This window comes from Pseudomonas sp. RIT411 (assembly GCF_003057735.2).
Taxonomy (GTDB): Bacteria; Pseudomonadota; Gammaproteobacteria; order Pseudomonadales; family Pseudomonadaceae; genus Chryseomonas; species Chryseomonas oryzihabitans.
Genome location: NZ_QBIZ02000011.1, coordinates 1 through 161622 on the forward strand (window position 1 = coordinate 1; position 161622 = coordinate 161622).

The following is a 161622-nucleotide window of genomic DNA, read 5'->3' on the forward strand; positions in this document are numbered from 1 at the left end:
TGGCGCCAGCTCAGGCCATACCATTCGGCGTCGCCTTCGCGCCCGGTGATCTCCCCGGCGCGGTCGGCGAAGCGCCGCCAGAGGGCGGCGATGTCTTCGCCCTGGCCAGGCTCGAACAGCAGACCGGTCACTTCCAGGGCGGGATGGTCGACGATTTCCAGCGACATGGGACAGACTCTCTCGAAGATGCGATGAAGGCCGTCACCTTACTCCAGCGGCGCGCGGCGGTCAGCCGGGGCGGCCATCGGACGAAAGGTCGCAGCCGCCGCCAGGCCCTGCCGCAGACCCTGCCAGGTCCTCTTGCCGCTTCGCTAAAACACTGATTTTGAATGATTTTTCGACGAAGAAAGACGACGCTTCGCTCGAACTGCCAGGCCCGGGTCAGGACGAAGTCCTACCGTGATGTGCCTGGAGTTACCCAAGAAATGTCGATCAAGGTATCGCGCCGCAACTTCCTCAAACTCAGTACGGCGGGGGTTGCCACCTCGAGCATGGCCATGCTCGGCTTCGCCCCGGAACCGGCACTGGCGTCCATCCGCTACTACAAGCTCGCTGCCGCCAAGGTGACGCGCAACACCTGCACCTACTGCTCGGTGGGTTGCGGCATGCTGCTCTACAGCCGCGGCGATGGCGGCATCAATACCGTCAGCGACATCTACCACGTCGAAGGCGATCCGGATCATCCGGTCAGTCGCGGTTCCCTCTGTCCCAAGGGCGCCGGGGTGCTGGACTTCATCAAGAGCGAATCGCGCCTCTCCCACCCCGAGGTGCGCGAGCCGGGCAGCAACGAGTGGAAGCGCATCAGCTGGAACGAGGCGCTGGACCGCATCGCCCGCTACATGAAGGAGGACAGAGACAAGAACTTCGTCACCCATGACGCCGATGGCCACCTGGTCAATCACTGGATCACCACCGGCTTCCTGGCGGCCTCGGCCTGTTCCAACGAGACCGCGTACCTCACCCAGAAGGTGATCCGCAGCCTCGGCATGCTGGCGATCGACAACCAGGCGCGCGTGTGACACGGACCGACGGTGGCAGGTCTTGCCCCTTCGTTCGGCCGCGGTGCCATGACCAATCACTGGGTCGACATCCGCAACGCCAATCTCATCCTGTCCATGGGTGGCAACTCGGCCGAGGCGCACCCGGTGGGCTTTCGCTGGATGGTGGAGGCCAAGGAAAAGAACAACGCCAAGCTGATCACCATCGATCCGCGCTTCACCCGGACCTCGGCGGTGGCGGACTACCACGCCTATATCCGCACCGGGACCGACATCGTCTACCTGGGCGGGCTGATCAACTTCCTGCTCACCACGGACCAGATCCAGCATGAGTACGTAAGGGCCTATACCGACGTCGCCCTCATCGTGAAGGAGGACTTCGGCTTCCACGACGGCCTCTTCTCCGGCTTCGGCGAAGACAAGCGCCGCGCCTACGAGAAATCCAGCTGGAGCTACGAATTCGACGAGCGCGGCATGGTGAAGGAAGACCCGACCCTGCAGCACCCGCGCTGCGTCTACCAGTTGATGAAGGCGCACTACAGCCGCTACACCATCGAGCTGGTGGAGCGCGTCTGCGGCATGCCGCGCGAGCAGATCCAGACCACCTGGGACATGATCGCCGAGACGGCGCGCCCCGAGCGCACCATGAGCATCCTCTATGCCCTGGGCTGGACCCAGCATTCCATCGGCGCCCAGATCATCCGCACCGCCTCCATGGTGCAGCTGCTGCTGGGCAACATCGGCATGCTCGGCGGTGGGGTCAACGCCCTGCGCGGCCACTCCAACATCCAGGGGCTGACCGACCTGGGCCTGCTGTCCAACCAGTTGCCGGGCTATCTCTACCTGGCCTCCCACGAGGAACAGGAATACCGCGACTACATCAAGCGCCGCGCCAAGCAGCCGCTGCGCGAAGGCGAGGTCTCCTACTGGAAGTACTACGAGCGCTTCCACGTCAGCCTGATGAAGGCCTGGTTCTCCGAGGCGGCGACCAAGGACAACGACTGGTGCTACGACTGGCTGCCCAAGCTCAGCGAGCCGCTCTACGACGTCCTGCACACCTTCGAGCGCATGCACCACGGCGAGATCACCGGCTACTTCTGCCAGGGCTTCAATCCGCTGGCCTCCTTCCCGGACAAGAACAAGGTCAGCCAGGCGCTGAGCAAGCTCAAGTACCTGGTGGTGATGGATCCGCTGGCCATCGAGACCGCCGAGTTCTGGCAGAACCACGGCGAACTCAACGACGTGGACCCGAGCCAGATCCAGACCGAGGTGTTCCGCCTGCCCACCACCTGCTTCGCCGAGGAGAACGGCGCCATCGTCAACAGCTCGCGCTGGCTGCAGTGGCACTGGCGCGCCGCGCCGCCGCCGGGCGAGTCGCGGCCGGACGTGGCCATCCTCGCCGGGCTGTTCCATCGCCTGCAGCAGATGTATCGCGACGAGGGCGGCGCCTTCCCCGATCCCATCCTCAACCTGACCTGGCCCTACAGCAATCCGGAGGAGCCCAATCCCGAGGACATCGCCCAGGAATACAACGGCCGCGCCCTGGCCGACCTGCCCGGGCCGAACGGGACCATTTCCCACAAGCGCGGCGAACTGCTCGACGACTTCGGCTTCCTCGCCGACGACGGCAGCACCACCTGCGGCTGCTGGATCTACTCGGGCTCCTACAACCGCCAGGGCAACAACATGGATCGGCGCGACAACGCCGATCCCTACAACATCGGCATGACCCTGGGCTGGGCCTGGTCCTGGCCGCTCAATCGCCGCATCCTCTACAACCGCGCCGGCGCCCGGCCGGACGGGACCTCCTGGGCGCCGGAGAAGCGGCTGATCTGGTGGAACGGCGAACGCTGGGCCGGCGCCGACATCCCCGACTTCCCCTGGACCTCGCCGCCCTCGGCCAAGGCCGGGCCCTTCATCCTCAACCAGGAGGGCGTCGCGCATTTCTTCGGCGGCAGCCTGCTGGCCGAGGGGCCCTTCCCGGAGCACTACGAGCCCTTCGAGTCGCCGCTGGACCACAACCCGCTGCACCCGGACAACCCGCGCGCCAAGAACAACCCGGCGGCGCGGATCTTCCCGGGCGATCGGGCGCGGCTGGGTACCCGCGAGGAATTCCCCTATGCGGCCACCACCTACCGGCTGACCGAGCACTTCCACTTCTGGACCACCCATGCGCGGCTCAACGCCATCGCCCAGCCGGAGAAGTTCGTCGAGATCGGCGAGGACCTGGCGACCGAGCTCGGCATCAAGGCCGGCGACTGGGTCAAGGTCAGCTCCAAGCGCGGCTACATCAAGGCGGTGGCGGTGGTGACCAAGCGCATGCACGGGCTGCAGGTGGAGGGGCGCACCGTGCACCACATCGGCATCCCCATCCACTGGGGCTTCAAGGGCGTCACCCGCCCCGGATTCCTCACCAACACCCTGACCCCCTACGTGGGCGACGCCAATACCCAGACACCGGAATTCAAGTCGTTCCTGGTGAACGTGGAAAAGGTCTGAGGGAGGTTCTATGAGAGGCGATCAAGTCAACTTCCAGAACATCGTCGCACGCTCGGCCACCTCCGAGGAGTCGCCCCACACCCGCATCGGCGGGGTGGAGGCGGTGGCCAAGCTGATCGACGTGTCGCGCTGCATCGGCTGCAAGGCCTGCCAGGTGGCCTGTTCGGAATGGAACGACCTGCGCGACGAGGTCGGGCATTGCAACGGCACCTACAACAACCCGCCGGACCTCACCCCGGAGACCTTCCAGGTGATGAGATTCGACGAATACGTCAACGAGAAGGGCAACCTGGAGTGGCTGATCCGCAAGGACAACTGCATGCACTGCGCCGAGCCGGGCTGCCTCAAGGCCTGCCCGGCGCCGGGGGCCATCGTGCAGTACGCCAACGGCATCGTCGACTTCAATTCCGAGCACTGTATCGGCTGCGGCTATTGCGTCTCGGGCTGCCCCTTCGACGTGCCGCGCATCTCCAAGAAGGACCAGAAGGCCTACAAGTGCACCCTCTGCTCCGACCGCGTCTACCACGGCCTGGAGCCGGCCTGCGTCAAGTCCTGCCCGACCGGGGCGATCATGTTCGGTACCAAGGAGGACATGACCGAACACGCCCAGATGCGCGTCGGCCAGCTGCATGACCGCGGCTTTCCCGGCGCCGGCCTCTACGATCCGGCCGGGGTGGGCGGCACCCATGTGATGTACGTGCTGCAGCACGCCGACAAGCCGGAGCTCTACACCCACCTGCCGGCCGATCCGCAGATCAGCCCCATGGTCAGCCTGTGGAAGGGCGTGACCAAGCCGATCATGTCGGCGCTGCTGGGCGTCACCGCCATCGCCGGCATCGCCCACTACCTGACCAAGGGACCCAAGGAAGAACCCGAGGAATCCCCGGACGAGGCAGAGCGCCACGCCGCGCGCGAGGAGGATCGGCCATGACCACGCCGTCGGACAACAAGCGCGGCATCCTGCGCTACACCACCTTCAGCCGGCTGAACCACTGGTTCATCGCCTTCACCTTCGTCTGCCTGACCCTGAGCGGCCTGGCCTTCTTCCACCCGTTCTTCTTCGACCTCACGGCGCTGTTCGGCGGGCCGACCATGACGCGCATCCTGCACCCCTTCATCGGGGTGGCCATGAGCCTGGGCTTCGTGGTCATGGCGGTGCGCTTCTTCAAGGTCAACCTGTTCAAGCGCCACGACGTCGCCTGGGTGCGGCGCATCGGCGACGTCCTCGCCAACCGCGACGAGCTGGCGCCGCCCATCGGCGCCAACAACCCGGGGCAGAAGCTGGTGTACTGGGTGATGCTGCTGTCGGTGCCGGCGCTGTTGCTCAGCGGCTTCTTCATCTGGCGCCCGTATTTCGCCGACATCCTGCCGCGTGGCTGGCTGCGCTTTTCCAGCCTGGTGCACGCCTATGTCGCCTTCGTCGCCATCGTCACCCTGATCATCCACGTCTATTCGGCGATCTGGGTGAAGGGCTCCTTCCGCGCCATGACCCAGGGCCGCGTCAGCCGTGCCTGGGCCAAGCACCATCACAGGCTGTGGTACGACGAGATCGTCGAGCAGGAACGCCGCGAAGGCGGCGAGCGGGGCGAACGCCCCCTGGATGAACACCGCATGCCCGACAAGGGGACCCCCTGATGCATCAGTACGGCACCTCGCCCACCGGCATCCTCAATCCGCCACCGGTGGTCCTGCCCGATCGCCAGCTGTTCGCCCGTCGCGCCCGCCGCCTGCGCGAACTGGCCGAGCGCAGCCCCGAGCTGGGCGACTTCCTCGGCTTCATGGCCCTGCTGGTCCAGGCCCAGGAGGCCGTCCTGCAGGAGCGCCAGCCCAGCTGGCAACCGGCGCCGGATGCCTTCAGCCTGGCCTTGGAGCACGGCATGCCGCCGCTGCAGGGGCAGGCTCTGCTGCGGGATCTGGACTGGCAGGGCGATCTGCAGGCGCTGCTGGCCAACCTGGAACTGCGCATCGCCGCGCGTCAGCGGCCGGTGCTCGAACAACTGGCGGCCTTGCCGGCGACCGAGCGTCAACGGCTCGCCGAGCAGTTGCTCGCTCAGGAGCCCGGCGCCCCAGAGGTCCGGGGGCTGCTGCCGCTGGTGGGCGCTGCCCTGCAGGTGGCCTGGGTGCGCCTGGCCCTGGGCCTGCCGCAACCGCCCCAGCGCCATGGCGACGCCAGCCGGGTGCTGTGCCCGACCTGCGCGGCGCCGCCGCTGGCCAGCATCGTCCACGCCGACCGCGATCGCGACAACGTGCGCTACCTGCATTGCAGCCTCTGCGCCACCGAGTGGCACCTGGAGCGCAGCAAGTGCAGCTGCTGCAATACCAGCGCCCAGGTGCGCTATCTGGCCCTGGAAGACGACGCCGGCAAGACGCCCCTGGCCGCCCAGGCCGAGACCTGCGACAGCTGCGACAGCTACCTCAAACTGGTCAGCAAGAGCTTCAACCTGGGCGCCGAGCCCCTGGCCGACGACCTCGCCAGCCTGCCGCTGGACTTCGCCCTGGCGGAAGAGGGGCGCTATGCCCGCAGCGGCTTCAATCCGCTGTTCATCGCCGGGGAATAAAGCGCCAGCGCCGCGTCACGCCTCCGCGGCCAGGGCCTGGGTCAACGCCAGGCCCGCCAGGCGCGCGCTGGCCAGCAACCGCTCCAGGCTCTGCCCATGCCGCGCGCTGGCGGAGAGCCCGGCCATGGTGGTGATGACGAAGTCGGCCAGCTCCTGCGCACGCTGCGGCTGGCGACCGGCGATATGGGTGCGGATAAGCGTCTGGGCCGTCTGGTGGTGCCGGTCGGCTGCCGCACGGGCCTGGGGATCGTCGGAATGGGTGCCCTCCAGCACCAGGCAGCCGGTCGAGCTGGGGTCGGCTACATAGCTGCGCGCCGCCTCTTCCAGCACTCGGGTGAGCGCTACCGCCAGGGACTGTTCGCCGTCCAGGATCTCGTGCAGCAGCACGGCGCCCGTCGAGATGTAGCGTTCGAGCACCCGCTGGTACAGCTCCAGCTTGCTGCCGAAGGCCGCATAGAAGCTCGGCGGCCTGATGCCGAGCGCCTGGGTCAGGTCGGCGACGCTCACCCCGTCATAGCCCTTTTCATGGAACAGGCGCTGGGCCTGGACGATGGCCTCGTCCGGATCGAAGCGGCGGGGCCGCCCACGGGTTGCGGTTTTATTTGTAGTGCTCATTACAAAAATACTTTGACAGCGGACGGGAGAAGATTATTGTAGCACTCACTACATTAATCAGGAGGCTGACTCATGAGCAATTTCGCAGGCAAAAAAGTCTTGGTGCTGGGCGGCAGTCGCGGCATAGGCGCGGCCATCGTGCGGCGCTTCGCCACCGATGGCGCCCAGGTGACCTTCACCTATGCCAGTTCCAGGGACGCCGCCCAGGCCCTGGCGGCGGAAACCGGTAGCACCGCCGAGCTGACCGACAGCGCCGACCGCGACGCGGTGATCGCCCGGGTGCGCGCCTGTGGTCCGCTGGACGTGCTGGTGGTGAATTCCGGCGTGGCGCTGTTCGGCGATGCCCTGGAACAGGACCCGGACGCCGTCGATCGCCTGTTCAGCATCAATGTGCAGGCGCCCTATCACGCGGCCGTGGAAGCCGCGCGGCAGATGCCGGCGGGCGGGCGGATCCTCGTCATCGGCTCGGTGAATGGCGATCGCATGCCGTTGCCCGGCCTGGCCGCCTATGCCATGAGCAAGTCGGCCCTGCAGGGGCTCGCCCGCGGTCTGGCGCGGGACCTTGGTCCGCGCGGCATCACCGTCAACGTGGTGCAGCCGGGCCCCATCGATACCGAGATGAATCCGGCCGATGGCCCCATGAAGGAGCTGATGCACAGCTTCCTGGCGATCAAGCGCCACGGCAGCGCCGACGAGGTGGCCGGCATGGTCGCCTGGCTGGCCGGCCCCGAGGCCGGCTTCGTCACCGGCGCCATGCACACCATCGACGGCGCCTTCGGCGCCTGATCGAGCGCGTCCCCCTATCGCCCAGGGCCCAGGCGATAGGGGCGACGGCCGGCTATCCGGCAGGCCAGCCTAGTGCGCCGGTCCCAATACCTCCTCGGCGATATCCAGCAACGCCCGCAGCCTGTCCATGTGGCGCAGGTCCTGGTGATAGCCCACCCAGATATCCCGTGATGGAGGACTGCCGAAGCGCTCGATGAGCTGCAGTCCGGCGGTCGCATCGCCGAGCGGGCGGGGCAGGACGGCCACCCCCAGGCCACGCCGGCACATCTGCGCCTGAACGGTTCGACTGGTACTGGTGAAGGCCCGTGGCGAGTCCGGCAGCCGCTCGAGCAACCAGGCGACATCGGGAAAATGCGATTGGGCGCTGTTCATGAGGATCAGCCCGACCGCAGCCGTATCCTCCTGCACCGCTAGCGCCGTCTCTGCGGAGCCGTAGAGGCCGTAGGGCATCCTCAGGAAACGGCGCTGCACGATATCCGGTTCGCTGAAGGGCACCAGGCGAAAGGCCACGTCCGCATCGCGTCGGGAGAGATCCAGCAGTCGATAACTGGCAATGACCTCGGGTACCACGGCAGGGTGCCGCCGGGTCAGGTCGGCCAGGACCGGCGCCAGCACATAGCCGGCGAACCAGTCCGCCGAAGAGATGCGCAGGATTCCCTCCAGGCGCTGGTGATTACCTGCCAGGCGCCGCTCCATCGCCAGGGCCGAGGCTTCCATGGACTCGGCCAGGGCGAATACGGCATCTCCCGAATTCGTGAGGATCAGGCCCTCGCGGGTGCGCCGTAGCAGCGCCTGTCCGGCTTCATCCTCGAGCGTTTTGATCCGTCGACCTACCGTTGGGTGGCTGATTCCCAAGGCTCGCGCGGCCGAGCCATAGGAACCGCCCCGGGCGACTGCCAGAAAGATCCGTACATCGCTCCATTCCATGGCGTACCTGCGTACAAAAATGAACATTCAATATGCAGGAAAGGCAGTCCCCAAACAATATCGTAGGGGTGACCATGACACCTCACATCGACGTAGATCCGTTGGCTTCAGCCAGGCATGTTCGAACTGGCACTGTGCAGGTGAGCAGATATGAGCAGATTGCTAGATAGGGTTGCGATTGTAACGGGTGCCTCCAAAGGCATCGGCGCGGGCATTGCCCGGCAACTGGCGGCGGACGGCGCCAAGGTCGTCATCAGCTATGCGTCCGGCAGGAGAGGGGCGGATGCCGTCCTCGCCGACATCGATGCGGCGGGGGGTACCGCTATCGCGCTACGCGCCGACGTCCGCCAGCGGGCCGATATGGAGGCCTTGGTAGAGGCGGCCCGCGAACACTTCGGGCGCCTGGATATCCTGGTGAACAATGCCGGCGTCTATCGATTCGCCAGGATCGAGGACACCACGGCAGACCTGTATCGGCTGCAATTCGACATCAATGTGCTCGGGCCCTTGCAGCTGATAAGCGCCGCCAGCCCCTACCTGGGCGCCGGCAGCAGCATCATCAACATCAGCTCGAATGTCACCAGCGTCCTGCCGGCGGAAAGCGCCGTCTACAGCGGCACCAAGGGTGCGCTCGATGCGATCACGGGTGTGCTCGCCCGCGAGCTGGGCCCTCGTGGTATCCGCGTGAATGCCGTCAATCCTGGCCTCATCGACACCGAGGGCACCCAGACCGCCGGCGCCCTCGGCGCGGAATTCCAGGCCTGGAACGAGGCCCGCACCCCACTCGGCCGTATCGGCCAGGTAGGGGATATCGCCCCCATCGTCGCCTTCCTGGCGTCCGACGATGCCCGCTGGGTGACCGGCGAAACTCTCTTCGGCTCCGGCGGCATGCGCTAGACCAGGCGGTGGCCCCTGCCGCGCCGACAGCGGTCGGCTGCTTGCCAACCGCTCGCGGGCACGCTCCTGCCAGCTGTGGCCGCGCTTTTCAAGAAACCGCTGCATCAACCGCCGCGCGCCGGCAACGCGCGCGCGGATCAGGATGCGGCCCGATTAAAGGTAAAAGTCATGAGCTCATCCCTTCCCATGGCCCAGCCCGATAGCCGTCGCTGGTTCGCGCTGGGCGTGCTGCTGGTGGGTACGCTACTGCCACCGCTCGACTTCTTCATCGTCAATGTGGCGCTGCCGGTGATCCGTCACGACTTCGCTACCTCGTCGGATCTGGCCCAGCTGGTGGTATCCGTCTATGCGACGGCCTATGCGGTCACCCTGATCCTGGGCGGTCGCCTGGGTGACATGTTCGGCCGCAAGCGTGTCTATCTGGGCGGCATGCTCGGCTTCGGTATCGCCTCCGCGCTATGCGGGTTCGCGCCAACGCCAGCTGTGCTGATCGCCGGGCGGCTGCTGCAGGGGGTGGCGGCGGCCATCATGGCGCCGCAGTCCATGGCCCTGATCCATGCGACCTTTCCGGCAGAAGAGAAGAATCGGGCGCTCGGCCTGTACGGCGCGACCTTCGGACTCGCCGCTGTGCTGGGCCAGGTCCTGAGCGGGGTGCTGATCGAGGCCAACCCCTTCGGACTGGGCTGGCGCAGCATCTTCCTTATCAATCTTCCCGTCATTCTCTGCGCCCTGCCGGCCGCGCTGGTCGCACTGCGCGAGAGCCGGGCCCCGCAACCGGGCCGGCTGGATGTCATGGGTGCCGGCCTGCTCGCGGCGGGGCTGTTGGCGCTGGTGGTGCCCCTGGTCGAGGGGCCACGCCTGCACTGGCCCTGGTGGTCGCTCCCCCTGCTCGTCGTCAGTGGCGGATTGCTGATCACCTTCTGGCGCTACGAACAACGCAAGGAGGCGGCCGGCGAGACGCCCCTGGTGCTGCCTTCCCTGCTTGCCGCCCCCCGGCTGAGACGCAGCCTCCTGGCGACCTTCCTGTTCTATGCCCTGGCGCCTTTCTTTCTCGTTTTCGCCGTCTACCAGCAGGCCGGTCTGGGGCATGGAGCCCTGGCCGCGGGGTGGGCGATCCTGCCGCTGGGGATCGGCTTCCTCTTCGGGCCCCTCTGCAGTCCGCATCTTGCCCAGCGGCTGGGGGCACGCACCGCCGCCTTCGGCATGGCCCTGGAGGTCATGGGCCTGCTGTTGGCGGCCGCGCTGGCGGGCCTGCCCTCCTGGCTGCCGGTGCCGCTGCTGTTGATCGGCCTGGGGCAGGGCATAGCGCTTCCGGCCTTGGTGAGGGTGAACGCGGACCAGGTGGCACCGAGCCTGGCCGGACTCGCCGCCGGCTTGACGAATGCCACCCTGCAGATCAGCGCCGCCCTGGCGGTGGCGCTCATTGGCGGCCTGTTTTTCGCCCTCGCCCCCGATGGTGCTGGCGGAAGAGAGGTGCAGATGGCCTTTTCCGCTGCCGCCCTGACGATGGGCGGGGCCTTGGCGCTAGCGGCCGTTTTGAGCTGGCCGAGCGCTCCGGCGACCGCCACGCGAGGGGCATGCGATGCAGACTGAACAGCGCCTTTCACCGCGCGAGGAGAACAGCATGAGAAAGACCTGGCTTATTACCGGTTGCTCGAGCGGTCTTGGCGGCCATATTGCGGCCATGGCCGCCGCGCGTGGCGACAAAGTCGTCGCAACGGCTCGCGATCCCGCCCTGTTGCAACCCCTGGTTCGGCAATTCCCGGAGAACCTGAGGGCCGTGCAGCTGGACGTCACCAAGCCCGCCTCGGTGGCTGCCGCGATTGCCTATGCCGAGCGGGAATTCGGCGGTCTCGATGTCTTGGTCAACAACGCCGGGATAGGCTTCATCGGTGCCGTGGAGGAGGCCGAGCCCAGCGAATACCGGCCGGTATTCGAGGTGAATGTATTCGGTCTGATCGAAACGACCCGCCTGGCATTGCCTGCCCTGCGGCGACGCGGCGGCGGCCGCATCGTCAACCTCTCATCCGGGGCAGGGCTCTCGGGAGGACCGGGTTCCGGCTACTACAGCGCGAGCAAGTTTGCTGTCGAGGGATTTTCCGAGTCGCTGGCCAAGGAAGTGGAACCCTTCGGAATCCGCGTGACCATCGTCGAGCCCGGGCCGTTTCGCACCGATTTTCTCGGGCGCTCCATCGCCATGGCGAACCGGGTGATCCCGGCCTATGCCGACACGGCGGGGCGACGACGTGCCTACCGGGACAGCAACGATGGCAAACAGGCCGGCGATCCGCGCAAGGCTGCCACGGTGATAGTGCAGGCCGTCATGGCGACCGAGCCACCCTTGCATCTGCCGCTCGGACCGGTCGCCTACGACATCGCGGAGCGCAAGTCGCAGGCGCTGCGCGCTGATATGGCGACCTGGCGCGACATCGCCCTGCCTACCGACTTCGACTGATAGATCCAGGCGGGGCTGCGTGGCCCCCGACCCTTCCACGCACCGCGCGGATCATCTCGATCCCCCCGTTGCCCGACCCGCGTGGGCGGCATGCTCATCGCCGGGGGCCGGGGCCGTTTCGCCCGGTGAGTGGCTGCTTTTCTCGGCAAGCCTTTTTGCCGTTCCTTGGATGAACACCGCTGGAGTACTCCATGAGTCATGCCTTAGGCGCTTCGACCGGCAGCCCCTGGCTGCAACGCTACTATTTGCTCAGGGCGGCGGTTGCGCTGCTGTGGATCGCGCTGGCCCTCGCCCTTGGCCACGCGACGGCTTGGGCGGGGCCGCTCCTGCTCGTCCTCTACCCTGCGTGGGATGCCCTGGCGAACGTCCTCGATGCCCGCCAGAGCGGCGGACTGCGGCACAACGCTGGGCAGCGGCTCAACGCCGTCGTCAGTCTGGGCGTCGCGGTGGCGATAGGGCTGGCACTGACGTCTGGCGTGGGCGCCGCGATCGGGGTGTTCGGGGTCTGGGCCATGGCCGCTGGGCTTTTCCAGCTGGCGGTGGCGGTACGGCGCTGGCGGACGTCCGCTGGTCAGTGGGCGATGATCCTGAGTGGCGCTCAATCCGCCCTGGCGGGTGGATTCTTCGTGAAGCAGGCGACTCAAGGCGTCCCGCTGGATGTTTCCAGCGTGACGCCTTATGTGGCTTTCGGTGCCTGCTACTTCGGGGTCTCGGCGGCTTGGCTCGCGGTAGCGAGATCGCGGCGGAGCGCGGCCGGCAAGCGAGCCTGATGCGGAGTCGACGCCGGCCCCAACAGTATCGAAGGACTCAGCCGTAGCGCTTGAAGGCCTCGATGGCCAGGCCGTTGCCGATGTTGCCGAAGCGGTCGCCGTCCACCAGACGGGCGCCGGGGAAGCGCCTGGCGAGGGCCTGGCGCAGCGCCGGGATGCCGCTGGATCCGCCGGTGAAGAACAGGCTGTCGACCCGCGCCGGATCCAGATCGGCGCGGGCCAGCAGGTCGTCCACGCCACGGCTCAGGCGTTCCAGTTGCAGGGCGATGGCGGCGTCGAACAGCGGGCGTTCCAGATCCGCGGCCAGGCCGGTCTCGATGCGATCCAGGCGCAGGGTGCGGCGCCAGTCGTCGGTCAGGGCGATCTTGGCGTCTTCCACCTGGATCGCCAGCCAGTGGCCGGCGCGCTGTTCGATCAGCTTGAACAGCCGATCCATGCAGCGGGTGTCCTGGGCGTCGTATCTCATGTCGCGCAGGGTCAGCACGCTCTTCTTGGCATAGACGGCGTTGATGGTGTGCCAGGTCGCCAGGTTGATGTAGTGGCTGGTGGGCATGGTGGCGCCGCTCTTCATGGCGCTGCCGTAGCCCAGCAGCGGCATGACCCCTTCCAGACTCAGCTGGCGGTCGAAGTCGGTACCGCCGACGTGCACGCCGCCGGTGGCGAGGATGTCGCCGGCGCGATCGGCCAGGGCACGGCGCTCCGGTGCCAGGCGCACCAGGGAGAAGTCCGAGGTACCACCGCCGATGTCGACGATCAGCACCAGTTCCTCGCGTTCGATGCTGCGCTCGTAGTCGAAGGCGGCGGCGAGGGGTTCGAACTGGAAGGAGATGTCGCTGAAGCCCACCTGGCGCGCCACGGCGGCCAGGGTGTCCTCGGCTTCCTGGTCGGCGACCGGATCGTCATCGACGAAGTGCACCGGACGGCCCAGCACCACGGCGTCGAAGGGGCGATCGGCCTGCTGTTCGGCGCGCTGCTTGAGGGTGCCGAGAAACAGGCCGAGCACCTCGGTGAAGGGCAGGGCACTGCCGAGGATGCTGGTCTCGCCCTTGAGCAGGTTGGAGCCGAGCAGACTCTTGAGCGAGCGCAGCAGACGCCCCTCGTAGCCTTCCAGGTATTCGTGCAGCGCCTGGCGGCCATAGGCCGGACGGCGCTCCTCGGCGTTGAAGAAGATCACCGAGGGCAGGGTGGCCTTGCCCTCTTCGAGGGGCAGCAGAACCTCGCCCGAGGGCCTGAACCAGCCGGCGGTGGAGTTGGAGGTACCGAAGTCGAGGCCCAGGGCGCGGGCGGGTAGAGCAGCAGACATGTCAGGATCCGTAACGCGAGCAGCCGCGCAGTTTAGCCGAGACGCGCCTGCAGGCGAACCCTGGCCGGATGCCAGCAGGGTGGGCCCGCGCGTCTGCGGGACCGAAGCGGATGCGAGCGAGTGGCGGCGTCAGCCCCGGCGCGAGCGGTCGCGCGGCTCGTCCAGGGTGCAGACGTCATCCTGGCACCGCCGGCTGCCCTCGGGATGGGGCAGCCAGGTCAGACCCGGGCGCAGCTTGAGGAACAGGCGATAGCCCAGTTCCAGCAGGGGCCGCAACGGCCGCCAGGCCAGCGGCCGCGCCCAGTGGCCGAGGCCGGCGGTGCGCCAGCTCCAGTAGGTGGCGTCCAGACCCTTGAACCAGCGGCCGTCGGCATCCCGGGCGTGCAGCAGATCGAGCATGGCCTGGCGCGGTGGCGCATCGACCGGCGCCTGGTTCGGGTAGTCCGGCGCGGCCAGGTCCACCAGCTGCAGTTGGCTGGGGTCGGCGTGGCGCCGCAGCCAGCCGATTTCGCGGGCGCACAGCGGGCAGGCGCCGTCGTGAAAGAGGGTCAGGGGCAGGCGGGGTGCGTGCATCGTGAACTTCCCAGGGGTCTTGCCTATCTGGACCGGCAGACGGGGCTGCCGTTGCGCTTTCCGCCGAACGGTAAGCGCAACGGCGCCTCGTGGCGAGTCGGAATCAGAGACGCCGGATCACGGCATTGAAAAAATCTGCGAGCGAGGTCGGTATGGATCTGGGAATCAAGGGGCGCGTCGCCCTCATCACGGGTGCCAGCGGTGGCATGGGTCTGGCCACGGCGAAGCTGCTGGCCGAGGAAGGCGTCAAGCTGGTGCTCTCCGACCTGGAGCAGGGCAAGCTGGAAGAGGCGGCCAAGGGCCTGCCGGGCGATACGCTGCTGATCGCGGCCGACATGACCGACCAGGCCGCGGTGGACCGGCTGGTGGAGCAGGGCGAATCCCGCTTCGGCCAGATCGACATCGTGGTGCACACCGCCGGCGTCACCGGCGCCAAGGGCGATCCCCTGGAACTGGCCGATGCCGACTACGAGGAAGCCTGGGCCACCGACTTCTTTTCCGCCGTGCGCGTCGGTCGCGCCGCCATTCCGCGCATGCGCAAGCGCGGCTGGGGTCGCTTCGTCTGCATCACCTCGGAAAACGCCGTCCAGCCCTATTGGGAAGAGGCCGTCTACAACGTGGCCAAGGCGGCCCTGGCCGCCTTCATCAAGAACCTGTCGTACAAGGAAGCGGCCCACGGCGTGCTGTGCAATACCGTGTCCCCCGCCTTCATCGAGACCGGCATGACCGACGGCATGATGGAAAAGCGCGCCGAGGAAAAGGGCGTCTCCTTCGAAGAAGCCATCGAAAGCTTCCTCGACGAAGAACGGCCCGGCATCGTGCAGAAGCGCCGCGGCAAGGTGGAAGAAGTGGCCGCGGCCATCGCCCTGCTGGTGTCCGAGCGCGCTTCCTTCATCAACGGCAGCAACCTGCGCGTGGATGGCGGCTCGGTCCAGGCGGTGCAGAACTAAGGTTAAAAAGTGCCTGCGCTCGGTGATGCTGCGTTAAAAACCAGCTCGGAATGCTCATTTACTATTTGTAAACTCCGCTTCCTCGCTGGTTTTTGCCTTGCCTGACCTTCGCTCGGCGACCTTTTAGCAAATCCTTATCGAGGCTGGCGGGGCGGCTCCTCGGCCGTCCCGTTTTCCTGCTGGCGGCGCACGGCTTCTTCCAGGGGAATGAATTCCACCTGGCGATCCTTGACCACTGGCGGCAGGGTGATGCCCATGGAGACATAGATGCTGGTGAACATGTCGATGCCCATGTCCGCCGGCTTCACCCAGTCCACCGGGACATAGAGCAGGCCGCCCCCCACGGGGACCGGCGCCGAAGGCACCAGCACGGCGTGATAGTGGCGACCCTCGATGTCGATCACCGCCGGATTGGGCAGCAGCGCCAGCACCGCCACGCCCTGACCCCCGAAGAAGCACCACACCGGACTCATGGCGCGGATGTCCGCCCCGCCTTCCTTGCGATCGAGCAACTCGACGAAGCGCTCGGCCAGGCCATAGAGCTTGCCCACCACCGGAATGCGGCGAAAGGTCATGTCGGCGAACCAGCCAAGCGGCCGACGCAGGCCCAGCTTGACCGCCAGCCCCAGCGGATAGAGCAGCACCAGCAGCAGCAGGGTGCCGAGGCCATAGGCCGCCATGGAATTGCCGACGAAGGGATGACCGACCGCCACGAACAACCGGCCCAGGGTGGTGTTGGGGCCGATCAGGCCATTGAGGAAACTGACGATCCAGCCGATCAGCGCCAGGGTCAGCACCAGTGGCAGGAGCAGCAGCAGGCCGGCCAGCCAGGTGGAGACGATGCTTTCGATACCGCGGCGAACGAAGGGCATGCAAGAACTCGACGGCTAAAGCGCCATTCTATACGGGCCAGGCGCGCTCAGCGTCGGCCTGGACCGACTTTCTGAGCGCGCCGCCGTTATAGCCAGCGGCGATAGAAGGCGGCTTCCTGCTCCAGGGCATCGGCCTGGTTGGCCGCTCGGCGAAAGCCATGGCCTTCGTCGGGATAGCGCCTGACCACCACCGGTATGCCACGCGCCTCCAGGGCCGCGGCCATGGCGTCGGTCTGGGCGGGGACCACCACGGCGTCCTTGAGGCCCTGCAGAAAGATCACCGGCGCCTGGATGCCCTCGGCATGCAGCAGCGGCGTCCGTGCCTCGTAGCGCGCGCGATCGGCCTCGGGATCGCCGATCAGCCAGTCCAGGTAGTCGGCCTCGAACTTGTGGGTGACCTTGGCCAGCGCCAGGGGATCGCTGACGCCATAGAGGCTGGCGCCGGCGCGAAAGACGTCGCGGAAGGCCAGGGCGCAGAGCACCGTGTAGCCACCGGCGCTGCCGCCACGGATAAAGGCTCGCGTCGGGTCCACCAGGCCCTGGGCGCCCAGGTGGTCGACCACCGCGCAGGCGTCCTCGACGTCCACCTCGCCCCAGCGCAGGTGCAGCGCCTGGCGGTAGGCCCGGCCGTGGCCGCTGCTGCCGCGATAGTTGAGATCGGCCACGGCGAAGCCCTGGCGCACCCAGAACTGGATGCGCGCATCGAACACCGGATAGGTGCAGGAGGTGGGACCGCCGTGGATGCTGACCAGCAGCGGCGGCGGACCCTCGCCGTGCCGCTCCGGCAGATAGAGAAAGCCCTGGGCCTGGCCGTCGCCACTGGGATAGCTCAGCGGCTGGGGGGCGACGATGGCGCTGTCGCCCAGGGGCGCGACGCCGCCGGTGACGATCTCAACCGCGCCGCTCTGGCGATCGATGGCCAGCACCGCCGAGGGGCGCGTGGGCGCCGCAGCGATGCAGTAGCAATGGCTGTCGTCCAGGGCCAGCCCGCGGAAACGGCTGAAGTCCGTGGCCAGGCGGCGGGTCTCTCCCGCGGCCCAGCGCTCGCCGAGCACGCCGAAGCCGTCTTCCTGCCAGGTCGCCAGCCAGCCTTCCGCCGTCGGCAACCAGCTGGCACCGCCCAGTTGCCAAGGCGCCGCCGCGTGATCCGCCGCAGGCGCCTCCTGGGGCGCGAAGCCTTCCACGGTTTCGCACCAGGGCTGCCACCAGCCCTGGCGATCGCTCAGCGCCCAGAGCCGCTGCTCGCTATCGAACAGCGGCTGTTGCAGCGATTCCTCGGGATCGGCCGATACCACGCTGGGCGCACCGGGACGTCCCTCGGCGTCCAGCGTCGCCGTCAGCAGCCGGGTGCAGGTCCAGGGCTGGTGGGGCCTGTCCCACTCGATCCAGGCCAGGCGGCTCCCGTCGGCGCTGGTGCGCGGTGCGGCATAGAAATCCGCGCCCTCGGCCAGCACCTGGCGTGCGCCACCGGCACTCAAGGCGACCAGGCGATGGCGCGGCGGCTGCTCGCGGCGATCCTCCTCGACCGCCAGCAACTGCTGCCGGACACCATCCCAGTGCAGATCGCCGTAGCGCCAGGCCTCGCCTCCGGCCAGCCATTCGGGCGCGCCGCCGTCACGCGGCTGGCGATAGACCGCCTGGTCGGCTTCATTGACGAACAGCGGTCCCTGATCGCCCAGGCAGAGGGCGCCGCCGCCGTATTCGTAGACCTTGCTGCGCAGGCTGAACCCCGCCGGCGTGAGGCAGCGCGGCGCGGCGCCGGCCTCGCGGACCCAGAGGCGGGTGGCGCCATCGGTGGGATCGTACTGACTCCAGTAGAGGCCGCTGGCATCGACCTTGAGTTCGGCGAAGTCGATACCGGCGGCAACGGCCTGGGCCGGCGTGAGCGGGGTAGGGGCGGTCATGGCGACTCCAGAGATAGGCACAGCCGTTTAGCCTAGCAGCTGGATGGCGAGGGCTGGGTGAGGGAGGCCACGCCGTTGGGCTTGGCTGCGCTCAACCCGACCTAAGAGGCGTGCGCCGCTGCTTTTCCCCCTCTCCCCTTGGGAGAGGGCTGGGGTGAGGGGCTGCGGCGCTTTTCCCCCTCTCCCTTTGGGAGAGGGTTGGGGTGAGGGAGCACCCCGTTCTGCGCCCGTGCTAAAACAACCCCAGCTGCTCCCCCGGCGGGGCGAACTGGCTGCAGTCCAGGCCTTCGCCCTCGCGGCGCTCCAGGCCGAAGCGGCGGCGGGCCAGGCGAAAGCGCTGGGCCAGCAGCTCGGCGAACTGGCCTTCGCCCTTCATGCGGATGCCGAAGCGACTGTCGTAATTCTTCCCGCCGCGCGACTGCCGGATCAGGCTCATCACATGGGCGGCACGCTCGGGGAAGTGCGTCTGCAGCCATTCCTCGAACAGCTCGACGATCTCCAGCGGCAGTCGCAACAGCGTATAGCCGGCCGAGCGGGCGCCGTGGTCGCGGGCCGCCTCCAGCAGGGCTTCGAGTTCATGGTCGTTGATCATGGGAATCATCGGCGCCAGCAGGGCGCTCACCGGCACCCCGTGCTCGTGCAGGGTGCGCATGGCGCGCAGCCGGGCCTGGGGCGCGGCGGTGCGGGGTTCGAGGATGCGCTTGAGGTCATCATCCAGCGTGGTGAGGCTGAAGGCCACCCGCACCAGGTTGCGCTCGGCCAGCTGCACCAGCAGATCCAGGTCGCGCAGGATCAGCGCGCTCTTGGTGATGAGGGTCACCGGATGGCGATAGCGCAGCAGGATCTCCAGCGCCTGGCGCGTCAGCTGGTACTGCCGCTCGATGGGCTGGTAGCCGTCGGTGTTGATGCCCAAGGCGATGGGCTGCGGGTGGTAGCCCGGCTTGCTCAGCTCCGCCTCCAGCCGCTCGGCCAGATTGGTCTTGGCGATCAGCTGGGTTTCGAAATCGATGCCGGGCGAGAGGTCCCAGTAGGCGTGGGAGGGGCGGGCGAAACAGTAGATGCAGCCATGCTCGCAGCCGCGATAGGGATTCACCGAGCGATCGAAGCCGACGTCCGGCGACTGGTTGCGGCTGATCACCGTCTTGGCCGTTTCCTGGCGGACGGCGGTGGTGAAGGTCAGTGGGGTGGCTTCCTCGTACCAGCCATCGTGCTCGGCCTCGCTGCGGGTCGCGGCAAAGCGATTGTGCGGATTGCTGGCGGTGCCACGACCCCGTGGCGGGCGCTGGGGCTGGGTCATGTCGAGGCCTCTTGGCTGTATCTTTGTACAGTATAAGGCCTGGGCGATCCGGGCAAGCGACAGCGGTCGGCTGGGCGGGCGGAACGGCCACCCGCCCAGCCGCGAACCGGCGCCCTACAGCACCGAGATCGGGTAGTTGAGGATGATGCGGTTCTCGTCGAAGGAGCCGCTGGCGCTGTAGTCGCGTCTCATGCTGGAGTTGCGCCAGCGGATCAGCAGCTTCTTCAGCGGGCCGCTCTGCACCTCGTATTGCACCTCGGATTCGCGACCCCATTCCTTGCCGTCGGTGATGCTGCCGGTGTGCACGTTGTCGCCGCTGAGGTAGCGATTCATCAGGGTCAGACCCGGCACGCCGAAGGCGGCGAAGTTGTGGTCGTAGCGCACCTGCCAGGAGCGTTCCCGCGCGTTGTCGTAGCTGGAGTTGTAGCTGTCGTTGGCCAGGGTGCCGCCGCTGGTGCCGTTGACCCTCATCCAGGCGCTGTCGCCACTGACGCGCTGCAGGCCGACATAGAAGGTGCCGCCGCCCTGCTTGGCCGAGAGCAGCGCATAGGCGGTGCGGTTGTCCAGGGCACCGGCGCGGGCCGAACCGTCGTCGTCGCCGATGAAGTAGCCGAGGTTGGCGCCCAGGGTCCAGCTGCCCAGCGGCTGGTAGTGGATCAGGTTGATGAATTTCTGGTGGTAGATGTCTTCGAGCTGGGCGTACCAGAGGCCGATCTGGGTACGCTTCTCGTTGAACCTGTATTCGCCACCGACGAAGTTGAAGCGGTCGGAGGTGGCATTGGCGCGGCCCTGCATGAACATGTCTTCCATGCTGGCGTCGTTGCGCGGACTGTTCTGCCGCATCTGGCCGCCCCAGAGTTCCAGGTTTTGGATCTCGGTGGAGTGGATCTGCGCGCCCTGGAAGGTCTGCGGCAGCGAGCGGCCGTCGTCGGACCTGAGGATCGGCAGCACGGCGAACCACTCGCCGACCTTGATATCGGTCTTGGAGACCTTGGCCTTGGCGGCCACCGCCAGGCGCCCGAAATCCTTGGCCGGCTCGTTGCCGGCATGGGTCGGCAGCAGCTGGGTGCCATAGGTGCCGGCGCCACCGTCGAGCTTGACCGAATAGAGCCCCAGGGCATCGATGCCGAAGCCCACCGGCCCCTGGGTGTAGCCGGAGGTCAGGCCGAAGATGAAGCTCTGGGTCCATTCCTCGGCCTTGTTCTGCGCGGTGTAGGCCGGATCGACGAAGTTGCGATTGAAGTAGAAGTTGCGCAGGTTGAGATTGGCCTTGGTGCCTTCGATGAAGCCGTCCGCGGCCCACAGCGGCGTGGTGCTGGCGAGGGCGGCGAAGGCGGCGCAGGCACGGGCGAGCCGGCCGGAAGCGAGTCGAGTGCTCATGGTGTTCCTTGTTCTTGTAGGTAAGGGGCGCCCTGCCGGCGGAGGCGGCATCTGACGAGGGCGGGTCGGGCGGTGAGGCGAGGGACGGCTAGGAGGGTGCAGGCGACATGGGGGATTCCTTTCTTATTTGAATTATCGGAAAGCAGCGACCGAGGCGTTCGGCTGGATAGTTATATGACAACGTATGTCTTGCGGCAAGGCTACCAAGGTAGCAGGGCGGAGCCCTCGCCAGGCGAGGGCTCGCGAGGGGTCAGACGCTGGCCTTGAGGCTGTCCTGGCGGGCCGTGTCGTAGGAGTGCTTGTCCATCTGCAGGGCGCCTGGCTTGCCCAGGTCGCTCATGGGCACCCGGTAGGTCTCCGGCGACAGGTAGGCCGCCAGGGCCGACAGGCAGGTCACGCCGAAGGCCAGGCCGCCGACCACCAGCCAGATGTTCTCGGTGCCAGGCGGGGCGACCAGGGTGAACAGCGCCGGCAGCATGGCGGTGAACATGGTGCCGATGTTCTGGGCGATGGCCATGGCCGAGACGCGATAGCGGGTCTGGAACTGCTCCGGGTAGAAGCTCGGGAACACGGCGTTGTAGCCCTGGTAGACCACGCCCCACATCAGCAGCGACATGACGAAGGCCAGCGGCAGGTTGTGGATGCTGATGGCGTAGAGGTAACCGAAGGCCAGCAGACCCGAACCCAGGGCGCCGCCGATCATGGTCGGCCGGCGGCCGATGCGATCGGAGAGGTTGCCGACGAAGGGGATCACCAGCACGGCGACGATGTTGCCCACCACCGGTATCCACAGGTAGACGCTCTTGTCGAAGCCGATGCCGTAGGCCGGCTGCACCGCATAGGCGGCGCCAAAGATGGTGGCCACCACCGGGATGACGTTCATCAGCGCCATCAGCGCGACCAGGATCATGGCCTTCCAGCTGGTGCTCAGGGCTTCGCCGATGGGCGAGCGCCGGGCCACGCTGGCGGTCTCGGTCTTGGCTTCTTCCTTGACGAAGGCGGGCGTCTCATGGACCTCGCGACGGATGATGAAGCCGGCCAGCAGGACGAAGGCGCTGAGCAGGAAGGGGATGCGCCAGCCCCAGCTGTTGAAGGCGTCGGCGGGCATGAAGTAGGCCAGCGGCAGGAAGATCGCCGCGGCCATCACCTGGCCGGCCTGGACGCCCTGCAGGGTAAAGCTCGCATAGTAGCCACGCCGGCCGAAGGGGGCGTGTTCGAGCACCATGGAGCTGGCCCCGGAGATCTCGCCGGCCACGGCGAACCCCTGGATCAGGCGCAGCACCACCAGCAGGATGGGCGCGAGGATACCGATCTGGTGGTAGGTGGGCAGCAGGCCCACGGCCATGGTGGCGATGCCCATGAGGAACATGCACAGCAGCAGGACGTTCTTGCGACCGCGGGTATCGCCCCAGTGACCGAGCACGAAGGCACCGACCGGACGGGCCAGATAGCCCACGCCATAGGTGGCGAGGGAGGCGACGATGGCCATCTTGGGATCGCTGGAGGGGAAGAAGATCTGCGGGAAGATCAGCGCCGCCGCCTGGGCGTAGATGAAGAAGTCGTAGTATTCCAGCGCCGAGCCGATCCAGCCGCTGGCAGTGGCTTTCTTGGCTTGGGAGCCGGGGGTGGGGGAGGCGGTAGTGGCCATGGTTGTCTCCGGAATTTTATTGTCAGGCCAGGAGGGTTTCAGCGCCGCGCACGAACTCGCTCGGGTCGCGGGAGCCGAAGATGGAAAGGACGGGAGGACCTAGCCTGGCCGTCGCCGACTGCGCGCGGTGGGGCTGCAGACGAGACGGGGGACGCAGGATAACGTGGATAGCTGGGGCATGGACGCACACTCTTGTTTGTCTTGTTATGGTCGACGCGGCGGAAGCGACGAGCGCTGGGCTCTACGATCATAGTGCGAGGCGCTAACGGGACTGGTCAATTCGCCGGAAGCCCAACTGTTCGATCAGCGAACAGAAACTAACCGGTTCGTACATAATCCATTGTTGGGTCGCCGGGCGCCACGAATAATCGGCACCAGACCCGACAGATCCGTGTCACCCCGCCCTGGCCCAGCCCGCGGAGTGGCCGTTCAACACAGGAGCACCGGCATGCAGCGTTCCATCGCGACCGTATCCATCAGCGGCACCCTGACCGAAAAGCTCGAGGCCATCGCCGCGGCGGGCTTCGACGGTGTGGAAATCTTCGAGAACGACCTGCTGTATTCCGGTGCCAGTCCGCGGGAGATCCGCCAGCGCGCCCAGGACCTGGGGCTGGCGATCACTCTGTTCCAGCCGTTCCGCGACTTCGAGGGCAATCGCCGCGAGCGGCTGCAGCGCAATCTCGACCGCGCCGAGCGCAAGTTCGACCTCATGCAGGAGCTGGGCACCGACCTCATCCTGGTGTGCAGCAACACCGCCGCCGACAGCCTCGGCGACGAGCGCCTGATCGCCGACGACCTGCAGCTGCTGGCCGAGCGCGCCGCCCCGCGTGGCCTGCGCATCGGCTACGAAGCCCTCGCCTGGGGGCGTCACGTCAACACCTGGCAGCAGGTCTGGCGGCTGGTGAAGGCGGTCGATCATCCCAATCTCGGCGTGCTGCTCGACAGCTTCCACACCCTGTCCATTGGTGGTGATCCGGCGGGCATCGCGCAGATCCCGGGGGACAAGATCTTTTTCGTGCAGATGGCCGATGCGCCCGTGCTGCAGATGGACGTGCTGGAGTGGAGTCGGCATTTCCGCTGCTTCCCGGGGCAGGGCGAATTCGACCTGGCCGGTTTCCTCGCGCCCATCCTGCAGACCGGCTACCAGGGGCCGCTGTCGCTGGAGATCTTCAACGACGGCTTCCGCGCCGCCCAGACCCGCGCCACCGCCGCCGATGGCCTGAGATCCCTGCTCTACCTGGAGGAGCAGACCGCCGCGCGGTTGCAGCGAGAAGAGAGCCCTGGGGCAGCGCCGCTGTTCGCCCCGCCCGAGGCGCCGCGCCTGGAGGGCACCGAATTCCTCGAATTCGCCGTGGACGACGGCCATGGCGCCGACCTGGCGGGCTGGCTAGGCAAACTGGGCTTTGCCCGGGCCGGCCGGCACCGCTCCAAGAACGTCACCCTGCTGCGCCAGGGCGAGATCAACCTGGTGCTCAATGCCGAACCCTATTCCTTCGGCCACAACTTCTTCGAGGCCCACGGCCCCTCGCTGTGCGCCATGGCCCTGCGCGTGCCGGACAGCCAGGCCGCCCTGGAGCGCGCCCAGCAGTACCGGGCGCAGCCCTATCGCGGCCTGGTCGGTCCCAACGAGCGGGAGATCCCGGCGGTGCGGGCGCCCGATGGCAGCCTGATCTATCTCGCCGATCGTGGCGCCGACGGCCGCAGTCTCTATGACACCGACTTCGACGTCAGCGCCGGCGCCAGCGGCGGCCTCGGCCTGACCCACGTCGACCACGTGGCCATCGCCCTGCCGGCCGATGCCCTGGACAGCTGGGTGCTGTTCTACAAGAGCCTGTTCGATTTCAGCGCCGACGACGAGGTGGTGGTCCCGGACCCCTATGGCCTGGTCAAGAGTCGCGCCCTGAAGAATCGCGAGAGCAGCGTGCGCCTGGCGCTCAACATCTCGGAGAATCGCAACACCGCCATCGCCCGGGCGCTGTCGAGTTATCGCGGCTCGGGGGTGCACCACATCGCCTTCGCCTGCCAGGACATCTTCCAGGCGGTGGAGCAGGCCAAGGCCGCCGGGGTGCCCCTGCTGGAGATCCCGATGAACTACTACGACGACCTGGGGGCGCGCTTCGATTTCGACGACGACTTCCTCAGTCGGCTGGCCTACTACAACGTCCTCTACGACCGCGATGCCCAGGGCGGCGAGCTGTTCCACGTCTACACCGAGTCCTTCGCCGACCGCTTCTTCTTCGAAATCCTCCAGCGCAAGGATTACAGTGGCTACGGCGCCGCCAACAGCCCGGTCCGCCTGGCGGCCATGCTGCAGGCGCGCCAGGGTCGCCCGGCGCCCCTGGAATTCTGAGCCAGGCGGGCACCCCGGGGTGCCCGCGCCTCTCCTCCGACAAGAGTCAGCCCGATGCAGGACACCCCGGCGCTCGCGCCCACGCTGCGTACCCCGCGCAAGAACAATCCCGAGAAGACCCGCCAGGCCATCCTCGCCGCCGCCGTGGCCGAGTTCGCCGACCTGGGCCTGAGCGGCGCGCGGGTGGACGCCATCGCCGAGCGCACCCATACCTCCAAGCGGATGATCTACTACTACTTCGGCAGCAAGGAGCAGCTCTACCTGACGGTGCTGGAAAAGCTCTACAGCGACGTGCGCGGCAACGAGGCCGAATTGCCGCTGGACCGCCTGCCGCCACTGGAGGCGATCCGCACCCTGGCGGAATTCCTTTTCGAGCATCACCGCAGTCACGACGACTTCATCCGCGTGGTGAGCATCGAGAACATCCACCGCGGTCGCCACCTGGCGCAGTCCGAGACCATCTCCAGCCTCAACTCCTCGGCGCTGGAAGCCCTGCGCCGCATCCTCGCCCGTGGCGAAGCCAGCGGCGAGATCCGCAGCGGGCTGGACGCGGTGGATGTGCACCTGCTGATGTGCTCGTTCTGCTTCTACCGCGTCTCCAACCGCCACACCTTCGGCCGCATCCACGACATCGACATGGAAGAACCGGCGGTGCTGCGTCGGCACAAGACCATGATCGGCGATGCCATGGTGCGCTATCTGCAGCCGTAAGGGAGGCGGGCGACCCTCACCCCGGCCCTCTCCCAGGGGGAGAGGGGGCGTCTGACCGAGGCTTTTGGTTGTCGGCATGGATTCGTAGGGTGGAAAACCGCGCAGCGTTTTCCACGCGGACGCCCGAGCGATCTTCTCTCGGAGAGAGGGCAAGACTAGTAGGTTGGGTTGAGACGGCTTCATCGTCGAAGCCCAGCGCTGCCGGATACCCCACGTTGGGCCTCGCTGCGCTCAACCCAACCTTCGGAAACATCTACCTCCTCGCCCTCGGAGAAAGAGCGAACCCAGATATGTAGGGTGGAAAACCGCGTAGCGTTTTCCACGCGGACGGCCGAGCGATCTTCTCTCTGAGAGAGAGGCAAGCCTCTTAGGTTGGGTTGAGACAGCTTCATCGTCGAAGCCCAACGCTACCGGATACCCCGCGCTGGGCTTCGCTGCGCTCAACCAACCTACGGAATTATCTACCCCCTCTCCCTCGGGGAGAGGGCCGGGGTGAGGGTAAACCCCGGCACCCCAGCCAGAACCCTCAGAGCACCGGCATCCCGCCCGTCACCGGCAGCATGGCGCCGGAGATGTAGCTGCCTTCGTCCGAGGCCAGCAGCACATAGGCCGGGGCCAGCTCCACCGGCTGGCCGGCGCGACCAAGAGGGGTACTGGCGCCGAATTGCTCAGGTTCGTCGGGCTTCATGGTGCTGACGATCAGTGGCGTCCAGATCGGGCCGGGGGCCACGCTGTTGGCGCGGATGCCCTTGTCGCCGAGCAGTTGCGCCAGGCCCGCGGTGAAGTTGGCGATGGCGCCCTTGGTCGCCGAATAGGCCAGCAGGGTCGGCGGGGCGATGTCGGCGTTGATCGAGGCGGTGTTGATGATGGAGCCGCCGCGCGGCATGTGCTTCACCGCCGCCTGGGTGATGCGGAACATCGCATGGATGTTCACGTTGAAGGTATGCACCCATTCCTCGTCAGGAATCTCGTCGAGACTGTCGCGCACCTGCTGGAAGGCGGCGTTGTTGACCAGCACGTCGATCCGGCCAAAGGCCTCGACGGTTTTCTGCACCACGTCCAGGCAGGTCTGGCGGTCGACCAGATCGCCGGGCAGCAGGACGGCCTGGCGCCCGGCCTCGGTGACCAGGCGGGCGGTCTCCCGGGCATCCTCGTGCTCGTCCAGGTAGGCGATGGCGACATCGGCGCCTTCACGGGCGAAGGCGATGGCCACGGCGCGGCCGATACCGCTGTCGGCACCGGTAATCAGCGCCGCCTTGCCCTTGAGGCGACCCGAGCCGCGATAGGTTGCGGCGCCGCTGTCGGGCAGCGGATCCATGCGCGCTTCGGAGCCGGGAAAGGTCTGGGGTTGGGGTTTCAGTGGGGGCTTGGGATAGTCGCTCATGGGGACTCCTTGAAGGTCAGTGAGCTTGCAGTTCAGGAAGAGCATTCGATACCCAGGTCGGCCATGACCGCGGGGCCGTAGCCGGCGGCGGCCAGGGGCGCCTGGATGTCCTGATGCAGATCCGGCACGTAGCCGACCAGCAGGTCGGCCGGGCCGCTCAGACGGATTTCGCCGAGCGCGGCCGGCAGCAGCAGGGATTCGGCGGCGCCGAGCATGCCGCTCCAGCCAGCCGACTCCAGCCGTACCGGACGCCCGACGTTGCTCAGCAGGCGGGCGCTGGAGAAGCGATAGTCCAGCGGCGGCGCCCCGGCGCCGGCCAGCCGCCAGCGTTCCAGGGCGAAGTGCCGGCAGGCCGTGCACAGCAGGCGGTCGTGCCCATCGCCCAGGGGCAGGCGCAGCCCGGGGGTGACCCGCGGATCGGCATCCAGATCCAGTTCGTCCAGCAGCGCCTCGATACCGGCGCGCCAGTCGGCGTGGGGCAGCGGCTCGCCATCGGTCATGCGCCAGGGCATGGCCTGCTGCTGGATGTCCGAGGTCTGTTCGATCTCGTAGATCAGGGTGCCGGGACCGAAGCTGTGCAGGGTGCCGCCGGGGATGAAGAAGGTCTCGCCAGCGCGCACCGGAAGGCGCCGCATGACAGCGTCGTAGTCCTGCCGCAGCAGGGCGTCGCGCACGCGCTCGCGACTCTGGCCGGGCTTGAGGCCCACCAGGGCGGTGGCGCCCGGTTCGGCCCAGAGGATGTGCCAGGCTTCGGTCTTGCCGTTGGGCTGGCATTCCAGGCGGCGGGCGGTGGCATCATCGGCGTGCAGGTGCACCGGCAGGCGGCCGCTGCCGTCGATGAACTTGGTCAGCAGGGGAAACCAGGGGCCCTGCCAGCCCGGCGCGACCAGTTGTTCGGGATAGGCCTGCACCACGTCATGCAGGCTCTGGCCGGCGAGGGGACCGTCGAGCACCGTGGCACTGCTGCCCGGTACGTCGCTGATTTCCCAGGTCTCGGCGATGCGGCCCGGGGGCAGGCCACGCTTGCCGAGGCGCTCGGCGATCTCGTGACCGCCGAACACATGGGTGCGCAAGGGGGTGGAAAGGCGCAGGGGTTGGCCGAGCATCGGGGGACTCCAGCGGCAAGAAAGGCGCCCCGGCCCGGGCCGGGGCAGAGAAAACTCAGAGAATCGGCTTGCCGCCGGTGACGGCGATGCGCGCGCCCGAGGTGTAGCTGGATTCGTCGGAGGCTAGCATCACGTAGACCGGCGCCAGTTCCACCGGCTGGCCGGGGCGGCCGAGCGGGGTGTTGCCGCCGAATTCCTTGACCTGCTCGGGCGGCATGGTGGCCGGGATCAGCGGGGTCCAGACAGGGCCGGGGGCCACGCTGTTGGCGCGGATGCCCTTTTCGCCAAGCAGTTGCGCCAGGCCCGCGGTGAAGTTGGCGATGGCGCCCTTGGTGGTGGCATAGGCCAGCAGCGTCGGCCGCGGCATGTCCGAATTCACCGAGGTGGTGTTGATGATGGAGCCACCCTGGCCCATGTGCTTCACCGCAGCCTGGGTGATGCGAAACATGGCGGTGATGTTCACATCGAAGGTGTAGACCCACTCGTCGTCGGGAATCTCGTCGAGGGTCTCGTGGGTCATCTGGAAGGCGGCGTTGTTGACCAGCACGTCGATGCGCCCGAAGGCGGCCACGGTCTTGTCCACCACTGCCAGGCACTGCTCGCGCTTGGACAGGCAGCCCGGCAGCAGCAGGGCCTCGCGCCCGGCTTCGCGCACCAGGCGGGCGGTATCCTCGGCGTCTTCGTGCTCGTTCAGGTAGCTGATGGCGACATCGGCGCCCTCGCGGGCGAAGGCGATGGCCACGGCACGGCCGATGCCGCTGTCGCCACCGGTGATCAGCGCCTTCTTGCCGGCCAGACGGCCAGAGCCCTTGTAGCTTTGCTCACCGCAATCCGGGACCGGATTCATGCGCGATTGCAGGCCGGGAACCTCTTGCTGCTGTTCCGGCATCGGGGCTTTGGGAAAATCGGTCATGGAGGAATCCTCGTCGCTCGTGTGACTTTTGCGGGCCTGTCAGTACCGACAGGCCACAAGCGGCGAGGGTTCGAGACCCGGGACGGGCGGTGTACCGGCGCTAGCGCGGTGCCGCTTCGGCCCAGCGCGGCGGCACCGTGGGCTGCCAGGTGGCGAGGGCGTCTAGCAGGGCGGTTGGCGAAGCCTCCACCTGCAGCATGGCGCGGTGCGGCGCGGCAACGAAGCCCTGGGCGACCAGGTGATCGAGGAAGCCTTCCAATTGCGCATAGAAGCCATCGACCTCCAAGAGACCCATCGGCTTGGCGTGATAGCCGAGCTGCCCCCAGGTCCAGACCTCGAAGAGTTCTTCCAGAGTGCCCAGGCCGCCGGGGAGGGCGATGAAGGCATCGGCCAGCTCCGCCATCCGCGCCTTGCGCGCATGCATGCCGTCGACCACTTCCAGCCGAGTGCAGCCCGTATGGCCCAGTTCGGCGGTCTTGAGGCTCTGGGGGATGATGCCGATGACTTCGCCACCGGCGGCCAGGGCGGCATCGGCGACCACACCCATCAGGCCGACCTTGCCACCGCCGTAAACCAGGGTGAGGCCGCGCTCGGCGAGGGTACGCCCGAGGTGCGCGGCCGCTTCGGCGAAGACCGGCGAGGCGCCGGGCTTGGCACCACAGAAGACACAGACGGTTTTCAGCGACATGGGGACTCCTAGGCAGGCAAAACGCCTAGCCTAGCTGTCCGTCACCCGTGATCAAAGCACCGTCATCGCGCGAGGAAAGCCTCTTCCGGCGCATTGCCACTGGCGGCCTGGGCATAGCTGGCGAACAACTCGTGCAACAGGGCGGTAAGGGTCATGGCGGGCGTCCTTGGCTGGCGGGTGATGGAGGGATAGTACCCAGAGGTAAGGCCCGGCGACCTGGCAAAGGTTTCGATGGAGGCGATAGAGCGAAGCCGCTCCCTTGCCATGGCCGCTGGAACCCGCCACCCTCGCATCGGTCTGACTGGCGACTTTCACGCATCCGGAGGGTTCATGAAATCCACGCTTTTCGCCGCCGCGCTGTTCGCCCTGGGAAGTACCGGCGCCTGGGCCGCCGACAGCTGTACCACCCAGATCGAAGCCGGCGACCAGATGACCTACAGCCGCGCTTCCATCCAGGTCCCGGCCTCGTGCAAGACCTTTACCGTGGAGTTGATCCACAGTGGCAGCCTGCCCAAGAACGTCATGGGCCATAACTGGGTGCTGACCCGCTCCACCGACGCCTCGGCCGTCGACGCCGCCGGCATGAACGCGGGCGAAGCCAAGGGCTACCTGCCCGAGGGCGACGAACGCATCATCGCCCATACCAAGATGTTGGGTGGTGGCGAAAAGGACTCCGTGACCTTCGATACCGGGGCCCTGGAAGCCGGCAAGGAATACACCTTCTTCTGCTCCTTCCCGGGGCATTTCGGCTCCATGCGCGGGGTGTTGCAGCGCGGGTAAGGAGAAGGTTGGGTTGTGGCGGTCGACCGTCGCAATCCGACCTCTTGAGCAGGAGACGCCTGGAGATTGGGTTGAGCGTTAGCGAGGCCCAACATTGCAAGGCTCACGCTTGTTTAGTAGGTGCCATGGCTGCTTATTGAGTGCTTGGAGAGTTTTTGTTTCGCCCACCCGGGCGAGTTACTTTTTGCAGTCGCGGCTGCGCGCCCCGCAAAAAAGTAACCAAAAACGCTTGCCCCACCATCCGGCCTTTCGCTTCGCTCCAGGTCCGCTCACGCCAGCGCCGTTCCAGGTTCGGTCCAGATGGGCCGTCCATGGCTCACTGGACCTCTCGCCGCATCCATGCGGCTCGACCCACTCCACGGCACTGGCGTTCGCCCTGCTGAACGGGGCGATTCGCCAGCCTGAAAGTATTGGTTGAATAACCCGTAACCCGTAGCGTGGACAACGGCGAAGCCTTGTCCACTGTCGGCGATCAAGCTCAGACGTCGTCCTTGAGCTATTGGAATCGCGGTCATGGACCGCTCCTACAGCAATCGGAAGATCCCGTAGGAGCGGCCCATGGCTGCGATAAAGACGTTGCCCCTATTCGGTAGTCAAGCTACTGCCAGCGGAAAACGCTGCGCGGTTTTCCACGCTACAGCTCTGGTGAACACTCAAGCCCTCAGCCCTTCGCCAACTCCACCTCAATCGCCTCCACCAACCGCGGATCATCCGCCGTCACATCCGGCGCGAAGCGCCCCACCACCTCGCCATTGCGCCCGATCAGGAATTTCTCGAAATTCCACAGCACCTCGGGCTTGGGATTGGGGCTGCCGCCACGGCTCACCATGCGTTCACGGAAGGGACCGTCACCGGTCGCCTCGGGCTGGGCACGGGTGAGTTCTTCATAGAGCGGATGCTTGTCTTCACCCACCACACTGAGCTTGGCGAACATAGGGAATTGCACGCCATAGGTCAGGGTGCAGAATTCCTTGATCTCGGCGTCGCTGCCGGGCTCCTGCTGCTTGAAGTTGTTGGCGGGAAAGCCGAGCACTTCCAGGCCGCGTTCGCGCTGGGCCTCGTAGAGGCGTTCCAGCCCCTCGTACTGGCTGGTCAAGCCGCACTTGGAGGCGACGTTCACCACCAGCAGCACCTTGCCCAGGTAGCGTTCCAGGGTCAGGGTTTCGCCATCGATGGATTGCAGCGGGAGTTTCATCAGGGTCGCGGTCATGGTCGGCTCCTCGGAAAGAAGCGACCAGCCTAGCGCAAAAACGCCGCCTCCATGGGCGGCGCCTGTCGGTCGGGCGGGGCTCAGCGCTTGAGCTTGACCACGTCGCCGGAAACGGTGGTGGTGTAGCCGTTCAGGACATAGGCCCAGAACCAGTTTTCCTGCACCTGGGCATTGATTAGGGCATCGCCGCCGCGGGACTTGATGGCGGCCTGCTGGGCGCGCACGAAGCGGTCGTTCTGCTGGACCGGGATGAAGCCCAGGATCATGAGACCGGTGGCCTTGCCCTCGCCATGACCGACGACGGTGTACTGCGACGGATCCAGATTCTGCGTCTTCATCGCGGTGCCGGTGCAGCCGGCGACGGCGGCGGCGAGGGCGAAGGAAGCGGCGAGCTTGGCGAAACGTTGCATGGAGTCACTCCTTTTTGGGTTGGCAGCGTCGGGCATCGTTTCCCGACGGAGCGCACTCTAGCAGCGCCAGGCCCGGCGGAAATACCGTTCGCCCCGGCGATAGAACCGCTCCTCCCAAGGTCCCAGGGTTATCAGGTGATAGCGCCTCGATCTAAGCCGAGTCGGCCCGAGCTGCTACCATCGCCGCCTTTTCGTCCGGCGGCCGCGTCGGGCGCCGTATCGGAGACCTCGTGTGAATCTGCCTCTCGTCCTCAATCTCGTCGCCTTCGCCGTGCTGCTCGGCCTGCTGGCGCGTACCCGCAACACCGGCTGGAGCCTGGCCGTGCGCGTCTTCATCGGTCTCGCCCTGGGCGTGGCCTTCGGCCTGGTGCTGCAACTCGTCTACGGCCATGACGCCCCGGTGCTCAAGACCTCCATCGGCTGGTTCAACCTGGTCGGCAACGGCTATGTGCAGCTGCTGCAGATGAGCATCATGCCGCTGGTGTTTGCCTCCATCCTGGCCGCCGTGGCGCGGCTGCGCGAAGCCTCCTCCATGGGGCGCATCAGCCTGCTGACCCTGGGCACCCTGCTGTTCACCACCGCCATCGCCGCCCTGGTCGGGGTGCTGGTCACCTGGCTATTCGGCCTGAGCGCCGAAGGCCTGGTGCAGGGCGCCCAGGAGACCGCGCGCCTGACCGCCCTGCAGAACAGCTATGTCGGCAAGGTGGCGGATCTGTCGGTGCCGCAGTTGCTGCTGTCCTTCATTCCGAAGAACCCCTTCGCCGATCTGTCCGGCGCCAATCCCACCTCCATCATCAGCGTGGTGATCTTCGCCGCCTTCCTCGGCGTCGCCGCCCTGCGCCTGCAGCGTGACGATCCGGTCCGCGGCGAGAAGGTGCTGGCCGGCATCGACGTGCTCCAGGCCTGGGTGATGAAGCTGGTGCGCCTGCTGCTGCAACTCACCCCCTATGGCGTGCTGGCGCTGATGACCAAGATGGTCGCCACCGCCAGTCCCCAGGACGTGCTCAAGCTGGGCACCTTCCTGATCGCCTCCTACCTGGGCCTGGGTATCCTCTTTGGCGTCCATGCGCTGCTGCTGACCCTGAGCGGCCTGTCGCCGGCGCGCTTCTTTCCCAAGGTCTGGCCGGTGCTGAGCTTCGCCTTCACCAGCCGCTCCAGCGCGGCGACCATCCCGCTGAACATCGAGGCCCAGACCGAGCGCCTCGGCGTGCCGCCGGCCATCGCCAGCTTCGCCGCCTCCTTCGGTGCCACCATCGGCCAGAACGGCTGCGCCGGTCTCTATCCGGCGATGCTGGCGGTGATGGTCGCGCCGACCCTGGGCATCAACCCCTTCGATCCGCTGTGGATCGCCACCCTGGTGGGCATCGTCACCCTGAGTTCGGCGGGCGTGGCCGGCGTGGGCGGTGGTGCCACCTTCGCCGCCCTGATCGTACTGCCGGCCCTCGGCCTGCCGGTCACCCTGGTGGCGCTGCTGGTGTCCATCGAACCCCTGATCGACATGGGCCGCACCGCCCTCAACGTCAACGGCTCCATGACCGCCGGCACCCTGACCGCGCGCTGGATGGGCCAGCTGGACAAGGCCGCCTACGACCGCGACGACCGGGCCGAAGCGCCAGCGGCGCCGATCAGTCGCGGCTGAACCGCAGAGGGCTTCGGGTAGGTTGGGTTTAGCGCAGCGAAGCCCAACCTACCCTGTGCCTGGTTAGAACAGGCCCCTTTAGAACAGGAAATACCGCTGCGCCATCGGCAGCACCTCGGCCGGTTCGCACCAGAGCAGCTGGCCGTCGGCCTTGACCTGGTAGTTCTGCGGATCGACCTCGATGGTCGGCAGATAACCGTTGTGGATGAGGTCGCTCTTCTGCGCGGTGCGGCAGCCCTTGACCACGCCGATGCGCTTCTTCAGCCCCAGTTGCTCCGGCACCCCGGCCTCGAAGGCGGCCTGGCTGATGAAGGTCAGACTGGTGTCATGGAGCATGCCGGCGTAGCTGCCGAACATGGGGCGGTAGTGCACCGGTTGCGGGGTGGGGATGGAGGCGTTGGCGTCGCCCATCAGACTCGCCGCGATGGCGCCGCCCTTGAGGATCAGCGTCGGCTTGACGCCAAAGAACGCCGGGCGCCAGAGCACCAGGTCGGCGAACTTGCCCACTTCGATGGAGCCCACCTCGTGGCTGATGCCATGGGTGATCGCCGGGTTGATGGTGTACTTGGCGATGTAGCGCTTGACCCGGAAGTTGTCGTTGCCGGCGGCGTCTTCGGGCAGCGGGCCGCGCTGCTTCTTCATCTTGTCGGCAGTCTGCCAGGTGCGGGTGATGACCTCGCCGACGCGGCCCATGGCCTGGCTGTCGGAGCTGATCATGGCGAAGGCGCCGAGGTCGTGGAGGATGTCCTCGGCGGCGATGGTCTCGCGGCGGATGCGACTCTCGGCGAAGGCCACGTCCTCGGCGATGCTCGGGTCCAGGTGGTGGCAGACCATGAGCATGTCCAGGTGCTCGTCGATGGTGTTCTTGGTGAAGGGCCGCGTCGGGTTGGTGGAACTGGGCAGCACGTTGGGGAAACCGCAGGCCTTGATGATGTCCGGCGCGTGGCCGCCCCCGGCACCTTCGGTGTGATAGGTGTGGATGGTGCGACCCTTGAAGGCGCCCAGGGTGGTCTCGACGAAGCCGGATTCGTTGAGGGTGTCGGTGTGGATGGCCACCTGGATGTCGAAGCGATCGGCCACCGCCAGGCAGTTGTCGATGGCGGCGGGGGTGGTGCCCCAGTCCTCGTGCAGTTTCAAGCCGATGGCGCCAGCGCGGACCTGCTCCTCCAGCGGACCCGGCAGGCTGGCGTTGCCCTTGCCGGTGAAGCCGATGTTCATCGGGAAGGCGTCGGCGGCCTTGAGCATCTGCGCCATGTGCCAGGGACCGGGGGTCACGGTGGTGGCATAGGTGCCGGTGGCCGGCCCGGTGCCGCCGCCGATCATGGTGGTGGTGCCGCTCATGAGCGCCTCTTCGATCTGCTGCGGGCAGATGAAGTGGATGTGGGAGTCGATACCGCCGGCGGTGAGGATCATGCCTTCACCGGCGATGACCTCGGTGGCGGCGCCGATGGGCACGCTGACACCCGGCTGGATGTCCGGGTTGCCGGCCTTGCCGATGGCATGGATGCGGCCGTGCTTGAGGCCGACGTCGGCCTTGACGATGCCCCAGTGGTCGACGATCAGCGCATTGGTGATGACGGTATCGACCACCTCGGCGGCGGGCAGCTGGCTCTGGCCCATGCCGTCGCGGATGACCTTGCCACCGCCGAATTTCACCTCTTCGCCGTAGACGGTGTGGTCTTCTTCGACCTCGATCCAGAGCTCGGTGTCGGCCAGGCGCACCCGGTCACCGGTGGTGGGGCCGAACATGTCGGCATAGGCTTGGCGGGAGATTTTCATAGGCGTGAATCCCGAATAAAGGTGGTCCGGTTGGCCCTCACCCCGACCCTCTCCCGGAGGGAGAGGGGGAGGAGCGGGTAGCATCCTGTTGCCTCGCAGGGAGTCGTCCCTGGGAAGCTGGGTATTCTGGTTGGCCCTCACCCCGGCCCTCTCCCGGAGGGAGAGGGGGAAGGGCGGGTGTCGTCCTGTTGCCTCGCAGGGAGCCGTTCCTGGGAGGCTGGGTGTTCTGGTTGGCCTTCACCCTTCCCCTCCCCCGGAGGGAGGGGGAAGGGCGGGAGCTCGATGTCTGCTTTTAGCCCCCTCTCCCCTTGGGAGAGGGTTGGGGTGAGGGCGCTTGCCGCTACAACTTCCCCATTACCCGCCCGGCGAAGCCGTAGACGGTGCGCAGCCCCGCCAGCTCGACCAGTTCCACCTCGCGACTCTGGCCCGGTTCGAAGCGCACGGCGGTGCCGGCGGCGATATTCAGGCGCATGCCGCGCGCCAGGGCGCGGTCGAACACCAGGGCGTCGTTGGTTTCGTGGAAGTGGTAGTGGGAGCCCACCTGGATCGGCCGGTCGCCGCTGTTGGCGACGGTCAGGCTGAGGGTGCGGCGGCCGGCGTTGAGTTCGATGTCGCCGTCCTGGATCTGGTATTCGCCGGGGATCATGGGCGCTGCTCCAGCATCAGTTGCATGAAGGTGAGGTCCAGCCAGCGACCAAACTTGGTGCCGACCTGGGGCATCTGCCCGGTGGTGAGGAAGCCGAGGCGTTCGTGCAGGCGGATGGAGGCCTGGTTGCCGCTCTCGATGGCGGCCACCATCACGTGCTTGTCGCAGGCGCGGGCGCGTTCGATGAGCACCGTCATCAGCCGCGGACCGATGCCCTGGCCGCGCTGGTCGGGATGGATATAGACCGAGTGCTCGACGGTATGGCGAAAGCCTTCGAAGGGGCGCCAGTCACCAAAGGAGGCATAGCCCACCACCGTGCCTTCGGCGTTCTCGGCGACCAGGATGGGGTAGCCCTGGGTGGCGCGCAGGTCGAACCAGGCCTGGCGGTTGGCCAGGTCCACCGGGGTCTCGTTCCAGATCGCCGTGGTGTTGCTGACGGCGTCGTTGTAGATGTGCAGCACGGCCGGCAGGTCGGCAGGGGTGGCGTCGCGGACGATCAGACTCATGGCGGACTCCCTAGGCGATCGGCTGGTGGACGGTGACCAGCTTGGTGCCATCGGGGAAGGTGGCTTCCACCTGGATCTCCGGGATCATTTCCGGGACGCCTTCCATCACCTGGTCGCGGGTCAGCAGGGTGGTGCCGTAGTGCATCAGCTCGGCCACGGTGCGACCGTCACGGGCACCTTCGAGCAGGGCGGCGGAGATCAGCGCCATGGCTTCCGGGTAGTTGAGCTTCACCCCACGTGCCAGGCGGCGTTCGGCCACCAGGCCGGCGGTGAAGATGAGCAGTTTGTCTTTCTCGCGGGGCGTCAGGTCCATGGGTGTTCTCTTTGGCGAAGGGCATCGCGGCCATGGGCCGCTCCTACAATTCTGCGCTTCCATGTAGGAGCGGCCCATGGCCGCGATCACGAAGATATCAGGTACTCCAGATTCGCGGCGGGACGGCGATACGGCCGAGCAGGGCGGGGCGCAGCAGGCGCCAGACTTCGATCAGCCAGGCGCGGGCCTGCAGCGATTCGGCGGCCAGGCAGCGAGCGACCACCAGGCCTGGCAGTTGGGTCAGGTCACCCCGCACTGGCAGGGCCAGCCCGCGGCAGCGCTCCAGGGTGTCGGCGTCCAGGGTGCCAGTGAGCAGCAGGGTGGCGAACACTGGCTGACCGGCGAGGCCGATGGGCGAGTCCAGCAGGCGATCCGCGCCGACCAGGCGCTGGCGCTCGTGCCACAGCGGGGTGCCGTCGCGACGGATGTCCAGATGGGCCTGAAACAGGCCGTCGGTGAAGCGCTCGGCGCTGGCCGGGCGACCCAGGGCGACGACGTCCCAGTAGCAGAGGCGGGCATCGCCCTCCAGCTCGATGCGGGTAGCGAGATGGGCCCGGGCACCGGCGAAGACGATGGTCTCCTGGGGCAGCCATTCCAGGGTGGCACCGGCGGCGACGCGCAGCTCGATCTGCTGGTGGGCGGCGCTGTCGGCGCGATACCACTTGGCTGCGCCGGGGCTGGTGAGCTGGGCCCAGGCGTTTTGGCCGACGCTGACGTCGATGTCCAGCCGATCACCCCCGGCGATGCCACCCGGGGGATGCACGATGATGTGCTGGCAGACCTCGGGACCCTCGGCGTGCAGGTGTTTCTGCACCCGCAAGGGGCCGAGGTGGTGGCGGGTGGTCGGCCGGGTCCAGTCGCCCTGGCGGGCATAGGCCAGCTCCAGGCGCGCCAGCCAGGCGGGGGTGAAGAGGGCAGGGGGCAGGGCAGAGGTCATCGGGTGGTCGTTGTTCTGGTTGGGGCTGTTTGGGGAGCGCCTTGCAAGAATCTGACCGAGTGGGCAGAGGTTGGCTTTCGGCTAGGTATGGTGGGGGTGTTTGGCTGATTACCGAGTGCTTTGATGGTTTTTGTTTCGCCCGCTCGGGCGCATCACCTTCACCGCTTCGGTAGGTTGGCGCTGAGTGGAGCGAAGCCCAACGTTGCGGAGGTTGGCCGTGATGCCTCGGTTTACCAGTGCTCTAGCTGCTTATCGAGGTCTGTTGATGGTTTTGTTTCGCCCACCCGGGCGAGTTACTTTTTGCAGTCGCCAAAAAAGTAACCAAAAACGCTTGCCCCACGTTTCGGCCCTCCGCTTCGCTCCAGGTCCCCTCACTCCGGTGCCGCTCCGGGGGGCACGGCACGAAGGGGCCTCCTGCCCCTCGCGCCTTGCTCGGCGTCCTGCCTCGCATCCCCCTCCGCGACACCTGCACTCGGCCTCACTGACGGGGCGGGGCGCCAGCCTGATGCCTGGGTGTTCACAGGATCTGTAGCGTGGAAAACCGCATAGCGTTTTCCACTGGTGGGCACCTAAGCCATCAGTGGACAAGGCTTCGCCGTTGTCCACGCTACGGGCTACGGGCTACGGGCTACGGGCTACGGGCTACGGGCTACGGGCTTTTGTGGCTGTTCAACCAATATTTTCAGGCTGGCGAATCGCCCCGTTCAGGAGGGCGAACGCCAGTGTCGTGGAGTGGGTCGAGCCGCAGGGATGCGGCGAGAGGCCTAACGGGCCATGGACGGCCCGTGTAGGCCGACCCCGGAGCGGCGCTGGCGTGAGCGGACCTGGAGCGAAGCGAAAGGCCGGATGGTGGGGCAAGCGTTTTTGGTTACTTTTGTCCGGGGCGCGCAGCCGCGATTGGCAAAAGTGACTCGCCCGAGGGGGCGAAACAAGAAGTACCAGCAAAGCTAGATAAACAGCTATGGCACCCATAACACAGAGCCGCAACCCCACCTTGTTGGGCTTCGCTACGCTCAGCGCCAACCTACGTCAGCCGGCGTTCGTGGCTCTTTTCCCCACCCCATTTTAAGAAATCCCCCGCCACTGCCGCGGACTCACCTGAAACCACCGCCGAAACGCCCGCGAAAAGGCGCTGGTCTCCGAATAGCCCAGCAGCGGCGCCAGGTCGGTGACCGGCAGCCGCTGTCGCAGGTAATGCTGCGCCAGGTCGCGGCGGACGCCTTCGACCAGCGCCGAGAAACTCGCGCCCTGGTCGCGCAGGCGGCGTTGCAGCTGGCTGGTGGAAAGGTCCAGACGCTGGGCGATGGACTCCAGGCTGGGCTCGCCCAGGGGCAACGCCAGGCGCACCGAGGCGCGGACCTCTTCGAGCAGTTCCATCTGTGGCAGCCGCTGGCCGAGTTGGCGGATGGCGTCCTGCACCACCAAGAGGAGCAGCGGATCGTGGTCGGGCATGGCGCGGCCGCGCAGGTCGGCCTTGGGCACCAGCATGGCATTGCAGGGCTGGCCGAAGCTGACTGGCGCGTCGAACAGCCGGCGGTGCTCGTGCCAGCCTTCGGGGCGCGGATGTTCGAATTGCACCGCGCGCGGCGCCCAGGTGGGCCCGAGCACATGGCGCAAGAGGTTGAGCAGCATGCCCAGGGTCAGCTCGGCGTCCTGGCGGCGGGCGACGATGGCGCCGTGGCGCACCTGGTAGTCGAAGCGCCAGCAGTCACCGGCGTCCACCAGCTGGATCAGGGTGCTGTGCTGGTGAAAGGGAAAGGCGGCGGCGAAATTCTGCAGGGCCGCTTCGGCGGTGGGCGAGCAGAGCCCCACGTAGCCCAGCAGGCCGAGCATCTGCGGTTTGAATTGGCCGCCGTAGTGCAGGCCGAAATTGTCGCAGCCGGACTGGGCGGCGGCTTCCTCCAGGACCCGGCAGTAGTTGCCCAACCCCAGGCTCAGGGTGGGGTGCTGCAGCTGTTCGGGGTCGATGCCGGCAGTGCCGAAGATGCGATCGACATCGCCACCATGGCTGGTGATGACGGCGTCCAGTCCGCTGGCGGCGGCGGAGAGCACGCCAAGGTTGCGCGACGGTGAGGTCAGGGCGGCGAAGCCGGAGGCGGCCAGGGGCATGGTGCGGGTCCAGGGAGGGGATCGGCATGAATGAAGCAAAGGCTGTGCCCCGGGGCGGAAAGCGGTCCTCCATCGGGGCGGGAACGCCGAGGGCTTCACGCTATTAGGCGTCTTGGCGTGCCTCATCGCGGGGCGGGTGGTCAGGCATCGCACCAGGCTGGTGCGGTCTCGGGTAGCACCCTGGGAAGAGGGGTAACGCCGACTTGACCCGGGGTCACAGCGACCGTGCCGAGCGGTCAAGTCGCCACGGCCCCGAGCTGTTTAAGCTCGAAAAAGCCGGGCATCGCGGGATCGCGGTGACCCATTCGGATCACGTCGCTACAAGGGGAGTGGCCTGTCATGACCAACGAGAAACTCAAGCCGACCCTCGGCACCCTGCACCTCTGGGGCATCGCCGTGGGGCTGGTGATCTCCGGGGAATACTTCGGCTGGAGCTACGGCTGGGGCGTCGCCGGGACCCTGGGCTTTCTGATCACCGCGCTGGTGGTTGCGGTGATGTATACCTGCTTCATCTTCAGCTTCACCGAGCTCACCACCGCCATTCCCCACGCCGGCGGGCCCTTCGCCTACAGCCGGCGCGCCTTCGGCCCCATGGGCGGCACCATCGCCGGCATCGCCACCCTGATCGAATTCGTCTTCGCCCCACCGGCCATCGCCATGGCCATCGGCGCCTACCTCAACGTTCAGTTTCCCACCCTCGATCCCAAGCTCTGCGCGGTGGCGGCCTACTTCATCTTCATGACCCTGAACATCCTCGGGGTGAGCATCGCCGCCACCTTCGAACTGGTGGTCACGGTGCTGGCGGTGATCGAGCTGCTGATCTTCATGGGGGTGGTGGCGCCGGGCTTCAGCCTGACCAACTTCACCAGCGGCGGCTGGGCCGGGCAGGACCAGTTCTCCCTGGCCGCGGTGGGCGGCATGTTTGCCGCCATTCCCTTCGCCATCTGGTTCTTTCTCGCCATCGAGGGCGCGGCCATGGCCGCCGAGGAAGCCAAGGACCCCAAGCGGACCATTCCCAAGGCCTACATCGCCGGTATCCTCACCCTGGTGACCCTGGCCATCGGCGTGATGATCTTTGCCGGCGGCGTGGGTGACTGGCGCGCCCTGTCCAACATCAACGATCCGCTGCCCCAGGCGATGAAGGGCGTGGTGGGCGAGGGCTCGATGTGGCTGCACCTGCTGGTGGGCATCGGCCTGTTCGGCCTGGTGGCCAGCTTCCACGGCATCATCCTCGGCTATTCCCGGCAGTTCTTCGCCCTGGCCCGCGCCGGCTTCCTGCCCCATGGCCTGGCCAAGCTGTCGCGCTTCCAGACCCCGCACCGCGCGGTGCTGGCCGGTGGCGTGGTGGGCATCGCCGCCATCTTCAGCGACGGTGTGATCAGCCTGCAGGGCCTGACCCTGACCGCCGCCATGATCACCATGAGCGTGTTCGGCGCCATCGTCATGTACATCATGAGCATGCTCAGCCTGTTCAAGCTGCGGCGCAGCGAGCCGAACCTGGAGCGCACCTTCCGCGCCCCCGGCTATCCGGTGGTGCCGGCCATCGCCCTGGTGCTGGCGGTGGTCTGCCTGATCGCCATGGTCTGGTACAACCCGGTGATCGCCAGCGTCTTCGTGGTGCTGATGGTGATAGGCGCGCTGGTCTGCGGTCTCAGCCGTAGGCAGAGCGACATCGCTCCCGATGCCGCCTTTGGCGAGGCCTGAGCAGCGCAACCCGAGGAGGTAGCATGAGCGGTTTCCAGCACAGCGTGGGTGGCCAGACCTGGCGCTTCGCCGATCTCAAGGAACTGCTGGCCAAGGCCACCCCGGCGCGATCCGGGGATGTCCTGGCCGGGGTCGCCGCCAGCAGCGACGTGGAGCGGGTGGCGGCGCAGATGGCGCTGGCCGAGGTGCCGCTCAAGCACTTTCTCAGCGAGGCGGTGATCCCCTACGAGGCCGACGAGGTCACCCGGCTGATCCTCGACAGCCACGATGCCCAGGCCTTCGCGCCGGTCGCCCACCTCACCGTGGGGGGCTTCCGCGACTGGCTGCTGGGGCCGGTGGCCGACGAGACGAGTCTTGCCGCCCTGGCCCCGGGGCTGACCCCGGAGATGGTCGCCGCGGTGTCCAAGATCATGCGTATCCAAGACCTGATCCTGGTGGCGCAAAAGGTCCGGGTGGTGACCCGCTTTCGCAACACCATCGGCCTGCGTGGACGGCTGTCGACCCGGCTGCAGCCCAATCACCCCACCGACGATCCGGCCGGCATCGCCGCCAGCGTCCTCGACGGCCTGCTCTATGGCAACGGCGATGCGGTGATCGGCATTAATCCGGCCACCGACAGCACCAGTGGTATCTGCGAACTGCTGAAGATGCTCGACGCCGTGATCCAGCGCTACGAGATTCCCACCCAGTCCTGCGTGCTGACCCACGTCACCACCAGCATCGCCGCCATTGAGCGGGGTGCGCCGGTGGACCTGGTGTTCCAGTCCATCGCCGGCACCCAGGGCGCCAACGAAAGCTTCGGCATCAGCCTGGCACTGTTGCAGGAAGGCTACGAGGCCGGACTGTCGCAACGCCGCGGCACCCTGGGCAACAACCTCATGTATTTCGAGACGGGGCAGGGCAGCGCCCTGTCGGCCGGGGCCCACCACGGCGTCGACCAGCAGACCTGCGAGGTGCGAGCCTACGCCGTGGCGCGGCAATTCAAGCCGCTGCTGGTCAACACCGTGGTCGGCTTCATCGGCCCGGAGTACCTCTACAACGGCAAGCAGATCATCCGCGCCGGGCTGGAGGATCACTTCTGCGGCAAGCTGCTCGGCGTGCCAATGGGCTGCGACATCTGCTACACCAACCATGCCGAGGCCGACCAGGACGACATGGACATGCTGCTGACCCTGCTGGGCGCGGCGGGCATCAACTTCATCATGGGCATCCCCGGGTCGGACGACGTGATGCTCAACTACCAGACCACCTCCTTCCACGACGCCCTCTATGCCCGCCAGGTGCTGGGCCTGCAGCCCGCCCCGGAATTCGCCGCCTGGCTCGACCGCCTGGGCATCCTGCGGCTGGAGGACGGCCGCTTCCGCCTCGGCGAAGGCTTGCCAGCGCCATTCCAGCGGGCGCTGGCGCAGTTGTAGGGAGGATCGCGGCCATGGGCCGCTCCTACAAACTCCCTCTGTACCCGTAGGAGCGGCCCATGGCCGCGATAGCTTAGATACCGAATCGTTCAGGAGTCGCTCATGAACCCCAACGACACCGCCCGCCCCGACCCCTGGGCCGAATTGCGTCGCCTGACCCCGGCACGCATCGCCCTCGGCCGTGCCGGGACCAGCCTGCCGACGTCGGCCCAGCTGGACTTCCAGGCCGCCCATGCCCAGGCCCGCGATGCGGTGCATCTGGCTTTCGATCATCAGGGCTTGCGCGAAGGCCTGGCCGCCCAGGGGCGCGAGACCCTGGTGCTCAAGAGCGCCGCGCCGGATCGCCATACCTATCTGCAACGTCCCGACCTGGGCCGCAAGCTGTCCGCGGAGTCCGCCCACGAACTCCAGGCCTATGCCGCCGAGCATCCCGAGGGCTTCGACGTCGCCGTGGTCATTGCCGATGGCCTCTCGGCCCTGGCGGTGCATCGCCATGCGCTGCCGTTCCTGGAGCGCCTGGCCGATCAGGCCGGGGCCGAGGGCTGGCGCTGGGCGCCGGTGACCCTGGTGGAACAGGGGCGGGTGGCGGTCGGCGACGAGATCGGCGGGCTGCTCAAGGCGCGTCTGCTGGTGATGCTGATCGGCGAGCGCCCCGGTCTGAGTTCGCCCGACAGCCTCGGCCTCTACTTCACCTACGGCCCGCGCCCGGGCCTCAACGACGCCTATCGCAACTGCATCTCCAACGTGCGCCTGGAAGGCCTGGCCTATGGCCTGGCGGCGCACAAGCTGCTCTACCTGATGCGCGAAGCGGATCGCCGCAAGCTCTCCGGCGTGCAACTCAAGGACGAAGCCGAGGTGCCGCTGCTGGAAGGTGGGCAGGACAACGCCCGGATCGGCAACTTCCTCACCGCGGGCTGATTGCCCGCCGTTCATCGGCGGTATCCCGCGCGGGGGTATCGCTTCGCTCAATTGACCGCCGTCCCGGCCGTAATACTGGCCATTCCCCCTGGCAACCTTCTGGAGCCGCCGTATGACTCTGATACCCACCCGCATCGCCGGGCGCATGACCCTGGGCGTGCTTTGCCTGCTGGGGCTCACCGCCATCGGCGTCTACGCCGTGATGGCCTTTGGTGGTAAACCGCAACTGGTGGCCGCCGGTACGGCCGCGGCCGAACAGTCGGCCACCGCCATCGCACGGCAACTCGCCCTGCAGCTGGCGCGTATCGAAGGGACCAGCGTGGCCCTGGCGGATCTGGGCGAGACGCTGCCCCATGACGAAGCCCTGGTGAAGGCCGTCCTGCCAAGGCTCATCGACAGCCACGGCGACCAGGCTATCGCCGGCGGCGGCCTCTGGCCGGAACCCGCCGCCTTCACCCCGGGGGTCGACCGCCGCAGCTTCTTCTGGGCTCGCAACGGCGCCGGCGGTCTGGAGTACTCGGACGACTACAATGCGCCCCAGACCTCGGCCTATCGCGACGAATCCTGGTATCGCGATGCCAAGGCGGCCACGGCGGGACGGTGCGTCTGGTCCGACGCCTACCAGGACCCGGTCAGCCAGGTCGCCATGACCACCTGCAGCGTGCCCTATCGCCAACAGAACGCCTTCGCCGGCGTGGCGACGCTGGACCTCAAGCTCGATGGCCTCGCCGCCTTCCTCGAACGCCAGGGTGGCGTGACCGGTGGCTATGCCTTCGCCGTCGATCGCAGTGGCAATCTGCTCTATTTCCCTGGGATCAAGGGTGCCAAGGGCCTGCCGACGCTGAACGACGTGATCGCGGGTGAGGCCTCGTTCAAGGCGGTGGCGGATGCCCTCGGCCAAACGGGCAACCGCACCCTGTACCTCCCTCACGACCGCCAGCTCGATGGCGCCGCTTACGTCACCCTGGTGCCGATGGATGCGACCGGCTGGCAGGTCGGTCTGGTCACGCCCGAAGCTCAGGTCACCGGCCTGGCCACACGCCTGACCAGCCAGATGCTGCTCTTGCTGTTGCCGCTCCTGGCACTGCTGCTGGGCATAGCCTGGCTCGCCGGTCGGCGCCTGCTGGCCCAGCTGGAAGAGACCACCCTGCAGATCGAGCGCCTGGGCCAGGACGGTGCCAACGCGAGCGAACTGGACATCCGGCGTGCCGACGAAATCGGCCGCTTGCGCGGCGCGGTCAATCGCTACGCCGGCTCGCTGCGCGAGATGCTCCGCCGGATCGCCGCTGACGCCTCGCTGCTGCAGGGCCAGGCGACCGAGCTGGCGCAACTCTCCCATGGCCTGGCCGATCGGGCGGAAAAGCAGCGCGAAGACAACACCCTGCTGGCGACGGCCATCACCGAGATGTCGGCCAGCGCCGGCGAGGTGGCGCGCAACACCACCGACTGCTCGGACGTGGCCCGCGCTTCGCTCGGCACGGTGCACACCGGCCAGAGCCAGATGGCGCGCAACACCGACTCCATGCAGGGGCTGGCCCAGGAGATCGGTGGCGCTGCCACCGCCATCACCCGTCTGGGCGAGGACATCGAGCGGGTCGGCGGCGTGCTGGACGTGATCAAGTCGATCTCCGAACAGACCAACCTGCTGGCCCTCAACGCCGCCATCGAGGCGGCCCGGGCAGGTGAACAGGGACGCGGCTTCGCCGTGGTCGCCGACGAGGTGCGCACGCTGGCCGGGCGGACCCAGGCGTCCGCCAACGAAATCCAGGGGATGATCGCCAGCCTGCGCCAGGCGTCGAGCGCCGCCGTGGCCACCATGCAGGCCGGGGTGCAGCGTACCGAAGTCGCCGTCCGAGAGGCGACCGTCGTGGCCGGCACCCTGAGCGGGACCGTCGACAGCTTCGATGGCATCGTCGAGCGCGCGCAGCAGATCGCCGTGGCCGCCCAGGAGCAGAGCCACGTGACCCAGGAAATCAATGAACTGGCGGTGCGTATCCATGCGGCGAGCGAAGAGGGCGCCCGCGACGCCGGTGCCCTGCGTCAGCTTGGCCAGGAGATGCAGGGACTCTCGACCCGCCTCAGCGCCCTCAGTCAGGGCCAGCGCTAGTGCCGACGGCGGGCGTCGGGCCCAGCGCCTTGCGCAGGAAATACCGCGCAAAGCCCGGCGGATAGTCCGCCAGCTCGCCGAATACTTCGTAGCCCAGGCGTTCGTAGAAGCCGCGAGCCTGGAATTCGTGGGTGTCGAGCCAGGCGCCGTGGCAACCGCGGGCCAGGGCTTCGGCCTCGGCGCGCCGCAGCAATTCGCGGCCGGCGCCCTGGCCGCGGGCGGCTTCCTCCACCGCCAGCAACTGCACATAGAGCCAGCCATAGCTGGTGTAGCCCCAGAGGCCGCCGAGGGCTTCGCCGCCACGGGTCAGGCTGATGACCAGGGCCCGGTAACCGCTCGGGCCCGCCTGGCTGTCGTTGTAGCGCCTCAGCGGCGCGGCGATGGCCTGGCGCAGGTCTTCGCGTGCTTCGTCGGTCAGGTGGTAAACCAGGGGCGCTGCGGACATGGCGAAGGTCTCTGGAAGAGGTCTGTCCGAGCATAGCGCAGCAGCGCCGCGTGACCGCCCGGTTCTGCCGCTTTCGCGGGTACGACCTTGGGGTAGCATGGCCCTTTAGCCATTTCGCGAGGGAGCCATGGACATACGTGAAGGTCGCGCCCGGGTCGGCGCCCTCGAGCTGGCCTATGAGGACTGGGGCGATCCCGCCGATCCGGCGCTGCTGCTGATCATGGGCTTTGGCGCCCAGTTGCTGCTCTGGCCGGAAGGCTTCTGCGAGGCCCTGGTGCGCCGGGGCCTGCGGGTGATTCGTTTCGACAATCGCGACGTCGGCCAGTCCTCGCGGCTGAGCTGGCCGGGTGGACGGCCGCCTTCACTGTGGCCGGTGCTGGGGCGGGCGCAACTGGGCAAGCCCAGCGCGGTGCCCTATCGCCTGGAAGCCATGGCCGCCGATGCGGTCGGGCTGCTCGATCACCTGGGGCTGGAACGCGCCTTCGTACTGGGCGGCTCCATGGGCGGCATGATCGCCCAGATCCTCGCCGCTCAATGGCCTCAGCGGGTCGCGCGGCTGGGCATCCTGTTCTCGTCGACCAATCAGCCGCTGTTGCCGCCACCCTCGTTCAAGCTGCTGGGCAGCCTGCTGCTGCGGCCGCCGGCCGATCTGCCGGCGGAGGCGGCGCTCGCCCGGCAGAAGGCCCTGCTGCGCGGTATCGAGAGTCCGAGGTATCGCCAGAGCGAGGCCGATCTGGAACGACTGGTGCAGCGTATCCTGGCGCGCGGGGTGGATGTGGAGGGGGTGCAGCGGCAGTTGTTCGCCCTGCTCGGCAGCGGCGATCTGCGGCCCTTCGCCCGCCGCATCCAGGCGCCGACCCTGGTGGTGCACGGCGCGCGGGATCCCTTGCTGCGTCCGGCCTGTGGTCGCGCCGTGGCGCGGGCCATTCCCGGCGCCCGCTTCGAGCTGATACCGGACATGGCCCATGACCTGCCGGCACCGCTCTGGCCGAGGCTGAGCGAGTTGTTCGCCGAGTTCTTCCTGGCGGCCTAGGCCGGGCCGCCGGCGCGGGGCCTGAGCCCGTCGATGATCAGCGTCTCCAGGCCCTGCAGGACCTCGTCGAAGAACAGCGGATCCTTCAGCGAGCGGCCGCACAGGGTCTGCACCTGCACCCGGAAGTCCGCATAGTGCTGGGTGATGGCCCAGATGCTGAAGATCAGGTGGTGCGGATCCACCGGGGCCAGCTTGCCGGCGGCGATCCAGGTGCGGATCACCCGGGTCTTCTCGTCCATCAAGTCGTGCAGGCTGCCCTGCAATTCGGGCAGCAGCAGTGGTGCGCCCTGGACCATCTCCAGGCAGAACAGCCGGGACTCGGCGGGATAGTCGCGGGACATCTCCAGCTTCTGGCGCAGATAGCCGCGCAGGGCGTCGAGGGGTTCTTGCTCTTCGCTGAAGGTGCGCAGGGGATTCAGCCAGGTCGCCAGCAGCTGACGCAGCACGGCGACATAGAGCTCTTCCTTGTTGCTGAAATAGTAGAGCAGGTTGGTCTTGGAGACGTCCGCCTGCAGCGCCACCTGATCCAGACTGGCGCCGTGCAGACCGAAGCGGGAAAAGATATCGAGCGCCGCGCTGAGGATCTGGGCGCGCTTGGCTTCTATCTGGCGCTGCCGGCGTTGCTGGGCGGCAGGGCTGGGTTGGCGGGACTTGCGTGGCGGAAGATCACTGGCCTGACTCACGAACTGCTCCTTGGGCCTTCTTGGACATCTGACGCGGGCCGGCTGCAGGCGCGGTCGTTGAGCTTCGCACCGTCCTGGTGACGAATCATCGGCGGACCCCGAAGGGTAGCGCGCCGGTCTCCGAACTCTAGCATGACGCGCCAGCCTGCATGCCCCGGATTCGGGCGCCTTGCACAAACTAGGTGCTCTAATATGGACCAAATGGTCCAGATTTATTCTCGAATAGATCCCAAGTGTTTGATTGGCTTGAACTTTCAAGACTTGGCAAGCTTTCTGCTCCGATCCTGCAGCAAGGGCGCATCTGGATGCGCTTCGATTCCTGACTGCGGGAGAGTGCGAGCGATGAACATCGGTGTCTTCATTCCCATCGGCAACAACGGCTGGCTGCTGTCGGAAAACGCGCCCCAGTACCGGCCCACCTTCGAGCTGAATCGCGAGATCGTGCAGCGCGCCGAGCACTACGGCTTCGACTTCGCCCTGTCGATGATCAAGCTGCGCGGCTTCGGCGGTAAGACCGAATTCTGGGACCACAACCTGGAGTCCTTCACCCTCATGGCCGGGCTGGCGGCGGTGACCTCGCGCATCAAGCTGTTCGCCACCGCCGCGACCCTGACCCTGCCGCCGGCCATCGTCGCGCGCATGGCCGCCACCATCGACTGCATTTCCGGTGGCCGCTTCGGCGTCAACCTGGTCACCGGCTGGCAAAAGCCCGAATACAGCCAGATGGGGCTCTGGCCAGGCGATGAGTTCTTTGCCAGTCGCTATCAATACCTCGGTGAATACGCCCAGGTGCTGCGCGATCTCTGGGGCGCCGGCCAGTCGGACTTCCAGGGCGCGCACTTCCGCATGGAAGACTGCCGGGTCAGTCCGCAGCCCCAGGCACCCATGGAGATCGTCTGCGCCGGGGCGAGCGATGCCGGCCTGGCCTTCGCCGCCGAACACGCCGACTACAGCTTCGTCTTCGGCAAGGGCGTCAACACGCCCAAGGCCTTCGCCCCGGCGGTGGAGCGGCTGCAGGCCGCCACCGCCAAGACCGGGCGCGAGGTCTCCTCCATCGCCCTGTTCATGATCATCGCCGCCGAGACCGACGAGGCCGCTCGCGCCAAGTGGGAGCACTACAAGGCCGGGGCCGACGAGGAGGCCATCGCCTGGCTGGGCGCCCAGGCGGCCGCCGACACCAAGTCCGGCAGCGACACCAACGTGCGGCAGATGGCTGATCCGACCTCGGCGGTGAACATCAACATGGGCACCCTGGTGGGCTCCTTCGCCAGCGTGGCACGGATGCTCGACGAGATCGCCGAGGTACCCGGGGCCAGCGGGGTGCTGCTGACCTTCGATGACTTCGTCCAGGGCGTGACCGACTTCGGCGAGCGCATCCAGCCGCTGATGCAGAGCCGCCGTCACGTCGATCTGCTCAAGGAGAGTGCCTGATGAACGCTGTGGAAACCCTGGCGGGCTATGCCCTGCCTGCCGACGACGCCGAAGCCGTGACGCTGCCGGCGCGTCCCGAACCTGTGCGGCTCAAGGCCAGCGAGACCGCCCTGATCGTGGTGGACATGCAGAACGCCTACGCCAGCCAGGGCGGCTATCTGGATCTGGCCGGCTTCGACGTCTCCGCCACCGGCCCGGTGATCGAGAACGTCGCCGCCGTGGTGGAGACCGCCCGCGGCGCGGGCATTCAGGTGGTCTGGTTCCAGAATGGCTGGGATCCGGAGTATCGCGAGGCGGGCGGGCCGGGTTCGCCCAACTGGCACAAGTCCAATGCCCTCAAGACCATGCGCAAGCGACCCGAATTGCAGGGGCAGCTGCTGGCCAAGGGTGGCTGGGACTATGCCCTGGTGGATCGGCTGCAGCCGGCCGCCGCCGACCTGGTGGTGCCCAAGACCCGCTACAGCGGCTTCTACAACACCCACCTGGACAGCCTGCTGCGCGCCCGTGGCATCCGCAACCTGGTGTTCGTCGGCGTCGCCACCAACGTCTGCGTGGAGTCGACCCTGAGGGACGGCTTCTTCCTCGAATACTTCGGCGTCTGTCTGCACGACGCCTGCCACCAGGCCGGGCCCCGTTCGGCCCACGAGGCCGCGCTGTTCAACATCGAGACCTTCTTCGGCTGGGTCGCCAGCTGCGCCGATTTCCACACCACCTTCGCCAAGGACTGAGCCACCATGCCCAAGCAAGCCGTGATCCCCGCCGGTACCGGTACCCCCATCGCCCCCTTCGTGCCTGGCAGCCTGGCCGATGGGGTGCTCTATGTCTCCGGCACTCTGCCGTTCGATGCCCAGAACAACGTGGTCCACGTCGGCGACGCCGCGGCCCAGGCACGCCATGTGCTCACCACCATCCAGGGCGTGGTGGAGGCGGCCGGCGGCACCATGGCCGACGTCACCTTCAACATGATCATGCTCACCGACTGGGCGAACTACGCCGCCATCAATGCGGTGTACGCCGAATTCTTTCCCGGTGAGAAGCCGGCGCGTTACTGCATCCAGTGCGGCCTGGTAAAGCCGGATGCGCTGATCGAGATCGCCAGCATCGCCCATGTCGGCTAGGCCGCGCTCCGTCTAGCCCTCTCCCCCTGGGAGAGGGGGAAGCCTCAACCACCCAACCTTCAAGGACCGCCCATGCACTTCGAACTCCATGGCCGCCAGGATCCGGCGGCCGAGACCCTGCTGCTCAGCTCCGGGCTGGGCGGCGCCGGGGCCTTCTGGGCGCCGCAGCTGGCGACCCTTGGCGAAAGATTCCGGGTGGTGGTCTATGACCAGACCGGCACCGGCAGGAGCCCGGCCGAGTTGCCGGCGGACTACCGCATCCAGCATATGGCCGAGGACCTGCTGGCGCTGTCCGATCGCCTGGAACTCGACCGCTGTCTGTTCATGGGCCATGCGCTGGGTGGCCTGGTAGGACTGCAGGCCAACCTGCTGCGGCCGGGCCTGATCCGCCGCCAGGTGCTGGTCAATGCCTGGAGCCGGCCCAATCCGCACACCGGGCGCTGCTTCGCCCTGCGTCAACGGCTGCTGCGCGACAGCGGCGCCGCGGCCTATGTCCAGGCCCAGGCGATCTTTCTCTATCCGGCTACCTGGATCGCCGAACACGGCGAGCGCCTGGCCGCCGACGAAGCCCATGCCCTGGCGCACTTCCCCGGCGAGGCCAATGTCCTGCGGCGCATCGGTGCCCTGCTGGCTTTCGACGTGGACGCCGAACTGGCGCGGATCGAGGTGCCGACCCTGGTGCTGGCCAACCGCGACGATGTGCTGGTGCCCTGGACCTCGTCCCAGCGCCTGGCCACGGGCCTGCCCCGGGCCAGCTTTGAATTGCTGGAGTGGGGCGGCCATGCCTCCAGCGTCACCGACCCCGCCACTTTCGACCGGGTGGTGCTCGACTATCTCAGCCAATCTTCCGAGGAATAGCACCATGTCCGTTGCCCATGCCTTGCCGCCTGCCACGACGCCCGCCGCCCCGGTCGAACGCGACCTCTTCCGTGGGGCCATGGCGCGCCTGGGCGCCGCGGTCAATCTGGTCACCACCGATGGTCCGGCCGGCCCGGCCGGCTTTACCGCCACCGCCGTATGCAGCGTCAGCGACAGCCCGGCGACCCTGCTGGTCTGCCTCAACCGCGGCGCCTCGGTGCATCCGGCCTTCAGCGCCAACGGCGTGCTCTGCGTCAACGTCCTGGCCGCCGGCCAGCAGGCGCTGGCCAACCTCTTCGGCGGCAAGACCGCCATGGCCGAACGTTTCGCCGCGGCGCGCTGGACCCGCCTCGCCACCGGTGCGCCGGTGCTGGACGGCGCCCTGGTGGCCTGCGATTGCCGCATTGCCGGGGTGCAGTCGGTGGGCAGCCACGACCTGTTGCTCTGCGAGGTGCTGGGGGTGGCCGAGCCGGGTGGCGAAGGCGGATTGCTGTACTTCGACCGGCGTTATCACGAGCTGGCCTAGCGGGGGCTGTCGGGCTTCGACGAGGGAGCCGTCTCAACCCAACCCATGACCGCCGTAGGTTGGGTTGAGCGCAGCGAAGCCCAACACCGCCACGCCGATCCGACACCCCAAAGCCTTCCCTGTCAGCCCTGACCGCACCCCCAGGCGCCACCCCGGTGCACGCTGACCGTTCGAGGTGCAGCGCACCAGCAGCGGATCCTGACTTTCTCCCTCAACCCGCTGTTTTGATTAGCTTTTATAGTTTTTACCAAATGGTCCAAAGATGGCACAACGGTTGCAATTTCACTGCTGCCGTCCTGCCCGGTGAACGTGCGTCGCGCTGTCTCCTTCCGTCCCACTCGTGAGGTCCGTCATGCCGCTGTCCAGTGTTCCCATCATCGATCTGGCCCCCTATTTCGCAGGCTCGACCGCCGGCAAGCAGGCGGTGGCCAAGGCCGTCGACCAGGCCTGCCGCGACATCGGCTTTCTGGTCATCACCCACCACCAGGTGCCCGACGAATTGGTCGAGCGCGTCTCGCGCCTGTCGCGGGCCTTCTTCGACCTGCCGCTGGCCGAGAAACGCAAGGCCGATCGACCGCGCCCGGATCAGGTACGCGGCTACAGCGCAGTGGCCGAGGAAAGTCTGTCCTACAGCCTGGAGGAGGCGGCGCCGGGGGATCTCAAGGAATCCTTTTCCATCGGGCCGCTGGATGTCCCGGAGACGGCCTACTACCGCGGTCCCGAAGCCGGGCCGCACTTCGCGCCCAATGTCTGGCCCGCGGCCATTCCCGGCTTTCGCCAGGCCTATGCCGAGTATTTCGCCGCCATGAGCGATCTGGCGCGCACCCTGATGCGGCTCTTCGCCCTGGGGCTGGACTTGCCGGAGACCTACTTCGACAGCCGCATCGATCGCCACATCAGCATGTTCCGCACCCTCTGCTATCCCCACCAGAAGGAGGCGGCGCTGCCTGGCCAGCTGCGCGCCGGGGCCCATACCGACTACGGCAGCCTGACCATCGTCCGTCCCGACGACGCCCCCGGCGGCCTGCAGGTGCGCAATGCCGACGGCGAGTGGGTGGACGTGCCCAAGGTGCCGGGCAGCTTCGTGGTCAACATCGGCGACCTGATGATGCAGTGGACCAACGACCGCTGGGTCTCGACCCTGCACCGGGTGGTAAATCCACCGGCGGATGCCGGTTGCGACACCCGCCGCCAGTCCCTGGTGTTCTTCCATCAGCCCAACTACGACACCCTCATCGAATGCCTGCCCGGTTGCGCCACGCCCGGCACGCCGCCGCGCCATGCGCCCATCACCTCGGGCGACCACCTGAGATCCAAGTTCGTCAAGCAGACCACCTTTGGCGGTACCCAGACCGGCGTGCGGGTGGCCTGATGCCGAGTCTTTCCTACGTCAACGTCTTCGCCCAGGACGTGGTGGCCCTGAGCGGCTTCTACCAGCGGGTGTTCGGCTTCCCGGAGATTGAGGCGATCCGCTCGCCGATCTTTCGCGGCCTGGACACCGGCAAGACCGCCATCGGCTTCAATGCGCCGGAAGCCTATGAACTGCTGGGGCTGGGCGAATTCGCCGGCAGTGAAGGCTGCCGCTTCCTGCTCAACCTGGAGGTGGACAGCCGCGCCGAGGTGGACCGGCTGGTGCCGGTGGCCGAGGCCGCTGGCGCCCGGCTGCTGAAGGCGCCCTACGAAACCTACTACCACTGGTACCAGGCGGTGCTGCTGGACCCGGAAGGCAACGTGTTCCGTATCAACCACATGTTGTAGACAAGACTAAGGACGAGACGATGCTGAGCAGATGGCTGGGAAGAGTGGCGTGCGTGCTGGCGCTGGTAGGGCTGGGCAGCGTGGCACGGGCGGACGACGAGGGCTTCACCCTCAAGGGCGAGCCGAAGATCGCCATGCTGTATTTCACCGCCAAGAACGACGGCGGCTGGACCCAGGCCATGGACGAGGCGCGGGTCAAGATCGAGAAGGAACTGGGCCTGAAGATCCAGTTCGTGGAAAACGTGCCGGAGACCGCCTCGGCCATCCGCCCGGCGGCCGAGCGCTTCATCAAGCGCGGCGCCAACATCGTCATCGGTACCGCCTTCGGCTATTCCGACACCTTCAAGCAACTGGCCGACCAGTATCCCGAGGTGGCCTTCCTCAACGCCTCGGGCACCACCAACGGGCGCAACCTGGAATCCTTCTACGGTCGTACCTACGAGAGCCAGTACCTCTGCGGCATGGCCGCGGGCGCGGCCTCCAAGACCGGCAAGCTGGGCTTCGTCGCTGCCAATCCTTTCGGCGTGGTGAACTGGACCATCAACGCCTACGAGCTAGGCGCCCGGCAGATGAATCCCAACGCCACCCTCACGGTGATCTATACCGGCAGCTGGAACGATCCGGTCAAGGAGCGCGCCGCGGCGGCCGCCCTGATCGACCAGGGCGCCGACGTCATCGGCCAGCACGTGGACACCCCCACGCCGCAGATCGTCGCCCAGGAGCGCGGCGTGTATGGTACCGGCCACCACCGCGACATGCGCCAGTTCGCGCCCAAGGCCACCCTCTGTTCCTCGGTGTGGGTCTGGGATCGCTTCCTGGTGCCCGAGCTCAAGCGCGTGATCGCCGGCCACTGGAAACCCGCGCCCAACGGTGCCCTGGTGTCCATGGCCGACGGCGGCACCGACATCGCCGGCTTCGGCGATGCCGTGCCCAAGGCGGCCCAGGAGAAGATCCTGGCCGAGCGCGAGGCCCTGCTCAAGGGCAAGCAGATCTACGCCGGTCCCCTGAATGATCGCGACGGCAAGGAGCGCGTCCCCGCCGGCCAGGTGCTGTCCGACCCGGCGCTGTGGCAGATGGACTGGTTCGTCCAGGGCGTGACGACGCAGAAGTAGCGGTTCACCTCTGGGTGCCGGGTCTCTCGAGGCCCGGCACCGGAGCTGATGCCTGAGTAGGGTGGAAAACCGCGCAGCGTTTTCCACGGAGGCGATCCCTGGATAAAGGCCGACCAGCATGAAAAGACACAACGCCCTGCAACTGCGCGGCGTCGGCAAGACCTTCGATGGCTTCCAGGCGCTGCAGCAGGCGGATTTCCTGGTGCGCTGGGGCGAGGTGCATGCGCTGCTCGGCGAGAACGGCGCGGGCAAGTCGACGCTGATGAACATCGCCGCCGGCCTCTATGCGCCGGAGACCGGTGAGCTCCTGGTGGACGACAACCTGGTGCGGCTACGCGGTCCGGCGGACGCCGCCCGCTTGCACATCGGCATGGTCCACCAGCACTTCAAGCTGGTGCGACCCTTCAGTGTGGCGGAGAACGTCCTGCTCGGCCTGCCGGCGGGGGAGGGTAGCCATCGCCGGCGCCTGGCCGAGATCAGCGAGCGTATTCGCCAGCAGGCCGCCGCCCTGGGCTTCGCCATCCGCCCGGAGCAGCGGGTGGCGGAGCTGTCCATCGCCGAGCAGCAGCGGGTGGAAATCCTCAAGGTGCTACTGGCCGGGGCGCGCATCCTCATCCTCGACGAACCCACCGCGGTGCTTACCGATGGCGAAGGCGAGCGGCTGTTGCAGACCCTGCGCGCCCTGGCGGCGGAGGGCGCGGCGGTGGTGCTGGTGACCCATCGCATGCAGGACGCCCTGACCTACGCCGACCGCCTCACGGTGATGCGCGGCGGTCGCACCCTGCGCAGCCTGGACCCCGCCGAGGTGTCGGTGGACGAACTGGTACGTCTTACCGTGGGGGACGCCCAGCCGCTGGCCGACACCCCGCGCCGTGCTGCCGGGGCACCGCTGCTCAGGGTGCGCGGCCTGCGCACCCCGGAACGCGGCGGGCGGCGCGCCCTGGATGGCATCGATCTGGAACTGCGCGCTGGCGAGATCTATGGCATCGCCGGCGTCGGCGGCAACGGCCAGGGTGAACTGGCCGATGTGCTGATGGGACTGCCGCAGCCCTACGAAGGCGAGGTGCGGCTGGAGGGCTTCGGCGACCTGGCCGCGGCTGCCAGCGCCCGCCGCCGCGACCTGCGCATCGCCGCCATTCCCGCCGACCGCTATGGCAGTGCCCTGGCCGGCTCCCTGTCGGTGGCCGACAACTTCGCCATCGGTGCGGTGCACAGCGGTCGCTTCGGTGGTTTCGCCCGCCTGGATAGACGCGCCCAGGAAGCGGCGACCCAGGCGGCGGTCACGCAATTCGATGTTCAGGGCGTGCGCTCGGTGCGGCAGAAGGCGGCGCTGCTCTCCGGCGGCAACGCCCAGAAGCTGGTGATCGCCCGGGAGTTCGGCCGCGAACCGCGGCTGGTGCTGGCCCACAGCCCCAGCCGTGGCCTCGACGTGCGTGCCGGTGCCGAGGTGCAGGCACGGCTGCTGGCTGCCCGCGAGGCCGGCGCCGCGGTGTTGTTGATCAGCGAAGACCTGGACGAGGTGCTGGCCCTCGCCGATCGCATCGGGGTGATGAGCGCCGGACGCCTCGTCGCCGAATTCCAGCGACCCGCCGATCGCCAGGCGATCGGCCATGCCATGGTGAATCATGCTTGAACCCCTGAGTGCTCCGCTTTCCCCGGTCGATGGCCCGCGACCACGGCAACCGCTGTTCAGCCGGCGCTACACCCTGGAGATCCGCCAGCAGCTGGCCTGGCCCTGGCAGGCGCTGATCCTCGGCCTGGCGCTGCTCTTGGGCCTGGGCCTGTCGGCTGCGATCCTGGTCCTGGCCGGGGTGCCGGCCGGCGAGTTGCTCAACGAATTCGTGGTCGCCACCCTGTTCGATGCCCAGAGTCTGCAGGCCACCCTGTTCCAGGCCGCGCCGGTGATCCTGGTCGGCCTGGCCGGCTGCCTGGCCTTTCGCGCGCGCTTCTGGAACCTGGGCCTGGAAGGCCAGATGATCTGGGGGGCCATCGGCGCCACGGCGGTGTCGCTGTTCGAGATCGGTCCGGAGGCCCTGCGCCTGCCGCTGATGCTGGTGGCGGCGCTGCTCGGCGGTCTGCTCTGGGCACTGGCGCCCTTGCTGCTCAAGCTGCGCCTGGGGGTGAACGAGATCATCGCCTCGCTGATGCTCAACTACATCGCCGCCAACTTCCTGCTGCACCTGGTGTTCGGTCCCTGGAAGGACCCGCGCGACGCCTTTCCCTATTCGCCGCTGTTCCGCCCCTTCGAGCGGCTGCCGGAGTTGCTGCCCGGGCTGAGCCTGGCGGTGCCCCTGGCGCTCTTGGTGGCGGTGCTGGCCTGGTGGTTCGTGGCCCTGAGCCGGGCCGGGCTCTACCTGAGATTCGTCGACGCCAATCCGCGGGTGGCCGGCGCCGTGGGGGTGCCGGTGCGCACCACCATCCTCGCCACGGTGCTGGCCTCCGGCGCCCTGGCCGGGCTGGCCGGCTTCGTGGTGGCGGCCGGGCAGGAGGGGCGGCTGACCCAGTCCTTCTACCAGGGCTATGGCTTCTCCGGGATCCTCATCGCCTTCCTAGCGCGCAACAACCCCCTGGCCGCCGCCGTGGTGGCCTTCCTGGTGGCGACCCTGTTCGTCGCAGGGCGCAATCTGCAGGTGTTCTACCAGATCCCCTTCGCCATGGTGCAGCTGATCCAGGCGCTGATCGTCATCTGCGTGGCGTCCTCGGATTTCTTCATCCGCCATCGGCTCAGACGCAGCCAGGGAGGTGCCGCTTGAACCTGCTCGCCAGCTGGCTGGGTAACGTCCCCGACTTCGCCATACCCTACGCCCTGGCGGCGCTGGGGCTGATCCTCACGGAAAGATCCGGGGTGCTGGCCCTGCATGCCGAGGGCCTGATGCTGGTCGGCGCGCTGTTCGGCATCGGCGCGCAACTGGCCCTGGACAATGCCGGCCTGGCGCTGCTGGCGGCCATGGGCGCGGCGGCGCTGGTCTCGCTGCTGTTCGCGGTCATGGTGATCTGGCTGCGCATCAACCAGGTGATCGCCGGCCTGACCCTGGTGTTCTTCTGCCAGGGCCTCACCGGCCTGCTCGGTACCCTCTGGGGCTGGACCAACCAGCCGGTGGCCGGCCTGCCGGCGCTGGCGCTCTGGCCGCTGTCGGAGCTGCCGCTGGTGGGGCGTCTATTCCAGCAGAACCTGCTGGTCTACCTGACTCCGTTGATCTTTCTCGCCGTCATCGCCTGGCTCGAACGCACCACCCCCGGCCTGCGCCTGCGGGCGGTGGGCGAGAATCCCCAGGCGGCCGATGCCGCCGGTCTCTCGGTGGCCGGCTATCGACTGCTGGCGATCCTCGCCGGCGCGGCGCTGGTGGGTCTCGCCGGCGGCTACATCGCCGTGCTCAGCACCAAGCTGTGGATCGCCGAGATGACCGGCGGCCGTGGCTGGATCGCCGTGGCCCTGGTGATCTTCGCCCGCTGGTCGCCCTGGCGCGCCCTGGCCGGGGCATTGCTGTTCGGCTGCATCGAGGCGCTGATTCCGCAACTGGCCGCCGCCGGGGTGCGGCTGTCGCAATACTTCATCCTGATGGCGCCCTATGCCGTCACCCTGGGCGTGATGATCTGGGTCGCCCTGGCCGGGCGTGACCGCCTGAGCCAACCCGGCGCCCTGGGCGAAGCCTATGTCCGTGAGGAGCGTCGATGAACCTGCGTGTTTTCGTCTATGAGGAACCCCGGCTGCTGGCGCGGACGGACTTCGCCGATTACCTGAACCGAGCACCACGGCGGTGCTGTCCATCGACCTGCACCGCGGCCACCTGGACGCCTCGCCGGACTGCCCCTGCCCGGCGCCACGCGCCCGCGATCTGGTGGCGCCGGTGGATGCCTTCCACCGCCAGGCCCGCGCCCTGGGCGTGCGCATCGTCCATGTGAAGTCGGTACTGCGCGCCAATGGCGCCGATGACCTGGGCGGCATTCCCGCGGCCTGGCGACGGACCTTTCCGCTGCACGTCGGGCCGATTCCCAATGCCGACGCCCATGCCCTGGAAGGCTCGCCTTGGACCGAGTTGCTCACCGAGGTGCTGCCCGAGGATCTGCGGGTGGAAAACAAGCGGCGGCTGTCGGCCTTCTATCCCACCGACCTGGACTTCCTGCTGCGCAACCAGCGCATCACCACCGTGGTGCTGGTTGGCGGCTTCACCGACTGCTGCGTGCTCAACACCGCCTTCGATGCCAGCAACCGCACCTATCGCGTCATCGTCCTGCGCGACCTGGTGCGAGGGACCGATGAAAGCCTGGAGCGCGCGGCGCTGAGCATGGTCTCCCTGCATCTGGGACTGGTGATGGAATCCCAGGATCTGCTCGCGGCCTGGGGCGATGGCAGCGACTCCTGATCGCGGTCCGTTGGGCTTCGACGATGGAGCCGTCTCGACCCAACCTGCGTGGGGAGCCGCCGTAGGTTGGCTTGTGCATCCAACACCTCAGGGCACCCTCGGCGACACCGTGAAGGCGCGGAAGCGCTCCTTGAGATTGCCGGGGCGGGCGCCCTGCCAGAGCAGCTGCCAGCCCGGCGGTACCGCCACGGCTTCGTGCCATTCGTCCTGCACCACCAGCACCTGGCAGGGCGCCTGATGCAGAGCGGTCAGCTCCAATGGGGGGTAGCCGCCGTAGACGTGCAGCATGGAACGCTCCGACTCGCCCAGGCCGTAGCTGGCCACGCAATCCGTCCGTGGCAGCACCCGCTGCAACTCGGTGAAGGGCCGGGCGTAGCTGTTGCCCAGGTCGACCCAGGGCAGCCAGAGGCTGTTGGCCAGACTCCAGCTCACGGTGAGGCCGACGAACCAGAGACTGCCGGGTGCCAGGCGTCTGTGCAGCCCTAGCGCCAGGCCCCAGCCGAGCAGCGCCAGCGCGGCGAGGGTCCAGGCCAGCAGGCCGACCGGTAGTCGTTCAGCGAGCGGCAGGTGGTCCCGGACCAGCGCTGGCCAGGGCAGCGGCCACCCTAGCGCCAGGCCGAAACCGCCTAGCGTCAGCAAGGCGATGATCGGCGTCCAGAAGGCCAGGCCGAGGGTGCGCCCGAGGGCGGCGAGCGCGGGCGGTGGCTGCAGTCGCGCCGCCAGCAGCGCCAGGGCCGGAAACAGCGGCAGCAGATAGAGGCTGCGGAACACCGCCGACTTGAGCAGGACCGCCAGGCAGACGATGGCATAGAGCACTACCGTGGCCAGTCCCGGATGCCGACCCAGACGCTTCAGCGGGCTACCGCCGCGGCGATACAGCTGCCAGAGCGTGGCGCCCAGCAGGATCAGCCCGGTGGGAAAGGACAGCGCCAGCAGATCCGCCAGGCTGGAGGCCAGGCCGTCGGTATCGCTGTTGCGCGCTTCCAGGCCGAAGAAGCGGCCGATGTTGTTGGTCCACAGCCAGGTATGGAACAGCTCCGGCGACCGGTGCCAGAGCAGCGCCGGCCAGACCAGCAGCCAGGGCAGGGCGGCCAGGCTGGCGGCGAGCAGCCAGTGCCGTCCTTCCGGCTCGACCAGCCGCCCCGGCCAGCAGAGCGCACAGAGCAGTCCGGTGAGGCCCAGCACCCCGGGGACCAGCAGGCCCTTGCTCATGAAGGCGATGCCCAGGCCGCTGCCGAATAGCAGGCCACGGCGCCAGGGATGGCGGTTGTCGTGCAGCTGCGCGGCCAGCCCGGCGAGGCCCAGGGTGGCGCCGGCCAGTTGCGGCACGTCGGCGATCAGTAGATGACTGTGCTGCACCACCCCGAGCATGCCCAGCAGGGCGAGCACGGCCTCGCGCCGGCGGCCGGGCAGCAGCCGCTCGGTCAGCCAGGCGAGGGCGGCCAGGGTCACCAGCATCCAGCCCAGCACCGCCAGCCGCGCGCCGTCGGGCGCACTCAGCCAGGGCGCGGCCAGTCGCGCGGTCAAGGCGCCGGTCCAGTACATCAGCGGCGGCTTTTCCATGAAGGGCGCGGTGCCGACTCGGGGCACCAGCCAGTCCGGGGTGGTGAGGAAATTCCACACCATGCCGAAGGAATAGGGTTCGTCGGCCTTCCACAGACCACGACCGAACAGGCCGGCGAGCAGGTAGGCGGCCAGGCAGCCGAGCAGCAAGGCCCGCTCCAGCTGTGCGGCTCTGGGGGAAGCGGTGGAAGAAGAGGGGAGCACGGCAGGAACTCTTGGCGGAATCCTGCCGGTATACGGGAGTTGGCTTAGAGGGGGCTTAAGAGGTTAGCGGGGGGCGATCGCGGCCTTGGGCCGCTCCTACAGGCTTGGATTGGGCCTGTAGGAGCGGCCCATGGCCGCGATGGCTGGTATTGGTGCCAGGGCTGGTTATCGAGCGCTTTGAAGGTTTTTGTTTCGCCCACCCGGGCGACTCCCTTTTTTCAGTCGCGGCTGCGCGCCCCGCAAAAAAGTAAGCAAAAACGCTTGCCCCGACCATCCGGCCCTCCGTTTCGCTCCGGGTCCGCTCACGCCAGCGCCGTTCCGGGGTCGGTCCAGATGGGCCGTCCATGGCCCACTGGACCTCTCGCCGCATCCATGCGGCTCGACCCACTCCACGACACTGGCGTTCGCCCTCCTGAACGGGGCGATTCGCTAGCCTGATGCCTTGGGTGCAAACCGGTAGGGTGGACAACGGCGCAGCCTTGTCCACGCGATAGGCCTTACTCCCTCAGTGGAAAACGCTGCGCGGTTTTCCACGCTACGAATCGCTCTGACTTTGCCTGTAAACACCGTAGTCTCAGGCTGGCCTCCCGTCCCCGTCAGTGAGGCCGAGTGCAGGTGTTGCGGAGGGAGGTGCGAGGCAGGACACCCCTTCGTGCCGTGCCCCTAGAGCGCCGCCGGAGCGAAGGGCCGAACGTGAGGCATGCGTTTTTGCATACTTTTGTCCGGGGCGCGCAGCCGCGACTGGCAAAAGTGACTCGCCCGAGGGGGCGAAACAAAAGCCATCCGAGCACTCGATAAGCAAATAGGGCACTGATAAGCCAAGACATCACGGCAGACTCCGTGTTGGGCTTCGCTCCGCTCAACCCAACCTACGAAGCCGTCTGCCAAGCCTCAGGCCAGGTGCTGCAACCGCTCCACCAACAGCGCATGCAACTTCGGATCACCGCAGGCGAGGATGGCGCCGCCCTGCTGGGCATCGCCGCCGTCCCAGGCGGTCATGCGGCCGCCGGCGCCTTCGATGATGGGGATCAGTGCCTGGACGTCGTAGGGCTGCAGGCCCGCCTCGATGATGACGTCGACGAAGCCCGAGGCCAGCATGCAGTAGGCGTAGCAGTCGCCGCCGAAGCGGGCCAGCTGTACCTCGGCCGCCACGGCGTCGAAGGCCGCCAGGCGCTCGGGGGTGTCGAAGATATCGCGGCTGGTGCACATCAGCCGGGCCTGGGCCAGGCTGGCGCAGGGACGGGTGCGCAGGGCCGCGCCGTTGCGCCAGGCGCCGGCCGGGGTGCCCAGGTAGCGTTCGCCGGTGAAGGGCTGGTTCATCACCCCGATCACCGGGCGGCTGCCGTCGTTGAGCGCCACCAGGGTGCCCCACAGCGGCAGGCCGGTGATGAAGGCGCGGGTGCCGTCGATGGGGTCGAGCACCCAGCTCAGGGGGCTGCTGCCGGCGACGTTTTCCTCTTCCTCGCCGAGGATGCCGTGATCCGGGTGCTCGGCCTGGATGAGTTCGCGCATGGCCCGTTCGGCGGCCTTGTCGGCGATGGTCACCGGGTCGTAGCGACGCCCGGCGACGGCCGCGTCGCCCTTGTCGTCCACCGCCAGCTGGGCGCGGAAGTAGGGCTGGATGGCCACGGCGGCGGCATCGGCCAGGCGCTCGGCGAAGCGTTCGTAGTAGGAAATCTCGGCAGCGGTCAGGCTCATGCTCATTTCACCAGGCGGGCGTCGAGGCTGTTCTGCGCCAGGCGCCGGGCCTGTTCCTGGGTCATGCCCAGGCCTTCGTACAGGGCCATGAAGTTCTCGGTGACGTAGCCGCCGAAGTAGGCCGGGTCATCCGAGTTGACGGTGACCTTGAGGCCGCGGTCGAGCATCTTGAGGATGGTGTGCTGGCTCATGTCGTCGAACACGCAGAGCTTGGTGTTGGACAGCGGGCAGACGGTGAGCGGAATCTGCTGGTCGACCAGGCGAGCCATCAGGCGCTCGTCCTCGAAGGCGCGCACGCCGTGGTCGATCCGCACCACGCCGAGCTGGTCGAGGGCTTCCCAGATGTACTCCGGCGGACCTTCCTCGCCGGCGTGGGCGACGGCCGGAAAGCCTTCGGCGCGGGCACGGGCGAAGACGCGCTTGAACTTGCTCGGCGGATGCCCCTTTTCCGAGCTGTCCAGGCCGACGGCGACGAAGTGGTCGCGGAACGGCAGCGCCTGATCCAGGGTGGCCTGGGCGGCGTCCTCGGACAGGTGCCGCAGAAAGCTCAGGATCAGCCCGCTGGTCACGCCCAGCTGCTTTTCCCCATCGGCCAGCGCCTGGGTGATACCGCGCACCACCACCTCGAAGGGAATGCCGCGATCGGTGTGGGTCTGAGGATCGAAGAAGGGTTCGGTGTGGATGACGTTCTGTTCCTTGCACTTCTGCAGATAGGCCCAGGTCAGGTCGTAGAAGTCCTGCTCGGTGCGCAGCACGTCGGCACCGGCGTAATAGAGGTCGAGGAATTCCTGCAGATTGCCGAAGTTGTAGGCGGCGCGCAGGGCTTCGACATCACCCCAGGGCAGGGCGACGCCATGGCGCTCGGCCAGCTTGAACAGCAACTCGGGCTCCAGGGTGCCTTCCAGGTGCAGGTGCAGTTCGGCCTTGGGCAGGGCGTTGAGCCAGTCGTACATGGGATCCTCGGGATAGCTTGAATCAGGAAAAGATGGACGATTGTCGCACGCTTTGCCCGGTTTTCCGCAGCCGTCCGGGTTCCCGCTGACCGATGTACGGTGGCTTCGTCGGTCAGAAATTCCTAGCATTCCACGCTTTGGGCCAGCAAAAGGCCATAACGCCTGCATCGGGTCTGGATCTGACTACAATCGGGACGCATGGCTCCAAACACCACGCGTGAGGTATCCGTGCAGACCGTTCAGGATCATGTTGGCGGCAAGAACAACAATCTCAATCTGATTCGCATGATCGCGGCGCTCGCCGTGGTCTTCAGCCACAGCTTCGCCATCTCCAGTGGCACCCCCACGGCGGAGCCCGGACGCGAGAGCCTTGGCATGACCCTGGGCGACATCGCGGTCGACATCTTCTTCATCACCAGCGGTTTCCTGGTCACCAAGAGCCTGCTCAGCCGGGCCGACATCATCGATTTCGTCTGGGGTCGCGCGCTGCGCGTGGTACCGGGGCTACTGGTGATGCTGGTGCTGACGGTGCTCGGCCTCGGCGCCTGGCTGACCCGGGCGCCCCTGCAGGATTATCTGAGCGATCCCCAGACCTGGTTCTATCTGTTCAAGAACACCGGCCTGATCGCCGGCGCCGAGTTCGACCTGCCCGGGCTGTTCGAGGGCAATCCGCTGCAGGCCATCGTCAATGGCTCGCTGTGGACGCTGCCCTTCGAGGTAGGCATGTACGGCGCGCTGGCGCTGCTCTGGTTGGCCGTGCTCTGGCTGCGCCTGGACAGCCGCCACTTCCAGCGCGCCATCCTGCTGTTCGCCGTGGGCGCCGCCCTGTTCAAGCTGTTCGCCCACTACTTCTTCGCCAGCGAATCCCATCTGCTGCGGCTGTTCCAGATGTTCTTTCTCGGTGGCGCCTTCTATGTGCTGCGCGCCTACATCCCGCTGTCGCGCGCGCTCTTCGCCGCCGCCGTGGCGCTGCTGGCGGTGGCCACGCCCGACCGTGACAGCTTCTTTCTGGTCTATAACCTGGTGCTGGGCTACGTGCTGCTCTATCTCGCCTTCGTGCCGGCCGGGCGCATCCGCGCCTTCAACGAGGTGGGCGACTATTCCTATGGCCTCTACATCTACTCCTTTCCGGTGCAGCAGACCCTGGCGGCGGTGATTCCCGGCATCGAGGCCTGGACCATGGTGATCCTTTCCATCGGCATCACCCTGCCGCTGGCGGTGGTGTCCTGGTACCTGGTCGAGCGTCACGCCCTGGGCTATCGCCAGGTCTGCGCCACCGGCACCAAGGCGGTGTGGAAGCGTCTGGCGCCACGCGCCCGGGTCGGCTGAGGGGCCGCCGCGCGGGCGATCAGGGCAGGGGCGTATCGCAGTGCGAGCGTTTTGCCGTCTATGGCGGTCGTAACAAGGCATTGCTCAACCAAGGACGCCTTTTCCATGCTCGCCGCCCTCAAAGACGAAACCCTGCTGCTGGTCGCCATCGGTGCCACGGTGCTGGCCTATGTGTTCGAACACGCGCTGCTCGGCGGTGGCCAGACCCTGGCGCTGGTCGCCGCCGGCGGCCTGATCGCCGCCATCATCTGCGCGGCCATGCGCGTCGCCCACCACGCCGAATTGCTGGCGGAAAAGGTCGGCGATCCCTACGGCACCATGATCCTGACCCTTTCCGCCGTGCTGGTGGAGGTGATCATCCTGGCGATCATGATGAGCCACGACCACTCGCCGACCCTGGCCCGCGACACCATCTACGCCGCGGTGATGCTGGACATGAACGGCATCATCGGTCTCGCGGCGCTGCTCGGCGGCCTCAAGCACGGCGAGCAGCCCTACAACGACGATTCCAGCCGCAGCTACGGCGTGATGATCATGACCGCGGTGAGCATCTCCATGCTGGTGCCGGAATTCATCCCCACGGCCCAGTGGCACGTCTATTCCTTCTTCACCATCGGCGCCATGGCGCTGCTCTATGCGCTGTTCCTGCGCATGCAGACCGGTCCACACAGCTACTTCTTCAGCTACAGCTACCCAGAGAAGAAGCGCAAGCGCCCTGCCGTGGAAGGACAGGGCGAGGCAGGCGGCCATGGCGAGAGCAGCTCGGCGCTGTCCATCGGCCTCCTGATCGTCGGCATCGTCGCCACCGGGGCCCTGGCCGAGGTGATGTCCAAGTCGCTGGATACCGGCCTGGAAGGCCTGGCCGTGCCGGCCCTGGTGCCTGCCCTGGTGGTGGCGGTGATCTCCGCCAGTCCGGAGATCCTCACGGCCCTGCGCGCGGCCATGGCCAATCGCATGCAGTCGGTGATCAACATCGCCCTGGGCGCCAGCCTGTCCACCGTCATCCTCACCGTACCGGTGGTGGAAGCCATCGCCCTGTTCAATGGCCAGCCCATCCAGATGGCCATGACCCCGGTGCAGACGGTGATGATGGCCGTGACCCTGATCGTCGCCGCCATCAACCTCAACGACGGCGAGACCAACGCCATCGAGGGTATGACCCACTTCGTGCTGTTCGGCACCTTCATCATGCTGACCATCCTCGGTCTCTAGGGACGCGCCATGATCGACAGCGAGGTCATCAGCAACTACGGCTACGGCGCCGCCGTGCTGGGCGCCCTGATCGAGGGCGATGGCGTGGCCATCCTGGCCGGCATCGCCGCCCGCCACGGCTATCTGCTGTTTCCGCTCACGGCGGTCTGCGTGGCCCTGGGCGGCTTCATCGGTGACCAGACGCTGTTCTTTCTGGGGCGTCGCTACGGCGACAGCATCCTCGGTCGTTTCAAGCGCCAGCAGGCACGCATCGACTGGCTGCGCAGCCGCATCCATCGCCACGAGGCGCTGTGGATCATCGGCATCCGCTTCGCCTACGGCTTCCGCCTGATCGGCCCGCTGCTGATCGGCGCCAGTGGGGTACGCCCACGGCGCTTCCTGTTCTACAACATCATCGGCGCGTTGCTCTGGGGCTTCGTCATGACCGGCATCGGCTATGCGGTGGGCGAGATCCTGCGCGACTTCTTCGCCGAGCATCATGTGTCGAAGCGCTGGCTGATCGCCGCGGCGATCTGCGTGGCGGTGCTGTTCATCGGCGCCCGCGCCATCCTGCGGCGGCGGGAGGGGGTGTAGGGGAGGTTGGTTGTGTAGGTTGTGTTGAGCGCAGGCGAAGCCCAAGGCTTTGGGTTTGAGCTGTTGTACTGGCTTATTATTGTGGTTTGCTGATGGTTGCTATTTCGCCCACCCGGGCGAGTCACTTTTTTCAAACGCCAAAAAAGTAACCAAAAACGCTTGTCCCCACGTTTCGGCCCTTCGCTGCGCTCCGGGTCCCCGCGCTCCGGCGCCGCTCCGGGGGCACGGCACGAAGGGGCCTCCTGCCCCTCGCGCCTTGCTCGGCGTCCTGCCTCGCATCCCCCTGCGCAACGCCTGCACTCGGCCTCACTGACGGGGACGGGACGCAAGCCTGATACTTGGGTGTTCACAGGTTGTAGCGTGGAAAACCGCGCAGCGTTTTCCACTGAGGGAGTAACGCTTAACGCGTGGACAAGGCTGCGCCGTTGTCCACCCTACCGGTTTGCACCCAAAGCATCAGGCACGTGAATCGCCCCGTTCAGGAGGGCGAACGCCAGTGTCGTGGAGTGGGTCGAGCCGCAGGGATGCGGCGAGAGGCCTAACGGGCCATGGACGGCCCGTGTAGGCCGACCCCGGAGCGGCGCTGGCGTGAGCGGACCCGGAGCAAGCGTTTTTGGTTACTTTTGTCCGGGGCGCGCAGCCGCGATTGGCAAAAGTGACTCGCCCGGGTGGGCGAAATCAAAACCGTCAACGCACTCGATAAGCAGCCAAGGCACCGACAAAGCCAAGCCTGTAGCACCGTAGCGTTGGGCTTCGCTTGCGCTCAACCCAACCTACCGCCAACCCCTTGTCCAATGAAAAAGGCGCCCTGAGGCGCCTTCTTCAAACCAAACCAACCGCGAGTCAGACCTTGACGATCCAACCCTCCGGCGCCGGCTTATCGCCGGTCTGGATGCCGGTCAGTTCTTCGTACAGCTTACGCGTGACCGGGCCGACTTCGGTCAGGCTGTGGAAGACGTGCAGCTTCTCGCCGTACTGGATGCCGCCGATGGGGGTGATGACCGCCGCGGTGCCGCAGGCGCCGGCTTCGACGAACTGGTCGAGCTGGTCGATATGGACGTCGCCCTCGACCACTTCCAGGTTCAGCCGCTCGCGCGCCAGGTCCATCAGCGACATGCGGGTCACGCCCGGCAGCACCGACTCGGAGCGCGGGGTGACGAACTTGCCGTCGCCGGTGATGGCGAAGAAGTTGGCCGAGCCGACTTCCTCGATCTTGCGATGGGTCAGGGGGTCCAGGTAGATGCAGTCGGCGAAGCCTTCGGCCTTGGCCTGGGCGCCGGGCATCAGGCTGGCGGCGTAGTTGCCGCCGACCTTGGCGGCGCCGGTGCCCTGGGGCGCGGCGCGGTCATAGCTGGAGATGACGAAGTTGTGCGGGGTCATGCCGCCCTTGAAGTAGGCGCCGACCGGGATGCCGAACACCACGAAGTGGAATTCGGGGGCGGTGCGTACGCCGATGTTGTCACCCACGCCGATGACGAAGGGGCGCAGGTAGAAGGCGCCACCGGTGCCGTAGGGCGGGATCCAGGCCTCGTTGGCCTTGACCACCTGCTGGCAGGCGTCGATGAACATCTCGGTGGGGACCGGCGGCATCAGCAGGCGGGCGCAGCTCTTGTGCATGCGCGCGGCGTTGCGGTCGGGGCGGAACAGGTTGATGGAGCCGTCCTGGCAGCGATAGGCCTTGAGGCCTTCGAAGCACTGCTGGCCGTAGTGGATGGCCGTGGAGCCTTCGCTGATGTGCAGCTGGTTGTCGCGAGTCAGCTCGCCGGGTCCCCAGCTGCCGTTGCGATAGGTGGCGATATAGCGGAAGTCGGTCTTGATGTAGTCGAAACCGAGGGTCTTCCAATCGATGTCCGCAGCGCTCATAGATCCTCGCAGTGCTCTCCGGCGGCTTGGCCGGTCGTTTCGTGGTCGGGCCGTACGCCTCGCCGGCGACGGTTCAAGGGGGTGGACGAGACGGGCTCGTCGCTAGACTGTGAAAGATACCGCTTATCCGGACCGGCGGGGGCACCTTTCAGCCAATCGGGTCTCCAAAGTCTGAAGCTGGCCCTTTGCCGCCTCGGCCTGCTGCCTCAGGCTAGACGCCGGGGTCATCACCAGGAGCTCGTTTTGAAAACAATGATGGCGTTGCTGGGTGCCTTGACCCTGCCAACGCTCACGGCGCAGGCCGCCGGTATCTTCACCGATGGATTCGACACGGCGCTCAATCGCCGGGTCATCGAATGGCGGGGCGCGCCCTCGCCGGAAGGTATCGTCTTCAGCGTCATCGCCAGCCAGTTCAAGACCAGTGCCGGCAATGCCACCACCGATTTTCGCACCCAGCTGTCCACCTTTGGCGACAAGGTGCGCTTCCATGGCTGCAGCGCCAGTCGCTGGGAGATGAACAACCAGATCTATCTGCCGCTCAAGGGCCAGTACCGCATGGCCGGGCTGGACGAGCGCTATGGCGAATACTTCGTCGCCCAGCCCACCCGCCAGGACCTGGAGTGGGTGGCCATGAACACCCGCGTTCACTATCGCCTCTGCCGCCTGCGCGAGACCCTGTCCGCCGAGGACCTCCAGGGCCTGCGCTGGGTGTTGCAGGCGGCGGAGGCCGACTAGCCAGGACTAGTCGAAGCGGGTGATGACGGTCACCCCGGTGCCTTCGAACCTGTCCATGTGCATCAGCACCGCGCCGGATTCGGCCAGGCTGATCTCGCGGCCGATCAGTTTCTCCGGCGCCAGGGTGCCCTGGCGCAGCATGGCCATCAGCACGTCGTAGCGATGGGCCTGCATGCCGTGGCTGCCAAGGATCTCCAGTTCCCGGGCGATCACCAGGTTCATCGGCAGCGCCGGGGTCGCCTGGTCACCCAGCAGCAGTCCGACCTGGACGTGCCTGCCGCGCTTGCGCAGGCAGGCGATGGAATTGCAGCAGGTGGTGGGATGGCCGAGGGCGTCGAGGGAGAGGTGCGCACCGCCGCCGGTCAGTTCCTGCACCGCTTCGGGCACGCTGGCCACCTGGGTGGCATCGATCGTCGCCACCGCGCCAAGCCGACGCGCCAGGGCCAGTTTGTCGGCGGTGATGTCGATGGCCACCACCTGGGCGCCCAGGGCGCGGGCGATCATGATCGCCGAGAGGCCGACGCCACCGCAGCCGTGCACCGCGACCCACTGGCCGGCGCTGACCCGGCCCTGATCGACCACCGCGCGAAAGGCCGTCACGAAACGGCAGCCCAGGCTGGCCGCGGTGGCGAAGTCCAGTTGCTCGGGCAGGGCGACCAGATTGAGATCGGCCTGGTGGATGCCGACGTACTGGGCAAAGGATCCCCAGTGAGTGAAGCCGGGCTGGAACTGGTGATCGCAGACCTGCTGGTGGCCGGCATGGCACTGCGGACAGGCGCCGCAGCCACCGACGAAGGGCACCGTCACCCGGTCGCCGACGCGCCAGAGGGTCACGTCCCTGCCCACCGCCTCGACCACCCCGGCCAGTTCGTGGCCCGGCACATGGGGCAATTCGATGTCGCTGTCATGGCCGACCCAGCCGTGCCAGTCGCTGCGGCAGACGCCGGTGGCCATGACCCTGAGCACCACGCCATGGGGCTCGGGGGTGGGGTCCGGCACCGTGCACAGGCGGGGTGGCGCGGAAAAGGCTTCGTAGACGACGGCTTTCATGGCGGGACCTCGGGCGGGATGACGACTCCAGTATGGCAAGTCGCGCAGCGTTAGCCTGTCTGCCAGCCGGTACCTTGCCGCTCGGCTAGCCCGCCAGCGCCTGCAGACCCTGCCAGGTGGCCGGTGCCTCCCCGGCCAGCGCCTGCACCAGGGCGGCCTTGAGTCGGCAATCGGGCAGGGCGCGATGGGTTTCCTGCACCACGACGCCCTGCTGGCGGGCGGCCATGGCCAGGGACTTGCGGCGCCAGCCGTCCTGGCTGCGGCTGTCCAGACTCGGCTCCTGCCAGAAGTGCGCATAGAGCTGCATCAGGCAGTGCAGGCGGGTGCCATCCACCAGTTGCACCGGCGGCGTCTCGCGCTCCAGTTCCGGCGGCAGGGCCTGGCCGTGGAGGCGGGCATTGTGCGCCAGCAGGCGATAGTCGAAGGCCATGCCATAGGCCAGCACGGTGCGGCCCCGCAGCAGCGGCCAGAGGGTGGCGAACACCTCGGGAAAGCGCGGCGCCTGGGCCAGGTGGGCGTCGGTCAGACCATGGATCAGGGTCGCCTCGCGCGGTACGGCGATGCCTGGGCGGACCAGGGTATCGAGCAGCACCCGGCCACTGAGGGTCATGACCGCCACCTCGATCAGCTGGGCATCCTCGCCCAGGCCGGTCGCCTCGGTATCCAGCACCAGGACGTCCTGTTCCAGCCAGCGAAACGCCTGCTCGCGCACGCGCGCTTGCTGGGCGTTGTAGCGGGGTGCGGCAGCGGTGGGAAACGACGACGACAACGGATTCATGACACGGCCTGACAACTGAAAGCTAGGGTGCGCCCAGGCGCCGAACAGTCGGCTCTACGACGGGTGTGGGCATTCGATGCAAGATCATCGCCACAGGACACAGGCCATTCGGCGGGGGCGACGAGCGGACCACCGGGCGCGCCGAGGTCGCCTGTATCGGCTGGCCTTGCGAGAATGGGTCTTTCATCCATGTCGAGGAGCGCCACCGCTTTGGCCGCCGTCCAGGGTTTCTTGCTGACACGCCTCTGGCGCGAGACTTCCACCGGGATGGAGCTGGTGTTCTGGTTCGCCACCGACAGCGGTCCGCACCAGCTGCGGGTGCCGGGGCAACAGGCGGTGGCCTTTGCCCCGGCCGCACGACGGGCGGACATCGAGCGCCTGCTGCCGGCCGGGGTGGAGATCCGCGAGCTGGCGCTGCAGGACTTCCAGCGGCGCCCCGTCCTGGGGCTCTATGCGCCGCGCTATCGCACCCTGCGCGAACTGGAGCAGCGCCTCCCCGCCGCCGGCATCGACGTCTACGAGACGGACATCGCCCCGGCGGATCGCTTTCTCATGGAGCGCTTCATCACCGCGCCGGTGACGCTGCCCACCGCCGACGGCGCGCCCTTGCGGCCGGATCCCGACTACCGCCCCACGCTGCGCACCCTGTCGCTGGACATCGAGACCAGCGAGCGCGGCGAGCTCTACAGCATCGGCCTGCACGGCTGCGGCCAGCGCCAGGTGTACATGCTCGGCCCGCCGACCGGGGAAGATGCCGCGGTGGACTTCGACCTGGAATACGTCGCCGACCGCGCCACCCTGCTCGAACGCCTCAACGCCTGGATGGCGCGCCACGATCCCGACGTCATCATCGGCTGGAGCGTGCTGCAATTCGACATCCGCGTGCTCCACGAGCACGCGCGCAAACTGGGCGTGACCCTGCACCTGGGCCGCGGCGCCGTCGAGGACGATCGCTACGAACCCGGCGGCCAGGGCCGGCCCTTCCACGCCCTGCTGGCCGGGCGGCCGATCATCGACGGGGTGGAGGCGCTCAAGTCGGCGACCTGGGTGTTTCCCTCCTACAGCCTGGAGAACGTCAGCCGCACCCTGCTGGGCGAGGGCAAGGCCATCGACAATCCCCACGACCGCATGGCCTCGATCAATCGCATGTTCGCCGGCGAGAAGAGCGCCCTGGCGCGCTACAACCTGGTGGATTGCGAACTGGTCACGCGCATCTTCGCCAAGACCGGCCTGCTGCGCTTCCTGCTGGAGCGGGCCAGCGTCACCGGCTTGCCGCTGGAGCGGCATGGCGCCTCCATCGCCGCCTTCTACCACCTCTATCTGCCGCTGATGCACCGCCAGGGTTTCGTCGCGCCCAATCTCGGCGCCCAGCCGCCCGAGGCCAGCCCTGGCGGCTTCGTCATGGATTCCCGGCCCGGGCTCTACGACTCGGTGCTGGTGCTGGACTACAAGAGTCTCTATCCCTCGCTGATCCGCACCTTTCTCATCGATCCGGTGGGCCTGGTGGAGGGCCTGGCGCTGCCCGAGGCGGAGACGGTGCCGGGCTTTCGCGGCGCGCGCTTCCATCGCACCCGGCACTGCCTGCCGGAGATGGTGGCGCGGGTCTGGGAAGGGCGCGACGCCGCCAAGCGCGCCGGCAATGCGCCCCTGGCCCAGGCGCTGAAGATCATCATGAACAGCTTCTATGGCGTGCTGGGCACCCCGCACTGCCGCTTCTTCGATCACCGCCTGGCGTCGTCCATCACCCTGCGCGGTCATGCGGTGATGCACCAGACCCGCGAGCTGATCGAGGCGCATGGCCATCGGGTGATCTATGGCGACACCGATTCCACCTTCGTCTGGCTCGGCCGCGCTCACGAAGAGGCCGAGGCCGAGCGCATCGGTCGCGACCTGGTGGCGGCGGTCAACGCCTACTGGCGCGCGCAGCTGCAGACCGAGCTGGGGCTGGAAAGCCACCTGGAGCTGCAGTACGAGACCCACTTCAGCCGCTTTCTCATGCCCACCATCCGCGGCGCGGAGGAGGGCAGCAAGAAGAGATACGCCGGGCTGCGCCCCGCTGCCGATGGCCAGCCGGAGCTGGTGTTCAAGGGGCTGGAGACGGTGCGCAGCGACTGGTCGCCGCTGGCCCAGCGCTTCCAGCGCGAGCTCTACCTGCGCATCTTCACCGGCGAGCCCCATGAGGACTATGTGCGCGACTTCGTCGCCCGTACCCGCGCCGGCGACTTCGACGACCTGCTGGTCTATCGCAAGCGCCTGCGCCGGCCGCTGGAGGAATACCAGAGCAACCTCTCGCCCCAGGTCCGCGCGGCGCGCCTGCTGGAGGCGGAAGGCGCCCGCCTGGGCCGCCGCAGCCGCTTTCGCCGCGGCGGCTGGATCAGCTACCTGATCACCACCGCCGGCGCCGAACCGGTCGAGTTTCCCCATGCGCCGCCGGACTACGACCACTATGTGCAGCGCCAGCTGGCCCCGGTGGCCGACGCCATCCTGCCCTTCGTCGGGGACCGCTTCGACCGGCTGTTGGATCAGCAGATGGGGTTGTTCTGATGCATGCGGCTGACAATGGACTGGATGCAGCCGGTTTTATCCGCCAGGTGCCGGTGTTGCCCTTCCAGCACGAGTACCAGGCGGTGCTGACCGCCGTCTGCAGTCAGTTACCAGCTTTGCTGGGCGCGCATCTGGTCGCGCTCTATGTCTATGGCAGCGTGGCCGAAGGTCGTGCCCGACCGGCGCAGTCTGATCTGGATCTCACGTTGATCCTGAGCGATGCCTGCCCGAGCACCCAGGTGAACGAGCTGGAGCATCTGCGGCGCACGCTGGAGCTTGGCCACCCTGAAGTCAGCAAGATCGATTTTGACCTCGGGCGCCGAGCCGAGGCCCTCGCCTCAGCCAATCGCCTCAGTTGGGGGTTCTGGCTCAAGCATCATTGTCGCTGGCTGTGGGGCGAGGATCTGGCGCGGCGTTTTACCCCCTTCAAGCCGGACGCGGCCATCGCTCGAGCGGTGAATGGCACTGTAATACCTGTGTTGGAGGGGTATCTGCCTACCCTGGTCACGGGCACGCTGCCCGTTGAGCGGTTGCGCCTGCAACGAGAGGCGGCGCGGCGGCTGCTGCGCGCGTTGCTGGTGCTGCGTCGGCCCGACGAGATCGACTGGCCCTGGACGCTGGAAGAGCATCGGACGCGGGCCTTGCGGCTGTATCCCGAGCAAGGAGTCGCAATCGAGTTCTTCTATACCGAGGCCTTGCAACCTCAGGCAGCCGCTGCCGAATTCCGCCAGCGACTGGCCGCTTTCCTTGGCTGGTTCGCCCAACAGCAGAGATCACCGGAACCCTAGTGCAAGCGGGCTTCCTGACGTGGCCAACTCGTGCCGCCTGGAACACCCTCACCCCCGCCCTTTCCCGCGTTTCGCTCGCACTTGCCCGACGCTCGTCAGTCCCATTCAGGCGGTACACCCCGATCTACGCCTTCTTGCGGCAGGATGAGGGCCGCCCCTTTGGCGTGCGCTCGTTATACTCAGGCCGGCGGCAGGCCTTTTCCGGGTGAAAGGGAGGAGGGCCTGGCTGGATCGGTGCAGGTGCGGCGATCACGATTTCTTGCGGATTTTCTGACGGCGGATAGATGAGCAACCAGGCAGATGTGGCCAAACCTAACAGTTCCAAGCACCTGACCCCCAGTGATCTGCCGTTTCCGGTGGTGGGGATCGGGGCTTCCGCCGGGGGGATCCAGGCCCTGCTGCGCTTCTTCGAAGCCCTGCCGGCCGACTGCGGCATGGCCTTCGTGGTGGTGATGCACCTGTCGCGGGAACACCAGAGCAACCTTGACCAGATCCTGCAGCGCGCCACCCGCCTGCCGGTGCAGCAAGTCACCCAGCCGGTGCCCATCCAGGCCGAGCAGGTCTATGTGATTCCGCCAGGCCATGACCTGACCATGAACGATGGCTATCTGCGCCTGAGTCCAGCGGAACGCCCCCAGGGCGATCATGTGGCGGTGGATCTGTTCTTTCGCACCCTGGCCGATGTGCACCGGACCCATGCCGTGGCCATCGTCCTCTCGGGCAACGGCGCCGATGGCGCCGTGGGCCTGGGGCGGATCAAGGAGCAGGGCGGGGTGACCCTGGCCCAGGCGCCGGAAGATGCCGAATTCGATTCCATGCCCAGCAGCGCCATCGCCGCGGGCACCGTGGATTTCATCCTGCCCGTGGTGGAGATGCCGCAGAAGCTGCTGGAACTGGCCACCACCATCAGCAGCCTGAGCCAGAGCGAATTGCGCCAGCTGGACTATGAGTCCCGGGTGCCCGGTCCGTCCAGCAAGGCCATGCAGCTGGCGCTACGCGACATCCTCACCCTGCTGCGCACCCGCACCGGACACAATTTCAAGCAGTACAAGACCGCCACGGTGCTGCGCCGGGTGGAGCGGCGCATGCAGGTCAACGCCATCGCCGACATGCCGGCCTATGCCGGCTTTCTCCATGAGCATCCGGAAGAGACGCCGGCGCTGCTCAAGGACATGCTCATCGGCGTGACCAACTTCTTTCGCGATCGCGAGGCCTTCGAGGCCCTGGAACGCGATGTCATTCCGGAGTTGTTCGAGCACCTGCCGGTCAACGAAGACGACCAGGAATTGCGCGTCTGGAGCGCCGCCTGTTCCAGTGGCGAGGAAGCCTATTCGCTGGCCATGCTGCTGACCGAACAGGCCGAGTTGCGCCAGTCCGGCGCCCGGCTGCAGGTGTTCGCCACCGATCTCGACGAGCATGCCCTGGCGGTGGCCCGGCATGGCGTCTATCCGGGCTCCATCGTCACCGACGTCGCCCCCGCGCGCCTGCGCCAGCACCTGCTCAAGGAGCAGAATCAGTACCGGGTGAAAAAGGAGCTGCGCGAGAAGGTGCTGTTCGCCCAGCACAACCTGCTCAGCGATCCGCCGTTTTCCCGCCTGGATCTCATCAGCTGCCGCAACCTGCTGATCTATCTGGATCGCGAGGTGCAGGCCGAGATCCTGCACACCTTCCATTTCGCCCTCAAGCCGGGTGGCTATCTGTTCCTCGGCAGCTCCGAGTCGGCCGACGTGCAGAGCAGTCTGTTCGCCACGGTGGACAAGAAGAACCGCATCTACCGCGCCAAGCACACCACCAGCGTGGTGCGGCCCACGCCGCTGCTCAATCTCAATCCGGGCATGCACAGCGTGCGCCTGCCGCCGCACCAGGTCGGCCGGCGCAAGAAGGTCTCCTTCGCCGAGGTGCATCAGCGGGTGCTGGAGCAGTACGCGCCGCCGAGCATCATCGTCGACCGCGAATCCAATATCGTGCACATGTCCGAGCGGGCCGGGCGCTTTCTGCGCTACGTCGGCGGCGAGCCCAGCTACAGCCTGCCAGCGCTGGTGCTGGAGGAACTGCGCCTGGAGCTGCGTACGGCGCTGTTCCAGGCGTTGCAGAGCAACAAGAGCGTCGAGGCGCGTCGCGTGCATATCCAGCGCGACGACCGTAGCTACTACATCAATATGGTGGTGCGCCCCTTCCGCGACAGCGACACCAGTACCGACTACATGCTGGTGCTCTTCGACGAAGTCGAGGACGTCATGAGCACCGACGCCGGCGGCGATCACACCGAGGCCAAGGACAGCGTGCTCACCCAGCTGGAGGCCGAGCTGCAGCGCACCAAGGAGCAGCTGCAGCTGACCATCGAGCAGTCCGAGACCTCTACCGAGGAGCTCAAGGCGTCCAACGAGGAGCTGCAGGCGATCAACGAGGAGTTGCGGTCGGCCACCGAGGAACTGGAGACCAGCAAGGAAGAACTGCAATCGATCAACGAGGAACTGATCACCGTCAACTACGAGCTCAAGTCCAAGATCGAGGAAACCGGCAAGATCAACGACGATCTGCAGAACCTCATCACCTCCACCGACATCGCCACGGTGTTCGTCGATCGCGGCATGCGCATCAAGAGATTCACCCCGCGCGCGGTGAGCATCTTCAACATGATCGTCAGCGATACCGGGCGTTCGCTGCTCGACATCACCCATCGGCTGGACTATCCCGAGCTGGCCGCCGACGCCAACCAGGTCTTCGAATCGCTCCGGCTGATCGAGCGCGAGGTGCGCAGCCAGGACGAGCGCTGGTATTTGGCGCGACTGCTGCCCTATCGCACCGCCGAGGATCGCATCGAGGGCGCGGTGCTGACCTTCATCGACATCACCGACCGGCGCCTGGCCCAGGATCGCGCCCGCGCCGGCGAGGAAAACATGCGCCTGGTGGCGCAGAACATCCAGGACTACGCCATCGTCACCCTGGATGCCGCCGGCATCATCAACAGCTGGAACGGCGGTGCCACCCGGCTGTTCGGCTACAGCGAGCGCGAGGCCCTGGGCCAGCCAATGGGCCTGATCTTCACCCCGGAAGACGTCGCCGCCCAGGTACCGGACGCCGAGATGCGCCAGGCCCGGGAAGCGGGCGTCGCCCACGACGAACGCTGGCTGAGACGCAAGGACGGCAGCCGGTTGTACTGCACCGGGGTGCTCAGCCGTATGAGCAACGCCTCTGGCGGTGAGGGCTATGCCAAGATCGCCCGGGATGCCACCGCCGATCACGTACGCGCCAGTGAAACGGCCAACCACCTGGCCCAGAGTCAGGCGCTGGGCAAGCTCAAGGACGAGTTCTTCGCGGTGATGTCCCATGAACTCAAGCACCCGCTCAATCTCATCCAGCTCAACAGCGAGCTGCTGACCCGTTCGCCGGTGCTGCGCGAGGTACCCCTGGCGCGCCGTGCTACCGAGGCCATTCAGCGCGCGGTGCGCAGCCAGGCGCAGATCATCGACGACCTGCTCGACCTGTCGCGCATCCGTACCGGCAAGCTCAAGCTGGAGCGCCGGAGTCTGGACCTGGCCCAGCAGCTGCGCGAGATCGCCGACGTGATTCGTCCGCTGGCAGGCGAGGTGCAGGTGAGTTGCACCCGGCTGCCGGAGACGCCGCTGCATGTCCAGGCGGATGCCACCCGCATTGGCCAGATCGTCTGGAATCTGCTCAACAACGCCATCAAGTTCACCCCGGCTGGCGGCCAGGTGGAGATCAGCCTGGGGGTGGACGGCGACGAGGCGCGGCTGGACGTCACCGATACCGGGCAGGGCATAGCAGCGGATTTCCTGCCGCGGGTGTTCGACATGTTCGGCCAGGCGGAAATGAAATACACCGCTCGCGCCCAGCATGGCCTGGGCATCGGCCTGGCGCTGGTCAAGCAGCTGGTGGAAGCCCATGGCGGGCGCATCGAAGCCCATTCCGAGGGCCTTGGCCTGGGCGCGCGCTTCAGCGTCTGGCTGCCGCTGTGCCAGGACGACGAACGCCAGCTGGACGAGGCGCAGGCGGAAGGCCAGTCCGTTGTCGGGCTGCGGGTGCTGCTGGTGGACGATTCCCCCGATATCGTCGAGACCCTGCAACTGCTGCTCGAAGAGGAGGGCATCCTGGTCACCGCCGCGACCGACTCCCAGAGCGGCCTGGCGCTGGCCCAGGCGCAGGATTTCGACGTCATCCTCTCCGACATCGGCATGCCGGAGATGGACGGCCACGAATTCCTGCGCCAGATACGGGCGGGCGATCGCAATGTCGGCACGCCGGCGGTGGCGCTGTCCGGCTACGGCACCCGGCTGGACATCGACAAGGCGCGGGCGGCGGGTTTCGCCCGGCATCTGAACAAGCCGGTCAGTTTCGAGGCGCTGATCGCCATCCTGCAGGAGCTGCAGGCGTCCGGTTGAGGGCGCGCGGACGGTAGCTTAGTCAGACGATTCGCGGCACACTCGGGAGCCATCGGGGCGCCCGCCCAACCGGGCCGGCGGCCCCGTTTCCCGCCAGAGGAGCGCCGCGATGACCCGTCTCACCGCCAAGGATTTCTCGCCCGAACTGCTCGAGCTCTACGACTTCTATGTGCACGGTCGCATCAGCCGCCGCGACTTCCTCGACCGCGCCGGCGCCTGCGCCGCGGTGCTGGGGCTGTCGGCCACCGGCGTGCTGGCGGCCCTGACGCCCAACTATGCCCTGGCCACCCAGGTCGAGTTCACCGATCCGGACATCGTCGCCGAATACGTCTACTACCCCTCGCCCAAGGGCCATGGCCGCGTCCGTGGCTATCTGGTGCGCCCGGCCAAGGCCAGCGGCAAGGTGCCGGCGGTGGTGGTGGTCCACGAGAATCGCGGCCTCAATCCCTATATCGAAGACGTCGCCCGGCGCCTGGCCAAGGCCGGCTACCTGGCCCTGGCGCCGGATGGCCTGACCGCCATGGGCGGCTATCCCGGGAACGACGACAAGGGTCGCGAACTGCAGCAGCAGGTCGATCCGGAAAAGCTGATGAACGATTTCTTCGCCGCCGTGGAAACCCTGATGGGCCACGAATTCAGCACCGGCAAGGTCGGCATCACCGGCTTCTGCTATGGCGGGGGGGTGGCCAACGCGGCCGCCGTGGCCTACCCGGAACTGGCTGCGGCGGTGCCCTTCTATGGACGTCAGCCACGCGCCGAGGAGGTGGCCGCGATCAAGGCGCCGCTGCTGATCCACTACGCCGAGAACGATCCGCGCATCAACGAGGGCGCCGCCGCCTACGAAGCGGCGCTCCAGGCGGCCGGCAAGACCTACGAGGTGCATCGCTATGCCGGCACCAACCATGGCTTCCACAACGATTCCACCCCGCGCTACGACGAAGCCGCCGCGCGCCTGGCCTGGGACCGCACCCTGGGCTGGTTCGGCCGCTATCTCGCCTAGGCACCTGACGGAGACCTCTGATGCCGCAACTGCGTATCCCCGCCGTCTACATGCGTGGCGGTTCCAGCAAGGGCGTGTTCTTTCATGCCCGCGACCTGCCGCCGGCCGGTCCGGCGCGCGATGCGCTGCTGCTGCGGGTGATCGGCAGCCCCGATCCCTACGGCAAGCAGATCGACGGCCTGGGCGGAGCCACCTCCAGCACCAGCAAGGTGGTGGTAATCGCGCCGTCCTGCCGCCCGGACTGTGACGTCGACTATCTGTTCGGCGCCCCGGCCATCGAGGTACCGGTGATCGACTGGTCGGGCAACTGCGGCAATCTCAGCGCCGCCGTCGGCCCCTTCGCCATCAGCGAGGGCCTGGTCCAGGCGCCGCGCGACGGTCTGGCCAGGGTGCGCATCTGGCAGGCCAATCTGGGCAAGCGCATCCTCGCCCACGTTCCCATGGCCAATGGCGAGGTGCAGGAGGAGGGCGACTTTCGCTTCGACGGCGTGGCCTTTCCGGCCGCCGAGGTGGTGCTCGACTTTCTCGATCCGGCGGGCAGCGACGGCAGTGTGCTGCCCACCGGGCGGGCGGTCGACGAATTGGACGTCCCGGGGCTGGGCCGGCTGCCGGTGACCCTGCTCAATGCCGGCAATCCCACCGTCTTCGTGCGCGCCGAGACCCTGGGCCTGAGCGGCACCGAAACCCAGGCGCAGGTCAACGGCGATGGGCCGCTGCTGGCGCGCCTGGAGGCCCTGCGCGCGGCGGGCGCGGTGGCCATGGGGCTGGCCGCGACCGCCGCCCAGGCCACGGCGGAGCGGCCACATACGCCCAAGCTGTGCCTGATCGCCCCACCCCAGACCTACCGGGTGGCGGGTGGCAAGCAGGTCCAGGCCGAGGAGCTCGACGTCATCGCGCGGATGATCTCCATGGGCAAGCTGCACCACGCCATCCCCGGTACCGGCGCGGTCGCCGTGGCGGTGGCCGCGGCGCTGCCGGGGACCCTGGTCCACACCCTGACCGGCGACCTGGACGGCCGCCAGGTCCGCATAGGCCATACCGCCGGCACTGTGGCGGTCGGCGCCCGGGCGCGCGAGGTCGGCGGCGTCTGGCAGGTGGAAAAGGCCAGCATGAGCCGCAGCGCCCGGCGCCTGATGGAAGGCTGGGTACGGGTACCGGCAGAGTAGGTTGGGTTGAGCGCAGCGAAAGCCAACAGCGGGGATACCTCCGCGCTGGAGCGCCCTCACCCCAACCCTCTCCCTGGGGGAGAGGGGGCGGTGGAGTCCGGCGCGACCGCTTCCCGTAGGAGCGCCCCATGGCCGCGATCCAGCCGATGTCCTGGCGTAGCGTGGAAAACCGCGCAGCGTTTTCCACTGGGCAAGCCCCGCCTCCATTCGTGGATAAGGCTGCGCCGTTATCCACCCTACGGCCGAGATCGACCGCGTAGGTTGGGTTGAGCGCAGCGAAGCCCAACGGAGGGATATCTCTGCCCTGGAGCGCCTTCACCCCAGCCTTCTCCCAGGGGAGAGGGTTGGTCGAGCCTGGCGCGACCGCTTCCCGTAGGAGCGGCCCATGGCCGCGATCCAGCCGATGTCCTGGCGTAGCGTGGAAAACCGCGCAGCGTTTTCCGCTGGGCAAGCCCGGCTCCATCCGTGGATAAGGCTGCGCCGTTATCCACCCTACGGCCGCGTAGGTTGGATTGAGCGCAGCGAAGCCCAGCGGAGGGGACACCTCTGCGCTGGAGCGCCCTCACCCCAGCCCTCTCCCAGGGGGAGAGGGGGTGGTCGAGCCTGGCGCGACCGCTTCCCGTAGGAGCGGCCCATGGCCGCGATCCAGCCGATGTCCTGGCGTAGCGTGGAAAACCGCGCAGCGTTTTCCACTGGGCAAGCCCCGCCTCTATTCGTGGAAGGCTGCGCCGTTATCCACCCTACGGCCGAGATCGACCGCATAGGTTGGGTTGAGCGCAGCGAAGCCCAACGGAGGGGTACCTCTGCGCTGGAGCGCCCTCACCCCAGCCCTCTCCCAGGGGAGAGGGGCGGTCGAGCCTGGCGCGACCGCTTCCCGTAGGAGCGGCCCATGGCCGCGATCCAGCCGATGTCCTGGCGTAGCGTGGAAAACCACGCAGCGTTTTCCACTGGAACCTTCAGATTGAGCGTGGATAAGGTTAAAGCCGCTATCAACCTACGCCTCCCAACCGCCCCCTCTCCCTCCGGGAGAGGGCTGGGGTGAGGGATGATCCACTCGGACGCTGACCTCAGGTCCCTTCGATCAGATCGCGGATGCGCACCGCCAGGGCGTCCATGGCGAAGGGCTTGGTCATCACGTGCATGCCGGGCTCCAGGTGGCCGTTGCCGACCACGGCGTTCTCGGCGTAGCCGGTGATGAACAGCACCTTGAGGCCTGGGCGGCGCTGGCGGGCGGCGTCGGCCATCTGGCGACCGTTCATGCCGCCGGGCAGGCCGACGTCGCTGATCAGCAGGTCGATGCGCACGTCGGATTCCAGCAGGCGCAAGCCGGAGCTGGCATCCGCCGCTTCCAGGGCGGCGTAGCCCAGTTCCTCCAGCACCTCCACCACCAGCATCCGTACCGTGGGTTCGTCATCCACCACCAGCACCGTCTCGCCGTGGCCCTGGCGCGGCAGGCTCGGCTGGCTGGCGGCGAGGTCGACGCCGGTGGCCGCTTCGCGATGGCGTGGCAGGAAGAGGGTGACGCTGGTGCCCTGATCGACCTGGGAATGGATGCGCGCCTGGCCGCCGGACTGGCGCACGAAACCGTAGATCATCGACAGGCCCAGCCCCGTGCCCACCCCGATCGGCTTGGTGGTGAAGAAGGGATCGAAGGCCTTGGCGATCACCTCGGGCGGCATGCCGCAGCCGTTGTCGGTCACCGAGAGGGCGATGTATTCGCCCGCTTCCAGGTCGCGGACCCGGGCCATGCGCGCATCCAGCGCCCGGTTGGCGGTCTCGATGAAGATGCGACCGCCCTCGGGCATGGCGTCGCGGGCATTGATGCAGAGGTTGAGCAGGGCGTTTTCCAGTTGCGGCGGATCGACCAGGGTCGACCACAGCTCGCTGCTGGCCACCACCTCGATCTGGATGGCCGGACCCACCGTGCGACGGATCAGGTCTTCCATGCCGGCCACCAGGCGATTGACGTCGGTGGGCTTGGGATCCAGCGTCTGCCGGCGGGAAAAGGCCAGCAGCCGGTGGGTCAGGGCGGCGGCGCGGATGGCGGCGCCCTGGGCGGCGGTGGTGTAGCGCTCGAGATTGTTCAGCCGGCCCTGGCCGATGCGTACCGTGAGCAGGTCCAGACTGCCGACGATGCCGGCGAGCAGGTTGTTGAAATCATGGGCCAGGCCGCCGGTGAGCTGGCCGACCGCTTCCATCTTCTGCGACTGGCGCAACTGCTCTTCCAGCAGCGCCTGAGTCTCCGCGGCGTCCCTTTCCCGGGTGATGTCGCGCCCGGCGCCGGTGAGGCGATCCTGTTCGGTGTCCATCGACAGCGTCCAGGACAGCCAGCGCCAGCTGCCGTCCGCCGCCAGGACGCGGTTTTCCACCCGCGCCGGCAGGCCGCTGCGGCGCAGTTCGTCCAGTGCCACCAGCACCCCTGGCAGATCGTCGGGATGGATGAGTTCCCGGTAGGGGCGGCTGAGCAACTCGGCTTCGGAATAGCCCAGGCCGCGCGACCAGGAGGGACTCACCCGTAGCAGCTGCCCGTTGAAATCGGCGGTCAGCAGCAGATCCTCGCTGAGCGCCCAGAGCCGGTCGCGCTCGGCGGTGCGCGCCTGGACCTCCTGGCTGAGGCTGAGATTCTGCGCCTGGATCAGCGTCTGGGCGTCGCGCTGGGCGGTGACATCCTGGGCGAAGACATAGAAGCCATCCACCGCCCCGCGCGCATCGCGCCGCGGACGATAGTGGATGTCGGCGATGCGTCGGCGGCCGTCCGGCCAGGCCCAGGGCAGGTCCAGCCGCGCCGGGGTGCCGTCCAAGGCGGCCTGGATGGCCGGACGCCGAGCCGCGAACAGCTCCGGGGCGAAGACCTCGGCCATGCTGCGACCCAGGATGCTTTCCGGGGCGTCCTTGAACCACTTGGGCGCCTCGATGTTGGCGAAGCGATAGATCAGCTCGCGATCGACGAAGGCGATCAGGCAGGGCAGGGTGTCGGCCACCAGCCGCAGATTGAGTTCGCTGTCGCGCAGGGCGCGCTCAGCGGTCAGCCGCGCCGTCGCCGAGCGGGTGCGATTGGCGACCTCGCGGATGAATTGCACTTCGGCCGGCGTCCAGCACCGCGCTTGGCTGGCGCTGACATAGAGCAGGGCGACGAAATGGCCGTGCTCGAACAGCGGGGTGCTGACGAAGGCGCGGGTGTCCAGCCGTTGCATGGCGGCGAGGTTGTGGCAGGTGCGGGCATCCTCGCGCACATCTTCGATGGCCACGGTCTCGCCGCGCTTGAAGTCCTCGATGCAGCTGCCATAGTCGCGGAAATTCAGGGTGCCCATCAGGCTGCCGGCGGCCGGGATCGTCCAGTCGCGTTCCACGCTGATGGTCTCGGCGTCGGCGTCCACCAGGCCGTAGCCCACCCGCTGGGCGTCCAGCAGGGTGCCCAGCACTGTGCAGGCCAGCTCGGTGACCGCCTCGATGTCGTTGAGGTGGCTGAAGCCTTCGCCCAGCTCTGCCAGGGCGCGGCGATAGCGCTCTTCGTCGCGGGTCGCCTGGGCGGCCTGCTCGCGTTCGGTGACATCCAGGAACAGCACCAGGAAGCTCTCCGCGCCGGCCTTGTGCGCATGACCTTCGTACCAGCGCCCGTTGGCCTGGAATTGCCGCACGTAGCTGAACGACTGGCCGGTATCCACCACCCGGGTGAAATCCTCCACCCAGAGGTCTTCGAGTTCGGGAAACAGGGTCCGGGCGGTCTGGCCGATCGCCTGCTCCGCGCTCAGGCCGAAGTGCGTGCACCAGGCTCGGTTGACCTGGTCATAGCGCCAGTCGCAGCCGCGACCTTGCTCATCGCGCAGAATGGTGCCGAGGATGAAGCCCTCGTCCAGTTGCTCGAACAGACCGCGCCAATAGCGCTCGCTTTCCGCCAGTTTCTGCTGCACCTCGCCCACGTGGCGCTGGCTGTCACGCAGGGCCTGGCCGGCCAGATGCTGGGGCGTACGGTCGCGCAGGATCTTGACGAAGCCGGTATGGCGGCCGGCGTCGTCGTGCAGCGGATGCATCTCGCCGCTGGCCCAGAAGCGGGTGCCGTCGCGTCGCAGGTGCCAGCGTTCGTCTTCGGCGCGACCGTCCTGCAGCGCCAACCGCATTTCCAGCGCGGCCCGGCCGATCTGGTTGTCCTCGGGGGTGAAGAAGCGCTCGACCGGCGCGCCGCGAATCTCTGCGGCGGTCCAGCCCAGCAGGCGTTCGGCGCCGCTGTTCCAGTCGGTGATCACCCCGGCCGGATCGAGCACGATCATGGCGAAATCGATGGCACCATCAAAGATCGCCAGACGCCGCTGGGCGTCCTGGGGCGGCAGCGCGGTGCACTGGTCGAGCGCGGCGCGGAGGCGACGGACTTCGGCCTGGAGTTCAGCGTGGGAGAGAGCGGATTCAGCCATGGGGTCGTTCGAACGCGTGAGCAGCGGAAGCGGACGGCGGTGACGTCCGGCGAGAGCCTTAGAGTAAGAGAGTCGGGCGATGGCTAGCGATCTGCCAGCACCTTTTTCCGACAGACAGGGAATTAAGTAGCCGTTACGGCATCAGACAAGTGCCGGCACCCGGCTGCCAGCCGCCCATCCGAGCCTTGTGATCCAATTCGAGAAATTTCGGTCTATTTAGTCGTACTAATGAAGTAGCGTTGCCATGACCGATGTAGTTTCTTCCACTGCTGTTACCACCGTGCTGGTCGTCGAAGACGATCCGGTGCTGAGATCGCTGGCGACGGAGGTGTTCGAGATGGAAGGTTATGCCGTCCAGTCCTTCGATACCGCCGACGCCGCCTGGGGTTGGCTCGAGTCCGATCCCTTACCGCCCGATCTCCTGTTCACCGACGTGCGCATGCCGGGTCGGCTGGACGGACTCGCCCTGGCCAAACAGGTGCGTCAGCGCTTTCCACAATTGCCGATCCTGGTGTCCTCCGGCTATACCGGCCAGCAGTACGCCGAGCGCGAGGAGCGGGCGCTGTTCCTGCCCAAGCCCTGGACCATCGACCAGTTGCTCAAGGCCTGCGGCCAGCTGGGTGTCTAGCCCGTCGCCTGGCGTGCCCGTGCCAGGCGTACCGCCGAATCCACCTCGTCCAGCGTCCAGGGCTTCTGCAGGAAGATCACCTGCTCGGGCAGCGCCGTGGTGATCTCGTAGCCGTAGCCCGAGGTGATCACCATGGGCAGCGCGGGCCAGCGCTGCAACAGCATCTCCGCCAGTTCGCCGCCACGCAGCTGACCGGGCATCAGGTGGTCGGTGATCACCAGCCCGGGGCTTTGCTGCTGCTGGAGCAGATGCACCAGGGCGTCGTCGGCGTTGTCGAAGCGAACACAGGTCCAGCCCAGTCGCTCTTCGAGGTGATTGCTCAGCAGTTCGGCGAGCAGCCCGTTGTCTTCGATGACGACGAGATAGGGGAGGGGATCAGGCGAGGTCATCGGGACTTCCGGAACGCGATGAGACGATCCCGGAAGTCTAGCAGAGGCCTGCTGGGCTCAGTCTGGCTTTCGTCTGACCATTATCAGAACTCCAGGACGATCTTGCCGAAATGGCTGCCGTCCTTCTGGAAGGCGAAGGCCGCGGCGATCTCGTTCAGCGGGTAGCTGCGATCGATGACCGGCTTAATCCCGGTGCTTTCCAGGGCGCGAATCATCTCCTGCTGATGGCGACGACTGCCGACGATCAAACCCTGCAGTCGCTGGTGGCGGCGCATCAGGTTGGCGGTGGGGACCTGGCCCTCGACGCCGGTGAGCACCCCGATCAGCGCCAGATGGCCATGGATGCGCGCGGCCTGGATGGACTGCGCCAGGGTCGCCGGACCGCCCACCTCCACCACGATGTCGACGCCACGCCCGCCGGTGATGGCCTGCACCTTGGCGCCCCATTCCGGCTCTTCACGGTAATTGATCAGGTGATCGGCGCCCAGGGCATAGGCGCGCTGCAGCTTTTCGTCCGAGGACGAGGTGGCGATCACCGTGGCGCCCATGGCCTTGGCCATCTGCAGGGCGAAGATGGAGACGCCGCCGGTCCCCATGACCAGCACGCTGTCACCGGCCTTGAGGCCACCGTCCACCACCAGGGCGCGCCAGGCGGTCAGCCCGGCGGTGGTCAGGGTCGCCGCCTCGGCATGGCTGTAGCCCTTGGGCGCGCGGGTGAAGGCGGTGGCTGGACGTACCACCACCTCGCAGGCGAAGCCGTCGACGCCATCGCCGGGCGTGGTGGAAAAGTCATCGATGGGCGGCTCGCCGTCCAGCCAGTGGGGAAAGAAGGTCGAGACCACGTGATCGCCCACGGCGAATTCGCTGACCCCGGCGCCCACCGCCTCGACCACCCCGGCGCCATCGGACATGGGAATGCGCCCATCGGCGGTCGGCATCTTGCCCAGCACCACGCCCAGGTCATGGAAATTCAGCGAACTGGCCTTGATCCGCACCCGGATCTCGCCAGCCCCCGGCTGCCCGGGATCGGGTAGTTCGCAGGGCTCCAGCTGGTCCAGACCACCGGGTTTGCGTAGGCGTATGGCGTGCATGAGAAATCCTCCGGACTGTGGCGAGCAGGACGCTCGCGGGTCAGTAGAGGACCACGGCAGGGGGCGCAGGATTCCCGCCAGGGGACCTGCGCCCTGGACCTTACTTGATCGCCTTCTGCAGTTGCTGCAGCTGCTGGGTGCGGGTGTTGAGGCGGGCTTCGCCGCGTTCGGCGTCGACCTTTTTCAGCTCGGCTTCGGCCATGCGCAGCTTGATGGTCTGCATGGCGGTCTGGATGCGTTGCTGGGTCAGGTAGGCCAGCTGGTCGACGGTGCGCTCGTTCTCACCGTCCTTGTAGGCCTTGTCGGCCTTGGCCAGCCAGGTGCCGGCGTCCTTGGTTTCCAGCGCTGCCAGCTGGGTGGCCTGGGGCTGGGATTCGAGAGCGGCGTAGTCGTTGCGCGCCTTTTCCAGATTGGGGTTGGGCGGGGTGGCGCAGGCGGCCAGGGTGAGGGTCAGCGCCGACATCAGCGGGAGCAGAAAACGTTTACGCATGGTTTCGTCCTTCAAGAGAGCGGGCAGCCTTACTGCTGCACCTTTTTCTGTAGATTCTGTTGCAGCTGGAGGTTGATCTGACCTTCCTCACGGATCTGCTGGATGCTGTTCTGGGCATCCTGCAGCGCCGCCTGGGCCTTGGCGGCCTGGGTCTTGCGGGTCGCCAGACGGGCATCCCACTCGGCCTGCTCGGCCAGGCGCTTGGCCTCGTCGTATTTCTCGTTGGACAGGGCGGCCTGGGCCTGGGTCCACTTGTCCTGGGCCGACTTGGTCTCGATGGGGGCGAACTGGTTGCCGCCGCCGCTCACGGCTTCGTTGACGGCGGACTGGGTCACGGCCATCTGCGCGGTCGGCGGGTTGCCGGCGCAGCCCGCGAGCAGCAGACCGCCGCCCAGGACCAGGCTGGCGAGCAGCGCACGAGGCGCGGAGAACGAAGAGGCACGAGCGGGACCGGTTTTCATCCGAACATTCCTGGCAGGTCGCCCGGAATGGGCGACAGTGCCTTTGAGACGACGAAAACGCGGCGAGGTTCGCTGCAGAACCCCAGCCGAGGGCGGCTCGCTGCGGTCAGGCCCGTACCGCCTGGTACAGCGCGCGGATCAGATCCGACTGGGTGATGATGCCCACCAGGCGGCGCGAGCCGTCGATGATGGGGATGTGGCGGTGGCCGTTCTCGGAAAACACCGGCACCAGATCGATCAGCAGGCGGTCGGCGCTGGCCACCCGCACGGTACGGGTCATGATGTGACCGACACTGTTTTCCTCCTGGCGCGTGCGCGGGCGGACCAGCGATCTCAGGCGCCAGCCGAGGCCTTCGTGGACGTCCAGATCGATCTGCCGCATGAAGTCGGCGACGGTGACGATGCCCAGCAGATGACCCTGGCGATCCACCACCGGCAGCGCCTTGATGCGCCGGGCGCGCATCAGCGCCCAGGCTTGCTGCAGCGGCATCTCGGCGCGGGCCGTCACCGGTTCGTGGCTCATGACGTCGGCGCAGCGCAACTCGCCCATCTTGCGCTGGTAGGCGCGCGCCTCCACCTGTTCGAGCAATTCGGCGAGGTCGTCGCGGCTGATGTCCAGCACCTGGTTGTAGCGTGCCAGCACGGCGTCGAGGTCGGCGCGCTGCAGGCGCGTCTCGCCACTCGGCTCGGCCGGGCGCGGCACATGGGGCCAGGGGCGGCGGGTCAGGTTGTTGTAGAGCAGGCCTGCGCTCACCAGCAGCAGCGAATCCAGCGCCACCGGACTCCAGGCGTAGCTGAAGTCCTGGGCGCCGATCAGCACCATCAGCAGCGCCGAGGCGCCACCCGGCGGGTGCAGGCAGCGCAGGGTGAACATGGCGGCGATGGCGAGGGCGACCGCCACGGCGGCGGCCAGGTTGGCCTCGGGAATCCACAGCGCGCAGGCGATGCCGATCAGCGCCGACAGGGTGTTGCCGCCCACCACCGACCAGGGCTGCGCCAGCGGACTGGAGGGCAGGGCGAACACCAGTACGGCGCTGGCGCCCAGCGGCGCCACCAGCGCCAATGCCAGGGCGCCATGCTGATGCACCGGCTGGCCTTCCAGCCACCAGGCGGCGAGCAGGGCCGCGAGCAGGATGCCGAGGCCGGCGCCGAGGCTGGCGCGCAGCCGCTCGCGTCCGTCGATGGGCAGCGGCGCCGGCCAGAAGGCGCGCAGGCCCTGGACCAGGCGGGCGAAGAGAGACGGCGAAGGCGACGGCGTAAGGGGTTCCTGGGACATGGGAGAGGCAGCTGCTGGGCAGAACGAGGGCGCTGATGGTCCCTCCTGGGCGCAGCCCTGGCAAGACCGGCGCGGCGCGCTCGGCGCCCGGGTCGACGGCCAGGCGGCGACCCAGAGCGGCTGCCGTCTCCAGGCGATTTTCTGCTGCGACCGCCGGGGCTGCCGTAGTAGGATCATCGGCTGGGTGTCGCCGCAGCCACGCGGTAGGACAGGTTGAATCGAGCGCAGGTCGGGCCGCCGCGCGGAGTACGGCTGCCCATGAACTCTCCCCTTTCTCCGGCCAGGGCCCTGGCCTATCTCAATCGCTTCGTCGCGGCCGAAGCGGCCGGTGGTGTCGTGCTGATGGTAGCCGCCGCCATCGCCCTGATCGTCGCCAACTCGCCGCTGGCCGAGGGCTATTTCGCCAGTCTGCACTGGTACGTCGGTGGCCTTTCGCTCGGTCACTGGATCAACGACGGCCTGATGGCCATCTTCTTCCTGCTGGTGGGGCTGGAGATCAAGCGCGAGATGGCGGTCGGCCAACTCGCCAGCTGGGGCGATCGCGCCCTGCCGGGGCTCGCCGCCCTGGGCGGCATGCTGGTGCCGGCACTGCTCTATGCCCTGGTCAATCGCCACGATCCCCAGACCCTCTCGGGTTGGGCGATTCCCGCCGCCACCGACATCGCCTTCGCCCTGGGCGTGCTGTCGCTGCTGGGTTCGCGGGTGCCGGTGTCGCTCAAGGTGTTTCTCTCCGCCCTGGCGATCCTCGATGACCTCGGCGCCGTGCTGATCATCGCGCTGTTCTACACCAGCGACCTCTCCAGCAGCATGCTGCTGGCCGCGGCCGGTCTGGTGGCGGTGCTGTTCGTGCTCAATCGCCTCAAGGTCACCGCCCTGTTGCCCTATCTGCTGGTGGGGGCGCTGCTATGGTTCTGCATGCTGCGTTCGGGCATCCATGCGACCCTGGCCGGGGTGATCCTGGCGCTGTTCATTCCCCTGGGCGACACCGAGGCCGACGACGCCTCGCCGCTGCTCAAGCTGGAGTCCGCGCTGCATCCCTGGGTGGCCTTCCTGATCGTGCCGCTGTTCGGCTTCGCCAATGCCGGGGTCTCCCTGGCCGGGATGTCGCCGGCCAATCTGCTGGATCCGGTGCCCCTGGGCGTGACCCTGGGGCTGTTCCTTGGCAAGCAGATCGGGATTTCCCTGATGGCGGTGCTGGCCATCCGCAGCGGTCTGGCGCGGTTGCCCGAGGGTGCCAGCTGGCTGCAGCTCTATGGCGTGGCGCTGCTCTGCGGCATTGGCTTTACCATGAGCCTGTTCATCGGCGCCCTGGCCTTTCCGGGGGCGCCCTTCCTGGTCGACGAGGTCAAGATCGGCGTGCTGCTGGGGTCGCTGCTGTCGGCCCTGGCGGGCGTTGCCGTTCTGCTCCTCGCCGCCCCTCGCCGTTGAGAGGAGTCTGAGATGCCCTATGCGCTGTTCGCGGTGATGTTTGGCGGTGCCCTCGGCAGCGCCTGTCGCTGGTGGGTCGGTCTGCGGCTGAATGCGCTGTTTCCGCTGCTGCCCCTGGGCACGCTGCTGGTCAATCTGGTCGGCGGCTTCGTGATCGGCCTGGCGCTGGGGCTGTTCTCCCGTTATCCGGGGCTGGAAGCCCAGTGGCGCCTGCTGCTGGTGACCGGCTTCTGCGGTGGCTTCACCACCTTCTCGACCTTTTCCGCCGAGGTGGTGGGACTGCTGCAGAGCGGCCGCCTGGGCTGGGCGGCGCTCACCGTGACCATCCATGTGCTGGGCTCGCTGCTGCTGACCCTGGCCGGTTTCGCCCTGGCCGGTCGCCTCGGCTGAGACGCCCGGCCAGCTGGCCTCAGGCCGGCGCCACCGGGGCCTGGCGCCGCGGCTTGAATCTCAGCGCCGGCGCCTCGATCAGGTGCCAGGAGAGCACCGCGAACCCCAGGGTCAGGACATAGCTCACCAGCAGGAAACCGGGCAGCGAGAAGCTGTCGGGAAACCAGTGCATGAGCAGTTGCTGGACCGGAAAGTTGAACAGGTAGAGGCCGTAGGAATAGTCGCCGAAGCGGCCGAAGCCATGCAGCACCGGTACCTGCACCTGGGCCAGGTAGATGATCACATAGGCCAGCGACACCAGGTGGATCACCGGCAGGACGTGCCAGACGATGGCCGCCAGCGACAGCAGGCAGAGCGCCAGGGCGATCTCCAGGCGCCAGGGGATGCGCGGTCCCGCGAGTTGCAGCAGGGCGCCGGCGAAAAAGAACATGCCCAGGCTGAACACCTTGTGCAGCACGAAGCTGGCGATGCCCATCTGCGGCAGCAGCAGGAAGTTGCCCAGCACCAGCACCACCAGGGTGGCCATGACCACCGAGCGGGTCAGCAGCCCCAGCACCCCGATGATCAGCAGCGACAGGTACATGAACACCTCGTAGGGCAGGGTCCAGTAGCTGCCGTTCACCGTGTCCGGAAAGGGATTGCCGGTGAAGACGCCGGGCAGTTCGAAGCGCGTCATCAAGAGGATGTTCTTGAAGAAGCCCAGGGTCTGGCGATCGCTGAAGTAGGCGCTCGTTTCCCAGCTGGTGGCCAGCCAGCCCACCACCAGCACCGAGAACAGCACCGAGACGATCAGCGCCGGAAAGATCCGCAGGGCGCGCTTGAGCAGAAAGTCCAGAGGATTGCGACTGCGCTGGAAGGACGCCGTGATCAGGAAGCCGCTGATCACGAAGAACACATAGACGGCGATGTTGGCCGCGTCGGTGAAGCCGGTGAAGTTGAGGATCGGCTCGGCGCCGATATGCCCCGAGAGCCAGAAGCCGTGGCCGATCACCACGGTGGAAGCTGCGGCGAATCTCAGGAAATCGAAATTGTTGCGTCCCTGGGGGACGTGGGCGGTAGTCATGTCTGCTCCTCGCAGCCGTGGCCCATGCCGCGGCCACCCTCCGGGAGCGGACTCCGGCTGGACGGCGACGCGAACGGCATCGGCAGAGACGCCCGTCGTGAGACGCGCGCAGGCAAAGGCCGCTGCCGGCTGGGCCGGCAACGAAAGGACGACAGCCGACACGATCAGCGAGATCGGCCGGCCGGCGAGGGCAGGGGTGCTATGGGGGGCTGAGCGGCGCGAAAGCGGGCGTCATGCGCCAGGACTCCGGAAAAGCGGTACCGCACGCGGGAACGGGGGCGGCGAGACGCGCGCAGGCGAACGGGGTCTGGGGCCTCCCGGCCGCCCCGGTCATTGCGTGCGCCTCGCTCATCAGGCGCTGGCCTGCAGCGGCTGGTCGTGCACGTCTTGCGACTGTTCCAGGGCGAAGGGTTCCTGGGCGAAGTAGAGGGCGGCGCTCTGGCGGGCGTGATCGCCGAATTCATGGGGATGGCGCATGACGATCCGCTCGAAGGCGCCCGGCTCCAGGCCGTCTTCATAGAAGCCGTTGTGGCACTGCAGGATGCCCGAGGCGCAGACGCTGCGCTCGACCGCGGCGATCAGGCCGCCGGCCCTGAGGCTCTTGACGATGTTGTGCGGCAGCCGCTGGCGGCGGCGCAGACTGGCGGCGGTGTCGCTGAGGGTATCGAGGATCTCGGTCTCGGCGGGCGTCAGCTTGCGTACGTCCAGCTTGGACTTCTGCACCAGGTAGCGACGGGAGAGCAGGCGGGCCTGGTCGTTGAGGGCCTTGAGCACCGCGCCGCTGAGTTCACCGCGGGTGAACAGGCCGGTTTCCAGGGCGATCAGATAGGACCAATCGTTGATGAGCGGAATCTTGCTGATGTCACGTTCCATGTGAGTGCCTGCGTCCATTTAAGTTGGCTAATTGAGGATAGGACACCCTCAATGGTTCCAGATGGCCAGTATAAGGTGACGAGTGGCATGGAATTTGACGCTCCTGACAAGAATTGTCGGTTTTTTGTCGAAGTGGGTCACGCCTTGGGGATGCAACCTCAACGTTGCGCTTGGGGTCCCTTGCTGGAGCCCTGGCGCGAGTCGGGTAACCCTTCACAACGTCAGGTGATGAGATGAGTGACCCTGCAGCCGCTACGACCCCCGCCGATCTCGAATGTGATGTCGCCGTGATCGGGGCCGGAACCGCCGGCCTCGCCGCCGAACGCGCCGCCCGCCGCCAGGGCGCGCGCACCCTGCTGATCGACGACCGCTGGGCCGGCACCACCTGTGCCTCCGTGGGCTGCATGCCCTCCAAGCTGCTGATCGTCGCCGGGGAGGCTCATCATGCCGTCCGCCGCGCCGGCACCTTCGGCATCGAGGTAGGCAGCGTCGGCGTCGATGGCGCGGCGGTCATGGCGCGGGTGCGGCGCGAGCGCGATCATTTCGTCGCCGCCACCAAGGAGGGTTTCGCCAAGTTGCCCGAGGGCGTGGCCCAGCGAGCGACGGCGCGCTTCGTGGCGCCGGATCGCCTGCAGCTCAGTAATGGTAAGACGATAAGCGCCCGCAGCGTGATCATCGCCACCGGCTCCTACCCTCTGGTGCCGGAACCCTTCGACGCCCTCGGCGAGCGGGCGCTGACCAACGAGACGATCTTCGAACTCCCCGATCTGCCGCGCTCCCTGGCCGTGATCGGCACCGGCCCGGTGGGCCTGGAACTGGCCCAGGCCATGGCCCGCCTCGGTGTGGCCGTCACCCTGTTCGGCCAGGACGATGGCCTGGGCGCGCTGGAGGACCTGGAGGTCAAGGCCGAGTTGCGCAAGATCCTGGAGCAGGACCTGACCCTGTACCTGAACGTTGAGGTGGATGCCCGGCGGGAGGGCGAGGGCGTGCGACTGTCCTGGTCCGGTGCTGCGACCGGCGAGGGCGACTTCGATTATGTGCTGGTAGCCGCCGGGCGACCGCCGCGGCTGAAGGGCCTGGGGCTGGAGACCACAGGCATCGAGCTGGACGACCATGGCACCCCGGTTTACGACCCCGAGACGATGCAGTGTGGCGCTTCGTCGATCTTTATCGCCGGCGATGCCGACCATGACCGGCCGATCCTCCACGAGGCCTCCGACGAGGGCGCCATCGCCGGGCACAATGCGGCCTGCTATCCCGAGGTCCGACCGACCCCGAGATCGCCGCTGTTTTCGCTGATCTTCACCGATCCGCCGGTGGCCGTGCTGGGCAGTCCGCCCGACCGGGGCAGTCTGATCGGCACCTCTTCCTACCACGACCAGGGCCGCGCCCGGGTCGAGGCGCGCAACCAGGGCATCGCCCGTTTCTACGCCGAACCGGGTACCGGCAAGCTGACCGGCGCGGCCATGGTCGGACCGGGCATGGACCATATCGGCCATCTGCTGGTGCTGGCGCTGATCCACGGCGAGACCGCCAGCTCGCTGCTGGACATGCCCTTCTACCACCCTACCCTCGAAGAAGGCCTCAAGAGCGGCCTGCGCGAGATCTGCAAGGCTGCCCACAGCAACCTGCGTGGCGATCGCGACCAGGGTTTGCCGTCCGGGGCTTGAGGGGGGCTGTTGGGCTCGATCCGCCAGTGGAAAAGGCTGCGCCGTTTTCCACGCTACGGTTTGGCTGAAGGAACCCTCTCCCAGGGGGAGAGGGGGCTGTCCGGCGCAGCGGGGAGGTTCAACGTCCGTAGGGTGGATAACGGCGCAGCCTTATCCACGCGTCCCCGAACGCCAGGCCATAAAAAAGCCCCGCCGGGATTATCCGTGGCGCTTCTGCTACCACCAGCCCCGTAGGTTGGGTTGAGCGCAGCGAAGCCCAACGAGATGCCCGACCAGCCAGCGGAAAGGCTGCGCCGTTTTCCACGCTACGGTTCGGCTGAAGGCCCCCTCTCCCAGGGGAGAGGGGGCTGTCCTGCGCAGCAGGGAGGTTCAACGTCCGTAGGGTGGATAATGGCGCAGCCTTATCCACGCGTCCCGGAATCCCGGCCAACAAAAAGCCCCGGGGGATCACCCGCGGGGCTTCTGCTACCGCCAAACAGTCATCAGGCCTTGAAGCGCCGCACCAGGCCGTCCAGTTCGCCCGACAGTTGCGACAGGCGCGAGGAGTCGCGGGTGGTGGACTGGGCCAGGCCTTCCACCTGCTGGGCGTCGTCGTGGATCTGGGCGATGTGGCGGTTGATGTCCTCGGCCACCTGGTGCTGTTCCTCGGCTGCCGCGGCGATCTGCAGGGCCTGGTCGCGGATCTCGTCCACCGACTGGCGGATGCCTTCGAAGCTGCCACGCGCCTCGCTGATGGAGGCCACGCTGGTCTGCGACAGCTCCAGGCTGGTCTCGATCTGGCGGGTGACCTCCTGGGTGCGCCGCGCCAGGCTGCCGAGCAGGCCGTCGATCTCGCCGGTGGAGTCGGCGGTGCGCTTGGCCAGGGCCCGCACCTCGTCGGCCACCACGGCGAAGCCACGCCCCTGCTCACCGGCCCGCGCTGCTTCGATGGCGGCGTTGAGCGCCAGCAGGTTGGTCTGTTCGGCGATGCCGCGGATGGTGTCGAGGATGGTGTTGATGTTGTGGCTGTCCTGCTCCAGCACCGCCATGGCCTGGGCCGACTGGGCCAGGCTGCCGCTGAGCTGGTTGACGTTGCCGGTGGCCTTCTCGATCTGGCCGTAGCCTTCCTGCACCTTGTGATGACCGGCGTCGGCGGAGGCCGCGGCCTGGCTGCAGGAACGCGCGACCTCGTTGGAGGTGGCGACCATCTCGTTGAAGGCGGTGGACACCAGCTCCACGGCTTCGCGCTGGCGACCGGCGACCTCGTTCATGCTGGCCGCCGCCTGGGTGGTGGTCTGCGAGGCCTGCTGCAGGTCGTTGGAGGCCTGGCCGATGCGCTGCACCAGCTGGCGGATGCTGGCGAGGAACTGGTTGAACCAGCCGGCCAGGGTGGCGGTTTCGTCTTTGCCCTGCACGGTCAGGCTCTTGGTCAGGTCGCCTTCGCCCTGGGCGATGGATTCGAGGCCGGCAGAGACGCCACGGATCGGCCGCACGATCATGCCGGCGAAGGCGGCGCCGAGCACGGCGAACAGCAGTGCCAGCACCGCGGTGATGCCGGCGATCTGCCAGGTCAGGGCGGTGGCCTTGCCCATGACTTCGCTGCGCTCGATCAGACCGATGAATTTCCAGCCCAGATCCTTGGCCGGATAGACGTTGACCATGTAGTCGGTGCCGTTGAGATTGACCTCACCCAGGCCGCTCTGGATGCCGCTGAGGGTCTGGTAGGCGTCACCCAGCTCCTTGAGCTGCTTGAAGTTGTGCTTGGGGTCGCGCGGGTCGACCAGCACGTTGCCGCTGTCTTCCACTAGCAGCAGGTAGCCGCTCTGACCCAGGGTGATGCTCTTGACCAGATCGGTGAGCTGCTTGAGCGAGATGTCCAGGCCCACCACGCCGCGGACCTTGCCGCTGGCGTCTTCCATGGTCCGCACCACACCCATCAGCGAGACGTCGTCGGTGGCCCAGTAGTAGGCCGGGGTGCGCACCACCCTGCCGGGATTGTTCATGGCCGCCTGGTACCAGGGGCGCACGCGCGGATCGTAGTTGGCCAGCTTGGCGTCGTCCGGCCAGCTGACGTAGCCGCCATCGGCCAGGCCGACCGACAGGTAGGCGGTGGTGGGGTGGGTCTTGGCGAAGCGGGTGAAATAGGCCAGCGCCTGCTGGCCGGCTTCCGGCTGCGGCAACTGGGCGGCGTCGGCGCCGCTGTAGTTCTTCAGGCCTTGCAGCGCGACGATGTTCGGCTCCTTGGCGAGGAAGTCGACGTTCTGCTGGATGCCGGAGAAGAACTGCTGGATGTTGCGATCGATCTGGCGGATTTCGCGCCCGCTGCCGTCGAGGAAGTCGCCGGTGGCCTGGCTGCGCACGTTCATGATGACCACGCCCGCCACCAGGATCACCGGGAGGCAGGCGGTTACCGCGAAAAGCGAGGTGAGTTTCTGCTTGATGTTCATCGAAAGCCCCGGTCGCGCCCTGGCGCGAAGAATGACGGCGACATGCCTTCACTCTGCATCGGCCCGGATAAGTCCGACTTGATACGGGATGAGAAATTATTCCATTTGGTCCGTAGCAAGCCGGAAAATCGCCGATCGGTCGGCTAACGACCCGCTATAACTCTTTCTTCAGATGACGTTCGATTTCTTCCAGGGACTTGCCGCGGGTCTCCGGCAGGCAGAAATAGACGAACAGCAGCGAACCCAGGTTGATGGCGGCGAAGACATAGAAGGTGTAGTTGCCGATGGCTTCCAGGGCCACCGGAAAGCTGAAGGCCACGGTGGCGTTGCACAGCCACTGCACGGCCACCGCCACCCCGGTCAGCAGGCCGCGGACCTGGTTGGGAAACAGCTCGGACATCAGCAGCCAGTAGACCGGCGCGATGCACATCTGCATGAACAGCAGGAACACCAGGATGCAGGCCAGCGCCAGGTAGCTCTGGGTGAGGTCCTGCGGCAGCCACAGCAGCACGCTGCCCAGCGCCAGTTGCGCCACGACCACGATCACCAGGCCGATCAGCAGCAGGGTACGGCGTCCGGCGCGGCCGATGGCCCAGATGCCGAGCAGGGTGGCGATCACCGAGACCACGCCGTTGCCGATGGTGGCGGTGAGGGCCGCGCTGGTGCCCATGCCGGTGCTCTTGAGGATGATCGGCGTGTAGTACATGAAGGCGTTGACCCCGGTGAACTGGGCGACGAAGCCCAGGCCGATGCCCAGCAGGAGCAACTTGACCACCCAGCCCTGGCTCAGCAATTCGCGCAATGGCGGGCGATGCCTGGCCTGCTCCTCGCTCTCGCGCATCTCCTCCACCTCGCGCTGCACCTCCTCGGGGGTGTCGCGCAGGCGTTCCAGCACGGCTTCGGCTTCTTCGATGCGGCCCTTGGCCGCCAGCCAGCGCGGCGAGGTGGGCAAGAGGAAGGTGCCGGCGAACAGCAGGATGCCCGGCACCATGGCGATGGCCAGCATGTAGCGCCAGATGCCGTTGTCGTGCACCAGCCAGGCGAGCAGGGCGCTGAGCACATAGGCCAGCAGCTGGCCGCTGACGATCATCAGTTCGTTGCGACTCACCAGGCGCCCGCGGCGCTTGGGGCCGGCGATCTCGGCGATGAACACCGGCACCGTGGCCGAACCGCCGCCCACCGCCAGGCCGAGCACGAAGCGGGCGACCACCATCAGCTCCACCGAGGGCGCCACCGCGGTGCCCAGGGCGCCGACGACGAAGAGGATCGACAGCAGGCGCAGGGTGGTGCGGCGGCCATAGCGATCGGCGAGATAACCCGCCGCCAGCGAGCCGAAGGCCGCGCCGACGATCAGGGCGGCGGTGACCAGCCCCTCGGTGTAGGCATTGAGGCCCAGGCCACCCTGGTCGGGCGGCAGGGTCATGAAGGGCAGGGCGCCGGCGATGATGCCGGTGTCGTAGCCGAAGGCCAGGGCGCCCATGGTGGCGACCAGCACGGTAATGAAGATCAGCCGGCGGGCCGAAGCCTTCTGGTCGGGGTCGACGGCGGGGGAAGCGGAAGCGGACATGGCAGAGCGGGATCCTGGCAAGACACGAAAGGGGCCGGCGAACCGGGCGCCCCCAGGCCAGCGAAGCGAACGAATGCAACGTTTCGAGTCAGCGAAGGGGCGCCACGAGTGCAGGCGTGGGGGATTAGGGCGGGGATGCCGGCTGGAGTTCCCCAGGGCGCGCGGCAGTCCCCTTCCGACCAACGGGCCGCGCCGCAGGCGCGGCGCGAGGGGTTTTCGCGAAGGGCCCGCCTTGAGCCCCGCAAGCCCACCAGCGCTGGGCGTGCAGCCCGGCACGGGTGCGGCGGGCAGCCGTTTTGCGGCGCCGCTTCGACTGGAACTCGGGCGGCCGGCGCTGGCTCAGCTACCTCGAAGCCCACCTGAGAAACGACCATGGATGCACCCTGCGCCGTCACCTACCAGCTCTTTCCGGAAATCGAGCAGCCCAACCGCAGCGGTCGGCTGCGGGTGAGCGCGTTGCACGAACTCTACTGGGAGGAATGCGGCAATCCCCGGGGCGTGCCGGTGGTCTACCTGCACGGTGGACCGGGCGAAGGGGCCGAGCCCAGCAAGAGGCGCTTCTGGGATCCGGACCACTACCGCATCGTGCTGTTCGATCAGCGCGGCGCCCTGAGATCCACCCCCCTGGCCGAAACCCGCGACAACACCACCCAGCACCTCATCGATGACCTCGAACGGTTGCGCGAGCACCTGGGTATCGAGCGCTGGCTGCTCACCGCCGGCTCCTGGGGCACCACCCTGGCGCTGGCCTATGGCGAAGCCCATCCCGAGCGCTGCCTGGGTTTCCTGCTGCGCGGCATCTTTCTCGGCACCGCCGACGAGGTGCACTGGTACCTGCACGGCATGCGGCGCTTCTTCCCCCGTGCCTACGAGGATTTCGTCAGCTGGATTCCGGAAGACCGGCGCGATGCCGCCCTGGACGCCTACCTCGAACGTCTGCTCGGCGAAGACCCGCAGGCGCGCCTGGACGCCGCCCGGGCCTGGGTGCGCTACTCGGCCAGCTGCTCCCTGCTGCGCCACGATCCGGAAGGCGTGGAAGCCCAGGCCGCCGACGAGCAGACCACGCTGGGCATGGCCGTGCTCGACGCCTGGTACTTCAAGCATCAGCTGTTTCTCGAAGAGGACCAGTTGATCCAGGGCCTGGCGCGCATCCGCCAACTGCCCTGCTACCTGGTCCAGGGCGGCCACGACATGATCGCCACGCCGAATTCCGCCTACCGGCTGCACAAGGCCTGGCCCGGCTCGGTGCTCAAGATCGTCAACGACGCCGGGCACGCGCCCACGGAGCCCGGCACTACCAGTGCCCTGATCGAAGCCACGGAGCGTTTCAAGAGTGACGGGCGCTTCGCCTGAGGGCCTCAGTGGCCCAGCCGCTCCACCAGGAAATCCACGAACACCCGTACCCGCGCCGGCATGGTCGAGCCGCCGACGAAGACCGCGTGGATGGGCTCCAGATCGCCCGGATTCCAGGCCTCCAGGAGCGGCACCAGGGCGCCGCTGCGCAGGTCCTCGGCCACGCTGAATTCCCCGATGCGGGCGATGCCGGCGCCTTCGCGGGCCAGCAGCGCCAGGGCCTCGCCGCTGTTGCACTCGATGTTGCCGCTGATCTTCAGGGCGAAGGCCTGGCCATCACGCACGAAGGGCCAGTCGGGCAGGGCGCGGCGAAAGTTGAATCTCAGGCAGTTGTGGTTGAGCAGGTCTTCCGGCACCTGGGGTGTGCCGTGGCGGGCGAGATAGGCCGGCGAGGCCACCACCACCTGCCCGGTGACGCCGATGGGGCGGGCGCTCAGGGGGCTGTCGGCCAGCTGGCCGAAGCGGATCGCCACGTCGGCCTGGCCAGCGAGGATGTCCACCACCTCGTCGCCCAGCGCAAGGTCCACGACGATGTCCGGATAGCGGGCGCTGAAGGCCGCCACCAGCGGCACCATGGTCATGCGGCCATGGCCGAGGGCGGCGCTGACGCGCAGGCGCCCACGCGGTACGCCCTGGTCGGCGATGGCGTCTTCCACCTCGGCCAGGTCCGCCAGGATCCGTCGCGCCGCGCGCAGATAGGCCTCGCCCTCGACCGTGAGGGTGATGGCCCGGGTGGTGCGCAACAGCAGTCGCGTGCCGAGGCGCTGCTCGGTACGGGCGATGGAGCGACTCACCGCCGAAGGCGTCAGGCGCAGGGCTCTGGCGGCGGCGGACAGGCTGCCGGCCTCCACCACCTGGGCGAACACCGCCATCTCTCCCGAGCGACCATTCAGATCCACTTGTGACTCCAGGGCAAAGGTGCATGCCAAAACCGCCGTCTACCGGCGCTTGAGCGGGGAGCTTAGCATTCGCAGCATAGATAAGGAGCCTTTCCCATGCGTATCAATCCACCCCTGCTGGCCCTGGCCACCGGTGCCTTCGGCATCGGCGTCACCGAATTCGCGCCCATGGGCATGCTGCCGGGCATCGCCGCCGATCTTGGCGTGTCCATTCCGGCGGCGGGTCTCTTGATCAGCGCCTATGCCCTGGGCGTACTGATCGGCGCGCCCCTGATGACCCTGACCACCGGCCGCATTCCGCGCCGTCATCTGCTGATCGGCCTGGTGGCCATCTTCACCCTCGGTAACCTGATGTCGGCGCTGGCGACCGACTACACCAGCCTGCTGATCGCCCGGGTGGTGACCTCGCTCAACCATGGCGCCTTCTTTGGCGTCGGCGCCCTGGTGGCGGCCAGCGTGGTCGCCCCGGACAAGCGCGCCGGGGCGGTCGCCGCCATGTTCATGGGCCTGACCCTGGCGACCATCGGCGGGGTGCCCCTGGCCACCTGGTTCGGCGAATTGCTCGGCTGGCGCCAGGCCTTCTGGGGCATCGCCGGACTCGGCCTGCTGACCATGGCCGCACTCTGGTTCGCCCTGCCCAACGTGGCCCTGCCACCGAGCGATGGCGTGCTGGCCGAGATCCGCGTGCTGGGTCGCCCGCCGGTGCTGGCGGCCCTGGGGCTGACCGTGGTCGGCTCCGGTGCCATGTTCACCGTCTTCACCTATATCGCGCCGATCCTTGCCCGCGAGACCCATGGCTCCACGGCCTTCATCACCGCCATGCTGGTGCTGTTCGGCGTTGGCCTGACCCTGGGCAATCTCTGGGGCGGCAAGGCGGCGGACAAATCCATCGACCGCACGCTGATCGCCTCCCTGGGCGTGCTCATCGTGGTGCTGCTGGCCTTCAGCGTACTGATGCGCTGGCCGCTGGCGGCCGCCGTAGCCATCCTCGTCTGGGGCATCGCCAGCTTCGCCCTGGTGCCGCCGCTGCAGATGCGCGTGATGGAAGCCGCCAAGGACGCCCCCAACCTGGCTTCGGCGGTCAACATCGGCGCCTTCAACCTGGGCAATGCCCTCGGCGCGGCCCTGGGCGGCGCGGTGATCGACGCCGGTCTCGGCTATCCAGCGATCTCCCTGGCCGGCGCCGGCATGGCCGCCCTGGGCCTGCTGATGACCCTGGCGCTGGCCTGGCGCGGTCGGGCCGCCGGGGCCGCGGTAGCCGGGTAGCCACGACACCTGCGGCGATCCGCTTTCCGCGAGCGTCGCAATCAGACTGGCACCACCCCTGTCGCTCTGGCCACAATCGGGTCTGACCTTTTCCAGGGAGTCTTGGCGATGGACCGGACCTGCACCACCTTCTACCTCGAAATGACGGCCTCGACCGAGTTGCGCGAGAAGCCGCCACGGCCCGACCTGCAGATCGTCGAGTGCGAGGTGCCGCAACCCGAATTCAATCGCTTTCTCTATGCCCTGGTCGGCCAGGCCTGGGACTGGACCGATCTGAACGGCTGGAGCGACGCCCAATGGCGCGCGTTGGTGGAGCAGGACGGGCATCGCACCTGGGTCGCCTATCACCGCGGCGCCATCGCCGGTTACTACGAGCTGTACCGCCCGGACGGCCGCAACGTCGAGATCCGCTACTTCGGCCTGGCCGGCGCCTTCATGGGCCTGGGCTTCGGCGGTCCGTTGCTGAGCCATGCACTCCGTTCCGCCTGGGAGTGGCCCGGCACCGAGCGCGTCTGGGTGCACACCTGCACCCTGGATCACCCGGCGGCACTGGCCAACTACCAGGCGCGTGGACTGCGGATCTATCGCGAGGAAGACGCGCCCCTCTGAGGCGCTGCGCCAGCCGTTCGGTGCGTCACCCTCGACGCACTGAACGCCCGATCGTTGTTTCCAGTCCGACTATTCAGAAACGACCTTCTGTGGATAGACGGCATGCAAGCACTGAAAAGCCAGTTGGCGGCGCTGGACCCGCCCATCAAGCACGAGATCCAGTCCCAGGGTGACAACCTCCTGATCACCCTCATCGATCCCGCCCGGCCGGCGCGGGTGTCGCGCGTGCTCAACCAGACCCTGGTGCGCAACACCGCGCTGCTCTACGAGGTGATCCGCGACGCCATCAACGAATTGCGCGCCATCGGCAGCCTGCCGGCCATCACGGCGGACGAGATCTATCCGGACGATTAGCGACGGCAGGCAGCCCGGGTCAGCGCTCGCTGAGGCCGTTGTCCCGGTGCCTTGCTCATGCCAGAAGGAAAGCCTTCGATGAACGATGAACAGCGGGTCCAGGCCCTGACCCAGCGGCAAAAGCTGCTGGCGGACTTTGGAGACTTCGCGCTGCGCTGCGAGGATCTGGACGAGATCCTCATGCGCGCCTGCCACCTGGTGGGCGACGCCCTCGGCACCGAGCTGTCCAAGGTGCTGGAGATCGAGCGCGGCGAGCACCAGGCGCTGGTCCGCGCCGGGGTCGGCTGGAAACCCGGGGTGGTGGGCCAGGCCAAGGTGTCTCTCGGCGAGCGCTCCTCCGAAGCCTATTCGATCAAGGTCAGCCGCCCGGTGATCACCCCGGACATCTCCAAGGAAGACCGCTTCGACCTGCCCGATTTCCTGCGTGACCACGGCGTCCAGGCGCTGGTGAACGTGCCGATCTTCCTGCCCGGCGGCCGACCCTATGGCCTGTTGCAGGTCGACGCCCGCGAGCCGCGGGACTTCGGCGAGGAAGACGTGGAATTCCTGCGCACCTACGCCACCATCCTCGGCCCGGTCATCGACCGCCTGCTCAAGAGCAGCGACCTCAACGACGCCCTGCAGGCCAACACCCGGTTGATGCAAGAGATGCAGCACCGCATCAAGAACCACATCGCCATCATCGCCGGGCTGGTCTGGCTGAGATCCCGCGCGGCCCAGTCCGACGAGGCCCGCCAGGAGCTGCAGGGCATCGGTGCGCGCATCGACGCCCTGCGCCTGGTCCACGAGCAGCTCTATGCGGCCAACACCGCCCAGCAACTGCGGCTGCGGCCCTTCGTCATGCAGTTGCTGGAGAATCTCTGCCACCTGCACCAGGAGCACTCCGGCCAGGTGCGGCTGCAGATCGGCATCGCCGACGTCGACCTGGACCCGGACACCGCCGTGCCCCTGGGCATGATCCTCACCGAATTCGCCTCCAATAGCCTCAAGTACGCTTTCGACGGCGAGGGCGGCCTGCTGGCGGTGGACATCGACCTCGCCGAGGACGACACCTGGCGCGTGCGCATCCAGGACGACGGCAAGGGCCTGCCGTTGCAGACCTCCGCCCGCAAGCCCGGCTCGGGCACCGGCATGAAGCTGATCGAGGGCCTCGCCGGCCAGATCGGCGCCCACGCCCAATGGTCCCGCGCCGGCGAGCGCGGCACAGAGTTGCAGTTGAGCTTCAGGGTGAAGGGCTAGGGGGCCTCGACCACCGCCGGCGTCACCGCCGAACCGGCCAGCAGGCCGCCATCCAGATTCAGCTCGCTGCCGGTCATGTAGGCGGCTTCATCGGACGCCAGCAGCAGCGCCACGGCCGCCACCTCTTCGGGGCGGCCAAAGCGTCGCAGTGGCGTGTCCCGTACCAGCGCCGCCATACGTGCCGCGCGATCCGGGCCATCGCCCAGCATGGGCTCCCACATCGGCGTGAGGATGGCGGCGGGGTGGATCGAATTGCAGCGGATGGCGAGGCCCTGTTCCGCGCAATAGAGCGCCACCGTCTTGCTGTGATTGCGTACGGCCGCCTTGGACGAGGCATAGGCCGCCGCGCCGGGGATACCCACCAGCCCGGAGCGCGACGAGATATTGATGATGGACCCGGCCCCGGCCGGACGCATGGCGCGGATGCCATGCTTGCAGCCGAGAAAGACGCCATCGAGGTTGGTGCGATGCACCGCGTGCCAGTCTTCGAGCCGGGCGTGTTCCGGATCCTGGGCCGCCACACCCTCTTCGAAGCCGGTGATACCAGCGTTGTTCACCAGCACGTCGAGCCGACCGCGCTCGGTGAGGATCTGCCCGGTCACCCGCCGCCAGTCGGCCTCCAGGCGCACATCCAGGGGCCGATAGCAGGCACGGTCGCCCAGTTCGGCTGCGACGGCGTGGCCGAGCTCGGCGTTGAGGTCGGTGACATAGACGAAGGCGCCTTCCGCCACGAAAGCCCGGGCGATGGCGGCGCCTATGCCCTGGGCCGCGCCGGTGACCAGGGCGGTCTTGCCCTTGAGTTTGGTTGCCATGCGAATACGCCCTCCAGATCGTGACAGGCATCCGAGGGTAGTCCAGCTGGTCGGGTCAGGGGGCCAGCATCACGCCTTGGCGCTCACTCCGCCAGTGCTTTCGCCGGCTTTCTTCAGGGCTTCGGTATAGGCGGCGTAGGCCGTCGTCAGGGCTTGGCTGGCGGCGGCGACATTGGCCTGGGCGGCTTCGCGCGCAGCCTGGCTGGCTTCCTGCTCGGCCTTGGTGTCGCCCTTGCTCCGGGCCTCCACTGCGCGCAACTGCTTCTGCGCCAGCTCCAGTTGCCGCTTGGCCATGTCGATGGCCTTTTGCAGGGTATCCAGGGTCTTGTTGCCGGTGCTGCCCTTCTCGCTGGCAGGGGCAGCGTCGGCTTCGGCCTGGTCCTTGATCTGGTTCAGCGGATTGGGCTTGCCGATCCCCTTGGGCTTCTTGGATTGCTCGACCTTGGCCTCTTCCTCGGCGGTGGGCTTGGCCGTCGCGCCACCCAGCCTGAGCGTGGGCGCGCGCAAGATGCCGTGGCCGATGCCATTCACCGACAGCGTGCTGGACATCGCGGACTCCTTGAAAGGTACATCTCAAGGGTAACGGCCGCGAAGGGCAAAGATTGAGCGAGAGTGGCGGCGGGGCCCACGGCGGCTGCCGGAGGGGCCCCGCTGATGCCTGGCTACTGGCTGATGACGGCGTGGTTGGAGAAGCCGCTCTGGGTCAGGTTGATGGCATTGCCCGCGGTGCTCTGGGTCAGGTCGGCGGTGTGCTGGCTGCCGCTCTGGGCGACGGTGATGCTGGAGGCATTACCGGTCACGTAGGCCGTCACCCCGAGGTTGTCGCCCTGCTGATCGACCTTCAGCTGGCCGTCGTTGCCCAGGTAATAGGCATTGATGCCGTTGGCGTCGCCATTGGACGCCAGATCCAGCTGGTTACCCTCGCCCGAGACGATGGCGGCGGCGCCATTGCCGTCACCGGTCTGCGCCAGGGTCAGGCTGCTGCCCACGCCGTAGACATTCACGTCCGCCCGGTTGAGATCACCGCGCTGGGCGATGTCGACGGTGCTGGGGCGCGAATAGCTGCTGGAGTGCCGGACCCGGGCATCGTTGCCGTTGCCCTCCTGCACCACCTTGGAATCCACCCGCTCGCCGCCTTGCTTGAGGCCGATGTAGTTGTCGTTGCCGCGTTGCTCGACGATCGTGGTCGAGTCCTCGCCGGTCTGCCTCACCCAGGCCTCGTTGCGCAGGCCAAAGCTGGTCACCTGCAGGTCCTGGCGGTCACCGTGCTGAGCCAGGTCCAGCTTGCCGTTGAGTCCATCCTGGCGGACCGTCAGGGTGTTCTGGCCCGCCGCGTAGCTGTCCTGCTCGATGTCGATCCGATGATAGCCGCCGTCCTGATGGACAGAGGTGTCCTGCCGCAAGCCGCTCTGGCGCACCACCGTCGCGTTGCCGCTGCCCGGTCCCTGATCGACCTGCACCCGGTCATAGCCGCCATCGCGCTGCTCGATATCCACCAGGCGCTGCGATCCCCAGACCTGATTGACCTCGACCGCGCTCCTGGCATTGGTCTGTACCACCCGCACGCGGTCATCGGCATCGTTCTGCTGGGTGACCTGGGCATTGAGAAAGCTGCCGCTCTGCTGGATATCCGCCTGGTTGCGCGCCGACAGCTCGCTGCCCTGGTTCAGGTTCACCACATTGAAGCCGCCGTTCTGCTGGACGTTGGCCGTATTGGACGCGGCCCAGGCGGCACCGGTGTTGGCCAGCAGCAACGCGACCATGAGGGAGCGGGAGGTTTGCATGGGGACGGTCCTTGTGGGGCTTGCTTCGGGCGCAGGCCGCAGTAGTGGGCAAGGAGGGGCATGTCGGGAGCGAGAGATTCGCTGAGTGATAGTCTAATTGGGAAGACTAAAAGCACAATCGGTTGAAAGAGCGATAGTGCAACTGGCGTAAGCTATCTCTTTTAATAAATAATATACCGGTCGCTTTCATTTGGGTGATTATCAATATAGCAGCCTTTTAAAACGTTGGGTGCGAATAAGTGCTTGCCGTTAATAGAATAAGAGCTGGTTGATCAGTAGCGCTCATTTGCAGGCTATTTGCTATTAACATTTAAATGGTTTACGTTGTTTGTTTTTTATGCTTTGATATATATATTTTAGGCTTTAGGTTGAAGCTTTTTATAAGCTTCTGCCAAGACTCAATGGCTAGTAAAAATTGTATTGAGTTAAATTGTGTAATCCTTTGGATGTCTTGTTCGAAAACAAACCATAGTGATGCGGTCGTCAGCTCTTCATTGAGTTGGATAGTTTTTCTTTGTATCAGCTCTACAGAGTCTTTCGATTGTTCTATGTTGTAGATGAGTTGGTGGCTGGTTTCTGAGATTTTAACGGATACGATCTCTCCCTCTTTGAAGAGGTCTGCAATTTCGACTTTGTATTTGCCTTTTCCTTGCTCTAGAGATTGAATTGGAGTTAGTTGCCTATCTAGTAAAGTGAAGCCGTTGTCGGTACATTGCTTTTTGTTGAAATAAGACTCGCGATAGGTCAAGCGGTCGTCAAGCACTTCGTTGGCGTTTATCCTGCGTTCCTTATCGATCTTCCACCTTTGATAATCAGCTTCGTCTAAATCTTCTTTTATTTCGGTTTCAATACTGTTTAGTGATCTTTTAAGATACTCCATAAAGGTTTGGTTGAATTTATACCATTCCCCGCCTTTTAAGAAGTATTGAAAACCTTCGTAATCAATTGCTACGTCCATAAGCTCTTTTAGGTCTTTAGTGAATGCTCCTTGTTCTTCGTTTTTAAATTGAATCCGAAGTTCATTGATGCTGGTGATATCTTGGTTTTCTGAAAGAAAATCTTTAATGCTCGCTATTTCAATTGAGTTGCCGAGATCTTTTTTGTAAAAGCCCGCTTGATTTGGTTTTTTACAAGACAAGCGATAGGAGTAGTTATGAAAGTGGAAGCAAATATTTACGCCGTGAATATAGAACTCTTCGACTTGCACATTCGCCTTCATTTCTTTTATGGAGGTGAGAAGGGAGCTGTCTAAGTCCTCTATCAAGTTCTCCGCTGCAGGTTCAAGTTTAGGCAGTTGAATTAGTTCCTGTCCTACGATAGTGGTTTCGATTTGATCAAAAATGGCTGCAAGGTCTATAGGGCTCCTGTTTATGTCCATTTGGATTGAGTCGGCAAATATTATATTCCTTTCTCCCCAAATTTCTTTATTGGATGCCTTCAGTTTTAAATGGTCGACTGATTCTCCTGGTTCGTAGTTTCCAAGCTGAAATCTTTGGTAGGAGGATACGTCTTGTCTTTTTGTTCCAGCAAAATGTCGGCTCTTTTTTAATAGGATTGTATCTTCATCGGCCATCCTTACGGCTAAGTGAATTCCGAAGTCTGGATGAATAAATTTGGAGAGATAAAAGTGTGATTTTCCAAGGCTGACAGCATATATTTCTTCCGGTTTGTCTATGTTCCGGCAAAGCAACATTCCGTAGTGGAAAATATTCTTGGGTTCATTTATGTCGTCATTAAAAAAATCTCTATAAACCTCCCACCACCAAACGTCGTTGCCTCTCACGTTCTTGGAAAAATAAAATGTCATTAGATAATTTTTGGTGCTCTGTGTTTTTTGCTCTGTTAAGCAAACTGCGTTAAGTTTTTCCAATAGTTGATCTATTTTTTCGTGTTTTATTTTGTAAATGTTGTAGGTGGTGGACATTGCAATTCCCTTTACATGTGCGCCGGTAACTGGTTTGGCTTGACTAAATTTCGTGGCGATGATGAGGTTTTGATAATTTTTTAAAGTGCTGGTTTTGAATTCAGTTCATGGCCCCAAACCCATCAGCTGCTGAGCAATACCGTTCTCTTACAAATTCTCTGCCCTTAACGCTCTTCAACTCTACGCATTCCTCCTTAAACCACTGCTTCGCCCCCTTCCTACATTCCCGGTACTCAATGGAACCCTTTCGGTGATTCCTACAAACGCTCCCGTAATCAATCCGATTGTCTTGCACCTCCCACTCAGCCAAATAAGAGCCGCTGCCATCCCACTTACGAACCCAATGACTTTCGCTGAAGGAGGGTGAAGAAGAGGTGCGTACGGGAGCTAACTCCCGCCCCGCCTTGTACTGAGCGAGATAGGCTGCCGACACCATTCCCTGCGGAGCCGAAGTCGGCTCTTGGGCGCGAGGCACAGCGCCATAGCGGCACCGCAGTACATCTTCATCCACCACGTTGCCTTGCTTGAGGCAGGCATCCAGCGGCTGAGAGGTGGCTATGACTTGGCGCGGAACAGGTGCAGAGGAAACAGGCGGAGGTGCGGGAGTTTGGCTTTCCGCGACTTCAACGGAAGGTTCAGCCACAGGCGCAGGATGCAACCAGCGCTGCACCCCAGGCCAGTTGAGCCAGAGCAGGGCGATAGGCACCAGTAGCCAGACGAATAGCAGAGGAGAGCGCTGAGCCTTGCGGCGGCGGTGGTAGTCGGGAACGGCGTCGAGTTCGGCGATGAGCGCGGCGCGGTAGTCTTGCGCGGTCTTGCCGTGACGGTCTTTGGGTGGCATGGCGGCGTCCTGGCCGGGGCCGAGACGAGGGATCGTGACGGCTGCTTCCTTGTGATGGACTTCACGTTAGGTGGCAGGTAGCGGAGCGTCAAGGCTGGCGAAGTGCCGGAATCGCATCCGTTCGCGCAATCAAGTCGGACGATTTTGCGTGCGATAGGGTTGAAACCCGCGAGTGGCCAGGCGTCGGCTTGTGACAAGGTGGTGGCAGCAGCCTAAGACGCGCCTACTGGAGCCGACGAGCTGTCACCACGACCATTCAGACGGTCGCAACAGTTAGGGCTTAATCCGCTGACTTTAAGCGGTACGGGCTGGCGATGTCGGCCCGTACAGTCCTGGCCAAGAGCGCTATGCCGTGCGCTCAGCCGCCACTCAACCGGGGTTGGGCATCCGGGGCAGGGCGGCGAACCAGTCCAGGGCGCGATCCCACAGCGGCTGGGCGCTGGCGCGGAAATAGCCCATGTGGCCGATGGCGCCGCCGTGCTGGCGGGGGTCGAGGTCTTCGCGCTGGAGGTCGACGTTGCGATAGGCCTGCATGAAGGCATCGCGCGATTGCGGGGTGGCCCAGAGATCGTCCAGGGCGTTGACCGCGACGATGGGGGTGCGCACCGCGGCGTAGCCGGCTTCGATGCCTTGCATGGCCGGGTCGTCGAAGAAGTAGTGGGGATAGCTGCACCAGTGGCGCCACTGGCGATAGACGTCGCGCGGCAGGTCTTCGCCCAGGCCCAGGGCGCTCCAGGGGCAGTAGCCCTTCCACCAGGTCAGCACCGGCAGGACCAGTTTCCACATGGTCAGCACCTTGAGTCTTTCCAGCGGCGGCATGTAGCCGTACCAGCCGGCGCTGGTGCCGAAGACATAGAAGCCGGCCACCTTGGCGTGGTTGGGCAGGAGGCCGAAAGCATGGCCGCCATAGGAGTGGCCGACCAGGTAGAGGGGGACGTCGCCCTGGGCCATGCTGTCCACCGCGGCGGCGAGGTCCTGGCGCGCCCAGTCCAGCAGGTCCATGCGAAAGCCCTTGAGCGAGGCCGGCGCCGAACGGCCGATGCCACGGTAATCGAAGGTCAGGGTCTCGAAACCGCGGGCCGCGGCGTGCTGGGCGAAACGTCGATAGAAGCCTTGGGGCACGGCGGTGGCGCCGGCGACGATCAGCCGTCCCTGCAGCGGCCCCTGGGCGGGATAGCGACTGGTGCTGAGGCGATAACCGTCCGCGGTGATCAGCTCCTCGACGAGGGCGTCGCTGGGCATGGGGTGGTCCCTATGACAGTTGTTATAATGCCTGGACGGTAGATTATGACGACTGTCATAGCAAGGAGAATGGATGACCGAGCAGTCGACGGTACGGAAACGGGTGGTGGTGGCGGCTTCGGCCATGCTGGCGCAGCACGGCCTCAATGCCACCAGCATCCGCGAGACAATCAAGCGCGCCGAGGCGCCGCTGGGGTCCACCTATCATCACTTCCCCGGTGGCAAGCACCAGCTGGTGGTGGAGGCGGTGGAGCTGGCCGGCGCCCAGGTCAGTCGCGATCTGGAGCGCCAGCTGCAGGCCGGGGCCCTGGCGGGAATCCAGGGCTTCTTGCGACTCTGGCGCGACATCCTGCTGGACTCGGACTTTCGCGTCGGCTGCCCGGTGATGGCGGTGGCGGTGGAAGAACCGGTGGACGAGATCGCCCAGCGCGAGCTGGACGCGGCGGCGGGCATCTATCGCCGCTGGGAGGCTCGGCTGCAGGTGGCGCTGGTCGAGCATGGTCATGCGCCGGAGGCGGCAGCGGGATTGGCCACGCTGCTTGTGGCGGCGGTGCAGGGGGTGATCCCGCTGTGCCGCGCCCAGCGCAGCATCGAACCCTTCGACCGGGTCGCCGAACGTCTGGTGGCGCTGGTCTAGCGGGAACGCCGCCGGGGCCGGCGGACTCCACCAAGGGTGCCTCTACGAGCGGAGTACCCCATGAATCCCGAACCCGCGGATGATAAGCAGACCCCCCACGACTACGACGAATACGGCGATGTGCCGGATTCGGCGAATACTACCACCACCGAAGAGCGCGAGGACCTGGACGACAGTCCGTTGAGTCCGAAGCGCTAGCGGTGCCTGCCGCGTGGACAAGGCTGCGCCGTTGTCCACCCTACGGGAGCTCGCTCTCGCCAAACTACGGCAGATGGGTAGGGTGGAAAACCGCGCAGCGTTTTCCACGTATGGATGATCCAACCGCTGACTCCGATACCGCCCCCTCTCCCCCGGGGAGAGGGCTGGGGTGAGGGTGGCCACAGCGGCAGGCCTGCACTCCAAGGGCGGTTTTGGTGCCCGGCGCGTGGACAAGGCTGAGCCGTTGTCCACCCTACGGGAGCTCGCTCTCGCCAACCTGCGGCGGATGGGTAGGGTGGAAAACCGCGCAGCGTTTTCCACGTATCGATGATCTCGGCTAACGCCAAACCCTGCCGCCATCACGATACCGCCCCCTCTCCTTCCGGGAGAGGGCTGGGGTGAGGGCGCCTTCCTGCTCCTCCGCCTCATTCCCTCACGTCAACGCCCGATCCAGATGCAGATAGCCGCCATCCACGCTCAGCCATTGGCCGGTGGTATGGCTGGAGCGTGGCGAGAGCAGGAAGGCCACGGTGTTGGCGATCTCCTCCGGGGTGGTCATGCGGCGGCCGAGGGGGATGCGCGCGGTGATGGCGGCGAGTTTGGCGGCCGGGTCGGGAAAGCCCTGCAGCCAGCGTTCGTAGAGCGGGGTCATGACCTCGGCGGGGATCACCGCGTTGACGCGGATGCCGTCGTCCAGCAGCGAGGCGGCCCACTCGCGGGTCAGGGCCAGCACGCCGCCCTTGGCCGCGGTGTAGCCGCTGGTGTCTCCCTGGCCTGAGAGGGCGGTCTTGGAGGCGATGTTGACGATGGCGCCGGTGCTGGCGCGCAATGCCGGCAGGCAGAGATGCGCCAGGTGGTAGTAGTGCACCAGGTTGCGTTCCAGGGAGGCGACGAAGGCGGCGCGACCGGCGCTGAGACTGACGCCATCGTTGACTCCGGCGTTGTTGACCAGTCCATCGATGCGCCCATAGGCGTCCTGCACGGCGGCCACGGTCCGCTCGCATTCGGCTTCGTCGCACAGCTCCACGGTGAAGGCCCGAGCGCTGGGTTGCCGTTCGGCCAGTTGCGCGGCGAAGTCGGCTGCCAGCGGCTCGCGGGCGAGGATCACCGGGACGGCGCCCTCGGCCGCCAGGGCCAGGGAGACGGCGGCGCCGATGCCGGAGCCGCCGCCGCTGACCAGGAACACCTTGTCGGTCAGGTGCAGATTCATGCCACTGCCTCCCGTGGCTGGGTGCCCAGGCCATAGAGCCGGGCCGCGTTGCCGCCAAAGACCGCCGCACGTTCACTGCTCGTGAGCTCCAGCAATGCCTGCTCGGCCAGGTCGACCACCTCGGCGTAGCTGGCGGCCAGGGTGCAGACCGGCCAGTCCGAGCCGAACAGCAGGCGCTCCGGCCCGAAGGCCTCCAGGGCGATGCGCGCATAGGGCAGCAATTGCTCCGCCTGCCAGCCCTGCCAGTCGGCCTCGGTGACCAGCCCGGACAGCTTGCAATGCACATGGGGCAGCCGCGCCAGGGGCGCCAGCAGCCGGGCGTAGTCGGCGGGCGCGACCCGGCCCGGCGGCTTGCCCAGGTGGTCCAGCACCAGCACGCCGTGGTCATGGCATGCGGCGAAGGCGGTGGCGGCGGGTAGGGTCTCGGCATGGATCAGCAGTTCATAGAGATAGCCGTGCCGCTGCAGGGTGGCGACGCCCCGGTTGGCGGCGGCATCGGCCAGCCAGGCGCCGGGATCGGCCTCGTCCTGCACCGGATGGCGGAAGCCGCGCAGGTGACGACTGCCCTGGCGCCGTTCCAGGCGCGCCACCAGGTCGGCGGCGCGCAGATCGGTCCAGCCGACCACCGCCTGCACCCAGGGCGTGCGGGCGGCGAGGTCGAGCAGAAAGTCCGTCTCCTCTTCCAGGGTGCGCGCCTGCACGGCGATGCAGCCGTCGAAACCGGCCCGCTGCAGGTGCGGCTCCAGGTCGGCCGGCAGATGGTCGCGTTGCAGCCCGGCCATGCGCCCGTCGATCCAGGCGAATTCGGCCGGCCGATAGCGCCAGAAGTGCTGGTGGGCATCCAGGCGCGGGCTCATGACGGCTGCCCTCCGGCATGGCGATAACGCGCCCGGGAGGCGGCCTTGATGGCGATGGAGAACCCCGGCGCCTGGGGCGCGAGATAGGCGGCGCCGCGCACCCGGCAGGGATCCTCGAAGTGTTCGTGGAGGTGGTCGACGTATTCCACCACCCGGCCCTCGTGGGTGCCGGCGACGCAGAGGTAGTCGATCATCGCCAGGTGCTGCACGTATTCGCAGAGGCCCACGCCGCCGGCATGGGGGCAGACCGGCAGGTCGTACTTGGCGGCCATCAGCTGCACCGCCAGCACCTCGTTGAGGCCGCCCAGGCGGCAAGCGTCGAGCTGCACCACGTCCAGGCCGCCGCGCATGATGAATTGCTTGAAGAGGATGCGGTTCTGGCACATCTCACCGGTGGCCACCTTGACCGGTGCCACCGCCTCGCGGATGGCGCGATGGCCCTCCACGTCGTCGGGGCTGGTGGGTTCCTCGATGAACCAGGGCTGGGCGAAGGCCAGCTCGCGTACCCAGTCGATGGCCTCGCCGACTTCCCACACCTGGTTGGCGTCGATCATCAAATGGCGCTCGGGGCCGATCACCTCGCGGGCGATGCGCACCCGGCGGATGTCGTCGGCGAGATCGCGACCGACCTTGAGCTTGATGTGGGAAAAGCCGGCGTCGATGGCCTCCTGGCAGAGGCGGCGCAGCTTGTCGTCGGGATAGCCGAGCCAGCCGGCCGAGGTGGTGTAGCAGGGATAGCCCTCGGCTTCCAGGTGCTGCAGGCGCTCGGCCTTGCCCTCGGCGCGCTGGCGCAGCAGGGCCAGGGCTTCCTCGGGGGTGATGCAGTCGGTGAGGTAGCGGAAGTCGATGCAGCGCACCAGCTCTTCGGGACTCATCTCCGCCACCAGGCGCCAGACCGGCTTGCCCACGGCGCGCGCCCAGAGGTCCCAGGCGGCGTTGACCACCGCGCCGGTGGCCAGGTGGATGGCGCCCTTGTCCGGGCCGATCCAGCGCAGCTGGCTGTCGCCGGTGATGTGGCGCCAGAAACGGCCCGGGTCTTCCTGGATCCACTCCAGGGTCAGGCCTTGCACCCGCGGCTCCAGGGCGCGCAGGGCGGCGCAGCAGATCTCGTTGCCGCGGCCGATGGTGAAGGTGAGGCCGTGACCCTCCAGCCCCGGCTGGTCGGTCTGCAGGATGACGTAGGCGGCGGAGTAGTCCGGATCCGGATTCATGGCATCGGAGCCATCCAGCGCCTGGCTGGTGGGAAAGCGGATGTCTTCGATCTGCAGGCCGGTGATTGTTGTTGGCATGGCGCTGTCCTCGAGGGGTTTTCGCGGGCTGAGCGAACCCGGCCCCGTGCCCGCTCGATGAAAAGCGGGCACAGGGATTAGCTGGCTGTGGATAGGGGTGGCTTGCCCTAGTCGGCGGCGACGGTGCGCTGGTGCTGCTCGCCCAGGCCCTGGATGCCCAGGCGCATTTCCTGGCCGGGCTTGAGGTACACCGACTGCGGCTTGACGCCCATGCCCACGCCCGGCGGCGTGCCGGTGGAGATGACGTCGCCCGGTTGCAGACTCATGCAGCGGCTGAGGTAGGCGATGATCTGGGCCACCGTGAAGATCATGGTGCGGGTGTTGCCGTTCTGGTAGCGGTGGCCGTCCACCTCCAGCCAGAGGTCGAGGTTCTGCGGATCGGCCACCTCGTCGGCGGTCACCAGCCAGGGGCCGAGCGGGCCGAAGGTGTCGAAGCCCTTGCCCTTGTCCCAGGTGCCGCCGCGTTCGAGTTGCCACTCGCGCTCGGAGACGTCGTTGACCACGCAATAGCCGGCCACGTGATCCAGGGCGTTGGCTTCGTCGATGTAGCGCCCGGCCTTGCCGATCACCACGCCCAGCTCCACTTCCCAGTCGGTCTTGGTCGAGTCGCGGGGGATCTGCACGGCGTCGTTGGGCCCGCAGATGGCGCTGGTCCACTTGTTGAACACCACCGGCTCCTTGGGCACGTCCAGGCCGGATTCGGCGGCGTGGTCGGCGTAGTTGAGGCCGATGCAGATGAACTTGCCGACCCGGCCCACGCAGGGGCCCAGGCGCGGCGTGCCGTCCACCAGTGGCAGGCTGTTCGGGTCCAGCTGACGCAGCCGGGCCAGGGATTCGGCGCCGAGCGCCTCGCCGGCGAGATCGGCCACCTGGCCGGAGAGATCGCGAAGCCGGCCCTGGGCATCCAGCAGACCGGGTTTTTCCTGGCCCTGGGGGCCGTAGCGCAAGAGTTTCATCGGAGCTCCTATGAGGGGAAAAGGGTGCGGACGAAAAACGGCGTCAGACGCTCCAGCCACCATCGATCACCTGGGCGGTCCCGGTGACGAAGGCGGCGGCGTCGGAGGCAAGATACAGGGCGAGGGCGGCGATCTCCTCCGGCCGACCCACGCGACCCATCGGCTGGCGGGCGGCGAAGGCGGCCTGCACCTCGGCTTCACTGCGGCCTTCGCGGGCGGCCTGGTCGGCGATGCGCTGGTGCAGCGAGGGGGAATCCACGGTGCCGGGGCAGATGGCGTTGCAGCGGATGCCCTGGCCGACATAGTCGGCGGCCACCGACTTGGTCAGGCCGATCACCGCCGCCTTGCTGGCGCCATAGGCGCAGCGATTGGCCACGCCCTTGAGGCTGGAGGCGATCGAGGCCATGTTGATGATGCAGCCGCCGCCTTGGGCCAGCATGCCGGGCAGTACGGCGCGGATCATGCGGTACATGGCGGTGGCGTTGAGTTCGAAGGAGAAGCGCCAGGCGTCTTCGTCGCAGTCGAGGATGCTGCCGGCGTGGACGTAGCCGGCGCAGTTGAACAGGACGTCCAGGCTGCCCAGGTCGGCGACCAGGGCGGTAACCGCCGCCGCATCGGTGACGTCCAGCACCCGGGTGTGCAGCCCTTCGAGGCTGTCCAGGGCGGCGGCATTGATGTCGGTGGCGATGACCTCGGCACCGGCGCGATGGAAGGCGAGGGCGGTGGCCCGACCGATCCCCTGGCCGGCGGCGGTGACCAGGACGCGTTTGCCTGCATGACTCATGCGGGAGACCTCTTGGCTGATTATTGTTGTGAGTCGCCTGACCGCCAGCGGTCAATGGTCAGGCCATTGGTCCTATGGTTTAGACCCTGCTAGGCTCTCAGGCAAGGATTTTTTCGCGGCAGACTGCGCGACCTGCATGAGACGAGACCGCCATGCCCCTTCAGGTGATTGAAAAACCACGGCTTTACCGGCAGATCGCCGATCAGCTGCGCGCCCTCATCGACGGTGGCGAATATCCGCCGGGCAGTTGCCTGCCCGCCGAGCGCGAATTGGCCAAGCAGCTGGGGGTGAGTCGTGCCTCGGTGCGCGAGGCGCTGATCGCCCTGGAGGTGATCGGCCTGGTGGACGTGCGCGTCGGCGACGGCGTGCGGGTCTGCGCGCCCAGCGCCCCGCCGCCGCCGGACACCCCGGTGCTGGAACTGGCCGGGCGCGGCCAGTGGGCGGAGATGGATCCGGAGCTGAGCCTGGCGCTGGATCTGGACGCCGAGATTCCGCCCTTCGCCCTGCTGCAGGCGCGCCGCCTGGTGGAGCCGGAGGCCGCCGCTCTGGCCGCAAGCCATGCCAGCGCCAGCGAACTGGCCGGCATCCGCGCGGCCTATGGGCGCAACGTCGAGGACAATCGCCTGGGCTCGACCACCCATCCCGGCGACCGGCTGTTCCATATCCGCATCGCCCAGGCCAGCGGCAATCCGGCCTATGCGCTGCTGCTGCGCCATCTGCTCGGCCATCGCTACGGCAGCATGTTCCAGCTGCTGCAGCGCCGCTACACCCCCGAAGACATGCCAGACCGCTCCCAGCAGGAGCACCTGGCCATCCTCGAAGCCCTGGAAGCCCACGACCCCGACGCCGCCCGCCAGGCCATGGCCGCGCACCTCGATGCCGTGACCCGCATCTTCGCGCGGCCGGCGGTGGAGTGAGGAGCTGCCCCCTCTCCCTTTGGGAGAGGGCTGGGGTGAGGGTGGGTAGCCCGGCCGTTGGGCTTCGCTGCGCTCAGCGCCAACCTACGGGTGAGCGATGATTCGTGGACAAGGCTGCGCCGTTGCCCACGCTACGGCACGGCGCTACCCCTCCGCGCGGAACCGCCCCCTCTCCATTGGGGAGAGGGCTGGGGTGAGGGTGGCTAGTGCCCATTGGGCTTCGCTGCGCTCAGTGCCAACCTACGGGTGGGCGGCAGGTTCGTGGACAAGGCTGCGCCGTTGTCCACGCTACGGCACGGCGCTACCCCTCCGCGCGGAACCGCCCCCTCTCCCTTGGGGAGAGGGCTGGGGTGAGGGTGGTGGGTGCCCATTAGGCTTCGCTGCGCTCAGCGCCCACCTACGGGTGGGCGGCAGGTTCGTGGACAAGGCTGCGCCGTTGTCCACGCTACGCAGGGCGCTGACCCCTCCGGAACCGCCCCCTCTCCCTTGGGGAGAGGGTTGGGGTAAGGGCAAACCCCACGACGATGCCGTAGGGTGGAAAACCGCGCAGCGTTTTCCACGCAAACCCCGCGCAACGCCCGTCTGTACGGCCATTTAGCGACCCGGCTGTGGCTGGCCCCACCGGCGCCCGACCGCGGACAATCGGCGCTTTGCCCAAGGAGTCCGCCGCCATGCCCCTCGTCTTTCATCAGGTCGATGTGTTCGCCCAGCGCCCCCTGGAGGGCAATGCCCTGGCGGTGGTCTGCGGCGCCGATGCGCTGTCCACCGAGCAGATGGCCGCCCTGGCGCGCTGGACCAACCTGTCCGAAACCACCTTCCTGCTGCAGCCCACCGATGCGGCGGCGGATTACCGGGTGCGCATCTTCACCCCGCAGCGCGAGCTGCCCTTCGCCGGCCATCCGACCCTGGGCAGTTGCCATGTCTGGTTGCGCGAAGGCGGGCGGCCCAAGGGCGGCGAAGTGATCCAGGAATGCGGCGCCGGCCTCGTGCCGATCCGCGCCGCCAGGGAGGAGCTGGCCTTTGCCGCGCCGCCGCTGGTGCGAGGCGGTGCGGTGGAGCCCGAGATACTGGCGCGCATCGCCCGGGGCATTGGGCTGGCACCTGAGCGTATTCAGGCCAGCCAGTGGGCGGACAACGGCCCCGGCTGGGTGGCGGTGCTGCTGGAGAGTCGTGAGGAATTGCTGGAGCTCCGCCCGGACTATGCCGCCTTGGAAGGCCTCAACGTCGGCCTGATCGCCCCCTGGACGGGCAGCGCGGCCGAGGCGCAATTCGAAGTGCGCGCCCTGATGGGTGAGGAATTCGCCGAAGACCCCGTCACCGGCAGCCTCAACGCCAGCCTGGCGCAGTGGCTGATCCCGGCGGGCCTGGCGCCGGAGCGCTATCTGGCCAGCCAGGGCACGGTTCTCGGCCGGCGCGGCCGGGTGCGGGTAGCCCGCATCGCCGACCAGATCTGGGTGGGTGGCGCGGTGCAGGACTGCATCCGCGGCACCCTCAGCCTCTAGGCGCGGATCACAGCCCGACCGAGCGACCCTTGAAGCCGGCCGCATCGAAGTAGCGGGTGTCGCCGACGTTCTGGGTCTTGAGTTCGGTGACCAGCCCGCCCGCCGCCGGTGCCGAGCGCTGCACCCGGTGGCTGGCCTTGACCGGCTTGCCGCCTTCCAGGCTCTCGCCGATCACCCGGCCGACCAGTTGCCCCTTGGCCGGGATCTCCAGGTGCAGCAGGTGCGCCAGGGTCTGGCCGACGTCGGCGTTGCTGACCGGACTCAGGTCGACGAAGCCCTTGCGGAAGTCCGGGCCGATGGCCGCCATGAAGTTGTGGGTGTCGCCGCGGCTGAAGCTGCCGTGCATGCCCTGGCCCTGCTGCAGCCCGGTGTCGGCCACCTCGACGGCGCAGACGTCGGGCTTGCCGCAGCCGCTGTCATAGGAGCGGAAGTTGACCACGATGGCCGGGTAGGGGGTGAGCGCCGACCCCTTGAGGTTGATCGCCGAGAGCGGCAGGGTGCCGGGGATCTTGCCCAGGTCGTCGTCGACGAACAGGCCGCTGACGTAATCCTGCTTGAGCAGCGCCGCGACCACCTTGGGCGCCAGCGTCTTGGCATCGCCCTGCGGCAGATAGACCAGGTCCGAGCCGCCGTTGGCCGCCACCACCACTTCCGGCTTGGCCGCGTCCGGGCCGATCAGGCCATTGGCCTTGCTCGGGTGCTGACCCTGGTCCATCGCCACCGCGGCGCCCTTGGCGTCCGGATCGAGCAGCGGCAATTTCAGCGCGGCGGCGAGATCCAGGGCGAGGAAGCCGGGCGGCAGCTGCCCCTTGGGCACGTCGGGGTAGCTGGCCTTGGCCGCCGGACTGGTCTTGCTCTCCTTGGAGATGGTGGAGAAGCCATGGTCGGCGCTGACGAAGATGTCGGTGTTGCCGTCCAGGCCCAGCTCCTTGAGCCGGGCGCGCAGGGCGCCGAGGTTGGCGTCGACGTTGCGGATGGCGGCCAGGCTGGTGGGGCCGTTGATGCCCGGGGTGACCTTGCCCAGGCTGTCGCCCTGGTTGTGCTGGGTGCCGTCGGGGTCGCGCGACCAGAACACCAGCACGAAGGGCTTGCCGCTCGCCTTGAAGCGCGGCAGCAGCACCTGGTTGGTGACGTCGAGGAAGTAGCGCTGCTGCTCGACGTTGGCGCTCAGGGTGCCGGGCGTGGTGGCGTTGCCGGCCTTGCCGTTGGCGCCCCGGCTCGGGGCTTCCAGCGGCAGACCGGCCTGTTTCAGGGCGTCCTGCATGGCCGCGCTCAGGGGAATGCCGGTGGGATGACCGGTGGAGTCGTCGACGATCACCGTCTTTTCGCCGTCGCGGGCGGTCACGTCCTGGATGGCCACCGGACCGAGCTTGCCGACGGCGGCGGTGGACAGGCCCGCCTGGCGCGCGGCGGCCAGCAGGGTTTCCTCGTCCAGGTAGTTGCCGGCGAAATGCTCGTCGACGTCGCCCAGCACCTCGTCGTTCTCCAGGAAGGGCGTGACGCTGTTGTTGGCGCCCGGCACCGGGAAGCCGGTGTAGATGGTGTTACTGAAATCCCCGGTGTCGCCCAGGTAGTGCCCGGTGGCCAGGGCCGAGGCATTGGGCGTGGTGAAGGTCGGGAACAGCGAGTGGCTGTTCTGGAAATTCACGCCCTCGCGGCGCAACTGGGCCAGATTCGGCGCGGTCTGGGCATCGACGATGTTGGCGCGCAGGCCATCGGGGATGAAGAGAATGACGTTGCGCGCCGGCTCCGCGGCCATGACGGCCGAACTGGCGAGAAGGGCGAGGCTGCAGGCACGGGCGAGACGGGTCGGAAGGAAGGCCATGGAAAACTCTCTGCAGGGAGGAAAGATGGCAGAGATGTAACAAGAGATTGCTGCAATTTTATGATGACAGCGCCATGACAGGGGGCGGCATCCTTTGTGCAGCACTCCGGCCTCTTTCCAAGGAGCACCCCTATGGCCCACGCCTTCGCGAGTACCACCGCCGCTGCCCGTCACCTCGATCTGGACACCCCGGCCATCCGCCAGGCCCGCATCGATCTCGCCGCCTGCTTCCGCATGGCTGCCCGCCTGGGCCTGGGCGAGGGGATCTGCAATCACTTCTCCTTCGTGGTGCCCGGCCACGACGAGCTGTTCCTGGTCAATCCCTATGGCCTGGCCTTCGCCGAGGTCACGGCATCCTCGCTGCTGATCTGCGACTTCGACGGTGGCGTGGTCATGGGCGAGGGCGCCCCCGAGGCCACCGCCTTCCATATCCACGCCCAGCTGCACCGCCTCAATCCGGGGGCACGGGCGGCCTTCCATACCCATATGCCCAATGCCACGGCGCTCTGTCTGCTGGAGGGCGAGCCCTTCGTCTGGGCCGGGCAGACCGCGCTGAAATTCTATGACCGCCTGAGCGTGGACGAGGACTACAACGGCCTGGCGCTGGACGCCACGGAAGGCGAACGCATCGCCCGGGCGGCGGGGGACGCGGCGGTGGTCATGCTGAAGAATCACGGACCCCTGGTGCTGGGGCCAAGCATCGCCGAGGCCTGGGACGACCTCTACTACCTGGAGCGCGCCGCCGAGGTGCAACTCAAGGCCATGGCCAGCGGTCGGCCGCTGAAGCCGGTGGCACCGTCCATCGCGCACGCGGCCTGCCAGCAGATGCTGCAGGGCAACGCCGACAGCGCGCGGCTGCACCTGGAAAGCGTGAAGCGCCAGCTGCTGCGGCTGGAGCCGGATTACCGGGACTGAGCGGGGCGGTCAGCCGCCGTGGCTGCGGCGCTGAGACACGGCCTGCACCTGCGGAGCGGACAGCTCCAGTGCGGCGGCCGCGACCACGGGCAGCTGGGCATCCAGCTGCTCGATCAGGCGCTCGCGCAACTGGCGCTTGAGCGCGCGACTCATGTCGAGCTGGCCATGATGATCCAGGGCCAGAAAGCCCTGCTGGAGGATCTCGATGGACAGGGACGGGACCTCGGCGCCCAGCGGGCAGACATCGAAGGCAAGCGACTGAGCGTGGGCTGACGGCATCCTGGTGATCATGGCTGTCCCTCCTGGACCAGAGCCCCATCATGCCAGGCCCGGCGGAGAGCGCTGGAGTGGCAAAACGCGGACCCGTGGACTGTTGCGCATTTTGTCGGCGCGAAAAAAAGCCCGGGATCCTCCCGGGCTAAAAGCGCAGATGTCAGCTTCTACGATGCCTTTCGGCATGGAAGAGAGCTTGCCACCGCCCGGCTTATGGCTGGCTTAACGTCGCTAGCGGATCAGCGAGGCCAGCAGGGCCATGCAGGCGATGGCGGTAAAGATCAGCAGGAGGTGGAGCAGGGAGAGCTTGTCCATGAGCGAGGGCACGGGTAGCGACGCGGAGGGCCGATGATAGCAAAGAGACATCACGGCACGCCTGACCTGCTCGCGACTCAGGCCCTTTGCAGCATCGCCTGGATCCGCCGCTCCAGCGTATCCAGGGTGAAGGGCTTGGTCAGCACCCGCATGCCGGTTTCGAGATGGGCGTCGTCGATGACCTGGCTTTCCGCATAACCGGTGATGAACAGCACCGGCAGCTCCGGTCGCAGTCCGCGCAGGGCGTCGGCCAGCTGGCGGCCGTTGAGGGCGCCGGGCAGGCCGACATCGGTGATCAGCAGGTCCAGCGGGGTATCGGGCGAGAGCAGGGCCAGAGCGGTGGCGGCATCGGCCGCCTCCAGTACCCGGTAGCCCTGGGCGAGCATGACTTCCACCAGCAGGGTACGGATGGTGGGTTCGTCGTCGACCACCAGGATGGTCTCGCCGTGGCCTGGGGCGTGAGGCTCCGGTTCGGCCGGCAAGGCGCTGTCGGCCAGCGGCGCCAGGTGATGACGCGGCAGATAGAGGTGTACCCAGGTACCGGCGCCGGGCGCGGAGTCGATGCGGATCTCGCCACCCGACTGCAGCACGAAGCCATGCACCATGGACAGTCCCAGGCCGGTGCCCTGGCCAATGGGCTTGGTGGTGAAGAAGGGATCGAATACCCGGGCGAGGACCTCGTCGCTCATGCCGCTCCCGGTATCGCCCACGCTCAGGCGCACGAAGTCGCCCACGGGCAGGGCCTGGCGCTCGGCCTGGGTCGCGTCCAGGCGCTCGTTGCTCAGGACGATACGGATGCGCCCGCCGTCGGGCATGGCGTCGCGGGCGTTTAGGCAGAGGTTGAGCAGGGCGTTTTCCAGCTGCAGGCCGTCGATGTGGGTCAGCCAGAGCCGGGGATCGGCTTCGCGCTCCAGGGCGATCTGCGGACCTATGCTGCGCTGGATCAGGTCTTCCAGGCCGATGACCAGTTGCTCCAGCGCCACCGGTTGCGGATCCAGGGTCTGGCGCCGGGAAAAGGCCAGCAGCCGGTGGGTCAGGGCGGCGGCGCGTTGGGCGGCGCTGCGGGCGGTGCCGGTGTAGCGCTCGAGGTCCTGCAGCCGGCCCTGGCGCAGGCGCAGGTCGAGCATCTCCAGCGAGCCGAGGATGCCGGTCAGCAGGTTGTTGAAGTCATGGGCGATGCCGCCGGTGAGTTGGCCGACGGCCTCCATCTTCTGCGACTGGCGCAGGGCTTCTTCCATCAGCCGGATGCGCTCCTGCTCGTTGAGGCGCTCGGTGACGTCGTAGGCGAACTGATAGGCGCCGATGCGCTGGCCGTCGGCATCGAGCAGCGGGCTGAATTGCAGTTCGTAGTGGCGCCTCACCGACCGAGACGATCTCGTTGAAGGCTTCGCCGGTAAAGGCGCGCTGCCACTGCGCGGACAGCCGTTCGCTGATCTCCGGGCGACTGTCCAGGGCCGAGCGGTAGGACGCCCCCAACTGCGGGCGGACGCCAAAGACCTGTTCGAAGAGATCGGCGCCGGAGCCATTGACCGCCAGCCAGCGGAAATCGAAGTCCAGTACATGGATCATTGCACTGGCGGCGTCCACCACCTTGGCCAGGATGCGGTTGGCGGCCAGGGCGGCCTGCACCCGTTCTTCGAGGGTTTCGTTGAGTTGCCGCAGAGCGATTTCGGCGCGCTTGCGCGCGGTGATGTCCTGGAACAGCACCGCGACCTGGCGGCGGCTGGCCGGCTCGATGCGAAAGGCGGCCAGCTCCAGGTAGCGCCCGGTGGCCACCAGTTCCTGCTCGAAGCGGATGGCTTCGCCGGTGCGCAGCACGTGCCCATAGCGGTCGAGCCAGGCCTGAGCCTCGTCGCCGACCATGTCGCGCAGCTTCTGGCCCACCACGTTGGGGATACCGGCATGGGCCGCATAGGCCGGATTGGCCTCGATGTGGATGTAGTCGCTCAAGGGGCCGTGGGGCCCGTCGAGGAATTCGATGATGCAGAAGCCCTCGTCCATGGCGTTGAACAGGAACTGGTAGCGTTCGCTGGTCAGGGTCGCGCTGTTTTCCGCAGGCACGGCGCGGGCATCTAGCTGCTGGCGCAGCTGCTGATTGCGTTGCTCCAGCTCGGCAAGGCGCGCCAGCAGGGAAGGGATGTCGGCGACAGGCAAGGCAGGCTCGGCGAGAAGAGATGAGACGACGGCTTCGCCTCAAAGACCGGCATTAGACGGCTTGGGGCGAAAAAGTGCCGGGCGCGTCACAGATTCTTTAAGGTAGGGTTCAGGGGCCGGTCAGAGAGGCTGAGGTGAGCGCGAAGACCGACTCGGGTGGCCAGGGACTAGCTACTTGAGAGATGTCTGACCACTCTGCTTTGGGTGGATTGACACCTGTCAAAGTCACTCATACGATGTCATATGAATATCTGGTAACAGCTTTCCAACGACCCCGGTTCACACCGGTCAATAACAACAAGTCAGGAAGCCTATTCGATGACTATCCAGGTCACTCCCGAGACGGAGTCCGCCCTGCGGCCGCAGGACACGCCCGTCGCCGCTACCCCGCAAGTCTCCCGCTTCACCCGCTACCGCTGGCTGATCTGCGCCCTGCTGTTCATCGCCATCGGCATCAACTACATCGACCGCCAGATGATCGGCATCCTCAAGCCCACGCTGCAGGCGGACCTGGGCTGGACGGAGACCGACTACGCCAAGATCGTGTTCTGGTTTCAGTGCGCCTATGCCATCGGCTTCCTGACCTTTGGCCGCATCATCGACAAGGTCGGGGTGCGCATCGGCTACGCCCTGGCCTTCACCATCTGGACCATCGCCAGCATCGGTCACGGCATCGCCCATACCGTCACCCACTTCGTGCTGGTGCGCTTCACCCTCGGCTTCGGCGAGTCCGGCAGCTTTCCGGCCAGCCTCAAGGCGGTCTCGGAATGGTTTCCGCAAAAGGAACGCGCCCAGGCCACTGGCCTGTTCAACGCCGGCACCGCCATGGGCCCTATCATCACACCTTTGCTGGTACCGGCCATCACCCTGGCCTGGGGCTGGCGCGCGGCCTTCATCTCCATCGGTCTGGTCACCGCCCTGTGGCTGATCGCCTGGCTGCTGATCTATCGCCGCCCTCACGAACACCCCAAGGTGAGTCGCGAAGAGCTGGCCTACATCCAGGCCGATGATGGCTCCCCGGTATCGGCCAAGCCGGCCGTCGCGGTCAAGATCTCCTGGTTCAAGCTGCTGACCTTCCGCGAGACCTGGGCCTATGCCGCCGGCAAGTTCCTCACCGATCCGATCTGGTGGCTGTACCTGTTCTGGCTGCCGGACTTCCTCGGCAAGACCTACGGCCTGAATCTGAAATCCTTCGGTCCGCCGCTGATCGCCATCTATATCCTGGCCGACATCGGCTCGGTGATGGGCGGCTGGGGCTCCTCCAAGCAGATGAAGCTCGGCCGCAGCGCCAACCTGGCGCGCAAGACCACCATGCTGCTCTGCGCCCTGGCGGTCGTGCCCATCGTCACCGCCCAGTTCGTCTCCAGCCTGTGGCTGGTGGTGGGCATCATCGGTCTCGCCGCCGCGGCCCACCAGGCCTGGTCGGCCAACCTGATGACCCTGCCGTCGGACCTCTTCCCCAAGGAAGCCGTGGCCTCGGTGATCGGCATCGGCGGTACCGCCGGCGCCATCGGCGGCATGCTGATGACCACCTACAACGGCTACATCCTGGAGATCTTCAAGTCCTACCAGCCGATCTTCATCGTCGCCGGCAGTGCCTACCTGGTGGCCATCGTGGTCATCCATGTGCTCACGCCGCGGCTCAAGCCGGTACCGCTGGAGCGCATCTCGGTGGGCTGACCGCGGGTCGCTGACAAGCAAGCCGCCGGGTCATCCCCGGCGGCTTTTTGCATGCCGCGGGCTGTCCGGATCGCGCAGGGGGCTGTCCTGCTCGCGAGCGCAGCGGACCGGCGGGGCGCTCAGACTCGGGGACCCAGTCCTGGAGTCCCCCATGCTCAAGCAACCCCAGACCAAGTACCGCGCCTTTGCCGTGCCCCCGTTGCCCGACCGCCAATGGCCGGGCCGTCAGCTGACCCAGGCACCGCGCTGGTGCTCCACCGACCTGCGCGATGGCAACCAGGCGCTGATCGAGCCCATGGGGCTGGAGCGCAAGCGGCGCTTCTTCGCCCTGTTGCTGGCGATCGGCTACCGGGAAATCGAGGTGGCCTTTCCGGCGGCGTCCCAGACCGATTTCGATTTCGTGCGTGAACTGGTCACCGCGGACGGACTGCCGGACGATCTCTGGCTGCAGGTGATGACGCCGGCGCGCAGCGAGCTGATCGAGCGCACCTTCGCGGCCCTGGAGGGCGTCCCCCGCGCCATCGTGCACCTCTACAACGCCACTGCGCCGCTGTTTCGCCGCGTGGTCTTTGACCAGGATCGCGCCGCCACCCTGGCCATGGCGGTGGCCGGTACCCAGCGCGTGCGCGCCCTGTGCGACGCCCAGCCGGAGACGGCCTGGACCTATCAGTATTCGCCCGAGACCTTCTGCTTCACCGAAGCCGACTTCGCCCTGGAGATCTGCCAGGCGGTGCGCGAGGCCTGGCAGCCCTCGGCGGAGCGCCCGCTGATCCTCAATCTGCCGGCGACGGTGGAAGTGGCCACGCCCAATGTCTATGCCGACCAGATCGAGGGCTTCATCCGCGGCCTGGGTCCGGCGCCCCATGTGACCATTAGCGTCCATCCGCACAACGACCGCGGCACCGGCGTCGCCTGCGCCGAACTGGCCCAGCTGGCCGGGGCCACGCGGGTGGAGGGCTGTCTGTTCGGCAACGGCGAACGCACCGGCAACGTCGATCTGGTGACCCTGGCGCTGAATCTCTACAGCCAGGGCATCACGCCGGGCATCGACTTCTCCCGCCTGGAAGAGGTGGCCAGCGTGGTGGAGGCCTGCAACCAGCTGACCATCCATCCGCGCCATCCCTATGGCGGTCGCCTGGCCCTGGCCGCCTACCCAGCGCAGGCCGCGCCGCTGGGGATCATAGATCCGGCCGATCTGGGCCGGGTGGCGGGCTAGGGGCGGGGGGCAACTCCGTCTGGCCGCGATAGGCGGAAGGGGACACCCCCAGCACCTGGCGGAAGCGGGTGGCGAAGGCACTGGGGCTGGCATAGCCGTGGTCCAGGGCAACGTCGACGATGGCGTGACCGGCGGCCAGGGAGGTCAGGCTGGAATCCAGCCGCGCCCGCTGCAGCCACTGGCCGAAGGTCAGGCCGGTTTCCTTGAGGAACAGCCGGCTCAGGGTGCGTTCGCTGACCGCCAGCCGCGCGGCGGCGCGGGTCAGCGTCCAGCGCTCGCCCGGGTGCTGGCGCAGGTGGCGGCAGAGTTCGACGAGGGTGGCATCCACCGGCCAGGGCAGGTGCAGGCCGGCGGTGGGCGAGCCCTGCAGCTCGTCGAGCATCAGCTGCAGGATAGAGCGGGCACGCCCCTCGGCCGGTCGATCGGCGGGCAGGGGCAGGGCGGCCAGGATGAGTTCGCGCAGGAGCGGCGAGACGGCGATCAGCTGGCAGCGCGTCGGCAACTCGGCGCGCGCCTGGGGATCGACGAACAGGGTGCGCACCTCGACCCGGCCCAGCAGCTGCAGATCGTGCTCTTCGTCGGCGGGTACCCAGACGCCGCGCCCGGGCGGCACCACCCAGCGCCCCTGGGCGGTGTTGACGATGACGATGCCGCAGAGGGCATGGATCAGCTGCGCCTGGCGATGGCGATGGGGCGGCACCCGCTCGCCATGGGCATAGTCCTGGGCCACGGCGTGCAGGCCATTACACGAGCTGAAGTCGAGGTACATGGCCGTCAGGACGGCGCGCGGCCGGCCAGCCACTTGCCCAGCAGGGCATCCAGCTGCCGCTGCTCGGCCTCGCTGAGGGTGGCCAGAGCGCGGCGTTCGTTGTCGACATGGGCGGCCATCAGGCCATCGATCAGGGCGAAGCCGTCCGTGGTGAGGGCCACCAGGGTGCTGCGACGATCCTCGGGATTCTTGCGCCGCTCGATCAGCCCGGCGCGCTCCAGGCGGTCGAGGCGATTGGTCATGCCGCCCGAGGAGATCATGGCCGATTCATAGAGCACCGTCGGACTCAGGGCATAGGGCTCGCCGGCGCGCCTCAGGGTGGCCAGCACGTCGAATTCGCCATAGTGCAGCCGGTGTTCGTCGAAGAAGGGCTGCAGGACATCGCGAGTGAGCACCTGGGCCATCTCGCCCAGGCGACCGACCAGGCGCATGGGCAGGGCATCCAGGTCGGGGCGCTCGCGGTGCCACTGGTCCACGGCGAATTCGGCGCGATCGGCCATTGGCTTACCTCAGGAATATATCTTGATGTTAAGATACTTCTCATCAAGAGAAATATCGCGTCACTCCGGAGATTGTCCATGCTTTCCGCGTCACCTTCATCCCCGAACACGCCGGCACCGCGCCAGGATGCCTTCCTGGCCGTCTTGCTGGTGCTGCTGGTCGGCGTCAACCTCAGACCCATCCTGGCCGCCATCGGTCCGCTGCTGGATGGCATCCAGGCCGCCACCGGCCTGGAAGGCAGTGGCGCCGGGGCGCTGACCACCCTGCCCATCGCCGCCATGGGCCTCTGCGCCCTGGGCGGCGCCCGTCTGCAGGCCTGGCTCGGCGAACGCCGTGGCATCGCCCTCGGCCTGCTGCTGCTGGCCCTGGCCAATGCCCTGCGCTGGGAGGAGCCGAGCGGCCTGGGGCTGATCCTCACCGCCGGGCTGGGCGGCGTCGGCATCGCCCTGGTCCAGGCGCTGATCCCCGCCTATATCCGCCGCTGCCATCCCCAGCGCACCAGTACCCTCATGGGCCTCTACACCACCGGCATCATGGGCGGCGCGGCCGTGGCGGCGGCCACCGCCGCGCCCCTGGCCGAGCGGTGGGGCTGGGCCCAGGGCCTGGCGCTCTGGACCCTGCCGGTGCTGCTGGCGCTCGGCACCTGGCTGGCCCTGGCCCGCCCGGATGCGCCGGCGCAGGACGCGGCACCCCGCGCGCAACCCTGGCGGCAGCGCCAGGCCTGGCTGCTGCTGGCCTTTTTCGGCATCGGGACCGCGGCCTACACCCTGGTGCTGGCCTGGCTGCCGCCGTACTACACCGGCCTCGGCTGGCAACCGGCCGACAGCGGCCTGCTGCTGGGCGGGGTGAGTCTGGCCGAGGTCAGCGCCGGTCTCCTGCTGTCGGCGACCATCGCCCGCCTGCGCAATCGCCGGCCGCTGGTGCTGGGGGTGCTCGGCGTGGTGCTGGTGGGGCTGCTGTGCCTGGCGCTGGCGCCGCTGCCCCTGGCGGTGCCCACCGCCATCCTGCTCGGCCTGGGCATCGGCGCGCTGTTTCCGCTGTCGCTGATCCTGGCGATGGACAAGGTGCGCGATCCCGCCGACGCCGGCGCGCTGCTTGGCTTCGTCCAGGGCGGTGGCTACCTGATCGCCAGCCTGGCGCCGCTGGCCGCCGGCATCCTGCGCGACTACCTGGACAGCCTGGCCAACGCCTGGCTGCTGATGGCGGTCGGCGTTGTGCTGCTGATGGGCCTCGGCCTGCGCCTGACCCGCCCGGAGCGCCCGGTGGTGGCGCGCGGCTACCAGCGGGCCTAGCTGTTAAAACCTAGCCGGCGCGCGGCAGGCGCAACTCCACGCAGAAGCCGCCCCGGGGGCGATTGCTGAAGGTCAGGGCACCGCCCAGGCGGCGGGTGATGATCTCGACGATGGCCAGCCCCAGCCCGGCACCCTGGGGGTTGCCGGCGCTGTAGAAGCGATCGCACAACCGCGCCAGCTCGGCCTCGTCCACCCCGGGGCCGCGATCTTTCACCCGCAGCAAGACGCCCTGGTCCTGGCTGGCCTCGATGCCGACTTCCACCGCGCTGCCGGCGGGGGCGAAGGCCAGGGCGTTGGTCACCAGATTCTGCAGGGCGATGGCGATGGCGTCTGGATCGCCGAGCACCGGCGGTCCGGCCTGGGCCGCCAGCACCAGCTCCACCTGCTGCCTGAGCGCCAGCGGCGTCAATTCCGCCAGCTCTTCGCGCACCAGGGGCTCCAGGGCCAGCGGCTGGACCTGGGTGGCACCGGGTTCCAGTCGCGCCAGGGTCAGCAACTGGCTGGCCAGGCGGGTGGCCCGGCTGACGCCCTGGCGCAGATAGCCCAGGGCTTCGTCCCGCTCCGCGGCCGTCTCGGCGCGCTGGGCGTTCTGCGCATGCAGGTCGAGGATCGCCAGGGGCGTGCGCAATTCATGGGCGGCGTCGGCGATGAAGCGCCGCTCGCGATCGAGCAGGGCGCGCAACTGGGCGAGCTGGTGATCCAGGGCGCCGCGCATGGGTTGCAGCTCCGGCGGCAGCGGGCCGGTCGGCAGCGGCGCCAGGCTGTGGGGATCGCGCTCGCGCAGTCCGCGGGCGAAATCCTGCAACGGTCGCAGGCCCCAACCCAGCAGCAGCCAGAGCACCCCGACCAGCAGCGGCAGGCCCACCAGCGTCGGCCAGAGGGTATGGCTGACGATACGCTGGATCAGGTCCTGGCGCAGGTCCTCGCGCTCGCCGACCCAGATGCGCAGGCCGCCATCGGCGGTACGCACCAGCATCCCGCACCATTCGCGCCCGTTCTCGAACACCTCGTGCAGGCCCTCCGGCGGCACTTCGGTCAGCCGCGGCGCATTGCCGGAGCGGGCCAGCAGCCGGCCATCGGCGGTCCAGACCTGGAAGGTCAGCTGATTCTCGTAGGGGTGCGCCGGTACGCTACCGGGAACGGGTTGCATGGCGCGATCGAACACCCGGATCAGCTCCGGCCAACGATCCGCCGCCGGCGTGCCGGCCTGCAGCAGGCCTTCCAGCAGGCGCGCGCCCTGGACCAGCTGGGCGTCGTAGATGCCCTCGATCTCGCGATGGCTGTCGCGCAGCGCCAGCAGAGCCAGGGCCAGACTGCCAGCCAGCACCAGGGCCAGGGTGGGGGCGAGGATGCGGGTGCGGATGGCGATCATGGCTGACGCTCCAGCAGATAGCCCACCCCGCGCACGGTGCGGATCAGGCCGCTGTCGAGCTTCTTGCGCAGGTTGTGGATGAGCACTTCCAGGGTGTTGCCCGAGGCGGCTTCCTGCCAGCCATAGAGGGTATTGCTCAGGCGCTCGCGGGTGATGACGGCGCCCGGCCGCAACAGCAGCTGGTGCAGCAGCTGGTATTCCATGGGCGTCACCACCACCTCGGCGCCGCGGTAGTGCACCACCTGGCTGGCCGGGTCGAGGCTGATGCCGGCGTGCTCCAGCAGTGGTTGCGCGCGGCCACAGCTGCGGCGGATCAGGGCGCGCAGGCGCGCCTTGAGTTCGTCCAGGTCGCAGGGCTTGACCAGGTAGTCGTCGGCGCCAGCATCCAGGCCCTGGATGCGATCGGCCTTGGCGTCGCGGGAGGTGAGCACCAGCACCGGCACCTGGCCGTCGGGCTGGCTGCGCAGGCGGCGCAGCAGGTCGAGGCCGTCGAGGCGCGGCAGGCCCAGGTCCAGCAGCACCAGATCGAAGCGCTCGGCGGCCAGGGCGTGTTCGGCGGCTAGGCCGTCGGCCACCCAGTCCAGGGTATAGCCCTCGCCGCGCAGGGCCATGCGGATGCCCTGGGCCAGGGCCGCATCGTCTTCCACCAGCAGTACCCGCACGACCGCCTTCCTCTCGTTTTGATGGCTCTAGCCCGCCATCATCGCTGGCGTCCTGGCGCAGCGGCAGGGGCAACTGTTACCGGGCGTTGCATCCTAAGACTGCATTAAGCTTCGCCGTCGAGTCTGGCCACTCCCACCATGAGGAGTGTCGCCATGCGCCGCCTGTTGCTGCCGTTGCTGTTCGCAAGTCCCCTGGCCCTCGCCGCCGAACCCCAGTGCACCCAGGCGGACAAGTCCACCTGGCAGGACGCCGAGAAATTCCAGGCGCAGCTGCGTGACCAGGGCTACGAGATCAAGAAATTCAAGATCACCAAGGGCAACTGCTACGAGATCTACGGCTTCGACAAGGACAGGCGCAAGGTCGAGATCTATCATGATCCGGTGAGCGGCAAGGCGGTCAAGAGCGAGATCGGCAGCTGATGAGCGCGGCGACCGTGCGGCTCTGGGATCCCCTGGTGCGGCTGTTCCACCTGTCGGTCGCCGCTGCCTTCTTCGCCAACTATTTCTTCAACGAGAAGGGCGCCTTCTGGCATCGCTGGATCGGCTACTACGCCTGTGCCTGGCTGCTGGTGCGCCTGGTCTGGGGCTTCGTCGGCCCGCGCAGCGCGCGCTGGAGCGACTGCTGGCCGACCCGCGCGCGGCTGGGCGCCCATCTGCGCGATCTCTGGCAGGGGCGGCCCCATCATCGCCTCGGCCATTCGCCGCTGGGTGCCCTGGTGATGTTGCTGATGATGGCCGCCATCGGCGGCCTGGGCGTCACCGGCTTCCTCATGCGCGAGGTGGATGCCCTCTGGGGCGCCGACTGGCCCGAGGACCTGCACGCCTGCTTCGCCAACGGCCTGCTGGCGCTGGTCTGCCTGCATGCCGTGGCCGCCGTGGTGGAAAGTCTGAGGGTGGGCGACAACCTGCCGTTGTCGATGCTGACCGGTCGCCGCCGCCCGCTGGAGGAGTCGTCCCCGCGCGACTAGGCGCAGTGCCCGTCGAGGGTACCCGGCGGATCCACCTGCACCGTCACGTGCTGCAGGCCGTGACGACTGCGCAGCAGCTCGCCCACCAGGGTCGGCAAGCGCAGGGGATCGCTGCCCGGCGCCGGGGTGATGTGCAGGGTGGCGATGCGGGTTTCATCGGTCAGCGTCCAGACGTGCAGATGGCCCACCTCGGCCACCTCCGGCAGGGCGCGGACTGCCGCCGTGGCACCGGCCGTGTCGAATTCCCGCGGCGCCGCCTGCAAGAGCACCGCGCCGGCATCGCGCACCAGGGTCCAGGCCGATTTGACGATCAGCAGGGCGACCAGGATCGACAGCGCCGGATCCAGCCAGGTCCAGCCGGTCCAGAGGATGCCTAGGGCGGCGACGATGGCGCCCACCGAACCCAGCAGGTCGCCGGCCACATGCAGCAGGGCGCCGCGCAGGTTGCTGTCGTCCTTGTGCCCGCCGTTGAGCACCACGAAGCCGACGATATTGACCACCAGGCCGATCACCGCCACCGCCAGCATCGGCCCGGACAGCACCTCGGTGGGCTCGCGCAGCCGCATGATGGCTTCCCAGCCGATCCACAGGACCAAGAGCAGCAGAGCGACGCCATTGGTCAGGGCGGCGAGGATGCGCACCCGGTGGAAGCCATAGGTGAAGCGCGCATTGGCTGCCTTGGCCGCCACTCGGTAGGCCACCAGCGCCAGCAGCAGGGCCGCGGCATCCGAGACCATGTGACCGGAATCGGCGATCAGCGCCAGGGAGCCGGACCACCAGCCGCCCACGGCCTGGACGATGGCGTAGCCAAAGGTGAGGGCGAAGACCAGCTTGAGCTTGCGCTCGTTGTCGGCGGTCACCCGCGGGGCGTGGGAATGACCATGGCCATGGTCGTGGCCATGCTGATGATCGTGGTCGTGGTCGTGGTCGTGGTCGTGGTCGTGGTCGTGGTCGTGGTCGTGGTCGTGGTCGTGGTCGTGGTCATGGTCATGGTCATGGTCATGGTCATGGTCATGGTCATGGTCATGGTCATGATCGTGGTGAGAGGTGGAGCCACTCATCTACAGGTCTCCGGAGCATTGAGGAGGCAGTGGGCACGGGCCCTTCGCTGACCATCCTGAAGCCTGAAGTGACTTCAGGGTCAAGCGGATCGGGCAGTCAGCTGACCCCTTGGTCATCTGTTACCGCGCATGAGTTGCTAAGACTTCATTAAGGTTCGCCCCTCAGGGTAGCGGCTCCCTGTCGCCGGAGCCCGCTCATGATCGCCTTCCCCAGTCTCCCCTCGCGCGGGCGCCGGGCGCCCTGATGCTGCTCGCAGCCTTCTCCCGCCCCCGCGCCTCGGGCTGGCGACCCTGGCGCAATCTGCTGCTCCTGAGCAGTCTGAGTTGCCTGCTGTTGCTGGCCGACGACTTCCTGCAGCAAGGCTTCACGCCAAACAACCGCGCCGAGTTGGAAGCGGGCTATGTGGCCGCGCTCTGGGTGTTCAGCCTGGCGCTCTGGCTGAGCAATCTGCCGCGCCTGGCGGCGTTCATCCTGCTGGGGTTCGCCCTGATGCAGCTGCTGCAGCTGGGCAACCTGAGTTTCTTCGGCGAGCCGCTCAGCGCCATCGACATCCAGGCCCTGCTGGGCGACACCGCGGAGGTGCGCCAGACGCTGTTGCTCAGCCTGCCCGAACACTGGCCGGTGCTGCTGTGCGTGGGGCTGCCCTATGGACTGCTGATCGCCCTGCATCTCCAGCTGCCCGGCCGGGTGCCGCTGCCGGCCAGTCGCTGGGCGCTGATCCTGATCGCCGCGGTGCTGCTGTCCAAACCCTATCGCGCCACCTATCGCAATCTCGATGCCTTCGTGCCCAGCCCCGCGCGCAGCGGGCTGCACAACAGCCTCAACGCCTTTTCCGCCTGGGCGGTGCGCCTGGCCGGGCGTGACGACGTCGTCCTGCCGCCCACCGCCTATGCGCCCTATGGACTGGCCCCGGTGCCCAGCAGCGCGCGGCACGTCTGGCTGGTGGTGGCCGATTCCCTGCGCAGCGATCGCCTGGGCGCCTTTGGCTATGCGCGCGATACCACGCCACAGCTGTCGGCCTATCTGGCGGCCAATCCCCAGACGCTGATCCGCCCCGGCGTGGCGGCAGGGGTGGCCACCGATGTGAGCCTGCCCTATCTGCTCAATCCGATCCGCGAACCGGGCCAGGACGGACGCCTGCGCAGCGGCGAGATCAACCTGTTTCGCTTCGCCCAGGCCGCCGGCTTTCGCACCCACTGGCTGTCGTCCCAGGAGTCCAAGTTGCTGGCGCACCTGGGCAGTCGCTACCTGGACGTCGCCATCACCCGCGAGGACCATCCGCTGCGCTTCCTGCAACGCCAGGACCGTGCCCTGCTGGAGATCCTCGACGAACAGCGGTGGGCGCCGCGCAACTTCGTGGTGCTCAACCTGCGCACCGCGCACCTGCCCTATGCGCAGAATTATCGCCACGAGAACACCCCGGCGCCCTGGCCGGATAGCGGGGCCGAGGGCCAGGCCAATGCCTATGACAATTCCCTGCACTATCTCGATGGCCTGCTCGCCGAGATCCTCGCCGACTTCGACCGCCTGGACGGCGAGCGCTATCTGATCATCACCGGCGACCATGGCCAGCGGCTGGGGGAGGGCGGTCACTGGGGGCACAACGACCTGGTGCCCGAGGTCAGCGACGTGCCGGTGATCGTGGTGGCGCGGGAGGCCCCGGCAGAGGCCCTGGCCGAGCTGCAGGGCGAGCGCTGGATCAGCCACTACGAGGTCGGCAGCTGGCTGGCGCAGCGGCTGGGGACCCGTATCGACAATCCCAATCGCCGCCCCGACGAGTACTTCGTCCATGGCAAGCTGCTGTTCAGCGACAATTTCGTGCAGCGTGTCTGCGAATCGCCCTCCGGCCTGGTGCACCAGCCGCCGCAGCAGCTGAGCACCTTGCTGCTGGATACCTCGTCAGCGCCCTGCGGTTAGCGCCGCGGCTGTCTTACCCTTGGCTCCGGGGCGCCGCTACACTGCCGGCGCCTCTTCATCTCAGTCGCAGGATCCCGTCATGCCTTCCGCTCCCTCTGTTTCCCGCTATGTGCACAGCGCCCGGCTGCTGCACTGGCTCATGGCCCTGCTGGTATTGCTGGCCTATGTGCTGATCCTCAACCGCGGACAATTCGAGCGGGGCTCCCTGGAGCGCCAGTGGGTGACGCTCAGCCATTTCTGGGTGGGCCTGCTGGTCCTGGCGCTGGTCTTGCCGCGGCTGCTGGTGCGCCACCGCCATCCGGTACCGCCGATCACGCCACCGCTGACGCGAAGCCTGGAGACCATCGGCCGACTGACCCACTACGCGCTCTATGCCTTTCTGCTGGCCCAGCCGCTGCTCGGGCTGTTCACTGTCTGGCTGACCATCGGCGCGGTCAAGATCCCGTCCAGCACCTGGGCGCTGCCTTCGCCCTTCCCGGTGGACCCGGAACTGGCGAAGACGCTAAAGAGCGTGCACCTCTGGCTCGGCAAGGCCTTCTACTGGGTGATCGGCCTGCACCTGCTGGCCGCGCTCTGGCATCGCCTGGTGCGCAAGGACGACACCCTGAAGCGCATGCTTTAACGCGGTTCGAGGGCGATGATGCGGTCGCGACCGCCTTCGGCCAGCAGATAGCCGTCGCCCCGCGGCAGCAAGGCCTGGGGCGCGCGCAGGAAGGTCAGGATGGCGCGCGGAGCCGACTGGCGATCCCAGAGCAGCAGACGGGCGCGGTGGGTGGAGTCTTCGCTGATCCACAGGCCGCGGCGGTCGCAGAGCAGAAAGCTCGGCTCGCGCAGATCGCGCAGCGCCGGCGGATCCCGGCCATCGTCGCTCAGCTGGCGCACCAGGCCGCGGGATTTCTCGGTATAGAAGGCACTGCCGTCCGGGCAGCGGGTAAAGGACTCCGCCTCGTCCAAGTGGTCGCGCAGCACGGTCAGGCTGCCATCGGCGGCGTCGTAGCGCAGCAGGCGGCCGGCCCCCTTGCGGTCTTCCACGGCATAGAGCCGCTTGCCTTCGGCCCAGAGCCCCTGGGCGTTGATACCGGTGAAGAGATCGCGACTGCCGGCGGCGTCGAACCAGCGGATGGGATGGGTGCCGCCTTCCTGGCTGTAGGCGAAGCCGTCCTGGTAGGGCACCAGGCCGTCGGGCTTGTACAGCCCCTCGCTGAGCACGCTGCGCCGGCCCTGGGCATCGATGCGCAGCAGCCGGCCCTTGCCATCCTTGAGTTCTTCCGCGGTGAGCAGGGCATCGCCCTGCCAGGCCAGGGCGCTGGCCTTGGCGATGTCGGCATGGGCCACTTCGTAGCGCCAGCCGGGAGCGGCCTGGGCCGGCCAGAAGCGCTGCCAGGTGAGAAAGCCCAATGCGGCCAGCAGCAGGGCGGCCAGGACGAGGAGGGCGCTACGCCAGAGGCGAGCCATCAGCTGGCAACGGCGGCCAGGTGTTCATGCAGGATGGCCGCGCCGATCACGATCAGCACCACGCCACCGAGCATTTCCGCGCGCTTGCCGACCAGATTGCCCATCACCCGGCCCAGCATCACCCCGGTGGTGACCATGATCATGGTGGCGAGGCCGATGGCCAGGGCGGCGGTGATGATGTTGACGTCGATGAAGGCCAGGCCCACGCCCACGGCGAGGGCATCGATGCTGGTGGCCACGGCGGTCAGGGCCAGCAGCATGAAGGAATGCTGGCGGGGCTTTTCTTCCTCGGCCTCGGGCGCGCCGAAGCCGGCCCAGATCATGCGCAGGCCGAGCACGGTGAGCAGGGTGAAGGCGATCCAGTGATCCCAGGGCTGGACGTACTGGGCGGCGGTGAGGCCGACGGCCCAGCCGATTACCGGGGTGATGGCTTCGATGACGCCAAAGATGGCGCCGGTGCGCAGGGCTTCGCGCAGGCAGGGCTTGTGCAGGCTGGCACCCTTGCCGACCGCGGCGGCGAAGGCATCGGTGGACATGGCGAAGGCCAGAAACATCAGGGAAGCGGGGTTCATCGTGACAGCGCCGGCCGGGCTCGATCCACAAGACATCCCCGCACGCCCGGCGTGGCGCGGTGATGCCTCTGGTCTCGCCAACCCTGACTGGCTGTCCTGACCACGGCGGTTGCCGAGTATGTTGATCAGGACGCTTTCCACCGCGGTGGAAGCAGGCTACTCCCCAAAGAGGCCGCCACCTTACCCATCCGGATAGAGAAAGTCTATCTTGTAGATAGTTCTAATATATATAGCCTTGGCTAAATCTTCTGCCGTCGAGTCCTCCAAAAGCGCCGATGAATCCTCTGCAGGGCGCGCTGTTACTGGATTGGGGGCTCGGCACAGGATGCTGTGAGAGACGGCTAGCGGCTACCGGTGCCCTGCGCGGACGTCGCCCATGGATGCCCGGAGGTCGCTTGCTCCCGCCGAGCAGGGCGGGAAGCGTGCCCTCACTGGTCGCGAGGCCGAGCGCCAGCCCGTCGCCCATGATGGCGCTCTGCCGTCCCCGTTTCGTCATGCCGCTGACACTTAATTGTCACATTTCGGCAATAGCCTAGCGCCAGCCCTCACTAGGTAATGGAGCCACCATGAAACGCACGTTCAGCCTCTCTCTGTTGTTGTCGGCCTTTTGCCTGAGCACCGCCGCTCACGCCGTGGATGTCACGGGCGCCGGCTCGAGCTTCGTCTTCCCCGTTCTGTCGAAGTGGTCGCAAGGCTTCAGCGAGAAGACTGGCAACCGTATCAACTACCAGTCCATCGGCTCCGGCGGCGGCATCGCCCAGATCAAGGCCGGCACCGTGGACTTCGGCGCCACCGACGCCCCCATGAGCACCGACGACCTGCAGAAGGGCGGTCTGGGCCAGTTCCCGACCATCATCGGCGGCATCGTGCCGGTGATCAACGTGGATGGCATCGAGCCCGGCAAGCTGAAGCTCGACGGCCCGACCATGGCCAAGATCTTCATGGGCGAGATCAAGACCTGGAACGACCCGGCCATCGCCGCGCTGAACCCCGGCATGAAGCTGCCCGAGGGCGCCATCACCGTGGTGCGTCGTTCCGACGGCTCGGGCACCTCCTACAACTTCACCAACTACCTGGCCAAGGTCAGCCCGGAGTGGAAGGAGAAGTACAACTTCGGCACCACCGTCAACTGGCCGGTCGGTGTGGGTGGCAAGGGTAACGAGGGTATCGCCGCCTACGTGAAGCAGATCAAGGGCTCCATCGGCTACGTCGAGTACGCCTATGCGCTGACCAACAAGATGACCCATGTGCAGCTGAAGAACGCCGCCGGCAACTTCGTGCAGCCCGAAGCCAAGAGCTTCCAGGCCGCCGCCGCCACCGCCGACTGGAAGAGCGCCAAGGACTTCAACCTGCTGATGACCAACGCCCCGGGCGCCGACGCCTGGCCGATCACCGCCACCACCTGGATCGTGATGTACAAGGAACCCAAGAACGAAGAGCGCAGCAAGGTCGCCTTCGACTTCTTCAAGTGGTCCCTGGAGCATGGCCAGAAGGATGCCGCGGCCCTGGATTACGTCCCGGTCCCAGACACCCTGGTCAAGCAGATCGAAGGCTACTGGGCGTCCGACTTCAAGAAGTAAGCACGCCTGTCCCGCCGCCTGGATCCCCTGGGGTCCAGGCGGTTTCGCGCGTCCTTCCAGGTAGACGGAAAGCTCCATGACCGACCAGACCCTGCCCCTCTCCGCCGCTCAGGAACAGCGCATCCGCCGGGATACCCGCGCCGATGTCTGGTTCCGCCGGCTGCTGTTTTCCGCCGCGCTCCTGGTACTGCTGGTACTGGTCGGCGCCGCCGCGTCCACCCTCTGGGGCGGTCGCCACGCCTTCATGACCTTTGGCCTGGACTTCATCACCTCGGCCGAATGGGATGTCGGGGCCGAGAAGTTCGGCGCCCTGGTGCCCATCTACGGCACCCTGATGACCTCCTTCATCGCCCTGCTGCTGGCCGTGCCCACCGCCTTCGGCATCGCCCTGTTCCTCTCCGAGATCGCCCCGACCTGGCTGCGCGGTCCGGTGGCCACGGCGGTGGAACTGCTGGCCGGTATCCCCTCGATCATCTACGGCATGTGGGGCCTGTTCGTCTTCGGTCCCTTCATGGCCGCGCACATCTCGCCCTTCATCAACGACTACCTCGGCGCCATCCCGGTGATCGGCGTGCTGTTCCAGGGGCCGCCGCTGGGCATCGGCATGCTGACCGCCGGCATCATCCTGGCGATCATGATCCTGCCCTTCATCACCTCGGTGATGTACGAGGTGTTTCGCAGCGTGCCGGCGCAGCTCAAGGAATCGGCCTATGCGCTGGGCTCCACCACCTGGGAAGTCTGCTGGGACATCGTGCTGCCCTACACCCGCTCGGCGGTGGTCGGCGGCGCCTTCCTCGGCCTGGGCCGCGCCCTGGGCGAGACCATGGCGGTGACCTTCGTGCTGGGCAACGCCCACCAGTTCTCCCTCTCGCTGATGATGCCGAGCAGCTCCATCGCCTCGGTGATCGCCAACGAATTCAACGAGGCCTACACCGATCTGCACCGCTCGTCGCTGATCGCCCTGGGCTTTTTGCTGTTCGTGGTGACCTTCTTCGTGCTGCTGGCGGCACGGCTGATGCTGACGCAACTGTCGCGCAAGGCAGGTAACTGATGCACATCGACGCCTATCTCTATCGCAAGCGGCGGATCAAGAACGGCATCGCGCTGATCTTTGGCAGCGCCGCCGCCGTGCTCGGCCTGGGTTTCCTGGCCTGGATCCTCGGCACCACCCTGATCAAGGGCGTCAGCGCCCTGAGCCCGTCCATCTTCGTCGAGATGACGCCGCCGCCCGGCGCCGCCGACGGCGGTCTGGCCAACGCCTTGTTCGGCAGCGTGCTGATCACCCTGCTGGCCACCGCCATCGGCGCGCCCATCGGCATCCTCGCCGGACTCTGGCTGGCCGAATACGCCCGCCACTCCAAGCTGGGCCTGGTGGTGCGCTTCGTCAACGACATCCTCCTGTCGGCGCCGTCCATCGTCATCGGCCTGTTCATCTACACCGCCGTGGTGGTGACCCTGAACCAGTACTCCGGCGGCAGCCTGGGCTTCTCCGGATTCGCCGGCTCCCTGGCGCTGGCCATGCTGGTGGTGCCGGTGGTGACCCGTACCACAGACGAGATGATGCAGCTGCAGCCGCCGGCCATGCGCGAAGCGGCCCTGGCCCTGGGCATCCCCCAGTGGAAGGTGACCCTGCAGATCCTCTTGCGCGCCTCCCGCGCCGGCGTGGTGACCGGGGTGCTGCTGTCCATCGCCCGCATCACCGGCGAGACCGCACCGCTGCTGTTCACCGCCTTCGGCAACCAGTACTGGAACGCCGACGTGCTCAAGCCCATGGCCACCGTGCCGGTGACCATCTTCCAGTTCGCCATGAGTCCGTTCGAGAACTGGCAGCACCTGGCCTGGGCCGGCGCCCTGCTGCTGACGCTGTTCGTGCTGCTCCTGAACCTCTCCTCTCGCTTCTTCTTTCGTAACCGGGATTCCAAGTGACTACCATGCAGACGCAGATACCGGAACTGCAGGCGCGCGACGTCGGCTTCCGTTACAAGGGCCACCAGGCGCTCAAGTCGATCAACCTGGACATCGCGGCCAAGCAGATCACCGCCATCATCGGCCCGTCCGGATGCGGCAAGTCCACGCTGCTGCGCATCTTCAACCGCATCTACTCGGAATACCCGGGGCTGGAAGCGACCGGCGAGATCCTCATGGACGGGGAGAACATCCTCGATCCCAAGTACTCGCTGAGCCGCCTGCGCAGCACCATCGGCATGGTGTTCCAGAAGCCGGTGCCCTTCCCGATGTCGATCGCCGACAACGTCGCCTACGGCATCCGCCACCACGAGCGGCTGTCCCGGGTGGAGTTGCAGGATCGCGTCGAGCAGGCCCTGCGCGGCGCGGCGCTGTGGGACGAGGTCAAGGACAAGCTCAACCAGAGCGCCCTGGGTCTCTCCGGCGGTCAGCAGCAGCGGCTGTGCATCGCCCGTACCATCGCCCTGCGTCCGCGGGTGCTGCTGCTGGACGAGCCGACCTCGGCGCTGGACCCCATCTCCACCGCGCGCATCGAACAGCTGCTGGCCGAACTCAAGCAGGAGTTCACCGTGGTCATCGTCACCCACAACATGCAGCAGGCGGCGCGTTGCTCCGACGTCACCGCCTTCATGTACCTGGGCGAGCTGATCGAAGTGGACAAGACCGACAAGATCTTCACCAAGCCGGACAAGAAGCAGACCGAGGACTACATCACCGGTCGCTTCGGCTGAGGATTTCGCCGGCTCTCGGCAAGGCCACTCCCCGGAGTGGCCTTTTTCATGGGCGAGCGGAAAGGGGCGGGGCAGGGCGGTCGCCTGGTTTCTCGGTGGAGAAAATTGTCTTCACGTCCGAGAAAGACTTTTTCCGAGCTGGCAACGCATGGCGTTACCGTGAAATTTTCATTTAATTTCAAAAGCTTGTATTAAAAGTTTTACTTTATTGAAGGCAAAACGACATCTCTTCTGCCGAGACTGACCCAGCTTCGTGACGGGCTGCACTGCCAGCCACCACCCCTGGATTGTCTTGAAAGGAGATCTGCCGATGTCTGTTAACCCTTATCGATTCACGGCGCTGTTCTCGGGCGTGCTCCTGGCCACCTGCTCGGCCACCGCGAGTGCCGCTGTCGATGAGAAGCTGCTCGACATGCTCAAGGCCAACGGCTCCATCACCCCCGCCCAGTACGCCGAATTGCGCGGCGACCTGCAGCAGGAGCAGCAGGCGCGCGCCGCCCAGGTCGCCCAGCAGCAGAAGACCTCCGACTTCGAGAAGAAACTGGCCTGGGCCGCCAAGACCCAGATCAAGGGCGATGTGCGGGTGCGCCACGAGAGCATCGACATCAGCGGCGAGCCGGACAACGGTCGCGACCGCGACCGCCAGCGCATCCGGGCGCGACTGGGCGCCTACAGCGAGATCAATCCGCAGGTGGACACCGGCATCCGCATCGCCACCGGCGGCGGCGACGATGCCCGCTCCACCAACCAGGACCTCAACGGCTACTTCAACAAGAAGCAGCTCTGGCTGGATCAGGCCTATATCGACTACCACCCCACGGCGCTGCCGAATCTGCACCTGGTGGGCGGCAAGATGGGCCAGCAGTGGGTCAGCACCGGCGACGTCATCTGGGACGCCGACATCAACCCAGAAGGCCTGGCCGGCACCTACAGGTACGACCTCGGCGGCGGCGCCGAGCTGTTCGGCAGCACAGGCTACTATGTGCTCAAGGACAACGTCGACGGCGAGGGCTATGAGTTCAAGCACGACCTGCGCCTCTACGCCGGCCAGCTGGGCAGTCGCTTCAACCTGGGCGATGCCGCCAAGCTGATGGTCGGCGGCAGCGTCTACGCCTACGACAAGGACCAGGACAGCACCTGCCCGACCACCGGTTCGGTCACCTCGCCCTGCGCCCTGGCGGTGAATGGCAACACCACCGACCGCTTCCAGCTCTACGAGGGCTTCGCCCAGCTGGACCTGACCAAGCTGTGGGTGCCGCTGTCCTTCTATGGCCAGTACGTGGTCAACGACAAGGCCGACGACGGCGAGGACACCGCCTGGCTGGTGGGCGCCAAGACCAAGCTGATGCAGCGGGTCGGCCTGGAATACAACTACCGCGATGTCCAGCGCAACGCCGTGGTGGGCGCCTTCACCGACTCCGACTTCGGCAACGGCTCGACCGGCGCCCGCGGCCACAAGCTCAAGCTCGGCTACGACATCGACAAGAACTTCGGCGTCGGCCTGACCTATTTCCTCGCCGAGTCCGACACCGCCAGCCGCTTCCGCACCGATGCCGATGTGAAGACCCTGCAGCTGGACCTGGAAGCCAAGTTCTAACCACGGCCCTCAGGTCGTGCTCCGCTTGAACCGCCCTCGGGCGGTTCTTTTTTGCCTGCGCGATGGAGAGACTCGCCTGACACCTGTTGGGCTTCGCTGCGCTCAGTCCAACCTACGCCGGAGCCGCTGCTTTTCCCCCTCTCCCTCTGGGAGAGGGCTGGGGTGAGGGAGGCTCTTGCCTGCTCGATGGCGAGACTCGCCTGGCACCTGTTGGGCTTCGCTGCGCTCAATCCAACCTACGCCGGAGCTGCTGCTTTTCCCCCTCTCCCTTTGGGAGAGGATTGGGGTGAGGGAAGTTCCCGCCCACTAACGCTCCACCCTGATCTCCACCAGCTTGCCGTCGATGAACTTGAGGTGACGCGAGGCGCCGTTCTCCGGGGCATAGGTCCAGAATTGGGTCTCGGCGGCATTGAATTTGGGCACGTTGTTGTTGCGCAGTGCCGGCGGATTGATCTTGCGCTCGGCCGGAGCGCCACAGGCGGCGAGGACCTGTTCGACGCTGTCGCCTTCCTCGACGAGACTCTGGCCACAGCGCAGGCTGGCCTGGGCGAGGAGGGGACACAGCAGGACGATCGGCAGCAGCTGACGGGGCTTCATGAGGACTCCAGGGCAGGACGTTCGCCAAGCTTAGCCAACCGCCGAACGACGTGCCCGGCGCAAAGTCTCGGTCAACTCCGCCGCCGCGGCATAAAGCCTGCGTAACGTCGCGGGACAGCCGCCGGCGGAAGGCGTATTGCTGGACACCCCTTCCGCCAGAGCCCGGTCCGCATCATGGTCGCGATTCAAGCCCGCCTGCCCGTCGCCACCCCCGTTCCCCGTCCCGAACCCGTGCTGCACCTGCCGGCCAGCAGCACCCTGCTGATCATCGTCGAGCGCAAGGAAGACTGGTCGGACTACCTGCCCAGCGAAAGCATCGTCACGGCCCAGGAGTATCTGGAAGACCGCCGTCTCACCGCGGGCGGTGGCCGCATCCAGGTGCTCAACCTCTGTCGCAACTACCGCTATCTGGGCCACGGCTACTATTGCTCGCTGCTGGCGGAGGCGCGCGGTCATCGCGTCATCCCCTCGGTGCGGACCCTGAGCGAACTCAATCGCAAGGCGCTCTACGGCCTGCTGCTGGAAGACCTGGACGCCCTGGTGGGCCAGGCCCTGGCCGAGCACCCACTGGGCGCCACCGAGGGCTTCACCCTCAACCTCTATTTTGGCCGCACCGAGTTCGCGCCGCTGCAGGCGCTGGCCAGGCAGCTGTTCGACGCCTTCCCGTGCCCGATCCTGCAGGTGGAGTTGCGCCACAGTCGCCACTGGCACATCGCCGGGATCAAGAGCGGCGCCCTGCACCGCCTGCAGGACGCCCAGCAATACGCCTTCGCCGATGCCCTGGATGCCTTCAACCGACGCATCTGGCGGCAACCGGCCTCGCGGCGCCAGGCGCGCTACGACCTGGCCATCCTGCATGACCCGGAGGAGTCCTTGCCGCCCTCCAATGCCGCGGCCCTGGCCGGTTTCGTCGCCGCCGGGCGTGATCTGGGGGTGGCCGTGGAGCTGATCGAGCGCAAGGACTACGGCCGGCTGGCGGAATACGACGCCCTGTTCATCCGCGCCACCACCCGGGTCGACGACCACACCTATCGCTTCGCCCGCAAGGCCGAGAGCGAAGGCCTGGTGGTGCTGGACGATCCCGCCTCCATCCTGCGCTGCACCAACAAGGTGTTTCTCAGCGACCTGCTGGCCCAGCACGGCCTGGGCATGCCGCGTACCGAAATCCTCTATCGCGAACGACCCCAGGACCTGGAAGAGGTGGGGCGGCGCCTGGGCTATCCGCTGGTGCTGAAGATTCCCGACGGCTGCTTTTCCCGCGGCGTGCTCAAGGTGGCCGACGCCGCCGAATTGCGCCAGGCCGCGGCGGAGCTGTTCGAGCGCTCGGTGCTGCTGCTGGCCCAGGAGTACCTCTACACCGAATTCGACTGGCGCATCGGCGTGCTCGCCGGCGAACCGCTCTATGCCTGTCGCTACTTCATGTCCGCCGGTCACTGGCAGATCTACAACCACAAGGCGGAATCCGGCAGTACCGGAGGGCGCTGCGAGGCGGTGGCCATCGCCGCGGTGCCTCCGGCGGTGGTGGAGCTGGCGGTGCAGGCCGCCGCCCTGATCGGCGATGGCCTCTATGGCGTCGATCTCAAGCAGGATCGGGATCGGCTGGTGGTCATCGAGGTCAACGACAACCCCAATCTGGACGCCGGCATCGAAGACGGCCTGCTGGGCGAGGGCCTCTATCGACGGGTGCTGGAGGAGTTCGTCCGGCGCCTGGAGCAGCGGCGCCAGGGCTGGTAGGAGCACGCTATGATCGAAGCCTTCACCCTGCGGGAGGGTGGCCTGCTGCCGGCTGGCGACCGCTCGGCGCCGGTGCTGCTGTGCAGCGATCCGGATGCCCGGGAGCGCGCCTGGCTGCAGCAGGCCTTTCCCCTGGACAGCCACCGCCTGGCCTCGGCGCTCGACCCGGACGAGGTCTCGCGCCTGGAAGTGCAGGGCGACGAACTCTTCCTGATCTGGAAGCGTCCGGAACGCTATGCCGGCGGGGCGCGCTTCGCCTTCGAGGTGTCTTCCTTCGGCTTGCTCTGGCATCCCGAGCGGCTGGTGGTCATCTCCGCCGGCCCGTCGCTGCTGGCCGGCGAGGGGCCGTTGCAGCCGCTGCACGATCCGCTGGATGTGCTGGTGGAGTTGCTGTTTCGCAGCGTCCATCACTACCAGGGGCATCTCAAGGTCATCAGGCTGGTCGGCCGCGAATTGCAGCAGCGCTTCGACAGCTCCCTGGGCAACGAGCATCTGCTGCAGATGTTCAATCTCAGCGAGAGCCTGATCCATTACATCAACGCCCTGCAGGGCAACGGCGCGGTGCTCGACCGACTGCGGCAGGTCGCCGAAAGGCGCGAACTGGGCGAGGCGCTGCGGGCGCGCCTGGAAGACCTCATCATCGAGAACGACCAGTGCCGCCGCCAGGCCGACCTCTACGCCACGGTGTTCGCCCGCCTCATGGATGCCCGCGGCAACCTGGCCAATAACAGCATGAACCTGACCCTGCGCAACCTCACGCTGATCAACGTGGTGTTCCTGCCGCTCAACCTCATCGCCGGCATCGGCGGCATGTCCGAATTCAGCATGATGACCGCCGGTCATCCGTGGTGGCTGTCCTATTCGCTGCTGCTGCTGGCCATGGCCGCCCTGAGTCTCGCCCTGACCTGGATCCTGCGCCGCTCGTTGCGGCGTCGGGCCGAATCCGCCGCGCGCGCGGCCTAGCGCGCTTCATCGACAGCATCAGAGGACAATATGGAAAAGCAGCTACTCGGCCTGGGCATCGTCCTGGCGATTCTGGCCTTCGGCCTCCTGACCCTGATCGTCGATCTGCGTCGCGGCCGGCGCCAGCACCGCGCGGCGGTGCTCAGCCAGGAAAGCCACGACTCAGATAGCGCGAACCGGCCAGACCGAAGCGCCAGGGCATCTCGCGTGCGCGACTGATGCCGATACGCGGGCCCGCGAGCACCGCCACCTCGGCAGCCGCCGGCTCCAGCAGGAAGGGCGGCTCGGTCAGCGGCACGCCATCGTGACTGCCGTCGATGGCGAGGGCCTGGCACAGCCTGCCGGGACCGGCACAGAGCAGGCGATCGGCCAGCCCGCCCCGGCGTTCGCGCATCACCTCCAGCCCCCACAGGGGCTCCAGCGCGCGGATCAGCACGCCGGCGCCATGCCCGGCTTCGCGGCACACCAAGTTGAAGCACCAGTGGATGCCGTAGGAGCGATAGACATAGGCATGGCCGGGCGGGCCGAACATGGCGCGGTTGCGCGGAGTCGGGCCGGAAAAGCTGTGGGAGGCCGGGTCTTCGCCGTCGTAGGCCTCGGTCTCGACGATGAGGCCGCCGACGCCCGCGACCCTGAGCGTGGCGCCGACCAGTTGCCGGGCGACCTCGTCCACCGGACGGCTGAAATCCAGATCGCTCACGCCTCGGGCTCCGGTTCTTCCAGAATCAGCGCCGCATGCACCATGGCCAGGTGGCTCAGGCCCTGGGGAAAGTTGCCCAGGGCTGCGCCGTCATGGGGATCGCGCATCTCGGTCATCAGGCCGACGCCATTGAGACTGGCGGCCAGCACCTCGCGCATCAATTCGCGCGCCTGATCCACCTCGCCCAGCACGGCATGCGCCTCGACCATCCAGTAGGAGCAGGCGAGAAAGGCCCCTTCCTCCCGTTCGGCGCCGCTGTAGCGATAGACCAGCGGGCCACGGGCCAGCTCGCGGCGGATGGCGGCCAGGGTACTCACCGACCGCTCACCCCCGTCGAAGCCGAAGCGGATACCGAGCAGCAAGCCGGCGTCCAGGCGCTCGGTGCCGGCATAGAAGGTATAGGCCTGCTTGCGCTCGCTCCAGCAGTGTTCGTTGACCCAGTCACGGATGCGATCGCGCTCGCGCTCCCAGCGGCCACACATGGCGTCGGGGATGTGCCCTTCGCGGGCCAGGGTCACGGCGCGATCCAGGGCGAACCAGCAGCCCAGCTTGGACAGGGTGTAGTGGCGCTCTTCGGGCAGCTCCCACATGCCGGCATCCGGCTGGCGCCAGCCATCGGCGCAGAGATTGGCCAGGTCGGTGAGCAGGCTGGAAGTGGCGAAATCCAGCACATGGCCCTTGCTGGCATAGAGGCGAAAGGTCTCCAGCAAGTCGCCATAGAGACTCAGCTGGCACTGGGCGCTGGCCCGGTTGCCGACGCGGACCGGCTGGGAGTCGCGATAGCCCGGCACGGGAATGGTGCGCTCTGCCGGTGCCAGCTCACCCTGCAGGGTAAAGCAGGTGTGCAGGCGATTGCCGTGGCGGCGGATGACGTTCTGGATCCAGGCCAGGGCCGCCTGGGCCTCGCCGAGGGCACCCAGGCGCAGGAAGGCCTTGATGGTAAAGACCGCATCGCGCACCCAGGCATAGCGGTATTCGTAGTTCTTGTCGCCGCCGATGCGTTCCGGCAGCGAGGTGGTGGCCGCGGCGACGATGGCGCCGGTGGGGGAGTAGAGCAAGAGCTTGAGGGCCAGCGCCGAGCGCTTCACCTCGCTGAGGAATTCGCCGCGATAGGCAAAACCCTGGGCCCACTCGCGCCAGGCCTGGTCGCTGCGGTCGATGCGCTGGTCAACCTCGTCCAGCGAGGGCACCACCAGCGGTTCGTTCTCGGTCGCGGTCAGCGCCAGGACGCTGCGTTGCCCGGCTTCCAGCACCAGGCGTGCCACCAGGCGGCGGTCGTCGCACTGGAGGATCTCCAGCCGCTCGCAATACCTCAGGGTGGCCATGACCCCGTCGACGTGCATGACCTCGCCATTGGGCGTGCTGCGCATCCAGGGCGAGACGGTCTGGCCCTGGGTGCCGGGCACCAGTTCGATGCGCAGTTCGACCCGTCCGGACAGGCCTTCCACCCGGCGCCCCAGTTCGCACCAGGGCAGGCGACCGGCCGAGCCGCTGTTGAGCGATTCGGTCAGGCGCACGCTGCCATCGGCGGTGTGGAAACAGGTTTCCAGCACATTGCTGTCTTCCCGGTAGGCCCGCTCGACGCGGTAGTCGGCCACCGGAGCGATCGAAAAGAAACCGCCGGCCGGGGCGTCCAGCAGGCGGTCGAACAGCGGGGCGGAATCCATGTTGGGTACGCACCACCAATCCAGCGAGCCGTCCGGCGCCACCAGGGCGACCGAACGGCCGTCGGAGAGGGCGGCATAGCCCGCCAGGGGCGCGTAGCCGTCCTGGCGGGCGGGGTCGAAGGCCGCCACGGCCGTCAGCCCATGCCTCCGGTGGCGCCATAGACCTCACCGGTCACATAGCTCGATTCCTGGGAAGCCAGCAGCACATAGATGGGTGCCAGTTCCGCCGGTTGGCCGGGACGCTTGAACACCGTCTCGCCACCAAAGGTGGGGATCTTTTCCTGGGGCTGGCCGCCGCTGGGCTGCAGCGGGGTCCAGAAGGGACCGGGGGCCACGGCGTTGACGCGGATGCCCTTGCTGGCGACCTGCTTGGCGAGGGCCTTGGTGAAGTTGGTGATGGCCGCCTTGGTCGAGGCGTAGTCGAGCAGGAATTCGGAAGGCTGGGTGGCCTGGATCGAGGTGGTGTTGATGATGGCTGCGCCGGCCGGCAGATGCGGCAGGGCGGCCTTGCACAGCCAGAACAGCGCATAGACGTTGGTCTTGAAGGTGGCGTCGAACTGCTCGGTGGTCAGCTCGGCGATGTCCTGCACCGCGGTCTGCTTGCCGGCCACGTTGACCAGGATGTCCAGACCGCCCAGGGCCTCTTTGGCCTTGCTGACCAGTTGGGTGCAGAAGGCTTCGTCCTTCAGATCACCGGGAACGCAGACGGCCTTGCGACCCCCGGCTTCCACCAGCTTGACCACTTCCTGGGCGTCGGCCTCTTCCTCTGGCAGGTAGTTCAGCACCAGATCGGCACCCTCCCGGGCATAGGCGATGGCCGTAGCCCGACCGATCCCCGAATCCGCACCGGTGATCAGTGCCTTGCGCCCGGCCAGTCGACCGAAACCCTTGTAACTGGTCTCGCCATGATCGGGGCGCGGCTCCATGACCTGGGCCAGACCCGGAGCCTCCTGGGGCTGCTTGGGAAATTCCGGCTGGGGATACTGGGTGAGGGGGTTCTGCATGGCGTATTGGTTGTCGCTGGACATGACATCTCCTGAAGGGGGCCAAAAGGCGCCCGTTTGGCATCTTTTCGATGACGTTCAAGGAAATGGAGCCGCAACGCGCAGGAGAGGTTCCCGCCGATTCATAGGGGTTGTATCGAGCTGGACAGCTTTCTTACCCCGTTTTTACCCACGACTACGCCTTTTCCGGCCCGCCCGGGCGTCCAATGACGACGAGAAGGGAAGGGCCCTTCTGGAGTGGAGGTAAAGGTGGTGATGAAAGGCGTCAAGGTGGCCGTGCTGGCGGCCCTGTTGTCCCTGTCCGGTTGCTGGCTGTTCATGCCACCGCCTGGTGGGGGTGGTCATGGTGGCCACGGCGGGCCCGGTGGTGGCCCGGAAGAAAGGGGGCCGCGCTAGGGGTCTCGCTCAGGCGTCGAGCGGCTCCAGCCGCAGGGCGACACCGGTCCGTTGCAGGGTGAGGATATCCGCCTCGCGACAGCCGATCAGCCTGCCTTCGGCGGTGCGCAGCTGGTCGTCTTCCAGCTGGGCATAGGACTCTGGCTGCCTGCCATCCCCGGCGACCATGATGTACAGCTGCCCGCACAGCAACTGGCCTGCCAGACGGCCATCGTCCAGGCCGATCAGGCGATAGCTGCGACGGGCATCGTAGGTAAAGCGCATGGGAGCATCCATTCAGGTGTTTCAGCTCAGAGCCGCGCGGGCGCGCAATGTTCAATTGCGAACATGGGCGCGCCGGGTCAGCCGGTCCATGGCCATGCCGAAAGCCTGCCCCTCGCAGGGGCGAGGGCAGGCTGACCGCTGGTCGGAAGTTTCCTGAACGGCCGATCAATAACGGAATTGCGCCACCAGGCCCTGGAACGAGGTGGCCAGTCGCGACAGCTCCTGGCTGGAGGCGGCCGTCTGCTGGGCACCGGTGGCGGTCTGGGTGGAGAGGTCCTGGATATTGACCAGATTACGGTCCACTTCGCGGGCGACCTGGGCCTGCTCCTCGGCAGCGCTGGCGATCACCAGGTTGCGTTCCTCGATCTGGGCGACCCCGGCGGCGATGCGGTCCAGGGCTTCACCCGCCTGGTTGGCGCGTGCCTGGGTGCTGTCGGCCAGGGACTGGCTCTTGTGCATGGCGCTCACCGCTTCCTCGGCGCTGCTGCGCACGGCGCTCATCATGCGTTCGATCTCACCGGTGGAACCCTGGGTGCGATGGGCCAGGGCGCGGACCTCATCCGCCACCACGGCGAAGCCGCGGCCCTGTTCGCCGGCCCGAGCGGCCTCGATGGCGGCATTGAGCGCCAGCAGGTTGGTCTGCTCGGCGATCCCGCGGATCACCTCCAGCAGCTTGCCGATCTCGCGCACCTGGCCTTCCAGGGTCTGCACCTTCTGGGTGGAATCGGTGATCTCGCCGGTCATCACCGCCATGGCCTGGGCCGCCTGCTGCACCTGCTCGCGACCCTGCTGGGCTTCGCGGCTGGTGTCCTGGGAGGCGGTGGAGGTGGAGGCCGCATTGCGCGCCACCTCTTCCACAGCCGCGGTCATCTGGTTCACCGCGGTGGCGGCCTGCTGTAGTTCATCGTGCTGGCGGACCTGACCTCGGGAAGTCTCCTCGGTCACGGCGTGCAATTCCTCGGCGGCCGCGGCGAGCTGGCTGGAGGCACCGGCCATCTGTTGCACGGTGTCTTTCAGGCTGCGCTGCATGCCACCCAGCGCTTGCAGCAGTTGCCCGGCCTCGTCACGGCGCGAACTCTGGATCGCCTGGGTCAGGTCGCCCTGGGCGACGCGCTCGGCGCTGGTCACCGCCTGGCGGATCGGCGTGACGATCATTCGGGTGATGATGATGCCCAGCGCCAGGGCGCAGAGCACCGCCAGCAGCAGGCCGCCGGCCAGCATCCAGAAGGCGTTGCCGTAGGTGGCGATCGCCGCGGCGCCGGCTTCGTTACCCTGGCGCTTGTTGGACTCCACCATGATCTTGAAGGCGGCCATGGTCTTACGGTAGCCGGGCTGCACCTGCTCGTTCAGCAGCTGGTTGGCGCCGGCCACGTCCTTGGCGGCCAGGCGCGCCAGGACGGTGTTGATGCTGGAGATATAGGCCTTCCACTCATCCTCGAAGGCATCACCCGCGGCCTTTTCATCGGCTTGCAAAGGGGTGGCGCGGTAGTCGGCGAAAGGCTTCTCGGCATCGGCCTGGTTGGATCGCAGGGAGGCGATAACACGATCCTGCTCGGTCTGGGGCGCGTTGGCATAGACCATGGACATCAACCGGAAGATATCGCGGTTGTGGCCGATCACGTTGCTCTTGGCATCGTTGAGCCGGGTGATGGACAGCAGATTGTTGTTCAGCACCGAATCCAGCAGGCCATTCAGGCTCCTGAGCCCGCTTAGGCCAACCGCACCTATGCCCAGGGTGATGAGCGTACAGAGACCAAAGGCGATCGCGAGTTTCTTCGCCAGCGCCAGATTGTTGAACCAGACCATTGGGGAGTTCCTTTCAGCGAGGGGATACCAGCCAGACTGCACCGGATACCCTTGCTATCGGCACTTGTCAGATGACCTTTAGCACCTCTAGAGCAGGCCATCCGCTACCTCAATCCCGTCCATAGAGCGCATCCAGCAGACAATTGGCCGCCAGCGCGGCATCCAAGGTGGCCAGTTCCGGCCGCGGCTGGCCGAGCAACTGATCGAACACCGCCTGGGCGCCCTGGGGCACGCCGGGGTCCACCCCCTCGGCCAGCACCCGCCGATGGCCTTCGGCGTCGTGCAGCTCCAGGCGCCCCGCGCAGAGCTCCAGGCTGCCCTCGCTGCCGTCCAGGCGAATGGCCAGACGCGGACCGCGCAGGGTGGCGCTGGCGCGCAGATGAATCGGCAGAGCGCCGGCCTGGAGCAGGGCCTCGCCGCCATGATCCAGTGGCCAGCGCGGATCGCGGTCCAGCCGACTGTGCGTGACGGTCAGGGCCTCACCGCATAACCAGGCGCTGAAATCCAGCAGATGCACCGCCAGATCGCCAAAGGCGCCATAGCCCATGCGGCGCTCGTCCAGGTGCGCCGGCCAGTCGCTGAGCCAGCCCTCCAGCAGCCCGGGGTGGCCGGCGGTGAGCGACAGGTGACTTAGGTTACCGATGGCGCCGTCCCGCGCCCGCTGGCGCAACAGCTGCAGGGCCGGATCGGTGCGCAGATAGAAGCCACTGAAGCAGGACCGTCCGGTGAGCTGTTCGGTCAGGGCGGTGGCTCGGGCGGCCGAGACGGCCAGCGGTTTTTCCACGAAGAGATGACGAGCGCGCGGGAGCAGGGCGCTCACCGCCGCCTCGTGATCCTCGATCGCGGTGGTGACGAAGGCCAGGTCCACTTCGGGCAGCCGGGTGAAGTCGTCCACTACCGGCAGATCCTGAGGGGCGGCGAGGCGCCGGGCGCGGGCGGGATCCCGTTCGCTGGCCACCGCCACCACCCGCACCCGCGGATCGGCCAGGCTGGTGTCCAGATAGTCCTGGGCGTGGATCTGTTCGCAACCGACGATGGCGACGCTGAGCATGACGAGGGGTCCTCTAACGGCAACTGTTCCGTTATGGACCCCGCGTGCGCCGCTAAGCTTCCCCGATCAGGCCGGCTGGTAGGCCTTGCCGAAACGGTTGGCCAGGAAGGCCTCCATGTCCACCTGCTCCTGGGCGATGAAGCCGCGCTGCGGCAGCTTGCCTTCGCGGAACAGGTCCAGGGCGGTGCAGATGCCGGCGGCGGTGGTGATCTGGATGGCGCTGGTCAGGCGACCGTCGCGCTCGGCGGCGAAGATCTTGCGGCTGAACACCTCCTGCACCAGCTTGCCGCCGCGCATCCCGCTGACGGTGACGAACACCAGCACCACGTCCTGCATGGTGGTGGGCACCGCGCCGCGCAGGATGGTCTTGAGCTGCTCCTGGTCACTGGCCAGGCGCAGGTCTTCCAGCAGGAATTTCATCAGGTCGCGGTGACCGGGATAGCGCACGGTCTTGTAGTCCAGGATTTCCACCTGGCCCTGCAGGGTCTCGCAGAGGGTGCCCAGGCCGCCCGAGGTGTTGAAGGCCTCGTATTCCACGCCATCCAGGGAGAAGTGCTCCAGGCCTTCCAGCGGCTGCACCAGTTGCAGCTCGCCGTTGCGCACGGCTTCGCAGGGGTGGCAGTACTCGTTGACCAGGCCGTCGACACTCCAGGTCAGGTTGTACTTGAGGGCATTGGTGGGGAATTCCGGCAGGGCGCCGACGCGCATCTTCACCTCGCGCACGCTGTCGAAGCGCTTGGCCAGGGAGTGGGCGGCGATGCCGATGAAGCCCGGCGCCAGACCGCACTGGGGCATGAAGGCATTGCTCGCGCCTTCGGCCAGCTGGCGGATGGTCTTGGTCGCCTTGACGTCTTCGGTCAGGTCGAAGTAGTGGGTGTTGGTGGCCTTGGCCGCCTGGGCCACGGGAATCGCCAGGTGATAGGGCAGGGCATTGAGCACCACGTCCTGGTCGTCCAGGGCCGCGGCCAGGGCGCTGGCGTCGGCGGTATCCAGGGTCCGGGTCTGCACGCCCAGGGCCGCGATGGCCGCCAGGGCGCGCTCGTCGCGATCCGCCACCGTCACCTGGTAGTCGCCGCTGGCGTGCAGCAATTGCGAAATGGTGTAGCCGATATGGCCGGCGCCGAGCAGGGTGACTTTCATGGCGGATCCTCCGTGGTTGAGGCTCCAGCTTAAAAAGTGGCGCTGTCAGATGTGAGCGTCAGAGCGTCGAACTGTCGTCTCTTATTTGACGAATCGTCGGGGTTTTCGACGATTCGATGGAGGTGCTCGTTTCATCTGGCTTTTTGCTTATCGCCCTAGGCGAAAGGCTGTCGAGCACGCCACAGGAATCTGGATACAGGTCGGCGCCGCGTACCGCCGCCTTCTATAAGCCAGGGATCCGGCCACAGCGGGTGGCCGCTTCAAGGAGGAGAGACCATGGTCGTGGACAATGCAGCATGGGTAAACGCCTGTTACTGGGGCGTGCTGGGCCGTGCCCCGGATGCGGAAGGCTTTCGCTTCTGGGTCGCCAAGCTGGACGAGGGCCTGGACAACGCCCAACTGGTCCGCCTGTTCCTCAATGGTGCCGAGCGCCTGCAGGCGCAACCCGCCGACGAGAGCGCCAGCGCCTTCATCGACGGCTGCTATGGCGATCTGCTTGGCCGCAGCGCCGATGCCGGTGGCAAGGCCTTCTGGCTGGGCCGGCTGGAGACGCTTGGCAGCACCCACCAGGATGCCCGCGCCGCGGTCATCGTCGAGATGATCGACTACCTCGGCCGCCCGGATGGCCAGAGCGCCGATCAGCAGCTGTTCCAGACGCGCCTCGCGCAATGGGAGCCGCTCACGCCGGGCGTCGCCCTGCACGAGGACACCGGGGTGTCGGCCACCGATGGCATCACCCGCAACGGCCAGGTGGACGTGACCTTGCCGGATGGGGTGACGGCCTGGAGTTACAGCCTGGATGGCGGGCAGAGCTGGACCGCCGCGAGCGCCGGCAGCCATACCCTGCAGCTCGACGCGGGCTACTACCAGGCAGGTCAGCTGCAGGTCAGTTACCTCGATAGCGCGAGTAACGCCCAGACCCTGGCGAACCAGGCGCAGTGGCGGATCGACACCCAAGGCGCGGAGCTTCATCTGCTCAGCACGCGTGGCCCCACCACCGAGAACCTGCTGCAATTCCGTTTCTTCGACGATGGCGACATCGAGCAGTGGCGCAGTTCCAGCGACGGCGGTCAGACCTGGCAGCAGGGAGAAGGACGCTGGCCTTCGCCCAAGCTGGAGCCTGGCTTCTATGCGCAAGGCTCGATCCTGGTCGAGACCACGGATACCGCCGGAAACGTCGCGGTGACAGCGCTGCCGCGGGACCTTACCGTCCTGCCCGCCGATCTCACGCCGCCACGGTTGACCGGTATCAATCAGCAGTCCTACTTCAATCCCTATGCGGATGACTTCATCAGCCTGCTGTTCGACGACTCGATCTATCGCGGCACGCGGGACCTCTACTCGGAAACCTATCCGATACCGGTGAAGGTGGACCCGGCGCTGCTGGAGAAAGCCTTTCTGCTCGATGTCACCACGGGTGAGAAGATCGGCTTCGAAGGGGCTGCCACGGTGCGTCAGCTGACCAATCTGCTGGACATCCATCTGACCAGTGAATTGCAGGAGGGCCATCAGTACAGCCTCTACCTGCCAGGGGCTTTCGTCTACGACGCCTATAACAACCCCAGCGACGAACTGACCCTGCTGGGTACCAGCAACACCTTCGTCGCGGCCTGATCAGGCCATTGGGGTCTCTCGCAGTGGCCCCTCCTACCCCGGCAACACCCGCAACAGCTGCCCGTCCTCACCATCGGTGAGCAGCCAGAGATTGCCGTCCGGTCCGCTGCGCACGTCGCGCAGACGCTGGTCCAGCTCCTGGAACAGGAGCTCCTGCTGACCAAGCTGGCCGTTCAACAGCGGTATTCGCCGCACCGATTTTTCCCGCAGCGCCGCCACGAACAGACTGCCGCGCCAGGCGGGAAAGCCCTGGCCGTCGTACCAGGTCATGCCGGCCGGGGCGATGGAGGGGGTCCACTCCAGCAGTGGTGGAGTGATGCCCGGCAATTCACGGAAGGGCGAGATGCGCGCGCCGGTGTAGTCCACGCCGCCGGTGGTCAGCGGCCAGCCATAGTTGGCACCGCTGCGGATCAGATTGAGTTCGTCGCCGCCCTTGGAGCCGTGCTCGTGCTCGTACAGCGCCTGGCGCTCGGCCACCCAGACCAGGCCCTGGGGATTGCGATGGCCGAGGCTGTAGATCTCCGGCAGGGCGCCGGGTCGTTTGATGAAGGGATTGTCCGCCGGCACCTGGCCGTCGCGGGTGATGCGCACGATCTTGCCCAGATGGGTGTCCAGCCGCTGGGCATCAGTACGTTCCACGTTGCCGTCACCCAGGGCGATGGCCAGGGTGCCGTCGCCGAGCAGGGCCATCCGCGCCCCGAAGTGCTGGCCGAAGGCCTTGGCCGGCTGACTGGTGAACAATGGCTGGACGTCCTGCAGGCGTTCGCCCTCCAGCCGCGCGCGTACCACCCTCAAGTGATTGGCCTGGCGCGTACCTGTCGCATAGGAGAGATAGATCAGCTGGTTGCGCGCGAAGTCCGGATCCGGCAGCACCTCGAACAGTCCGGCCTGGCCTTCGGTGTAGAGGTCCGGCAGTCCGGTGATGGCTTGCGCCTGCAGCCCGAGGCGACCTGCGCCGTCCGGGACCAGCAGCCGCAAGCGCCCGGCGCCCTCGGTCAGGAGCGCGCGGCCATCGGGCAGGAAGGCCAGAGACCAGGGCCGGTCCAGTCCGGTCGCCACCGTCTCGATCCGATAGGCCGGCGCCGCCAATGCCAGCGGAACCGCCAGCAGGGCCAGCCAGGCCAGCCAGGCCCAGCGGCCGGAAGCTTTAGGTAACGCTTGAGGTCTACTCCGGGTACCCGCTTTCGCTAGCATCTGCCTCTCTCCAAGGGATCTTCCGACATGCCTCAACCGCTCTGGCGCGCCCTGTTGCAAGCGCGCACCCTGCTGGCATTCGCCGCAGCTCTGCTGCTGGCCACCGCCTGGGGCAGCCTGGTGCAGACCCAGTACAACCTGGCGGCCCTCCAGGGGCTCGGCCAGCCGATCGACCTGGCCACGCGCTGGCGGACCTCGCTGGACGATCTGCTGGGCTTCGGACCCGTCTATGCCGCGATCGTGCTCGCCGCTTGGTTACCAGCCTTTGCCGCGGCCCTCTGGCTGGGTCGTCACGGCGGCGCCTATCGCGCCTGCCTGCTGCCGCTGGCCAGCAGCCTCAGCCTGATCGCCGCCATCCGCCTGATCGACGCCTTCGCGCCCATGCCGGTGCTCATCTATGCGACGCGGACCCTGGAGGGGCTGCTGGCGATGGCCGTGGGTGGGTTGCTTGGCGGGCTGCTGTTCATCTGGCTGGCGCGCTCGGTGATCCCGCGCTAGGGGAGGGCGCTCAGGACGAGGTCAGCTTCATCAGCACTAGTCCGCTGACGATCAGCGCGGCGGCCAGGATGCGCAGCGGACTCGCTGCCTCGCCCAGCACCAGGATGCCGACCATGAAGGCGCCGACCGCGCCGATGCCGGTCCAGATCGTATAGGCGGTGCCCAGCGGCAGGCTGCGCATGGAGATCGACAGCAGCGCCACGCTGGCCACCATGGCGACCCCGGTGATCAGTGTGGGCGTGAGACGGGTAAAGCCCGCGGACTGCTTCATATAGAACGCCCAGACCACCTCGAGCAGTCCGGCGCACACCAGATAGAACCAAGCCAACGACGGCCTCCTGTAAACCGGGCCGTCCCGGAACGCTGCCCACCGATCGCCGGGGTCGTCCCCGCGGGCCAAGAGAAGAGGGCGGCAAGCTGCCTTGCCGCCTGATCGGTCCTACTATCCTAGCCGTTCATGGCCGCGCCGTTCGACCCGGCCTGGCAGTCGCTACCCATCACCCGCTAGCGCGGCTGGCAGATCTGCATGGCGATCCCGTCGAATTCCCGGTCGAAGCTGGCGCGTTCGGCCGCGCTGAGAAAGCCTTGCTGCCCGACCAGGGCATCGGTCTGGCTGCGCACCGCGGCAATGCGCTCGCTGAAGGCGGTCGCCTGTTCCTGACTGATCCGCTGCGCCTTGCGCGCCGTGCTCACATCCGCCAGCAGCACATTGGCGCGCATGGATACATGCGCCTGCCGCGGATCGGTGATGGCGCCGCCCAGCTCGCCCGGGAGTTCACGCTGCTGCTGCAGATTGCAGCTGGGCAAGCCAAGATCGTCGCGCGGTCGTTGTTCCTTGGTACAGGCGCCCAGGGCGAGGGGCAGCAGCAACAGGGGAATCAGGGATTTCATCCAGGTCTCCTCGGGGTGGCCGTGGTGGAGACCTTGAGAGCCCGGGACGGGCGCTTCGTTCAAGAATGGCTCTGCGCCGGGCCTTGGCAAACGCCTTGAAGCCCTAGTCGTCCAGCCGCGCCTGCCGTTCCAGCGCCGCCAGCTGCAGCCGCGCGCCGTCGGCCACCGGCCCTCTGCCAACCGCGCTGCTCTGCAGCAGCGACAGGTTGAGGGCGTGCGCCGCTGCCTCTATCCCCGGACGCAGGGCATGGCCGGCCTGGGCCAGGGCGGTGTCTTCGGTCAGGAGCGGAGCGGCGAGAAAGAGGGTGACCGAGCTGGTCAGGAGGTATCTCATGAGGCGTCCTTGCAGGGTGATCACCAGGGTATCGGCATCCGGCCGGCCTGTTGGAGCGGGTCTAGAGGTCAGAGCTTAGAGCAGAATCGCGTTAGCGCCAGGGATAATGGTCAGATAATTCACGCCGGTGATCTGGCGATCGCCTTTTACAGAACGTTTTGAGCGTCTCGGAACGGCTTGAGCGACAGCCATAAACAACAAAGCCCGCGCGATGGCGGGCTTTGCTGAGGTTCACGCGACGGTGAACGGGAGATGGCGCACTCGGCGGGATTCGAACCCACGACCCCTGCCTTCGGAGGGCAGTACTCTATCCAGCTGAGCTACGAGTGCAGCGATTCGGTGACGCTGAATCGGTCGCCATCATACTCACCTTGCCCTCGACCGTCCATGCCCGCATGCACGATGTTGTTGATTTTGAACGACTGTTTCGCGGGGCTTGGCAAGGGCTGCATAAACAAGGAGGAAGTCCGCGCGAAAACCGCTCCGGCGCTCTTGCGCGGGGGTTCAATATTCTCCTAGGATGCGTTCAATATTTCGAACGCCCAGGGCGGTTCGGACGTTGCTCGAGCGGGCACTGAACGGTGGCGATGCCAGCGTTTCCAGGCCTGACCCTATCGCAGGCGCAGGGGTGTCATGCCCTTGCTTCCGGCCCTTTCAGCCAAGGAGACCGTAATGCAGCTCAAAGACGCTTCCCTGTTTCGCCAGCAAGCCTATGTCGACGGCGCCTGGATCGACGCCGACAGCGGTGCCACCGTCAAAGTGGACAACCCGGCCACCGGCGAGACCCTGGGCACCATTCCCAAGCTTGGTCGCGCCGAGACCAAGCGCGCCATCGACGCCGCCAACCGCGCCCTGCCGGCCTGGCGGGCG

At 67.0% G+C, this 161622-nt stretch carries 143 protein-coding genes, 1 tRNA gene, 2 pseudogenes and 1 riboswitch; of the genes and pseudogenes, 71 read left to right on the top strand and 75 right to left on the bottom strand.

All coding sequences use genetic code 11. The features are described from left to right. The first annotated feature begins 431 nt into the window (after positions 1 to 431). The 4 genes from fdnG to fdhE are packed head-to-tail and all read left to right on the top strand — an operon-like array spanning position 432 to position 6055. Positions 432 to 3497, top strand: a complete 3066-nt coding sequence (gene fdnG / locus DBY63_RS15660; RefSeq protein ID WP_138956550.1) for a formate dehydrogenase-N subunit alpha — start codon at positions 432 to 434, stop codon at positions 3495 to 3497. Between the two features lie 10 nt (positions 3498 to 3507). Next, positions 3508 to 4428, top strand: a complete 921-nt coding sequence (gene fdxH / locus DBY63_RS15665) for a formate dehydrogenase subunit beta (RefSeq protein WP_007160996.1) — start codon at positions 3508 to 3510, stop codon at positions 4426 to 4428. After that, positions 4425 to 5132 carry a formate dehydrogenase subunit gamma gene (locus DBY63_RS15670; RefSeq protein ID WP_007160995.1) on the top strand — a complete coding sequence of 236 codons (708 nt, stop codon included), beginning with the start codon at positions 4425 to 4427 and terminating at the stop codon, positions 5130 to 5132. The genes fdxH and DBY63_RS15670 overlap by 4 nt, the downstream gene beginning before the upstream one ends. Further along, positions 5132 to 6055: a formate dehydrogenase accessory protein FdhE gene (fdhE, locus tag DBY63_RS15675; protein ID WP_108582400.1), complete on the top strand. Its 924-nt coding sequence runs from the start codon at positions 5132 to 5134 to the stop codon at positions 6053 to 6055. The genes DBY63_RS15670 and fdhE overlap by 1 nt, the downstream gene beginning before the upstream one ends. Positions 6056 to 6070: 15 nt before the next feature. Here the strand turns inward: fdhE and DBY63_RS15680 are convergent, their stop codons facing one another. Continuing rightward, positions 6071 to 6670, bottom strand: a complete 600-nt coding sequence (locus tag DBY63_RS15680; RefSeq protein WP_027600018.1) for a TetR/AcrR family transcriptional regulator — start codon at positions 6668 to 6670, stop codon at positions 6071 to 6073. A gap of 72 nt (positions 6671 to 6742) precedes the next feature. Here DBY63_RS15680 and bdcA point away from each other — a divergent pair, with 72 nt between their 5' ends. Beyond that, positions 6743 to 7456, top strand: a complete 714-nt coding sequence (bdcA, locus tag DBY63_RS15685; protein WP_042137596.1) for an SDR family oxidoreductase — start codon at positions 6743 to 6745, stop codon at positions 7454 to 7456. Between the two features lie 69 nt (positions 7457 to 7525). On the opposite strand, the gene DBY63_RS15690 is transcribed toward bdcA, so the two are convergent. Continuing rightward, complete coding sequence (locus DBY63_RS15690) at positions 7526 to 8383, bottom strand: LysR family transcriptional regulator (protein ID WP_108582401.1); 858 nt, start codon at positions 8381 to 8383, stop codon at positions 7526 to 7528. A 150-nt stretch (positions 8384 to 8533) separates the two neighbouring features. Here DBY63_RS15690 and DBY63_RS15695 point away from each other — a divergent pair, with 150 nt between their 5' ends. The 4 genes from DBY63_RS15695 (at position 8534) to DBY63_RS15710 (ending at position 12505) form a co-directional block, all read left to right on the top strand. After that, the gene (locus tag DBY63_RS15695) at positions 8534 to 9280 is read left to right on the top strand and encodes a glucose 1-dehydrogenase (RefSeq protein ID WP_108582402.1); all 747 of its coding nucleotides are present in this window, start codon (positions 8534 to 8536) and stop codon (positions 9278 to 9280) included. A 168-nt stretch (positions 9281 to 9448) separates the two neighbouring features. Then, on the top strand, positions 9449 to 10873 hold the full coding sequence (locus tag DBY63_RS15700) for an MFS transporter (protein ID WP_256594406.1): 1425 nt from the start codon (positions 9449 to 9451) through the stop codon (positions 10871 to 10873). 31 nt (positions 10874 to 10904) lie between these two features. Further along, a complete protein-coding gene (locus DBY63_RS15705) occupies positions 10905 to 11735 on the top strand; it encodes an oxidoreductase (RefSeq protein ID WP_108582404.1) in 831 nt (276 codons plus the stop codon). Between the two features lie 191 nt (positions 11736 to 11926). Next, the gene (locus DBY63_RS15710; RefSeq protein ID WP_108582405.1) at positions 11927 to 12505 is read left to right on the top strand and encodes a hypothetical protein; all 579 of its coding nucleotides are present in this window, start codon (positions 11927 to 11929) and stop codon (positions 12503 to 12505) included. A gap of 37 nt (positions 12506 to 12542) precedes the next feature. On the opposite strand, the gene DBY63_RS15715 is transcribed toward DBY63_RS15710, so the two are convergent. Next, positions 12543 to 13808 carry an Hsp70 family protein gene (locus DBY63_RS15715; RefSeq protein ID WP_027600966.1) on the bottom strand — a complete coding sequence of 422 codons (1266 nt, stop codon included), beginning with the start codon at positions 13806 to 13808 and terminating at the stop codon, positions 12543 to 12545. A 129-nt stretch (positions 13809 to 13937) separates the two neighbouring features. After that, complete coding sequence (locus tag DBY63_RS15720) at positions 13938 to 14381, bottom strand: DUF393 domain-containing protein (protein ID WP_108582406.1); 444 nt, start codon at positions 14379 to 14381, stop codon at positions 13938 to 13940. A gap of 152 nt (positions 14382 to 14533) precedes the next feature. Here DBY63_RS15720 and DBY63_RS15725 point away from each other — a divergent pair, with 152 nt between their 5' ends. Further along, positions 14534 to 15331 carry an SDR family oxidoreductase gene (locus DBY63_RS15725; protein ID WP_027600025.1) on the top strand — a complete coding sequence of 266 codons (798 nt, stop codon included), beginning with the start codon at positions 14534 to 14536 and terminating at the stop codon, positions 15329 to 15331. A gap of 134 nt (positions 15332 to 15465) precedes the next feature. On the opposite strand, the gene DBY63_RS15730 is transcribed toward DBY63_RS15725, so the two are convergent. The 5 genes from DBY63_RS15730 to DBY63_RS15750 all read right to left on the bottom strand — a co-directional run bounded on the left by DBY63_RS15730 (position 15466) and on the right by DBY63_RS15750 (position 22432). Then, positions 15466 to 16203, bottom strand: a complete 738-nt coding sequence (locus tag DBY63_RS15730; RefSeq protein WP_007160983.1) for a DUF502 domain-containing protein — start codon at positions 16201 to 16203, stop codon at positions 15466 to 15468. Positions 16204 to 16289: 86 nt separating this feature from the next. Next, positions 16290 to 18107, bottom strand: coding sequence for a S9 family peptidase (locus DBY63_RS15735; RefSeq protein WP_108582407.1), 1818 nt, complete (start codon positions 18105 to 18107; stop codon positions 16290 to 16292). Between the two features lie 232 nt (positions 18108 to 18339). Next, on the bottom strand, positions 18340 to 19404 hold the full coding sequence (locus DBY63_RS15740) for a PA0069 family radical SAM protein (protein WP_027600028.1): 1065 nt from the start codon (positions 19402 to 19404) through the stop codon (positions 18340 to 18342). 114 nt (positions 19405 to 19518) lie between these two features. Then, positions 19519 to 20784 carry an OprD family porin gene (locus tag DBY63_RS15745; protein WP_027600029.1) on the bottom strand — a complete coding sequence of 422 codons (1266 nt, stop codon included), beginning with the start codon at positions 20782 to 20784 and terminating at the stop codon, positions 19519 to 19521. Between the two features lie 250 nt (positions 20785 to 21034). Then, entirely contained in the window at positions 21035 to 22432 is a 1398-nt protein-coding gene (locus tag DBY63_RS15750) for an MFS transporter (protein WP_044342971.1), read from the bottom strand. 448 nt (positions 22433 to 22880) lie between these two features. Here DBY63_RS15750 and quiC point away from each other — a divergent pair, with 448 nt between their 5' ends. Together quiC and DBY63_RS15760 are read left to right on the top strand one after the other, a co-directional pair. Then, a complete protein-coding gene (quiC, locus tag DBY63_RS15755) occupies positions 22881 to 24782 on the top strand; it encodes a 3-dehydroshikimate dehydratase QuiC (RefSeq protein ID WP_108582408.1) in 1902 nt (633 codons plus the stop codon). A 54-nt stretch (positions 24783 to 24836) separates the two neighbouring features. After that, positions 24837 to 25493 carry a TetR/AcrR family transcriptional regulator gene (locus DBY63_RS15760; protein WP_007160977.1) on the top strand — a complete coding sequence of 219 codons (657 nt, stop codon included), beginning with the start codon at positions 24837 to 24839 and terminating at the stop codon, positions 25491 to 25493. A gap of 526 nt (positions 25494 to 26019) precedes the next feature. Here the strand turns inward: DBY63_RS15760 and DBY63_RS15765 are convergent. The 4 genes from DBY63_RS15765 to DBY63_RS15780 form a co-directional block, all read right to left on the bottom strand. Then, complete coding sequence (locus DBY63_RS15765; RefSeq protein WP_027600032.1) at positions 26020 to 26877, bottom strand: glucose 1-dehydrogenase; 858 nt, start codon at positions 26875 to 26877, stop codon at positions 26020 to 26022. Positions 26878 to 26909: 32 nt separating this feature from the next. After that, positions 26910 to 27983 carry a class I mannose-6-phosphate isomerase gene (locus DBY63_RS15770; RefSeq protein WP_108582409.1) on the bottom strand — a complete coding sequence of 358 codons (1074 nt, stop codon included), beginning with the start codon at positions 27981 to 27983 and terminating at the stop codon, positions 26910 to 26912. Positions 27984 to 28038: 55 nt separating this feature from the next. Beyond that, complete coding sequence (locus DBY63_RS15775; protein ID WP_042137614.1) at positions 28039 to 28896, bottom strand: SDR family oxidoreductase; 858 nt, start codon at positions 28894 to 28896, stop codon at positions 28039 to 28041. A gap of 100 nt (positions 28897 to 28996) precedes the next feature. After that, on the bottom strand, positions 28997 to 29584 hold the full coding sequence (locus tag DBY63_RS15780) for a TIGR00730 family Rossman fold protein (protein ID WP_027600035.1): 588 nt from the start codon (positions 29582 to 29584) through the stop codon (positions 28997 to 28999). A gap of 330 nt (positions 29585 to 29914) precedes the next feature. On the opposite strand from DBY63_RS15780, the gene azu reads away from it, so the two are divergent. Further along, complete coding sequence (gene azu / locus DBY63_RS15785; protein ID WP_027600036.1) at positions 29915 to 30364, top strand: azurin; 450 nt, start codon at positions 29915 to 29917, stop codon at positions 30362 to 30364. A gap of 661 nt (positions 30365 to 31025) precedes the next feature. Here the strand turns inward: azu and DBY63_RS15790 are convergent. Both DBY63_RS15790 and DBY63_RS15795 read right to left on the bottom strand, forming a co-directional pair. Continuing rightward, positions 31026 to 31574: a glutathione peroxidase gene (locus DBY63_RS15790; RefSeq protein ID WP_108582410.1), complete on the bottom strand. Its 549-nt coding sequence runs from the start codon at positions 31572 to 31574 to the stop codon at positions 31026 to 31028. Between the two features lie 80 nt (positions 31575 to 31654). Then, positions 31655 to 31984 carry a hypothetical protein gene (locus tag DBY63_RS15795; protein WP_007163001.1) on the bottom strand — a complete coding sequence of 110 codons (330 nt, stop codon included), beginning with the start codon at positions 31982 to 31984 and terminating at the stop codon, positions 31655 to 31657. A 232-nt stretch (positions 31985 to 32216) separates the two neighbouring features. Between DBY63_RS15795 and DBY63_RS15800 the strand changes: the two genes are divergently transcribed. Further along, on the top strand, positions 32217 to 33623 hold the full coding sequence (locus DBY63_RS15800; RefSeq protein WP_044342966.1) for an L-cystine transporter: 1407 nt from the start codon (positions 32217 to 32219) through the stop codon (positions 33621 to 33623). A 78-nt stretch (positions 33624 to 33701) separates the two neighbouring features. Here the strand turns inward: DBY63_RS15800 and ureC are convergent, their stop codons facing one another. The 6 genes from ureC to DBY63_RS15830 form a co-directional block, all read right to left on the bottom strand. After that, entirely contained in the window at positions 33702 to 35402 is a 1701-nt protein-coding gene (gene ureC, locus DBY63_RS15805) for an urease subunit alpha (protein ID WP_027600952.1), read from the bottom strand. Positions 35403 to 35742: 340 nt separating this feature from the next. Then, positions 35743 to 36048 carry an urease subunit beta gene (locus DBY63_RS15810; protein ID WP_007162998.1) on the bottom strand — a complete coding sequence of 102 codons (306 nt, stop codon included), beginning with the start codon at positions 36046 to 36048 and terminating at the stop codon, positions 35743 to 35745. Beyond that, positions 36045 to 36554, bottom strand: coding sequence for a GNAT family N-acetyltransferase (locus DBY63_RS15815; protein WP_007162997.1), 510 nt, complete (start codon positions 36552 to 36554; stop codon positions 36045 to 36047). The genes DBY63_RS15810 and DBY63_RS15815 overlap by 4 nt, the downstream gene beginning before the upstream one ends. A 10-nt stretch (positions 36555 to 36564) precedes the next feature. Continuing rightward, on the bottom strand, positions 36565 to 36867 hold the full coding sequence (ureA, locus tag DBY63_RS15820; protein ID WP_007162996.1) for an urease subunit gamma: 303 nt from the start codon (positions 36865 to 36867) through the stop codon (positions 36565 to 36567). A gap of 97 nt (positions 36868 to 36964) precedes the next feature. Then, positions 36965 to 37804, bottom strand: a complete 840-nt coding sequence (locus DBY63_RS15825) for an urease accessory protein UreD (RefSeq protein ID WP_108582411.1) — start codon at positions 37802 to 37804, stop codon at positions 36965 to 36967. Positions 37805 to 38869: 1065 nt separating this feature from the next. Further along, the gene (locus tag DBY63_RS15830; RefSeq protein ID WP_044342964.1) at positions 38870 to 39913 is read right to left on the bottom strand and encodes an AraC family transcriptional regulator; all 1044 of its coding nucleotides are present in this window, start codon (positions 39911 to 39913) and stop codon (positions 38870 to 38872) included. Positions 39914 to 40252: 339 nt separating this feature from the next. Here DBY63_RS15830 and eat point away from each other — a divergent pair, with 339 nt between their 5' ends. The 4 genes from eat (at position 40253) to DBY63_RS15850 (ending at position 46057) form a co-directional block, all read left to right on the top strand. Next, positions 40253 to 41617 carry an ethanolamine permease gene (gene eat / locus DBY63_RS15835; RefSeq protein WP_027600043.1) on the top strand — a complete coding sequence of 455 codons (1365 nt, stop codon included), beginning with the start codon at positions 40253 to 40255 and terminating at the stop codon, positions 41615 to 41617. Positions 41618 to 41640: 23 nt separating this feature from the next. Then, complete coding sequence (locus DBY63_RS15840; RefSeq protein WP_108582412.1) at positions 41641 to 43032, top strand: ethanolamine ammonia-lyase subunit EutB; 1392 nt, start codon at positions 41641 to 41643, stop codon at positions 43030 to 43032. A gap of 102 nt (positions 43033 to 43134) precedes the next feature. Beyond that, positions 43135 to 43950 carry an ethanolamine ammonia-lyase subunit EutC gene (gene eutC / locus DBY63_RS15845; protein WP_108582413.1) on the top strand — a complete coding sequence of 272 codons (816 nt, stop codon included), beginning with the start codon at positions 43135 to 43137 and terminating at the stop codon, positions 43948 to 43950. 112 nt (positions 43951 to 44062) lie between these two features. After that, complete coding sequence (locus tag DBY63_RS15850; protein WP_108582414.1) at positions 44063 to 46057, top strand: methyl-accepting chemotaxis protein; 1995 nt, start codon at positions 44063 to 44065, stop codon at positions 46055 to 46057. Here the strand turns inward: DBY63_RS15850 and DBY63_RS15855 are convergent. Beyond that, positions 46038 to 46502, bottom strand: coding sequence for a GNAT family N-acetyltransferase (locus DBY63_RS15855; RefSeq protein ID WP_108582415.1), 465 nt, complete (start codon positions 46500 to 46502; stop codon positions 46038 to 46040). The two genes, DBY63_RS15850 and DBY63_RS15855, sit on opposite strands and share 20 nt — an antisense overlap. Positions 46503 to 46629: 127 nt before the next feature. Here DBY63_RS15855 and DBY63_RS15860 point away from each other — a divergent pair, with 127 nt between their 5' ends. Continuing rightward, positions 46630 to 47535 (top strand): alpha/beta fold hydrolase, encoded by a 906-nt coding sequence (locus tag DBY63_RS15860; RefSeq protein WP_027600946.1) that lies wholly within the window; start codon positions 46630 to 46632, stop codon positions 47533 to 47535. Here DBY63_RS15860 and rutR read toward each other — a convergent pair. Beyond that, a complete protein-coding gene (gene rutR / locus DBY63_RS15865; protein ID WP_027600049.1) occupies positions 47532 to 48218 on the bottom strand; it encodes an HTH-type transcriptional regulator RutR in 687 nt (228 codons plus the stop codon). The genes DBY63_RS15860 and rutR overlap by 4 nt on opposite strands. A 342-nt stretch (positions 48219 to 48560) precedes the next feature. Between rutR and rutA the strand changes: the two genes are divergently transcribed. The 12 genes from rutA (at position 48561) to DBY63_RS15925 (ending at position 59385) form a co-directional block, all read left to right on the top strand. Then, a complete protein-coding gene (gene rutA, locus DBY63_RS15870; protein ID WP_108582416.1) occupies positions 48561 to 49649 on the top strand; it encodes a pyrimidine utilization protein A in 1089 nt (362 codons plus the stop codon). After that, positions 49649 to 50377 (top strand): pyrimidine utilization protein B, encoded by a 729-nt coding sequence (gene rutB, locus DBY63_RS15875; RefSeq protein WP_077171505.1) that lies wholly within the window; start codon positions 49649 to 49651, stop codon positions 50375 to 50377. Before rutA ends, rutB begins: the two co-directional genes overlap by 1 nt. Positions 50378 to 50383: 6 nt before the next feature. Then, on the top strand, positions 50384 to 50767 hold the full coding sequence (rutC, locus tag DBY63_RS15880; protein ID WP_027600052.1) for a pyrimidine utilization protein C: 384 nt from the start codon (positions 50384 to 50386) through the stop codon (positions 50765 to 50767). A 72-nt stretch (positions 50768 to 50839) separates the two neighbouring features. Then, positions 50840 to 51625 (top strand): pyrimidine utilization protein D, encoded by a 786-nt coding sequence (gene rutD, locus DBY63_RS15885; RefSeq protein WP_108582417.1) that lies wholly within the window; start codon positions 50840 to 50842, stop codon positions 51623 to 51625. A gap of 4 nt (positions 51626 to 51629) precedes the next feature. After that, a complete protein-coding gene (locus DBY63_RS15890) occupies positions 51630 to 52151 on the top strand; it encodes a flavin reductase (RefSeq protein ID WP_042138494.1) in 522 nt (173 codons plus the stop codon). Between the two features lie 352 nt (positions 52152 to 52503). Further along, positions 52504 to 53523 (top strand): 2-oxoglutarate and iron-dependent oxygenase domain-containing protein, encoded by a 1020-nt coding sequence (locus DBY63_RS15895; RefSeq protein WP_027600055.1) that lies wholly within the window; start codon positions 52504 to 52506, stop codon positions 53521 to 53523. Next, entirely contained in the window at positions 53523 to 53909 is a 387-nt protein-coding gene (locus DBY63_RS15900; RefSeq protein WP_027600056.1) for a VOC family protein, read from the top strand. Before DBY63_RS15895 ends, DBY63_RS15900 begins: the two co-directional genes overlap by 1 nt. A 20-nt stretch (positions 53910 to 53929) precedes the next feature. After that, on the top strand, positions 53930 to 55021 hold the full coding sequence (locus tag DBY63_RS15905) for a BMP family ABC transporter substrate-binding protein (RefSeq protein ID WP_108582418.1): 1092 nt from the start codon (positions 53930 to 53932) through the stop codon (positions 55019 to 55021). A gap of 118 nt (positions 55022 to 55139) precedes the next feature. Further along, a complete protein-coding gene (locus DBY63_RS15910) occupies positions 55140 to 56654 on the top strand; it encodes an ABC transporter ATP-binding protein (protein WP_108582419.1) in 1515 nt (504 codons plus the stop codon). Continuing rightward, on the top strand, positions 56647 to 57774 hold the full coding sequence (locus DBY63_RS15915; RefSeq protein ID WP_027600938.1) for an ABC transporter permease: 1128 nt from the start codon (positions 56647 to 56649) through the stop codon (positions 57772 to 57774). Before DBY63_RS15910 ends, DBY63_RS15915 begins: the two co-directional genes overlap by 8 nt. Further along, on the top strand, positions 57771 to 58697 hold the full coding sequence (locus DBY63_RS15920) for an ABC transporter permease (protein ID WP_108582420.1): 927 nt from the start codon (positions 57771 to 57773) through the stop codon (positions 58695 to 58697). Before DBY63_RS15915 ends, DBY63_RS15920 begins: the two co-directional genes overlap by 4 nt. An 82-nt stretch (positions 58698 to 58779) precedes the next feature. After that, complete coding sequence (locus DBY63_RS15925) at positions 58780 to 59385, top strand: isochorismatase family cysteine hydrolase (protein WP_218565014.1); 606 nt, start codon at positions 58780 to 58782, stop codon at positions 59383 to 59385. Positions 59386 to 59472: 87 nt separating this feature from the next. Here the strand turns inward: DBY63_RS15925 and DBY63_RS15930 are convergent, their stop codons facing one another. The 3 genes from DBY63_RS15930 to DBY63_RS15945 form a co-directional block, all read right to left on the bottom strand. Next, complete coding sequence (locus DBY63_RS15930; RefSeq protein ID WP_146750258.1) at positions 59473 to 61152, bottom strand: hypothetical protein; 1680 nt, start codon at positions 61150 to 61152, stop codon at positions 59473 to 59475. An 891-nt stretch (positions 61153 to 62043) separates the two neighbouring features. Then, entirely contained in the window at positions 62044 to 62850 is an 807-nt protein-coding gene (gene hisN, locus DBY63_RS15940) for a histidinol-phosphatase (RefSeq protein ID WP_108582423.1), read from the bottom strand. Positions 62851 to 62852: 2 nt separating this feature from the next. Then, the gene (locus DBY63_RS15945; RefSeq protein ID WP_108582424.1) at positions 62853 to 63803 is read right to left on the bottom strand and encodes an adenosine deaminase; all 951 of its coding nucleotides are present in this window, start codon (positions 63801 to 63803) and stop codon (positions 62853 to 62855) included. Between the two features lie 228 nt (positions 63804 to 64031). On the opposite strand from DBY63_RS15945, the gene DBY63_RS15950 reads away from it, so the two are divergent. From DBY63_RS15950 to DBY63_RS15960, 3 genes are all read left to right on the top strand, one after another. Beyond that, entirely contained in the window at positions 64032 to 65132 is a 1101-nt protein-coding gene (locus DBY63_RS15950; RefSeq protein ID WP_256204019.1) for an acyltransferase, read from the top strand. 105 nt (positions 65133 to 65237) lie between these two features. Further along, positions 65238 to 66344 carry a calcium:proton antiporter gene (locus DBY63_RS15955; protein WP_027600066.1) on the top strand — a complete coding sequence of 369 codons (1107 nt, stop codon included), beginning with the start codon at positions 65238 to 65240 and terminating at the stop codon, positions 66342 to 66344. A 9-nt stretch (positions 66345 to 66353) separates the two neighbouring features. Beyond that, the gene (locus DBY63_RS15960; RefSeq protein ID WP_027600931.1) at positions 66354 to 66917 is read left to right on the top strand and encodes a DedA family protein; all 564 of its coding nucleotides are present in this window, start codon (positions 66354 to 66356) and stop codon (positions 66915 to 66917) included. An 843-nt stretch (positions 66918 to 67760) separates the two neighbouring features. On the opposite strand, the gene DBY63_RS15965 is transcribed toward DBY63_RS15960, so the two are convergent. Then, positions 67761 to 68780 carry a branched-chain amino acid aminotransferase gene (locus DBY63_RS15965; RefSeq protein ID WP_027600068.1) on the bottom strand — a complete coding sequence of 340 codons (1020 nt, stop codon included), beginning with the start codon at positions 68778 to 68780 and terminating at the stop codon, positions 67761 to 67763. Positions 68781 to 69023: 243 nt separating this feature from the next. Between DBY63_RS15965 and DBY63_RS15970 the strand changes: the two genes are divergently transcribed. Beyond that, on the top strand, positions 69024 to 69515 hold the full coding sequence (locus tag DBY63_RS15970) for a hypothetical protein (protein ID WP_169742435.1): 492 nt from the start codon (positions 69024 to 69026) through the stop codon (positions 69513 to 69515). A gap of 6 nt (positions 69516 to 69521) precedes the next feature. Here the strand turns inward: DBY63_RS15970 and DBY63_RS15975 are convergent, their stop codons facing one another. After that, positions 69522 to 70565, bottom strand: a complete 1044-nt coding sequence (locus DBY63_RS15975; RefSeq protein WP_108582425.1) for a zinc-dependent alcohol dehydrogenase family protein — start codon at positions 70563 to 70565, stop codon at positions 69522 to 69524. An 85-nt stretch (positions 70566 to 70650) separates the two neighbouring features. Beyond that, positions 70651 to 71343: a 3'-5' exonuclease gene (locus DBY63_RS15980; protein ID WP_077171514.1), complete on the bottom strand. Its 693-nt coding sequence runs from the start codon at positions 71341 to 71343 to the stop codon at positions 70651 to 70653. Positions 71344 to 71553: 210 nt separating this feature from the next. Between DBY63_RS15980 and DBY63_RS15985 the strand changes: the two genes are divergently transcribed. The 5 genes from DBY63_RS15985 (at position 71554) to prpF (ending at position 81244) form a co-directional block, all read left to right on the top strand. Next, entirely contained in the window at positions 71554 to 73887 is a 2334-nt protein-coding gene (locus tag DBY63_RS15985; RefSeq protein ID WP_108582426.1) for a DNA polymerase II, read from the top strand. Then, on the top strand, positions 73887 to 74675 hold the full coding sequence (locus DBY63_RS15990) for a nucleotidyltransferase domain-containing protein (RefSeq protein ID WP_077171516.1): 789 nt from the start codon (positions 73887 to 73889) through the stop codon (positions 74673 to 74675). Before DBY63_RS15985 ends, DBY63_RS15990 begins: the two co-directional genes overlap by 1 nt. A 284-nt stretch (positions 74676 to 74959) precedes the next feature. Then, complete coding sequence (locus DBY63_RS15995; RefSeq protein WP_108582427.1) at positions 74960 to 79078, top strand: CheR family methyltransferase; 4119 nt, start codon at positions 74960 to 74962, stop codon at positions 79076 to 79078. 109 nt (positions 79079 to 79187) lie between these two features. Then, positions 79188 to 80078 (top strand): YghX family hydrolase, encoded by an 891-nt coding sequence (gene yghX / locus DBY63_RS16000; RefSeq protein WP_007163110.1) that lies wholly within the window; start codon positions 79188 to 79190, stop codon positions 80076 to 80078. A 20-nt stretch (positions 80079 to 80098) separates the two neighbouring features. After that, positions 80099 to 81244 carry a 2-methylaconitate cis-trans isomerase PrpF gene (gene prpF / locus DBY63_RS16005; RefSeq protein WP_027600075.1) on the top strand — a complete coding sequence of 382 codons (1146 nt, stop codon included), beginning with the start codon at positions 80099 to 80101 and terminating at the stop codon, positions 81242 to 81244. 1067 nt (positions 81245 to 82311) lie between these two features. Here prpF and DBY63_RS25270 read toward each other — a convergent pair. Next, positions 82312 to 85653, bottom strand: a complete 3342-nt coding sequence (locus DBY63_RS25270) for a PAS domain S-box protein (RefSeq protein ID WP_108582428.1) — start codon at positions 85651 to 85653, stop codon at positions 82312 to 82314. A gap of 244 nt (positions 85654 to 85897) precedes the next feature. Between DBY63_RS25270 and DBY63_RS16015 the strand changes: the two genes are divergently transcribed. After that, a complete protein-coding gene (locus DBY63_RS16015; protein WP_044341647.1) occupies positions 85898 to 86281 on the top strand; it encodes a response regulator in 384 nt (127 codons plus the stop codon). Here the strand turns inward: DBY63_RS16015 and DBY63_RS16020 are convergent. The 5 genes and pseudogenes from DBY63_RS16020 to DBY63_RS16040 form a co-directional block, all read right to left on the bottom strand. Then, the gene (locus DBY63_RS16020; RefSeq protein WP_042136947.1) at positions 86278 to 86670 is read right to left on the bottom strand and encodes a response regulator; all 393 of its coding nucleotides are present in this window, start codon (positions 86668 to 86670) and stop codon (positions 86278 to 86280) included. The genes DBY63_RS16015 and DBY63_RS16020 overlap by 4 nt on opposite strands. Before the next feature lie 83 nt (positions 86671 to 86753). Next, positions 86754 to 87761, bottom strand: coding sequence for an NAD(P)-dependent alcohol dehydrogenase (locus DBY63_RS16025; protein WP_108582429.1), 1008 nt, complete (start codon positions 87759 to 87761; stop codon positions 86754 to 86756). 115 nt (positions 87762 to 87876) lie between these two features. Beyond that, positions 87877 to 88251, bottom strand: a pseudogene (locus tag DBY63_RS16030) (DUF4398 domain-containing protein); the annotation flags it as partial. A gap of 29 nt (positions 88252 to 88280) precedes the next feature. After that, a complete protein-coding gene (locus tag DBY63_RS16035; protein WP_027600079.1) occupies positions 88281 to 88712 on the bottom strand; it encodes a DUF4398 domain-containing protein in 432 nt (143 codons plus the stop codon). A 106-nt stretch (positions 88713 to 88818) separates the two neighbouring features. Next, positions 88819 to 89988 (bottom strand): HPP family protein, encoded by a 1170-nt coding sequence (locus DBY63_RS16040; RefSeq protein WP_037006749.1) that lies wholly within the window; start codon positions 89986 to 89988, stop codon positions 88819 to 88821. Positions 89989 to 90246: 258 nt separating this feature from the next. On the opposite strand from DBY63_RS16040, the gene nhaA reads away from it, so the two are divergent. Then, complete coding sequence (gene nhaA, locus DBY63_RS16045) at positions 90247 to 91416, top strand: Na+/H+ antiporter NhaA (RefSeq protein ID WP_074585405.1); 1170 nt, start codon at positions 90247 to 90249, stop codon at positions 91414 to 91416. 12 nt (positions 91417 to 91428) lie between these two features. Continuing rightward, positions 91429 to 91806: a fluoride efflux transporter CrcB gene (gene crcB, locus DBY63_RS16050; protein ID WP_027600082.1), complete on the top strand. Its 378-nt coding sequence runs from the start codon at positions 91429 to 91431 to the stop codon at positions 91804 to 91806. Between the two features lie 19 nt (positions 91807 to 91825). Here the strand turns inward: crcB and DBY63_RS16055 are convergent, their stop codons facing one another. Both DBY63_RS16055 and DBY63_RS16060 read right to left on the bottom strand, forming a co-directional pair. Further along, positions 91826 to 92869 (bottom strand): acyltransferase, encoded by a 1044-nt coding sequence (locus DBY63_RS16055; RefSeq protein WP_108582430.1) that lies wholly within the window; start codon positions 92867 to 92869, stop codon positions 91826 to 91828. Positions 92870 to 93220: 351 nt separating this feature from the next. Then, a complete protein-coding gene (locus tag DBY63_RS16060) occupies positions 93221 to 93742 on the bottom strand; it encodes a hypothetical protein (protein WP_077171523.1) in 522 nt (173 codons plus the stop codon). Between the two features lie 233 nt (positions 93743 to 93975). Here DBY63_RS16060 and DBY63_RS16065 point away from each other — a divergent pair, with 233 nt between their 5' ends. Next, a complete protein-coding gene (locus tag DBY63_RS16065) occupies positions 93976 to 95412 on the top strand; it encodes a dihydrolipoyl dehydrogenase (RefSeq protein WP_108582431.1) in 1437 nt (478 codons plus the stop codon). Between the two features lie 482 nt (positions 95413 to 95894). On the opposite strand, the gene DBY63_RS16070 is transcribed toward DBY63_RS16065, so the two are convergent. Together DBY63_RS16070 and DBY63_RS16075 are read right to left on the bottom strand one after the other, a co-directional pair. Beyond that, positions 95895 to 97838 carry a methyl-accepting chemotaxis protein gene (locus tag DBY63_RS16070; RefSeq protein ID WP_108582432.1) on the bottom strand — a complete coding sequence of 648 codons (1944 nt, stop codon included), beginning with the start codon at positions 97836 to 97838 and terminating at the stop codon, positions 95895 to 95897. 154 nt (positions 97839 to 97992) lie between these two features. Continuing rightward, complete coding sequence (locus DBY63_RS16075) at positions 97993 to 99405, bottom strand: sugar porter family MFS transporter (protein ID WP_042136962.1); 1413 nt, start codon at positions 99403 to 99405, stop codon at positions 97993 to 97995. A gap of 372 nt (positions 99406 to 99777) precedes the next feature. On the opposite strand from DBY63_RS16075, the gene pip reads away from it, so the two are divergent. Continuing rightward, on the top strand, positions 99778 to 100758 hold the full coding sequence (gene pip / locus DBY63_RS16080; protein ID WP_108582433.1) for a prolyl aminopeptidase: 981 nt from the start codon (positions 99778 to 99780) through the stop codon (positions 100756 to 100758). 5 nt (positions 100759 to 100763) lie between these two features. Here pip and DBY63_RS16085 read toward each other — a convergent pair whose 3' ends face one another. After that, positions 100764 to 101657, bottom strand: a complete 894-nt coding sequence (locus DBY63_RS16085) for a LysR family transcriptional regulator (protein WP_108582434.1) — start codon at positions 101655 to 101657, stop codon at positions 100764 to 100766. 96 nt (positions 101658 to 101753) lie between these two features. Between DBY63_RS16085 and DBY63_RS16090 the strand changes: the two genes are divergently transcribed. The 4 genes from DBY63_RS16090 (at position 101754) to DBY63_RS16105 (ending at position 105125) form a co-directional block, all read left to right on the top strand. After that, positions 101754 to 102923 (top strand): MFS transporter, encoded by a 1170-nt coding sequence (locus tag DBY63_RS16090; RefSeq protein ID WP_108582435.1) that lies wholly within the window; start codon positions 101754 to 101756, stop codon positions 102921 to 102923. A gap of 108 nt (positions 102924 to 103031) precedes the next feature. Then, entirely contained in the window at positions 103032 to 103532 is a 501-nt protein-coding gene (locus DBY63_RS16095; RefSeq protein WP_108582436.1) for a GNAT family N-acetyltransferase, read from the top strand. A 102-nt stretch (positions 103533 to 103634) separates the two neighbouring features. Next, on the top strand, positions 103635 to 103886 hold the full coding sequence (locus DBY63_RS16100) for a hypothetical protein (RefSeq protein WP_042136971.1): 252 nt from the start codon (positions 103635 to 103637) through the stop codon (positions 103884 to 103886). Positions 103887 to 103964: 78 nt separating this feature from the next. Continuing rightward, entirely contained in the window at positions 103965 to 105125 is a 1161-nt protein-coding gene (locus DBY63_RS16105; RefSeq protein WP_108582437.1) for a histidine kinase dimerization/phosphoacceptor domain -containing protein, read from the top strand. Here the strand turns inward: DBY63_RS16105 and DBY63_RS16110 are convergent. From DBY63_RS16110 to DBY63_RS16130, 6 genes are all read right to left on the bottom strand, one after another. Further along, entirely contained in the window at positions 105122 to 105937 is an 816-nt protein-coding gene (locus tag DBY63_RS16110; RefSeq protein WP_108582438.1) for a glucose 1-dehydrogenase, read from the bottom strand. The two genes, DBY63_RS16105 and DBY63_RS16110, sit on opposite strands and share 4 nt — an antisense overlap. 69 nt (positions 105938 to 106006) lie before the next feature. Continuing rightward, complete coding sequence (locus DBY63_RS16115; RefSeq protein WP_108582439.1) at positions 106007 to 106486, bottom strand: hypothetical protein; 480 nt, start codon at positions 106484 to 106486, stop codon at positions 106007 to 106009. A 113-nt stretch (positions 106487 to 106599) separates the two neighbouring features. Continuing rightward, on the bottom strand, positions 106600 to 107721 hold the full coding sequence (locus tag DBY63_RS16120) for a hypothetical protein (protein WP_108582440.1): 1122 nt from the start codon (positions 107719 to 107721) through the stop codon (positions 106600 to 106602). A gap of 319 nt (positions 107722 to 108040) precedes the next feature. Continuing rightward, positions 108041 to 109645, bottom strand: a complete 1605-nt coding sequence (locus tag DBY63_RS16125) for a DUF6119 family protein (RefSeq protein ID WP_108582441.1) — start codon at positions 109643 to 109645, stop codon at positions 108041 to 108043. Positions 109646 to 109745: 100 nt separating this feature from the next. After that, positions 109746 to 110486 (bottom strand): hypothetical protein, encoded by a 741-nt coding sequence (locus tag DBY63_RS24775; RefSeq protein ID WP_146750259.1) that lies wholly within the window; start codon positions 110484 to 110486, stop codon positions 109746 to 109748. Positions 110487 to 110855: 369 nt separating this feature from the next. Next, positions 110856 to 111728 (bottom strand): alpha/beta fold hydrolase, encoded by an 873-nt coding sequence (locus tag DBY63_RS16130; protein ID WP_108582442.1) that lies wholly within the window; start codon positions 111726 to 111728, stop codon positions 110856 to 110858. A 73-nt stretch (positions 111729 to 111801) separates the two neighbouring features. On the opposite strand from DBY63_RS16130, the gene DBY63_RS16135 reads away from it, so the two are divergent. Both DBY63_RS16135 and DBY63_RS25010 read left to right on the top strand, forming a co-directional pair. Further along, a complete protein-coding gene (locus tag DBY63_RS16135) occupies positions 111802 to 112365 on the top strand; it encodes a TetR/AcrR family transcriptional regulator (protein WP_108582443.1) in 564 nt (187 codons plus the stop codon). 60 nt (positions 112366 to 112425) lie between these two features. After that, on the top strand, positions 112426 to 112563 hold the full coding sequence (locus DBY63_RS25010) for a hypothetical protein (RefSeq protein WP_169742428.1): 138 nt from the start codon (positions 112426 to 112428) through the stop codon (positions 112561 to 112563). 433 nt (positions 112564 to 112996) lie between these two features. Here the strand turns inward: DBY63_RS25010 and DBY63_RS16140 are convergent, their stop codons facing one another. The 5 genes from DBY63_RS16140 to DBY63_RS16160 form a co-directional block, all read right to left on the bottom strand. Then, on the bottom strand, positions 112997 to 113773 hold the full coding sequence (locus tag DBY63_RS16140) for an SDR family oxidoreductase (protein WP_108582444.1): 777 nt from the start codon (positions 113771 to 113773) through the stop codon (positions 112997 to 112999). Further along, positions 113770 to 114630 (bottom strand): amidohydrolase family protein, encoded by an 861-nt coding sequence (locus tag DBY63_RS16145; RefSeq protein ID WP_108582445.1) that lies wholly within the window; start codon positions 114628 to 114630, stop codon positions 113770 to 113772. The genes DBY63_RS16140 and DBY63_RS16145 overlap by 4 nt, the downstream gene beginning before the upstream one ends. Next, positions 114627 to 115919: an L-fuconate dehydratase gene (locus tag DBY63_RS16150; RefSeq protein WP_108582446.1), complete on the bottom strand. Its 1293-nt coding sequence runs from the start codon at positions 115917 to 115919 to the stop codon at positions 114627 to 114629. Before DBY63_RS16150 ends, DBY63_RS16145 begins: the two co-directional genes overlap by 4 nt. Before the next feature lie 107 nt (positions 115920 to 116026). Further along, on the bottom strand, positions 116027 to 116875 hold the full coding sequence (locus DBY63_RS16155) for an ureidoglycolate lyase (RefSeq protein WP_108582447.1): 849 nt from the start codon (positions 116873 to 116875) through the stop codon (positions 116027 to 116029). Positions 116876 to 116918: 43 nt separating this feature from the next. Further along, positions 116919 to 117659 (bottom strand): SDR family oxidoreductase, encoded by a 741-nt coding sequence (locus tag DBY63_RS16160; RefSeq protein WP_027600111.1) that lies wholly within the window; start codon positions 117657 to 117659, stop codon positions 116919 to 116921. Between the two features lie 152 nt (positions 117660 to 117811). Here DBY63_RS16160 and DBY63_RS16165 point away from each other — a divergent pair, with 152 nt between their 5' ends. Together DBY63_RS16165 and DBY63_RS16170 are read left to right on the top strand one after the other, a co-directional pair. Continuing rightward, positions 117812 to 118576 carry a FadR/GntR family transcriptional regulator gene (locus tag DBY63_RS16165; RefSeq protein ID WP_027600112.1) on the top strand — a complete coding sequence of 255 codons (765 nt, stop codon included), beginning with the start codon at positions 117812 to 117814 and terminating at the stop codon, positions 118574 to 118576. A gap of 671 nt (positions 118577 to 119247) precedes the next feature. After that, positions 119248 to 120078, top strand: coding sequence for a PhzF family phenazine biosynthesis protein (locus tag DBY63_RS16170; RefSeq protein ID WP_108582448.1), 831 nt, complete (start codon positions 119248 to 119250; stop codon positions 120076 to 120078). 7 nt (positions 120079 to 120085) lie between these two features. Here DBY63_RS16170 and DBY63_RS16175 read toward each other — a convergent pair whose 3' ends face one another. Further along, positions 120086 to 121903 carry a nucleotide pyrophosphatase/phosphodiesterase family protein gene (locus tag DBY63_RS16175; RefSeq protein WP_027600114.1) on the bottom strand — a complete coding sequence of 606 codons (1818 nt, stop codon included), beginning with the start codon at positions 121901 to 121903 and terminating at the stop codon, positions 120086 to 120088. Positions 121904 to 122035: 132 nt separating this feature from the next. Between DBY63_RS16175 and DBY63_RS16180 the strand changes: the two genes are divergently transcribed. After that, positions 122036 to 122818, top strand: coding sequence for an aldolase (locus DBY63_RS16180; RefSeq protein WP_108582449.1), 783 nt, complete (start codon positions 122036 to 122038; stop codon positions 122816 to 122818). 9 nt (positions 122819 to 122827) lie between these two features. Here the strand turns inward: DBY63_RS16180 and DBY63_RS16185 are convergent, their stop codons facing one another. From DBY63_RS16185 to DBY63_RS25380, 3 genes and pseudogenes are all read right to left on the bottom strand, one after another. Next, complete coding sequence (locus tag DBY63_RS16185) at positions 122828 to 123109, bottom strand: hypothetical protein (protein ID WP_108582450.1); 282 nt, start codon at positions 123107 to 123109, stop codon at positions 122828 to 122830. 213 nt (positions 123110 to 123322) lie between these two features. Then, positions 123323 to 123457 carry a hypothetical protein gene (locus DBY63_RS25275; protein ID WP_256204021.1) on the bottom strand — a complete coding sequence of 45 codons (135 nt, stop codon included), beginning with the start codon at positions 123455 to 123457 and terminating at the stop codon, positions 123323 to 123325. Positions 123458 to 123483: 26 nt separating this feature from the next. Continuing rightward, a pseudogene (locus tag DBY63_RS25380) lies at positions 123484 to 125560 on the bottom strand (PAS domain-containing protein). Positions 125561 to 125878: 318 nt separating this feature from the next. Here DBY63_RS25380 and DBY63_RS16195 point away from each other — a divergent pair. Next, the gene (locus DBY63_RS16195) at positions 125879 to 127240 is read left to right on the top strand and encodes an MFS transporter (protein WP_081875226.1); all 1362 of its coding nucleotides are present in this window, start codon (positions 125879 to 125881) and stop codon (positions 127238 to 127240) included. Between the two features lie 151 nt (positions 127241 to 127391). Continuing rightward, entirely contained in the window at positions 127392 to 128456 is a 1065-nt protein-coding gene (locus tag DBY63_RS16200; RefSeq protein ID WP_108582451.1) for a 2-isopropylmalate synthase, read from the top strand. On the opposite strand, the gene DBY63_RS16205 is transcribed toward DBY63_RS16200, so the two are convergent. After that, entirely contained in the window at positions 128419 to 129225 is an 807-nt protein-coding gene (locus tag DBY63_RS16205) for a helix-turn-helix transcriptional regulator (RefSeq protein WP_244950630.1), read from the bottom strand. The genes DBY63_RS16200 and DBY63_RS16205 overlap by 38 nt on opposite strands. A gap of 5 nt (positions 129226 to 129230) precedes the next feature. Continuing rightward, the gene (locus DBY63_RS16210; RefSeq protein WP_027600119.1) at positions 129231 to 129725 is read right to left on the bottom strand and encodes a MarR family transcriptional regulator; all 495 of its coding nucleotides are present in this window, start codon (positions 129723 to 129725) and stop codon (positions 129231 to 129233) included. 78 nt (positions 129726 to 129803) lie between these two features. On the opposite strand from DBY63_RS16210, the gene DBY63_RS16215 reads away from it, so the two are divergent. Further along, positions 129804 to 131018: an MFS transporter gene (locus tag DBY63_RS16215; protein WP_256594410.1), complete on the top strand. Its 1215-nt coding sequence runs from the start codon at positions 129804 to 129806 to the stop codon at positions 131016 to 131018. Positions 131019 to 131028: 10 nt separating this feature from the next. Here the strand turns inward: DBY63_RS16215 and DBY63_RS16220 are convergent, their stop codons facing one another. Continuing rightward, positions 131029 to 132390: an ATP-binding protein gene (locus DBY63_RS16220; protein ID WP_108582454.1), complete on the bottom strand. Its 1362-nt coding sequence runs from the start codon at positions 132388 to 132390 to the stop codon at positions 131029 to 131031. Then, the gene (locus tag DBY63_RS16225; RefSeq protein ID WP_042137013.1) at positions 132387 to 133052 is read right to left on the bottom strand and encodes a response regulator; all 666 of its coding nucleotides are present in this window, start codon (positions 133050 to 133052) and stop codon (positions 132387 to 132389) included. The genes DBY63_RS16220 and DBY63_RS16225 overlap by 4 nt, the downstream gene beginning before the upstream one ends. 153 nt (positions 133053 to 133205) lie before the next feature. On the opposite strand from DBY63_RS16225, the gene DBY63_RS16230 reads away from it, so the two are divergent. Together DBY63_RS16230 and DBY63_RS16235 are read left to right on the top strand one after the other, a co-directional pair. Continuing rightward, positions 133206 to 133472 carry a PepSY domain-containing protein gene (locus DBY63_RS16230; RefSeq protein WP_042137015.1) on the top strand — a complete coding sequence of 89 codons (267 nt, stop codon included), beginning with the start codon at positions 133206 to 133208 and terminating at the stop codon, positions 133470 to 133472. Continuing rightward, positions 133472 to 134020, top strand: a complete 549-nt coding sequence (locus tag DBY63_RS16235; protein ID WP_108582455.1) for a cytochrome b/b6 domain-containing protein — start codon at positions 133472 to 133474, stop codon at positions 134018 to 134020. The genes DBY63_RS16230 and DBY63_RS16235 overlap by 1 nt, the downstream gene beginning before the upstream one ends. Here DBY63_RS16235 and DBY63_RS16240 read toward each other — a convergent pair. After that, positions 134017 to 135081 (bottom strand): cation diffusion facilitator family transporter, encoded by a 1065-nt coding sequence (locus DBY63_RS16240; protein WP_256594411.1) that lies wholly within the window; start codon positions 135079 to 135081, stop codon positions 134017 to 134019. The genes DBY63_RS16235 and DBY63_RS16240 overlap by 4 nt on opposite strands. Before the next feature lie 244 nt (positions 135082 to 135325). Between DBY63_RS16240 and DBY63_RS16250 the strand changes: the two genes are divergently transcribed. Both DBY63_RS16250 and DBY63_RS16255 read left to right on the top strand, forming a co-directional pair. Further along, positions 135326 to 136999, top strand: coding sequence for a phosphoethanolamine transferase (locus DBY63_RS16250; RefSeq protein ID WP_108582458.1), 1674 nt, complete (start codon positions 135326 to 135328; stop codon positions 136997 to 136999). 79 nt (positions 137000 to 137078) lie between these two features. Next, complete coding sequence (locus DBY63_RS16255; protein ID WP_108582459.1) at positions 137079 to 137621, top strand: cytochrome b/b6 domain-containing protein; 543 nt, start codon at positions 137079 to 137081, stop codon at positions 137619 to 137621. Here DBY63_RS16255 and DBY63_RS16260 read toward each other — a convergent pair. Both DBY63_RS16260 and mntP read right to left on the bottom strand, forming a co-directional pair. Further along, positions 137618 to 138454: a hypothetical protein gene (locus tag DBY63_RS16260; RefSeq protein ID WP_108582460.1), complete on the bottom strand. Its 837-nt coding sequence runs from the start codon at positions 138452 to 138454 to the stop codon at positions 137618 to 137620. The genes DBY63_RS16255 and DBY63_RS16260 overlap by 4 nt on opposite strands. Further along, complete coding sequence (gene mntP / locus DBY63_RS16265) at positions 138454 to 139026, bottom strand: manganese efflux pump MntP (RefSeq protein WP_007160734.1); 573 nt, start codon at positions 139024 to 139026, stop codon at positions 138454 to 138456. The genes DBY63_RS16260 and mntP overlap by 1 nt, the downstream gene beginning before the upstream one ends. Before the next feature lie 5 nt (positions 139027 to 139031). Continuing rightward, positions 139032 to 139198: riboswitch (yybP-ykoY riboswitch) on the bottom strand. 394 nt (positions 139199 to 139592) lie between these two features. On the opposite strand from mntP, the gene pstS reads away from it, so the two are divergent. From pstS to DBY63_RS16290, 5 genes are all read left to right on the top strand, one after another. After that, positions 139593 to 140606 carry a phosphate ABC transporter substrate-binding protein PstS gene (gene pstS, locus DBY63_RS16270; protein WP_027600129.1) on the top strand — a complete coding sequence of 338 codons (1014 nt, stop codon included), beginning with the start codon at positions 139593 to 139595 and terminating at the stop codon, positions 140604 to 140606. Positions 140607 to 140682: 76 nt separating this feature from the next. After that, the gene (gene pstC / locus DBY63_RS16275) at positions 140683 to 141657 is read left to right on the top strand and encodes a phosphate ABC transporter permease subunit PstC (RefSeq protein WP_007160736.1); all 975 of its coding nucleotides are present in this window, start codon (positions 140683 to 140685) and stop codon (positions 141655 to 141657) included. Continuing rightward, a complete protein-coding gene (pstA, locus tag DBY63_RS16280) occupies positions 141657 to 142532 on the top strand; it encodes a phosphate ABC transporter permease PstA (RefSeq protein ID WP_058791092.1) in 876 nt (291 codons plus the stop codon). Before pstC ends, pstA begins: the two co-directional genes overlap by 1 nt. 5 nt (positions 142533 to 142537) lie before the next feature. Beyond that, the gene (gene pstB / locus DBY63_RS16285) at positions 142538 to 143302 is read left to right on the top strand and encodes a phosphate ABC transporter ATP-binding protein PstB (RefSeq protein WP_017638707.1); all 765 of its coding nucleotides are present in this window, start codon (positions 142538 to 142540) and stop codon (positions 143300 to 143302) included. Positions 143303 to 143612: 310 nt separating this feature from the next. Further along, complete coding sequence (locus DBY63_RS16290) at positions 143613 to 144899, top strand: putative porin (RefSeq protein WP_027600130.1); 1287 nt, start codon at positions 143613 to 143615, stop codon at positions 144897 to 144899. A gap of 306 nt (positions 144900 to 145205) precedes the next feature. On the opposite strand, the gene DBY63_RS16295 is transcribed toward DBY63_RS16290, so the two are convergent. Beyond that, positions 145206 to 145496, bottom strand: a complete 291-nt coding sequence (locus tag DBY63_RS16295) for a DUF2845 domain-containing protein (protein ID WP_042137026.1) — start codon at positions 145494 to 145496, stop codon at positions 145206 to 145208. Positions 145497 to 145670: 174 nt separating this feature from the next. On the opposite strand from DBY63_RS16295, the gene DBY63_RS16300 reads away from it, so the two are divergent. Continuing rightward, complete coding sequence (locus tag DBY63_RS16300; protein WP_108582461.1) at positions 145671 to 147230, top strand: RimK family protein; 1560 nt, start codon at positions 145671 to 145673, stop codon at positions 147228 to 147230. A gap of 9 nt (positions 147231 to 147239) precedes the next feature. After that, positions 147240 to 148193, top strand: a complete 954-nt coding sequence (locus DBY63_RS16305) for a magnesium transporter CorA family protein (protein WP_256594412.1) — start codon at positions 147240 to 147242, stop codon at positions 148191 to 148193. A 142-nt stretch (positions 148194 to 148335) separates the two neighbouring features. Here DBY63_RS16305 and DBY63_RS16310 read toward each other — a convergent pair whose 3' ends face one another. The 7 genes from DBY63_RS16310 to DBY63_RS16340 form a co-directional block, all read right to left on the bottom strand. After that, positions 148336 to 148893 (bottom strand): DNA-3-methyladenine glycosylase, encoded by a 558-nt coding sequence (locus DBY63_RS16310; RefSeq protein ID WP_108582462.1) that lies wholly within the window; start codon positions 148891 to 148893, stop codon positions 148336 to 148338. Then, positions 148890 to 150689 (bottom strand): glycoside hydrolase family 15 protein, encoded by a 1800-nt coding sequence (locus DBY63_RS16315; protein ID WP_044341606.1) that lies wholly within the window; start codon positions 150687 to 150689, stop codon positions 148890 to 148892. Before DBY63_RS16315 ends, DBY63_RS16310 begins: the two co-directional genes overlap by 4 nt. 5 nt (positions 150690 to 150694) lie before the next feature. Beyond that, positions 150695 to 151588 (bottom strand): SDR family oxidoreductase, encoded by an 894-nt coding sequence (locus tag DBY63_RS16320; RefSeq protein WP_108582463.1) that lies wholly within the window; start codon positions 151586 to 151588, stop codon positions 150695 to 150697. A 381-nt stretch (positions 151589 to 151969) separates the two neighbouring features. Next, positions 151970 to 152224: a hypothetical protein gene (locus DBY63_RS16325; protein WP_027600137.1), complete on the bottom strand. Its 255-nt coding sequence runs from the start codon at positions 152222 to 152224 to the stop codon at positions 151970 to 151972. Positions 152225 to 152389: 165 nt separating this feature from the next. Beyond that, on the bottom strand, positions 152390 to 154030 hold the full coding sequence (locus DBY63_RS16330) for a methyl-accepting chemotaxis protein (RefSeq protein ID WP_027600138.1): 1641 nt from the start codon (positions 154028 to 154030) through the stop codon (positions 152390 to 152392). A gap of 109 nt (positions 154031 to 154139) precedes the next feature. Continuing rightward, positions 154140 to 155081 (bottom strand): Gfo/Idh/MocA family oxidoreductase, encoded by a 942-nt coding sequence (locus DBY63_RS16335; protein WP_108582464.1) that lies wholly within the window; start codon positions 155079 to 155081, stop codon positions 154140 to 154142. A gap of 66 nt (positions 155082 to 155147) precedes the next feature. Beyond that, complete coding sequence (locus DBY63_RS16340) at positions 155148 to 156221, bottom strand: saccharopine dehydrogenase NADP-binding domain-containing protein (RefSeq protein WP_108582465.1); 1074 nt, start codon at positions 156219 to 156221, stop codon at positions 155148 to 155150. A 276-nt stretch (positions 156222 to 156497) separates the two neighbouring features. Here DBY63_RS16340 and DBY63_RS16345 point away from each other — a divergent pair, with 276 nt between their 5' ends. Further along, positions 156498 to 157835, top strand: a complete 1338-nt coding sequence (locus tag DBY63_RS16345; protein WP_108582466.1) for a DUF4214 domain-containing protein — start codon at positions 156498 to 156500, stop codon at positions 157833 to 157835. A gap of 33 nt (positions 157836 to 157868) precedes the next feature. On the opposite strand, the gene DBY63_RS16350 is transcribed toward DBY63_RS16345, so the two are convergent. Then, positions 157869 to 159029 (bottom strand): PQQ-dependent sugar dehydrogenase, encoded by a 1161-nt coding sequence (locus DBY63_RS16350; RefSeq protein ID WP_256594413.1) that lies wholly within the window; start codon positions 159027 to 159029, stop codon positions 157869 to 157871. A 27-nt stretch (positions 159030 to 159056) separates the two neighbouring features. Between DBY63_RS16350 and DBY63_RS16355 the strand changes: the two genes are divergently transcribed. Then, complete coding sequence (locus DBY63_RS16355) at positions 159057 to 159527, top strand: hypothetical protein (RefSeq protein WP_108582467.1); 471 nt, start codon at positions 159057 to 159059, stop codon at positions 159525 to 159527. A 10-nt stretch (positions 159528 to 159537) separates the two neighbouring features. Here the strand turns inward: DBY63_RS16355 and sugE are convergent, their stop codons facing one another. The 4 genes from sugE to DBY63_RS16375 form a co-directional block, all read right to left on the bottom strand. Beyond that, positions 159538 to 159855, bottom strand: a complete 318-nt coding sequence (sugE, locus tag DBY63_RS16360; protein ID WP_007160753.1) for a quaternary ammonium compound efflux SMR transporter SugE — start codon at positions 159853 to 159855, stop codon at positions 159538 to 159540. Positions 159856 to 160031: 176 nt separating this feature from the next. Beyond that, complete coding sequence (locus DBY63_RS16365) at positions 160032 to 160418, bottom strand: hypothetical protein (RefSeq protein WP_007160754.1); 387 nt, start codon at positions 160416 to 160418, stop codon at positions 160032 to 160034. Between the two features lie 103 nt (positions 160419 to 160521). Continuing rightward, entirely contained in the window at positions 160522 to 160752 is a 231-nt protein-coding gene (locus tag DBY63_RS16370) for a hypothetical protein (protein ID WP_039975808.1), read from the bottom strand. Positions 160753 to 161005: 253 nt separating this feature from the next. Further along, positions 161006 to 161082: transfer RNA gene (locus DBY63_RS16375), tRNA-Arg, on the bottom strand. Between the two features lie 342 nt (positions 161083 to 161424). Between DBY63_RS16375 and DBY63_RS16380 the strand changes: the two genes are divergently transcribed. Next, positions 161425 to 161622 (top strand): aldehyde dehydrogenase family protein (locus tag DBY63_RS16380; protein ID WP_146750260.1); only part of this gene is annotated, 198 nt, incomplete at its 3' end.

Bases quoted from the DNA above. Each gene is read 5' to 3' on its own strand.
- fdxH (WP_007160996.1), top strand. From the start codon at position 3,508: ATGAGAGGCGATCAAGTCAACTTCCAGAACATCGTCGCACGCTCGGCC.
- DBY63_RS15670 (WP_007160995.1), top strand. From the start codon at position 4,425: ATGACCACGCCGTCGGACAACAAGCGCGGCATCCTGCGCTACACCACC.
- fdhE (WP_108582400.1), top strand. From the start codon at position 5,132: ATGCATCAGTACGGCACCTCGCCCACCGGCATCCTCAATCCGCCACCG.
- DBY63_RS15680 (WP_027600018.1), bottom strand. From the start codon at position 6,670: ATGAGCACTACAAATAAAACCGCAACCCGTGGGCGGCCCCGCCGCTTC.
- bdcA (WP_042137596.1), top strand. From the start codon at position 6,743: ATGAGCAATTTCGCAGGCAAAAAAGTCTTGGTGCTGGGCGGCAGTCGC.
- DBY63_RS15690 (WP_108582401.1), bottom strand. From the start codon at position 8,383: ATGGAATGGAGCGATGTACGGATCTTTCTGGCAGTCGCCCGGGGCGGT.
- DBY63_RS15695 (WP_108582402.1), top strand. From the start codon at position 8,534: ATGAGCAGATTGCTAGATAGGGTTGCGATTGTAACGGGTGCCTCCAAA.
- DBY63_RS15700 (WP_256594406.1), top strand. From the start codon at position 9,449: ATGAGCTCATCCCTTCCCATGGCCCAGCCCGATAGCCGTCGCTGGTTC.
- DBY63_RS15705 (WP_108582404.1), top strand. From the start codon at position 10,905: ATGAGAAAGACCTGGCTTATTACCGGTTGCTCGAGCGGTCTTGGCGGC.
- DBY63_RS15710 (WP_108582405.1), top strand. From the start codon at position 11,927: ATGAGTCATGCCTTAGGCGCTTCGACCGGCAGCCCCTGGCTGCAACGC.
- DBY63_RS15715 (WP_027600966.1), bottom strand. From the start codon at position 13,808: ATGTCTGCTGCTCTACCCGCCCGCGCCCTGGGCCTCGACTTCGGTACC.
- DBY63_RS15720 (WP_108582406.1), bottom strand. From the start codon at position 14,381: ATGCACGCACCCCGCCTGCCCCTGACCCTCTTTCACGACGGCGCCTGC.
- DBY63_RS15725 (WP_027600025.1), top strand. From the start codon at position 14,534: ATGGATCTGGGAATCAAGGGGCGCGTCGCCCTCATCACGGGTGCCAGC.
- DBY63_RS15730 (WP_007160983.1), bottom strand. From the start codon at position 16,203: ATGCCCTTCGTTCGCCGCGGTATCGAAAGCATCGTCTCCACCTGGCTG.
- DBY63_RS15735 (WP_108582407.1), bottom strand. From the start codon at position 18,107: ATGACCGCCCCTACCCCGCTCACGCCGGCCCAGGCCGTTGCCGCCGGT.
- DBY63_RS15740 (WP_027600028.1), bottom strand. From the start codon at position 19,404: ATGACCCAGCCCCAGCGCCCGCCACGGGGTCGTGGCACCGCCAGCAAT.
- DBY63_RS15745 (WP_027600029.1), bottom strand. From the start codon at position 20,784: ATGAGCACTCGACTCGCTTCCGGCCGGCTCGCCCGTGCCTGCGCCGCC.
- DBY63_RS15750 (WP_044342971.1), bottom strand. From the start codon at position 22,432: ATGGCCACTACCGCCTCCCCCACCCCCGGCTCCCAAGCCAAGAAAGCC.
- quiC (WP_108582408.1), top strand. From the start codon at position 22,881: ATGCAGCGTTCCATCGCGACCGTATCCATCAGCGGCACCCTGACCGAA.
- DBY63_RS15760 (WP_007160977.1), top strand. From the start codon at position 24,837: ATGCAGGACACCCCGGCGCTCGCGCCCACGCTGCGTACCCCGCGCAAG.
- DBY63_RS15765 (WP_027600032.1), bottom strand. From the start codon at position 26,877: ATGAGCGACTATCCCAAGCCCCCACTGAAACCCCAACCCCAGACCTTT.
- DBY63_RS15770 (WP_108582409.1), bottom strand. From the start codon at position 27,983: ATGCTCGGCCAACCCCTGCGCCTTTCCACCCCCTTGCGCACCCATGTG.
- DBY63_RS15775 (WP_042137614.1), bottom strand. From the start codon at position 28,896: ATGACCGATTTTCCCAAAGCCCCGATGCCGGAACAGCAGCAAGAGGTT.
- DBY63_RS15780 (WP_027600035.1), bottom strand. From the start codon at position 29,584: ATGTCGCTGAAAACCGTCTGTGTCTTCTGTGGTGCCAAGCCCGGCGCC.
- azu (WP_027600036.1), top strand. From the start codon at position 29,915: ATGAAATCCACGCTTTTCGCCGCCGCGCTGTTCGCCCTGGGAAGTACC.
- DBY63_RS15790 (WP_108582410.1), bottom strand. From the start codon at position 31,574: ATGACCGCGACCCTGATGAAACTCCCGCTGCAATCCATCGATGGCGAA.
- DBY63_RS15795 (WP_007163001.1), bottom strand. From the start codon at position 31,984: ATGCAACGTTTCGCCAAGCTCGCCGCTTCCTTCGCCCTCGCCGCCGCC.
- ureC (WP_027600952.1), bottom strand. From the start codon at position 35,402: ATGAAAATCTCCCGCCAAGCCTATGCCGACATGTTCGGCCCCACCACC.
- DBY63_RS15810 (WP_007162998.1), bottom strand. From the start codon at position 36,048: ATGATCCCCGGCGAATACCAGATCCAGGACGGCGACATCGAACTCAAC.
- DBY63_RS15815 (WP_007162997.1), bottom strand. From the start codon at position 36,554: ATGAGTCTGATCGTCCGCGACGCCACCCCTGCCGACCTGCCGGCCGTG.
- ureA (WP_007162996.1), bottom strand. From the start codon at position 36,867: ATGGACCTGACGCCCCGCGAGAAAGACAAACTGCTCATCTTCACCGCC.
- DBY63_RS15825 (WP_108582411.1), bottom strand. From the start codon at position 37,804: ATGACCTCTGCCCTGCCCCCTGCCCTCTTCACCCCCGCCTGGCTGGCG.
- DBY63_RS15830 (WP_044342964.1), bottom strand. From the start codon at position 39,913: ATGCCCCTGGCCGCCTCCGGCTTCGCCGCCCTGACCTCACCGTCGCGC.
- eat (WP_027600043.1), top strand. From the start codon at position 40,253: ATGACCAACGAGAAACTCAAGCCGACCCTCGGCACCCTGCACCTCTGG.
- DBY63_RS15840 (WP_108582412.1), top strand. From the start codon at position 41,641: ATGAGCGGTTTCCAGCACAGCGTGGGTGGCCAGACCTGGCGCTTCGCC.
- eutC (WP_108582413.1), top strand. From the start codon at position 43,135: ATGAACCCCAACGACACCGCCCGCCCCGACCCCTGGGCCGAATTGCGT.
- DBY63_RS15850 (WP_108582414.1), top strand. From the start codon at position 44,063: ATGACTCTGATACCCACCCGCATCGCCGGGCGCATGACCCTGGGCGTG.
- DBY63_RS15855 (WP_108582415.1), bottom strand. From the start codon at position 46,502: ATGTCCGCAGCGCCCCTGGTTTACCACCTGACCGACGAAGCACGCGAA.
- DBY63_RS15860 (WP_027600946.1), top strand. From the start codon at position 46,630: ATGGACATACGTGAAGGTCGCGCCCGGGTCGGCGCCCTCGAGCTGGCC.
- rutA (WP_108582416.1), top strand. From the start codon at position 48,561: ATGAACATCGGTGTCTTCATTCCCATCGGCAACAACGGCTGGCTGCTG.
- rutB (WP_077171505.1), top strand. From the start codon at position 49,649: ATGAACGCTGTGGAAACCCTGGCGGGCTATGCCCTGCCTGCCGACGAC.
- rutC (WP_027600052.1), top strand. From the start codon at position 50,384: ATGCCCAAGCAAGCCGTGATCCCCGCCGGTACCGGTACCCCCATCGCC.
- rutD (WP_108582417.1), top strand. From the start codon at position 50,840: ATGCACTTCGAACTCCATGGCCGCCAGGATCCGGCGGCCGAGACCCTG.
- DBY63_RS15890 (WP_042138494.1), top strand. From the start codon at position 51,630: ATGTCCGTTGCCCATGCCTTGCCGCCTGCCACGACGCCCGCCGCCCCG.
- DBY63_RS15895 (WP_027600055.1), top strand. From the start codon at position 52,504: ATGCCGCTGTCCAGTGTTCCCATCATCGATCTGGCCCCCTATTTCGCA.
- DBY63_RS15900 (WP_027600056.1), top strand. From the start codon at position 53,523: ATGCCGAGTCTTTCCTACGTCAACGTCTTCGCCCAGGACGTGGTGGCC.
- DBY63_RS15905 (WP_108582418.1), top strand. From the start codon at position 53,930: ATGCTGAGCAGATGGCTGGGAAGAGTGGCGTGCGTGCTGGCGCTGGTA.
- DBY63_RS15910 (WP_108582419.1), top strand. From the start codon at position 55,140: ATGAAAAGACACAACGCCCTGCAACTGCGCGGCGTCGGCAAGACCTTC.
- DBY63_RS15915 (WP_027600938.1), top strand. From the start codon at position 56,647: ATGCTTGAACCCCTGAGTGCTCCGCTTTCCCCGGTCGATGGCCCGCGA.
- hisN (WP_108582423.1), bottom strand. From the start codon at position 62,850: ATGAGCCTGACCGCTGCCGAGATTTCCTACTACGAACGCTTCGCCGAG.
- DBY63_RS15945 (WP_108582424.1), bottom strand. From the start codon at position 63,803: ATGTACGACTGGCTCAACGCCCTGCCCAAGGCCGAACTGCACCTGCAC.
- DBY63_RS15955 (WP_027600066.1), top strand. From the start codon at position 65,238: ATGCTCGCCGCCCTCAAAGACGAAACCCTGCTGCTGGTCGCCATCGGT.
- DBY63_RS15960 (WP_027600931.1), top strand. From the start codon at position 66,354: ATGATCGACAGCGAGGTCATCAGCAACTACGGCTACGGCGCCGCCGTG.
- DBY63_RS15965 (WP_027600068.1), bottom strand. From the start codon at position 68,780: ATGAGCGCTGCGGACATCGATTGGAAGACCCTCGGTTTCGACTACATC.
- DBY63_RS15975 (WP_108582425.1), bottom strand. From the start codon at position 70,565: ATGAAAGCCGTCGTCTACGAAGCCTTTTCCGCGCCACCCCGCCTGTGC.
- DBY63_RS15980 (WP_077171514.1), bottom strand. From the start codon at position 71,343: ATGAATCCGTTGTCGTCGTCGTTTCCCACCGCTGCCGCACCCCGCTAC.
- DBY63_RS15990 (WP_077171516.1), top strand. From the start codon at position 73,887: ATGCATGCGGCTGACAATGGACTGGATGCAGCCGGTTTTATCCGCCAG.
- DBY63_RS15995 (WP_108582427.1), top strand. From the start codon at position 74,960: ATGAGCAACCAGGCAGATGTGGCCAAACCTAACAGTTCCAAGCACCTG.
- yghX (WP_007163110.1), top strand. From the start codon at position 79,188: ATGACCCGTCTCACCGCCAAGGATTTCTCGCCCGAACTGCTCGAGCTC.
- prpF (WP_027600075.1), top strand. From the start codon at position 80,099: ATGCCGCAACTGCGTATCCCCGCCGTCTACATGCGTGGCGGTTCCAGC.
- DBY63_RS25270 (WP_108582428.1), bottom strand. From the start codon at position 85,653: ATGGCTGAATCCGCTCTCTCCCACGCTGAACTCCAGGCCGAAGTCCGT.
- DBY63_RS16015 (WP_044341647.1), top strand. From the start codon at position 85,898: ATGACCGATGTAGTTTCTTCCACTGCTGTTACCACCGTGCTGGTCGTC.
- DBY63_RS16020 (WP_042136947.1), bottom strand. From the start codon at position 86,670: ATGACCTCGCCTGATCCCCTCCCCTATCTCGTCGTCATCGAAGACAAC.
- DBY63_RS16025 (WP_108582429.1), bottom strand. From the start codon at position 87,761: ATGCACGCCATACGCCTACGCAAACCCGGTGGTCTGGACCAGCTGGAG.
- DBY63_RS16035 (WP_027600079.1), bottom strand. From the start codon at position 88,712: ATGAAAACCGGTCCCGCTCGTGCCTCTTCGTTCTCCGCGCCTCGTGCG.
- DBY63_RS16040 (WP_037006749.1), bottom strand. From the start codon at position 89,988: ATGTCCCAGGAACCCCTTACGCCGTCGCCTTCGCCGTCTCTCTTCGCC.
- nhaA (WP_074585405.1), top strand. From the start codon at position 90,247: ATGAACTCTCCCCTTTCTCCGGCCAGGGCCCTGGCCTATCTCAATCGC.
- crcB (WP_027600082.1), top strand. From the start codon at position 91,429: ATGCCCTATGCGCTGTTCGCGGTGATGTTTGGCGGTGCCCTCGGCAGC.
- DBY63_RS16055 (WP_108582430.1), bottom strand. From the start codon at position 92,869: ATGACTACCGCCCACGTCCCCCAGGGACGCAACAATTTCGATTTCCTG.
- DBY63_RS16060 (WP_077171523.1), bottom strand. From the start codon at position 93,742: ATGGAACGTGACATCAGCAAGATTCCGCTCATCAACGATTGGTCCTAT.
- DBY63_RS16065 (WP_108582431.1), top strand. From the start codon at position 93,976: ATGAGTGACCCTGCAGCCGCTACGACCCCCGCCGATCTCGAATGTGAT.
- DBY63_RS16070 (WP_108582432.1), bottom strand. From the start codon at position 97,838: ATGAACATCAAGCAGAAACTCACCTCGCTTTTCGCGGTAACCGCCTGC.
- DBY63_RS16075 (WP_042136962.1), bottom strand. From the start codon at position 99,405: ATGTCCGCTTCCGCTTCCCCCGCCGTCGACCCCGACCAGAAGGCTTCG.
- pip (WP_108582433.1), top strand. From the start codon at position 99,778: ATGGATGCACCCTGCGCCGTCACCTACCAGCTCTTTCCGGAAATCGAG.
- DBY63_RS16090 (WP_108582435.1), top strand. From the start codon at position 101,754: ATGCGTATCAATCCACCCCTGCTGGCCCTGGCCACCGGTGCCTTCGGC.
- DBY63_RS16095 (WP_108582436.1), top strand. From the start codon at position 103,032: ATGGACCGGACCTGCACCACCTTCTACCTCGAAATGACGGCCTCGACC.
- DBY63_RS16100 (WP_042136971.1), top strand. From the start codon at position 103,635: ATGCAAGCACTGAAAAGCCAGTTGGCGGCGCTGGACCCGCCCATCAAG.
- DBY63_RS16105 (WP_108582437.1), top strand. From the start codon at position 103,965: ATGAACGATGAACAGCGGGTCCAGGCCCTGACCCAGCGGCAAAAGCTG.
- DBY63_RS16110 (WP_108582438.1), bottom strand. From the start codon at position 105,937: ATGGCAACCAAACTCAAGGGCAAGACCGCCCTGGTCACCGGCGCGGCC.
- DBY63_RS16115 (WP_108582439.1), bottom strand. From the start codon at position 106,486: ATGTCCAGCACGCTGTCGGTGAATGGCATCGGCCACGGCATCTTGCGC.
- DBY63_RS16120 (WP_108582440.1), bottom strand. From the start codon at position 107,721: ATGCAAACCTCCCGCTCCCTCATGGTCGCGTTGCTGCTGGCCAACACC.
- DBY63_RS16125 (WP_108582441.1), bottom strand. From the start codon at position 109,645: ATGTCCACCACCTACAACATTTACAAAATAAAACACGAAAAAATAGAT.
- DBY63_RS24775 (WP_146750259.1), bottom strand. From the start codon at position 110,486: ATGCCACCCAAAGACCGTCACGGCAAGACCGCGCAAGACTACCGCGCC.
- DBY63_RS16130 (WP_108582442.1), bottom strand. From the start codon at position 111,728: ATGCCCAGCGACGCCCTCGTCGAGGAGCTGATCACCGCGGACGGTTAT.
- DBY63_RS16135 (WP_108582443.1), top strand. From the start codon at position 111,802: ATGACCGAGCAGTCGACGGTACGGAAACGGGTGGTGGTGGCGGCTTCG.
- DBY63_RS25010 (WP_169742428.1), top strand. From the start codon at position 112,426: ATGAATCCCGAACCCGCGGATGATAAGCAGACCCCCCACGACTACGAC.
- DBY63_RS16140 (WP_108582444.1), bottom strand. From the start codon at position 113,773: ATGAATCTGCACCTGACCGACAAGGTGTTCCTGGTCAGCGGCGGCGGC.
- DBY63_RS16145 (WP_108582445.1), bottom strand. From the start codon at position 114,630: ATGAGCCCGCGCCTGGATGCCCACCAGCACTTCTGGCGCTATCGGCCG.
- DBY63_RS16150 (WP_108582446.1), bottom strand. From the start codon at position 115,919: ATGCCAACAACAATCACCGGCCTGCAGATCGAAGACATCCGCTTTCCC.
- DBY63_RS16155 (WP_108582447.1), bottom strand. From the start codon at position 116,875: ATGAAACTCTTGCGCTACGGCCCCCAGGGCCAGGAAAAACCCGGTCTG.
- DBY63_RS16160 (WP_027600111.1), bottom strand. From the start codon at position 117,659: ATGAGTCATGCAGGCAAACGCGTCCTGGTCACCGCCGCCGGCCAGGGG.
- DBY63_RS16165 (WP_027600112.1), top strand. From the start codon at position 117,812: ATGCCCCTTCAGGTGATTGAAAAACCACGGCTTTACCGGCAGATCGCC.
- DBY63_RS16170 (WP_108582448.1), top strand. From the start codon at position 119,248: ATGCCCCTCGTCTTTCATCAGGTCGATGTGTTCGCCCAGCGCCCCCTG.
- DBY63_RS16175 (WP_027600114.1), bottom strand. From the start codon at position 121,903: ATGGCCTTCCTTCCGACCCGTCTCGCCCGTGCCTGCAGCCTCGCCCTT.
- DBY63_RS16180 (WP_108582449.1), top strand. From the start codon at position 122,036: ATGGCCCACGCCTTCGCGAGTACCACCGCCGCTGCCCGTCACCTCGAT.
- DBY63_RS16185 (WP_108582450.1), bottom strand. From the start codon at position 123,109: ATGATCACCAGGATGCCGTCAGCCCACGCTCAGTCGCTTGCCTTCGAT.
- DBY63_RS25275 (WP_256204021.1), bottom strand. From the start codon at position 123,457: ATGTCTCTTTGCTATCATCGGCCCTCCGCGTCGCTACCCGTGCCCTCG.
- DBY63_RS16195 (WP_081875226.1), top strand. From the start codon at position 125,879: ATGACTATCCAGGTCACTCCCGAGACGGAGTCCGCCCTGCGGCCGCAG.
- DBY63_RS16200 (WP_108582451.1), top strand. From the start codon at position 127,392: ATGCTCAAGCAACCCCAGACCAAGTACCGCGCCTTTGCCGTGCCCCCG.
- DBY63_RS16205 (WP_244950630.1), bottom strand. From the start codon at position 129,225: ATGTACCTCGACTTCAGCTCGTGTAATGGCCTGCACGCCGTGGCCCAG.
- DBY63_RS16210 (WP_027600119.1), bottom strand. From the start codon at position 129,725: ATGGCCGATCGCGCCGAATTCGCCGTGGACCAGTGGCACCGCGAGCGC.
- DBY63_RS16215 (WP_256594410.1), top strand. From the start codon at position 129,804: ATGCTTTCCGCGTCACCTTCATCCCCGAACACGCCGGCACCGCGCCAG.
- DBY63_RS16220 (WP_108582454.1), bottom strand. From the start codon at position 132,390: ATGATCGCCATCCGCACCCGCATCCTCGCCCCCACCCTGGCCCTGGTG.
- DBY63_RS16230 (WP_042137015.1), top strand. From the start codon at position 133,206: ATGCGCCGCCTGTTGCTGCCGTTGCTGTTCGCAAGTCCCCTGGCCCTC.
- DBY63_RS16235 (WP_108582455.1), top strand. From the start codon at position 133,472: ATGAGCGCGGCGACCGTGCGGCTCTGGGATCCCCTGGTGCGGCTGTTC.
- DBY63_RS16240 (WP_256594411.1), bottom strand. From the start codon at position 135,081: ATGAGTGGCTCCACCTCTCACCACGATCATGACCATGACCATGACCAT.
- DBY63_RS16250 (WP_108582458.1), top strand. From the start codon at position 135,326: ATGCTGCTCGCAGCCTTCTCCCGCCCCCGCGCCTCGGGCTGGCGACCC.
- DBY63_RS16255 (WP_108582459.1), top strand. From the start codon at position 137,079: ATGCCTTCCGCTCCCTCTGTTTCCCGCTATGTGCACAGCGCCCGGCTG.
- DBY63_RS16260 (WP_108582460.1), bottom strand. From the start codon at position 138,454: ATGGCTCGCCTCTGGCGTAGCGCCCTCCTCGTCCTGGCCGCCCTGCTG.
- mntP (WP_007160734.1), bottom strand. From the start codon at position 139,026: ATGAACCCCGCTTCCCTGATGTTTCTGGCCTTCGCCATGTCCACCGAT.
- pstS (WP_027600129.1), top strand. From the start codon at position 139,593: ATGAAACGCACGTTCAGCCTCTCTCTGTTGTTGTCGGCCTTTTGCCTG.
- pstC (WP_007160736.1), top strand. From the start codon at position 140,683: ATGACCGACCAGACCCTGCCCCTCTCCGCCGCTCAGGAACAGCGCATC.
- pstA (WP_058791092.1), top strand. From the start codon at position 141,657: ATGCACATCGACGCCTATCTCTATCGCAAGCGGCGGATCAAGAACGGC.
- pstB (WP_017638707.1), top strand. From the start codon at position 142,538: ATGCAGACGCAGATACCGGAACTGCAGGCGCGCGACGTCGGCTTCCGT.
- DBY63_RS16290 (WP_027600130.1), top strand. From the start codon at position 143,613: ATGTCTGTTAACCCTTATCGATTCACGGCGCTGTTCTCGGGCGTGCTC.
- DBY63_RS16295 (WP_042137026.1), bottom strand. From the start codon at position 145,496: ATGAAGCCCCGTCAGCTGCTGCCGATCGTCCTGCTGTGTCCCCTCCTC.
- DBY63_RS16300 (WP_108582461.1), top strand. From the start codon at position 145,671: ATGGTCGCGATTCAAGCCCGCCTGCCCGTCGCCACCCCCGTTCCCCGT.
- DBY63_RS16305 (WP_256594412.1), top strand. From the start codon at position 147,240: ATGATCGAAGCCTTCACCCTGCGGGAGGGTGGCCTGCTGCCGGCTGGC.
- DBY63_RS16320 (WP_108582463.1), bottom strand. From the start codon at position 151,588: ATGTCCAGCGACAACCAATACGCCATGCAGAACCCCCTCACCCAGTAT.
- DBY63_RS16325 (WP_027600137.1), bottom strand. From the start codon at position 152,224: ATGCGCTTTACCTACGATGCCCGTCGCAGCTATCGCCTGATCGGCCTG.
- DBY63_RS16330 (WP_027600138.1), bottom strand. From the start codon at position 154,030: ATGGTCTGGTTCAACAATCTGGCGCTGGCGAAGAAACTCGCGATCGCC.
- DBY63_RS16335 (WP_108582464.1), bottom strand. From the start codon at position 155,081: ATGCTCAGCGTCGCCATCGTCGGTTGCGAACAGATCCACGCCCAGGAC.
- DBY63_RS16340 (WP_108582465.1), bottom strand. From the start codon at position 156,221: ATGAAAGTCACCCTGCTCGGCGCCGGCCATATCGGCTACACCATTTCG.
- DBY63_RS16345 (WP_108582466.1), top strand. From the start codon at position 156,498: ATGGTCGTGGACAATGCAGCATGGGTAAACGCCTGTTACTGGGGCGTG.
- DBY63_RS16350 (WP_256594413.1), bottom strand. From the start codon at position 159,029: ATGCTAGCGAAAGCGGGTACCCGGAGTAGACCTCAAGCGTTACCTAAA.
- DBY63_RS16355 (WP_108582467.1), top strand. From the start codon at position 159,057: ATGCCTCAACCGCTCTGGCGCGCCCTGTTGCAAGCGCGCACCCTGCTG.
- DBY63_RS16365 (WP_007160754.1), bottom strand. From the start codon at position 160,418: ATGAAATCCCTGATTCCCCTGTTGCTGCTGCCCCTCGCCCTGGGCGCC.
- DBY63_RS16370 (WP_039975808.1), bottom strand. From the start codon at position 160,752: ATGAGATACCTCCTGACCAGCTCGGTCACCCTCTTTCTCGCCGCTCCG.